Source organism: Candidatus Bathyarchaeia archaeon (assembly GCA_041447175.1).
Classification (GTDB): domain Archaea; phylum Thermoproteota; class Bathyarchaeia; order Bathyarchaeales; family Bathycorpusculaceae; genus JADGNF01.
The window spans coordinates 2,009,839-2,240,524 of the sequence record CP166960.1; the positions used below are offsets into that span (position 1 = coordinate 2,009,839).

A 230,686-nucleotide genomic window follows, 5' to 3' on the forward strand; every position below is an offset into this window, starting at 1 on the left:
GAATTCGTGTGGAGCAAAATGTAGAAGGCTGCTTTTCGTTGTTAGTTGTTTGCTGCTGTGTTCTTTTTTGGGTTTATGTGTGCAATGATTGAGGGGAGGGAGGTTGTTTGTTTATACGTTTTGATATACGTTTTGTTTAACTGTTGTTTTGTGTTGTTGTGGGCGTCTTGTGTGGCGCTTCTTTTCGGGGTGGTTTTGTTTTGCTGTTGGGTTGTGGGATGCGGGTCTTTTTTCCACTTCCCTGCATGGCGGCATGCTGCGGGTTGCTGGTTGCGGTGTACGTACATGTTGAGTGCGGCTGGAATCCACTTCCGTTTGCCTTTTTGGCTGGTGTCTGTTTTCTCTGTGTTCCGTGTTTTGGCGAATGAACACTTGATTTTTTTGTCGGGTTTGCTGGGGCTCTTGAGACGGAAATCAGGAGAGAAAGAAAATGAAAACTAACAAGCAAAGTTGGAATCATTTTCCAGAGCCCACTCAGCCCCTGTCTATGTTTCCCATACAAATTTTTCTAACTAAACAAAAAAGGAAAAGAGGGGAAGGCTGTTTGCTATTACTTGCGTCTGCGTAATGCAAGTGCTGCTGCAACTGCGACGACAACGATGACTGCAGCTCCGATAGCAACATAGGTGGTTGTTGGCATACCACTGCTGGTTGGTGGTTGTGGAGCTTCGCTTGGTGATGGTGACGCGGGTGTTGGCTGTGCTGGAGTTGGAACCGCTGTTTGAGAGGGCGCAGCACTTGGCGGACCTTGCGTTACTACAGGGCTAACCGTTGATTCCGTAACATAGAAGGAGGTTCCTGCTTTGCTTCCGTAGTAGGCAGCTGAGCCTTCGAATTCAGCCGTGACTTTGTACATGCCTGGAACTGGTGGCGTCCACTGTAGTGCAAAGTCGCCTTTAACATCGCTTGTGGCATAACCTATGTCTTGGGAGTTACCGTTGGGGTCAATCGCTGTTAGGTGTACGGTTACGCCTTCTGCGTCTTTGGGCTCAGATTGCTGCATGTAAAGGTGCTCCATCCATGCTTGCATGTCTTTGTCTGCGATTGCTGGAACACCATCGGTGAAGCCAAAATTGTCTGCGAGTTTTTTGGCGCCTGCAGATTGGTCTGTGACGGTGCCTTTGATAAGCACTGTGCTGCCTTGAGGTACAACGTCGTTCTGTATGTATGCGATTGTTGCGCTTGGACCTTTGCCGTAGCAGTATATTCTGTTGTCAAAAAGGTTTAGGTCAACGAGGTAGCCGTCTGCGATAGATGGATTGTTTCCCCAGTGTGTTATTCTCCACAGTTCAACTCCGTTTGATGCGTTAACGCACCTCATGTATGAAGCGCGCCACAAGGGTTGATTTGGTGAATGCTCATTTGAGTAAATGTAGAGTTTTCCGTCAGCGATGCAGCCGATACCTATCGGAACGTTCTCGTAGGGAGCTTCGAAGCCTGCGTTTCCGCTGGCGTAGTCCCATAAAACTTCTCCTGTCGTTAGGTTGTAGGCTATTATGTGTCCTGTGTAGCCAGCTACGTTTCCAAGTCCTGCGGCCACGCCTCCTCCCAGAAGCATGCCTTGGTAGATGATTTCGTCCATGCCATAGAAGGCTCCGTCAGGTTCAGGTTCAGATGGTCCCCATAAGGGCTGCATTGTGTCAAGACTGTAGCACCATCTTTGTCCAGTCATGGTTTCTTCAAAGGTAAATACGCCATCTTCAGGGTCTACACTAGCCATGCTTACGGCGTGAGTAGTTCCTTTTGAGGAAGGCACCACTGTTTTAGGCGGCGTAAACGTTTTGTTCCACAGTAGCACACCTTCTTGTCCAAGCTCCAAACTTATTGCCCAAAGGTTGCCCTCAGTAATTCCTACATCATTGTTGCTTCCGCCAGTTCCGCCGATAACGTACTGGTCTTCACGAACGGCTAGAATGCTGCCCCCGACGTTGGGGATTGATGCGTTTAATGAGAAGCCCTTGCTTCCGTCGCAAGTGTTGTTAAGGTATGGTCTCCATTCCCAGTAGTAGAAACTGGAGAATGCTGCTGCTGGGTCATAAGTGGGACTGTCAAAGATTGGATTCCACCAGATAGCTCTGCTGGTATTCCAGACCTGCAAATACTTTTCAGGATGGGTTGCGTTTCCAAGATTGACGATATTATAACGCAGTATGCTTCCGTCTTTACCGTAGACAGAAGTACCTGTAGCACCAGTTGTAACCGAAGCCCCATACCTAGTTTCAGTTTGAGTCACGTTAGCTATGCTGCAAATGTAGTTTCCTGTAAAGGCATCGTACATGTTCCATGTTGTATATTGCTGTGACGCCCCAAAGGGACCCATCACTGTTTTAGGTGTTCCGCCGTTTGTGCTCCATAAGTATGGGAAGCCACCGTGCTGGTTGGGCGAGTCATAGTTGTAGACTTGACCAAATGAAATTAGCTCGCCATTGATGCATCCTGAAGGGTTAGCGCCAGGATGACCTGTAGCCAAGTTTATCGAACCAGTAGTGTTGTAGAAGTATTCTGTTTCGCCCGTGTAGAGATCAACACAGTAGTAGCCGTATCTTGGAGGGGTTTGAACGCTGTAGTAGAGTTTCCCGTTAAGGATTGTTGCAGGGTCCCAAAAGAGTTCGTATGACTGCCCCGTGTAGTAGCCTGCGTCGCCAGTCTGTCCGCCCATTACGCCTCCAGCCCAAAACTCTCGTGCCCACATAATGTGAGCGCTTTCAGGTCCTTCTGAATAGGGATTATACTTCCTAGTAGGACCTGCCCCAGGCGCGCCGGCTTCGGTATCGCCAGCGTTCAACCAGTTCCCTGCAATCTCCTGCCAGTTTCTGTTCATTCCGTTGATGGGGCGAGTCCAGAAGCTAGTCGGCAAAGGGGCTTCTTCGTATGCCGGTATCGACTCATCTTGAACGGTGAGTATGTATTCGTCGCTTGTGCAAGCTGCATAGGTATCATTGACAGCGGCATTGTTCATCGGCACGCCTGAAGCGGTTGGAAGACCAGTTACTACGTTATCAGGGAAGTGGAGCACAACTTTGTAGATGCCCACTTGCGTAGGAACGTATCTGGCGTATCCGCCGCCTAGTGCATCCGAAGTGAAAGGACCAAGTGTTTCTTTGGAGCCATCAGGTGCGGTAATTTCCACGGTGAAACCTTGCCATCTGTCCCCGTAAGCGCCTAAAGCGGTTGGCGGGATCGAATCAAGCCAGTAAACAAATAATGTTTCTTGGTTGACGCCAAGGGGGTTGGGTGTAGCGTAGATGTAAGCCCATGTTGGGACGGTCACTGGTGGATCATGTGCTGTGGCAATTGGTAAAGCAAGTGAAATAGTGATAGTTGCGACCAGAATCAGAGCGATTGTTGCAGCTTTTGTTGGATTTCTTCGAGGTTTTGCGTTTGTCTTACGCATATTTATAGACATATCTCTTGGTTCTCCTCAATTTGCGTGGGCTATATTCGAATATTCAAAATTTATAGGTTGGCTAGTGTTTCAGACACTAGCAGAAGGCCAATTTATCGTTAGAAAATGAAGGTTTTTACAAAAGTTATATATACACATTTTGGCGTCACTGAAAAAAGGGAGAGAGAAATGACCATCAACGAGGAAAACCTAAGTGTATTTACTGAATTAGGCATGACAATACAACAAGCAAAAGTGTACGTAACCCTCAGCAAATTGGAACAAGCAACAGTAAAAACTATCGCGATAACTGCGCAAATGAACCGAGCCGAAGTTTATCGTGTTATACCAGAACTCCAAAGGCGTGGACTTGTGAAAAAAATCATAAGTGCACCCATTGCCTTTCAAGCAGCCCCATTATCTGAAGGATTCGCAATTCTGCTGGAGTATAACGCTGAAAAACACAGGAAAATCCAGCGGCAAACACAGCAATTTCTCCGGGAATTTGACAGCCACAATGAAAACACAAGCCAAGAAAACTCTGAATATTATTTGGCAACTGGACTACGAGCTGTGAAGCGAAATTATCGATCCGACCTGCATGGAACCCAAACTAGCAAAGATTGCATTTTGGACTGGAAAACCATGTCAGATGCGGTTAATAGAGACTTTGAATACATCGAGGAAGCCATAGAAAGGGGCGCGAAAATTCGATACATCACATGCGCGCCTAAAGATGCAAAGATGCCGCAATTCATCAAAGCCTTGGCCAAAACTAATTCTTTTGAATTAAAAACCGTTTCAGAAGTCCCAAAAGCAGGAGTGGATATATATGACAAAAAGATAATCCATTTTATCGTATCGAACACAAATGAGGAAGAAATTGAAGTTTTACGGACAACAAGCTCGGCATTAGTAGAGTTAGCGCAAGACTATTTTGAGTTGAAGTGGCAGTCAGCAAAAAAACCCCGCTGGTACAAGAAAAAACGTCAACAGAAGACAAGCATGAGAGAGATGGTTTGCTGGGGCTCTGGGACGGAATCTTAGGAGAGAAAGAAACGAAAATCCAAACAAAGAGCAAAGTTGGAAATTCATGCCCAAAGCCCACTCAGCCCCCATATTGTAGCCATAACTTTTTTCCATAAAAAAAAGAAAGAGGTGGTATTTGGTCTCCTCTGTTTATTGTCGTCGACGAAGAGTGAAAGCTAAAGCTGCGGCAATTACTATGATGATGGAGACGATTGCAGCTATAACTATGTAGGTTGTTGTTGGCAATCCACTGGTTGGCTGAGGAGCAGGACTTGGTGAAGGTTCCTGAGCCTGTGTTGGCGGTGCAGTTGGTGCAGTGGTTTGAGTGGGAGTTGGTGTGAGGTCTGGGACTGGCGAAGCAAGTGGGGCTGCAGCGGTTTCTGTTGACACAGCAAACATGGTTACAGCATGCGAACTGAAGTAAGAGTCGCTTCCTTCGAAGGTGGCGGTTACTTTGTAGAGCCCTGGAACTGGCGGAGTCCAAGTCAAACCGAAAATGCCATCAGTGTCGCTTATGGCGTTCCCGATGTCTTGCAAGTTGCCGTTAGGGTCGATAGCGGTTAGATGTACTGTTACACCGGTTGCGTCTGTGGGTTTTGGCTGCTGCATATATAGATACTCCATCCAATCAGTCATGACTTCGTCAGCAATTGCGGGAGTGCCGGCTGCTGGGATTCCCAGACAAGTATTACCTGGGGACTGGTCAGTTATGGTGCCTGTAAGCAACACTGTGGACCCTTGTGCCGAAACTGTAGGTGTAGCTTCTATTGTGGTTGCTGTTTGGCCTTTGCCGAAGCAGTAGATTTGGTTGTCATTTCCGTTAAGGGATAGCAAGTAGCCATCTGCGACAACTGCGGGTCCCATTCCAGCTCCGCGTCCGCCTCCTGAGCCGCTCCATAAGCCTGAAACGGTCCATATGCCTTCGCCGGTTTCTGCGTCTATAGCGTGTAGTTTTTCGCCTTTCCATACGGGTGCGCCTGGACTATGTTCGTTGGTTGCAACGTAAACTTTTCCATCTGCAACGGTTATTCCACCAAAGAAGGGATAGTGACCGTAAGGAGTTTCCAGTCCTGCGTTTCCACCGTAATAGTCCCAAAGGTGTGCGCCGTTTTTAATGTCGTAGCAGTGTACCATTCCGTCATAGCCGCATGTGTAGAGTTTACCGTAAGCGATAACGCCTCCTGCAGGGTATGAGGCCCAAGCATCAGTCATAGGCTCCGTCTCCCACAAGGCATCGCCGGTGGCAATGCTGAAGCCGTACCATTTCATTGTCTCTTTTGCAAACATTACGTAAACGCCTTCGCCGTAGGGTCTAGGGAAGTTGCCTCCGAAAATCAGCGGAACATCACCAGCTAGTGCAGTTCGGTTTTTGAGCCACAATTGTTCCCCTGTGCTTGCGCTGTATCCGATGTCAACCCATGTTTGCTGAACGTTGGTGCTCGCTGTTGAAGCCAGTACTATGCCGTCGGAAATTTGGTTGATAGACTGTGACCCTGTGACGTCGGGCACGGTTACGTTCCATTGAATTCCAGTGTTCCAGTCCAACTGTGACCCGCCGCGTGGTCTCCATTGCCATGCCGTCGTTCCCGATGTGCCTTCTACCATACCTTTTACCAGAGAAGAGTTCCAAAGTGCAAGCCAGTTGCGTGCTCCGCTAAGAATATACACCAACATGTCACCGTTGGAAGACATTACAAATTTTCCGTAGGTAGCATTTGCTAAAGTCAATATTTGCTCGCCTGTGAAGGCGTCATACATTATCCAGGTGTTGGTATGGCAGCTCCAGAGATAGGGTATAACACCGTGCTGGTTTGGTGACTCGTAGTCATACAGTTGACCTAACGTTAATGGACCGCCGTTGTTGTAGGAACTGGTGTCCTGTGTCCACAGTGTTTCCCCAGTTCGTATATCAACACACTGGAATCCTTGAAATGAAGAGGTCCCCAAAGGAGTATTGTAGTAAAGTCGACCATTGATGATTATTGGCGGTGCCCATTTACCTTCGTAGGTCAGTCCTGTGTAGAGGTTTATGTCTCCAAATTCGCCTCCAGTTAGGCCGCCTAATGCGAGAGACCTTGTCCATAATACGTGTGCAGTCTCGGGTGCGGTTGTGTATGGATTAAACGCTCCACCGTCGCCAAAGAAACCAGAGGTTCCACGATAGCTTATGTCGTAGCCAGCTTGGAGCCAATTTCCAGAAATAGATGCCCATTGCGTGTTTTCTGCGTATATTGGTCTTTGCCAGTAGTCGTCAGGAAGTGACGTTGACGGTAAATATTGCAGCTCATCCTGTTGGACTATGAGCACTACTTGAGAACTCATGCTGCTTTTGTAGTTTGTTGAGCCGATTGTTTGCCCAGTGTAGCGTAATAGGAAAGTGTAGTTGCCAAGCATGTCAGGAGTATATTTAGCCCATTGAGAGCCAACAGGGTCGGAAGAGAAGGGCCCAAGAGTTTCCCTTGTTCCATCTGGCTTTGTCACATCTACTATAAAGTCCGCCCATGGGATGGCCCAGCCTTGAGTATCAAGTGGCGGGATGTTCGAGAGCCACATTGAAAGGGTCACGCTTTGACCGAGCCCAATAGGGTTAGGTGCGACAGCAAGAAAAGAGTAAGTACTGAGGTCTGCAGCATGCACATTTGAAATGGTGACCATTGAGGTAGCAATAGCCAGAATTAGGAGTAGAGCGACAGCAGCGGTTGCAGGTTTTGGTTTAGTTGTTTTTCGACAAGCGTGAAGTTTTTTTTCACAAGTTTTAAAGAGTTCAAAGTTGTTGATTTTTACTCGTATTTCCCCCTTTTTTTTGCCACCAGCTTTGTCTTAAAATCCTATTAAGAACTAAGGTGTGTACAATACAAACGTGAGTTTTAAAAACGGTTAAAAACGGACAGCATAATAGACAATGTATACCTCCTGAAAGAAACAGTGAGAATCAATGATACTATCGGAGAGAGACATCCAGACACTTGTTCGTGCTGGACTTAGCTACGCGCAGGCTAGAACATACCTAGTTCTGGTCATTATAGGTCGGACATCAACCAAAGTAATTGCACAGTTGGCTAGAACAGACGCTGCCAACACCTATAGGGCAGTCGTGGGTCTTCAAAATTTATCATTAGTTAACAAGATTATAGCAAAACCAAACCTCTACGAAGCAATTCCAATAAAGGAAGGCATCGCGCTTTTAAACGAAAGGAGAAAAGACGAATTTGTCGAGGTCACACAGCTAACAACACTTCTAGGCGAAAAATTTGAAACACCCATCTGTGATCAACCTCAAATGTCTAAAGATCAATTCTTGATAGTTTCCCCCAGAACTTCATACATTAATGCCAGCATCAAAAACTATCAGAATGCTAAACACAGCATAGATATTATCTCGACTCAAAAAAGGTCCGCACAGTCGGCAGACATCTACGCTGATGCCGAGAAAAAGGCACTGGAACGAGGAGTAAAACTTCGTTCAATAATAGAGAATCCAACCAATAAAATAGTCCAAAACCGCCCTGAACCTGAAGGAAAAAGGTTATCCAATAAACAACGGAGGTACATCACAGAGGTCCCTAAAGTTGTCGGCGCGATTTTCGACAATGAAGTAGCAACATTTCTAATCAAGCCCGATGCCAGCTATATGGAGTCTCCATGTCTTTTGACAAATCACGCAGGATTCATCCTAATGTTCCGAAACTACTTTGACAAACTGTGGGAGTCTGCAATTCCTTTTTGATTCAAAGCGATAAGAAAGAAGTTTTCTTTTTGCTGCATGAAACCCAGAAGAAAACTCCATTTAAGTGAATTCTCAAAAGGGTTAAATATTAAATGGTTGGAAGGAGTTGGGATAGGGGGCTTACGGTGGGCTGCAGGTTCCTTTCCCCCAAAAGGAAAATTCAAACAGGACTCCTTCTTCCAGCGATAATCCTTGCAGTTTTTGCAACAACAATACTAGATGTCTCGGCACCGTTACTTCTTACAGACATCGCCAAAACCTTTCAAATTCAGGTTGGTATAGCAAGCAGCATACGATCGAGCTCATCAATCGCAGGAGTGATCTTTGGACTATTAATTGCTGTACTTAGCATTCGCTTTAAACATAAATCGCTTTTGTTATTTGGGTTGACCTGTGAATTTATCGCAAGCATAATAGCCTTTCTATCTCCAACGCTGGACATCTTAAGATTGGCACACTTTCTTGACGGCGTTGGATCAGTTATAGTTCTTGCGATGGCATATTCGTTGGTGGGTGACTTTTATCCTCCAGAAAAGAGGGGTAAACCGATTGGCGGAATAGTCGCAGCTGGAAGCTTAGGTTTCATCGTTGGGGCACCACTAATCGGGCTAATTTCGAGTTTTGGAGACTGGCGGGTAGTTATGCTTTGGTTTGCGTTACCTATTTCATTGGTAAGCTTGGTTTTTTCCAAAATAGCCATTCAATCAAAACAACCAGAACCGGAAACACCCAGCGAGCCTGTTTTGCCAGGACTTAAACAAATTCTTTCGAACATATCCATTTTAGCTTGCCTTATTGGAATAATGTTTTTTGCGTCGGCAGGTGCGATGTCTGTGTACTTGGTTTCTTTTTGGAAGCATCAATTTGCAATAACTACAAGCATGGCGTCTCTGACGATATTAGTTAACTCTTCAGTAGGCGTAGTTGCGGGTTTAGTTGCTGGTCGACTGCTAAATCGGACTGGACGAAAAATCCTCTTGATAACTGGGGGATTAGTCGAGAGTGTATTGATAATTTTGATGATGGTTATGCCGACCTTTGCTTTGTCATGGGGAGTAAGCACAGCCAGAATCTTATGCTTCAGCTTTGCGTCGACCGCGTTTGCAGGGCTGAACTTGGAGCAAACGTCAAATTTCCGTGGCACAATGATGTCTTTAAGCGGAGCATTTTCCAGTTTGGGTTCTCTTATCGGAATTACTATCGGCGGTCTAGCATTAAATGCATACAGTTATGAAGCGACGGGGTTTGTGCTGGGCGCATCGGGAATTGTTTCGGTTATTGTGGTGGCTATGTTGGCTAAAGACCCCAAAAAAATTGTAACAATACCAAGTATTATTCCACGTCAAGAACATCTAAATTTGCCCAAGCAACCAATTCAGGCAAATTATACTTCGAGCGAACGACCTGAAAAATAAAGCACCCCTAAACCGTGGTTTTCAAAATGGATTTGACGAAATATGAAACGCCATTTACAGAAAAAGGAAATAGCGCTGAAAGGGTTTGCTGGGGTTTTGGGACGGATCTTAGGAGAGAAAGAAACAAACGTCCAAACAAAGAGCAAAGTTGGAAATTCATTCCCAAAGCCCACTCAGCCCATTTTTCGCTCCGTTAAACTCATTTTTCCACAAAAAAAGGAAAGGTGTTTGGGGTTTATTTTCGTCTAAGCACTAACACTGCAGCAGCTGCAACAACTACGATGACGGCTACGGCGATAGTGATGTAGATGGTTGCTGGTGTACCTGCGGTGGTGGATGGTTGTGGAGCTTCACTGGGTGAAGGCGAGGCGGGCGTTGGTGTTACTACGGCTGGTGTTGCTGTGTCAGATGGCTGGGTTGGCACCACAGCTGGCGCGGCTGCTGTGGCTTCTGAAACGATAAAGGCTGCTCCTGCTTGGCTGCGGTAGTATGATTCTGAGCCATCAAAGGTTGCAGTCACCGTGTATGTTCCTGGAACGGGCGGAGTCCACGCATACGCAAAATTGCCAAGAGAGTCAGTAACTGTGGTCGCAATATCCTGTGTATTTCCATTGGGGTCAACAGCAGTCAAATGCACTGAAACGCCTAAAACATCGTTAGGCTTAGGCTTCTGCATGTACACATACTCCATCCAAGCACTCATGCAATCATCAGAAACCGCAGGAACACCATTGGGGAAGCGAGTTGTCTGTTCGTTTTGGTTTGTGCCCGCCGCGATGTCAGTGACGGTACCTTGGATTAGTACGGGGGTTCCTTGGGGTACAGCAATGTTTGGTGCGGTGACGGTGGTTGCGGTTGGACCTTTACCTAGGGCGTAGAGTTGGCTGTCGTAGGTGTTGAAATAGACTAGGTAACCGTCGGCAATTACGCCGGCTCTGTTAGCGTGGTTGGTTGAAGAAGGCCAGCTAAGTAAACTCCAGATTTGTTCGCCGGTTGTTGCGTTGATACAGTATACCATTGCGTCTTTGCGTGAGGGTTTATCGTTTGAGTGCTCGTAGGTGAAGGTGTAGATTTTTCCGTCAGCGATGTTGCCTATGTAAATTGGCCAGTTGGGGTAGGGTTCTCCTAGTGGTGTGTGCGTGCTGTTTCCTGGACCGCCGTTGCCAAATGTCCACAAAAGGTCGCCTGTCTTTATGTCCATAGCATAGATTATTCCGCCTGTTCCTGCAGAGTACAATATGCCGTTAGCTAGGGATTGTGCACCAGCATGATAGCCGCCCATTCCACCGTAAGAGTAGTAGTTGAAGGCGGTTTCGTCGCCGACTGGCCCCCAAAGCAAGCTTCCGTCATCCATGCTGTAGCCGGACCACTGCATTGTCTGCTGGTCTGCAAGCGTAAACACGCGGTTTTCGATGTCAGTTAGACCCCATTGGCGTGTGACGTTTCCGACAGTGGTGTAATCCTTGATCCATAAGAGTTCGCCTCGTGATTCGGGTTTCAGGCTAATTGCAAACACGGTGTATGCCAATTCAGTCTCTGTGTGGTATCTCGTAGTTGAGGCGGAACCGAAGCTTCCAAGCAGCATGTCTTCAGGGATGACTTTGCGCACTGTTGGATTGCCATAGCCGTTAAGGCGGGGGATTGTTACGTTCCAAGTATAGGCGCTGCTCATGTCAACTGATTTCCCGTTAGGTCTCCATTGATAAGCTGCAGTGCTTGTTTCATCGGTGGCGCCTTCTAAGCCCACATTGTGCTGAGTATTGTTCCACAAAGCAAGCCAATGGTTATTGTTTTCAATGACGTAACGTACTATTTCGCCGCGCGGACCGTACATGATGTTGCTGCCTGACGGAACGTTGGTTAAGTTGTAGAGCCAAAGCCCAGTTAATGAATCGTATGCCATCCAAGTTGTTCCACTTACACGCCACAGAGTTCCATCGGGTATAACGCCGTGCTGATTTTGAGATTCATAGTCGAAGAGTTGACCAAACGATGGAAGAGCGGTTGTCCATTCTTGTGACCAGAGGGTTTCGCCAGTGGTCAAATCAACACACAAGTAGCCGCCGCCAGAGTTCGCATGCCCCAACGGCAGTGGATAGTAGAGTCTTCCATGTATGATCATTGGATTGCCAAAGCGCACCTCGTATGATTCTCCAGCATAGTATGTTATGTCCGAAACAGGGTAGCTTCCGCCGACAACACCTCCATCTTGGAGGGGCTTTGTCCACATAACATGTGGGCTGTTTGGAGCCGCACCATTTGGCTGAACATTATATGTTTCAGCGGGTCCTGCACCAACAAGCCAGTTGGATGCGATAGTAGCCCAAGCAGTGTTTTGTCCTTCTATGGGTCGCGTCCAGTACTCCGTTGGAAGGGGATAGCTTGAGGGTGGAGACACTTCGTCTTGTTGCACCACTAAGTCAAGTGTGGCGCTGCTGGGCAGGAAAGTGTCGTTTACGTAGTCGCTGGGTTGGCCGATTTCACCTGTTGGTCCATACAACGAGAGGACCTGCCCTGGGAACTTGAAGGTCATGGTGTATGTTCCAATGGAGTCAGGGGTGTACATAGCGTAGCCTCCTCCAATAGGGTCAGACGTGAAAGGACCCAAAGTTTCGGTGGTTCCGTCTGGCTTGTTGATTTCTACGGTTAAGTCACGCCACCTGTCGCCGCCCAATCCTTGAGAGGTTGCGGGCACTTGGTTAATCCAAAAAACAATAAGGACAGTCTGGTCCACGCCGACGGGGTTGGGTGAAGCTGAAATATAAGCCCATGTTGGGACATCCAAAGCGGGTTCATGCGCGATGGCGGTTGGCAAAGCAAATAATGTGGCAGCGATTGAAAGCGTCATAATCAGTGTAGCCACGGTTGCGATTTTTTTATTTTTTAAACTTATCATTCATCCTCATTCTCCTATATTTTTTGCCTTTCTTCAGAACACTACGAGGGACTCCAAACATAAAATTATCGGGAATTTACGATTTTTGTTGTAAAAATCTAAAAATTACGCTAACAAACCCAAAAGTAGCCGTAAATATTCGGAAGTAAAAGATAAAGAACAGCCTACATCAATAATACAAGAAAACGGTTGCAACGAAATGGATGAAACAGACGCAAAAATATTATGGGAACTACTAGAAGACGGAAGAAAAACTTTTGCAACAATAGCAAAAAACTGCAACGTATCTCAGGACGTTGTCTGGAAACGTTACAAAGAAATGAAAGAAAACGGCATCATCGTTGGCGCCACCATTCAATTCAACTACCGCAACTTCGGTTACAGCGGAGTAGCAATGGTGCTGCTTAACGTGGAATCACAATATGTCAACGACGTATTGTCACGTCTTAACAAAATCCCCGACGTCAGAAGCATGCGAAACTACAATGCAACAAACAACATTTCATCCATAACCACGCTACGTGATTTGAGTGATTTGGATGTGGTTAAAGAAACCATAACAAGACAAAACCCCGTAAACGAAATGAAAACGTACATTTGGACTGACGTGAGGAATATTCCAGAAAACATCGTCACAAGCTTTCTTAAGGAAACGCCAAACAACACTACGAGCGGTAGTTCAAGTTTCAGAAAAATCAATCAACTAAAACTTGACGAGATAGACACCCAGATAATAGATAAGCTCACCGCTGATGGACGTATACCGTTTAGTAAAATTGCGCAGGAACTGGGGATTTCGACAGAAACGGTTAGTCGAAGATATGAACGGCTAAAAAAGAACAGCTACATCAAAGCCTCGATACAAATCAACCCCAAAAAACTGGGTTTCAAAATAATTTTGGATACGCGTATTTCGATAGCGATACAAAGCGAAACAAACAAAATAGTGGAGACGTTGTGCAAAATACCCGGGGTAAGCCATGTTGTCAAATTGAGTGGTGACTATGATTTGTCGGTAGCCGTTTTAATAAAGGACTGCGACGATATTGTTGCTTTTAACGATAAATTAACGAAAATACCCTACATCAAGAAAATTGAGTGCAGCATGAGGGAAACGTACCGCTGGCCAGGGCCTAGACAGTACCTCACCACTTTCTAAACCTAAATCAAATCGGGTGCGCCTTTACCCTTGCTTAGTTGTTTTAACTCGTTGATACAGGCGATAGCCTAGATAACCGCCAGCTAAAGACTCCACGATAGTCACAGGCAAAAGCATGACAAAAACGGAAACAAAGGTAGAAAAAAAGGCAGGGGCATACAAAAAGGTAGAAATAAGGATACTTACAAGCGGCTGCAGCACCCAATAAAACAAACCGTTAAGGACACTCCACAATTTCAGCTTTTTACGACCACTGAAAACAGGATACAGACTGTTGACTACAATATCAACCACAAAAGCGGTAACAACGATGTAGATTTTACCCAGCAGATCAAAGGGCAACCCACCCAAATATGTAGGGACAATAAGCAGCATGAAAATCGTCATCTGAGCAAAAAACCTCCAACGCCTGCCCTCGTACATAAGAAGAGAAAAACTGGTCAAAGTAGCCAAAATAACCGTAAAAACAGCATTCGCCCCCGGAATCCCTGTAATCATAGAAGCGCTCTGCACAACTAGCAAAGTCAAAACTAAACCAACAACCGCCAGAGAAACAACCATCGTGAGGTCTTTTGTGCTCCACATAGTTCTTTACTTTTAATTGTGGTACGCTAATAAATTTAGCCTGAAAACCTGAAAACTGTGTAAACAAACAACTTCAGAAGCGGCAGTTGAGCAAAGAAAAAAACACATTTGAAGCCGCCAGCAGATTTTTGGTTTGCTGGGGCTCTGGAACAAAAATGTCAGGAGAGAAGAATTAAGACCCAACGAGCAAGGGGGAAATTCATCTTTCCAGAGCTCACTCAGCCCAATCCTGCTTCGGTTCTTGTGGGGAATAAAAAAAGGAAAGAGGGGTTTGCGTTTATTTGCGTCGTCTAAGGAGGACTGCTGCGGCTGCCACTATAATGACGACTGCTGCGGCTGCGATGACAATGTATGTTGTGGTGGTTAATCCGCTGGTGGGCATTGGAGCTTCTGCTTGGCTGGGAGAGGGAGAAGTTAAAGTTGCTGTCGGAGCTTGTGTTGGGTTTGCAGTTTGCGGTGGACTGCTGGGCGTGACTTGTGCTACCGCTACTTCGCTCACTAGTAAGCTGGTTTGTGCGCTTGAGCCACCGTAGCTGTCAGAGCCTTCAAACGTAGCTGTTATGGTGTAGACTCCGGGGACGGGTGGATCCCAAGACAGCGCGAAGTTGCCCGTCAGGTCTGTTGTCACAGTGTCGATTTCTTGAGTGTTGCCGTTAGGGTCAACTGCCGTTAAACAAACGGGAACACCCGTAGCATCTGTTGGCTTTGATTGTTGACAGTAAAGGTACTCCATCCATGCACCCATCGATTCATCAGAAACTGCTGGGGTACCAGCGGCTGAGGCGCCAAAGCAGGTTGTTCCAGGGGACTGGTCAGTCACTGTGCCCGTAATCAACACTTCAGTGCCAAGGGGTGCTGCGAAGTCTTGGGTCTCAACGGTTGTGGCGCTGGGTCCTTTGCCGATGCAGTATATCTTGTTGTCATATTGGCTGGAGCTTATGAGGTAGCCGTCTGCTACAGCAATTCCCTGACTGAAACATGCCAGTTTCCAGACTTCCTCACCGTTATCTATGCTGATGCCGCGTACGTAGGATTGGCGCCAGAGGGGATTGGTTGGCGAGTGCTCAGTGGAGTAAACGTAAACCATTCCGTCGCAGACTGCACCTATGCTAAGTGGCATGTTTTCTCCGTAGTTGCTTTCAAAACCGTAGGGTGCTGATGATGCTCTGTAAACCCAAAGTTCTTGACCCGTAATAGCGTCGTATGCGTACATTGCTCCAGTGTATTGTCCCGTAACTAGGAGTACACCATCGTAGACGGCGGCGCGTTGACTGTAGTAGTAGAATTGTTCATTTGGAGGCGGCGTTGCAGTGGGTCCCCATTTCAGGTTTCCAGTTGCTAACTCATAAGCCCAGAGTTGACCTGTTTGTGCACATCTTAGAACAAAGATGCCACTGTCATAGTCCACTGTGGCGATGCTCCAAGTGTGGTTTTGTCCCGGCAACGGAACTGTTATGTCCTTGTTATAGTCCAGTGTGATAGTGAAGCCAAGGTTGGTGTTAACGCAGGGGTCTAAAGTTGGCCAAGGACTGTAATCTGTAGCATGCTCATTTATTGTTGCAAGCCATATGGCGATTGTGTCTCCAGTACAGGAGCCTCCGATGCTGCCGTAAGTGGAAGCGATCGATGAACCAAATATCTGCTTGGGTACGCGTTGGCTATCTTGAAGTATCGTCATGGACCCCGGCAGACCTTTGAGGGAGTCGTCGGTTACGTTCATTGTGTAGCCTGAGTGCGGAGTCAGCAATGCAGTTTGTAGGTCGGGTTCAAAACTGCTGCCCCAAGTTGTGCTGGCATTTAACCAGGCTGTATCGTTAACCGCGTCGATTACTGCGCCTAATGCAGGTCGGAAAACCTGTGCACCGCTCGATGTTGCGCCTCCAGGATAAATAGCCTTACTTGAATTCCAGCAGAGAAAGTTGCCATTGGCACTGTCGTACTGATAGATCAGCAGACTTCCATCTTCGCCTGTTGCTGAGGTGCCTCTGGGCACGTTTGTCAGGGTCAGGATTACGTTTCCAGTTGTGGAGTCAAGCATGTACCACGTTGACATTGAGGTAGCGAATGTTGTAGCCATTTGCTGCTGCATCCACAGGAACGAGGCGACTCCATCGCCATTAACTGAGTTGTAGTGGTATAGTTGACCGCAGGATAGCACGTAGAATTGTTGCGCGTATGAAGGGGCGGTGGATATGTGGCTGGGTGTAGTTATTGAGTAAGGATTGTCAAGGCCATTGTCGGTGCCGTTCTTATACCAAATCTGGTTTCCAGTGTAGAGGTCAACTGCGTAGTAACCATATTTTGCCGTCTGTTGAGTTGTAGGCGCATTATAGTAGAGTATTCCGTTCATGATTATGGGGTTGCGAAAAGAACTCTGATAGTCGTTTATGTTGTTAGATATCGAGGGCCATTGTGCATCGGCGATGCCCCCTGGGTAGCCACTGCTTGAGGGTGATTCAGCACAAAGCGATGCTGCCCACAACACGTGAGCACTTTTTGGTCCAGTGCCGGCTCTTTGGAAACTGTTAGTTAGCCAGGTGCCCCCCAACCAGTTGCTTGCAAGTTGGGACCAATCTCGGTTTTGGCTGTTTATGGGCGTGGTCCAATATCCATCGGGAAGGGATGCTTCAGGCCAATAAGATACGGGGTCGGCAGTTACGACAAGGGAGCAGGGTTCACTTGTTGAGCCAAGAAATTCGTCACCAATTGTGGGCGTATCATAGGTGGCTGCACTGGACTTGACGGTGCCTCCAGGCCAACTGAACACTATAGTGTAATTGCCAATTTGGTCAGGCGTGTACGACACGAAGTCGCTGGCGACTGCACTGGAACAGGTCCATGGTCCTATCGTCTCGGTGGTTCCGTCAGGTTTGGTGATATCCAACTGGTAGCCTTCCCAGACTTGACCAACTGCGCCGCCGGCTGTAGGCGAATACCGGTCAGTGTACACAACGATTAGGCAACGTTGGTTAACGCCGATGGGGTTTGGAGTAACAGTGACGTAGGCGCTGGTTGGAATGACCCAAGGAGGCGAATAGGCATGAGAAGAGGGCAAAAGCACAAGAGCAGAAGTCATGCTGAGAATCAAAAGCAATGCAATTGCGGCTGCTGTGGTTTTGTTTCTTGAATAGGGTTTTTTCCCAAAATTTTTCATGTCTCTTTCTCCGTTTGCATAATGGTTCACAAATTCTTTCTGAACCGCTTATAGCGGTTTGCTAGTATTGTACGTACTAGCAGCGAAGTGTAGCACGCGAGGATTCCGAGTTAAATTTATATTCACAACTTAAGAAAAATGGAAGCTGGAGAGAAGAAATATTGAATTTTAAAACTGAAGAACTCGAGATCCTAAACCTGCTTGGGTTGACCACCCGGCAAGCCGAAGTTTACATAACCATGGTTCAATTGGGACCCTCACGGGTCACATCAATCGCGAAAAACGCCCAGATTGAACGGTCCGAAGTCTTCCGAGTGATGCCCATACTCCGACAACTGGGCTTGGTTAGAAAAATCTTGACAAACCCAGTCACCTACGAGGCACTCACCATCACCGAGGGAATCACTGCACTTTTAGAGCAAGCAAACGAGGAGCATGAGGCAATTAAAGTCAGAGCTCATCAAATAGTTAAACACCATAGAAAAAGGGTTTTTGAAAGAAAAGAGCACGAGGAGCCTAAATACTTCTTAATTTATGGCCAGAAGGCAGAAAGAAGAGAGTTAATGGCGACTCTTAAGAAGGTTGAAAGCACGATAGATTGCATAGTAGAGTGGAATCAGTTTCTTAGAGTGCTTGACAAACATTTTGAGCTTTTTGAGAATGCTCTAAAACGGGGAGTTATTATACGAACTCTCACAAATGCCTCGATACATCAGGGAATACCCAAAAGCGTTCTATCATTAAAGAAAGAAGGCGATTTAGAAATTAGACATCTTTCAACTGCACCACCTGCAATTCTGGCTTTAGTTGATGGCAAAACTTCGGAGATAGTAACCTATGACCCCCTGAATTCTGAAGCGCTAACAAGTCTATGGTCAAATAATAGAGAGTTCATTGCAGTAATGCGAGACTACTTTAGCATGAAATGGAACCTTGCAGCCGAGCAGACAGAATTTCAGAAAATTGGCAAAATTGGTTCATTATTGGAGTTAGAGAAAAGATACGGTGTAAGGGAATGAACCAGGTCACAAATCGAGGGGGTTCTCAGGCAGTATGCATGCCATGATTGCTTCTTCCTTCTTGAAAGGCCATTAAAAGCTACTTGACGCGGCGCAACCTGCAAGTCGAACAGTTAAAGGCTATTTTTCTGTTGACTCAAGCATTTTGTACATGACTTCATAGGATTTAACGAAGTCAGCGTCAGATTTCTCCAACTTTTGCTTAAGCTGCTTCATCCGTTCAGTGATGGTTGCTGAATCTTGCTGTTTTATCAGGTCTAGCCACTCCTGGGCTTTCGTGATGAATTGCGCCTCGATTTCCCGAATTTTGGGCAGTTTTGTTTGAAGATTAGCAAACAAATCAGGTGTTTCTAGCGCTGTGGCTTCTGCTAACGTGAACAGCATGCGGTACGTGGTTCCCGCCACCTGCTTGGTCTCGGCAAAATCAGGTTGCTCCAGCAACGTTTCACAAGCGGCAAGGCCAAGAAAGTGCGGCATCCCCAAAACCACAGAAATCAACGCATCATGCTTTTCCGGCGACATTACAAAAACGTGGGCACCTTCCTTATCGAGCCATTTGCGAAATTCGTCGGCGTAGGCAGTTTCTTGGGCGTTGGTGGGTGTGAGGATGTAGGTTTTGTGTTTGACGCCTTTGCTTCCTGGACCAAAAAGGGGGTGAGTCCCCAAAACCAAGCCACGCGTCAAGTTCTCATGCATCACCTTAACAGGGTACTCTTTGATTGAGCAGATGTCCATGATGACTTGGTCTTCGCGTGTGTTAGGGGCGATTGTTTTGACCACTTCCTCAAAGGAACTTATGGAAACGCAGAGCATTATGCGGTCGGCGGCTTTCACGGCGTCAGTGAAAGTGGCGGTTTGTACGCCAAGCTCTTCTCCCAGCACCGCAAGCTTCTGCGTGTTTCTGCTTGCGAGGATAACGTGGTCTCCGTTTTCTTTGCAGAACTTCGCGAACCAGACGCCCATTTTTCCTGCGCCCAGAATCGCGGTGTTCATTTTACTGAGCCTCGCAGATGCGTTGTAGCGCAGTTTCTATCTGGTCGCGTGGTGCCGTCAAAGAGATGCGGAAGTGTTCAAGGTAGTCTCCAAAAGAGGAGCCTGGAGCGATGGCGACGCCTTTGTCAAGCAGGTCCATGGTGAATTTTTCGGAGTTTAACCCGTCGCGTTTGGGAAACACGTAGAAGGGGGCTTCGGGTTTAGAGAAGGAAAAGCCCGCTTTTGCTAGCATCTCGCTTGCTATGTCAGCGCGTTCTTTGTACTCGTTTTTGATGGCGGTCGCGATTTTTTCTCGCAGCTCTAAACCTTTCATGGCGGCTTCTTGAACGAAAACGGGGACGTTGTTGATTGTTATTTGGTTTAGTTTGGTTATCTTGTCCACCAGCATTTTTTCGGCGATGATGTAGCCGATACGCCAGCCGGTCATTGTGAAGGTTTTGCTAAAGCCGTTACTGAGGATGTGTTTACATTCGCCGTCGTATTCCAAGATGCTTTTGGTTTTGGTGAAGGCGATGGCAGCGTAGACTTCGTCGGAGAGTATGGTTATGCCTCTGCGGTTGGCAACTTCAACCACGGCATCAAGGGTTTTGTCATCCATGATTTTGCTGGTGGGGTTGTTTGGGTTATTGAGAATAATCATTTTGGTGTCTTGGTCAATAAGCGCCTCAAGTTCAGCGGGGTCTACTTTCCAGCCGTTCTCCAATTTGGTTGGAAGAAGTTTTACGGTGGCACCTATGTTTTTTGCAATCAGGCTGTAGGCGGTCCAGTAAGGTGTGGGGATAATGATGTTGCCGCCGTTTCGCGTCATTAAATACATGGTGGCAAAGACGCCCCACTTAGAGCCAGGGGTGATTACAACGTTTTCGGCTTTGACGCCGTGAATTTGGGCGATTTCTTCGCGGAGTTTCATTTCGCCGTAAGCAGAAGAGTACTTGGTTTTTCCTGCCTTCATTGCAGCGTACGCGGATTCTACAATTTCAGGAGGCGTGTCTAAGTCGGGGTCGCCCAAGTTAAGTCGGATTATTTTTTTACCTTCACTTTCCAGTTTTAGGGCTTTCTCATTTATTTCATATAGCATACAGGTTACTCTCCGTAAAGAGTTAGCGTAAGTTCCTATTCTTGAACGGAACTGCACATATTAACTATTTCGCGGTAAACTGCCTCAACTAAAACGGGGTCAATCCCCAACTGCTCGGCTTGGTCTCGAATGCGCTGGTAAAGCAGTTTTTCACGCGCCAAATCCTTCACGGGCAACCCCTGCAGCTTCTTTGCAGAGCCGATGTCTTCGCAGATTTTCACGCGGTCAGCAAGCAAACGCAAAATCTGCTCATCTACAAAGTCAATTTTTTTGCGCATGTCTTTGAGGTTAGCCATCAGTCTTGCCTCTTGAGGACTTGGGGTAAGAAGCCTGCCCTAATCAGGTGGTCGGCTAAGGTTATTGCAACGGCGGCTTCCACGGCGGGAACCGCTTTGGGAACCACGCAGGGGTCGTGTCTGCCCCCAACTTTGACTTTGGCGTTTTCCATTTTGGAGAGGTCAACGGTTTGCTGCTCCTTGGTGATGGAGGGGGTAGGTTTGATGGCTACGCGCAAAGTTATGGGCATACCTGACGATATGCCGCCCAAAATGCCTCCAGACTGATTAGTTGCCGTTGCCACTTTGTTGGCCTGCATTTGGAAGGCATCGTTAGCTTGGGAACCAAGAAGTTCGGTTATACGAAAGCCTGCGCCAAACTCAACGCCTTTGACCGCAGGAACCGCAAACAAGTTCTTTGCAAGGTCTGCATCTAAAGTATCATACAACGGTTCCCCAACACCAACAGGAACATTAAGAGCGATGCATTCCACGATGCCGCCCAAGCTGTCGCCGGCTTTGCGTGCTTCTAAAATGGCTTCCTCCATGCGCTGCGCACAAGCTAGGTGGGGGCACCTTGATGCTGACTGGTAAGTGTTTTGCCGAATAGTTTCAAGGCTTGGCAACTCTTCAACGCGGTTTCTGCCAATGGACACTGTATAGGCTAACACGTCAACACCTAAATGATTCAGCAGTTTTTTTGCTAAAGCACCCGCCATTATAAGCGCTACCGTGACTCTGCCCGAAAATCTTCCACCACCACGATAGTCATTGAAGCTGCCGTACTTGACTTTGGCGGGGTAGTCGGCGTGGGCGGGTCGGGGCAGGTTTTGGAGGCTGTCGTAGTCGCTGGAGCGGGTTTCTCGGTTCGCTACTATCATGCAAATCGGGGCGCCCGTCGTGAATCCGTTAAAGACCCCCGAAAGAATCTGAACAACATCCTTTTCCACTCGTCCTGAAACCAATTCGGGTTTTTGCAGGGGAATCCGCCTGTCCAAATCTGCCTGCACATCCACCTCAGAAAAAGGCAGCCCCGCGGGGCAACCGTCAACAACTACGCCTATCTGGCGTCCGTGGCTTTCCCCAAAACTTGTAACAGTGAATTCTTTACCTATCGAGTTCCCCAACGACATCGGCTCCTAACGCAGTTAAATCAGTGAAGAACCGCGGATAAGACTTTCTGACACATTCAGCGTCCTGAATCACCGTTTCGCCCTCGGCTCGCAAAGCGGCGACAGCGCACGCCATGGCAATTCGGTGGTCGTTGTGGGTGTCTATTGAGGTGCCGTGAAGTTTGCAAGGTCCCTTGATGGTTAAGCTGCTTTCATCCATAGCAATATCCGCGCCCATCTTGGATAGCTCCGCGTAAAGTGTGGCTAAACGGTCAGATTCCTTGAACTTTAAGCGTTCCGCGTCATGAATCCGCGAGGTTCCGTCAGCGTAGCAGGCAAGCACTGTACATATGGGAACAAGGTCAGGGATGTCTCGTGCATCCACGTCCCCAGCAGTCAGCAGGTTGCCATCGCCTTCGATTTCAATTTGGTTCTCACAAACTTTGACGTTGACACCCATCTCCTTGAGGATACGCACGATGGCTTTGTCGCCTTGAATTGAGCCATAGTCAAGGTTTTTGATGGCAACGTTGGATTCAGTGAGGGCTGCTGCTGCAAGCAGAAAAGCCGCCGAAGAGAAATCGCCTGGAACCATGCTGTCTAAGGGAGTGTAGGTTTGGTCGGCGGGGATTTTTACGCGGCTAAAATCCTCAGAAATATCGACTTTGACGCCGTGTTTGTCCAAAACATTTTCGGTCATGAGCACGTAGCTTTTGGATTCCATCAGCGACGTTAAAGTCAACAAGGTGTCGGCTTTTGCCAAGGGGCAGGCAAACATGAGCCCAGAAACGAATTGGCTGCTTACATCGCCAGGCATGGAGGTTCGTCCGCCGTGTATGCCTCCACCTTCCACAACAACAGACGTTTTTCCCCGCATCGTCTGAATTTGGGTTGGGGCACCAAGTTTTTTCAGACTCTCCAGCAACGGCGCTATGGGTCGTTTTGCTAAGCCTTTTCCGAGGACAAAAACGGATGGTTCAGGTGCTAAAGCGGCAACGGGAATCATGAACCTTAGGGTAGCGCCTGATTCGCCGCAGTCTATGGGTTTTTTTGCGCCTTTTAGTTGAGTTGTGCCTTCAACAATCCAGCAGTTCTCTGTTTCTGTGACTTTTGCGCCCAGTGCCTTGACGGCTCGCAGGGTGGCTTGGGTGTCTTCAGAGATTAGTGGGTTAGACAGCTTGGATTTGCCGCAGGCTAGAGCGGTTGCGATGAGCATTCGCTGGGTGTAGGGTTTGGATGGAGGGGCGCATACGTCGCCTCGGAGTTTTTCGGTTCTTTGAACTGTGAGGTTGGTCATTGTTGGGTCATCACTTTAGCTTTTTGGTGGTTTAACCCTGCCGTTATTACTTCGCCTGTGTGCCGCTCAAGGGCGGTCTTAACGTGGTCAATTGCGTCGGGGGAAACCACCGTGGTTACGGCGGGACCTTTTCCGCAGAGCCCCGCAGCGAGTGCTCCTGCGTTGAGGGCATCTATTGCCACGGAGCAGTCGTAGCCTAACGCTGCGGAGTAGATTAACCCGTTTAGGGAGAGGGCAGTCCAGTAGTTTTCTTGGAGGGTTTCTTTGTAGGCTACGTCCACAAGCGGCTTAACAGTTTGCAGTTTTGCTACGTTGGAGTCGCCCGTGTAAGCCTTCTTGGAGGGCACATGGAACAGGACAGATAAACCCTCGGGCAATATTGAATGTTTGACAAGTCTCCTCTTTAAGTTATCTGTCACCACGATGCCGCCCAGAAACGATGCACACGCATCATCAAAGGCACCCGTCACAGTAACCCGTGCATCAAAGGCGGCGTCCACACCCAAATTGACCACCGCCAAGTCGTCAAGAGATTTTCCTAAAGCGGCAACAGTTGCCAGCGCCACAGCGTTTGCGGCGACGCTGCTGCTTTTTAAGCCGCGGGCAACGGGAATGTTTGAGGTTGTGGTCACTTTGGCGCCAAACTGCGTTTCCGCCTTAAAATGCTCCAGCACTCTGGTTGCGGCACGTTCAATTAACAGTGTATTCTCTGAGGGGTCCGAAACAATTTTGGCTTGGATCAGGTTTGGTTCGCTGGTAAGCTCCACTTCAGCCTTAGTCCAAAGGTCCACGCCGAAAGCTGCGCCTGCCCCGGTGGCGATGGCGTTCACGATTGTAGCTGCCCCGTGTGCGATGGCTGTTGCTTTTCCCAGAGTCACCTTTTATCACCTATTGATGCAACTGTGATAGTGCTGCCTTCCTCATAACTCCTACGGGCGCAGCTTTGCCTGTCCATAGCTCAAAAGACGCCGCGCCTTGATAGAGCAGCATTTCCACACCGCTGACCACGCGGGCACCCGCCGTTTTGGCGTCTTTAGCTAACTGGGTTTCCAGCGGGTTGTACACGATGTCCATAACAGTCAAACGGGAAGTTAACCATTCTGGCTTCACAAGACTCAGGCGGGGTTGGGGTTGCATGCCCACGTTGGTAGCGTTAATCAGTATGTCGGCGTCCTGCAGGTTTTGCCGGATATCGTCAGGGGCAGTTGAGGCGACGGCAACTTTTTTGCGGAATTTCTGGTTCAAGGTCTCCGCTAAACCAGCCAACTTCTGAGGCGTTCGGTTCAAAAGAACCAGCTCGTCAACTTCTCGTGCAAGAGCATAAGCAATGGCTTTTGCTGCACCGCCCGCGCCAAGCAAAACCAGCTTTTTTCCCGCCAATTCTGCCCCGTTTTCTTCCAGCGCGCGGTGGGCACCTGTGCCGTCGGTGCTAAAGCCGCGCAGTTTGCCGTTGTCGTTAAAGATTGTGTTAACTGATTCGAGAAACTGGGCGGTTTCGTCAACTTCATCCAAAAAGGGGATAACCGCTTTTTTGTGAGGCATCGTCACGTTCAAGCCGCGTATGCCCAAGCTGCGTACGCCGTTCATGGCGGCTTCAACTTGGCTGGGTAACACGTGAAAAGCCAAAAAAACGTCGTCTAGGTTTAGTGCTTGGAAAGCGGCGTTCTGCAGGGCGGGGCTTAAAGTGTGCTCTATGGGGTCGCCTATAACGCCGTATAGGGCGGTTTTTCCAGATATGTTCATGGTCATTTGAGTCCCAATAACTCGTAAGCCGAACGCATCTCCGTAACCGTCATTTGCCCAGGCGCTGTTTCAGAGCCCCGTTCCAATGCGGCAAACGTGAAGAAGCCCCCGCAAAGAGGCGACAGAAGCCGCGAAACCTTGCCCAATGCCCCCATTGCAAAGCACACGGGTTTTTTCCTCACGGGGGCTGCCTGAAGAAACTGCAGCAGGGTAAGGTTGTCTTCCATTTTGTTGGCGGTGGTTACGATTTTGCAGACGTCGGCGCCGCTGGAGATTTCCCGCTCCAAGATGCGGTTTAGGTCGGGGATGCTTGGGGTTTTGGTGTAGTCGTGGAAGGAAACGACGCATTTGGCGCCGCGGGATTTGGCTTCGGTGACAAAGTTTTGAAGTTTAGGAGTAGACAACTCAGCATCCACATATCGAAAGCCACTTAACGCGGCGTGCAACAGAAACTCTTGCCGGTCCGCCTCTTTCTTTTGAGATTTATCCGTGGCAATCAGGGGGACACTGTGTTGTGCGGTTAAATCGGAAAGTTTAACGTTTTTTTCCAGGCAGTCTAATCGGACTTCAACAAAATCCACCTGTGACTCTTCGGCTTGTGCGATTAGCTTTTGGGCTTCCGCTACGGTTTTGGGAAGAATCGACACGCAGATTCGAATGGTCAACGTTCAATCACCGTTTCTTCCGTGACGGAGACGCCAAAATGCCTGCCGCCTTTCGCTGAGAGGTGAACCATAACTTCGTCGCCCTCTTTGAGCTCGGTGACTGGGGTGGAACCGTTTGGGGTGACGACGCGGATGGTTTCAGCATTTTGTAGGATGGTTTTGATGGTTTTGCCTTCCACTTGGGCTTCAATGAGCATAAGGGGGCGGATTTCGATTTTTACTCTACCAACGTTGGCTTTTCGGGTTTTGCCCTCACGGTTGACGACTATTACTTCGTCGCCTGCCTTGAGTTCAGAGAGGTACCGTGTGTTTTGTAGTGAACCCAACGTGTACATGGAAAGCGAGCCGGCGTTGACCCTGAACGGACGCGCCGCCACATAGGGATTCTCGTGCACCTCGGCTTCCACCAGAAAGAGCCCAGCGCTTTGGCTTCCGATAAGCATGCCTTCGCCTGCTTCCATCAGGTCACAGGTGTCCACACAGACCCGTGCGCCGTTGCCTATGGGTTTTGTGAGGGAGATTTTTGCGGTTGTCAACTCAGTTTTCAGCGCCTTGGGTTTTGCAACGACGACGGTCTTAAGCAACTCGTCAGCATCAGAGGTTTTGAGCAGCACACCATCGGTGCCTAACTCTAGGGTTTCAAGCACGACGCGGGCTTCTTCAGCGTTGGCGACCTCGGCGACGAGTTTGCTTTTGCCGCGGGTTTTGGCGATGAGGTTCTCCAGTGGAATAACCCGCCAATCCGCACAGTCAATAACGATGTATTTGACGCCTAACTCGGCGGCGTGAACCGCGAAATTTTCTGATTCCTTGCCTTTAATGGTTATGCGTAAAGCCTGAGGTAGAGTGGATAGGTTTTCTATCGGTTGCTGTTCTGCGGCTAAGTCTGTGAGGGTGACTTCGGATTGGTCGGCGGTGAAGACTATTTTGTTGCCGTTCACAACTGCGTCGCCGTACTGAGAAGCCAGCCCGCACAGGTTTTCTTGGTTGGTTTGTATCCAGAGTTCCTTCAAGGTTGCCCCTCCAAAATTGCCTTTGCTTGGTCAACGGATGCGCCGCCGTGGACGATTGCTGAGAGCGCTTTAACCATGAGGGCGGGTTTTTCGTGTTGGAACACGTTTCGCCCGATGGATAAGCCTGCGCTGCCTGCGGTTAGGGCTTCGGCGGTCATTTCCAAGATGTCGGAGGCTGTTTTGGCTTTAGGTCCCCCTGCTATAACGACAGGAACCGCACAGCATTCCACGACAGCTTTGAATGATTCCACGTTGCCTGTGTAGTTGGTTTTGATGATGTCAGCGCCCAACTCCGCACCCAGCCTAGCCGCATGTGCCACGACATCGAGGGCGTGTTCGTCGTTTATTTTTGGTCCTCGCGGGTACATCATGGCTAAAAGGGGCATGCCGAAAAGGTCGCATTCCTCCGCAACTTTGCCTAACATGGCAAGCATTTGGTCTTCGTCTTGTGCCCCCACGTTAATGTGCACTGAAACCCCGTCGGCGCCTATGCGTACGGCTTCCTGCACGCTGCAAACTTGCACTTTTTTGTTCTGGTTTGGGCTCAAGTTTGAAGCCCCAGAAAGCATAACGATAAGTCCAGCTTTTCCCGTGTCAACCCTTTTTGCGATGCCCTTGTGAACTAAAACGGCGTCCACGTTTCCGTCAAGAAGGTTGTTGATTGTTTTCTGCATGTTCTGTATGCCCGCACATGGCCCAATGGTTACGCCGTGATCCATGGGCACAATGACGGTTCGGTTGTCTTCCCTGAATATTCGGGTTAATCGCCGTTTTTTCCCTACATCCATCCCTTGTATTCCGCTCCACAAATAAACTCGTGATTTCTGGGGAGTTCCATCTCATTTGCTCCTTAAGGAGTTTCTGATTAACTCCAACGCTTTTTCTCGTTCACTCCAATCCACAAACAGCAAAATACTTGAGGTTATGGTCAATATACCCGCGATGTTTATGCCGTTCACCCGTAAGACCTCGCTAACTTTGCCAATTATGCCCTGCGTTTCCTCCAAGCCGACCCCGCGGATTTTCAGAAAAACAATATCCTTTTTGACCGCCATAGCTTTGGCTTCTTCGTTTTCAAGGACGGTTTGGTGGATGTCGTTAAAGAGGGCATCGAGGTTTTTATCGGCGGACACGTAGAGGAGAGCAGAATTAGTATTCATTGATAGGGCGAGTAGGGCAGCGTGTTTTTTGGCTTTGGCAACCAACCCTTCAACAAGCTTGAAGTTGTCGGAAAGCCGATGACCCACAATGGTTATTTCCGCGATGGGTGACTCGTTTGCTTGCTCTACATCCAGCTCGGTTTCTAAGGCACCAGTGATTATTGTGCCCTCTCGGGTTAAATCACCATACGTGCTGCTTATTACACGCACGTTAATGGCGGGTGGCTTGTATTTGAGGGCTTTGCGGTGAATGAATTTGGCTCCTGAATCCGCCAGCCCCACAAGAGTGTTTACGTCTATTTCGGGCAGGCGTTTAGAAGAGGTGACAACTTTGGGGTCAGCAGACATTATGCCGTCGGCGTCAGTGGCTAAAACCACTTCATCTGCACAGAGGGCTTCAGCTAAAAGGAACGCGGTGGTGTCGCTTCCGCCTCGTCCAAGGGTGGTCACGTTACCTTTTTCTGTTTTGCCCACGAACCCCGCGATAACTGGAACAATGCCGTTGTCGACTATGGGAAGCACATAGTCGCGGATTTTCTGCTCGCAGAGTTGCCGTTGAGGATTCGCGTTAGAGAAACAGTCATCTGTTATGATTGGCCAATCCTCGTCTCGTGGGTCAAAGTATCGGGAGTCAACACCGTTAGTGCGCAGGGCAGCAGAAAATATACGTACGCTTGTCCGCTCACCCATCGAGAGAATGTCGTCAAGTTCGTGTTTCTCAAGTTTTCCGTTGGAGGTGTTTTTGGCGGTGTTCATAAGCACATCCGTTGTTTTGCCCATCGCTGAGACAACCACAGCTATCCTTGTGCCTGTTTTGGCTTCGTTAACCACGGCAGCTACCGCTTTGGAAAGCCGCTCAGGGTCAGCTAGGCTAGAACCACCGAATTTAACCACGATTTTTTTGCAAGATTTTTCAGGTTTCATTTGCCATCCATCCGCGCCCAGAACTTTGCTCAAAAGTTTTGTTCTGGGCTCAGTTATAGGGATAATAAAAGTAGTACTCGAAGCTAGGGAAACGTGCAGAAAATTCTTTCGCGTTTTGGTGCGAATTCATGAGTATAGCCTCGAACCTGCTAATGTTTTTCGAGCTTAAAAAATAAAAGTTTTTCGGAGCCAAACTCTGCGACCTGAAGCGAATGCCGTGGGCAAATCAGCAAAGAAACTAAAAGGGTAGAGGGATAGGGGTCTACCCAAAAGTAGTTAACCTACACACCAACGGGCGTTTATTGTGTTGTTGGGTTGACTTTGATTATCTGTGGAATCTTGCCCCATGTGCCTACGTTCCCCTGATATACAATCATCACGCCCTCCACACCAACAATGGACTTAGAAACCGAGATGCCACGTTCAATTGCCGCCTTGAAGTCTTCGCCCTTCACCACGTTTGCCACTGCCGTTGCTGCCGCATCCGCCAACCCCGCTTCCCTGCAGAAAACCGTCGCCGCCTCAGCATCCCCAAAACTCAACGCGTGACTAAACCTGCCAGAGCTGGTACCTAAACCGACGGGAAACTCGGTCAAACGAAAACCGAAGCGTCTTGACAATGGTTCATCTCCGACTACAACGGCTACATCAACTGGGATGTTAGAAACAGCAGAAATTTCGCCGCCGTCCTCAACAACCGCTACCCTGCAACCATTTGTGACCATGTCTTGGACGGCTAAATCCGCCAGCACACCCGCAACGGCAGCCATTGGACCCACGTCGGCTTTTTCTGCGGCTTGAGCCATCAACTTTGCCACAGGGGGTTCTGTGGGTGGGGGAAAAGGTTTGAGGGTGTAGTTGAATTTTGGGTGCTTTTCGATGAAGGCTTCAAGTTGGGTGTAATGATGTTGAATTGAGGTTTTGGCGGCTTGGATACCGCGCTCAATGTCGGAGACGATGGTGCATTGGGAGTCTTTGTAGGTGAAAGCTTCTTTGAACAGTTTTGTCATGCTGACTATTGTGCCGCCTCTTCTAATGCGAATTGTTCTGTTTAACAGATTTTATGGCTTTCGCGGGACAAGCATCCACGCAGGCACTGCAGGTGCTGCCGACGCATTTCTCCTGGTCAAAGACAATCGACCAATCTTTCGCCACGGTGATGGCGTCCACTGGGCACAAAGAAACGCAGGAGCCGCAGCTGATGCATTTGTCAGTGTCTACTTCAATTAGTTTGGGGAAGCTGACAATGACCCCTTTTTTGCGGAAAGCCGCCACAACCTTATCCAAGGCTTCATTGGGAACCTCAACGAGGACTTCGCCGCCTTTGCTGTTCACGTAAGCAGTTAGAATGTTGAGGGGCACTTTCAAGTCGAGGATAATCTGGGAAACAATGGGCTGCTCAACAGTTTCCTCAAAGAATCTGAGAAGAATCCGCACCATCCGCTTATTTCCTCCCCAACAGTTTAGAGACATCCTCAGAGGTAACTATCCCCAAAACCTTCTTGTCATTGTCAATTACCGGAAGCGCAGAAATGTTGTGCTGAGCCAAACGCTTTGATGCAGTTTCCAGCGGCTCATCAGGTTTTGCCGTAAACACCCGCCGAGTAACAATATCAGCCAAAGCAGATTTGCCTTCGGCTAACGCACGAGTGATGTCCCATGAAGTCACTATACCATTGAGTTTGCCTGAATCGTCAACAACTACGATGTGGTTAACGGATTTAGTCACAATTCGTTTGGCTATGTCGCCGATGGCTTCGGTTTCGTTGCAGGTCACCGCTTTTTGCATTACGTTGACCACAAAAGCTGTGGCTTCGGTTTGCTTCATCGGTTTGGAAATCGTGTCCAAAGGCAACCGCTCCACAGGCAAAGACAAAAAGAACTCGCCGTCCGCAATCCACTGCTTTAGGGTTCCAGCAACTTTGCGGGCTGTTTTCATGCTGGAAAGCGAGCTGACCTTTATTCGTTTGTCGCCCAAGGTTATGCTGCCTGATTTTAATTCTTTGTAGCTAACTTTAGCCAATTTAGGTCGGTCTCTGCGGGGAACCCCATAATCCACTACGTCCGTAAAGATTTCTTCGTCGCGGATAGCGGTTTTCTTCACCAACCCCTCATTAAGGATGGGAATAGGTATGCCTAAACCAACGTACAGGGTTGTGCCATACCGCGTAAATGATGCCCCACGCAGAAACTCGGGACTCATTTTCTTGGCGTCCCCCCGAACCATCAACGTGCCATTCTGGCTTTTGGCTTCATGCTGAGTGCCTTCGCCGATAACGTAACCCTGCGCGCCGCCCAGAAAGATGCGAGTTCCAATGCCGATGGTCTCGTAGTCAGGGTCATTCATGAGGGGATTAAGCTCGCCGGCACCTGAAAAGGTGGCGTTATGCATTCGCGGAAACAGTTTCCCCATGTAAGTGTAGATGGTTTCGTCTCGGCTATTTACCGCACAGTTGTAATGCTGGTAGCAGTTACGGAAGTTAAGCAGATAAAACTGGTTAAAGTCATCTTTAGTCAGGGTTGTCTTCAGCTCTGTCCGCGGATAACAATCAGTGCCGCACGCAGTGGCATCTAGCTCAACCTCTTTGCCCGCAACAAGGTCCTCAATTAAATGTCCACCACCATACTCAAACGGCTGCGTTTCGGACATGGCAGTGGCGCCAATGTACAAGTCCACGGCTGCGCCGGGATGACTGATGGGAACGTTGTTAATGTGGACATTTTCAAGTTTCATAGGCGGGTCAGGGTGCCCCACATTTAGGATAGCACCTGAACTGCACATTGCCCCAAAAGTGCCCGTTGTTACAACATCAACTTCTTTAAACGCAACTTCCACACCGCTACTTTCTACAAGACGCTTCATTTCTTGAGCGGTCAGAACCTGCGCATCGCCTTTCCTAATTTTTTGGTTTATTTCTTCGATTGTTCGTGTATTTTTTTGAGGTTTTAGCGCGTTTACCTCCAACCAATGCCATCTGATTGGTCTGCGCTTATTAATAGGTTTTGCAGAACAAGTACACAGACGCATTCAAAGCCATTTCAATAAAGTTACAATTTAATACTCTTCAGATGAACACAGTAACATACTTTGAAAACGATTTGGAATAAGAAAAAACATCTTGTTGAAGGGTTTGCCGAAACTCTGGACCGATCTAGGAGAGATGATGAACAATCAAACGAGCAAGTGTGATTGCTCCCAGAGTTAACTCGGCCCCTCCAACAAGCCAAGCGTTCCGGTTTTCAAAGAAAAAAGGGATGTTTGTTGTTTTGGCATCACTTTCGTTTCTTCAAGATGAGGGCTACTGCTACAAGGGCAATGATAACCACTGCAGCGCCTATTGCCAGATAGGTTGCGGTTGGAGCACCACTAGTTGGTTGAACTGCTTGGGAGGGTGAAGGGGAAAGTGTCTGCGTAGGTGTTGAAGTTGGTGGGGATGTCGGAGCGGAAGTTTGTGGGGGTGTTGCTGTAACGATTGGCTCAGGGGCAGAGGTTACGCCGATAGCGGTCACTGCATGGGAAGGCCAGTATGAGCAGGTTCCTTCGAAGGTGGCGGTTATGGTGTATTCGCCTTCAACTGGTGGGGTCCAAAGTTTCTTGAACATACCGTCTTTGTCAGTTGTTACTGAGCCGATGATTTGCGTGTTGCCGTTGGGGTCAAGAGCAGTCAACTCTACTGTGACGCCAGTTGCGTCTGAGGGCAGGGGTTTTTGCATGTAAAGGTACTCCATCCATTCGCTCATGCTTTCGTCGGAAATTGCGGGGGTGCCTGCCGCGGGGATGCCAAGGCAAGTTTGACCAGGTGATTGGTCGGTGACTGCGCCTTCGATTAGGACGCTGCTACCTTGGGTTGTGACTTTGGGTGACGCCGAGACGGCTGTGGCGCTCAGTCCTTGGCCAAAGCAGTATATTTGCATGTCATAGAGGTTCAGGTAGATTACGTATCCGTCGGCGACTGCAACGCTGCCGTCTGCGCCCCATCCAGCGACATTCCAAAGTTCGGTGCCGTTGAATGCGTCGATGCATCGGAATTTAGAGCCTGTCCAGTGGGGTGCGTTTGCTGAGTGCTCGTAGCTGTAGGCGTAGAGTTTGCCATCTGCGACCGCGCCAATTAGCAAGGAGAAGGCACCATAGGGCGTTGCGAACGTGGGTGGTTGAGTGTAGTTCCAAAGCAGGTCACCGGTTTTCATGTCGTAACAGTAGATTATGCCAGAGTAGCCAGTGGTGTATAGTCGTCCGTAGTTGACCGCGGATGCGCCTACGCCGAAGGCTCCAGTGGTTAGGGCATAGAAGTTCCAGTCATCTTCTGATTGGGTTGGTCCCCAAACTTGCGCTCCGGTGTCCATGCTGTAGCCTACCCATTGGATGGTTTCTTTGTAGTAGAGGGTGAATACGCGGCTGATTGGGTCAATTTGTCCCATTGAAACGGAAATGTTGCCGCTGGGAGCAGTCATTGGTTGTGTCCACAACACTTTGCCTATGTCTCCCTTGGAGGCATTGAGGTTTATTGCCCAAAGCGTGTAGTCAGACCATGAAGTTCCAACTGTTGGAAAAGCGCCTGTTCTGCCAATAACCATGTCACCGTACACTGCTTTTAAGATGGAAGCCCCCGCGCCTACGGATGAGGGAAGGGTGACGTTCCATGAATAGGCATTGCTTGCATCAGTGACTTTGCCTACGGGGCGCCATTGGAATGCGCCGCTGCTGGTTGTGTCTGTTGGGGAGGTAGCGCCAGTTAATGCTTGAACTGCCGTGTTATTCCACAGGGCTAACCAGTTGCCTGTTGGGCTGAGTTGGTAGATTAGGATTTCACCGTTTGGACCATACACGTTGGTTCCTGCAGGAACGCCAGTCAGAGTGAATAGCCAGTTTCCGTCAATTGGGTCATATGCAGTCCAGTTAGCTGGGCCCACGGGACCAAAAAAGCCGCCGCCTGTGGTTGCCCACATGAAGCCGTTTGGAACAACCCCGTGTTGGTTCATTGATTCATAGTCGTAAAGCTGAGCAAAAGAGGGCATAGGCATGTTTTGCCAGTAAATTTGTTCGCCTGTGCGTAAGTCGACGCAGACATAGCCGTCGCCTGAGGGAACGTCGCTTCGGGGCAGATTGTAGTAGAGTCTGCCGTTGATGATTAGGGCGCTACTCATTTTTCCTTCGTATGCGGTTCCAGAGTAGTAGGTCATGCCGTCGGTTCCAGTTCGAGTTCCACCCACAACGCCTCCGAACGAGAGGGGTTTTGTCCACATGATGTGCGCAGTGTTAGCGGCTGCGCCGTCTAGTTGTACACGTCCTGAAATTTGTGGGCTGCCAAGCCAGTTTGAAGCTAATGTAGCCCAGTTGGTGTTTTGTCCTTCAATTGGGCGCGTCCAATAGTTGGTTGGAAGCGGATAGCTTTCGGGGGTAGGCAACCGTTCTTGCTGAACTATAAGGGTAGTGGTTGCAGTGCTAGCGGAGAAAGTGTCATTTACGTAGTTGCTGGGTGAGCCAGGGACACCAGTGGGACCGTTCAACGCGGCTACTTGCCCTGGGAAGTTAAAGACGAAAGTGTAAGTACCAATCTGGTCAGGTGTGTAGGCAGTGTAAGCACCACCCACAGGGTCAGATGTGAATGGCCCCAAAAGCTCAGTTTGTCCATCAGGTTTAGTGACTTCAATGGTTAAGTCTACCCAGCGGTCACCACCAGAACCAGCAGCGGTTGGTGGAGGCCAGTTAAGCCAAAAGACTACGGCAGCGATTTCGCCGACACCCACAGTTTTGGGTGCAGCCGTGATGTAGGCATAAGTGGGTATGGTCCATGCAGGGTCATGAGCGGCAGCAATAGGGAGGACGGAGAAAACAGAGACAACAAGTGCAAAAAACAGCGTGGCAGCAAGGAGTTCGTTTTTTCTAATTTTAAACCTTTTAGTTAACGGATTATTTTTCATTTCCTTCTCTCCTTGAGGTTTTCTTCAATTACCAATCTTGTCAGCATATATAAGATTTTTCTTTAAACATACACAGAAAGAAAAAAAATAAATTTATAGACAATAAAAACAGCCGAAAATACCCAAAAAAAAGGGAGTGTATAAGAAACAGGCAAAAAAAGAAAAGAAAGGGAGGTTACTTGCGACGCTTAAGCATCAAGGCAGCTGCAGCCACCACAACAATGACCACTACTGCACCGATGGCGATGTATGTCGTTGTGGGTTCACCGCTGGTCGGTTGAGGGGCAATGCTAGGCGAGGGAGAAGTTGGCGTTTGCGTGGGTGCCTGAGTCTGCGCCGGCGAAGTGGGTGCTATTGTCGGGGAGGGCGTTGTGACTATGGGTGCGGCTGCTTCCATTACGCCGATTGCTGTTTCTGCACTTGAGGGCCAGTAAGAGCTGCTTCCTTCAAATGTGGCAATAACTGTGTATTTTCCAGGCACTGGTGGCGACCACAAATAGCTGTACAGTCCGCTTTTGTCTGTTGTTACGTTGCCCATGTCTTGAGTGTTTCCGTTGGGGTCAAGAGCAGTCAAATGCACTTGCACACCCTCCACATTTGTCGGCATTGGTTTCTGCATGTAAAGATACTCCATCCATTCACCCATGCTTGCGTCAGAAACTGCGGGGACAGTGTTGAATTCGCCGCTGTCAACCAGTTGTTTTGCGCCTGCTGCGCGGTCGGTAACTGTTCCACGGATTATCAGGCTTTGACCGTGGTTTATGGCTACGGAGGGGGCGTCAACCGTTACTTCGCTGGGTCCTTTGCCGATGCAGTAGACTTGCATGTCATAGAGGTTAAGGTAAACAAAGTAGCCGTCTGCAATTGCTGCACCGCCGTCACCGTATGACGAGGCGCCGTGTGCATATAGAGTCCACAGTTCGTCACCATTGGTTACATCTAAACAGCGCACTTTTGCCTGCTTCCAGTAAGGCGCACCAGAAGAGTGTTCGTTAGTGGCCAAGTATATCTTGCCATCAGCAATTCCAGAAATGCCAAGCGGATAGCCGCTGTAGGGTGTTTCCAGCCCAGAAGGCGCATTATAAGTCCACAGGACATCACCATTTGTCAGGTCATAGCAGTATACTTCACCAGAGTATCCAGTTGAGAAAAGCTTGCCGTATGCTGCTGCGGAGGTTGTCATGGCACCGCCTGCGCCTGAATAGAAGTTCCAGGGGTTTTCAGAGGCGGTCGTCCAAAGTTCCGAGCCAGTGTCCATGCTGTAGCCGGTCCATGAAATGGTCTCTTTGTCAAAGTAGGTAAAGACACGTGCAGTCGCATCAATTGCCCCGAAGGCGCGGGTGGCATTTCCTGACGGCGCGGGCATCTCCATCGTCCACAGCAGTTGACCGCGGTTTTCTTCTTTCAAACTCAAAGCGCTAACGGTGGTGATTGCAGGGGTGCCAAAGCCAAGGAAAGAAGTCAAGGGAGTGCTGACAATAACCATGTCATCGTAGACCACGGCGACTATGGAGGAGCCAGATGTTAGTTGGGGTATTGTCACGTTCCAAGAGTATGCGTTGCTTGCATCAACTGTTTTGCCTACGGGACGCCATTGATAATAGTCGGTGCTTGTGTAGTCGGCGGGGTTTGTGGATGCAGTCAGGGCTTGCACTGCCGTGTTATTCCATAGAGCCAACCAGCCATTCTGAACGTTGAGGATATAACGCAGTATCTCGCCGTGTGGACCCATGATTTCTGTGCCAGTGGGTACGTTTGTCAGCGTGAATAACCATTCGCCATTTAGCGGGTCGTATGCAGTCCAGTTAGCGGGACCTACAGGTCCAAAGAAGCCACCGCCTGTTGTAGACCACAAGTAACCGTTGGGGATAACTCCGTGCTGATTCATTGATTCGTAGTCGTAAAGCTGAGCAAACGAGGGCGCCTTTAGAGTGTTACCTAAAGTGGTGCTATGCCAAAGTTCCTCGCCTGTTTGTAAGTCAACACAAACGTATCCGCCGCCGGTGGTAGCGTCGCTTTTAGGTAGGCTGTAGTAGAGTCTGCCGTTGAGAATTATAGGGTCACCAAATTTGCCTTCATAGTTGGTTCCATCATAATAGGTGATGTCGTTTGGAAGGGTATTGCTTCCTCCTACGACACCTCCGAAGGAGAGCGGTTTGGTCCACATTATGTGAGCACTTGCTGGAGCAACACCATCAGGTTGGAAGTGCCCAGTTATTGCGCTTCCAGACAGAGAGTTCGATGCGATGGTTGCCCAGTTGGTGTTTTGTCCTTCAATGGGTCGGGTCCAGTAGCTTGTCGGCAAAGGAAAATCTGCGACTGCTGATACCGCTGCTGGTTGAACAACAAGCGTTGCCGTTGCTGTGCTAGCGAGGTAGGTGTCGTTGACATAGGCGCTTGGGCTACCAATCAAACCCGTTAGAGGGTTATATAGACTGGCAACCTGACCAGGAAAGGTGAACACAAAAGTGTACTTTCCTGTCTGGTCAGGGGTGTAACTAGCGTAACCGCCGCCAACTGGGTCGGAAGTCAGTGGCCCTAAGGTTTCGGTGTGTCCATCGGGTTTGGTGACTTCAATTGTCATATCAACCCAGCGGTCACCGCCAAAGCCAGCTGCGGTAGGCGGAACCTTATCCAGCCAGAAGATGAGAGATACTGGTTGTCCAACGCCCACGGGGTCAGGAGCAGCGGTAAGATAAGCATATGTTGGGACTTCTTGCGGGGGATCATGTGCAGAGACGTTTGGCAGAGCAACGAGCGTGGAAGTAAGGATAAGTGCCAGAAATAGCGTGGTCAGAGTTGCCGCAACTTTGTGGGTTGAGGTCTTTCTCATGAGAATGTTTCCTATCGAAACGTTCATTTTCTTTTCTCCTAATTTTCCGTAAAGGACACCTTTCAGCAGAATTTGTATATAACATTTATCCAAATATCGGCAAAAAAAGAAAAAAAACCAACCAAAACTGACAAAAACTGACAGAAAAGAAGTGTTCAAAAGCTTTAACTGTAACGAAAAAAATACTTAAAGAAAATAACTGGCAGCAAGGATACAGAATTGCTTGATAACCCTAAAATAGACGAAATTGACGCACGAATCCTAAAGAATTTGCTAAAAGAAGCACGCACTACATTCACAGACATCGCAGCAGAATGTGGAATTTCAGTTAGCGCCGTGAGAGTACGGTTTGAAAGGTTAAAAAAAGAAAAAGTAATCACTGGAGAAATAATGCAGGTAAACCCCAAAGCCATAGGATACAATTTTGTCGCAGACTTGGGCATCACTACAAACATTGAAGATGAAAAAGAAGTTTTAGAGTTCCTTCGAGCAAACCCATACACAGCAATGAGTGGACCAGCTCCATTTTGGAAATCTAACATTGGAACATTCACAGTTCTACCAAGTGTCGAAAAACTAGCCCAAATCCAAGAAGAAATTGAAGCTAACCCACGAATAAAAAGTTTGGAAACCATGATTTGGGTTGAAACAACAAACATGGACCTCCCAGAAAACTTGCTTATTCACCCTGCACTCGATGACAAGAAACAACCAATAAAGGTTCTGTATCCAGCCACGTCTTATGTCTCAAGTGTAAAAATTGATCAAAACGACCTGGAAATCGCAAAGACGCTAGTTCGGAATGCCAGAAAGCCCTTCAAAAAAATAGCTGAAGAGCTAAATATTTCAACCAAGAACGTCATCCAGAGATACAGCAGGCTTAAAGACAAATTGCTCACGCTTTCAACAATCACGGTTGATTTGAAGAAACTCGGCTACAACGCTATGGCTAACGTATTCATCAAAGTTGCTAACAAAAGTGAAATCCCAGCGATTTACAGCCAGATTCTAGAAATCCCCAATGTTATTGTTATAATCAGAATTATTGGACGCTATGACCTGCGGTTCATGGTTGCATTAAGAGACTTTGAAGACCTGTTCAAAGTTAAAGAGCAGGTTCGCAAAGTTAAAGGCATTGAGGAATCAGAATTTGTTATTCACAAACCTTTCCGTGAATGGCCACTTAACGTTTTTGCGTCGTTAATTTTAGACGAAAAAAAGGCGCCCCTAATCACTTCGCCAAGTAGGAAAAACTGAGACCCTATTTTTGTCCTGCCCATAGGAGAAGGGACAGTAGGCTTTCAGCAGTTACGAGCCCAAAGCCACCGTTTTTAGCCGAGACCTCGTCAAAGGTTGCAACGTCGTCGGCTTGTATTGTGGGGGAAGAAATTGTGAAGGGTACGGGGTCTCGGGTATGCGTTCCAACTGTAATTGGAGTCGGGTGGTCAGGAAGCAACGCAACCGCACAAGGCGCATCAAGACCGTTAAGCAGTCTGCCCAACAGTCGCTGGTCAAGGTCCTCGATTGTTTTCACCTTCAACGCAGAATCTTTCACATGACCCGCTTCATCGGGGGCTTCCACATGTACAAAAACCAAATCGTTGTCTTCCAAAGCTTTCAATGCGGCGTCGGCTTTGCCCTCATAATTGGTGTCGCTCAAACCTGTGGCGCCCGCAACGGTTATGACTTGCATGCCCGCGTATGCGCCAATTCCTTTGACCAAATCCACTGCCGAAATCACAGCTGCCTTCAAACCGTACTTCTGTTTAAAAGTCTCCATGGAGGGTTTTGGTCCGCCGCCCCAAAGCCAAATCATGTTCGCGGGGTTTTTGCCAGTGTTCATTCGGGCAGCGTTAACGGGGTGGTTTTCTAAGATAATTTTGGATTTCTCAATCAACGTTTTGAGTTGAGTTACCGTTTCTTGAGCACAGGGAGACTCAGTTTTAGGGAGCACCTCGGAGATTTTTGCACCCACAGCATCGTGAGGTGGAAAGCAAGTAAGACTTTTAGAGTGGAGAACGTTACGCAGAATCAGAAAGTGCCGATAGTCAAGCCCCGAATAAAACTCGACTTTTCCAGGTACGCCAAAGGCTTCGTTTAGGGCGTGGATTAACTGTTCAGCTTCAGGAGTTGTAATGTGCCCTGCTGCGTAGTCCACTAAAACCCCATCTTTTTCCGTTATAAAGTTACATCGGAAGGCAACATCGTTTTCGTTGAGGGTTATGCCTCTGGCGGGTGTCTCAAGTGGTCCCCTGCCCGTGCAGTAGATGTGGGGGTCATAGCCCAGAAGCGAAAGGATGGCGGTTTCGGAGCCGGGATTCATGTCGTCAGGAACGTTTTTAATGAGCCCACTTCGCCCTTTAGCGGCTAAGGCGTCCATGTTGGGTTTATGTGCCACCTGAAGGGGAGTTTTATTGCTTAATTCGGGGACAGGGTAATCTGCCATGCCGTCGCCGACGACTAACAGGTACTTCATTTGGTCACCGTTGTGTTTGCTGCGTTGTTTTTGTATGTAAAGTTTGCCCTTCAATATTTGTCTACTGATGCCGTTGGCGTTTTGCGGGCGCTCTGTATTGGCGCTATTTCTGTTAGACTCCCCTACGTTTTTGTTGGGCTTGTTTTGGGCTGTTTTTTTGTTTCTGCGTCGGAAATGGGCTTAACATGCGTCGGGGATAGGCGGGATGTGACAGGGAACGGCGGGAAACGTCAAATTTTGTCACAAAAGGGCAGGCAGCCTTCCAAAGTTCGACCGAAAACGCGTCGTCAAAATGTGTCTCAAAGGCATTTTGGGAGGGCTTGCTGGGGCTCTGGACGGGCGTTCATAGGAGAGAAAGAACGAAAAACCAACAAGCAAGTTGGAAATTCATTTCCAGAGCCCACTCAGCCCCCGTTTTTTCCAATTGAACTTTATTTCTTTCAAAAAAAGAGAAAGAAGGTAGGTGCTTACTTGTGTCTTTTCAGAACGACTGCTGCTACGACTACGGCTATGATAACTGCTGCCGCGGTTATCGCAATGTAAGTTGTCGGCGGTACACCGCTAGTTGCTGGCTGTGGAGCTTCGCTAGGCAAGGGTGAAGGCGCAACTGACTGTACTGGAGCTGAAGAGGACGATGTTGGTGTCTGAGATGCCGGTTGAGTTGGCGTGGCTATCGCTGGCGCTGCTGCTTCCGATACAAAGAAAGCTGCTGTTTTTGACGATGAACCATAGTAGGATGCGCTTCCTTCGAAAGTTGCCGTAACTACGTACTTGCCGGATACTGGTGGAACCCATAGAGTACTATAGGAGCCCGTATAGTCGCTAGTTATGTAGCCTAGGTCTTGGAAGTTACCGTTCGGGTCAATGGCCGTCAAATGCACTTCAACACCAGTCACGTCAGTTGGCTTTGGCTGCTGCTCGTACACGTATTCCATCCATTGAGTCATGCTCTCATCAGAAACACACGGAAGACCATACGGAAAGTTTGCTGCAACCGCTTCCTGATAAGAACCAGCAGAAATATCAATTACCGTTCCCTGAAGCAGTACTTCATTGCCTAACGACTGAACAGAGTCGGGTGCCGTAACTGTTGTGGCGCTTGGACCTTTACCATACGCGTAAATCTGATTGTCATAGTCGTTGTGTGCTAAAAGGACACCATCTGCTATAACGAGGTTATCAGTGGTGAACGAACTGGTGCTCCAAAGCAAGACTCCAGAAGTGGCGTTTACGCAGTAAAGTTGCATGCCTCGAAACAGTGGGTCTCCATGCGAGACGCCATTTGTTACATATACTTTTCCGTCCGCAACAAGGATTGCAGCGTGTATGAAAGGATAGTAGTTGAAGCTCGGAACGTCCGCGCCACTCTGATATCCACTAAATGACCACAGTTCCTGGCCATTTGTTAGGTTAAAAGCTCGAACACCAGCTGCAGTTACTCCATATAGAACTCCGCTAGAGATTGCAGAACCACCGGAAACGGGCACTGAACCCCAGGGATCAGGATCAGGTACTGTCGGACCCCACAACAGCTCTCCAGTGTAAGCATTCCAGCCATACCACTGCATAGCATAAGCATCATACGTAGTAAACACACCATCAGCCATAGGCCCCATTTGATAGGCATAGGAGGTTGCAGGCCCCGACGGGAGTGTTACATTAGCAACCCAAAGCTGTTGCCCTGTTGTCGAGTCATAACCTACTATCATTGTAGAGCCGAGTGGACTAACAGACGCACTTTGTCCGCTAATTTGAGCCGTAAGTACTACGCCTGAATTAATTTTTGTTATTGATTCTCCAGAGTAAGTTGTTACCGAAACGTTCCATTGTAAACCAGCACTCCAGCTAAGACTCGCATTGATTCCAGGTCTCCAAGTCCAGTCGTCAATGTGCCTAAAGAGGTTATATTGAGTGGATTCTTGGATGCACTGAGATGAGTTCCACATTGCTATCCAACCCTTTCCGAGAATGTATGCCAGCAACTCACCGTTAGGGCCTGTCACCATAGTGCCGCTTGTTGCACCATTAATTTGCAATATCTGATTTCCTGTGTTAGCATCGTACATATACCAAGTGGAGCCTGCAGTATTCCACAAGTATGGTGTACCGCCCTCTTGATTTGGGGTATCAAAGCTGTAAACTTGACCTAATGTTATTGCTTGCGGTCGATTAGGATTAGTTGCAGGACTGGTGGCATTGCAGCACCACAGGGTCTGTCCTGTTTTCAGATTTACCGCATAGTATCCCTGGTAAGGAGCAATGGGCGCATTATAGTAAAGTACTCCGTTGATTACGACTGGGGGAGTGAAGGCCTGTTGATAATCCCGACCTTGATAGTAATTGCTTGTAAGACTGCTTCCGAATTCGCCCCCGATTAGTCCTCCAGCCATCAGAGGCTTTGTCCAAAGAATATGAGCACTATCAGGACCCGTTGTGTATGGGGCAGCATAGTCACTGTAACTGTCAGCTTCTGCTGGAGTTGTAGCAAACCAATTTCCTGAGACCGAGTACCACTCTTGGTTTTGAGAGTTTATTGGACGTGCCCAGTAACTTGTGGGAAGTGAAGCTTGTGGCGTTGACGATGAGGATATGTTTTGTACTGTGAGCGTTGTCGAGAAACTGCTTGGTGCGTAATAAGCGTCTACAGGTGCTCCGAGAACTCCAGTTCCTGTAACATGCTGTCCTGGAAAACTGAACTTTAGGGTGTAGTTGCCAATTTGATCAGGTGCATATAGAGTGTTTGCAAATGCTGCGTTGTCTGCTGTAAACGGACCCAACGTTTGACTGGTTCCGTCCGGCTTAGTTATTGCCATTGTGTAACCATCCCATCTAACGCCAGTATCGATTATGTCTGTTGTTAGTGGATTGATTATGTTCAGCCACATTGAGATGGTTACTTGCTGATTAATTCCTGCTGGATTTGGGGAAGCGCTAAGATATGCATACGTAGGAAGAGTTGTCTGAGCATTAGCCAATGACAAGGAAGCCATTAGCATTGAAGTGACAAGCACCATCAAAACAAAAACTGATATTGCTTTGTTTAGTTTTTTTTTAAAGCTATTTTCCAAACTTATTCCTCTTCAATTTTCAGAACGGTGTGTAGTTATGAAATATAACGTGTTGCGATTGAAAGTTTCAACCGCAGGTATGTGGCGACAAAATCAAGAAGCAAACGTTAGAACGAAATTGGAAAGTGATAAATACGTTTAATAAATATGACCCTCTCCGCACGAACCAAGATAGGAGAGAATTAGTCATGGCGGAGGATGAAAGCATCCAGATATTAACTAAATTAGGCTTCACTGCTTCGCAGGCTAAGGTCTATTTGACACTTGTCAAATTGGACAAATCAAAAGTTAGCACAATCGCCAAGATTGCACATTTGGACAGGGCAGAAACATATCGCTCAATAACTCAACTTGAAGAGAAAGGCTTCCTGCTAAAGATTTTAACAAATCCAGTCGAGTACAAGGCGACCCCGCTAAAAGAGCTACTGCAAATCTTGTTTAATAAGCAGAAATCTGAAGTCATCCAAATTCAGAAAGATGCCACCCGCATTTTTGAGCATTCAATTGGTCACAGGGAAATTTTGCAGCAAGAAGAGTGCACTTTCTGTGTCCCAAGAGCAGAAATGGCTTATCACACCATGGAAAAGGAAATGAAAAAAGTGGAAAGAAGCGTAAAAAACCTAACTTCAGAAAGACTGCTACAAGAATATGGCTTACCACTGTTCAGGGAAAAGTTTGCTAATGCATATCTTGATGCATTGAAAAGAGGAGTAAAAATAACCGTATTATTGTATAAACCTAGCAATGAAAAAAACATCTTAGCATTGGCAAAAGAATTAACCCAATTAACTCAATACCAAAATTTCATACTGAAAGTTCTTCCTTATTCTGAGGGGGTTCTTTTATCCATTCGTGATGATAAGAGAGTGTGGATATGCACTTCAAATGAACGCCCTGGCGAAAGCTCTCGAATAGTGTCAAACAACCCTCATATCGTAGAGTTGGCTAAGAGTTACTTTGAAAGGGCACTTGAAACAGCAAATGTAGGGAATATGTAGGTTTCCAGCGTTCACTTGCGGGAAAAGGGTTTCTCTGCCTCAAACATTAGGATAGGTAGGACACCTTTTAATCAACACATAAAATTCTGCCCTCGAGGCACTTAGTTTCTTAAATAACTCTTTGAACTTTCAGAACAAATTTGTCATGTTTCCTCACGGATAACGCATTTAGAAGAAAGAAGGTTTGCTGGGGCTTTGGAACGCAATCTTTTAGGAGAGATGAAAGAAAAACCAACAAGCAAAGTTGGAAATTCATCGCCAAAACCCATTCAGCCCCAAACTTTACTCACATGGCTATTTTTCAAGAAAAAAGGAAAAAGGGGAGTGTTTTTTGCGGATATCATTTGCGTTTCCGTAGTACAAGAACCGCTGCTGCAACGATGATGACAAGGACTGCTGCGGCTATGGCAACATATGTGATTGTTGGCGTGCCTGCGCTAGTTGGTTGTGGAGCTTCGCTGGGGGAAGGTGAAACGGGCTGTGTGGGGGTTGGGGTGGGTGCAACTGGAGTGGGTGTTGGTGCGGGTGGAGTTGGCGTTATCACAGCTGCTGCGGCTTCAGAGACAACAAACGAAGTTCCTGCCTCACTTGGATAGTAAGAGTTGGAACCTTCAAAGGTAGCGGTGACAATGTACACGCCTTCAACTGGCGGAGTCCACGGAATAGCATAGTTGCCTAAGTCATTGCTAATTGCTGTACCGATATCTTGACTGTTGCCGTTGGGGTCAATGGCAGTTAAATGCACTTCAACGCCAGTTACATCAGTGGGTTTTGGCTTTTGCATATGTATGTAATTCATCCAGTCGCCCATGCTTTCGTCAGACATCGCTGGAACAGTGTTGAATTCGCCGCTCTCAACTAACTGTTTAGCGCCTGCTGCTTTGTCGGTCACTGTTCCGCGGAGGAGCAGAGTTTGTCCCAGAGAAACAGCAGTCAAAGGTGCATCAACAGTAACTTCACTTGGACCTTTACCGATGCAGTAGATTTGCATGTCGTAGTTGTTTAAGTATACAAAGTAGCCGTCTGCAATAGCCGCGCCAGCGTTACCAGAAGTTGAGGCGCCGTGACCATACAGAGTCCACAGTTCTGTGCCATCTGAAGTGTCTACGCATCGAACCAATACGCCTTTCCAGTATGGAGCGTTACATGAGTGCTCATTTGTGTGCAAATAGATTTTTCCATCCGCAACGCCAGCAATGCCCAGTGGGTATCCAGTGTAAGGGGTGTCTAACCCTGAGGGTGCATTATAAGTCCAAAGCAGGTCGCCTGTCTCTAGGTCGTAGCAGTAGAGTACGCCTGAATATCCAGTTGAGTAAAGTTTGCCTCCAGCTAACGAAACTGTGCTCATGGCGCCGCCGCCTCCAGAATAGAAGTTCCACGGGTTCTCAGAGGGCGTTGGACCCCAAAGTTCGTGCCCATCATCCATGCTGTAAGCGGTGTAAGAGATGGTTTCTTTGTCAAAGTAAACGAATGCACGAGCTGTGGCGTCTAATCCTACGAAGGAGCGCGTCTGGTTGCCAGCGGGTGCTGAAATGTCGACTGTCCACAGAATTTGACCTTTAGTTTCATCGTCTTTAACGCTTATTCCACTCACTGTGGTAGTTTCGGGTGTACCAAAGCCCAAGAAGCCCGTTAGGGGTGTACTAACAATCACCACATCATTGTAGGATGCCCCGATTATGGAGGAGCCTGGAGCTAGTTGGGGTATTGTCACGTTCCAAGAGTATGCGTTGCTTGCATCAACTGTTTTGCCTACGGGACGCCATTGGTTATAGTCTGTGCTTGTGTAGTCTGTCGGGTTCGCTGAGCCGGTTAAATCGTGGGGTGCAGTGTTATTCCAAAGTCCAAGCCAGTTACCCTGTGTGTTGAGTACGTATCGGAGTATCTCGCCGTTTGGTCCCCGAATCTCAGTGCCAGGAGGAACATTAGTTAGCTTGAATAGCATTTCGCCATCAAGTGGGTCATACGCCGTCCAATTTTCTGGACCTCCAGGACCAAAGAAACCACCGCCGCCACTAGTTGACCACAGATAGCCGTTAGGGATAACACCGTGCTGGTTTAAGGATTCGTAATCGTAGAGTTGTCCAAAGCTGGGTGCTGTTAGGGTATTGCCCAAATCAGTTCTGCTCCATAGTTCTTCGCCAGTTTGTAGGTCTACACAGACGTAGCCGCCGCCTATTACATCATTAAATCCGCCTGGTTGTGAGTTGCTTCGGGGGATTGTGTAGTAGAGTCGCCCGTACAGGATTATTGGGTTGCCGAATTTGTTTTCGTAGTTGGTCCCGTCATAGAAAGTTATGCCATTGGGAAGGGTAGTGCTTCCGCCGACAACACCGCCGAACTGAATTGGTCTAGTCCACATCACGTGTGCACTGCCAGGGGCATCACCGTCAGGCTGATATCTAGTTTTGATAGCACTTCCAGAAAGCCAATTCGAGGCAACTGTAGCCCAATTGGTGTTTTGCCCATCTATAGGTCGCGTCCAGTAACCGCTCGGAAGAGGGAAGTCTTCTGTCGGACTTATCGGCGCAGACTGCACTGTCAGGGAAGTTGAAAAGCTGCTTGGCAGGTAGTAGTCGCCGATGTAGGGGCTTGAACTACCAGGTAAGCCGGTGACAGGGTTGTTGAGACCCAAGACTTGACCTGGAAAGTTGAAGACAAAATTGTAAACCCCCACTTGGTCAGGCGTGTATAGGGCATAACCGCCTCCTACAGGGTCAGATACAAAGGGGCCCAAGGTTTCGGTGTGTCCATCGGGTTTGGTGACTTCAATTGTCATATCTGTCCAGCGGTCACCGCCAAAGCCAGCTGCGGTAGGCGGATATTTGTCAAGCCAGAAAACAAGGGTTATTTGTTGGTCCACACCAATGGGGTCAGGGGCAGCGGTAAGATAAGCATATGTTGGGACTTCTTGCGGGGGATCATGTGCGACTGCGTTTGGCAAAGCAAGCATAGACATAGCGATTGTCAGAATCAAGATTGTCGAAACTATAATTTTGTTTATTTTTCTCTCCAATGTTATCGCTCTCTTTTTTTGAATAACCTACCTCTTAGGAGTATGCATATAAATTTTTCCACAATACACCAACCAAACGTAAAAAAAACTCAATTCATCAACTGTTTTGAAGTTTTTATTCCATTCAGAGATACATAAAGGTACATTTGCAAACCGCAACATAGAGAAGCTTAATATTTTGATTAGGGCGCTTTAAGGTAGGCGGCGTTCACCTCTTGGGAAAACACCGAAAAATTGACAAAATAGACGTAACCATTTTAAAGGCTCTACTAAAGGATGCACGCACTAGTTTTGTAGAAATCGCCAAAGACTGCGCGGTCCACCCCAACTTGATAAGAACACACTACAACCGGCTAAAACAGGATGGAATAATCACGGGTGAAATCACAGAAATGAACCCGCAATCTTTTGGGTACAAGTTTTTTGCCTACGGAGGGCTAAGAGTTGACCCCGATAAGATGGCACGGGTTATCAGTAAATTAGAGAAGATACCCACAATTATGCAGACTGCCGAAGGAGTTGGAGGAAGAAACATCCTGTGTTTCATAATAGCCCGCGACATACCAGATTTAAACAAAACAATAACCCAATTAAGGGAAATTGAGGGCGTAACGGCAGTAGACTCAAACCCTGTTATCCAAACCAATCGAACAGTTTTCCCAGAGAACCTTCAAATCGCTGAAGAGGAACAAGATGGACGAAATTGATAAAGAAATAGCAAAAATTGTATCAAAAGACGCGCGCATCCCCTTCAAAGACATCGCAAAACAGCTGGGAATTTCACCTCAGATGGTAATCAGACGATACAATAACCTGAAAAAAACCGCGTTCGCGTATTGCTCGATAACAGTCAATCTGAAAAAACTTGGCTTTGAAGCCTCAGTTGGGTTCACTTTAAAAATCAGAGAAGAAAACCACAGAGAAATCGACCAAATATACGACAAAATAACAAAATTCCCCAATGTGATTATTGCGGACAAAATGCTCGGACCATGTGATATGTCCTTTCTCATTCCAGTGCGAAGCTTTGAAGAAATTTTTAAATTTCAAGAACAACTCGCCAGCATAAAAGGCATCGAAAAAATAGAAATGACCTTATATCGGGCACACGAGAACTGGCCTAGACAAATCTGCACCAAGCTTCTACAAGAGCAACATGAAAAAGAATAAAGTCAATTCTTCGCAAGCCAATCAGCACACTTAAGTGCCTCTCCATATCTCATGCGGTTTGCTGGGGCTTTGGAGCAGAAAACAAGGAGAGAAAGAAAATGAGCCCAACGAGCAAGGTGAAACTTCATGCTCCAGAGCCTTCTCAGCCCATGTTTTTCTTTCAACTTTCAAACAAAAAAGGGAAGAAGGAGAGTGCAATGGTTTATTTTCGTCTTCTCAACACAAGAACAGCTGCAACTGCAATTATGACTATTACGGCTGCACCTATCGCGATGTAGGTTGTGGTCGGCATAGCGCTGGTTGGTGGCGGGGGTGCTTCGCTGGGGGAAGGTGAAACTGACTGCAGGGGTGTTGGAGTGGAGACCGTTGGGATTGTTGGAGCTACTACTGCAGGTACCGCTGCGGATGTTTCTGAGACTACAAAGGAGGTTCCTGCCTCGCTGCCGTAGTAGGCGTTGGAGCCTTCGAAAGTTGCAGTGACCGTGTAAAAGCCAGATACTGGTGGCGTCCATGGAACTGCAAAGTTGCCCAGTTCATCCGTGGTTACTGTTCCGATTTCTTGGGTGTTGCCGTTGGGGTCAAGAGCAGTCAGATACACTGATACGCCTGTCACATCTGGCTTTGGAAATTGTTTGTAGACGTAGAGCATCCAGTCACTCATACTTTCATCCGATACAGCGGGTACACCGTTGGGGAAGCGGGCGGTTAGGGCGTATTCTTGGGTGCCTGGGGAGATGTCAGTCACGGTGCCACGCATTACTAAGCTGTTGCCTGCGGCTATGCCAGTCAGGGGCGCCTCCACGGTTGTCGCGCTGGGTCCTTTGCCTATGGCATAAATACGCTGGTCGTAGGTGTCCATTGTTGCGATTATGCTGTCGCCGATGATAGCACGTCCACCCCAGCGGGTTTGTCGGAACATGCCATCTACTTTCCAGATTTCTTCGCCAGTTTCAGCATCCAGACAAATGAAGGGTGCACCTCTTGGTCGGGGGTCAATAGCTGAATGTTCGTAGTGACCGACGTAGAGTTTTCCGTCCGTAACAAACAGAGGTCTTAGCCACCAAGTGTTAGCCCACAAGATTTCGGTGTATGTGTCGTTGGCTTCATATTTCCAGAGGCGGTCACCGGTTTGGACGTCATAGCAGTATACGATACCGCTGACGCTTGCCGAGTAGAGTTTTCCGTAGGCGATGACTCGGGCTCCAGCTTTAGTGTCGTCCAAAGCATCTAAGTAGTACTGGGATTCGGTTGGTCCCCACATGTACTCGCCTGTTGTTAGGCTAAAGCCATAGTTTTGGCAGGTTTCCTTTGAGAACAGAACGCCAACGTTATCTTCCGCGCTTGCGGTCATCCATTGCACAGTTTGGTTGCCTGAAACCCAATCAGCGGGAGCAGCCCAGGTGTTATCGAATAGCAAAGTGCCTTCCTGACCTTGTTTGAGGCTTAAGCCCCACATTCTAACGGAGGAAGAGGTTATTTGTGCACCAACAACTTTGTCGTCGTAGTATGTCGCTACGACGCTACCAGTCAGCCCTGTGGGTATGGTGATGTTCCATTGGATTCCACGGGAAGCAGGGAACACTCGGGGGTACTGTGCAGTGTTTAGGTATCGACCCCAACTGCCGTCTTGGCTGCTACCTGTGTCTTGGGGGTTAACGGTTTTGCTTGAATTCCAAAGAGTCATCCAACCTGCATCTGTGTTGAGGGTGTATCGGTAGATTTCGCCATGTGGACCGTATACGTTGCTGCCTGAAGGCACATCGGTTACAGTGTATGACCAGTCACCAGTGAAAGCATCATATGCGTTCCAGGTGGTGCCGCTGGTTGTCCACAGGTAAGTGAAAACGCCGTGCCCGTTGAATCCGTCCCAGTAGAAGGTTTGACCAAACGATAAGCTTTGAACCACGCCGTTAGCGTCTAAGAGGGGTTTACACCAGAGTTCTTCGCCTGTGTGCAGGTCAACTGCGCAGACCTCCTGGTTTTCTATAGCTACGCTTCCTCTGCCTTGGGTGTTAATTGTGTTGTAGTAGAGAATTCCGTTGATAATCACGGACGAGAGGAATTTGCCTTCGTAAGCATCCCCCATCTCCATAGAGTGCCCATCAAGGTCACCTCCTACCAATCCGCCCATTTCAAGCGGTTTTGTCCAGAGCACGTGGGCACTTTCAGGTCCATCATTGTATGGTGCGTACAGGTTGTCAGGTGAAGCGACCCAGCTTCCTGCAATTGATGCCCATTCCCTGATTTGAGAGTCAATTGGACGTGTCCAGTATTCTGTTGGAAGTGAAAAGCCAGGATAGGACGGAGGCATTGTTTCTTGAACAACAACCGAAAGAGGTTCGCTACTGCTGGCTAAAAGCAATGTACCTGCTGCGCCAGTTCCACTTATGGTCGCCGTGAGTGGCCCTTGATCAGGAGAGTGAGTTTGGAAGGTGTATATGCCAACTTGATCGGCCATGTAAACGGTGCCTGTTCCGCCGGTTAAGTCAGTAGTAAGGGGACCCAAGGTCTCTTTTGTGCCGTCGGGTCTTGTGACATCCACGGTCAGACCTGTCCAAGGTCCTTGTTGCCAATTTGAGGCATCTGTAATTCCCACGTGCAACAGGATTTCTTGTCCAACACCAGCAGGGTTAGGCAAAGCCCCGATGTAAGCGTAAGTTTGCTTCTGAACTTGAGCATTAGAGGTTGGAAGGGTAAGCAGAGGCATTGCAAGAGCTATCAATAGGAGTAGACAGAAAGCTTTGGAGAGTTGCCGTTGTTGAGTCTTCCGATTTGTAAAATATTGTATTATAGACATATCTTCGTCTCCATAATTAATGAAACAACAGGTGGACTAGTTTGGTTTTTAAAATGTCCCAGTAAGTCGCCCGACTACCAATTGTTTAAAGAAATAGAGATTAGAAAAGACTAAAGAAACGGATTCGCAGAGGCAACAGTCAAAGAAGAGCAACAAAAAGTAAACTATAGTTCCAGAATCAAGACCATTTTGATTAAGGCTACGTGTTTTAGAAAAAATCTTAAAAAAGGAAGGACAGATATTTTTTACACGCAATCTTTGGAGAGAGATAATAGTTGTTTCAAGAAGGGATAGTGCAAACACTTGCAGATTTGGGTCTCACGGTACTGCAGGCAAGAGTCTACATCGCTCTTACAAAAACAGGAACCTCAACGGGAAGAGCAACCGCAAAAATGGCTAAAGTAGCCTCACAAGACGTTTACCGTGTGTTGTCAGAGCTTCAAGAAAAAGGATTTGTGGAAAAAATAATCGCCAAACCCAACAGGTATAAACCCATACCCATTGAAGAAGGGCTCTCGATGCTGCTTGAACGCAGAGACCAACAGACTATGGCGTTGGAGAGGGAATGCGAGGAAATATCAAGAGCTATCAAAGGTATGGCTGGAAAAAAGGAGGTACGAGGCGAAATTGGCGACTTCATTTTGATTCCCCAGAAAGAGCCGATTGAGAAAAACTTTGTTAAAATGTGGCAGACGAGCAAAGTAAGTGTTGACATGATTAATTATTTCCAAGAAGGAATTGTGGGGCATGAAAGAAAGTTTGAGTTAGAGGTTGAAGCCTTAGACAGAGGAGTAAAAATTAGGGACATACTTTACAGGTCAGAGGTGCCGTATCGGTTGCCAGCGTCTGTTTTGGCGTTACAGAAAAGAAAACCCCAGTTTAGCCTAAGATTTACCCAGCGCTCCCCGCCAGCCATCGTAGTTATAAAAGATAACAGAGAAGTGTTCATTTCAACCATGACCAGAGTGCACACATTAGCGCAGCCTTATCTTTGGTCAAACAACCTCAATCTTGTGCGACTAACAAAGCAGTGGTATAATATGATGTGGGAAAAAGCAACGGAACTTTTTGAAAGTGTCAGTCAATCAACAACCATCTTGCTTTAGGCTTCAAAAAGAAAGAGAACGTGAAGCCCAACATCCAAAAGAAAAAATTTGGTTACCAGAGCTTCCAAGGCAGAGCATTCATGTATTCGTTGAGGGAACGTATGGTGGTGCCGTTGTGTTGCTGCAACACATGGACAAGCGCCGACGCCAATTCTAAGTTCACGATAACAGGAACGTTAAACTCTACCGCTTGCCGCCGTATGATGTAGCCATCGGTCAACACGTCTGCGTAGCTGGTGCGTTTGTTAGGCAAAGGCACATTGATGACTAAGTCAATTTTGCGGTCCTGCAAGAAATCCAAGATGTTGGGGTTTTCGCCAGCTTCCTTAATCTTGTAGAGGGTGTTAACGCTGTCTACCCCGCCCGCATGCATAACTTCTGCAGTGTGTTTGGTGGCGTAGATTTTAAAGCCCATCGCCTCAAACGCCTTCGCCAACTCAACCGCACGTCGTTTAGGTTCGTCGCCGCCAACCGTTATGAGCACGGAGCCGTTTTGAGGGGGCATACGAAACTCGGCGGACTGAAGCGCTTTAGAAAATGCGTCAGCAAAGTTTTCTCCCAAACAAGCCACTTCACCCGTACTGAGCATCTCAACGCCCAAAACGGGGTCAGCGCCGCTTAAACGCATGAAACTGAATTGGGGCACCTTCACGCCCACATGCTGTATGGGGGGCAAATCGCAGCTTTTGAGGGCTACACCAAATTTCTTATCCAACATCGCCAAAGTGGCGAGTTCAATAAGATTTACGCCGCGGGTCTTGCTTACAAACGGAATGGAGCGGGAAGCGCGCAGGTTGCATTCGATAACGCTCACTTCGCCGTCTTTCACAAGGTACTGGATGTTATAGGGACCTTTGATTTTGAGGGCTTTGACAATTTTTTGGGTTGCATCTTCCACTTTCTTAAGAATGTCAGGAGTTAACGTTTGCGGCGGAATAGTCATGGTTGCATCGCCGCTGTGGACGCCCGCGTTTTCCACATGCTCAATGACTGCGCCGATGAGGCAGGTTTCGCCGTCTGAGACGCCGTCAGCTTCGACTTCCTTGGCGCCCTCGATGAATTTAGAAATAACAACGGGTTGGTCGCGGCTTACTTTGGCAGCCAACTTCAAAAAGTTGTCAAGCGAGGTTTCGTCGTAGGCGACCCGCATAGCCGAGCCCGAAAGCACATAGCTGGGACGCACTATAACGGGGTAGCCGATTTTTTCGGCGAACAGTTTGGCGCCTTCGATGCTGGCGAGCTTGCTCCATGGCGGCTGGGGGATGTCGAGTTTGTCAAGGAGTTCGCTGAATTTGGAGCGGTCTTCAGCGCGGTCGATGTCTTCGGCGGCAGTGCCAAGCAGTTTAACTCCGCTGTGAGCCAATTTCATGGCAAGGGTATTGGGGATTTGTCCGCCTACGCTGGCTATGAGTCCCTGCGGGTTTTCCTTCTCGTAAATGTCCAGTATGCGTTCAGGACTTAACTCTTCAAAGTACAGTTTGTCCGAAACGTCATAGTCGGTGCTGACGGTTTCAGGATTATAGTTAACCATGATGGCTTCTTGGACGCCGTACTTTTTGAGCGCCCAAACCGTGTTAACCCCGCACCAGTCAAACTCTACACTGGAACCAATACGGAACACGCCCGCACCCAAAACTAAGACTTTACTTTTAGATTTGCTCAGTTCAATGTCGTCTTCGTCGCCGCCATAAGTCAAGTACAGGTAGTTGGTTTTAGCGGGGTACTCAGCCGCCAAAGTGTCAATCTGCTTCACCACAGGCACAATACCAGCGGTTTTTCTGAACTGCCGCACTTCAGGCTCGGTCGTGTCCGTGCAGATAGCGATTTGCTCATCAGAGAAGCCGAGGCGTTTTGCTTCGCGTACGGTTTCGGTGGCGGTGCTGTCTTTGAGGTGAAGCTCCCGCAGTTTGGTTTCCATGTTGATGATGTTTTGGATTTTATGTAAAAAGAAGGGATCCACGCCGCTAAGCTGATAGATTTCTTCGATGGATAACCCCATTTTGAGGGCTTTGACCAACTTGTAGAGCCGTTGGTCAGTGGGGTTTTGAAGAACTTCACGGATACGTTCTATGGGTTCAATCTCGGAGTCCTCAGGGTTACAAACCAAACCCAGCTTGCCCGTGTCAAGCATACGTACAGCTTTCTGCAGGGCTTCTTCAAGGCATCGCCCAATAGACATAACTTCCCCGACGCTACGCATTTGGGGTCCAACGTGGCGGTCGGCGTACTTGAATTTCTGCAGGTCCCAGCGGGGAATTTTGACGGTGATGTAGTCTAGGGCGGGTTCAAAGCAGGCGGTGGTGACTTGGGTGACTTGGTTGAGCAATTCAGGCAACGTGTAGCCGATGGTCAGCTTTGTGGCTATGTAGGCGAGGGGGTAGCCTGTGACTTTGCTGGCAAGGGCACTGCTTCGGCTCATGCGGCTGTTGACTTCTATGACACGGTACTCTTCGCTTTTTGGGTGCAACGCCCATTGAATGTTGCATTCGCCCACGATACCTAAGGCGCGGATAGCGTTTATGGAGGTGCTGCGGATAAGGTGATATTCACGGTTAGTCATGGTCTGCGAGGGCGCCACAACAATAGAGTCACCCGTGTGGACCCCCATAGGGTCAAAGTTTTCCATGTTACAGACGGTGAGGCAGTTATCGTTAAAGTCACGCATAACTTCGTATTCGACTTCTTTCCAGTGCCCCACGTACTCTTCGACGAGAACTTGGCTGATGCGGCTTTGGGCTAAACCACGGGTTACGATTTCTTTAAGTTCGCTCTCGGTATGGGCTACGCCTGCGCCTTTGCCGCCCAAAGTGTAGGCAACGCGGACGATGACGGGGTAGCCAATTTCGTTTGCTACATCCAACGCGCCGCTAACGGTGGTCGCCGCTTTGCTTCTAAGGGGAGGAACACCTGCTTTGAGCATGGCTTCTCGGAAGCGTTCGCGGTCGCCCGTGTCCTCGATGGCTTGCACAGGGGTGCCTAAAACTTTAACGTTGTACTTTTCCAGTATGCCCTGTTTGTGGAGTTCAATACCGCAGTTCAACGCCGTTTGCCCACCGAAACCCAGCAGGACCCCATCGGGGCGTTCTTTGGCGATGACTTTCTCCACGTACTCAGGCGTGACAGGAAGCAAGTAAACCTTGCCAGACAATCGCGGGTCGGTTTGGATGGTTGCAATGTTGGGGTTAATGAGAACGGTTTCGATGCCTTCTTCTTTGAGGGCTTTAAGACATTGGCTGCCGCTGTAGTCAAATTCTGCGGCTTCACCGATTTTAATTGCGCCGCTTCCCAGAACCAGAACTTTCTTGATCCATTCGAGCTTAGGCATTACTGTTTTGACTCCATGTTTTTGATGAAAATGTCAAAGAGAAATTCGGTGTCGTAGGGTCCCGGTGAGGCTTCAGGATGCCATTGCACGGCAAAAACGGGTTTGGTTTTGTGCCGCATGCCTTCGACGGATTTGTCATTGGCGTTGATGAACCAGCATTCCAGAGGCGTCTTGGAGAGGCAGTCAAATTCCGCAGCGTACCCGTGATTTTGGGTGGTTATGTAGCACCGGTTAGTTTTCAGGTCCAGCGCAGGCTGGTTTTGGCTCCGATGCCCAAACTTCATCTTGTAAGTGTTTCCACCCTGGGAAAGCGTCAGAATCTGCGCGCCCAAACAGATGCCCATGACAGGTTTCTCCTCTACGAGCACCTTCATGGTTTCGATGGTTTTGACGCATCTCTTAGGGTCGCCTGGTCCGTTGCTTAAGAATACGCCGTCGGGGTTGTAGCTGAGAACATCCTGGGCAGAAGTATCATAAGGAACACGAATCACATCCATGCCTCGGCGGAGGAGATTGCGTATTATGCTGTTTTTGACGCCGCAGTCGATGAGTACCACGGTGTGTTTGCCTTCTGCCTTGTACTGCACAGGTTCCTTTACGCTAACTTCACTAACCAAGTCGGTCAGGTTAGGGTCAGGAATGCTTTGTGCTTCCTGCTGCAAGGCGTCAAGGTTTAGTTCTTCGTTTTCGGCGCAGACTTTAAGGATGCCCAGCATCACCCCGTGGGTTCGAAGTTTCTTAGTGAGCCTTCGGGAGTCCACGCCGCTTATGCCGGGGATACCTTCGTCTTGAAGCCATTTGTCCAGAGTCCGCGTGGAAGCCCAATGGTACGGCTCCGTGCAGAGCCCATGGATAATTAAGCCTTGAGTTTGGATACGTTCAGATTCAAAGTAAAGCGGCAGCCCCATATTCAGGTCATAAGGTGGAACGCCATAGTTGCCTACGAGCGGATAAGTTAGGGTTAGAATTTGTCCGCGGTAGGACGGGTCTGTGAGTGCCTCAGGGTAACCAACCATGGAGGTGGAGAAAACTACTTCACCAGAAAGTTTGGTTGATGCTCCGAAGCCTTTACCGAGAAAAATGGTGCCGTCTTCTAAGACCAGAGCCGCTTTTTTGCTTTTGCAGGAGTAAAGTTGTTGGACCAAAGCCCTATTCTACCTATCATGTATAATTTTTAAACGTTCCGTTGCCACGGAATTGTGAGGCATACTGTTGAGCAGTTGTGCCCAACTTGTTTTCTGCCTCCCCAAGTTCCTTGTCCATCTTAGATATATTGGATTTGGTGCTCAGCACCATTTTTTCACGCAAAGCCAACATCCTTTTCACCTCAACCGGTGCTGGTCCACCCTTCACATTGCATGCCTCCACCAATTTTAAGGGGTCCGCAAGCGCCAAAATGTCCGCCGCGGCGACTTCCAGTTGGATGCCTGTGGAGTCTTGTGCGGCTTTCTGCAGCATGTTGGGAGTGGCTTGGGCAAACGTCAATTTGGCGTCTATGAGCTGTTTTACGAGGGCGCCGACGATTTTGTGGGCGGAACGGAAGGGCACGTTGTATTTGCGTACTAGCAGGTTGGCAAGTTCGGTTGCCGCGACGTAGTTTTTGAGGGCTTTGCCTTGGACGCCGGTTGCTGTGACTTTGAGTTTAGGCATAAGCTTGTGGAACATGTCAAGCGAAGCGCGGACGCCGTCGAGTGATTTCCAGAGTTTGGGGGTGAGTTCCTGAAAGTCCAAGTTGTAGGTTGAAGGCAGGCTCTTCACTGCTGCAGTTACTGCAACAAAGTTTGCCAAGATGTCGCTTGCTCTTGCGCGGATAACCTCCAGAAGCTCAGGATTCTTTTTCTGAGGCATGATGCTGCTGGTGCTTGTGAACTCGTCAGGAAGCTCCACGACACCAAAGTCTGGGCTGCTCCAGATGATGAAGTCTTCGGCGAGGCGGCTCAGGTTCACCGCGATTAACGTGAGGTCAGCGAGGGTTTCGGCTATGAAGTCCCGGCTGCCCACCGCATCAAGCGAGTTCTCCACCAGACCGCTAAAACCGAGCAGTTCGGCGGTGCGGTCGCGGTTAATGGGAAAACTGGTTGTCGCTAAGGCTCCTGCGCCCAGGGGGCATAGGTTGACACGGGTGTAGTCGTTTTGGAGCCGTTGCGCGTCCCGCTCCAAAGCATCAACGTACGAAAGCAGGTAATGGGCAAACGTTACGGGCTGGGCAGGCTGCAAGTGTGTGTACTCCAAAATCACAGTTTCCACATGCTCTTCCGCAACTTCCACGAGGTGCTCCTGCACATGTGTCAAGGAACGCAGCAAGGTAAGAAGCTCATTGCGCAGGGTCATGCGGATGGCGGTGGCGACTTGGTCGTTGCGGCTTTTGGCTATGTGCAGGTTTCCGCCTGCCTCGGAGCCTGCCTCTTTGAGGACAGCCTCTTCGACAGCCATGTGAACGTCCTCCATTGAGGAGTCAAGGGTTAAGTCTTCAGTTTTTTCTAAGGCTGCCAGAAGCGCCGCGCCATCCTGTTTGGCAATTATGTTTTGCTCCATCAACATGACGACGTGGGCTTTGTTTATGGCGACCACAGCACTAAGAAGACGTGCGTCATCTTCGATTGAGGAAGTGAACTTGGCAACGTCTATGCGCATTGAGCCGAGTCTTCCGCCGTGTAGAATCTTTGACACACTCAAACCTCCAAAAGTTAGAGTTATGGCTTCTCGGTTTCCTGTGCTTTGGCTGAATGCTTCAGCGCGTTGTACATGCGGGTTTGTAGACCCCACAGTTCGATGAAGCCTTTGCTGTAGGACTGGTTAAAGGACGTTTTGATGTTGTAGTTCGCAAGGTTCTTGTCGTAGAGCGACATCGGGGAGGAGCGTCCGACAACTTGGAGTCCGCCCTTGTAAAGTTTGAGGCGAACTTCGCCAGTCACGTTTTCTTGTGAGCGGTTAATGAATGCGTCTAAGTCGGCTTTTAAGGGGTCAACCCACAGCCCTGCATATGCCAAAAAGACCCATTCAGCGTCCACTTGCTGCTTGAAGAGAACCTCATGGCGGGTCATAACCATTTTTTCGAGGTCTTTATGAGCTTCCAAAAGGACAATTGCGGCGGGGCACTCGTAGACTTCGCGGGATTTTATGCCGACAAGGCGGTCTTCAATGTGGTCTATGCGACCAACCCCGTTTCTGCCCGCGATTTCGTTGAGGGTTTCTATGAGTTTGAGGGGTTTCATTTTTTCGCCGTTAACCGAGACAGGAATACCCGCCTCGAACTGGATGGTTACGTATTCGGGCGTGTTGGGCGCTTCTTCAGGAGCAACCGTCCACTCATAAGCTTCTGCAGGGGGCTCTTGGCTGGCGTCTTCAAGCAGCCCGCATTCGATGGCTCTGCCCCAGACGCTGGCGTCGATGCTGAATTTTTTTGCTGCGGTGGAGACGGGGATGTCTTTGGTTTTGGCGTACTCGATTTCTTCGTCGCGGGTTAAGCCCCAGTCGCGGACGGGGGCGAGGACTTTTTTGTCGGGTGCAAGGGAGCTGAGGGTTATGTCGAAACGGACTTGGTCGTTGCCTCTGCCTGTGCAACCGTGAACCAAACCTGTGGCGTCTTCGTTTTGGGCGATTTCCACCATCTTTTTGGCAATGAGGGGTCGGCTCAGGGTGGTACTTATGGGGTATTTGCCTTCGTAGAGGGCGTTGGCTTTAATGGCGGGGTAGATGTAGTCGGTGACGAATTCGTCTTTGGCGTCTACGTGGTAGTGTTTGAGGACGCCAAGTTTGTTGGCTTTTTCACCTGCGGCTGCCAAGTCTTCTGGTTGCCCTACGTCAACTGTGACGGTTATGACTTGGGCATCGTATCTTTCTTGCAGGTATTTGATGAGGACGGAGGTGTCTAATCCTCCACTGTAAGCTAGGACGAATTTTTCTGGCATATTGCTCACCCGTTATTGAAACGCGAATTGTTCCCCTTACCTTCCAGACAGCGTTTTTAAACATTACGACTTTTTTGTAACATAACAAGCTTTAAATGTTCTAAATGATACAGTTTTGGTTTGTGACCATCGCCCAACAAGTCCGCAGCTACCTGCGAAACAAACCCTACCTCCTCGAAGCCTTAGAAAAAGGCATCGTCAACCTCAGCGAACTAAGCCGCCAAATCCAACAAGAACTCAAAACAGGAAACGCCGTCGCCATCAAAGCCGCCCTACGAAGATTCGCCGAGGAACTCCAACGCCACAAACAAAAACGCGAAGAAAAAGTACTCCAACTGCTCAAACGCAGCGGCGTTGCAGTCTACGACCGAAAAAGCGTCATAATCACCGCCAAAGAAATCGCCCTCAAAAACGGCTTAAAAGTTGACCTGCCAAATAAATACGTGTACCTACTAGACCGAGCAGACTTACCTCAGCGAATAAGCACATTGGTAAAACACGATAACTGCACCATGATTGTGATTAACTCCCCTGAAGAGTTAGAAGCCACAGTCGGAGTTGTTTCCTTCTTGACTGCCTTGCTGGCGGAAGCAAACGTGAACATCGTAGAGTTCGTTTCCTGCTGGACCGAAACCATCATCGTCGTGGAGAAAAAAGACAGCCTGAAAACGTACGAAACACTCACAAATTTAGTGGGCTAAACCGCTTGGGGTCACACAATAGTATTAATAATTACAGCCGAATAGTTGTGCAGAAGCTGGGGTGAAACAACGCCACTAAATCAAGTTACCTTAAAGTCACCCGCCACAAGCGCCAACGTGGGACCGGGATTTGACGTTTTCGGGTTAGCATTAGAATACCCAACTGACAAGGTAACTTTAACTCTGAACAGAGACAAAGAAATCAAAATTAAAGTTGCCGGAGTGCAGGCAAGAACCATCTCAAAGCTTCCCGAACGCAACACTGCAGGCGTTGTCGCAAAATACATGATGCAGCATTTCAAGCTGGACTCTGGCTTAACTGTCCGCATCAACAAAGGTATCTGGCCAAGCAAAGGTTTGGGAAGCAGCGCCGCATCCGCCGCGGCAGTAGCCTTTGGCATAAACCAGCTCTTTGACCTTAAACTAACACAAGAACAGCTCATACAGTTTGCCGCAAAAGGCGAAGCAGCATCCGCGGGTTCCGAACACGCAGATAATGTATCCGCCACGATATGCGGCGACTTTGTAATCTTACGGTCCTACAACCCCTTGGAAACCGTCAAGTTGAAGGCCCCCGCCGACATGGAAGTTTGTGTGGCTTTCCCCCATATGGTAACTCCGCCGCATAAAACCGCCAAAGCCCGCTCGGTTGTGCCCAAAATGGTAGCCATCGGCAAGTTGGTGCAGAACTTGGGCAACGCAGCCGCCATGGTCAGCGGATTTGCCAAAGGCGACGTAGAATTGATTGGTAAATCCATGGAAGACGTGATTGTTGAGCCTGCACGGGCAGCCTCAATCCCTGGGTATCAGCAAGTGAAAGAAAACGCCCTTAAAGCAGGTGCATGCGGCGTAACCATAAGCGGGGCAGGACCCGCAATGCTTGCGGTAGTTAACAAAAAAACCGCTGACGCTGACAAAGTTGCTGCCGCCATGAAAGCAGGCTTTGAGTCAGCCAAGTTTGAAGCAACAGCCTTCGCCACCAAACCGGGCGCAGGCGTATGTTTACTGGAGAATTGAAAACGTGACACATCAAGAATGCATAAACTGTGGAGCCAAATACGGCATAAACGAGATTGTTTATTTCTGCAAAAAATGCGGGGACCTCTTGGAGGTCAAATACGACCTCAAGGAAATAGCTGAGAAACTGGAGAAGAGCAACTGGAGGGACGTGCCGCTTTCTGTGTGGCGCTACAAAGAACTCATGCCCATCGGCGACGTAAGCAAAATTGTGTCCCTTAACGAAGGAGGCACAGGGCTACATTCCTGCCACAAGTTGGGCAAAAAGCTTGGCTTGTTGCAGCTGTACGTGAAAAACGAAGGGGAAAACCCTACGGGAAGCTTTAAAGACCGAGGCATGACCGTGGGCGTTTCCAAAGCCAACGAGCTAGGCGCCAAAAACGCCATCTGCGCCTCCACTGGCAACACATCCGCGGCGTTGGCGGCGTACACGGCAAAAGCAGGCATGCAGTGTACCGTGCTCATCCCTTCAGGCAAAATCGCCTACGGCAAGCTCTCGCAGGCCATGATTTACGGCGCCAAAGTCTTTCAAGTCCGCGGCAACTTTGACCAGTCGCTGGACATGGTTTTAAAGTTGGCTGAGAAGCACCCCAGCATTTACTTGCTTAACTCAATTAACCCGTTCCGTGTGGAAGGACAAAAATCGTTGGGTTTCGAAATCTGCGACCAACTCGACGGAGAAGCCCCCGACCGCATCGTCGTGCCCGTTGGCAACGCAGGCAACATAAGCGCCATCTGGAAAGGCTTCACCGAATACCACCAGCTTGGCTTCATAAACAAGTTGCCCAAAATGACAGGCATCCAAGCCGCAGGTTCCGCACCCATCGCCCAGATGATAAAGTCAGGAAGCAACGAAATGATTCCTGTTAAGGCACCTGAAACCGTGGCGACTGCCATCCGCATCGGCGCCCCCGTCAGCTGGAAAAAAGCCGTCAACGCCATCCGCAACAGCAACGGCACCGCCGAAACCGTAACTGACGACGAAATCCTCGCCGCCCAAAAACTGCTGGCTCGCGAAGAAGGAATTTTTGTGGAGCCCGCAAGCGCCTCATCCATAGCAGGGCTAATTAAGCTGGTCAACAAGGGCGTCATAGGCAAAAACGAACGTGTTGTCTGCGTAACCACAGGACACGGACTTAAAGACCCTGACACTGCAGTCAAGATGAGCGAAAAACCCATCGAGGTTGAAGCGGAAACGGAAGCCATCGAAAAAGCGCTGGGTCTGAAAGGCGAAGCACAAATTGCTGCTGCACAGGTGAAGTGAAAGTGAGAATCATCCTTGTGGGCTACGGCGTTGTCGGGCAGGGCTTAACCAGCATACTGCTTAGGCGACGGCTGGAAACCATCAGGGATTACGGCTTTAACCCCCGAATCGTCGCCATCGTGGACAAGGGCGGTGCAGCAATCGACGAGAAAGGTTTAGACTTTGAGCGCATGCTAAAGCTCAAGAAGGAAAAAGGCTCCGTGTCCCTTGACCCCAACGTTGGGCACCCAAAAATGTCTCCGCTGCAAACCATCGAAGAGGTCGAAGCCGAAGTCATGGTTGAAGCCTCCTCCACCAACGTCCAGAACGGCGAACCCGGCTTGTCCCACATCACAAAAGCATTCAAAACAGGCAAACACGTGGTAACCACCAACAAAGGCCCTTTAGCATTGGCGTTTCCCGCCTTGACTGAGTTGGCGGACCATAACAGGGTTTTTCTGCGTTTTAGTGGCACTGTCGGCGGCGGCACCCCCGTGTTGGAATTCGCCAAAAAATGCCTTGCAGGAGACAAAATTTTGGCGACCCGGGGCATACTTAATGGAACCACCAACTACATCCTCACGGAGATGGGAGAAAACCACATAGGCTTCCAAGAGGCATTAAAGAACGCGCAGCGGTTGGGTTACGCGGAAACCGACCCCACCAACGATGTGGACGGCATAGACCCTGCATGCAAAATTGTGATTTTGGCAAACTGGATTATGAACCGCAAAATAACCCTTAAAGACGTTAAAGTTACAGGCATCCGCGGCGTCACCGCCCAAGACCTCGAAGCTGCGGCTACACGGGGAAACACCATCAAACTTGTTGGCAGCGTAGATGGGGAAGCCAGAGTAGAGCCCACCGAAATTAGCAAACGCGACCCTCTCTGCGTGAGTGGTGTTTTGAATGCGGTGACTTTTGTTTCCGAGTTTGCCGGAGAAGAAACCATCGTAGGCAGAGGCGCAGGCGGCATGGAGACTGCAAGCGCAGTGCTAAGAGACTTATTAGACATCAGAACTAATTTAGCTAACCAGTTACTCTCCTAACAGAAGCAACAGTGCTTCGGAAGTGAAATGGATGGGCAAAACGATAGTTATGAAGTTCGGCGGAACCAGCGTAGGCAACGGCACAAGCATCCGCCACGTGGCAAACTTAGTTTCAGAAAACGCTAAACAAGGCAACAAGGTTGTAGTTGTGGTTTCTGCATTATCCACGGTCACTAACAGCCTTATTGAAGTTGCCAGCCAAGCCTGCAAAGGCACCGAACAGCAAATCAAAGACTTCACCACCGCACTATACCAGAAACACGCCCAAGCCATCGCTGAAGCCGTAAAAAACCCAGACCTCCAAAAAGAAATTGAACAGATTACCCAGAAAGCCGTGGGGGAGCTGGAGAAAGTTCTCACGGGCATCTGTTATGTGGGGGAACTCACGCCTAAATCGAAGGATTATGTGTTGTCCTTTGGAGAACGTTTATCGGCGCCTATTGTTTGGGGTGCCCTGCGCGACCTCGGAGAAAAGGCAGAATGTTTTACGGGCAAAGACGCGGGCATTGTGACTGACGACGTTTTTGGCAACGCCAGCCCCCTTATGAACGTCACCACCCACCTGCTAAAAGAGCGGCTGGAACCATTACTGGAAAAAGGCGTCATTCCTGTAGTTACTGGATTTATAGCGGCGACACAGGACGGCGTCACTACCACCATCGGACGAGGCGGTTCCGACTACACCGCAACCATTCTTGGTGTGGCGCTCTGCGCGGATGAGGTTTGGATATGGACCGACGTAGACGGCATCATGACCGCCGACCCCAAAATCATCCCGTCAGCTAAAATGCTTCCTGAACTCAGCTACCAAGAGGCAGCTGAGATGGCAATTTTTGGCGCCAAAGCCATGCACCCACGCGCACTCGAACCAGTCATTGAAGCAAAAATTCCCGTCCGCATCCGCAGCACCATGCGCCCAGAAAATCAAGGCACACTGATAACGAACGCCGAAAACGCCAAGTCCACGGGCGCGGTTAAGGCGGTTGCCCTCATTAAAGACGTTGCCATGGTAAACGTGAACGGAGCCAGCATGGTCGGCGCGCCAGGCAGCTACGCCAAAGTCTTTGACGTGCTGGGCAAAAACAACATTAACATCATGATGGTTTCCACAGCGGTTTCAGAAGCCAACATCTCCATGGTCATCCGCCGAAGCCTCGTAGGCAGAGCACTAAGCACGCTGGAAATCGCGTTGCTGGGCCGAGGCGCAGTCAGCGAAGTCACCGCCGAGGATGACGTGGCTGTTGTGGCGGTCATGGGCGCTAACATGAAAGGCACCCGCGGCATAGCCTCCAAAATCTTTGCCATCGTCGCCAACGCAGGCATAAACATACGCATGATTGCACAGGGCAGCTCCGAACTCAACATATCGTTTGTGGTGAAAGAAAAAGACGGCGCCGCTGTGGTTAAGGCAATTCATGAAGCGTTCCAGCTCGACAAACTCTAAAAAAGTCTGAAGGAGAAGCAAAAGTCTTTTTTATTTTAACTATTGTTTTTGGGCAAGAACCGCGTTCCATGGCGAAGCAACTTTCGTGAAAACCTGAACCGCCACAAAACCAGCCCGCCACATCGCCCTCTGGATTCTAGCCAACGGAATGAGCTGCACATGGGTCTGCTCAATCAGCTCTGAATTTTCAACTTCGTATTTGCCGTCTTGAATCATCTCGTTTACCAAAAGCAGCCACCCACCGGGCTTGAGCACCCTTTGTATCTCCTTTAAAGCGGCGGGGAAGTTGTTCCAGAAGTAGTAGGTTTCGATGGCGGTCACCAAATCAAAGGAGTCGTCGGGGAAGGGGATTTGTTCTGCGGTGCCGTGGGTGATTTCGACGCGGTTTTGGGCAATCAGTTCGTGGTTGACTTCTTTGGAGAACTTCACCATGTCGGGGGAGTGGTCGATGCCGTAGATTTTGCCTTTGGGTGCCAGTTGGGCGAGTCGGTTGAGGGTTTTGCCGCCTCCGCAGCCCACATCCAAAATTGCCCAGTTAGGCTTGATGGTTAAGTGTGATAGCCCCCAGAGGGTCAGCGGTTCGTGCCCGCGGTTCATTGACTCGGCGACTTTTTTGCCGTCTTCGCCTGTGGGGCAACGGTACTGGTCCATTAGGTTAGGCATGGTTTTGTCCTTGGAGTTTGGCGTTTCGGTTGTAGAGGTGGGAGAGTTTGAGGAGGGTTTCCTTGTAGATTTCAATTGCGCTGAGGTAGTCGCTTATGACAATATGCTCGTCTAACGTGTGGTCAAGGTGTCCGTCTCCGGGTCCGTAAGTGACGATGGGCATGTTCATGGCGTGCCCCAAAATGTTCATGTCGCCAGTGCCCGTTTTCCGCAGCAACGTGGCAGGTTTACCCAGAACCCGACGCAGCGACGCCGACAAAGCATGCACCAACGGGCTGCTTTTGTTAACCTCAAAGGGCTCCACTGTGTCTTCCACGGAGATTTTTAGGGTGACTTTGGGGTTTGCTTGCTCATATTGGGCAATGACGAGTTGGGTTTGCTCAAACACCTGCGCCGTCGTGTAAGGCAGAGGCACCCGTATGTCAATGTACATTTCTGCCTCGAAGGGAATCACGGAGGTGGCGTTTCCGCCTGTGAGCTTGGTGAGGCAGGCGGTTATGGCGTAGAAGGGGCTTTCAGCTTTCTCCAGCGGCTCGTAGCTGTTTTTTATGTGCTGCCATAACTCGTAAGCCTTGTCTAAGGCGTTCTCGTAGAGCCACGGGGTGGAAGCATGTCCTGTTTCGGTTTTGCAGATGACTTTGAGTTGGATTTGCCCTTTGTAGCCGATGGTTATGTTTTCGACCCCGCTGGGTTCCCCAAACACGGCGTAGTCCGCCTGTATGCCTTGGGTTATCATGTGGCGCACGCCTCGGCTGGTTGCTTCCTCTTCGACAACGCTGGCAACCAGAATTTTGCCTTTCCCCTTGAACGCGGGGTCTTTGGCAACCTGAGCCGCAGCCACAATCATCGAAGCAAGGGGTCCTTTGGCGTCGACTGCGCCGCGGGCGTAGATTTTGCCTTCCTCCACCCGCAACGGCAAATACCCCTCCACGGTATCCATGTGACCGCATAGGAAAATGGTGGGTTCCCCTTCGCCGACCACGCCTATCACGTTGCCAATCGCGTCAATGCCCACTTGGAACCCCATTTTCTTCATTTCTTTAGCCAAAAAAGCCGCGATGGTCTCCTCTTTTCCAGAGGGACTGTAGATGCCCAGCAGGTTAGTTAGAAACCGTACTGCTCGAGTTTGCTCTTGCATTTTCTTCTTCCTCCAAAACTGCATCCAGAACCGCTATGGCTTTGTCAACCTGTTCTTTAGTGATGACCAGCGGCGGCAGGAACCGTAGCACGTTGCGTCCTGCATCCAAGATAAGCACGCCACTCTGGGCGCATTTCATGAGGACATTGTAAACGTCGAAGCGCAGCTCCATGCCCAGCATCATACCTAACCCGCGAACCTCCTTAACCATCTTGTGCTTATCCGCTAACCCTTCAAGGTGCCCCTTGAAATAGCCACCCATAGACGCGGCTTTCTCAACCAAGTTCTCCTCAAGCAAGGCGTCGATGGCGGCGCAGCCTGCAGCGCAAACCAGCGGTCCACCGCTAAACGTTGTGGAATGCTCGCCAACTTTAAAGGCAGACATGATTTCCTGAGTGGCAACGGTCATGCCAATGGGCAACCCACCAGCAAACGGTTTAGCAAGCGTCATCACGTCGGGAGTTGTATCCCAGTTTTGGCATCCAAAAAGCTTGCCCGTTCGTCCAAAGCTGGTCTGTACCTCATCAAACATCAACAAGACACCTTTTTCCGTGCAAAGTTCCCGCACGCCCTGCAAGTAACCGTCGGGGGGGACGCGGATGCCGCCTTCGCCGCGGATGGGCTCCATTAAGACGGCGGCGGTTTTGTCGGTGATGGCGCCTTTGAGTTTGTCGAGGTTGTCTGGGGGTACATGTTTGACTTCGGGAACCAGCGGCATAAAGGGGGCACGGTACTTCTTGTCCCATGTGGCAGAGAGGGCGCCCATGGTTTTTCCGTGGAAGGCTCCCATAAGTGCGATGATTTCGGGTTTACCCGTGTATTTGCGGGCAAGCTTGATGGCACATTCAACGGATTCTGCGCCGCTGTTGCACAAAAACGCCTTATCCAAGCCCTTGGGCGTGATGGAGGTGAGTTTTTGGAGAAACTCGCTGCGTTTGTCGTTGTAGAGGCTGCCGTGGCAACAAATCAGCTGTTCAGCTTGGTCGCGGATGGCGGCGACGATTTTGGGGTGGCAGTGCCCCAGCAAGGCAACGCCGTAGCTGCCCATGCAGTCCACATATTCTCTTCCGTGGATGTCCCAGAGCGAGGCAGCTTTGCCTTTGGTGATGACGATTTGGCGTTTGCCAAAAACGTTAGCCATCAACCGATTTTCAGCGTCTATAATTTCTTGCTCATTCATCACGTAATCACCGTTCCTGTTTCATGGTTTAAAGCGGCTGAGATGGGGGTTTTGCCCGTGCCCGCAGTAATAAGAACTTCGCCAACCCCTTGGTTAAGCGCCTCGGTGGCGGCGTGGACTTTGGTACTCATGCCTGCGCCGATGCGGCCTTGAACTTCGCGGACTTCGGCAGCGGCAATCTTGGGAATACGTTCACCTTTAAGCATCAAGCCTTCAACGTCAGTTAGGAGGATGAGTTTGTCGGCTTTGAGGACTCCAGCTATGACTGCGGCGGTTCGGTCACCGTCCACGTTGAGCGGCTCAAACTCCTCGCTAAGGGCTATAGGCGTCACAATCGGCGTGTACCCTTTTTCCAGCAACGTGTGTAGCAGGTCGACGTTGACTTGATTGATTTTGCCGGTGTAGCCGCCATCCACGACGCGTTTGCGTCCACGTTCATCTACGGTTATGAGGCGTTTTTTGCGTTCCGCCTGCAAAATCCCCGCATCCAACCCTGAAAGCCCCACGGCGGCGATGCCTTGGCTCTGCAGGGCAAGGACGATTTGCTTGTTGAGTTTGCCTGCCATGACCATGGTGTAGATTTCGATGGTTTCTTTGTCGGTGTAGCGGCTTCGAAAACCCTCCGGCGACATGAGGAACTGCTGCTGTTTGCCCAGTTTACTCGAGATTTCGGTAACTTCGGCGCCCCCTCCGTGAACCAGAATGACCTTGTGCTGTGCAAGAAGCGTTTTGAGGTCTGAGACTAGGTCGCTTGAGGCGCCTTCTTTGAGTATGCTTCCACCCATCTTAATTACAAGCAGCATGGCAGATCACATCGGGTGAAAACCCGTACTTTTTAGGCCCGTGGTTTCGTCAATGCCCAGCATGAGGTTGAGGCATTGTACGCCTTGGCCAGAAGCGCCCTTCACCATGTTATCGATTGCGCTGAACATGAGCAGGTGGTTGGTGTGGGGGTCAATTTCAAAGCCCAAGTCGCAGTAGTTGGTGCCCAAGGTGACTTTGGGGTCGGGCAACTGGTAGAGCCCCTTCTGGTATTTGACAAAGCGTATGAAGGGCTCGTCGATGTAGGTGGAGCGGAGGGCTTTCCAGAGGTCTTTGGCAGCAAGGGGCTGCTTGGGAAACGCGTGAACCGTCGCAAGTATGCCTCGCACCATGTTCACTGCGTGGGGGGTAAACCCGACCTTCACGGGTTCGCTGGTGAAGGCGTTAACTTCCTGCTCAACCTCGCCTATGTGGCGGTGCATGACAACCTTGTAGGGGCGCACGCCGCCAAACCGCTCAGGATGATGCGATGCGGGTGTGGGTTTGCTGCCGCCGCCGCTGCTGCCCACTTTAAGGTCAACCACAAGGTATTTGGGGTCAACCAACCCCGCCTTCACGAGAGGAACCAACGCGAAAATGGCAGCCGACGCCATGCATCCAGGACAGGCAACGAGGCGGGCTTTCTTGATTTCTTCTCGGTGGAACTCAGGCATACCGTAAGCGGCTTCTTGGAGCAGTTCGGGGTGGGCGTGCTTCCAACCGTACCAAGTTTCGTAGTCGGCGGGGTTTTTGAGGCGAAAATCCGCACTCATATCAATAACTTTGAGTCCTGCTTCGAGCAGTTTGGGCACAAGGTTTACGCTACCGCCGTGAGGGGTAGCTGTGAAGATGAGGTCGCAGTTCTTCTGCAACTCCCCGATGTCCATGGGAACAAATTTAAGTTGGGTTAACCCGCGCAGGTTAGGGTGTGCATTGAAGACGTATTCTCCTGCGCTCTGCCGACTGGTAACCATGGTTACCTCTACTTCAGGGTGCAGAAGCAACAAACGGAGAAGTTCTCCGCCGACGTAGCCTGTTCCGCCAATTATACCAATTCGCATCATACATTTTCTCCTGTGTTGTGTCTGTGTGACTGTTAAAGGAGGCTTTGGGCACCCTTTAGAAGGGGGATTGCCACGTTCATGCCCGTTATGGTTCGGGTTTGCTCCCAAAACTCGGGGCATGAATTTGCCTCATGGAAAACGACGCAGGCACAATTTGCCTTTACGTTCTCCTCAATTATTGCCTTCACTTTAGCGTAAGGCTCAGTGGCTTTATAGCTGTTAACTGCAGCCTCCAGCCGCAGATTCCAAGCCGTGAAGTCCCGCAGCCGCGTTTCATCCCGCTTAACCTTCTGCACGTCGCCCCACGCCTTTGCTGCCTTTTCCGCCTCCGCTTTAAGAGCTTGGTCGTCGGCGTTTTTGTTTTCGCCCACGTTAACCATGGCGTCCATGGCAAAAACCCAAGCTTCATGTCCGCCGCCCAGAGCGGTGCCACAGCGGGATGCAAGCTCGCGGATGTTTTGGGGTAGTTTGGCGTCAAACACCAAGTTGCCCAAGAAGGTGTTGGTACGAAAATCGCTAAAGCTGGCGCGTGCCAGGGCGACTGGGTGGCATACGGGGTCTTTGTGTTTTTCTTTGTAAACGATTATTCGGAGGTCGTAGAACCATTTGTCTATGAGTTCCTGCCCAACGATGCCCACGGGGTTAATGATTGAGGGTTCGGTTTGTCCGATGTTTGTGATGAGGTCTTGGTGGGTTTTGGAGAGCACGATGCCTTTGCCGTGGGTGCCTGCATCGGGTTTAACAAGCACTTCTTTGCCGATTTCTTGCTCCAATAGGTCGGCGATGTCGGGTTCGTTGCGGATTTTTCTGCCGTCCTTGGTTGTGTCGTAGGGGTCGCAGGGGACGTAGGTGGTTTGGGGAATGGGTAAGCCTGCTGCCCACAGATGCATGAGGGTGCGGAATTTGCTGTAGCACGTGAACTCTACACACGAGGGGTTGATGACCTGTTTCTGGAGCAACTCCATGGTGTGGGCGGCGTAGAGGCGGCGGTTTTTGCTTTGCGCCCGATTAAGAACCACGGTCACGTCTTTGACGGTTTGAGTGAAGTCTTTACCCTTACTGGCGACGTGAAAGCCCGTTTTCCCAATGGAGACGGCGATTTTGCGGAACGGAATGAATGTGAGGTCGATGCCGAGTTGTTGGGCGGTGAGTTTGATGCCGTTTTCGTCGTTTTCGGAGCGTTCATAAAGAAGACCAATGCTCACAGACTGTTGCCTCCGATTGAAAAGTTATTTAAACAAATATTTGGGAGAGGGTTGCTGGTGTATCCCGAAGCGTGTTAAAAGTGCTTTGTGTGGATACTGTTTATTCGCCCCAGTCTTCTCCTTCCAGAGTCAGTTCCTGAAGGTCAACGCATCCACCGTGAACTTGTTTCACTTCAAGTTCTAGTCCGCATCCTGGGCAGCTTAGAATTTCCCCTGCGGCAGTGTCTTGTGGAACGTCTAGGTCGGCGTCACAATCGGGGCATTTAGCTTTCATTGCCTTCACCTCGTTAGTTTCCAATTTTGCTGTTTCTTTACTCATTTTGGTTATCTCACTTTATTTTTGGAAATATCAGTGTGAGTTGCTCGCGTTTCTTTTAAACATTGCGACTTATTTGCAACACATTAGGCTTCTAATGTCCCAAATGAGACATCAAAACAGCGCCACCCGCAAGGACCCTTCCGAAAAAACTCAGCTCACACATCAAACACAACGAAAAACGCATCAAAAACCACCAGAAAATACGAAATCATTAAATTCAAATAAACCAACAGTACAACGAGGAAACACTGTTGGACGACGTAGACCGCAAAATTATCCAAATCCTAAAAGATGACGGACGCGCAGGATACATCGACATAGGCAAACAAATCAGCCTATCCGAAGGCGCCGTCAGAAAAAGAATCAAAACCCTCTCCGACACAGGAGTCATCCAAAAATTCACCATCAAAGTGGGGGTTACAGAAGGCGCCGAAGCCATCGCCCTGCTCTCTGTCAGCCCATCCCTGCCAACACAAGAAGTCTCCAAAAGAATCCAGAAAATCCCCAACGTAGAAACCATCTACGAAGTCACCGGCGAATACGACATCGTGGTGGTTATCAGCGGCATAAACGTGGTTGAAGTTAACGAGGGAATAGAGAAAATCCGCCGCGTCGAAGGCGTAATGAAAACCAACACCATGATTGTCCTACGCGGCGCATAACAATTGACAGCCACTTAAACCTTGATGGCGGATACTTTGATGCCGTTTCGCTTCAGCAACGCCGCCGTCACCCCATCCCCATCTACCAACTTGTCAGAGAAGGTGCCATCAAAAAGTTTCCCGCAACCACAAGAAGGACTCCGTTCGGTGAGCAGGGCTTCGGTGGCGCCGATGTTTTTTGCGATGCTCAAAGCTGCTTGGGCGCCCTTCAAGAACTGGCTTGTTACGTCCACGCCATCCATGTTCACCATGCAAGCTTTTCCATCCAAAACATCGCCACCGTCGCCTCCTTGGATTTCGGCGGGGACACGGGGTACGGTTAAGCCGCCTAAAACTTCGGGGCATACAGGGAACAGGTTGCCTTTGGCGAACTCCTCCAGCAACGTTTTCTGTTGCCAGTTTTTTGCCTCAAAATTACAGTTAACGCCCAGCAGGCACGCGCTGACCAGTTTCATGACTCAAAGGCAGGAGCGGGCGTTATTATTTCTTTCAGCGGACAGCACCTATTTGGGTGGGGCAAGATGGTAGGCTGTGAAGAGCCCGTCGTAGTCGCCGTAGATGCCGCGCAGGTAGTTGCGGGCGGCTTGAAGGTTTTCGGCGGGGGGAATAATTTGGAGGTAGTTGTCGGCGCGGATGACTTCGTGTAGTTTGCCGGTTTCAGTTTTAACTATGGAGAACCGCAGGTAAGAGCTGCCTGACTGAAAAACGGCTACCTCTCCGCTGCGGGGGTTACCTTTGCGTACGTCTATGGTTTTTTTGCCTTCTTTAAGCCAATGGTAGACTTCTTTTTTGGCAGTAAACAGCGGCATTTGTGTTTCACCTAAAAAAGGTTAACGCAGCGGTAAATAAAATCATCCGCATCATCGGAGTCCAAACGCGAATCTCCGCGCATTATTTGAGGTTAAGGGTCAGAAAGCCGATTTTAGCCCAATTCAGTCGAATCACGCCGTTTTGCGCCGTTTCAAACCACAGAAAAACCCCATTTCAACGCCCAAATCAAAAATACAACCCAAAACGGGCGCCACACAGAAAAACAGTGAAGAAACACACAGACAAACCCGGCGGTATACAAAAGCATCAACAACCTTCGCTTAACATCGGGTTCCACCAAATAAATCAACAGGCAAAGAAGTAACAAATATTTACAAGCCCACAAATACAGAAACGGTCATACCCATGTCTAAAACTTACAACATCGCAGTTCTCAAAGGCGACGGAATTGGACCCGAAATAACCGACGCCACCATAAAAGTCCTGGAAGCCATCCAAGAGAAAGCGGAATTTAAACTCAACTTCCTCTACGGAGAAGCAGGCTTCCACTGTATTGAAAAATTCGGCACCAACCTGCCTGAAGAAACCATCGCCCTGCTCAAACGCACCGATGCATGCCTTAAAGGCCCCATGACCACGCCCGAAGAAGCAGGCGCCCCCGTCAGTGCAGCCGTCAAAATCCGCAAAATCTTCAACCTCTACGCCAACGTACGACCCTGCAGAAGCTTCCCCTCCGTAGAGTCCATTAAACCTGACTTGGATTTTGTGGTTGTGCGGGAAAACACTGAAGGACTATATGCAGGCGCGGAATTTGCCGTCGCACCCGGCGTTGGCATCGCATACCGCATAATCACCACCGAAGCCTCCACTCGGGTGGCAGAGTTCGCGTTTAAGCTGGCGCAGTCCCGCAAAAAACACCTCACCTACGTCCACAAAGGCAACATCTTGCGTGTCACGGACGGCATATTCAAAGACGCCATGAAAACCGTCGCCAAAAAGTACCCCGACGTAACCGTGGATGACCAACACATCGACGCGGCAGCCATGCAACTCATCAAAAACCCACAATTCTTCGATGTCTTGGTCACCAGCAACCTGTTTGGCGACATCCTAAGCGACGAAGCCGCCCAAGTCGTTGGCGGACTGGGCTTAGCGGCGGGGGCAAACATCGGCGACACCTACGGCATGTTTGAACCCGTCCACGGCAGCGCACCAAAATATACGGGCATGAACCGCGTCAACCCCATATCCATCATCATGGCAGCGGCACTTATGCTCAAACACTTAGGCGAGCCCGAAGCAGCAGCAAAAATCGAAAAAGCCGTCACCAACGTGCTTGCTGAAGGCAAGGTACGCACCGCAGACCTTGGTGGAACCGCAACAACTACCGACATGACTGACGCCATAGTGCAAAAAATCCGCCAAGCCTAACTATATTCGACGAATAACGGTTGCCGACCGCGTCGACAACTCCATTTTTCCACTATAACCCATTTTGGCGTAAACGTTTTCCAGCAGGATTTTTTCGCCAATCATAAGCTCGCTTGCGGTTTCGGAGTGTTCTCGCCAAGCTGTCACCCGAACAACACCTGTCTCGTCTTGCAAATCAAACGAAGCTAACCGCACCGTTTCGCCCTTGGAAGTTTTAACTTCTCGCGCCAAAGGCACTGAAGCCACTTCGCCTTCCACGCAGACGTCGTCGGAACCCTCAGCTAAGTCGCCAATTTTCACCAAATCCAGCGGCACCTCCGAAACATCAACGTAAGTGGAGAAATCCGCGTGCACTTCAACTTCGTTGTTTTGGCTGGGTTTTACGCGGGCATTCACAATTTGGATGGGGGCGCCTCGGCGAAGCTTGGTTTCCACTTCGTCGGCTTTCTCATTCCAGAAAACCACAACCACCTCACCTGTTTCGTCGGCAACTTTGGCACGCAACACTTTACCGGCAGTCTGGTCGCTTCGGGTGAATGTGGAGGAGGAGAACACGTCGGTGACCTTGCCTTCCACCGTCACACTCTTCGAATTAAGCGTTATTTGGTCCAGTTTGGTGGCGAGCTTGCTTATTGTTGGGTAGTCGCCAGGGTTGATGTTCTGAGGGTTAAGGTCTAGGCTGCTTCGGTCTCCCATATGCAGCTCGGGGGTTCCGTATTTGTCGGCTTTGGTGTAGCCGTGGGCGAACTGGACAATTTGCCCCACTTTCAGTTCGCCAGCCTCAACCAAGTCCGCTTTCTCATTCCACAAAACCACCCGAACAGACCCATCGTTGTCCACGATGGTGACGCTTGCCAGCTTTCCAGATTTGGCGCCCTCAAAAGTCCGCACAGGAAAAACCGCCACCACGCGTCCCGTAACGGTGGCGTTGTTTAAGCCCACAACCAAATGCCCCAAAGAAAGCCGGTGAGTCGCAACCCCTTCTTCGCCTGCTACGTCTACACCTAACTCTGCGGCAATCATCCTCAAAAGCGACGCGTCCGCAATCAAACCTCCCGTCATGTTGCGGGCAACCGAAAGCCGAAACATCAGTTGCTCGCGCCCAACTTCGGGTTTTTTTGTGAGGATTTGCTGGATTATATCTTCGGGGGTCATGAGGACTCAAGCGCCGTACCAATATTTGGCGGCGTAAGTTTTAAAGGTCGTTGCAGCAAACCCAGAACGGCTATGGTCAACAAGCAGATGCAGGTTTATTAGAGAATCAACCTCTGAAATAACACGGAGGATACAGACAGTGGATGCTGCAACGCTTTACTCTTTGGGCGTTACGCTGATTTTTGTAGGCATCTTAGTCTTGGTTGCCGCCGTGATTTTGATAAGCATCACACAGGGCAAGAAGGGCGAAACGAAAACGGCAGGCGCAATCATCATTGGTCCAGTGCCCATCATTTTTGGGTCAGACAAGAAATCCGTCAAAACCATCCTGACGCTTTCAGTGGCGTTAACCGCACTGCTGGTTGCCGCCATGCTAATTTACTATTTTCTACTGAGGTAAGCAAAAAATGAAAACTGAAAACTGTGAAAGCGTGGAAGAGCAAACCTCAACAGGGTTTGGTAAATGGGGGTGGGTTTTCGCCGCGGGTTTTGGCATCATCATAGTAGGCATGCTGCTCATTGGGGCTTCTTCGGCGTTTAGCGGCAGCGGCTCCACCAGCACAGGCATCGTCATTTTCATTGGACCATTTCCCATCGTCTTTGGTTCAGGTCCAGACGCAGCATGGCTCATCCTCATCGGATTAATTATTGCAGCTATAAGTGCGGTTTTGTTTGTGGTTAGAAGAAGAAAAGCAGAAACGTGGGTTGGTTAGTCTTTTTCTTCTTTTTCCTCGTCTTTACCGTAGTACGCATCTAGCAGTATAATTGCAAGCGTGACAAAGGTAGCAGACATGGAAACGCCGATGAGAATCTGGAAATATCCGCCTATGTCCATGGTAGGTTCCTCATGTGATGTTATTTCATGTGGAGTTTAGGTATTTAAACCTAAACATTAACCGGTGAATCAACGCTTTTTGGGGTGGGCTAGTAGACTATGATTTCGGTGACGAATTTTACCCAGAACTGTGCCCACTTGTACTGGTCTGTCGGGCAGAAAAGCCTGTAAGGTCCGCCTTCAGTGTGTGCCATGGGCATATCGTTTTCGAAGCACCCCAACATCATTGCACCGTCTTGAACTTGGGTGAAGGAGTAGTTTTTGGTGTAGCCGTCCACAGCGTTGACGACGATTTTTTCGGCTCTGGAGGACACGCCAGCCATGTCCAGCAGCTCCATGATGGGCATGCCAGTCCAGTTTGACCAACGTTTAACGCTGGGCGCAAACTCCGCGTACACGGTGGTGGTGGGGAAACTGGTGAGGTTTGCGCGAGTTATGGTCAAGGGGTTAGAGATTTCTGGCCCGGTTATGGTTATCATCCAGGGTTTAAAGTTAAGTTCGGCAACGTTTTGGACTTGGTATTCCATGGGGAAGTAAGGAGCAATGAGCTGCACTGGCCCACCTGTTTCGCTGGTCAGCCATTCCCCGTTTTTCACGAAGACCAAAGTGATTATGTTGTTGGTGTAGTAGTAGGGGTATGCACTGCTGTTGTAGGCGTGGAAAATGTTTAGGGTGGCTTTGGCGCCGTCGGTGCTGATTACGTCAATTGGCCCAACATCCCACCCAATGCCTGTGAGATTGCAGAAGTCGTAGAAGGGCACACCCACGTAGGTGACGTTTTCGCCAGTAAAATCGGCGGTGACATTGGTGAGGGGCATCTGGGTAAGTTCTTGAAGAGTGATTGACTTTTCTTGCCCCACATCGCCGGTGAGTTGGATTTGCCATTGTGGCGGTTCACCAGCAGGAAGCGAGCTTGGTTCCGAGGGACTGGCAAACTGGGTGAAATAAACTGTGAATGCGGCGGCTAAAATAACAACTATGGCTATGACGGCGTAGAGTGCGTTTTTTTTGTTCATTTCCCTTTCGTCCTAATCAACAAGCGGCGAATTAACGATATGCTTTTATAGACACAACGTTGCCGTTTAATAAGACTTTCGCAGTAACTGATAAGTCTGTAAACGCAAATGAAGGATAAAAAATGAAGAAACGGGCTCAAGTTAAGTTTGTTGCGGTGTTTTTTGTAGTTGCGGTATTTTGTGGGTTGGTTCAGTTCAGCAGCCAGCCAAGCACGGTTTGTGCTAAGGCGGTTTCAGACGCATCCATGGTTGCGGATGCATCCATAAACGCGACTTCGGGGGGGAATTTCTCGGTGATTTGGATTACCGACACACAGTACCTTACTGAAAGCTACCCAACATACTATGAGGGCTTGTGCCATTGGATAGTGAACAACGCAGAAAAATACAACGTCCAAATGGTAATTCACACTGGCGACATAGTGGACACCGAGGGCAACACTACCCAGTGGGAATGCGCAAACAGGTCCATGAGTATACTTTGGGATGCAAATATTCCCTACACTTGGAACGCGGGCAACCACGACTACAACGCAACCTGCTGGATAGGCAACCAGTACGCAGCGTTTAATCCAGCAAACTTTGCGCAAGAACCGTACTGGATAGGAGATTTTGGTGATGGCCAGAACACGGCAGTTCACTTTGCATATAACGGGATGGAGTTTTTGGTTGTGAACTTGGAGTACAACGCGGATGATGCAGCATTGGCGTGGGCAAACAACGTGTTAGATGCGTATCCAGATGCGCATGCCATCGTGGGTGCACATTTCTACCTTAACCGCACAGGCGGATACGAAACGTGGGCAACCAACCTAAAACAAACCATTCTGGCAACTCACCAAAATGTATTCCTAACCTTAAGCGCCCACGTGTACCCGTTGGCGTATTCAGGTCTGCAGACCCGAGTCGGGGACAGGCACGAGCTGGTGTTTAACCGTCAAGAAAAAGACAGTGAAATGGGAGCTGCAAGCTTGCGGATTCTGACCTTTGACACTGCCAACAACGTAATTGACGTGCAAACCTTTGTGATTTACTCCAACATATTCCTAAAAGACGAGCACAACCAGTTCACATTGAACACCAACTTCTGGAATGCCGCAGCAGTGAACGAAGAAATCCCCGAGTTCCCAACCGCCATTGCCTCGGTGGCAGTGTTAGCCTTTGCCACAGCCATTGTGGTCGCTGTGGGAAGGGACAAGAAAAAACAGAGAACATAGACACCTGCCTGCCCCCTTTTCCTATGGCTAACTTTAGCGGCGCACTACCGCTACCGGATTAAGTTACTTTTTTGTGCAGACTCGTTTTCGGCAGGGCTTGATTTGGGCAGGCGTCTTGTTGAGAGAAAGGCAACGGCAACAGAGACAACGGCTAACCCGAAGATTAAGGCTTCAAACACGGGCAAAGTAAGTGTTGAGGCGAAGGGCACAAAGAAGTCGATAAAGCCCATGGGCAACGCCAGCAGGAAATAGCGTTTTTTGTGAAATGCCGCGGCGATTAGGCAGAGGTAGCCCCACGCGAAATGTATCAGGAGGGAGGAGAAGCGTTCAAGCACGCCATAGCCGACCAGCGGCAGCGCTTCGGAAGTGGGATAAAACAGGGTGGGCTGTGTGTTTACGAGCTGCGTGTAGATTGTTGAGGCAATTGCCGTGTCTGAGGACAAGAGGGTGTAGATGAAGACCAAGTTGATTAAGGGCAGCACCCCTAACAGGACACCGTTTTCGTAGAAGGATAACCCCAACCCGTAGGCTTCGGCGTCTCTGGCGTCAAGCCGTTTTCGTGATGTGGCATACCATGCGACGACGTAGGCGATGCCGACCTCGAAAAGCATTGTTTGTAAACCGTAGTATACGCCGACGGGAACGCTTTGGGCTCCGAAACTGGAAACCACCGCGGAGGCAGTGAAGAACTGCAGGACATATTTTAGGGCAATAGCGAAGACGTAGGCTATGGCGGTGTAAAGCAGAATTATCCATTTGAAGCGGCGTTTTAGCCGCCAGTACAGAATTAGACCTACGCTGAGGGCAGTGACTATGAGGGGTTGAAGCACAAATAGGAGGTTTATGTTCTGCATAGAGTTCCCCTTATGCTGTTTGGGCAGGTTTGTTTATATGGTTATGCGCCCAAGCGAATACAGGCAAAAGAAACAGCCGCACTAAGCCCGCAGTGTTAAAATTGTTGGGGGTTTTTTCTTCAAAAACTCGAAATGCTTTTATATACATAACGCTGATTTTGCGCCATAAAGGAGCGAAATCTAAAAATGAGTTCTCAAACAAAAGGCAAATTCAACACTCAAGTAATTGCCGTAATTGCCATCATTGTCATCGTTGTCGCAGCAGTCGCAATCTGGCAAAGCGGTGTGTTCTCGCAGCCAGAATCCTCGCCCAGCCCAAGCCCAACCATTAACCCCACCAGCAACCCTAGCCCAACTGTCGTTCTACCTGACATGACCCTAACCGTTATTGGCGCAACTGGAGAACAGGTCGTCTTAAACGCACAAGACGTCGCAGCGCTTGAAGCCTACACCGCCAACGGCGGGTACAAAAGCAGCGGCGGATACATCGCAGCCGTAGGAAGCTACACAGGGGTACCCATTGTAACCCTCTGCGATATGGTCGGCGGAATCAACAGCGACCAAACACTCACCATCACCGCATCCGACGGCTACTCCATGGTTTACACCTATGACCAAGCACACGGCGAAGGCTTCACCACCTACGACCCCGTCACAGGAAGCGAAAAAGACGCCACACAACCCATGACCATGGTAGCTAACTACTTCATGGACGGCGCCGATTTACCCTCCGACGAAGGACCCCTCAGAATCGGCGTCTTAGGATCGGATGGTTTACTCACTGAAGGACACTTCTGGACAAAAATGGTCTCCAAGATAGAAATCACCAACAACGTCAGAGACTGGTCCATAACCGTTGACTCCACAGGCGACACAGAACCTTACCACATGGACCGCCAAGCATTCACAGCCGACTACAACCACTTCACCCTCAGCTGGACTGACGAAAACGGCAACGTCTGGGCAGGCACAGCTCTGTGGCGATGGGTATCATGGTACAACTACAACGGCGGCATCAGCAACGACACCCTCAACAAAGGCTACCAAGTTAAACTCATAGCCGGCGACGGATTCTCCACAACATTTGACGACAGCGAAGTTTACCTTAACGACGACATCATAGTTGCAAGCACCATAAACGGCGGAGTCCTCTCGGAACCATACTGGCCACTCACCATCGTAGGCCCAGACTTGACAGGACAACAAATGATCAAAAACATGGTCCACATCCAGATAGTGCTCGACGAAACCTCAGCTTCTCCATCCCCAGCAGCCACTGCCACTCCAAAACCGACTGCTACCCCAACTTCCACACCCGCACACACCTCAACCCCAGCACCAACAACAGCTCCAACAACCACCCCAACACCCTCCCCATCCACAGCACCAACCCAAACCTACGACCTAACCGTCAATGGCACATCCGCAGTCACCATGGCCCAAACAGAGTTTGAGGCACAAGTCGCCACAGATGAAGTTACATGGACAGACAACAATGGCGGCGTCTACACAGGAACCCCACTTTACCAAATCGTAACATGGGGCGTGGATAACGGTGCAATAAGTAGCGACGCAATCGCAGACGGCTACGTCGTCAAAGTCATCGCATCCGACGGCACCACTTTAGCGCTTAATGACAGCCAAATCGACATGAACACAAACATCTTCTTAGCAAACGAATACAATGGGGAAGCACTCGCAAGCGACACTGGACCCTTACGGCTCACTGGGGCAGATTTAAGCGGAGGCAAACAGCGGCTAAAATGCGTGACCCAAATCCAAATCATGCCCATGGACCGTGACATGATTTTGACGGTGAAAGCAGCTAACGGAACAAGCGTCACCTTGTTTGCTAATGACATAGCCGCCATGGAAAGCTACACAGCAAACGGCGGAACCCGCAACAACGCAGCCATACTTGGCAACTTCGGCGAATACACTGGAATACCCATCATGGACCTGCTGGACTTGGTTGGCGGAGTCACCAGCGCAAATTCAGTTAAAGTAATTGCTTCAGACGGCTACGCATCCATCTACACCTACGGACAACTAAGTGGAGAAAGCGTCGCCATGTATAACGCCGCGGGCGAAGTTGTTACACCTACACAGCAAATAACCATGCTTGTCGCATACTACGTGAACGGAACCAGCATCGATTCAAGCGCAGGACCCTTGCGGACAATGTACGTTGGATCCGAAGGACTCTACTCTCAAGGCAACATGAACTCCAAGTTCGTCACAACCATCGAAATAGTCTAACAACGCTAAAAGTCAGGACACTGAGCTAAATGAAAAAAACCTACGCGACGGCGGCAGTGATCATAGCAGTGATCCTGCTTGCCTCCACCTACTTTTTTGTTTTAAACAACAACCCAGAAGAACAACAACCCAAACAAGTGCTCAAAGTTTACTGCGCCACCAGCCTCGAGTATCCACTGGCAATTGTAGAAGCTGACTTTGAGGAAGAATACCCCAACGTGGATTTACAGGTTCAGGGGCACGGAACAATCCAAGTAATCAGACACGTCACAGAGTTAAATCAAGAACTTGATGTGGTTATGGCAGCGGATTACTCGCTGATTCCAACCATGATGTACCCCACCAAAATTTCAGGCACCGACCAGAGCTACGGCACTTACTACATCCGATTCGCAACCAACACCATGGTTCTTGCGTACACCAACACCAGCAAATACTCCGACGAAATCAACGCCGACAACTGGTACTCCATCCTCACGCGTCCCGATGTGAAGTTCGGGTTTGCTAACCCACAACTGGCTGCACTGGGATACCGCGCTTTAACAACCATTCAACTCGCCCAAGACTACTACAACAAACCCACACTGTTTCACGACTTAATCACCGATAACATGAACCCGCCGATAAACTCCATCGCCAGCGGAACCGGCTACACCATCACCGTTCCCGACACGCAGCAGCCGAAAAACGACAAAGTCACTTTGCGGTCAAGCGAAATAGACTTAATTGCTCTGCTTCAGTCCGGGTACCTTGACTACTCATTCATTTACCTGAGCAACGCAAGACAGTACGATTTTGGCTACATAACGTTGCCTGACGAAATCAACTTGGGCTCGCCACAACAGCAAAGCAACTATGAACGCGTCCAAGTTGTCTATGACCACCAAAGATTTGCTACCGTGAACCTTGACCGCACGGGCGAAAACATCTACTACGGCTTAACCATACCCACCAATGCGCCAAACCCGGAATGGGCAGAAAAATTTGTAGAGTTTGTTTTGGCGGGACAGGGAAAAACCGACTTTGACAACTGCTACCACCCTATCTACACTCCAGCATACACTGACCACATCGAGAACGTTCCAGCAAGCCTGCAGTCACTTGTCGCTGCAGAACCCTAACCTTTTTTTAAAAAGCACAGATAACCTCCAGTAGTGGACGGAGAGATAAGTGTGGGTTGGATAAAAGAGAAGTCCCTCTTCATCGCGGCATCCCTAATCTTAAGCGTAATTATGATACTGTTTCTGATGGTTCCAATAATAGGCACCTTGACAAGTTCAGCTTCAGGCATCCCCGCAGCCTTAACAGACCAAAGAACGCTTAGCGCAATATGGACCAGTTTTTACTGCGCCTTCATAGCCACAGCTTTCATGTTGCTGCTGGGCGTGCCATTTGCTTACCTGTTCACCCACACGGAATTTCACGGAAAAAAACTCCTTGACTCCTTAATCGACATCCCCATACTTTTGCCCCACAACACCGCAGGCATCGCCCTGTTTGCCATTCTGGCGCCAAGCTACCCCATCGGAGCCGCCTTCGCCAAGTTAGGCATAGGGTTTGTGGACACGGTGTGGGGCATCGTGGCGGCTATGGCGTTTGTCAGCGCCCCCTTCATGATACGCAGCGCCCAAGAAGCCTTCACCTCCATAAGCCCCGACATGGAAAAAACCGGGCGCAGCTTAGGCGCAACACGGTTCAAAGTATTTAGGCATGTTACTTTACCGCTGGCGTGGCGGGGCATCCTAACGGGGTGCTTACTGACATGGGCAAGAGCCGTCAGCGAATTCGGAGCCGTAGCCATAATCGCGTACTTCCCCAAAACCGCACCCATCTACCTCTACGACACCTTCGTCACATACGGGTTAAACGCGGCGCTTCCAGTGAATGCGGTACTGATAATTCTTGCCATCACGATTCTGCTGGTGTTTAGGGCAACTGTGTTGAAATCAAAAAAGCTGATACCGTAACGCGGAGGAAAAAAAGTGGCACTGAAACTGGAAAACATCACAAAAACATGGCGCGGATTCAAACTTCAAAACATCAACCTAACAGTCGAAAAAGGTGAATACTGCATCATTTTAGGACCCACAGGGTCAGGCAAAACCTTGCTGCTGGAAACCATCATGGGCTTCCAAAAACCCGACACGGGCAAAGTTCACCTTAACGGAGCCGACATCACGGGTCAGCTGCCTGAAAACCGAGGCTTAGGCTACGTCTCCCAAAACTGCACTCTATTTCCCCACCTGAACGTGCAGCAAAACGTCGAGTTTGGCCTAAAAATGCAAGGCACCCCGCAGGCGCAGAGAAGCAAAATCGCCCAAGACACACTAAAATCTCTTGGAATTGCAGCGTTGGCAAATCGGTCACCAGCCACTTTGAGTGGAGGAGAAAAACAGAAAACCGTCATCGCGCGGGTTTTGGCGGTGAAGCCCACCACCATCCTGTTGGATGAACCATTGACGGGGTTGGACCCTGAATCTTCACGGGAGCTTAAAGCCATCCTCAAGCAAATTCACAAAGACGGCAAAACCATCCTACACGTAACCCATAACCAAGTGGAAGGCTTCAGCTTGGGCGAACGCATGGCAATCATAAAGGCGGGGCAGATAGAGCAAATAGGCAAAACCCGCGACGTCTTTGCTCAACCCAAAAACAGGTTTGTGGCAGGTTTCTTGGGTTACGAAAACATATTCCCCGCCCAAAGGGCAGAGCAACAAAACGGTGTACAGTTGGTTCATGTGGGGAACATGGTTTTGCGTTCATTAACAAAGCCCTCAACCGACAGGTTCAGTATTGCCATCCGCCCCGAAGACATCAACGTAAACCTCACAGAAGTGGAAAAGGCGGCGTGGAACATTTTGGAGGGAAATGTTGTGGACTTCACCGACCAGGGACCACACGTGGCGGTGACGTTTGAGGCGGGGCTACCCTTAATGGCGGTTATGACTAAAAGCGTGTTTGTGGAGGCAAATCTGGAGGTAGGGCAGAAGGTGTGGCTTTCCTTTAAGCCTCAAGCCGTGCGGGTAATCGAAGAAGCCTGATTACGTGGTTGGGGTTTTCCACTCTTTCATTAAACAATCATAAAGCTCGTCGCGCTCGTCAACAACCTCGTACCAGCCAAGGTTTTTGGCGATTTTCTGCGCAATCAAGTGGTAACAAAGGTGGGCTTTTTTGTCTAAGACCCGAAAATAAAAATCGTCACAGGTGCAGAATTCGGCTTCAGGCATCAAAAGGTATTCCCGTTCGCGCCCAATTACAATCCAGACGCTGCGGTTGCTGGGTTTGAAGCGGTATTTTTTGATGCGGTTTTCCTTAAGTGCCTCCAAGGCTTTGGTGAAGCGTTGCCCAAAAAGGTCGTAGAGTTCGGTGAGGTTTTTGCCTGAGAGTTTATCCTGGGTTTTTGCCTGTTTGCATATGGCGTTTAAGCGGTCGATTTCGTTGGGTTCTTGCTTGTCGGGTTTATCGGTTTGAGTCATTTAGGGCACACGCTGAAGGTTAACAGAAAGAAAAAAGGGCGGTTAGCCGATGTCTATGAGGGTTCCTTTAGGTTTAGAGTTCTCCACTTTTGGGAAAACGATTTCTAACACGCCATTTTTGTAAGTGGATTTGGCTTCGTGCACGCGGACTTTTGAGGGCAACATAACTTCCTTGCCGTACTTGTATTGGGGCGTATCCACCGTAATCTCCACAGAATCCTCGGTGCCATGCAGTTTAATGTCAGTTTTCTCCACGCCCGGAAGCTCCACCACCACACGGACTTCGCTGCCGGTTTCCACAACATCCACCAGAGGTTCACGTTCCTGCTTAACCTGAGGGAGCCCTTTTTGGGATTTCTTTATGTTGCCAAACTCTTGAAATTCAGGTTTACCATCAGGCCCAATCTTCATGCTGTACCCGTAAACAAACGGCCCAAACTCTTTAACAGTGCTTCCATCAGGAAGTTTGCGTTCTTTAACGTAATCTTTGGGAACTTTCTCGGTGAAATCCTTGAATTCATGCTCCATCATTTTTTCCATTTCGCGAAAAACACGGTCAATGTCTCCAAAGAAGGGGTCTCCACCAAAGGGAGCTTTGCGGCGCCGTGTCCATTCAGGGAAAGATTCGTCATCTGAGGACATTTACAAATCACCAGTAACAATTGCGTTTTCCGCTCCAATAAGGTTTACCCCAAAAAATAAACAAAACGCCACAAAAACTGGTTCTCTCGAAGATTAGCTGAAATGCACAAATATTTTATATTACGACACGTCATCGAGAGTTAGAAGTTACTAGTGTGGCGGATTCCTCTGGAAAACAGTTCAAAAACCAACAAGCCAAACGCGATAATCAACAGTGGGAACTGCAATATGGAAGAGACACGGTGCCGTAGCCTTTTTGATGTCAGCCCAGATGGGGTGTTGTTGGTGACATTTGAGGGGAACATTTTTTTAGCCAACTTTAACGCGCGGCAAATGCTGGGTATAACTGAAAAAGAGCTGAAAACCAAAACCATTGAAGATATAGGAGTAAGCAAGGAGCAGCTAACAGCAGCATTCAAAGGACCAGACCGAACAAACAATACAAGAATCGAGCTGGAAGTTAAAGGCAAAGAAGTCCCCTTTTACGCGGAGATTTTCGCCAGCACTTTTGTGGACTGCGATGGCATAACCAAAATAATTATGAAAATAAGAGACATCAGTCAACGCAAAAAAGATGCCCAATCACTCGAGGAAAGCGAAGAAAAATATCACTCGCTTTTTCAAAATATGCTAAACGGCTTTGCATACTGCAAAATCATCACGGACGAAAATGGTGAAGTGGAAGACTTTGAATACCTCGAAGTCAACGACGCGTTTGAGCAGATAACGGGACTTAAAAAAGCTGAGGTTACAGGAAAAAGAGTCACTGAAGTAATCAAAGGCATAAAAGAAGCCCATCCTGAACTGTTCGCAACCTATGGCAGGGTAGCCTTCACGGGAAAAACAGAGAAATTTGTGATTTATTTCAAACCGTTAAAAATTTGGCTTTCAATTACAGCGTACTGTCTTAAAAAAGGCTACTTCGCGGCGGTCTTTGAAAACGTCACGGAACAAAAACAGAACGAGAAAAAGCTGGAAGAGTACTCTGAAGGGTTAGAATTCACCATTGCCGCCCGAACTGAAGAGTTATCCAACATTAATGACCGCCTTTTGAAGGCTGAAAGGTTTGCAGCCATCGGCGAGTTGGCGGGCATGGTTGGGCATGACTTGCGCAACCCATTAACCGCCATAAAAAACGCTGTTTATTATCTGGACAGAAAACAAGGTCCCTCAATGGATGCAAAGACCAAAGAAATGTTTAAGGTAATTAACAATTCAGTTGCGCATGCTAACAAGATTATAGGTAACCTGCTTGAATACTCCAAAGAGATAAGTTTAGAAATCGAAGAAGCCACACCTAAATCGCTTCTTGACTACATACTGTTAATGGTTCAAATTCCGTCACACATAAAAATACAGGACCGCACCCAAGATAACCCCATAATTTGGGTGGACTGCAACAAAATTGAGAGAGTGTTCATAAACCTCATAAAAAACGCAATTGACGCCATGCCTGAAGGGGGGACACTGGAGATAAGAAGCCGCCATGTCGGGGAAGAAGTGGAGTTTAGTTTTTCTGACACAGGCTCAGGCATGACGGAGCAGAACAAAGCCAAAATCTTCATGCCGCTGTTCACCACAAAAGCGCAGGGTATGGGTTTTGGGTTAGCCATATGTAAACGCATTGTTGACGCCCACGGGGGCAGAATCAGCGTAGAAAGCACATTGGGCAAAGGAACCACGTTCACAGTGACTCTTCCCGTGGAACAAAAACTTCGGGTCAAAGAAGAGGAAAACATGATAATTCAAACAGACCAATACGATGCCCTCCAACATGACCTGAGTTAAAAACGCGTAAGCTGGCTGTATGTTCCCAGATAAGTCCCGTCCAAGAGATACGCCTCCGAGTTTTCTACATCCACCGCTTTGGAACGCAGAACAGGACCAACCAACGCCTCGCCTTCAACGCCTCTCTTGTGGTATGCTTCGTTTATAGGTCTGCCACCTAAAAAGTCATTAAAACTGGGCATAACAAACAACTGTTTGGTTTGAGGCTCAAAACCGTAATGCTTCTTCACAGTTTCAGCAGCGGTGCCTTGGAGTTTCACGCCGTTTTTCTGCAGTAGAAGTCGCGCAAAAAATTCGGTGTTGCAGTTGGCTTTTAACCAGATTTGCCGCGTCAACTTCACTCCTGCAGGGTCATGGAAAACCACCACCGGATGTAGATGCCCCATGAAAAGCGTTTTGCACTGCAACAACAGGGGGGAAGGCCATTTGTGTCCATGAAACATACCCACGTCGCCCTCAACTAAGCCAGTTGCGGGATGCATGATTACGCCTTGGGGAAGCATGGGTTCAAGGTTGGCGTCGTGGTTGCCCCGGATGATGCCGATTTCTTTCACTTTCCCGTAAAGTTCATCAAAAAAGTCAGGTATGTCATGCCACTCGCCAGGCTCATTGGCAGTCACGGTGTATTTTACGTCTCCCAAAACCAGCAGACCATCAGGCTTAAACTCTGAGAGCAGCACAAGGAGTTTTTCAAGAAGCCGCGGCATCTGGCTTGGCACGTAGATGCCTTTCTCTTGAAGCGCCATCTCCCACCCCAAATGCGGGTCAGCGATAATCAGGGTGCGTTTGGCGGCTGTTTTCACCAAGGCTGCAGGGTGAGGCATCAAGAGAGTAAACATCGTTTTGCCTACTTTGGCTTAAGCAGCTGCAGGATGGACTGGTGAATTGCGGAGTTGCCTGACGCCACAAACTTTAACGTCTGCCTTGGGTCTAACGGGACATCAAATGCTTCCCCGTTGGGCGCTGAGAGCAAACCGCCTGCCTCCTGAAGAATCAAAAAGCCAGCAGCCACATCGGTTGTCCGCAGTTTCCCGCGGATGTCCACAAACGCGTCGGTTAAGCCTGCTGCAACAAAGCAGAGTTCCAACGCGTTGGCGCCGAAATGCCGGATATGCCTGGTTTCCTGAATTAGCTCCGACAGTTGAGGTGCCACTTCTTTGGCTTTGTAGGTGTTCAAGTCTAAGCCAATGAGGGCTTCTGTAAGGGAAGTGACGGTGGAGGTTGTGATTTTTTCGTTGTTACAAAAGGCGCCCTTGCCCTTGGCGGCGATGTAGGCGTCGCCGTGACGCAGGTCCGTCACCATGGCGGCGTAAACGTCGGAGAGTAAGGGTTTTTGGGAGACGGCTATGGAGGAGCAGTAGAAGGGCAGCCCGCGGGTTAGGTTGGTGGTTCCGTCAATGGGGTCAACTGTGACGTAGCAGTCGTTAGGTTGATTACCGTAGGTTTTTATGCCTGACTCCTCACTCACCAACGTAAACGACACATCATGCCGCAGAAGAACATCCACGAGGGCTTTTTCCGCCGCCAAATCCACCAGCTTCATCTGGTCTCCACCCGCGCCCCTGCCCAAGTCAGGCTGCGGGTCCTTAAGAGTTTTAAGCAACGGCTGCAAGTTGGCGGCGACTTTTGTTTTGCATTCAAGAAAGATGGGCTGCCAATCAAAACTTTGCACCATAAAGATTCATCCTTAGGGTGATATGCGGCTTCTACCCAATAAAGACAACCTTAAAAAGCACAGTAACAAAAACGAACCTATTTGCCGCCTATTAGCATCCAAATAACAATTCTATGCAGAACCTATAGAGGGGTCTACCTTTCTGCGGTTTCCGAAGCAACACCAAAAAAACTAGAACCGAAAAACGTAGAGGAAAAAGGGCTATCGGGAGTAGCTGACTTCACGGCGGGTTTGGTTTCGCATGCAAACGGGCAGGTTCTTCCGTGTAAGCAAGCTATCTTTAGATTCAAAAATATTATAACTGTGCACACGAAAGGAAAGACAGTGACACACTCAGCTATTATGGGAATACCTTTGAAAGCAATCATATGGACAAAATATGGCGCCCCAGAGGTTCTGCAACTGCAAGAAGTAGACAAGCCTACTCCAAAAGACAACGAAGTTCTGATAAAGGTACATGCGACGACGGTGACGGCGGGGGAATGCGAAATTCGGAGTTTAAAGTTGCCATTTTGGCTCCGGGTTTCTTTGCAGTTGTGGCTGGGAATTAGAAAGCCAAGGAAGAAAATTTTGGGGCAAGAGGTAGCGGGGGAAGTTGAAGCAGTGGGCAATGATGTGGAACGGTTTCGGAAGGGCGACCAAGTTTTTGGAACCACGGGTTTCAGTTTCGGCGCCGACGCCCAATACGTTTGCTTACCTGTAAAACCTCAAGAAGGGAACCTGGCGATAAAACCAGCCAACGTAACCTTTCAGGAAGCTGCAGCCTTGCCGTTAGGCGGGCTTGAAGCGCTCCATTTTCTCAGGAAAGGAAACATCCAGTCGGGGCAGAAAGTGCTGATTGTGGGGGCAGGCGGAAGCATAGGCACCTTTGCGGTGCAGCTTGCCCGCTACTGTGGCGCAGAAGTTACGGGTGTTGATCGCGCAGAAAAACTTGACATGATACGCTCCCTCGGGGCAGCCCACGTTATTGACTACGCCAGAGAGGACTTTACTAAAAACGGTGAAACCTACGATGCCGTCCTTGATGTAGTGGGCAAGAGCCCCTTTTCGGGCAGTGTCAAATCGCTCAAGCCCAATGGACGGTATCTTTTGGCAAACCCAAGTCTGTCAGATATGCTTCGAGGGCGTTGGACCTCGATAAGGGGCGGCGGCAAGAAGGTAATATTTGGAGCATCGGACGCAAAGCCGGAAGATTTGATTTATCTCCAAGACCTGCTTGCAGCAGGAACGATAAAAACAGTCATAGGCAAAAGTTTTCGGTTGGAGGATATTGTCGAGGCACACCACTACGTGGAGAGCGGACAAAAAAAGGGAAACGTAGTTATTACGGTAGAGCACGATTACGGGAAGGTTGGTTTGGCTTGAAATCGTTAATCGTTGTGTATTCGTATCATCACCTGAACACCCAAAAAATCGCCGAGGTCTTTGCAAAGGTTCTTGGGGCAGAACTCAAAACGCCACAGCAAACAAACCCAACTGAACTGGGGGATTATGAGGTGGCGGGGTTTGGCGCGGGGATAGACAGCGGAAAACACTACAAGGAACTGCTCGACTTCGCAGATAGGCTTCCGCAGGTGGATGGCAAGAAGGCATTCATTTTTTCAACCAGCGGCGTTTCAAACCCCAAGTACAAGCAGAAAATCCATACGGAGCTTAGGGAGAAACTGCAGGCGAAGGGTTACCAGATTGTTGATGAGTTTAACTGCCACGGGTTTAACACAAACAGCTTTCTTAAGGTGTTTGGCGGCATGAACAAGGGCAGACCCGACGCAAAAGACCTCAAAAACGCAGAGGCGTTTGCAGTGAACCTAAAACAAAAACTACAACCTTAAAGTGCCATTTGCCAAAAATTGGTTTTGGTGCCGGGGGCGGGATTCGAGCCCGCGACCTCTGGCAATGGGCGTTTGGCCCTTTTGTCTCCAGATTATGAGTCTGGCGCCCTAGCCAGGCTAGGCTACCCCGGCACACCTCTGTTTGAGGTGCCTTTGCAGCCAGTCTTAAGGTTATTCTGCATGGTTTGAGATAAAGCTTTTTAATTCTTCCACAAAGTCTCGCCCTACAGCAGGCGTACCTACGGGCACAAAAAAAGCAATGCAGAATAAAACGGGTGCGCAACTAAAAAATTGGGCTCTTAGTGAGCTAGTTTCTTTTTCGCTCCAGCTTCTCCACCTTAGACCCAGCGCCCAAGTAAACGATGTCAGTTAAACCCAAAAACAGCCCCGTTTCAACCACGCCCGGAATCATTTTGAGCCGCTGCTCCAACTCCGCGGGAGTGGCTATGTCGCCGAAGGTGGCATCCATGATAATGTTGCCGTTATCAGAAATCACGGGTCCAAGCTTGCCTTTGGTTTCCCGCAACAGGGGGATTCCGCCCAGCTTCTGAATGCGGTCACGTACCAGTGCCACAGCAAACGGCACAACCTCAATAGGTACAAGGTGGTTGCCTTCGCCCAGCACATGCACTTTCTTTTTTTGGTCGGCTACAAAGATGTTGTGTCGGGATGAGGCAGCGACGATTTTTTCGCGCACAAGCGCGGCGCCCATGCCTTTAATCAGGTTCAGTTGGGGGTCAATTTGGTCGGCGCCGTCAATGTTTACGTCAACAAGTGGGTGCTCTTCAAGTGTAGTTATGGGGATGCCTGTTTGGACGGCTAACTGGAAGGCTTGGTAGCTGCTAGGAACACCCAGAATTTGGAGGCTTTCGTGTTGGCGGCGCTCACCCAACGCGAGGATGGCGTAAGCGGCGGTGGTTCCACTTCCTAAACCCACAACCATGCCGTCTTTGACGTGCTCCACTGCGGCGTAGGCGGCGTTACGTTTTTCAACATCAGGGGAAACTTGCATTATGATTCAATCTCCATTTGCCCAAGTTTATTCATGACCTCATCAATCTGGTTTCGAATGGCGTCAATGCGCTGTTCCGCTTCGGATTTTTGCCGTTCCTGTGGAGGTTTGCGGGGTCGTTTGGGTTTTTCTTTTTCAGGCTCAGGTTCGGCTGACTCTTCGGCTTCTTCGTCATCTTTCTCCATCTGGTCGGGAACCACAGGAACTTGCGGTTTAGGCATGGGAACTTTAACTTCTCTAACAACGGGTTTGATGTCTATGCGTCCACGCAGCTCCTCCACTTTACCCGTCAACTCACCAAAGCGTTCGCTGAAAAGCTTCATGAGGTCCTGCTGCATGCTTTCCAACTCGTGCAGTGCAACGATGGTTTCGTCTTTGGCTATGGAGTTTTTAACCGACATCATGCGGGATTTGTAGCTGCCAGCCAAGCGTTCCCGCTCGGCCTCAGTAATTTTGCCCTCCGCATGCGCTTCGTACAATCGCCGAATTGCATCACCCAAGATTTCACGTTCTAAATCAAGGATGCGCAGTTCGTCTTTGGCATGCACTGCCTGAGTTGCTTGGACGCTTTTAGTAACGCGAAACGGAGAAGAGGAAGCAAACGAAGGCGCCGAGAGAAGCGTTTCGAGTTCGGGTTCTTTGGCAGAAGCTGTGGCAGCGGCGGCCACGACGGGTTTGGCGCGTTTACGCATGGCGTAAATGACAAGTGCACAGGCGAGAACGACGATTATCGCCACTAGAACAGTGATGATGATAGTTGCCGTCTCGTCGAGAGCCATGAGATCCTCTGTATTCTGATAGCTTACGATGTATATAAAAATTAAACAAAAAAACGCAAAACAAAACGGCTACGATAAACAAAAAGGCATTTCCTTAAAACGGGTGAACACCAAGCAGGCAGGAGCAAAATAAATGTTAGGGGAAGGTTAGTGGTTTACTTTTCGTCGGATCAGCAAGTACAGCAGCAGGGGTCCGCCTAGAAATGCCGTGATAGCCCCCACAGGAAGCACCACGGGAGCAAGCAGTCGCCTAGCTAAAATGTCGGCAAACAACAGCAGAACCGCCCCAAAAAGGGTTGAGGAAACAATCAGGAAACGCTCGTCTCCACCGATGATTGCACGGCAAATGTGCGGGGCAACCAGACCCACAAAGCCGATGGCGCCCGTGAAGCTGACCACCGTTGCTGTGGAGAGGCATGCCGCAATTAAGGTGATTCGTCTAACGCGGTTTACTTCTACGCCGAGACTTTTTGCGGTGTCGTCGCCCATCTTCATGAGGTTAAGGTCCCAAGATAAACGCATGTTAATTGCAAAGCATATGACCAGTGCGCCTAAGAGGTAGGGTAGCTGCCACCAAGCCGCTCGGGAAAGGTCACCAACCGTCCAAAAGACAGTGGCGCTGACGGCGTTGGATTCAGCAAAATACTGCAGTATGATGGTGCATGCTTGGAAAATGTACAGTATGGCTATGCCCGCCAAGATTATGGTTTCAGGCGAGGGACCTCTACGCTTAACCAGCAGCAAAATGACTGCGACAGGAATCATGGAGAATAAAAAGGCGTTAGTGATTATCAGGAGAGGACCTTCAGTTAAGCCGCTGCCCAAGATAATGGCGACAGCGGCGCCCAAGGCTGCACCTGCAGAGACACCTAAGGTGTAGGGGGTGGCAAGAGGGTTTCTTAGAATTGCCTGCGTTGTGGAACCAGACATGGCTAATGTAGCGCCTGCTAGAATTGCTAAAAGAATGCGGGGTAACCGGAGGGTCCACACAACCGTGTCAGCCAACGGGCTGACCTGAATCCAGTTCGGAAAGGCTCTAGCAAAAATTGCGGCGTAAGCCTCAAAAAACGAAAAGGAAGCGGAACCCAAAGCCAACGAAACGCCGGCAACCACAAACAGCAGGACGGCACAGGTAACCAAAAAAAGAACACGTTTTGCTACTAGCTTTCGGTATTTTCTTTTTTCACTTTCCTCCGTGCTGAGTGCGGCTTTACTTTGAGCCGCATCTACTGGGGTTTGGTCCACCATATCGTTGCGGTCTTCCTTTTTCGGTTCAGCCAAAGTTTTCCGTTGTCTACTATTAAAATTCTGCGCAGATACGCTTTTAGAGCCGAATTTTTGCTGGGGTTTATATGGTACTGTTCAGCGTATTTTTCGGCTGCATCGTCTAAACTGCGAAAGTTCTGCATTGACTGGTAATCCCAAACCTCCACATTAGCAAGTATGCCCAAGTCATGCAGAATGTTGTAAACGTAGATATAGTCCGACTTCACAGAAACTGAGTCACTGTAGACTAAGTTTTGAATTTCACGGTCCATCCACTCAGAAGCGGACAGGAAAAGGTAGACGCGTTTTGTGGCAAGAGCATCCAGCTTTACCAGTTCCTTTTCAAGGTTAACCATGAACAGGGAAAAAGAGGCAATAACCACGTCGTGGGGTTGAACGTCATCGCCGACGCGTAAATCCTCCAAAGACCGCTGGATGAAACGCAGATTGGTTAAGTTGGCTTTTTGGGCGTTTGCCTTCAGAAGGGCAAGCATGTTTCCAGCAGGCTCTAAAGCCGTGACTTGCTTGACCCTTTTTGCGACAGGTATTGTTATTCGCCCTGTGCCTGCGCCGACATCAAGAACGGTGTATTCGGGCGATAGCGGCAGTCTGCGTAGTTGTTTCTCGGTTAAGTCCTTGAGGGATGATACTTTTTCGTTAAAGCCGTTGGCGCATTTCTCCCAGTAACTTGGAGCACAACATGCGGTGCGGCGTGTATCTATCATCATTTGCTGCCGCAACTCGACCCAATTTGCTGCCTCTGCCATAGCACATCACTTAGCCAGTTAGTTTAGACCTAAAAAGAAAAAGAGAGGTTTATGTGGAGCCGTTGGGTATGCCGACGATGTCACCGTTGATGGTGATGCCCGGATACAGGAAGACGCCTTCTTCGTCGAGGTTGTAATCTAGCCGCATGAAGTGAGTGATGTATTCTTGGTGTATGGCTTGTGGGTTAAAGTCCGTCAGTAAGTCAGGGTAGAGCACGTTGGTCAGGTAAACTGCTCCTAAAACGCCGCCCATGGCGTTGTTTCGGAAGTCACCTGCGATGATGTATACGTGCCCGTTCTTGACGGCTTTAAGGTTGGCAAACATCGGCTGGGAGATGTATTCTTGGAGGCATTGGCTTATGCTTGAGGTGTCGCTTACATCGTAGCCCTGAGCGGGGTCAGCGTTGGTTAAGCCGCTGAAGGTGTATCGAACTGTGTGCAAGAAAATGTAGTCAGGGTCTTGTGAGAGTATCCACTCCGCATCAACGTTTACCGAAGACGCGTTAAGGTAGGTGGGCATTGACTGAGCGATGTTTGCTCCGCCTGATAAGATGCAGACTTGTCCAAGAGTGTCAATTGTCGCGTAGGCTTTTACGGTCGCTGAAGCCGTATAGGGGTAGTTAGTTAACAAGACGGTTTGCTGTTGGTCCGAGGTTAGGGTGCTGGTTTTAGCGCGGATGGTGTCGGTCAAATTGAGCAGCCAACTTGCATATTCTGTGGCTTGGGGAACCCTGTCAAAGATGTAGCCAGCTTTGAGGATGCCTTGCATGAAACTGGAGTCCTCAGGGTTGGTCACGTTAGGGTAGTATAGCCCCAGGAAGACTACGTCAACACCAGGCAGCTTTTCAGCTTTTTCTTCGGTGGCACTGGAGAAAGTCAACAGCACATCGGGGTCCAAGTTGAGAACTGCTTCATAGTCGGGGGTGTACATTTGCCCAACTGAGACTATGTTGGGGTTGTCTGGGAAGTAGTATTCTCTGAGGACATCAACGCAGAAGTCAACGCCGACGACTTCGTCTTCTAGGTCAAGAACGCGCATCATTTCGGCGTTCTGAATGTATTCGACCACGATACGGTTTGCGGGAAGCGAAACCGTTATGAGTTTACCGTTGCCGTCCAGCAGAACAATGTAAGAAGCAGTGCCGTTTATGAGGGCAACAACTTGGTCTTTGTCTGCTGCATCAACTTTTCCATCGTTGTTTGCGTCTGCAAACTGAGTAGCAGAAGATGAGCCGCTGATTATGCTCGTTAGGTAAGTGAGGTCTTCTTCGTCCACTGCTGCGTCCATGTTAGCATTTCCGTAAACCTCCAACACCAAATCCATCGAGAGCTCAGGTGTTGGGGTTGGCGTTGGTTGAGGGGTGGTGGTTGGCTGCACTGTGGGGGTTGCTTGAGGTGTGGTTTGGGGGGTAGCTGTTGCGGTTGGCTTGGGGGTGGCGGAGGGAGAAGATGTGGAGGTTGAGGTGGCAGTTGGTGTGGCGGTTGACGTTGGTGTTGGGGTTGAAGTCTGCGGTGTGGAGGTTTGTTGGGGGGTGGGTGTTGCTTGTGGTGAAGCTGAGGTTTGTGGTGAGGGTGGGGCAGTTGCCGTGGGGGTCGGGGATACCTCAGGTGTGGGTGTCTCTGGTTGGGTGAACCAGTTGTTGCCGTAACCGATTACGAGGGAAGCCCCTATGATTATTGCGAGAATAAGGCCAATTACGAGGTTTCTGTTCATTCCAATCCCGTGTTACGGGTTACTAAAAAAGTAATACTTATACCTTGTGTTACTTAAAAACGGAAAAGTAACACTAAAATACCCTCTTACGCTTCTAGGACAGAGCCACAAGCAGAGGCGCAATCATGAAAATAACAGTCCAAGACGTTACATTCAACTACCGAAGCACCCCCACACTCTCACAAGTCTCCATGCAAATCGACGAATCCGAAGTCTTGGGCATGATAGGCCCCAACGGTTCAGGAAAAACCACCCTACTCAAATGCATAAACAAAATTTTAGAACCCAAACAAGGCAAAATAATCCTTGACACTCAAGAAGCAAAAAAAATGAGCCGCATGGAAGTCGCCAAACACATAGGCTACGTACCCCAAAGCACCAACAGCAACCCAACAGCGCTACCAGTTTTTGAGATTGTCCTGATGGGCAGAAGACCTCACATCACCTGGCAAAGTAGCGAAAAAGATAACGCCAAAGTTTGGGAAGCCCTCAAAATGCTCAACATCGAAAACCTTGCAATGCGCGATTTTTATGAGTTAAGCGGGGGTGAACAACAAAGAGTCCTCATCGCCAGGTCAATAGCCCAAGAAGCCAAAGTTCTTCTGCTTGACGAGCCCACCAGCAACTTAGACATCAAACACCAACTAGAAGTCATGTACCTAACCCGAAAGCTGGTTACCAAAGGAAAGCTTGCTGCTGCCGTGGCAATTCATGACCTTAACCTTGCATCCAGATTCTGCGACAAAATTGTGATGATGAAAAACGGCAAAGTTTTTGCGGCTGGGGAAGCACAGAACGTTTTGAGCCCTGAAACGATAAGAACTGTTTATGGAGTGGAAGTTATGGTGAACTTTGACGCCAAATTCCCCTACATAATACCCATTGAACCCCTTAACTAAAACTCAGAAAAGAGAAACAAACAAAAAATAGGAGTAGGAGCTGCTTTTTTGCCACAGCGGGAACAGCAGGTTGCTTGCGGGCTGAGGGGAGCGCCGCAGTTGGAGCAGCATTGGGATACAAGTCTGATGGCCATTTTCACTATGACCGTGCTCAGTGCAGGCATGATAGAGGAAAAACAGGGATACTTCCTTGTGACAGAGAGGACGGAAAAAAAGAGGTTGCCCTACACGCGACTGCTTCCCGAAGCAACACCATAATGGTTGTTTTAGGTGTTGCATTGATTTTTTTTCACTTTCTCGCTTAAACTGGAACTTTTGCCCGATGAAAGCGTCCTGTTCTTTGGGGTGACGCTGATTGTGATTGGCTCGTGTTTTGGGCGGTAAGCCGAAAAAACAAACCTGAACTGTCCCCTGAAGCCAAAGAGTTACTCAAAGAACTAAATCGGCACTAGCTATTCCGCAGTTTCAGCAAGTAACCATTCTCGCTGGCAACGCCATCCAACAGGGAAGCAGTAACTTCTTTGCTTCCCTTAAAGCAGGAGAAACAACTGATACGCTACGGGTAACTCAATCTACCTGTTTAGCCCCGCTTGGAATAACTCCAAATATTTCCCAACATGGTAGGCATCCAATAACCCATGATTAGCATTAATCGAAACAGGAAGCAACAGCTTGCCAGCGGACTCAAAGAACTTGCCAAATGCAATCTTGGGAATACTTTCGCCTCGACAAAAGTTCCGTTCATGCTTAAAACCGGTGAAGCTAAACCAAGGCAACACAGTGTAATGAACAACGTCTAATCTTGCCGCGTCTTGGCTTACCCCAAGCCCAGAGCTTTCTTGAACTTCAGTGATGGCAACTTCGGCTTTTTTGCAGAAACCTTCGAAATCGTCGGTGTATTCGAAGAAGGCAAAACCGAAAGTGGAGTCTTTTCTGCCGACAGTGGTACTTACGTGTACTCTGTCAAAAACCCAGACTTCGCCATCGATAATTCGATATCGAAAGTTCTCCACCAAGTTAATTGCTTTAATCGACGCGTATAGGTAGTAGAGGAAGAAGGACAACTTTTCTTTTTTACAATGCTGGTAAGCGTCAGTGCAGTCCACGTTTACGACTACGCCAAAGTATGGGTCATCGCAGCCGCCGAAGTACTGGTAGTGGTCACGGCGGTTCCAGTTTTGTATGGCCAAGTTTGGTCTTCATAGGCGCTCAAGCCAAGAGAGAGGTGATATGCATAAAAGTTTATGGCAAAGACAAGGTGGAGCCTTCGGCGGGATTTGATGCCAAAATAGTATAACTGGCCTCAACATAAAATGAGTATAAGCCTGAAAATTGAGGATAAGATATGAAAAAGCGAAGGTTGTATCCCTTTTAAAAAGCTAATTAGTGGTACAGATGAATGTGAAGGGAGCTAACCATTAAATTTTGGGTTTATTTATTCGCTGAATATAGTGCAATTGCTGTGCTGTTGTTTTCCAGAGATTTTTTCGAAGAAGCTTAATGGTTTTCCGCACATAATACATTGCCCTAAAGACTTACGCTTAGTCTGGATTGCTGATTGGCGTTCTTTGTCAGCACGTCGTTTTTTCGCCTGTTCTTGTCGCAGTCTTTTCTTTTCCTCGTCCCGTTTTTTCTCGGCGTCTCGGCGTATCTTCTCGGCTTTTTGACGCTTTCGTTCGTCACTCAAGTGTTTTTTAGCTTTCTCCTCTTCAATTGCCAGTTCAGATAGGAAACGTTGCTTACGGTCGTATAGTTTTTCCCAAAGCGATTCTGGCAGAATACCTTGGTTAAAGTCAAATCCAGATGCTCTCCAATTTTCTGAACCCATATGGAAATTAAAGTGAAACCGACCTCGGACATCAGCAAGTCTTGGAAGCGCTTTAGCATACTTTGGTGCTGAGCGCCAGTCCTGCCCAAACAAACGAGCATCTTGAATAGAGGAGAATGGGTACAAACCAACGAATTCTATGGGTTTTGTTCCAGGAGGTTCTTTCTCGAAAAGGCGCACACAGCACATATCCTCAGAGTTGCCACAAGAGTACTCAAGAAATTCCACCCCAATCAGGTTCGCATAGTTCTCAACAATATCGCATAATTCCTCAGGAGTCATCCAGTATTCATATCCACAACTTTTAGGGTATTCTACAGGTGTAAATGTAGTTCCGATAAATTTCCTAAGATCCTCGAATGAGGCAAGCATCGGAAGATTGCTAGTTCGTTCTGATGAGGGCTTTTTTCTCGAGGGCGCAGGTATGTGATTGACTTCAGGGTGTGATACCCTTCGCTCTTTCCTCAAATCACCTAAAGCTGAACGCGCAGCCATCCCGTTTCCTGCAAGATTTCCTTCGGAGTCAATACGACCTTCCTCTGGAAGTGGCTCACCCCAACACTTGGAGCCTTCAACGAACATTGGATTTGCAGCTACCTTCCTAAGCTCTTCGGACCCGCTAAGCCCAGTTTTTACCCTTTCAATTATCCCTGAATCGTAGCTTTGAACTGCGAGACAGAAAACATTCTCACGCCTGTTCAGGGTTGCTTCAGTGTCACCATTGTATAATGTAGCCCCGATGATTTGGCTTGGGTCAATTGCCTGCCAGAAAATTTTCCAACAGGTATAACCGTAATAACCTCGGTTCACCTTATCAATGTCGAATCGAATCCCTATTGTAGGAATATTTGGCATCATACCCCTATTTTCGCCCCTGAGAGTAGACAAGCAGTCTTATGTAGTAAGGCTATATTAATTTGTTCAGCGTATGTTATCTATCCCTGAGAAGCCGACCAGTTTGCTACCTTCTGCTTCTCGGCGAGTAGCCATTAAGACTATAATCAGCAAATGACGATTGATGCGAAAAAAATCAAACGCCAGTTTACATATTTCAATAATACACTTGAGTGCATGCTAATTTGGATATTGAAAATATTAAGGAGAAAGTAGAACCCCTCAACCCTCGTTAAGGAAAAGATTCAAAGTGGAAACTATAGGCTTTTTCGGCTCTTATATAAGGGGAGAACAGAAAAAGAAAAGCGACTTAGACGGCCTGGTTACCTTTTCTGAACCCATAGGACTTTTCAAGTTTGTTGAACTTGACCGCTCGTTCCGCCAACCCTGAATTCTGCCGGGTAGACATATTGAGCGTTTTATCCGCAAGAACTGCACTGTCTAATAATGTTTCCACTCGTTTGGTTTGCGCCTCCACCAATCATCCTTTTCTCATAAATAAATTCAACTGAAGAACCCTGAAAAGAATTGTCTGATTAATAGAGGGCAACTAAACTAAATGAAGAAGTGGAGCCTTCGGCGGGATTTGGACCCGCGACCATTACCTTACCAAGGTAACGCCCCACCGGGCTAGGCTACGAAGGCGCAACGCATTTCTCCAGAAAGAACGCAACTTGCACATAAAGAGGTTACGGTTTCGGAAGGCAAAAAGCAAACAGGCAAGCAGAGTGTAGCAGCAGTTAAAGACTTTGCAGGAAGCGTACCCGTTCATTAAAAGACGGATGTAACCGGGTGCCCGCCCAAAACGACACCCGTGAAGCTAACCCCCGTGAATCGGGCATGCCAAAAGAGCTAATCTTCATCAAAGCATCCGCCAACTGTTTAGGCTCAACCAAGTAGAGGGCGGCGTTTCGGTCAGCCTCAAACTCGATACGCACCTCCACCCGCCGCATTACGAGAGGCAGAGAGACGCCCCACCCCAAAGCCAACAACACTGCAATAACCAAAGTCGAAAACAGTGGAGACAACAAGTAAATCACAAGGGGAACAATGCCAAAAGAAATCAAGAGGCTCTCTGCAATGAGGTTGCGGAAGTTTGAGGATTTAGAGTCACGACGGAAATCCATCAGGTGCCCGATTTCGTGGGCGACGGTTGCTTCTATGTCAGTCTCGTTAAAGATTCCCTCCGCCCAGAGCCCGAGCAGGTGTTCGCCGACGCTTATGCGGTTTTGGAAAACGTTCACGTTGGCTAACCGCTCTGTTTTGGAAATGCACAGTTCAGGTGTTCGTTGCAGCTTTGCCTTTTTAGCTAAAGTTTCAATTGTTTGTGTTAGAAAAGCAACTTGCTGCGAAAGCTGCACATTTTGGCTCACGGCCTATGTCTCTCCGATGAGTTAAACAATTTGTGAACATGGGTTTTTTAACTTTTAGCCGTCTGCTCAAAAAACGGCACCACATCCAAACGCCCAGTCAGCATATGCTTACGGTTATTGAGCATTTACAGTTTTCGCCCAGACGCGGCATGTTCCTTCCATGCTAACCATGCATGCGCCTACAGGGTTTTGAGGAGTGCACGCTTTAAGAAACAAGGGACAAGCAGGAGGTTTGATTTTGCCTACAACCACCAAATGGCACTGGCAACCGGGCTGTGAATCAACACCGTCCACCAACGGGACACTGTGTTTCTTGAGTGCATCGAAGGAAGAGTAAGCATCTTTGAGTGCAAGCGTGGAGTTTGGAATGACACCTAAACCGCGCCATTTCCCATCGACCACCTCGAAAGCTTCGTTAATTAGGCGCTGGGCTTTCACGTTGCCTTGCCAACTGACTCCGCGAGAATACTCATTCTCCAGTCGAGGTTTACCTTCGCTAAGCTGCTTAACAATCATGTAAACTGAGAACAGCAAATCCAACGGCTCAAACCCCGCCACAACTGTGGGCAACCCATATTTTTGGGGAAAAACCGCATAAGGCTCAACCCCAATAATTGTGCTCACATGACCGGGCGCAATAAAACCCTTGAGCTGTAAGTCATCCATTTTGGCAAGCAACTCCATGGCGGGAGGCACTACCCGATGAGAAACCAGAAAACTCAGGTTCTTTGCCGCTTTCCGACCGACCTCAATTGCCGTGGAAGGCGCCGTGGTTTCAAACCCGACTGCAAAGAAAACAAACTCTTTTTGCGGCTCTTCCTGCGCCATCTTGACTGCGTCGCTGGTGCTGTAGACAATGCGGATATCTGCACCTTCAGCTTTGGCGTCCAAAAGTGCCCCATGGGAGCCGGGAACCCGCAACACATCCCCAAAACAAGTTATCACGATGCCTTTTTTTGCCATTTGGATGGCGGCGTCCACTTCGGAGGCGGGCAAAATGCATACGGGACATCCGGGTCCTGCGATTACTTCAATGTTGGAGGGTAGAAGGCTGCGTATGCCGAAGTGGCTTATGGTCCATTCGTGGGTTCCGCAGACATGGCAAATTTTGATTACGCCGTTTTTGGGGGTTAAGGCGTTTATTTTGTCGGCTACGCGTTTTGCCATTTCGGGGTCTCGATAACTTTGCGAGGTCACCATGTAAATCAGCTGCTATTGGGTTCCTGCGTCTAAAACCTCATTCCACAAACTAAGGGTTTCTAAAGCGTCTTTTTCGCTCATGGTCTGGATTGCGTAGCCTGCGTGAACCAAAACGTAGTCGCCTACTTTCGCGTCAACCAATGTCACGTTAACTTCACGCAGAACTTTCTCGCCGAAATCCACTTGCGCTTTGTCGCCCGTGATGCTCATGACACGTGCGGGTATAGCTAAACACATAACAGGTCAACACATATTTGGGGCGTAAACAGCGATAAAAAGAGATTGGTTAAAAACCCCAAAAGCCACCAACAAATGCCTGCCCAAAGGAAACGCCACCATCACCAGAAGGAACTGCTTCATGCACCAGAAAACGCAGCCCCCGCGCCTCCACCACCTCCCGCATCATTTGGACAAGCAAGGCGTTGACGGCTGAGCCGCCTGTGAATCCGACATTTCCAACCCCCAACTCAACGGCTTTATCTGCAGCCAACGCTCCAAGCCCCCTCGCCAAGTAAACGTGAACGCTAAAAGCCAAGTCCGCCACGGAAAACCTGCGACGGTTCTGATAGATTTCCGACAGCAGCCCCGTTGTCTCCAGCACTCCGCCACATATTTGGGGAGGCAGTTTCAGGACATCTTTGCCGTTGACGGCTGCAGATTCGAGTTTCATTGCTGCTTCACCTTCGTAGGTGCGTTCGTAGCATATGCCAAGTATTGCGGATGCAGCGTCAAGGATTCTGCCGACGCTGGTGGTTTGGGGGATGTTTTGGGGTTTTTGAAGTTGGGTGAGGAGCAGTTCGGCTTCGGTTCGTCCATGGGGTAGGTGCACTGTGTTTTCTGTGAGCCACTGGGTTATGTCCATTGTTTTGTTTAGAACTGCGGCGGCTATGCGCAGGGGATACCGCGTGGACACGTCTCCACCCAGAAGGGGCTGCGGCTCCAGATGCCCCACCCGCCTAAAACCCTTCGATGTGTCACTGCAGTGGAGGATTTCGCCGCCCCAAGCCCCACCATCAGCGCCATAACCGTAACCATCACAGGCAACCCCCACAACCTCACCGACACCGTGCTCAGCCATCAACGCGGCAACATGCGCATGGTGATGCTGCACCCTAACCAGACTCCAACCGTTTTGTTCAGCGAGTTCCTGCGCGAGGTGGGTGGTGGTGAATTTGGGGTGTAAATCGCAGGCGACGGCGTCGATTTTGCTGTTGGTAAGCCGAATAAGGTGCGAGGTGGCTTCTTTGAGGAAACCGCGGGTTTCCAAGTTTTCCATATCACCAATATGCTGGCTGAGGAAGGCTTTGTTTCCGTTGAGAACGCAGCTGGTGTTGTTAAGTTCCCCGCCCAAAGCGACCACACAATGTTTTGCTTTTTGTTTGAGCATGATGGGGGCGGGTGCGTATCCGCGGCTTCGGCGAATGAACACGTTGCGGGCGCCGTGGACGCGGGTAACGCTGTCGTCGCATCGGTGAGCTATTTTGCGGTTATGAAACAGAAAATAATCCACCGTGCCGCCTAAGACGTTTAGGGCGTGGGTGTTGTTGTTGATTATGGGTTGGCTGGTGGGGTTGGCGCTGGTCATCACGAAGGCGGCGTCGGGAACTTGGTCGAAGAGCATGTAGTGCATGGCGCTGTATGGCAGCATGACGCCTACGTTGTGCAAGTCGGGCGCAATCAGCGGCGAAAGAGTGTATGAGGCGGCTTTGTTGAGTAGAACGATTGGGTGTGCGGGTGAGGTAAGCAGTTCTTGTTCCTTCGGGTTAACTTCGGCGAACCCGCCGATGGCATCTATGCTGCGAGCCATCAGGGCAAACGGCTTAGCCAGACGGTGCTTCGAGGCTCGAAGCCTAACCAGCGGCTCCTCCCTGACAGCGGATGCGGCAATGTGAAAGCCCCCATAGCCCTTCACCGCGACGATTTTGCCCTCCGACAGCAGCCGCCCCGCTTCCCGCACAGGGTCATCTACATCTACGGGTTCGCCGCGGTTTGTGGTCAGGTAGGCTTTGGGTCCGCAGGTGGGGCAAGCCACGGTTTGTGCGTGAAAACGCCGATTTAATGGGTCACGGTACTCTCGGGCACATAAGCCGCAGAGGGGGAACTCTTGCATGGTGGTGTTTTTGCGGTCGTAGGGCAAGCGTTCGATGATGGTGAAGCGGGGTCCACAGTTGGTGCAGGTGATGAAGAAGTAGTCAAAGCGGGGGTCGTTTGGGTCACGCAGTTCACGTAGGCAGTCGTTGCAGATGGCGCTGTCAGGCGGAATCACCGAACCCGAATGTTCCAACGCCTCCGAGCTACGGATAATTGTGAAGGTTTCGTACTCGTTTTTGCCCGTGAGAGCTGCTTTTTGGATTTCGTAAATTTGAGCCAGCGGTGGCTTCTGCTTCTGTAAATCACGCAAAAAACCCGCGGCAGCTTCCTCTGTCCCTTCAAGATGGATTTCTACGCCAGCGTCCCCGCGGTTGCGCACGTACCCTGTCAGCCCGTTTTTGACGGCGATGCGGTACACGAACGGGCGAAATCCCACACCTTGAACAATACCCTTAACGTTGACTTTTAGACGCAACCCTGGACACTTCTATGCGTTAAAAGTAGAAAAAGTGAATTCATATAGATTGTGACTAATTGGATGATAACTGTTCATCGCGCAGGCGTCGCCGCAACACTTTTCCCGCAGAGCTCAAAGGCAACTCTTTGCGGAACTCCAATTCGCGAACCGCTTTGTAGGGGGCGACTTTGCCGTTGACAAAAGCTGTCAGTTCTTGCGCCGAAACAGAAGCGCCATCCTTAAGCACCACAAAGGCTTTGGGAATCTCGCCTACGCCTGATACAGGTTTACCGACAACGGCACAGAGCTTCACTGTGGGGTGCTCGTAGAGAACGTCTTCGATTTCGCGGGGGTAGACGCTGTAGTCTTTGTATTTGATGAGGTCTTTTTTGCGGTCGGTTATGTAGAAGTAGCCTTCGCTGTCCATGCGGGCGATGTCGCCGGTGAGAAGCCAGCCGTCGCGCAGAACCATAGCGGTTTCGTCGGGTTGCCGCCAATACCCCTTCATGACCTGCGGTCCTTTGACGGTAAGCTCGCCCACTTCGTCTGCCCCAAGAGCGTTTGCGCCCGTTACAAGGTCCACGATTTTGGCGTCTGTTCCGGGTAAGGGTAACCCGATGGAGCCTACGCGCACGGTTTTCATGGTCTTATCCACTGGGTTACAGTGAGTAACTGGGGAAGCCTCGGATAAGCCGTAGCCCTCCGCCAGCAAGCCGCCTGTGATTTGCATGAAGGTTTTCTGGACTTGGGGTGGGAGCGGCGAGGCACCGGAGATACAGACACGAATTGAAGTCAGGTCGTATTTGCTTAGTTCAGGATTAGCCAAAAGAATGGAGTACATGGTTGGGGAGCCACAGTAAACACTGATTTTTTGCTGCTGAATGGTTTGCAGCACAGTGACAGGGTCAAATTTGGGCATCAGAACCACTGTGGAGGCAAGGCTTATGGGGACGTTAAGGCTGGTGGTCATGCCGTAAATGTGGAACAGAGGAAGCGCCGCCAAAAAAACGTCGGATTCAGCGCCGTTTATCCAGCTGGCAAAAGCCACTGCGTTGGCAACGAGGTTTTGGTGGGTCAGCATGGCTGCCTTTGCGGTGCCCGTGGTTCCGCCAGTGTACTGCAGCGCCGCCAAATCCACTGTGGGGTCAAGGGCGATTTTGGGGGGTTGGTTGCTGGTTTTGAGAAAATCTTGGAAAAGTATTACGTTTGGGTTGTGCCCTTGAAGCTGTATGGACGCGGGTGTCAGGGCGTATTCGCTTGGGCTTGTAATGATGGCACGTTTCAGGAGGGTTTTCTGCCAAACCGCCTCCACCACTGGAAGAAGCGAATCCAACAAAACCACGGTCTGGGCTTGGGAGTCAGCCAGTTGATGCTCGACTTCACGTTCCCGATGCAAGGGGCTAATTGCCGTCAGAACCGCGCCTGCCTTGAGGACCCCATAGTAAGCAATTACGAACTGGGGAATGTTGGGCAAAAAGAGGGCTACACAGTCACCCTTCCTAACTCCCGAAGCTTCCAGCGCCGCGGCAAACTGGTCAGAAAGCAAGTTCAGTTTTTGATAGCTGATTTTGCGGTTAAGATACGAGATGGCGGTGTTTTCAGGGTGAGCTTTTGCAGTTTGGTTTAGAAGTTCGAACAGGGGGACCTGAGGGAAAGTTAAGGTTTTTGGGACATTTTGAGGCCATTTTTTAAACCAAGACTTGTTTTCTTTAGTAATAGCAAACACATCCGCGCGTTTGTCAGTACAAAGATGTGATGTTTTTTAAACTTGCCTTAGGCTGTGGCACCGAAAAAATGGGTCTTGCTGCAAAAGTAGAAGAAACAAAAACGAAAAGGTAGAGAGGGAAGGGGTAGGCTCAGAGATAGCTGAGCTACTTCTTGTTTGTGAGGTATTCGTGCATTGCTTGTGCTGCGCGTTTACCTGCACCCATGGCGCTGATGACTGTGGCTGCACCTGTGGCGACGTCTCCGCCTGCATACACTCCGTCAAGGCTGCTTTTGCCGACTTCGTCAACGCAGATGGTTCCGCGCTTGGGGTCACTTACCAAGCCTTCGGTTGTGCGTCCGATGATGGGGTTAGGTGTTTGTCCGATGGCGATGATGACTGTGTCGACGTCCATGGTGAACTCGCTGCCAGGGATTGTTTTGACTCCGCGTCTGCCTCTGGCGTCGGGTTCGGTGAGTTCCATGCAGATGCATTTCATGGCTTTGACCCAGCCGCGTTCGTTGCCGATGAACTCTAGGGGCGCTGCGAGGAACTTGCAGACTAAGCCTTCTTCTTCAGCGTTTTCGATTTCTTCGTGTCGTGCGGGTAGCTCATCGCGTGAACGACGGTAGACCAAGCAGACTTCTGCGCCTAAGCGCATGCTGCATCTGGCGCAGTCCATGGCTACGTTTCCGCCTCCGATGACAACAACGTGTTTGCCGATGCGGATTGGGGTGTCGTAGTCGGGGAATGCGAAGGCTTTCATGAGGTTAACGCGAATGAGGAACTCGTTGGCACTGTAGACGCCGCCGAGGTTTTCGCCGGGGCACCCAGTGAATTGGGGTAAGCCTGCACCACTGCCGATGAACACTGCGTCGTATCCGCCTTCTTTCATAAGTTCAGGGATGGTGTGGGTTCTGCCGATGAGGTTGCCTAAGCGAAGCTCGACACCGAGTTTTTGGACGTAGTTGACTTCGTTTTGGACAATGGCTTTGGGTAAACGGAACTCGGGAATGCCGTAAGAAAGCACACCGCCGCCCACATGGAGGGCTTCGAACTGGGTGACTTCGTGTCCGCGCTTGACAAGGTCAGCTGCAACGGTGAGTCCTGCGGGTCCAGCGCCGATTACTGCAACTTTTTTGCCTGTTGGCTCGGGTTTAGGTGGAAGCTGAAAACCGTTGTCGCGTTCCCAGTCTGCGAGGAATCGTTCTAAGCGTCCAATGCTGATTGGGTCACCCATTTTGCCGACGACACATTTGCTTTGGCACTGGGATTCTTGAGGGCAGACACGTCCGCAGACTGCAGGCAGAGCATTCTTGGTTTTGATGGTGGCGATGCCTTCGGCGTACTTCTTTTCTTTGATGCATTTGATGAATTCGGGAATTGGGACACCTACGGGGCAGCCAGTTACGCACTGAGGCTTTGGACAGGTCAGGCATCGGCTGGCTTCTTCTAAGGCTTCTTCTTCGGTGTAACCTAAAGCTACTTCCTTGAAGTTTTTCGCGCGCACTTTAGGCTCTTGTTTACGCATATCTACAGCTTGTTTCTTGAGTTTAGGTTTAGGCTTTGTTTCTGCCACACTTACAACCTCCACTTGTTTCCCATACGAGTGAACTTAAACGCTCTTCTGGAAGCATTTGACGCTGGCGCTGAATCAGTTCCTCAAAGTCCGTCAGGTGACCGTCGAATTCTGGTCCGTCGACACAGCCAAACAGCATCTTTCCGCCGACTGTAACACGGCAGACGCCACACATGCCCATGCCGTCAATCATGACGGGGGTTAGGGTGATGATTGTGGGTATGCCGTAGGGTTTGGTTATTTCGCTGACATCACGCATCATAACCACGGGTCCCATGACGACGCAGCGGTCAAACTTTTCTTTCTCCAAAAGCTCCTTGAGGAAGTCTAAGCCTTTATAGCCGTACGAGCCGTCGTCTGTGGCTACGTAGACTTCGTCGCTGAGTTCTCGGGCTTCTTTCTCCAGAATCATTGCTTCTTTGATTCTGGCGCCTAAAACGGTGGTGACGTGGTTACCAGCTTCTTTCATGGCTTTAATCTGCAAGATTATGGGGGCAATCATGATGCTGCCGCCGACGCAGAGAACCTTGCCGTACTTTTTGATCTCTGAGGGGTTACCCAAGGGACCAGTTACGTTCAGCAGACAGTCGCCTTCGTTGTAGCAGCCAAGTTCCTTGGTTGTTTTGCCGACTTCGTGGAAAGCAAACGAAACCGTGCCCTTCTGGGTGTCGTAACCACAGATGGTTAAGGGTATACGTTCACCTTTCTCGTGGGGAACCACAATGATGAATTGTCCCGCTTGAGCTTTAGCGGCGATGTCGGGTGCTTCAACTTCGAACAGAGTTTCTTTGTAGGAAAGGGTTTTTTTGGTTACTATTTTGTACGTTTTCCTTTCGCCTCCATTTCAATTGCTACAGTACACTGGGGCATCGCAGCAATTTTGTTGTAGAAAGCTTCAAAGTGAGGTTTGAATTGATTCTCGCATCTTGGTGAGAGTTCAACCATTTCAAAGCGGTCAGAAAGACCCAGCTTCTTGAGCACGTCTTGCAGGACACCAAGTTGGCGCTCTGCTACATCGCGGCCTTCCTGCAGTTTACAGTCTTCTGCAGCACAGACCACACCCATGACGCCGTCAAATCCTGACCTGAAGGCGTTCACGATGTGCACGGGATCCAAGGATTTAAAGCAGGGAACCTCCAGCACCATGGCGTTTTTGCCTTTGAGAACACATTCAGGGTCATCTAAACCTGAATATTCAGACCATTGACAACTAAAGACCAAAACTGCGGGAGCATTTTTCTGCTCTTTCAGTTTGGTTATGGCGCATCCGTAACGGTCCAAGACATTGTTGAATTCAAAACCTTTCACTTGGATGGCGTCATGTGGGCAAACCAGCTGGCAAGCGCCGCAACCCGTGCATTTTTGCGTGTCAATTGTGGGGGTTGCAAACGATTGTGCGGTGATTGCTCCGTATGGGCAGACAAAGACGCATTTGTCGCAGCCCACACATTCTTCGGTAACGTAAACTGCTTTTCGGGAATATTTGACAACACGCACTGCGTTTTCGTCATAGCCCAACTGTTGAAGAACGGCTTTGCTCAAAAGCAGGCGGCGAGTTTCAATTTTTGTGCCTTCCTTCATGCGGCAAAAGGCGTCTTCACACTGGACAGAAACAATGTTTTTCACGCCAGAACTTAAGGCGGTGAAAATGAAGTCAGCAGGGATTCTTCCTGCACAGGGTACACGCAGGGGGATATAGTTTGTGACGCTTAAGCCTTGTTCCTTGAGGATGTCAGCGATTTCGCCAGTGGAGGGCGAGTTTCCGCGGCACATCATAACAAGAGTATCGGCTTGTGCGGTTTTTAATTCGTTGTTAACGTATTCGTTTAGGTGGTCGTAGTCGTAGTAAGCCATCTCAATGGCAGTTACGGGACATGCGCTGTAGCAAATCCCGCAAACTTGACATTTCTGGTTATCTATTTCCACTTTGCCAGATTCTTCTTCACGGGTTATGGCTTCAAAAGGACACAGAGAATAGCATACTGCACAACGACTACACAGGTCTTGGTTAATTTTCACGGCAGCGAGACACTTTTCACTCATTTCAGTGAACCTCAATTTTTGGTTTCCCCAGTGCTTTTTTTACACCGTAAGCAGGTCAACCTATGCTTATGAATCCATGATGAGGGCTGTTGGATGATATAACGTTTACTGTTTAATTTCGGAAATACGAATATAATTTTAGCGGTCACTTACCCGCCAATTGCATCGTTTGTCTTGGTTTTTTTGCGACATAAAACAAATATAGCATAAGCGGAGGGAAGAAAAGGGGGAAAGGAGTTAAAATGAAAAAAAGCAGCCTCGCTTCTGTATCAACGATAATTTTACTCATCTTAATGTGTGTTCCACCAGTTTTTGGTGAAACCATCTTAAGCTTAGAAGACTTTGAGAGCCCTCTAAGAATCGACTCAGACGCCTCGTTAACCATAAACGTAGGCGAAAAAGCCACACTCCAAAACGACATCAACATCTATGAAGAAAGCGGAAGGGCACTTGTTCGAATCGTTAACCACGGCGAATTAACAATCAAAGCAAAAATAAACTGCACTGGCGCAAATCTAACAATACAAAATACAGGAAAACTTACCCTCCAAGACGAAAACATCAACATAACTGACTTGGCTAACCTGAACGTAGTAAACGAAAGCGAAATGGTCATACGTAACTACCTGTTTGATGTGAATTTTGGGGGAACAGTAACCCTTGACAGCAGCCAAGGAACCTTAACTGTGGACAATAGCTACATGGATGCAAGCGGGTCATTCAATGGGCACCTCTCAACAATTGCGGTCACAACTGGAAAAACCACGTGGGTCAATTCAGGAATGAACTGCGTAGGCGCAAATCTGACAATAAAAAACACAGGAGAGCTAACGTTACGAGATGAGGTAGTCAGCATTTCAGGCTGGGGAAACCTGTCTGTAATAAATGAAGGTGAGATGTTTATACATAATCAGACTATCGGCGTTTACGCTGGCTACTGCTACATCACAAACAACGGCAACTTAACCACCGAAGACTGGTATCTTAAAGACCAAAACGACGGAACAGTCTTCACCAACAACGGCAACGCCAACCTAACACACACAAGCTTCATCGCAAATGGCGCTGCAGGAAAACACATCATTGTCAACAGAGGCAACCTTCAACTTACCCAATGCCAACTTGACACAAACTATGGAGGGTTAATAAGCCTTGACAGCCGCCAAGGAACCCTAAACGTGGACAACAGCATATTGGATTCTAACGGCTCATCCCACGGAAACCAATCTACAATCGAACTAACCACGGGCAAAACCACATGGACCAACACCACCCTGAGCACTCGAAGTGCCAGCTTAGTCTACTCAGACCACGGAACGGACAGCACAGTACAGAACTGTACGTTCAGCAACATCAGCTATAACGTCCACGGTCAAACCAGCATAACCAAAAGCACCCTCACAAACAACAACCTCACCAATCAAGGCAACTTGGCGTTGACCACCTGCACCGTAACCCAAAGAAACACCACCATAGAAAACAGCAACCACATGGAAATCGTCAACACCCAATTTGTCAGCGAAGAAACCCTGAACTTTGAAAACTTGGGAACAATAGACTGCGACAACTGGATGCTACAAACAAAAGCCACTGGAGACGCTCTTTTGACAAACAAAGGCACCATCACATTCATTCAGCCGTTTATTGAAGACACGAGGAGCCAAGAACTGGTCAGTCTAGGAGCGGCCCCCACAAGTTTTAGTCAGCGGTCAGGCGGAGATATAACTGTCATAAACCAAGGCATCATCCAAACTGCTCAAACAACCCCAAGTGCACCAAGCGCAACATCAACAAGCACGCCAACACCCACCGTGACACCGACGAGTACAGCGACGCCAACAATGAGTGCCCCGAGCACAACACCAACCCCGACCAACACGCCCGCAACCACAAACATGAACCCAACCCCAACACCTACAAACACCCCAACATCACCAAGTAACCCAACACCGTCACCGTACACAACCCCAACAAACACGCCCACGCCAGCCACAAACACCCAAACCGATGAGTCTCCGCCGTTCGTGTACATAGGCTTAGCATTAGGGGCAGTTTTTGTTCTACTGATTATTGTGGTTGTTTGGAAAAGAAAGAAAAAGGACGCCCAGAACTCTTGAGCTGCCTCGCCAAAACTAACGGCAGCAGCCACAGGTGTTAGGCAAAAGGAAGAGTTTCCTTTTTTATTTTCTGTAGTAGGGTCGTTTAATGTAGCTGTAGGCTTCTAAGGCGGCGGTTATGCCTTGCCCCACTGCAGTTCCCACTTGCTTCACGGGATGATTGGTTACGTCGCCAGCTGCGAAAACACCTGCAAGGTTAGTTCGTTGATGCATGTCAATTTTGATGCTTTTGCCGCCTTCTTCAGCTTCCACGCCTGCCTCCAACGCAGGTGCACTATTGGGGGACTCGCCGACCTGCACAAAAACCGCAGACACAGGCAACTCAGTGGTTTCTTTGGTTTTAACGTTGAAGAGCACGACGGAGTTGACGACTTTTTCGCCTTTGATTTCTTGGATTTCGGTGTTCCAGTAAACTTTGATGTTGGCTTTTGAGGAAACATCCTTAACCAACGCTTCTTCAGCGCGGAAAGCGTCCCGCCTGTGGACAACTGTGACTTCACCTGCGATACCACCAAGGTAAAGGGTAGTTGTGCAGGCAGAGTTGCCGCCTCCAACCACCAGGACATGTTTACCTTTAAAGAAGGGACCGTCGCAGACGCCGCAGTAGCTGACGCCTCTGCCGTGGAATTCTTTTTCACCTTTTACGCCGAGTTCATTGTAGTGGGAGCCAGTGGCTATGATAACGGCGGTGGCTTCATAGTCGGCGCGGGAAGTCTTCACCTTTTTAACTTCGCCTTCAAGGTCCATGCTGACGACGGGTTCGACATCGTGGATGACGGCGCCTGCTTTTTTGCAGTGCAGCGTCATTTTTTCGGCGAGTTCAGTGCCAAGTATCTGGGGAAAGCCAGGGTAGTTCTCCACCATGGGGGCTTCAGCTGCGGTTCCGCCTGCCAGCCGTTCATCCAAAAGAAGCGTACGCAACCCACTCCGGGCACCATAAATGCCTGCAGCCAACCCAGCTGCGCCTGCACCGACAATTATCAAATCCCACTTTTCCATATCAAAGTCACTTTCGCTAAGGTTAACTGAGGTTTGGAGTTTATGAATTATTCGGGAGCATGTTGCTGTTGGGTTGTGGGTTTGTTACAGAACAAGGTTTTCTTTTTGTCAAGACTTCTTTACAAACAAACTTTTAGGGAATAAGAGCCGAAATATGAAGTGGCGGTAGGCATGAGAAAATCGCTCAAAGCTACACTCGTTGTCTGTACAGTGATTCTTTTAACCGCCATGAGTTCTCAGTGCACAAATACATATTCACAGGACGCTTCACCTGACAACTGGCCCATGTTCCACACAAACCCATCGCATGATGGCGCAGGAACAGGCAAACCAGCCTTAAGCCCCGCCCTGTTCTGGAGCTACAACACCGGCACCAACACCGTTTATGCATCTCCCGCAGTTTATGAAAACACAGTCTACATAGGCACAGGTAACGGCACCCTTTATGCTCTGGACGCAAACAGCGGCAATCAACGCTGGAAATACAATGCATACACAAGCAGCAGCAAAATCTCTTCCTGCCCCGCGGTGGTTAACGGCGTGGTCTATGTAGGGGTGGATTCGTTCACACCTGGGCGCCCCATCATTAACATCGGTGTCATTTGCGCTTTAAACGCCAGTAACGGCAAAAAACTCTGGGACTTCCAAACAGGGGGTCCTATTTCATCTCCAAATGTAGTGGATAACGTAGTTTTTTTCGGCACATACAACAATAACACTTACGCGTTAAACGCAGACAACGGGGCTTTACTGTGGAACTACACTACAGGGGGTTCAGTCCTGTCTTCACCTGCTGTAGTTAACGGCATTGCATACTTCGGTTCGTTTGACAGCAACATCTACGCCTTAAACGCCACCAATGGCTTTCCATACTGGAATTATACGACAGGAGACGACGTTGTTTCATCTCCAGCTGTCGCGGAGGGCACCGTTTTTGTCGGCTCGGAAGACGGAAACGTCTACGCTTTGGATGCATCCACTGGAGCTAAAGTCTGGAGTTACGTAACGGAGGGGTATGTTGATTCTTCTCCAGCAGTTGCGTCTAATGTTGTTTACGTCGGCTCCATAGACGGCAATGTTTATTCTTTGAATGCGTCAAATGGCGTGAAGCTTTGGAATTTCACTACGGGCGACGCGGTCTATTCCTCACCAGCCGTTGTTGGGTCTGTGGTTTACGTGGGCTCATTAGACGGCAACGTTTACGCGTTGAATGCAAACAACGGGTCTAAACTTTGGAATTATGCCACAAGCAGTTTTGTTAGGTCTTCGCCCGCGGTTGCCAACGGCGTAGTCTACATAGGCTCGTATGATGGCAACGTTTATGCATTGGGAATTCAGGGAACCTTAACTGAGCCGCCCATTGTTCTGTACCCCAACACTTTTGTAATTAACGCCGATGGTCGTGTGACCCCTTCAACCACACTCATACAACAAACGGGCAACACTTACAGCTTAACGGATAACATGAGCAAACAAATATGGCTTCAAAGAAGCGACGTTGTTCTGGACGGAAAAGGATGCATCAACAGCGGAATTCACGCCAATGGGCAAACGAATGTAACAATCAAGAACTTCGGTGGTACCGAAATTAGCTTGCATGGTGTTTCAAATTTCACTGTTTTGAACAATACGTTATCGACTTTGGATATGCCGTGGTATGAAACGAGCGCAATCACAGTCTACAATAGCAGTTTTGTGAAAATCGTTGGAAACACCATTACAAACAGCGACATAGGCATATTCATGACTGCAAGCCAGAACAACCTGATTTTAAGTAACACCATATCAGGCATGTCAACGGTATGGCAACATGTCAGCGCAGGAATAATGCTATACAATTCTTCAAACAACACCATACACCACAACAACTTCGCTAACAACACTCTTGCGGTGGCTATCGAAGGTCTTAGCTCAGTCAACAACAGATGGAATGACGGTGAATCCTCTGGCGGGAACTACTGGGGAGACTACCAATCGAAATACCCTAAAGGCTCTGAGAGGGACAATTCTGGGATTTGGAACACGCCATATGTAATTGACGCAAACAACATTGACCATTACCCCTTAATCAACCAAGTAAGCATAACCGCCCCGTTATCTACACCAACTTCATCGCCAACCTCAAGATTAAGCCCAACCCCAACGCCGTCACCTACCGCTTCACCCTCAATCCCAGAGTTTCCAGCGGGAATAGCAATCCTGGCATTCATCACAGCAACTTTGATCGCAATGTCACTTTTTAAGAGGAATAGGATAGCAGGAGGATTAAAACAGGCTAACGCCAAGTAACCCGCTGGTTATCGACAAGGCACCTAAAACTATGAACAGCGCGGATGTGCCGATTTTGAGCCACTTCAAGGGAAGTTTTGCCAAGAGCTTGGCGCCCACCAGCACCGCCACTCCCGTTAGCAGGGCAAACGCCAGCATCAACCCCACAAGCACAAGAACCGCTGAGCTTTCAGCCGCCAAAGTTATGGTTAGAATTTGGGATTTGTCGCCTAACTCCATAAGGGCAATCAACGAGAAGGAGGCAAACAGAGGCATACGACTAGTTTTGGGTTCCTTGATTGGTTGCTCTTTTCGGTTCAGCAGAGGCAAAACCCCAAAAATTATGAACACGACACCTGAAACAGTCTGCACCAGATTCAGGGGAAGAAAAGCCAGCAGGGGTCCACCGACTAGAGCGCTGACGCCGTCAACGACAAAAAACGCCAGCATCGCTCCAAAGAAGACGTGTTTGATTTTGTATTTGCTGGAAAGGGAGATGACGGCAAGCTGTGTTTTGTCTCCCAGTTCAGCCACAAGTATGAGTAGAAACGTGGAGATTATGGGAACAAAGTCCATGCAGTTAAAATTGGCATTCAACTATAAAGGAACTTCGCATCTATATGTGCCCGCTGAAAGCCTAAGCGGGCAAGAGTTATTAACCCAAACCCAACTTGGATACGGATATGCCAGACAAAGTTCGTTGCGCCCACATCCTTGTTAAAACGCAAACCGAAGCAAAAAACGTTCAAGACCGCTTAGCGAAAGGCGAAGCATTCGCTGAAATAGCCAAACAAGTTTCCCTTTGCCCTTCAGGAAAGAAGGGAGGCGACTTGGGAAAATTTGGACGTGGACAAATGGTTAAAGAATTTGAAGTTGCCGCGTTTAAACTTGAGAAAGGGCAAACTTCAGAGCCAGTGAAGACCCAATTCGGATACCACATCATTAAACGCACAGAATAGCAGGCTACATTAAGCCTAAGCTTTGTTTATACGATGCCGCACAGTGTATGCAACAAAAGGATAAGTCACGTCCTTTTATGCGTTCAACGTAGCCGCCTTCGTACACTTTGCAGCCGCAGTGTGCACAAATCTCTAAACTGGGTTCTAACGCTACGCTTATGAGTTCCGAAAACCGTTTAAACAGTTGCTCACTGAATGCTCTGCCATCCTTGGTGAGTTCAAAGACTTTCCGTTTTTTTGCACCCACAGGCTTAAGCGAATGGGTGACAAGCCCTTTCTGTTCGAGTTTTTTGAGGAAAGGATACACAAGGCTGGGGCTGATGTCTTTACCTATGACTTTTTTGAATTTACTGATTATTTCGTAACCGTGGACAGGCCCTTGATGAAGTATTGTAAGTATGTAAACCCGTGAGAAGTCAGAAACTATCTCATTTATCTCTTCAGGTTGAGCCATTTTCGTTAACCTGTCTTGGTTAGATATATTTATAGGACACTTTTAAACTTGTTTTATTGAGTAAAAATGCTCTGCTGGTTGAGACCGACTGCTGAGTTCACCGCCACCATCATCCAGCCATACCTATCCGTTTTGTTTAACGAGTTTCATGGTGGCAGAAAGGCCGCTGCAGAGGAATCTGTTTTTCCCGCCTTTTCTCCTTTCTCCCAAAAAAGGCCAACTGCGGCGGCCCTGCAAACCCAAATTGTTCCCCAAACAAACGCGGAGAATTGAGAGAGGAGATTAAAAACAAAAAAGAAAGGAACTAAAAAGGCGGTTAGTGTCCACCACAACAGCAACCGCAACTATGTCCTGATGAATTGCCGCTGACGTATTTTTCTGGGTTTTCTTCAAATTCAACTTTGCATCCGGGCGCACAGAAGTAGTAGGTTTTTCCTTTATAGACGGTCTTCCATTTGGCTGTTTTCTCGTCTACATCCATGTTACAAACTAAATCTTTAGCCATACACTTTCACCTCCATATATCTGGTTGTCGTGTGACTTAGAGTTTTGGTTTAAACCGCCTCAGCAAAGAAGCGTTTGTAACCACCGTCACTGAGCTACTTGCCATAGCCGCCGCTGCATACACAGGGTCAAAGAGCACATGCAAGATGGGGTAGAAGGCGCCCGCCGCCAACGGAATGAGGATGATGTTGTAGAAGAACGCCCAAAACAGGTTCTGACGAATCTTACGCATTGTTGCTTGGCTCAGTTGAATAGCAACCACTACATCTCGCAGGTCATTTTTGATAAGAACTATGTCACCTGTCTCCACTGCAACATCGGTTCCCGTGCCAACGGCAACGCCGATGTTTGCCTGCGCCAACGCTGGAGCATCATTAATGCCGTCACCTACCATCGCAACCACCTTGCCCTCACCCTGCAACCGCTTAATTTCGGCGGCTTTTTCGCTGGGCAAAACCTCTGAAACCACACGATTCACGCCGACTTGCCCTGCGATGGCGATGGCAGTACGTTGATTGTCACCTGTTAGCATGATGACTTCCAGCCCCATGTCTTTTAGGGCACTCACAGCCTCTTTTGAGTGCTCTTTAAGGGTGTCCGCTACGGCAATCAAACCTGCGGCTTTACCATCCGCTGAAAGGAGCATGGCGGTTTTGCCTTCTTCCTCAAACGCCGACATTGTGGCTTCAAACTGGCTTACATCTACGTTGCGGGCTTCCATGAGTTTGCGGTTACCCAGCAGCACAACCGAGCCGTTATATTGGACTTCAACGCCCTGCCCAGGTACAGCATTGAAATCTTGGGGGTCTTCAACCTCGATGCCCTCGATGGCTGCTTTTTTGACTATGGCTTCTCCGAGGGGATGTTCAGAGTTTTTCTCTGCCACCGCGGCGTACTGCAGCAATCGCTTTTCGGTAAACGTTTTGTCGGTAACTATGTCGGTAACTTCGGGTTCGCCTTTGGTTAGAGTGCCTGTTTTGTCGAAAACGACGGCTTGAAGTTTGTGAGCGGTTTCTAAGGCTTCGCCGCTTTTGATTAGGATGCCGTTTTCTGCGCCTTTTCCGACACCAACCATGATGGCTGTCGGAGTTGCAAGCCCTAAAGCGCAGGGACAAGCAACAATCAAGACGGCTATGAACACGGTGAGTGAGAATATGTAGGTCTCGCCGACAAGGAAGTACCACACGAAAGCCGAGACGGTTGCGGTGAGTATTATGGCGGGGACAAAGTAGCCTGCCGCGATGTCGGCAAGCCGCTGAACAGGCGCTTTTGAGGTTAAGGCGTCTTCTACCAGATTGATGATTTGAGCCAGCGCCGTGTCTTTGCCAACTTTGGTGGCTTTGAACTTAAGCATACCCGTCTTGTTCATGGTTGCCCCAATAACTTGGTCACCATTACGTTTCTCCACGGGGATGCTTTCGCCCGTGATGACTTTCTCGTCCACGCCTGAGTATCCTTCAACAACTGTGCCGTCAACGGGGATTTTCTCACCTGGACGCACTACAACGATGTCGCCAACTTGGACCTCTTCAGCAGGGATTTCCAGTTCTTGGTTGTCTCGGATGACTCGGGCGGTTTTGGCTTGAAGCCCCATGATTTTTCGGATAGCCTCGGAGGTTCTGCCTTTGGCTATGGCGTCAAGGAGCTTTCCTGTGAGGATGAAGGTCATGATCATGGTGGAGGTGTCAAAGAAAACGGCTGAATCGGGGAACACGCTTGGGGCGAAGGTGACTATGGTGCTGTAGAGCCAGGCGGTTGAGGTGCCCATTGCGATGAGGGTGTCCATGTTTGCGGTTTTGTTGCGCAGACCCTTGTAGGCGCCCACATAGAAAGTCCAGCCCACGATGAATTGCACGGGGGTTGCGAGGATGAACATTAGGATGCTGTTTTGCGCCATGGGCAGCGGAGGGAACCACATCAAAACCATGATGGGGATGGTTAAGGCGATGCTGGTTGATAGGAGCAGTTTTAGGTGGCGGATGTGTTTTTGGCGTGCTTTGCCTTCGGCGTCTTCTACGGTTTTTTGTTTGGGTTCGATGATTTCGTAGCCAACGTTTTGTATGGCTTTTTTGATTGCGGGGAGGCTTATCTGTTCGGGGTTGTATTCGACGGTGACGTTTTCCATGGCAAAATTTACGGTTGCAGTGTAGATGCCTTCGCGCCCGTTGAGGGCTTTTTCGATGCTTTTGGCGCAGTTTATGCAGGTCATGCCGCCGATTTGGAGGACAGCTTTTTCGTGTATGACGTGGTAGCCGATGTTGTTGATGGTGTCTTCGATGGTTTTTTGGGTGACGAGAGTGGGGTTGTAGTCGATGATAGCTTTTTCAGCGGCTAAGTTCACGGTGGCTTGGGTGACGCCGTTTAGTTTGTTGAGCCGCTTCTCGATGGCTCGTGCGCAATTTATGCAGCTCATGCCGCCAAGGTTAAGAACAATTTTTTTGGTTTGCTGGCTCATCGTATGTCCCCCAGGTGATGCCTTTAACTATGATGGTGGTCGCACGATATAAGAATTTCTTTAAAAGATATATCTTCAAGACATTTATACTAAATGATTTCACAACAGATACAAGATACGCAGAACAAACCAACTCGCAAACACAACCACTACCCGACCCCAAAAAAAAGGAAATGTTTTGAGGGTTAAGTGTTTGCAGCCAAAATTGCGTACTCAGCGAAAAGGTCCTCGTTAAATGCCCCCGTAAACTCCACTTTCTCGTTAAGAACAATTTTTGGTACCCCCATAACGCCATACCTCTGCGCTTGAACGGGAAACTCTTGAGCATCAATCACGTCGGCACGAATCATCTCCGACGCCACAGCAAGTTTATGAGCAATTGCCCCCGCCGCAGGACAATGCGGACAAGTCAACGTGACGAAAACCTGGATATGAACGGGGGCTTTGACGTCTTTAAGGAGCGCTTTGGTCTTGTCCGCGAGGTCAGTTTTACCCGAAGAAACGTTAAGGATAGCGTCCACAAGCGTCTGCAACTCGTAACCGTAAGGCACCCCAAAAATGCGCACCCCATAATCCTTTTTACCCAAAACAGCAATGGCGGGGATCTTGTCGATGCCAAGTTGTTTGGCGAGGTCGGCGTCTTTTTGGAAGTCATGCACTTCAGCGGTGATTTTTTCGTTGAGCTGCGCCATTTCTTGGGTGAGTGTGCGGGTGTCGCTGCAGAAACGGCATTCCATTTCCTGCGTAAACATAACAAGTTTAACGGGGTCAACCAGTTTCTGTTGAAACTCTGTTTTAAGAAGCTCTTTTTTGTCATCAGGTAATAGGCTCATGTGTCAATCTCCCTTGAAGAAAACGGCGTCTGCCAATAACTTGGGGTTTCTAACATATTATCTTTGTGAAGCTTACAACACCAAAAGAACTGACCATAACCGCTGCAATAAGTACAACTATTGTTATGGCTACAGCTTCACTGGTTATGGATTTCTGGCTTGATTGATTGGGAAAGTAGAGGTAACAGTTGGGCTTGCGGTCAAAGAGGTGGTAGAAGATGGCTTGGCAGGAGAAGGAGTGAGGAGGAAGGCGCTACTGTAACTGAGTTCTCTGTGGTTTGACAGAGCTCATTTCCAGCGGGCACGTATTGCAGGTTATCGGTTGAGTCGGGTGCAAAGATGTTGTGTCCGCCACCCAAAACGTAAAACACATTATCCACGGCAACCGCTGTTTGCCCTGCTTTGGTTTTAGGCATGTCTGCGCCCATGCTCCAACTATTGTTTTGTGGGAAATAGATTTGGGTCAGGTTTTGCCCGTTGAGCGGATACTCCTGAGTGGTACCTCCAAACACATAGATGGCAGTGAGTGTGGCGGCGGCTGCAGCGTTTGAAACCCCTTTGGGCATTGGAGCACCTTGGGTCCAGGTATCGGTTGAAGGGTCGTAAATCTGGTTGAAGCTGACAAATGTTGGTCCACCCGTGTTTCCACCCATAACGAAGATTTTGTCATCCACCACGGCAGAGGCATAGTTGACTACAGCAGTAGGGGGACTTGTTTTAGTTGCCCAAGAATCCGTTACAGGGTCATAGACCAATGTGAGATTGCCGACGAGGTAAATTTTGCCGTCAATCACATTAGCCTCTAAGCCACTTGCAGGCTCAGGCATCGGGGATGAGGATTGCCATACGTCTAAAGCGGGGTCATACACGAAAGTGCCATTTTGCATGATTTCGCGTTCTCCAATCAATGCTGCCCCGCCAAAACAGTAAATCTTGCCCGCATAAGCCGCCACTGCAAAACCACTCAATGGAACAGGCAAAGGAGCTTTCTGTATCCATGTGTTAGTTTGGGGGTCGTAGGCTTCATTGACGGCGGTGCAGTTGCTAAAATGCAGAGACCCATTGATTTGGGTTTTAAGGCCGCCGAGGACAAAGATTGTTCCGTTTACAGCTGTTGAGCCTGCGTTGTAACGTGAGGTGGACATGTTGGCTTTTTGGGTCCAAGAGTTCACCTTCTGAGTCCCTGTTGTGTTTGCGTCTATTATGGTGAAGTAGACGGTAGCGTGGTCGGTTAGGGTTTGCGGCGGCTCAATTCCCATACGGGTTGACACATAAACGGCTACCCAATGCATGCCATTCGTTAAACCTGAAACAACAGTCTGCCCAGTTATGGTTGCTTGAAAAGAATCCTCCCGATAAGTAACGGTCAGCGGCAAGGTCTGGTTTGAGTTACCGTCAAGACTGTAGGTCAGGGTGATGTTCATGTTGCTTTCGACTATGGACACAAACGTGACGTTAAGCGTGACGCCGTTGGCAGTACAAGTTTGGTTAGTAGGCGAAATGATGCCAACAGACAACGTGATGGGGGAGGTTGCCCTTGACTCGTGAAAGGGCAGCGTAGCCGCAAAGGGAAAAAACAAAACTGAAAAGAGAAGTAAAAGAGACACTGTTTTCTCCATTGGGGTTTGCCTCACAAAACACAAGGGCGTAGACTGATTTAGCTCTCCCTGCAGAACCGTATGGTTCTCCCTGCAGAACACCTCCAACAGAAACTGAGGCAGCAGCCAGAAACCAATATAAACACGCCGCACCAAGGAACATGCTGTATTTTTCCAACAAAACAAGGAGCGCATAAAATTGACTAAACTTCACGCTAGAGCAAAAATAATTCAGAACTACGAAATTATGCTTGACAACACCCGAGCGCACAGCGTCATAGTAGACCAAAAAGACGAAACAAACAACACACCTGGATTGGGCGCAACTCCGCTGGAACTTTGCGTCATGAGCCACGCTGGCTGCTATAGCAACATCTGCCAGATGGTCGCGCGAAGAATGCATTTACCTCTTAAAGGCTTGGAAGTCAGCGTGGAGGCAGTCAAAGACCCCGAGGTCGGCACCATCGTGGAGGAAACCTTTGAAATCATCTTCAAAACCGACGCAGCCCAAGACCAAGTTCAGCGCCTGCATGAACACACTCTACGCAACTGTCCTGTTGGCATCCTCCATGAGAAAGCAGGGGTCAACATAACCTATAACCTGAAAACAATAAAAGAGTAGGAGAAAAAATTATGAAAAACCCTATAGCAAAAGACATCTACTGGGTTGGCGCGGTAGATTACAACATCCGCGACTTTCATGGTTACATAACCAGCCGTGGCAGCACCTACAACGCCTACCTAATTTTAGACGACAAAAACGTGCTTGTCGACACGGTTAAGCACACCTTCAGCGATGACCTCATCAGACACATCTGTGAAGTCATTGACCCCGCAAAACTTGACTACATCATCGTCAACCATGTCGAAATGGATCATTCAAGCAGCCTGCCCAAAATTGCTCAACTAGCCAAAAACGCCACAATCATCGCCTCCGCACGCGGCAAAGAAGCCCTCATTGACCACTACGGACAAGACTTTGCTAACGTGCAAACTGTCAAGTCCGGCGACACCCTCAAAATCGGCAGCCGCACCCTCAGTTTCTTGGAGGCACCTATGCTGCACTGGCCAGACAGCATGTTCACCTACATAGTGGAAGATAAAATTCTCATGCCTAACGACGCCTTCGGGCAGCACCTAGCCTCTGGCGAACGCTTCAACGACCAAGTGGACCAGCACATTCTCATGGAGGAGGCGCAGAAGTACTACGCCAACATACTCATGCTGCTGGGACCGCTGGTGGCTAAAAAAATCCAAGAAGTCGTCAAAATGGGCTTGCCTATAGATATGATTGCTCCAAGCCACGGCATCATCTGGCGCAAAGACCCCACCAAAATTATCCAAGCCTACGCTGACTGGGCAGCAGGCAAAGCCAAAAACAAAATCGTAATTGTCTACGACACGATGTGGGGTAGCACCGACAAAATGGCCCGTTCCATAGCTGAAGGAGCCGTTAGTCAAGACGTCGAAGTCAAAGTGTGCAAGCTCCGCGCCTCAGACAACACTGAAGCCATGACTGAAATCCTCGATGCGAAAGCTGTCATTGTGGGTTCCCCCACGCTTAACAACGGCATGTTCCCCACCGTCGGAGCCTTCCTAACCTACGCCACTGGCCTTAAACCCAAAGACAAACTTTGGAGCTTTTTTGGCAGCTTCGGCTGGGGAGGTGGAGCAGTCCGCGCCATGACCGAGACAGCACGTAAAGCAGGCTTTGAAATCCACGAGGCGGACTTGCAAATCAAGTACGTGCCCACCCATGAAGCGTTGCAACGGTGCTTTGAGTTAGGCAAGCAGATAGCCGCCGAAATTAAAGCCAAACCCTAACCTCCTTTTTTGTTAGTATTGTATGCCTTTTGTAGGCTCGAATTTTTCGGGCATTTTTACGTCTTGGACTATGTTGACAAAGTCAGCGCGTTCCAAAAGCGCCTTTGCCGCGTATCTGCCTGTCAGAACCACCGTCGTCTCCTTTGGCACATGACTAAGCAACTCAAGCACCCGCCCCACAGGCAGCAGCCCCCAATGTACCGCCAAGTTCACCTCATCCAAAACTAGCAACGCAGGCTGCCTCTCCTGCATCACGCCTGCCGCAAACGCCAACGCATCCTCGGCTAACTCGCGGTCGCGGTCAGTGACGGCTTCCACTTGGAATTTTTCGCCTCCAAAATCCACCGTCCGCGACTCTGTTCCCAGCCAAACATCTCGCCCAAACGCGTAAATCTCGTACAGGTCACCCAGTCGCTGCCTCACCAGAAACTCACCTGTATCTTGCCGCCACTTACAGAACTGCACAATCACCACCCGTTTACCGTGCCCCACCGTGCGCAATGCCAATCCGAGCGCGTTGGCGGTTTTGCCTCCGCCTGTACCTGTGTACAAGTAAACGTAACCCAAGCTGACGCCTCCTACGAGGGGAAGGGGCAGTTTCGGGTTGGACACCCACCTGCATACTCAGCATGCACGGAAACAAAGGTGCCCTCTTTGGCTTGGATTTCGCCCACGTAAAGCACCTGCTCGGGTTTGCTGCCGTAACGGAAAACCGTAACCCCTTTACATTTGAGTTTCCAAGCCAAATCAAACACTTCGCGCACGTCGGCGTCTTTGGCGTGGTTGGGTAGATTGACCGTTTTGCTAACCGCGTTGTCGGTGCTTTTCTGAAAAGCCGCCTGCGTCTTCACATGCCACTCAGGCGCGATATCCAAAGCTGTGACGAAGAGTCGTTTAACTTCGTCGGGGACGCCGTGAATTTTCTGAACTGAACCAGTACGCGCGATTTCCTCAAGCAGTTTGGCACTGTAGAAACCCTTCTGTTTTGCCATCTCTTCAAAGAGGGGGTTGGTTTCAAACAGCCGTGCGCCGCCTAGCACGTTGCGCATAAAAGACACGGCAAAGAGGGGTTCGATGCCTGAGCTGCAGCCTGCGAGGATGCTTATGGTGCCAGTTGGGGCAACGGTGGTTACGGTTGCGTTGCGAAACGCTGTGTGGTTGGGTTCCCATCGGCTGCCCACGAAGTTAGGGAACGACCCCCGTTTTTGCCCGATTTCTATGGATTTCTTTTTAGCCTCCTCCTCAATGAAAGCCATAACTTGTTCGGCAATTCTAAGCGCATGGTCAGAATCGTAAGCAACCCCCAACAGGATAAGCATGTCGGCGTAGCCCATGACGCCTAAACCGATTTTACGGTTTGCCTTGGTGATGGCTTCAATCTCTTTGAGCGGGTAAACATTGGCGTCTATGACGTTATCCAGAAAATGCACTGCATTATACACGGTCATCCGAAGCTTCTCCCAGTTCACCTCCCCGTTTTCCACCATCTTTGAAAGGTTAATGGAGCCCAGATTGCAGCTTTCGTAGGGAAGAAGGGGGAGTTCGCCGCAGGGGTTGGTTGCGCTTATCACGCCGATTTGGGGGGTTGGGTTGTGCCAGTTAATTTCGTCGATGAAGATTAAGCCGGGGTCACCGCTTGCCCACGCTGAATGCGCAATCAACTGCCAGACTTCGCGGGCTTCAAGCTTCTTGACTTTTTCGTCGTTGCGGGGATTCACCAAAGAATACTCGCTGTCCTCTTCCAGCGCCTTAAGGAACGCGTCAGTGACTGCCACAGACACGTTAAAGTTGGTCAGCAAGGTTGGGTTCTGCTTTGCCGTTATGAACTCTAAAATGTCAGGGTGATCCACACGCAGAATTGCCATCATGGCGCCTCGGCGTTTGCCACCTGCCTTTATGACTTCAGTTGCGGCATCAAAAACCCGCATGAAACTGACTGGCCCTGAGGCTACGCCTTTGGTGGAGCCAACGATGTCACCGCGGGGTCTAAGCCTTGAGAAGTCAAAGCCTACCCCGCCGCCTGTTTGCTCGATGAGCGCCATGTGTTTGACTGCGGTGAAGATGCTTTCCAAGGAATCGTCTACGGGGAGGACAAAGCAGGCGGATAGCTGCCCTATGCGGGTGCCCGCATTGAATAGGGTGGGAGTGTTGGGTAGAAATTCAAGTTTTGCCATCAGGTCATAGAAGACTTGCTCGCTCTCGACGGGGTCATCACCGTAGCGGGCATCGACTTTGGCGATGGCTTTGGCAACCCGTTCAAAAAGTTTAGTGGGGGTTTCAAGAAGGGTTCCGTGTTCGTCTCGTAAAAGGTACCGAGCTTTAAGAACCTCCATGGCGTTCACCGTCAGTTTCGGCTGCACCCCCAAAAGGCTCCGTAGGCGTCGCAGTTCCTCTTTTTTCTTTCGAAACTCCTCGTAGGCTAACGCTATTTTCTCGTAGCCTTCCTTTTTCAGAACCTCAATCACGATGTCCTGCACATTCTCAACGGAAGGCGTTTTCTCAGTGTACCGTTCCGAAATTAACTTGACCACTTCGTGGGTGATTTTTTGGGCTTTGTTGCCTTCTCCTAACTCAACTGCCAAAAATGCTTTGTAGAGGGCATTCTTTATTCGGTCAGCATCAAAATCTACGATTCTGCCGTCTCTTTTTAGAATCTTGCCCGAAAACATACGCACAAACCAATTAATTCTTCTCAGGTGGTGATATAAAGGTTTCAAACCCGCCGACGGACATCGGTTAGGGGATAAAAAGAAAGGGGCAGCTAAATTAGCGCTGAGTTTCTCGAGAGTTCCGTTTGTGAAAACCTTAATTAAACAGTAATACTTTTTTAAAGAAACGTAACACTAATGGGGCACATAGTACATGTCGGACTTAATTAGCAGGGAAAAACTCAAAGAAAAAGAACTTGAACACCTATTTGAGGGCATAAACGGAGAAATTGCTCTGTTAACCGCCACCGCAAAATTCGACTATAACCTGCGAAAAACCACCGAAAACGACCTTAAAATAAAACTAGCCTACATTGAGGACACAACAAAAATCGCGGAGCTACTAAAAAACCGGATGACTCTTCTGTGGAAAACCACGAGTTAACCCCGAACAACAATAAATCTGTTTTTTGCATACACAAAGTTATTATTTCAAGTTTTAGAATTTACTGTTGATTATCATTGGTGACTTATTGAGTGTCCTTTGAAATCCAAGAATTGCCCGACGTTATTAAAGTCATCCTCCTGCTGCACCTCAGTAAAGGAAAAACCGCCCAAAAAACTGAACTAAAACGCAGATTAGACAAAGTCTGCTCCAGCCTTGCCTGCATCGACATGAACGAGTTAGAGAAAGCTCTCAAAGAAATGGCCGCCGAAGGGCTAATCATCCTAAACGATAGCTCTGTGCAACTCACCGATCAAGGGCTTAGGCTGGGCAAGGAATGGCAAAGCCTGCTTATGAAAAAAGAGCCCATCCTTGAGGTGGTGGCGGGTTTAGTTGACGGTTCTATAACCAGCTTGGTTGTTATCCTCTCAGCCTTCATCTCCACCCTCACTGGCAGCGCAGCGCTTTCAGGGACAAGCACGGTTATTTTTGCGGCGTTTCTAACTCTGACAGCCGTAGCCATAACCAACTTTTCCAGCTTCTTTCTGGGCGGAGTCACCGAAGACCTTGCCGACATATTGACGCTGCAGAACTTGATGAACTTTAGCTTAAGCGATATCCCTGACAAAAAAGAACGCGACAAATCACTTATGCTGGTCAAAAAACTCTTCCTCGTGCTGGATAAGGAGATTCACAGTGCAAACCTGTATGCCGCAGCCATAGTCATGGCAACAACCTTCATAGCGGGCAGCATCCCAATCGCGACGTTTCTGCTTCTACCCTACCCCATCAACATGGTGTTGTCGTTATCCATTGTTGCCGCCATCGCAGGCATCTTCCTAGTACGCTACCGTTCCAAGAAGACCCGCGTCCACTGGAAAGTCACGCTGATGGAAACCTTAGCCATCGTTGCCTTAGCCACAGTTGCCTCGGTGGTTCTGGGCTTAGTTTAACCTTGAAGATGCCGATGCTCCACCATCATACACCGGTCCATAACCACCACTAAGCCAGCATCACGCGCTGCTTCCGCTGCCTTCTCGTTGACGATGCCTGACTGCATCCAAACCACAAACGGCTGTTCAAACGTTTTCCTGAGCTTTATTGCCTCATCAACTATGGGCGGCACCTCTGTTGCGGGGCGAAAAATGTCAACGACTTCGATGGTTTTCTGAAGTTCTTCTGGAATAGCAGACAATGTGGGGTAGCTTTTTTCGCCCAAAACCTCATCCGTAAACGGGTTCACAGGAATCACGTGGTAGGCGTGCCCTTTTAGGTAGGCGGCTACGGCGCGGCTGGGTTTGCCAACCTCACGTGAAAGCCCAACCACCGCAACAACATGATATTTCTCCAGAATCTCGCGAATTTGGTTTTGACTCAAAACACTCCCACCCTAAACTGACTACAAAAACCGCATCCACACTTAAAAGAAGTTACGGAAAAAACGGCTAAGGCATGCCGCTAAGTTTAAGCTCAAAGAAGTTTTCCTGCCCGCTGCGCAAAGCAAACACACGCACGCTGTCACCGACTTTGTGTTTTCGGATTTCCCGCAACAAATCGTCTATGCCGCGGGTTTCCACGTTATCCACTTCTAGAATAATGTCGCCCTCCGCCATGCCCGCACTTTCCGCGGGGCTACCCCCTGCAACTTTGGTGACCAACACGCCGTGTCCCACGGGAAACCCGTAGTAGCGGGCAATTGCCACAGTCAGCGTCAAGCCCACTACGCCCAGCCAGGGACGTTTGCTTTCGCCTTGAGTGAGGATGTCAGTGGTGCAAAGTTTTGCCAAATTGATGGGGATAGCGAATCCGATGCCTTGGGCAAAGGGTATAATTGCTGTGCTTATAGCGACGATTCTGCCATCCAAATCCACCAGTGGACCACCACTGTTGCCAGGGTTAATTGCTGCGTCGGTTTGAACGAGGTTCTCGATGAGGCCGCGGTCGGATTGTATGGTTCGGTTTAGGGCGCTAATGACGCCTGAAGTTACGGTGGGTCCACCGGTTAAGCCGAAAGGGTTGCCAATGGCGTAGACGCGTTGCCCCACTTTGAGGTTGTCAGAATCACCCAACTCTGCCGAAGAAAGCTCGCCCGCGCTAACTTTTACAACGGCGATGTCTCGTGCAACACAGGAACCCACGATGGTGCCTTCGATGACTTGGTTGTTGTAGAGGGTGACGTTGATTTTTTGTGCGCCGCCCACAACATGGTGGTTAGTGAGGATTAAGCCTTCGTCAGCGTCGAATATGGTGCCGGAGCCCATGCCTGAAATGGGGACTGCTTGGTAGAAGATGTTATGAACCAGCCGTACGGTGCTTATGTTAACTACGCTTTTGGTGGCTTTTTCGATGACTTCTAGAACTTTTTTTTCGTCGTAAACGGACAAAGGGAAGCGCTCCTCGACATGAGTTTGGAGGGCAGTTTAATAAATCTTCAACTGTTAGGGGTCTTGGCAGAAGGTGCAGCTTTCAATTGGGGGTTTTTGGTTCTGTTGGCAAAGGGAGCACATTAAGCCTTTGTTTCGGATTATGGTGCAGGCTTGGCAGAACAGTTTCATAACCGCCGCGTGCTGAACGGGATTGGACAGCAACAACGGAATCATCTTTTCGGCTATTGTTCGAATTTCAGGTATGTCGCCGATGAGTATGGCTGAGCCGCGGATTTTTTTGTTGTATTTGCTAACTGCTGATTGGGTTACACCCAGAATCTGAGCAACTTGGCTTTCTTTGAGGTTGTGTTTTTCGATGAGGGTTTGGGCTAGGAGAGCGCGTACAGCTGGTGAAACGGTTTTTACGGCGACTTCGCAGGGCGTGAGCAAATTTCCACCAGATATGGTAATCTGTTGGGAAAATATATTTAAACATGCCGTATGTCATGTACTTTATGACGTATGTCTGGACGGGTACTCTCCTCTGATTCCTATATCTCCCAACCGACTTTTAACCCGCCAGACAACGCCAACAAGGAAAGACCGCCCAATGAAGACCCAAGAAACATTCAGCGAAAGAGGCGTAACAGAAATTCTCCACTCTTTAGACCAAAAATGCAAGAACTGCGCCCCCGTTTCCCCGCTTGAATGCATCACCAACTGCAAAGTTTGGAAACTTCGAAACGAATTCCGCATGCTCTGCGAAACCATGGAGAACCCCACCTTCATGAAGGACCTCCTCAACGTCCTTAAAAATGACACCCGCATCGCCATCCTGCAAACCATAACCAAAGGGCACTATTCCATGGGTAAACTGCAGCAGGAACTCAAAAAAGCAGGCTACCTCCACAGTCAAGAAACCATATCCGAAGAGTACCTCCAACCCCTGCTAAACGTTGGCTTAGCAGCTGAAGCCCACGACCAATTCTACGCCACAAACTTCGGCGGCAGACTCACCAGCCTAATCGAGAACCTGCCCGAATTCACCGACGTTCTGCCCTCACACAGCGAATGCCACGAAGAAAACATACTCACCACACTGCTTGACGGCCCAAAAACCTTTGAAGACATCAAAGGGTTTGTTCCCGCAAAGATTGTCTCCCGCATCCTGAAGCGGCTCAAAACGACAGGGTTAATATCCACCCCGAAAGAAAGGGACTACATTTTCTTCTTCAAATCAAAACGCGACCCCGCAAAAGAAACACTGGCAACCACTGAGAACAGAATTTACAACGACATCCCTGAAGAGGGAATATCCGCCAAACGGCTCTCCCAGAAAACAGGTCTTTCCCTGCGCAGAACCTACAAGTACCTGCGTGGTTTAAAAGGGAAAAAACTGGTCTTCGCCAGAAAAACCCCCAAAACGTACACCTTGACCGAAAGGGGCGAACGACTCGCATGGCTACTCAAAGAACTGCACAAAATAGTTGACGAAACCGTCAGTTTCTCCGAAGAATTCGCCAAACAAAGAGAAAACTCGTAAGCACCAACCAAACGCCAAAAAGCGTTTATAGGCTTTGTGCGCCGTGCCCCAAGTTTTACAAACCAAAGAATAGGAAAATGGTTGTTTATCCGCCGGGGGCACCGTGGAAAGGTGATTCTTCCCAGAGGAATTTCCACCAATCTTCCTCAGTGATTGTTTCGCCGCGTACAATAATTTCCAGAACTTCTTTTAGCATGGCGTGATGTCGGCGTTCATCCATCAAAATCGAGTTCAAAAGGAAGGCGACTTTCTTGTTTTCGATTGTGGGGAGTTCATCTTCAAGTTTCTTAATCAGGTCGGCTTCCAGTTTGATGTGTTTTTCTACCAACGCTTTTTGCTGGTCAAGGTTTTCTTGGGTCATGGCTTGGGAAACAGTTTCAAGCAGCGTGATGGCAGAGGCGTAGAGTTCCGCATGTTTGGTGGAATCCAACGAGATGCCTTTTAAGACGGCTTTCACGGGGGGGTTGTTTATGTTTTTCAGCCCCTCGGTCACGGACTGGACAATTTCGTTTTCGTTCCGAATTTGCTTTTTCATAAATTCAACTAACTTTTCGTTCTGGGAACTCATAGCTTGAATCCTCCTATTAGGAACGGGAAGCTTAGGGAATAAGGCTTTCGGCAAGGCGTTTTCCGAGTGCTCTGCAGTTATCCAGCGCCTTCTGGTCAGGTGCGTACTTGGCAAGCAAAGGCCCCTCGGACAGGTTCATTTCGAATTTGTTTTTCATGATTTCCTGAACCAGTTTAGGTGCTTCGCCGCTCCATCCGTAGGACCCAAAGGTTACGCCAGGTTTACCTTTTAAGGCGACACCTCGAGCTGCGGCTTCTTCGAAAAGCATCTTGATGTCTATGGGCATGTCGTGGTGGTAAGTTGGGGTTCCCACGGCTATCGCGTCGTAGCTGTTTAAGTCATCAGCTTCGATGAAGTAGTTTATGTCCACTTGGGCGTTGCTTGATTTTGCGCCTTCCGCCACCGCTTTAGCCATTTTCTCGGTGTTTCCAGTTCTACTGTAAAAGAACACAAGGATTTTCAACATGTACCCCTTCTCAAGTTACCTGAAATAGATAGTGTGAAAAGAAAATATGAACCTTCCGAGAAAAAACAGCAGAAGACAAAGCGGTTGCAACTGACACGTAGCGAATTGTAGCTGCAAATGTTTAATTTCTGCAAAGGAGTATGGCTTTCCATGCATGAATGGGCATTAGCTGAAGCTGTAATCAAAACAGCCGAAGAAATCGCGCAACAAGAAAAATTAAAGCAAGTCAACGAGGTCACAATCAAAATCGGGGAGCTTCAAGATGTGGAGCGAGAAATCTTCCGCTTCGCACTTGCCCAGCTTAAACCCCTAAAATTTAAAGAAGCCAAATTTAGAATTTTAACTGCCAAAAGCACCCTTAAATGCAAAGTCTGCGGCAACACCTGGCAGTTTAACAAGAAAGAAATGAACGAGGAAACGGTGGAGGCAATCCACTTCGTTCCAGAAGTGGCTCACACCTACATGAAATGCCCCAAATGCGGCAGCCCGGACTTTGAAATCAGCCAAGGACGAGGCATTTGGCTGGAAAGCATCAAAGGAGCAAAATAAACGGTGGCTGACCCCCGCACAAGCATCATAGCAGACCGGCTTAAACAAATAGACAGAATCATCGCGGTTTCCAGCGGCAAAGGCGGAGTGGGCAAAAGCATGGTGGCAACTGCACTGTCACTCTCCCTTGCAAAGCGAGGCTGCAGCGTGGGCTTGTTCGATTTAGACTTTACAAGTCCTTCAACGCATCTAATTTTGGGTTCTGGGGACGTGCAGCCCACTGAAGAGAAGGGGCTTATTCCGCCCACGGTTGAGGGCTTAGAATACATGTCTCTTGTTTATTACAGCGGCAACCAAGCAGCACCACTGCGGGGAGCAGAAACCTCAAACGCCCTCATTGAACTGCTTGCCGTCACGTTATGGGGCAAGTTGGACTACCTGATTATTGATTCGCCGCCCGGCATTGGAGACGCCATGCTGGATTTGGTGCGGTTGGTGCCACGCATAGAGTTTCTGATAGTAACCACGTCCTCACAGTTGGCGTTTGAAACTGTTAAAAAACAGATTCAGCTGTTAAAGGAGCTTAAGGTTCCCGTGGTGGGCATCGTGGAGAACATGAAGATTCCGAAGACAAATAACATTCAGCCCCCGACGGAGGCGATGGGACTCAAGTTTTTGGGTGAAATTCCCTACGACATAAACGTGGAGCACGCCATCGGCAACCCGCAGAAGCTGCTGTCCACTGGGCTAGGCAGAAAGGTGTGGCAGGTAGCGCAAACAGTATAACAGCCGTTCCCAGTTAACCTTCAAGGAAGGAAGCGGTTGCCCACAATCAAAGCTGTTATAACCGACTACATTGGCACCCTAACAAACGTGCAGTACTACACCATGGGCGCCTCCATGCTCAAACTTTACAATGCGTTAGTGGATTCTGGTTTCCAGATGGACCAACAAGAGTTTTTAGATGCTTACGGCGTGGCACATGAGAAGTACCGTTTGGTCCGCTTTGGCGAATGTCGGGAAGTTACCAACGCTGTTTGGGTTGCAGAGGCGCTGCGCAGTTTAGGGTTTGAGGTGACTGCTGCGGATCCGCGGATGAATGCGGCGTTGGATGTGTTTTTTCAGGAGTACATAGATTCGCTTGAGCTACGCCCGTATGCTGAGCAGCTTTTGCGCCAAAGTGCAGAAACATGCAAGCTGGGTTTGGTCTCCAACTTTACCTACGCGCCTGTGGTGTTTAACAGCCTGAAGCAGTTGGGGATAAGCCGATACTTTGATGTTGTTGTGGTTTCGGGGGATTGTGGATGGCGGAAACCTCACGGGCAAATCTTTAGGGATGCATTAAGGCTGCTGGAGGTTGGGACGCAGGAGGCAGTTTTTATTGGGGATAGCCCAATGGAGGACATTCAGGGAGCTTTGGCTGTGGGTTTGAGAACCGTGTTTGTTCAGTCCCAGTTTTTTGGGTTAAAGGAACTGGAAGCCAGCGGGCAGAAACCCAATTTTGTCATGGCGGATTTGGAGGAAATCAGCAGAAGATTTGCAGAAATCACCGCGTAGCCATCTTCCTTGAAGGTGGGGCACCCGCAAGCCACAGTTGCAAATTTGGCTTTTGAAGGTTTACCCTCCATGGTTTTTAGCTGAAAATGTCCTAAAAGCTCATAAGCACCCGTTTTCACTTATGCCAATGTTGCACTAAAAAAGGGGTATTTGTATAGGCTGCGGAGTATTTGGCGCAATAAACTTCGAAAAACAACCCGTCTTCTCTTACGTTTACTGGGGACTAAGAGCCCAAAACCACCGAGGACACCAGTCCCACGGCTTCTTAACCTACTATCAAGGCAACTTTTTCAGCTACAAAAACTTGGACCTTGTTCCTAAACTGAAATCCAGCGCCATCCAAGAATGGTTCAGGCGACTGCCAGGACACATCGGCATCGCCAACGTACGTTACACCACCTCAGGAAAATGTGACGAAGAATCCATCGTGCAGGGCACACAGCCCATGACGGCGGAGTCAGGCGGCATTAAACTGGCGGTTTCCTTCAACGGAAACATCGTCAACACGCAGCAGTTGCTTCAGGAAATCACTCAACAGTTCCCCAACTTTTCATGCGCCTGCGACTCAGACCTGGTCTGCACCAAGCTGCTGATTGAACTGAAAAGCGGCAAAGACTTCCCCGCAGCAGTCAAAGCCACCATGCTCAGCTTAGACGGCGCTTTCTCGGTGATTGGCATAACAGGCGAAGGAACCCTGTTTGCGTTTAAAGACCCCCACGGCATAAAACCTCTCTGCGCAGGCCACAGCCCCGACGAGAAAACCTTTGTTTTTTCTTCTGAAACCGTCAGCTTGGACATTAACGGGTTTAAGCGTGATTTTGAGTTAGAAGCTGGTGAATTGGTCATAGCGACCAAGGATGGTTTTAAGCGGCAACAGCTTATTGAAAACCCAAAGAAGGCGTTTTGCGCTTTTGAGTTTGCCTACTTTGCCCGACCTGACTCGCGGTTCAACGGCAAGTACGTCTACGAGATTCGAGAGGATTTTGGCAGAAACATCGTGAAAGAGTTCCCGGAAATCGCCAAAGACGCCGACATCGTAGTCTCGGTGCCTGAGACCGGTGATGACCCCGCAATGGGGGTGCATGAAGAGTCAGGGCTGCGATGGGAACGCGCCAGTCGGCGGCACCGCTACGTCACCGAGCGCGCCTTTATTCTGCTAAACAACGAGCGGTACTCCACTATAGACCGCAAAGTGAACATCCTCAGCTCCAAAGTTGAGGGAAAACGCGTCATCGTAACCGAGGACAGCGTCGTACGCGGCGACACCACCAAAGTGGTCATTGAGAAGCTGCGCAGGTCAGGCGCCAAAAAGGTGTACATGTTTGTCACCTTCCCCCGCATCATCGGACCCTGCTTTTACGGCATCGACATGTCCACCTATGGGCAGTTGATAGGCTCCAAACACACTGAGGAGGAAATCGCCAAAATCATCGGCGCCGACGCCGTCTGCTACCAATCCATTGAGAATTTGGTGAAGGCGTCAGGCTGCACGAAGGATGAGCTTTGTTTAGGGTGCATCACGGGCAAGTACCCGACGCCGCTGGCTCAGAAAGTAGCTGATGAGATGAAGCAAAAGTTTCTGCATGGGTTCGTGGAGAAAGGACGCATCTACGAGGAAGGCAACGAAGCCACCACCACGTAGGCAGTGTAAAACAATTTAAGCCGATGCGCGAATTCTGTATCCAAACGGTGTATTCCCGATGGAAAAGATAGGTGTACTGGTTGTTTCGTATGGTGCCCGAGAAGCCGCCATGGTTGACGCCCTGAGCCGAAGCCCAAACTACAAAGTCGAATTATACGTTACCGACAAGCAACGCAACCCCTTCAACGTAGAAAAAGCAGCAAAACATGTGGTTATTCCTGACTTGAACGTGGAGGCAATTTGCAAATTCGCCCAAGCCAACAAGGATGCAATTGACTTTGCTCTCGTGGGACCTGAAAAACCCATAATTGAAGGCGCCCGCGACCAAATTGAGGAACAGACAGGCATCCCCGTCATCTGCCCCAAACAGGAATACGCCATCGAAGTCAGCAAAGTCCAGCAACGCCTGCTTTTCCAAGAAATCGCGCCTGAAGCCAATCCGCGGTTTAAGGTTTTTGAGCCTAAAGACTACAAGGGCACCGAAGAAGTGAAAACTGCCGTTTACCGATGGCTAGACGAGTTGGACAATCAAGCCGTCGTTAAGCCCGACCGACCAACCGCAGGCAAAGGCGTGGGGGTCTGGGGCGACCACTTCACGACGCGGGAGCAGCTGTTTGAGCATTTCATGTCTAACTTTCAGTATGGCACCGTCATAGTCGAGGAGAAAATTGATGGGGAAGAATCCAGCTTCATGGCTTTCTGTGACGGAAAACACCTCGCCGTCTTGCCCGACACACGCGACCACAAACGCGCCTTCGACGACGACCGCGGACCCAACACGGGCGGCATGGGCAGCTACAAAGACACCCAAGACGTTTTGCCCTTCATGACAGCGGCGGACCGCGAAAACGAACTCTCCATCGCGCAAAGAATTTTCCAGCATTGGGTCTCAAAGATGCCTGACCCCTCCGCTGTTCGAGGTGTACCACTGTATTTGGCGTTCATGCACACCGCCAAGGGACCTAAGATTCTTGAAAACAACAGCCGCCCAGGCGACCCCGAAATCATGAACATCCTGCCCATTTTGAAGGATGATTTTGTGGATGTCTGCTTTGGGATGCTCGAGGGCACGTTGAACCGCGTGGATGTGGAGAAAGCCGCGACGGTTTTAACTTACAAGGTTCCGCCCAGCTACGGCGGCTACTTGGAGGTTTTCCCCAGCAAAGTCAACAACGCCGAGATAGGCGAACCAGTGGATTTGTCAGCGGCTTATGGGCTGTCCCGCAAGTTTGGCGACGAAATCCGCGTCTACCCCGGCAGCATGGAGCTTCGCGACGGCAAAACTTACGCGCTCAAATCCCGTGTGGTCGGCGTTTTGGGCGTAGGCGACTCCATTGAGGAAGCCAGGGCAGTCAGTTTCGAAGGCATCAACGCCATCAAAGGCGGCGCCCTCTGGAACCGCAGTGACGTTGCGTCAAAGCAAACCATCGCAAACAGCATCAGGCACATGCAGCAGCTGAGGGCGTAACGTTGAAGCGCGTTTTCGTTTCAGACTGTGAAGGACCCATATCCAAAAACGACAACGCCTTTGAGTTAACCGCCCAGTTTGTGCCCAGCGGCGACAAACTCTTCACCGCCATCAGCCGATACGACGATGTGCTTGCTGACGTGTTCCAAAGACAGGGTTACAACGCGGGCGACACACTCAAGCTGATTTTGCCTTTTTTGAAAGCCTACGACATAACCGACAGGCAAATGCAGGAGTTTTCCGCACAGACCCTGTTGCTCATTGCAGGCACCAAAAAAACTCTGCGGCACATCTTGGGCGTTGCGGAAGCCTTCATTGTAAGCACCAGCTACGAACACTACATCAGGGCACTGTGTGAGTGTGTGGGTTTTCCGTTTGAAAACGCCTACTGCACGCGTCTTTGCATGAACAAGCACCACTTATCGGAAGAGGAGAAGGTGACGCTAAAGGCACTTGCCGCAGAAATCGCCGCCATGCCTCCCATAGACGCACCTGTCGACACAAAAACGCTCGAGGACTTTTCTCTAATCGACCAAGGAACCCTTCGGCGGTTGGATGAGATTTTCTGGACCCAAATCCCGCGCATGAACATCGGCAAAATCTTCTCCGAAGTCACAGCTGTTGGTGGTGAGCAGAAAGCCCAAGCCATCCGCGACTTAACCAAAAAAAGGCAGCTGCCCCTCTCAGGCGTCATGTATGTCGGCGACAGCATCACCGATGTGCAAGCTTTCAGGTTGGTTCGCGAAAATGGGGGGTTAACGGTCTCTTTTAACGGCAACGGTTACGCGGTTCGGAATGCTGAGGTGTCGGTTATGTCGGAAAACAACCTTGTCAGCGCTGTCTTAGCCGACGTTTTCCTCAACTACGGAAAAGCTCAAGTCCTGCAGCTGGTGGAGAACTGGAGTCCAGAAGCCCTCAAAGCCAGCCCCGCCAACCCCGCCCTCCTTAACCTCCTGTTGGAGGTGTATTCTGGCGAGTTGCCGAAGGTTCAAATAGTTACAGATGCGAATATGGAATCATTAAGCTCGGAGAGCGGCAAGTTTAGGAAGCACGTGAGAGGCGAAGCTGTTGGGAAACTCGGATGAAATAAAAGCGCCTGTTGAGGACACATTTGCAGAAGCCTTTGAGGGCATTTTTTGCCGCATAGCCGTCACCGCAGACGATGAACGCACCCTGCGAGCCGCGGCGGAAGATGCCACGTCCACGCCCAGCGTCGTCATTGGCAGAGTTGAAGGCGGCATCGAACGCTACCTCACCAAGAAAGAAACCCCCGACCAACGCCTCGGCGCAATTCTACAGTTCTGGGCAGAAATTAACCCCAAAAAAACCTTCCCCGAAACCCTCAAAAAATTCGAAGCGGAACTCAGCTACCGCATCCGCCAAGACATCCTCGTCAAACCCTTCACCGCGGTCTTCGACTGGCTGCCCGAAGCTGAGGGTAAGCTGGATATGATGGAGCGGGTGGGGCACTGCGGCGATGGCTACGAATACGTCGAAAAACGCTACGGCAGAAAAGTCATCGTCGTTCCCCTTATGGTACCTGACTTTATTATCGAGCGCCACATTGGGTACGCGCATGGCGTTACGGGTGGGAATTTTTGGTTGATGTGTGAAAATAAGCATGCGATGATGAAGGCGGGCGATAGAGCGCTTGAGGCGATTCACCGCGTCGCTGGGGTAGTGACGCCGTTTGATGTGTGCTCGGCGGGTTCTAAGCCTGAAACACATTTTCCGCTGATTGGCCCCACCACAAACCACCTTTACTGTCCGTCACTTAAGCCGAAGCTTGGCGATGCCTCCAAGGTGCCCGACGGCGTCAAATACATTCCCGAAATCGTCGTCAACGGCACCTCCATGGATGCAGTAAAAGCCGCCATGAAAGCAGGCATCGAAGCCGCACGCACAGTCAAGGGGGTGGTGCTGGTTTCGGCGGGCAACTACGGCGGCAAACTGGGCAAGTACCAAATCCGCTTGCTGGAGCTGGTGCAGTGAGCCGCTTTGACTTTGTGGGGTTTGGCGCGCTCAACGTGGATAAGCTTTTCAAAGTGAAGCGCATTGCGCACGCGGAGGAGGAGAGTTTTGTGCAGATGCATGAGGAAGCTTGCGGGGGCTCTGCAGCCAACACCGCCGTGGGCTTGGCGCGGCTCGGATGCAAGGCTGGCTTCATCGGCAAGGTGGGCGACGATAGGGAAGGCAACCTGCTCACACAGGACTTCCGCAGGGAAAGCGTTGATACGTCGGGCATTGTTCGCGCGGAGTATGGTGAAAGCGGCACGGTGATGGGATTTGTGGACGAGGCGGGGCAGAGAGCGCTTTACATTCACTCAGGAGTTAACGACTCCATAGCCCCCGAAGAAATACGTGGCGAATACGTTTCGGGGGCGCGGTTTGTGCATTTGACATCTTTTGTGGGCGAAAAAAGCTTCCGAACCCAAAAACAACTTATTCAAAAATTGCCCCCCGAGGTCAGAGTCAGCTTTGACCCCGGCGCGCTCTACGCACAGAAAGGCTACAGCCAACTTGAACCAATAATATCGAAAACTTACCTCATGATGCCCAACGCCAGAGAACTCCAGCGTATCACAGGCAAAAAGACCCCCGAAGAGGGCGCAGCTTTTCTCTTGGACAAAGGCGTCAAGGTGGTGGCGGTAAAGCTTGGCGGCGAAGGTTGCTACGTGACCGACGGCACAGAAAACCATACGACCCCTGCCTTCAAAGTGTCCGCGGTGGACACGACAGGCGCAGGAGACGCATTTAACGCAGGCTTCCTCTACGGTTTACTGAACGGCAAGGCGCTGCAAGAGTGCGGCAGGCTGGGCAACTTTGTTGCGTCCAGATGCGTGACCAAGATGGGGGCCCGCACTGGGTTACCTTACAAGCGGGATTTAGAGTCGCTTGGCTAACTCGCTCTGTTTGGTTTTCTGCCACAGCATAGACCCCCTCCCCGGTTTTCTGCATACAATTTCTAATAGCATCCAAATATGTCCCTGCAAAACACGGACGGGTTAGAGTTTTTTGGCTAAGTGGTCAATTAGGCTTTCGAAGATGAGTTTTCCGTCGCCGTACTGCGGCATCGCCTGCTGGGCGGTCCAGTCAGGTTGCTGCCACCAGTAGAATGCGCGTTCAGGGTGGGGCATTAAACCAAAGATTGTGCCTTCGCGGTTGCAGACGCCTGCGATGTCATGCAAGCTGCCGTTGGGGTTGGCGGGGTACTCGCCGTTTGCGTCGGCGCCGTTTTTGTGGCAGTAACGCAACACAACCATGTCTTCGTCGAGTAGTTTTTGGAGCAGTTGGGCTTCTTTTTCTTTAGGCAACAGGAACCTGCCCTCCCCATTGGCGATGGGCATGCGCAGAACCGCGTTTTGGGGAATTTTGTTTGTGAAGATGCATTTGCCGTGGTTGGCGTTTTTGAGGTAGACCCATTCGCATTTGAAGCCCTGCGGAATGTTGTTTGCCAAAGACGCCTCAGGATACAGGCTGACGCCTTCAAAGCCGGGCAGTAAGCCTTCTTCGACCAGAATTTGGAAGCCGTTACATATGCCCAGTATGGGACGGCCCGCGTCGATGAATTTGTGCAGGTCTTTGCCTAGTTTAGCCGAGAGCATACGTGCAAATATGGCGCCTGAGCGGACGTAGTCGCCATAGCTAAAGCCCCCAGGGAAAACCAACGCGTGGTAATCCATCAGGTTCTGGGCTTTTATGACTTCGTTAAGATGTCGTGTTTCTGCCTGCACGCCAAGGGCTTGGAGGGCGCGTTGGGTTTCGGCGTCGCAGTTGGTTCCGCCCACCCGCATAACCAAGACGCGAACTTCGTTAAGCTTCATGTTTAAGCCTCCCTGCTCAGGGTACGTTTCCACGCTGCCCGCAAATCCGCTACCGAAGCGTCTATGGCGGTGGAGCCTTTGAGCCCTGTGATTTTTAGTTTGGGTGTTTTGGTGACTTTGCCGATTTCCGCGTAAACCTTGCCCTTCATCAACGCCTCGAAAGCTGCCTCGTTTTTGGGGTCAACTTCTACAAGGAAGCGGCTGTTGGATTCCGAGAACAGCAAGAAATCATCCCGCCCCACACCATCAGAAGGCACCTTGCATAGGTCAAGCTCCATGCCTAAGTCGCTTGCCAGCGCCATCTCCGACGCAGCCACCGCTAACCCACCCTCCGACAGGTCATGGACTGCTTTGACGGCGCCTTGGCGGATGGCTTTGGTCATGGCGTAGTAGGTTTTTCGTGCTTGGGTGGCGTGGACTTTGGGCACCGATTTACCCAGAAAGCCGTGGAGGCGATAGTATTCGGAGCCGCCCAATTCGGCGTAGGTTTTGCCCACAACGTAGACCAGGTCACCTTGGGCTTTGAGGTCCATGGACACGGCTGAGCGGACATCAGGAACCACACCGACCGCAGTTATCAACAGCGTGGGCGTCACGGGACCCAGAGGGGACTCGTTGTATAGGCTGTCTTTGCCCGAAATAAACGGCGTCCTGAAAGCGGTCGCCATGTCGTAGCAGGCTTCGCATGCCCGCACCAGTGAGCCGAGGCGTTCAGGTTTTTCAGGGTTGCCCCACACAAAATTGTCCAGCAGCGCAATTCGTTGTCCGCCCACAGCAACATTGTTGCGTATGGCTTCGTCTATGGCGGAGGTTGCCATGTGGTACGCATCAATCTTCCCGTAATTAGGGTTCATGCCGCAGCTGATTGAGACGCCTTTCCAAGAGTTGTCCAGCGGCTTAAGGATTGCAGCATCGTTGGGTCCCCCGTAATCGCCATGCAGGGGCTTAATCGCCGTGTTGCCCTTCACTTCGTGGTCATAGCTGCGCACCACGCTTTCCTTGCTGGCAATGTTTGGCGCGGACAAAAGCTGCATTAGAGTTTGAGTGAGGTCTGCGGGTTCAGCGAGTGTGGGTTCTTTAAGTTTGACTTTCTCGATTTTGGCGATTTTTTCGCTTTTCAGCGGCTGAAACAAAAACTCCATGTCCAAATCTGCCACCGTCTTGCCCTCATAACGCAGGACCAGCCGTTTTTCGGCGGTAAGTGTCCCGATGGCGGTGGCGTCCACATCTTCCTTCTCAAAGACCGCTTGTACCGCCTTTAGGTTTTCTGGTGGAACAACGATGAGCATGCGTTCTTGGGATTCGGAAACGTAGACCTCCCATGGCGCCAACCCCGCATACTTTAGCGGTACCGTATCCAAATCCACCGTCACCCCACAACCGTACCGCTCTGCGGTTTCCCCGACTGAGGAGGACATGCCGCCGCCGCCCAAGTCTGTGGTTGCTGAGGCGAGTTCGCGGTCGCGGATTTCCATCATGGCGCGTTTGACTTTTTCTTCTTCGATGGGGTCGGCGATTTGCACTGCGGGGCGGCTGACTTCTTCGGATTTTTCGGTGAGCTCGGCAGAGGCGAAGGTGACGCCGTGGATGCCGTCGCGTCCTGTTTTGCCGCCGGCTACCACCAAAACGTGTCCTGCTTGGGCTTCCTTCTTGTACTTGTTAAGAGGCAGTAGCCCAATGCATCCGCAGTAGACAACTACGTTGCCTGTGTAGGATTCGTCAAAGTAGATGGCGCCGTTGACGGTGGGGATGCCCATGTTGTTGCCATAAGCTCCCACGCCTGCGGTGACGCCCCTGTAGACGTATTTGGGGTGCTTCACTCCCGCGGGCAGTTTGTTGTAATCGTAATCTAGGGGTCCAAAACCTAAAACGTCGGTGCACGCGATGGGGTCTGCCCAGACGCCCAGCACGTCGCGGATGACGCCGCCCACGCCTGTGGCTGCGCCGCCAAACGGCTCCACCGCTGAGGGGTGATTGTGCGTCTCCACCTTTGCCGCGATGCCGTAGCCCTTGTCAAAGCTGACGATGCCCGCGTTGTCTTCAAACACGCTTACACACCATTTGGGCGCAAGCTCCCGGGTGGCTTTGGCGAGGTAGGTTTTGAAGAGACTCTCGACTTCTTTGCCGTCTTCGAAGCGGATTTTGCCCTTAAACGTCTTGTGATAGCAGTGCTCACTCCATGTCTGCCCGATGGTCTGTAGTTCCACATCGGTTGGGTTGCGTCCCTGCGCCCGAAAATACGCCTGAACCTGCCGCATCTCACCAAGGCTGAGCCCTAAACCCTGCTCGTTGCTGACTTCCATGAGTTCCTGGTCGGTTGCTGCTTCGAGTTTGGCTTCGTGCATTGTGAAGGCTGTGTTGCTGCGGATGTAGAGGCTCATTTTTGCTCCTCAACGGCGATTGTGTAGTTGTCTTTGGTTGGGTTTGCTAAAAGCCGTTTTGCCATTTCTTCCGCTTTGGCTTTGGCTTCTTTTTTGGAAGCGGCTTCAAGCTGGAGACTGTAAACTTTGCTCACGTTGACAGCGTCTACTGTGTAGCCAAGTTCTCGCAGAAGATGCTGGGTGGTGTTACCTTCGGGGTCAGAGTGACCTGGTTTGAGGCTGACTTCGATTTTGGCAAAGTAGTTCATGGCTTAAAAGCGGGGCAATTGGCTTTTAAACGCTACTGCCCCAATTTGGGAAGGTTATGCTAAAACCAGCATTTTGCCCTCGTGATGGACAGTTATTTGGGGTTTATCGGTTACCTTGCCTATTTGTTCGGGCTTGGCGCCTGCCTTTTTCAAGATGTCCAAAGCGCGGTCACAGTCCTCTTGGGCTACGATTATGCCAAAGCCCCAGCCCATGTTGAAAGTCGTAAACATTTCCTCGTCTGAGATGACGTAGCCTAGGTCGCGGGCGGTTTGCTGGATTAAGCCAAAGATTGGTTGCGGCTTGAAATTGTCAAACGCGAACCCTATACCTTTTGAGTAGGCGGAGAGGTTACCAAATTTCGTGTAGGCATCGCCCGTGATGTGGACGGCGGCTTTAACTTTGACGGATTCTGCCAGCTTCAGGAAGGGGTGGACGTAGATTTTGGTGGGTTTGAGCATCTCGGCAACAATTTCCCCCTCAAGCCCCGCGGGTTCCTCGCCCAACTGGTACTTACCGCCCCACTGCTTGAGCAGGATTTTCCTTGCCAACGTGATGCCGTTGCTGTGCAGTCCGCTGCTAGGTAAGCCGATTATGGCGTCGTTAGGTTTGATGCCGTAGCCCGTGATGATTTGTTCCTGTTTGACTTCGCCGACGGCGGCAACTATCATGTCAAAGCCCACCCCGTCGCGGATGCCGTTTATGATTTCGGCGACGTCGCCGATTTCGCCGCTGACCACGGGGCACTCCGACCGGGTGGCGCCGTCCACGATGCCCTCTAGCCACTGCGTCACAAGGTCGGGGCTGCTGGCATGCGCGTGAATGTTGTCTGAAATCGCAAGGGGCGTGGCTCCTGAACGGATTACGTCGTTAACTGCCATAGCCACAGCATCGACGCCGATGGTGTCGTATCTGCCCGCCAGCTGTGCAAGAAGAACTTTGGTGCCTACGCCTTCGATGGTTAGGTCTAGCCAGGTGTCTTGGGAGAATTGGAAGATGTTGCTGTAGGGTAGGTGCATGACGGGGCCGAAGCGGCTGAAGCGGTAGGTTTCGTGGAGCAGGCGGAGGGCTTTTTTGGATTCGTGGCGTTGTTGGCGGTTGACGCCTGCTTCGGTGTAAGTGTAGGTTTTAGGCATGACTCTTTGTCTCCTGTCATGTAGTTTGTTTAGGTTGTTGCTGATAACAATTTTGCTTAGCGGCGGCGGATAAAAGTTTAAGTTGGAAAGGTGCTCTATTTGTTAGCTGCGCGGTCTTAGTCCAGCCTGGTTAGGACATCAGGTTCCCAACCTGACGACCCGGGTTCAAATCCCGGAGACCGCACCAGTTCAAAACAAAAAAGTTGTTTCCAGCTTTCTCATCACTTTAACGGTTGTCCCACCACACTAAGATAGATTACGCTCTCCGTTTCCCCATCCAACTCGAAGAGGCTGTTGAGTTCGTCATCATAGAACGCTCCAATCTGGCAGGTCCCTAAACCGAGGCTGGTGGCGGATAGGGCAAGGTTCTGGGCTATGTGTCCGGCGTCTATGTAGACGTATCGGTAGGCGCGTTGGCGGTACTTCCATTTAGGACGCGCAAACACGGCGGTCCAAACAAAAACCGCGGCGGCATCGCTGCACATCTCCTGCCCCAAAGCCGACCGCGCGATAGCATCTCCAAAGGCACCCAGTTTTAGTTCCTCAAGCGCGTTCCCCAGAATGTTGTAGTGGTACAATCCCTGAGGCAATTCATCCACGTTGTTGGCTGCAACGTAAGTTTCAATGGGGTATAAGGCGCCCGCGGATGGAACAGTGCGGAACCCTATCCCGTGGGCTTCTTTTCGGATGCCCGTGCTTGTCCACAAAAGAAACGCAAGCTCCGAGAGCCGCAAGGGTTCATTTGAGAAGCCGCGTTCGCTTTGGCGGGATTTCAAGGCTTCGAGGAAGGGCAGGCGGGCTTTGGATTTAGTGTCAAAGTCAATTGTGAGGGGTACCTGTTTTACGGGGTATGTTTTGTAGGTTTCAGGTTTGGTGGACCAAGAAAGAGCATGCCCAAACGACCTATCGCGGTGGTATTTTGTGTTTTTTTGAAAAACATCGCCAAAGTCATCCGACATAAACAGCACCTAAAAGTAATCTGGGGGAGGGGTATTTGAAGGACACGTTTTTGCCGTGAAGAGGCAAACCAACTGTTCGGAGCAGGTTTCAGGGCGCTAACGGAAGTTAAATAACCAAGCAGCCCCAGAAGTGAATTGACTTCGTGACCTTCATGTTAGACATCAAACTCATACGCGAAAACCCCGAAATGGTCAAACAAAACCTAGCTAAACGAGGCGCCCCAGAAAACCTCACCATGCTCCAAGAACTCATCGACGCCGACAAACGCTGGCGTGAAGACCTCACCAAACTCAACGAGTTACGCCATGACCGCAAAGTCTGCACCCAAGAAATTGCCACCCTCAAGAAAGCCAAACAAGACGCCCAAATCCAAGTGGAGAAAGCCAAAGCCATAGACGCCCAAACCACCAGCATGCAAAAAGAAGTCTGCCAACTGGAGGCAAAAACCCGCGACCTGCTCATGAAATTGCCAAACCTGCTGCACGAAACCGTGCCGTTTGGAACCAGCGACGCAGACAACGTAGAAGTCAAAAAGTGGGGCAACATCCGCCAGTTCAGCTTCACCCCCAAAAGCCACATCGACTTGGCTTTGGACTTGGATATTGTGGATATGGAGAGGGCGGGAAAAGTTGCAGGCGCACGATTCTTCTTCTTCAAAGGGTTGGGGGTCATGCTGGATTACGCGTTGATGCAGTTTGCCATGGAAACCCTCGCAGGCAAAGGCTACACGCTTATTGAGCCGCCGTACTTGATGAAGCATGAACCCTACGAAGGGGTAACCAGCCTTGGCGACTTCGTGGATGTGCTCTACAAGGTTGAAAATGAAGACCTCTACCTCATCGCCACCAGCGAGCACCCCATGGCAGCCATGTACATGAACGAAGTCCTCAAACAAGAAACCTTACCCCTCAGACTTGCTGGTGTCAGCCCATGTTTCCGCAAAGAAGCAGGCGCACATGGCAAAGACACACGCGGCATTTTCCGTACGCACCAATTCAACAAAATCGAGCAGTTCATTTTCTGCACGCCCGAGGACAGTTGGAAGATGCATGAAGAGTTAGCGGCGAACTGTGAGGAAATCTTGCAGAAACTGGAGTTGCCTTATCATATGGTGAATGTCTGCACGGGTGACATTGGTACTGTAGCCGCAAAGAAATATGACTTTGAGGCTTGGATGCCCGCGCAAGGTGCATACCGTGAAGTCATCAGCTGCAGCAACTGCAGTGACTATCAGGCGCGCAGACTTGGAATTCGGTACCGAGAAAAGGAAGGCGCTCCACCCAAAGGCAACCCACATACGCTAAACAGCACTGCGATAGCCACGGGCAGAACCATTGTTGCAATTTTAGAAAACTACCAGCAGGAAGATGGCAGTATCCAAATCCCCAAGGTACTGCAGAAGTACATGGGAAACACCGAAAAAATAAGCATCAAACGCTAAAACCTTTTATATTGCCTTGAGTATGCTAAAGGCGCGCTCGGAGGATTAACTTGTCTTCGAAAACGAAAAGTAGCAAACATATTCGCGACAAATGGCGAAGCAAATCGTGGTTCATGATCGTTGCGCCACCGTACTTTGGAAACATAGAGTTAGGTTCAGTGCCGGCTCGTGATGAGCAAAGCCTTATCGGCAGAGTTGCAGAAGCGACCCTCTACGACATCACAGGGGACTTTTCGCATCAATACTTGAAGATGTTCTTCCAAGTTAACGCCATAGAAGGCAAAACTGCACGCACCGTCTTTAAGGGGCATGAGTACAGTCGAGATTACCTGAGAAGTCTGGTGCGCAGAAGAACCACCAAAGTGGATGGTCTTTTCAACTTAACAACCAAAGAAGGCTACAAACTTCGGGTAGCTGTTTCTGCGTTGACGCTTTCCCGAATTAAAACTTCACAGGAGCAGACTATCCGCCAAATCATGAGAGAAATCATCAAAGAAAAAGCAGCAGCCCTCACATTGGACCAGTTTGTGCAGGAGATGGTTTTGGGTAAAATCGCTTCTGACATCTACAACGAAGCCAAACTGGTGGCGCCCCTAAGACATGTGGGTATTCGTAAATCAAAACTGGTTGGTCAACCAGCGGGGTTGCCCCAAGCAGAAGCTGTTGCGGAACCTGCTGAGGAATCTGAAGAAGTAGAAGAAGCTGAAGCGTAAACGCGCACTCAGCAACAGGCACTTTTTTCTTTTTACTTTTTTCGTCAAGACATGAGGCATTAAGTCATTTTGATGCGAATCCGTTATTAACCCATACAGGGTTGGTTGTATGAGGCAAATAGGATGACACATCATGCGGGTGTGCATGAAAAAGGCAGTTTTAACCTACAGAACTTGGTGGAGAGCATCAAGAAAAACAAGGATTTCTCAGAAACAGGCGCCATCGGGTTGTTCATTGGGGTTGCGCGTGGCGAAAGCAATGAAGGGCAAAAAGTTCAAAAGTTAACGTTGGAGGCTTACGAGGAGAAAGCCAATGAGGTTTTGGAGAAAATCTGCGACGACCTCAACCAGAAAACGGGCATTGTTGATGTTCAGATTCATCATTTGCTGGGCGATTTTGAGGTGGGCGAAGACCTTGTGTATGTTTCGGTTGCGGGTTCCCATCGGCCAGAGGTGTTTTCGGTGCTGCGTGAAGCCGTAGAGCGGTATAAACATGAAGCACCAGTTTTCAAGAAAGAGCAAATCATCGACGAAAAAGGCCAAACACAGGCGGCGTGGGTTTCAGAAAAACAACAGAACACTCCGCAATAAGTTTTTTAGGGCAACCAATCAATACGCACAGGCAGAGAATGCAGGGTAGTGGGGAAGCGGAGAATGTTTGCAGCTTTGGCGGGTGGCGTGGGAGCGGCGAAACTGCTCGCGGGCATAGCCAAAGTGATTGACCCCAAAGAGTTGACCGTTATCGGAAATACTGGCGACGACATTGAACTTCACGGGTTACACATATCGCCAGACTTAGATATCGCTGCCTACACGTTGGCGGGCATCGTGAATGAAAACTACGGGTGGGGAATTCGCGAAGACACGTTCGAGTGCCTTGACGCGTTGAAGGTTTTTTCAGGGAGGGAGTGGTTTAATCTGGGCGACCGGGACCTTGCGACGCATATTTTCCGAACGCACCTTCTTCGGCAAGGGTACTCATTAACTGAAGTTACAAAGAAGGTTTGTGCGGCGTTGGGTGTGCAAACCAAGATTTTGCCCATGACTGACGACAGGTTTGAAACGCGGATTGCGACCAAGGCGGGTACGGTGCATTTTGAGGAGTACCTAGTTAAGCAGGGTGCTAAAGAGGAAGTGTTGGGGGTAGAGTTTTTTGGGGTTGAAAATGCAAAGCCCGCTTTAGGCGTTGTTGAGGCAATTGAGGAGGCGCAGCGTGTGGTTATTTGTCCTAGCAATCCTGTGGTTAGCATTGGACCTATTTTGTCGGTTAAGGGTATACGGGAAGCGCTCAAACGGACAGCTGCCGTTGTGGTGGGGGTTAGTCCGATAATTGGGGGAAAACCCGTTAAGGGTCCGGCAGATAAGTTGTTGCGTGGGTTGGGGTTTGAGGTGTCGGCGTTTGCTGTAGCCGAGCTTTACGCGGATTTTCTTGATGTGTTTGTTATTGATTGGGTTGATGCTGCGGAGCGGGAACGGATTGAGGAGCTTGGTTTGAAGGTGGTTGTTACGGACACTTTGATGAGAAATGTTGATGATAAGGTGCGGTTAGCCAAAACGGTTTTGGATGTTGAGGTATAGGGTTCAGGTTTCTTTGATGTCTATATAGTTTACGTTGTGCCCTATACAATATTTGGAGTTTCCATATATGGGTTGTAGAAAAATCATTTTGCAGGGAGCTGTGCATAGGCTCAGGGCAGTGTGCAATCTGTCGTGAGCAGGTTCGGCAATTCGAATCAAGTGTGAGTGAGGGAGACAAGAGTGATTAGACAAATAAACGAAGAAGAAAAAGGCGCAACTGAAAATGCAGACCTTGTGGACTGGTTCTTGGCAATTGATGCATGTTTAGCCTAACAAAAAGGCAAAATGTCTTTGAACCAAGAATAAGGGTTATATGGGTACTGCGTTCAATAGTGGATACAGGAGATTATCGGTTATGGAACGAAGAAGCTACGACTGGTTTGAAAAACGTCGCCGAACAAAAGGGTTAGAGTTAGCCCATGAACAGATCACAAAAGCGTTTGATACTGTAACGCTTTTGCATAAAGCTATGAAAAGCTTCTCGCAAGGGAACTTAACCGACGCCCAGAAAGACATTTTCGAGTTGTATGAAGCAGAAGAGGAAGTTGACAAACTACGCACCGACGTATTCACTGAACTTTCCAAGGGAGCAGCGTTGGTTGCTGATTACCGGGAAGATTTGCTCCACTTGGTGAAAAGGTTAGACACCTTAGCGGACCACACTAAGGATGCTGCCAGATGTTTACAGATGCTTGGAGACGCAAAGATTCCACCTGAACTCTGCCAAAAAACAGTGTTCATGACAGGCAAGCTTGTGGATGCTGCACAGGCGTTGCGTGGAGGCATAGAAAAGATTTCGTCTAACGGTTCAGAAGCCATTGCCGCAGCCAAGAAAGTGCAGAAATTTGAGCATGACCTTGACGAAGAATACTTGAAAACCAAGGCATTGTTTGTCAAGTACGGAGCAGAAGTCAACTCTGGTGCCATGATTATCTTTGATGACTTAATCGAATTCATCGAGCACGCAGCCGACATGTGCGCCGACACCGCAGACTACATCTTTGTACTCTCAAGCCAAGATTAAACCTACTTTCATTTTTTGTTTCTCTTTTTCCGAAAAAGAATTATTGGGTTTTTTTGAAGGTAGTTTCTAGAAGCGATTTTATGGTCAAGTATTCCGCGTTTAAGCGTGGGATGTTCTTTTTTTCGCCCGAAACAGCGTGACCATCATCGTAGGCTAACAAGTAGCCTCGCTTATGTAACGTTTTCAGGCATGCAATCACGTTTTCCAGCACAGGCAGGTCAACTTCACCAGCGTTCGCCTCTGGCAAAACAAGGATGACTTCAAGAAAAAAGACAGCCGCGTCGGTTACGTCTGCTCTTGCTCCGACGCCGATGCGGTAAAGGGGGGTTTTCTCCAACTGTAGGTAGGTTTCTTTGTGTTTGGATGCTTTTGCGGCTTCTGCCAGTGCTTGGGTGTCTATGGGGCCGTTTTGGTTCATGTTCGTTTCTCCAGGGTTGGGTTAGATTTTGAAGTACTTGGCGTACAGAAAGATGCCCACTGCTAAGATGCCAACGCACGAGACGGAGACGGCAGCGAAGTCAAGCAGCACGGTCGGGCTGGTGAGTGCGGCTCCTCGGAGGAACAGCGAGGTTAAGGCGTCGGTGACGTAGTAGCTGGGTACGAATTTTCCTGCTTCTTGAGCCGCTCCAGAAAGCGAGGCGCCAACGAAGGTGCCAAGGAACATCTGCGGAAGCAGGAACAGGAAGCTAAGACCAGTAGCTGCGCCTGAAGACTTTGAGAGGGTGGCGGTGATTAAACCAAAGCCAATGTTGGATAGGCTAAAGATTAAGACGAATGCGAAGGCAAATAGGTACACTGCGGCGTCAACGTTTGGTCTAAAGCCCATAACGTAAACAACCGCGAACAGCAGGACTGCTTGAATCAGCGCGATAAGCAAGTAGCTGACGACTTGGCTTGTCATGAACTCCGTGGGTGTTGTGGGGGTTATGCGGAGGCGTTTCATCATGCCATTTTCTCGGTCAGCGGTGAAAGATTGGGCAACTATCATGATGAGGAACACTGAAGCAAACGTGAACATGCCTGGCGCCATGAAGTCAAATGCTGATGTCTGCTTAACTTCCACCAACGAGGCGGTTTGCAGCTGGATTGGGCTCTGTGGCATCTGCTGGTTTTGATTTAGCATTGAGGCGAGTACTTGCTGTATGATGGGGGGAACAGCTTGGGTTATGACCATAGAGCCCTTGTCGAGGTACAAGGGCACCGTGGTGTTAACCCATTTGTTAGCGTCGTCAGGAGAAGCGTTGAAGGCTGTTATGCTTTGGGTGAAGCTGTCGGGAATCAATATTACGGCTTGGATTTTTCCTTGCGCCAAATCTGCCTGTGCCGTCTGGTTGTCCACGTAGCTGTTCACTTTAAGTATTGAAATGTTGGTTAAGTTATCCGTGAAGACTTGAGGCCACTGTGAATTACTGCTTAAATCAAGGTTGACGACGCCAACTTGATAAGTCACTGACTGCGAGCCGCCGAATCCGCCGCCAAACGAGGCGCCAAACGCAAAAACAAACACGATGGGAAACAGGAAAATCATGAAGAGGAAGGCGGGTTCACGGACGGTTTTCTTCATTTCTTTTTTAGTTAACGCTAAAACCCGTTGCAGTTTCATTTATAGTTCCTCCCGTATGTTGCGTCCAGTGAGTTGAATGAAGACTTCTTCAAGGTTTTTGACGCCGTTTTCGGCGATAAGCTGCTTTGTGGTACCCAACGCGATGAGTTTGCCGTGGTCAATGATGCCGATGCGGTCACAGAGTTCTTCGGCTTCTTCCATGTGATGCGTGGTTAAGATAACGGTTTTGCCTTTGCTTTTTTGTTCTTTAATAAAATCCCAAACTGCATGACGCGACTGGGGGTCCATCGCCACGGTAGGTTCGTCAAGGAAAGCGATTTCGGGGTCATGAATCAACGCGAGAGCAAGGCTTAGTCTACGTTTCATTCCGCCGCTGTACTTACTGGCTTTCCGTTTGGCATCTTCAGTCAACCCCATTTTGTCAAGCAGCAGGGTGCCTCTTGTTTTGAGGGTTTTTTGGTCTAATGTGTGCAGGTTGCCAAAAAGCTCAAGGTTTTCAACCGCAGTAAGGTATGGGTAAATGGCGGTTTCTTGAGTGCAAACGCCAATGCGTTCTTTGACTTTGCCGCTGTCTTTTTGTACATCGTAGCCGAGGATTTGGGCTGAGCCTCGTGTGGGTTTAATGAGCCCGCAAAGGATGTTTATGGTTGTGGTTTTTCCTGCCCCGTTGGGGCCCAGCAGCCCGAACAGTTCCCCTTTTGCAACCTGCAAGTTCAGGTCGTCAAGGGCAGCTACATCGGAGTATTTCTTGGATAAGTTCTCGATTACTATGGCTGATTGGTTCATGTTGTTTTCTCCCAGTTCCTTCTACAAGACTAATATGCATGGAAGAATTTAGCTTCATGTCAACGTAGCGTTAGACAAAAGCCCCAAAATAAGCCAGAGAAAAGGCGTTTTTTCAACTGTCAAGTTGAAGAAACGGACGAAACCTTTTCTGGCAGCTGGTCGCGCCATGTCTCAAACATGTAGCCTGAATAAAGTATGTAGGGCACCACTGACGCGACCGCGGGTTCCTTTTCCAAGTCGTCACGCAACTTCTGCAACTCACCCATACTGTTAGTCCAGATAACAAAGGTCACCGTGTTGGGCATGTTGGCAAAACACCAGTAGTAAAGCGCGTTGGGGCTGTACTTTCTCTGAATTTGGTAAGGCACAGCTTTCAGGTCCGCATCGGGTTTCAGATGCAACTCCATAATTGTGGTGATGTCGTTTGATTTGTCAGGGTACCACTCCAAAGAAAGCTCAACCAAGTAATTTTTAACCATGCGTTGCAGTCGGCGGCGAACTGTTTTAGCTGAAACAGTCAATTCGGCTGCTACGTCGGCGACGGGTTTACGTGCGTCAGCCTTTAAGGAGTGAATAATCTGGTAATCCAAGCCACACAAAACTAAGTCAGCGGGCTTTAATTTGGAGAACTGGTCAACCCACGGAAGCCAGGGCTCCATTATCCCCACAACAGGTTCAGAGAGCCCCGCGTTCTTCTTGACAAAGCTGACAAGCGGCTCAAGGTCCGCAACGTTTCTAAGGTAGGCGCCGATGTAGAGGAATTTTCCGCTGCCCATCGCAAGCCAGTAAATGGAGCCCTGCGTTTTGAGTTTGTCGGGTAAATCCTGAAAACTCGAAAGGGTTGAGGTCCCAAAAATGTAGACCACCAGGGCGTTTACGGCTAAGAGGCTGGGTTTGGCGTTGAACTTGCGGATAACCCCCGCCTCAATTAGGAGTTGGATGCGCTTGTGTACGGCGTTAACGGACAGGTTTAGCTTCTCGGCAAGCTCAGCATAGGAAAGCCTAGAATTTACTACAAGAAGCATAATGAGGTTCATGTCCGTTTTGTCCATGTGCGGCACCAAAACAACAGTTATGCACGGAGGATGTTTAAAGATTTTAAGCATACAGGTAGGTAACCTACGTTTTCACGTACCCCTTCCCCTACAGCTTCTACGAAGCGATTGGAAAACAATTTCGGGAAAACCAGCGCGCTATCGCTACGTACTGTCTTAAACAGGGAAGGACTAGGTAATTGTCGCTGAAAACGAATAGATTGTTGGCAACGGCGAGTTATCATACACATAAGCACAAAACGAAACATACGTTGGGTTGATGAATTCTTTTATTGTAGAGATTCCCCGTGTTGCGGCAAAGGTCGCAAGTTCTTCTTTACTTACCAAATCTACAATGCCCGTATTCAGCCAGACTTGGGGCTCGTTGCCGTCGGCATCAAAAACTTGAATCGTTAAGCCTTGCGACTCAAAGTAGCTTATGGTCGACTGCAGTTCTTGCTGAGTTAGTTTCAAAGTTGGAGGATAAGGAATGTCTACGTTGAAGGTAAGGTTCTTGCAATCACCCACGTTGCCTTCTTCATCGAAAGCGAAAACGGTCAGATTGCGGACTCCTTTCGTCAAACTAGAAGTGGCAGTTACGTTTTCGTTAAAAGTCACATTTTCGGTTCCGTCTAAGCTGTAGGTAATTTTTACAGTTGCGTTGTTTGCCGTGATATTGAGCGGAACATTGACTACGTGATAGGTGCTGTTCTCTTGAGGAGAAAGAATTTCAAGTTGTGGTAGCTCAGGAGTTCTTTCCGGCGTCCTAACTTGTAAAACAAAGCAGTTTAAAATGTTGTAACCAGCCAAAACTAAACCCGATACTACTACAAACAGAATCAGTACAATTAGATTCTTTGAATACGTCATTTTTCCACCTTTAATACATTTGACGCTTCAAGTTTTAGTTTTGGTCAAGTTATTCTTTGGAGAAAGCAGTATATTACTCTTCTATGAGAACGGAGTGTTCCGCAAAAAGAACCATAAGTAGGAAGGAACTCCTCGGGTATAAAAGAAGTAAGATTTGAAAAAGCTTGGTGCGCATCCTTCTGTGCGCTTGATTCTTGTGACTTTTAAAAAACACGTGAACTGACCGCCAAAAAATTAGAAAGGGAAGGGACTACTTTGCAAGATAAGTTCGTGTTGGGGTGGCGGGCCCGTTGGGATTTGAACCCAAGACCTCCGGCTCCGCAGGCCGGTGTCATAATCCGTACTAGACGACGAGCCCTCCAAGGTGAACACGGTATTACTGCATTCCCCCATATGAAGGTTTTAGTTTGCGTAGCCGTTTTGCCGTTGGGAATGCCGTTTTCGCGGGTACTTGCTCAAGGTTTTGTTGCCTTGCAGGCATACCTTCGTTCTGCGGAGTGCCAGTAACGCGTATGGAGTTGTGCCGTTTTTATGTTTCGATACCAACCCGTTGCACACGCGGCTTATGGGTAGCCAAGCGCGTTAGCAGCCAACTGGGCTTTTAACATAACCTCCTTCAAAGCCTCATGCTGCAGCCCCGCCCTCCTCGCAAGCGCCCACGAATCCTGCTCAAGCAGTTGCTTTATGAGCACGACACCGGAGTTCACCAAGCGACTTCGCATGTCGCTTTTTAAGCCTTTAAGGCAACTGAGCGGGTAGAGTTTTTTGTCCTCAATCATTTTTTGGAGCCCAAAGTTTTCGGGGGAGCTCCAGCCGACTTGCAGAATGTTCTTGCACCTGCCGTATTGTGCCGCGTGGGTGGAGTATCGAGTGTTAGTGATTATCATGGCGCGGTCAACCCTCAATCCGCCGGAGGTGTAGTTTTCGGAAACGTCTTCCAGCACCGCTCGGGCGATGCGGCTTTCATCCAGCCCCGTTAAGGCGTGGTAGCTGAAATGATGTTTTGCCTCCACAAAATAGGTGATGCCGTCTTTTGTTGCGAGGGCGTCAACCTCGTGCTCCACGCATCTGCCCTTCAAAATCTGGTTAGCCTCCACTTGAAACCCCTGATGCGCCAGCAAAACCTGAACAAACAATTCAAACTCTGGGCGGGGACTCATCAAGCTTAACCCCCGTTTCAAGTCATAAAGGTGCCCTACGCCAGGCTGCTGGCTGCGCATAAACCTAAGAATCATCTTCAGGACCGCCCGTGTTGGGATGCCGTCGTAGAGTCTTCTTTCAACTTTTTCAGCGACCTCACGGGCGGCTTGGGGGCTTGCACCCATTCTTAAACAGGTCTGCACAACTTTTTCTTTGTTAAAGATTTGTCTAGAGCCGTCTGCTTTTGTGACAAAAACGGTCAACTACGTCACCCTCAAGCGGCTAAAACTATGTGCCGATGCTTCTTAAGCCTATGCACAATGCAGGGAATCAAACGGTTACATTGCAGAGGGGCTTAGCAGATGCCGCCTTCCTTGAAGTAGTAGTCGGCTTCTTTTTTGGGTCCAAAACTACGCAAGCCCTCCTTCTTCAGCTTCGCACGCACTTGGCAAGCATCTTCCGGTGTGATTTCGCCGCGCTTTTCCAGATAGCAGATGATTTCTTCGGCTTGGTCTTGAGTGTCGCATCGGCGTATGAAGTCCTCCACGGTTGGATTGAAGTGCCGAAACTTGTCGGGTAACGCTTCTTCGGCTTCTGCAATCAGGGTTTCTTCGACGTCAGTGACTACCGCTTCAGCTTTTTTGGCGTCCGCTCGCACCCCGTCAATGGAGACGCTGTTTTCGCCGTTTTCCAGTTCTCTGATTAAGTTCGGAAACATTTTCCTGATGGATTTTCTTTCGGTTTCCACAAGCACAACCAACTAAAGCCAGACTTATTACGCTAGGAAAGAGTGACGACGCGGGTTTATGTCTTTTTTCCAAACTTAAACGGGTTTCAAACGGGCAGGTTACGCTGCTATTTTGGGAGGAACCGTTGGGCAGGGTTTGTTTTCAGCAGGTTTTCCAGCTCGCTGAGGGTTAAGCCGCGGATTTGGTCTCCAAAAATGTCGCAGACCCGTTGGCGCCCTTTTTCCTCAAAACCACGAACCACAATCTCCACCGGATGCCTGCATGAGGATTCAACGTGGATGTGCATTGACGAAATGGGGTTGCCATGCTCAGTAGTTCTCATCTGCTCAGCCCCCACAATCTTGACGTCCCGCGCGGTGAGGTGGGTGAGAACTTTTTGGGGGTCGTCATAGTAGGTTTCAATGTCTATGTCGCTGCCCCGTCGGATGTTTCCCCGCCACACACTTCCAATCAAAAGCGGACAAAACGGCTCCAACAACTGCATAAACTTCAAGGCGTCGCGACGCATCTGCACCAGCCGCTCCCCTCTTGCGGTGCCTTCGGTTTCCTCTGCAAACCTGTCCAACTCCAAAGCCACCTCAAGGTTTGAAGGCAAAACATGAACCCCCAACGTCTCAGCCGCCTTCAGCTTAGCTTGCCGAAACTCTTTTTCCAATCCAAAATACAAAAGCGCCGCCGCTTCCCGCGCCACTTTGCCTCGGACGTCTACGGTTGAATTCTGCCGTGGGGTTTGTTTGGGCAAGGTGGTCAGCGGCGTGCCATTTTCTGGTAGAGCTCCACGGTTTTCTGGGCGAGTTTGCCCCAGGTGAATTCGTTTAGGACACGTTTTCTGCCGTTTTTGCCCAGCCATTTGCTTTTTTCAGGGCTCTCCAAGGCGTTTTTTATGCCCCACGCGATGTCGGAGGGGTTGTTGGGGTCAACATGAAAGCCGCATTGTTCCTCGCCGCAGCAGATGACGATTTCACGCATTCCGCTGATGCCTGCAGCGCCTACTACAACGGGTTTCTCCATAGCCATGGCTTCCAACGCCACAATTCCAAAAGGTTCATAGAAGCTGGGAAAAACCGCCACGTCACAAGCAGCGTAGTGCAGGATGCGTTCTTCTTCAGGAATGAAGTCAAAGCGGAACCGCACATACTCATCCAATCGGATGGTTTTGACCAGATTCTGCAAGTACTCTTGAAGCTCCCCCACACCTACGATAACAAGTTTGGCGTTGGGAAACTTGGGCAAGATATGCGGCATGGACATGATGAGTTTGTCGATACCCTTCACGCCGACCAGCCTGCCCAGAAACAGAATCATGTAATCCTCGTCTTTTATGCCGTAAAGGGCGCGTATCTTGCGGATATCCTCAGCGTTCATGTCTTGGGGGTTGTATTTTTGGGGGTCAACACCGTTGTAGCAAACATGGATTTTTTCGCGTGGAAAACCCAACTGCACAAGTTCGTCTTTCATTGCGTAAGAAACCGTAACAACCATGTCTGCCATCAAGCCGCCGCGCAGTTCGATGTTGCTGACTACGCTGCTGCCGTTGCCCAAGGTTCGACCTTGCTCGGTGGAGTGCACATGAAAAGCAAAAGGCAAGCCACTTTCCCGTTTCACGGTTATGCCACCCATCGCGGAGAGCCAATCGTGCGCAACCACAACGTCGTACTGCATGCCTTCCATGCGGATAAGTTCGTTAACCAGCTTAGACGCAGCCAAGTAATTGTAGACCATCAGTTTGCCAAACAGGTGAATGCCTCGACCCCACTTCCTGATGTCCTCAGCTATCACATCTGGCAGGGAGTCGGATATGTCAAGGTGCAGAGGACGGTGAATTTCGATGCCTCGCCAAATCTCGCGGGTGGGCAATGTTCCTGCGTCGTCGTTCATGGTGAAGACTGTGACGTCGTGGTCTTGCAGAACGAATTTGCGGGTGATTTCCGCCGCGTAGGTTCCTAAACCCCCTACAATTTTTGGGGGATACTCATAAACGAGAGCAGCAATTTTCATGTATCCTTTTTCACCGTTTCCATTATAAACTGCGAGTTGTGGCTACTAATACTTTCTTATCGAACTCGCTTAAGGGAGTTTGCGGCTGATTGGCGTTATCTATAGTTAATGTGGAAAAGTTTGATTAGCCAGCGTGCACATTAACAGAAGGAGGGTTTTCAAAATGGAGTTGTCTCCAACTAAACGTGAAATTCTTGAAGCACTTTTAATTCAAGAGAAACCAGTAAAGGCAGCACAGCTTGCCAAGGAGATGGGAAAAGAGTTTCCCGCCACTCAGATGCACCTTATAGGTTTAACTCGAATGGGATATGCCCAATCCCCCCAGAAGGGAAACTACTTTATATCGTTGAATGGCAAAAAAGCGCTTGAGCTACCCGAAGTCACAAAAGAAAAGGCGCTAACAATTTTAGCTTCAACCCCCAGCGAAAAAGCCTTTCACTTTTACATGGGAATCGATAAACCCTTAAACGTTCAAGCGCATGACCTTTTGGAGTTCTGCGACAAACTTAACCAAATCACCCTTGACTCTTTTGGGTTTCATCTTAACCGCGGCGATTTTGAAGCGTGGTTCCAAAGCTTAGGCGACGAGGAACTGGCGAAGAAGACGGTGCTGTTAAAGGAGAAGAAAAAAAGTCAAGAGGAAATGCGCCAGAAACTTTACGCGTTAGCTGAAGGACGATGCATGGAACTGGCGCAAATTGTGGGAAAAGCCGCCCCGATACCATAAACTGAGTTTATTCTGCTGTTTCAACTGTGGGCAAGAAGCGTTTGTCAAGTTTTTGCAGCACCTGCTGGATGGTGGTGTACTCCATTTCTTCAGGACCTAATCGGGCAGGCTCAAACTCGCCCATACGCCGCAATGTTGCGCCCTCCTTGACGGCTTCGTGACGTGCCAACGCAAATGCAGGGTCATCAAACAAGTCCGCAATCATGGGGTTTCCGTCATCGTCGCTGACGATTTTGCCGTCCGAAACCTGCAGACCCAACGCGACAATGCGGGGTGGACCATCAAAGGCTGTGCATTTGGAGTCTTTTAACCCCACAGGCATAAGAGGTCCCCAGTGGCTGCCCCGCATCCAACCCATCACAAAGTACGTGTGCATAAAAGGCGCCAAAACCTCACCCACCGCAGGCAACCCATGCTGCGCGCGAACCACCATGACGGGGTCGTCTTTTCCAACGTATTTGCCTGCAATCAACGAGAGTTTGCTGACGCTACTGGAGGCGCAGACTAAGTTGTCTTCGGCTCGGTGCACACGGCTGATGGCGTATCTGCCCACGGTGCCAATTAAGGCGAGGAGTTCGTAGGTTTCTTCAGGGCACTTAAGCGTAATCACCTTGTTTTCCACTGTGTCGACCACGTCAAATTTGAAGCCGCCAAGCATACTCGGGTCAATAACCAGCCCCGCCGTATTCATCGGGTCAGCGAATATGCGGAAAAGCGGATAATTAAAGCTCCCAGCACTAGTTTTGTCCGCAGCGAAAACCACGATTGGGTCTGCGCCGCGTTCTTCAATTTCCATTTCTGCCACACCAGGCCCCATTCCGCAGACGTTGCCGCTAAACGCGGTTTTTAGGATGTCTTGACCGGCGCCGTAGAGTTTGAGGGCTAAGGCTTTGTCGGCGGCTTCCTTGAAGGTGTTCCAGGCAAGTTCATGAATCAGGTGGTTGCGTTCACCTTTGTCGTGCAGCATTAGCAGTTCCAAGTCGTCGCCCGCGTTGAAAACAAAAAAGTTGTTTATAAGACCGCTGTTTTTTGCGGTTTCAAGGTTTTTTTGGGCTATTCTAAAAAGAGGTTGAGGAACAATGTGGTGACCCGCAAGCGAGCCAACATCACATTTAATCAGAGAAATTGTGGTTTTTTTGGGCACAAACAACCCATAATAAACTCTGTTGATTCACAATTTAAGTTTTTACTGAATCCACAAAATTTGAGAAATCAAGAAATACTATAAGCGGACAGTAAATCTTTAGGGTTGTTGGGAATGAGCGAAGCTAGAGTGGTTTCCGCTAAGGTTTCAGACGAAGTCTACAAGGAGCTGATTTTGCGTGTGCCGGAAGGCGACCGAAGCGACTTCATACGAGAAGCCATCATGGAGAAGCTGCAGAAAACCCCCAAAGCCGACAAAATCTTGGCATTGGAGGAGCGGATGAGTAAAATTGAGGAAGCCATGGGGGACATTCGCCGATGTCTTGCAGATTTAGAGTTGCTTACATTTGGGCAGCGCAAGGTGAACCCGCATGACTTCTGTTTAGATGAGGTGGACCACAAAATCGTTGAGTACCTCTTGCACTACAAAGGCGCAACCACACCAGAATTAGCCGAGCATATGCAAATTAACCGGTGGCTGATTCTAAACCGCCTGCGCAAAATGCAAAGGACAAGCCAAAAACAGCTGGGCAAAGCCGTCGTTGACTATTACGGCGGAGAGAAATCAGGCAAAAAGAAAGCTTGGTGGATAAACGAGCAGCTAGTCGAAGAAGAGTAACCTTCCGAGACTTTGTAGGCAAGGGTTTGCTGGGGCTCTAGTGGCAAATTAGGAGAGAAGAATGAAACCTGATAAACAGGGTTCATTCCGAGCCCACTCAGCCCCCTGACTACAGTCTTGTTTTTGCTTGGTTTGACTAAAAAAGAAAAAAGGGTTGTTGGATGTTTATTTTCGTCGTCGTAGGACAACTGCTATTACTGCGATGACGGCAATCAGAACCACTGCGGTGATGACCACAAATATGGTTGTGTCACCGTTTTCTTTAGGTGGTGGAGCAACAGAGGGCGATGCGGTTGGTGCAGAGCTTTCGATTGGTGAAGGCGAGACGGGTGTTCCAGGTGTGACGGCGGCTGCAGGTTGAGCACCGACCAGCAGGTAGGTGGTTGCATAGGAGCAGCCGTAAGAGGCAGAGCCGTCAAAGGTTGCCATTATCTTGTAGGTGCCTTCAGCGTTTGGAGTCCACGCAATGCCGTAGCTGCCGCCGATGTCGCTGGTTGTAGTTCCGATGGGTTGCTCGTTTCCATTGGAGTCAAAAGCCGTCAAAGTCACTTCAACACCCACAGCATCTTCAGGAAGTGGTTTTTGCATGTGAAGGTACTGCATCCATTCAGCCATGTCAGCGTCAGATATTGCGGGGGTTCCTATGTTCGCGGGGGTTTGGTCAGTGACTGTTCCAGTTATGAGCACGGGGGTTACTTTTGGTACAGCGGTCGGAGGTGCGGTAACGGTTGTTGCACTTGGACCTTCACCTATACAGTAGATTTGCATGTCATACAGGTTCAGGAAAACTATGTAGCCGTCAGCAACTGCCATGCCGTTTTGGGTACCGTAGCCAAATATGCTCCAGACTTCGTTGCCTGAGTATGCATCAACACAGCGGATTTTAGCTCCTGGAGTGAGGGGCGAGTTTGCAGAGTGCTCGGTGGAGAACAGGTAGATTTTTCCGTCCGCAATGGCACCGATGCCAAGGGGGTAGCGTCCGTAAGGTGTGGCAAAGCCTGCTGATGCTGTGTAAGTCCATAGCAGTTCGCCGTCGGTTAGATCGTAACAGTAGCAGTTTCCGCCATAGCCGACTGAATAGAGGCGCCCGTAAGCGATGTTGTTGCGTGGCAGACCAACGTCAGCGTAGTAGTTGAAGTCAGCTTCGCGTGGAGTTGGCCCCCAAATTTCTTTACCACTGTCAAGGCTTAAGCCGTAGTAGCAGAGAGTTTCTTTTTCCAGAATCGCAATGGTACGCGTCACAGGGTCAACTTGAGCTATTGAACGTGTTAGGTTGTTTTCAGGGGCAGGATAATCTTTGAGCCATAAAAGTTGACCGCGGGTTTCGGGTTTAAGGCTGATCGCCCAAATCGTGTAAGGATTAGGGGTGCCAGAGGCTAAAAGCCCACCCATTGTGCTGCTGGTGCCAACCATAACGTCATCTTGAAGAATGCTGATTATCGATGGGGGATTTACTCCGGGCAAAGCGGGAATTGTTACGTTCCATGAGTAGGCGTCGCTTGCGTTGACGTTTTTACCGACGGGGCGCCATTGGTAGTAGTTGCTACTGGTGAAATCAGTCGGGTCGTTAGAGCTTGTTAAGCCGTGAGCTGCTGTGTTGTTCCAACATGCCAGCCAGCGTCCGTTATAGTTGAGTTGGTAGATGAGGATTTCGCCGTTTGGACCGTACACTTGGGTGCCTGAAGGAACATTGGTTTCGTTGAACAGCCAGTTCCCGTCAATTGGGTCATATGCCATCCAAACTGTGCCGCCGTTAGCGGGGTCGTTAGCTGTCTTCCAGAGAAAGCCGTTGGGGATAATGCCGTGCTGGTTCATGGATTCATAGTCGTAGAGCTGCCCGAAGGTGGGTTGAGTCATGTTTTGCCAGTAAATCTGCTCGCCAGTGCGCAAGTCTACACATACGTATCCATCTCCGGAGGGAGCATCACTTCGGGGCAGGTTGTAGTAGAGTCTTCCGTACAGGATGAGCGGGGAACCAAATTTGCCTTCGTAAGCTGTTCCTGAATAGTAGGGCATGGCGTAGTCAACTGCGTAGTCGCCGCCTGCTATGCCTCCGAACGAAATTGGCTGTGTCCACATGATGTGCGCGCTGTTTGGGGCTATGCCTTCAGGTTGCAGTTTTGCTACAATCTGAGGAGTGCCTAGCCAGTTCGAAACCAGCTTTGCCCACTCAATGTTTTGACCTTCTACGGGGCGGGTCCAATAGTTTGTTGGCAGAGGATAGGTAGGTGGAGTTTCAACTTCGTCAGCTTGAACGGTGAGGGTTGTTGTTGCGGTGCTGGCTAAGTAGTTGTCGTTGATATAGGCGCTTTGGGAACCTGGAATACCAGTTGGTCCCTCCAGAGAGGCTACTTGACCAGGGAAGTTGAAGGTCAAAGTGTACGTGCCAATTTGGTCGGGTTCAAATTGAGCATAGCATGAACCTACAGGGTCAGAATTAAAGGGACCCAAAGTAGTTGTTGAACCGTCAGGCTTCACGATGTCTATAGTTAGGTCTCGCCAGCGGTCACCACCAAGACCTGCAGCGGAAGGAGGCAATTGGTTGAGCCAAAACACAATCAAAGCGGTTTGGTCAACTCCAATTGGGTCTGGTGCGACGCTAATGTAGGCGTATGTTGGAATGGTCCATGGGGGGTCATGAGCAATAGCGGCAGGCACTGTAACTAAAGTGACAGTAATTGTCAACAAGAGAAACAATGTTGCCAAAAGGGTCTTTTTTTTAGTTAAGTTTGGTTTCTTTGAGTTGCCACTCATTCATTTCTCTCCAAGTTTGTTGCTTGACAGAAGGCTAGCTAAGCATATATAAAAATTTCCAAAAACCACCCTAAATCGAGGCAAAAAAAACGTTTTCTGAAGCAGTAACATACAAAAAATAAAAATACACCTTTAAACAGAAGGAAAAACTGACACGCTAAGAAAAAAAGTGTCAGGAGAGAGAGCAGCAGTTGCAAAATCAACCTGTTAGAATTGACGAGACCGACGAAAAAATTTTAAGGAACATGCTCCAAGAAGCACGCACCACGTTTACCGAAATTGCCAAAGAATGCAACATATCTGTTGGTGCGGTAAGGACGCGATTTGAACGTTTGAAAAAAACTGGTATAATCACAGGATCAATTATGCAAATAAACCCCAAAGCGTTAGGGTACAACTTTGTTTCAGACATAGCCATCGAGACATCGGTTAACAGGGCAAAAGAAGTAATGATGGACCTCAAAGCGAAACCTTACTGGGTTTTTGGGGGCAGCACGTTCCCTAAATTCAACATAGACATTTTTGTTGCCTTACGTTCAATAGAAAAAATGATTGAAATCCACGAAGACTTGGAAGCCAACCCCTTAATTAAACGCGTTGAAACCCTGATATGGGTTGAGCCAACAGGGATGGATCACGCCGAAAATTTGGTAATCAACCCCGTAACACACAGAAACAACGCAAACAAGAACCATACACAAATCATCCCCAGCTCCAACTTTGAGGCACAAACACCAATAGACGACTTAGACATGCAAATAGCTAAAATTTTAGTGCACAATGCACGTACCCCCCTCAAGCAAATCGCAGACCAGCTAAGAGTACCCGTTAAAAGGGTTTTTCAGAGGTACAACAAACTTCGCAACTGTTTACTGACTCAATCCACCATAACGGTTGACCTTAAAAAGTTAGGTTACAAAGCCATGATAAACATCCTCATAAAAGCCTCAAACAAAAGGGAAGTTCCCCGAATTTGGAGCCAACTGCTCGAAATTCCAAACATCCTTGTGACAATCAGATTAATTGGTAACTATGATTTGATTGTAATTGGTGTTCTTGAAGACTTCCAAGATTATTTTAGGCTTTCAGAAAAAGTCTGCAAAATCGAAGGCATAAAAAAGACAGAGATACACCTCAGAGAAGCAGACCGTTCATGGCCCGAAAACATGTTTGCGCCCTTGCTTGATTAACAGAAACAAACCCGTTACACTACAGGAGTCGACAGATAAAGGGAGACAGAAGCAAGCAGACGCAGCGATTGACTTAAGTTTCACCTTTTACGTTAACTTGTAGGTTGCGGGCCCGTAGCCCAGTACGGATAAAGGCGTCGGCCTCCGGAGCCGAAGACCCTGGGTTCAAATCCCAGCGGGCCCGCCACCCCCCCCCAAACGAATTTATCCTGCAAACGAACTTTCCCCTTTCTTTTTTCCAACTTTATTTGGCGGAAGTTTTTAGCAGCAGGTAGAATGAAAAAATATCAGACTGCGTGAAAAATCAGGGCTAATTTGTTTGCTTAAAAGAAGTAGTTGAACAGAATTTTTTTCTTGTGGTCAACTACTTCTCCGATGTTAACTTCTATTTCAGCCGTGCATTCGGTAAACTTGATAGCTAGAAACGACCAATGAAGCTACCGAAATAACAAGCCATAAAACAGGCGATAACTAATGAGCGAACACATAGAAGGCCTAAACAGAGACCAAACAGAAGGCTTGCTTTTCAGGCTCTTTTTTTACTGATTAGTGTGCGTTGAATAGGTAAGGTGGGATGTTTTTTAGGTGGGTGTGTGAGGGGGCGGTTGAGGAAATGAGTTCATGGAATGGGGCATGTGCCTTGGGGGGTGGAGGTTAGGAGATTTATTGTGGAGTATTTGTTTGGTGCTGTGAAGAGGGTTTTCAATGAGGGTTATCTTTTACTTAATGGATTGGGAAAGGTGGCGGGGAGGTTGGTTTTACTTGCTTGCGTTTAATATCAGGCGGGCTTTGAGCCTTCTTGGATCACAGAGGTTAAGGGCAGCTTTGCCTTAATTGGAAAAGCATAGAAAAATACCAGAGAAGACATCAGGCTTCTTGGGATTCCCTCACAAAAGGTTTCAATCACTTGCTTGCTACTTTTTCACACAGTCTGTAATTTTTCTCTTAGTAAAAAACAAGATACTGAAGCCGACGACTAGAACCGCTGGAACAATAAGTATTAGTAATATGCTGTTTTTTGAATCTGATATTTGATTTTCCGGTTCAGTCGCCGGTTGTTGGTTTGCTGTTGTGGAGGGTATCTGGGAAGATGTTTCTGTTTTCGGAGTAATGGAGGAAGTAGTTTTTGTTGCTGCGGGGACTGTGATAGTAAAGGCTGCGGACTTTTGCTCGTTAATGTGAATTGTATAATCCATGGTCTGACCGTCAACCGTCTTCAAGCTAACGGCATAATCGCCGGCAAAGCCTCGGAGCTTGAATTCTCCGCTCTGGTCTGTTTTCCCGCTGGCTGATGTCGTCCAGGAACTGATCAGTTCCTGGAGAGTGTAATACGCTTGTTTGGGCGTTAAGTCGGAGTTTAGTAAACCACCGTTGATAGCACCGGCAGCATAGGAATCATCGTCAGCAAAACCGGTTGACCACCCTGCGCCGTACATCAGAGGCTTTCCGAATGCCAGAGTATAGAAGCTTTTCACATATTCTGCCTGGGTCTGCTCGTTCCATGTACCATGCCACCAGTTGCCCCCTTCGACCTGTGTCGATGGTGCCTGGTTTTCCCTGTAAAAAATGGGTTTCCCATAGCTGGAATATTGATCGATCATATTTGAAATAGAAACCAGATCTAGAGCGACATTATAGTTCATTGGTTGTGTATAGGCATTTACTCCTGAGTTTTCTAGATGAAGACCAATCAAATCAATCGGTACCCCGTAATCCATAGCGAGGCGGATAAATTCCTGGTATGGAAGTCCGTCTGAAACACTCTCCCATGGTAGTCCCGGGGCCGGTTCGTCCAAATTAATATCTTCCGGTTTATAGTATGATTGTAATTGGTAAGACAAACTGGGATTCCAGCTCAATATAGTGGCCTCGGGATTAGCTTTCTTTATCGCTGAGGCCGTAACATTATATATTTCAAATTTTTGATTCCATGTCCAGTTGAACTGGTTAAACATGCAGGGCTCTGATATGGACTCCCAGATATTGATCTTGCCCGTGTATCTTTCTGCCACAGCATACGTGTAGCTGAATACATTTTCTTTGATCTGGTCGAAACTCATATTGTCTAAGTAAGTTGGACAGGCTGAAGGAGAGCCCCAATTGGCACGATAAAAGAACCACCCCAGATCGCCGATCAGTTTAAAACCTTGTTTCAATTGTAGATCGACCTGGTTATCAGGCCCGGACCAATCAAACTTGCCTGGTTCTGGTTGTACTTCTCCATAGGAAAAATAGACGTACTTGGTGTTAATTCCGGCTTGCTTCAGTAATTCTGTGTACTGTTGATTGCTATCATGAGAGCTTGAGGCAACTGCGAAATCGAAGTCATGGCTTGACTGTTTAAAGGAGAGGTCACAGCCATCAAGGGGTTTACCCGCCGCATCGACCGCCTTGATTGTGACTTCCCCTTTTCTATATCTTTCAATATCAGCGTTAGCTTTATCCAGAAAAAGTTGTTCATGAGCTGAAATGGTCGCCTTTAGCACTAAGTTAAGCTCGGTAACCGCGTTTTTCATATCGGGTGTCGCTTGCGTCAGATGTTTTTCTGCGGCTGCCAGATGGTCTTGACCTGAAAGCAAGCTGTCCGCCACGGAATCTGAGAATTGATACATTTCGCTCTTTAGTTCCTCATAGTCCCGCTGAAAATTAATAAGATTTGATTTGGCTGCCTCGTAGTTAAAATTCAGGACTAACTGCCCGCCTTGTTTGCCCACGGAATAGCCCTGCCCTCCATTATCTGCGGTCAATATACTTTTGCCTAGACCGGGAATTTCCCATAAAATCTTGATTTCGTAGGATGCCTCAGGCAGAACCACAAAGGCAGGGGTTGAAGTATCCCTGTTCACCTGTTGAGAGGGGTTTTCCTGAATGCCGTCTATATTGAGTACGGCATAGTTCGGTATCTCATTTAAATCGGTTGCATATAAACTGTTATTGGCTATCCGGGGAAGTTCATTATTACGCAGCATGATGCCGTTATTGTCATAGGCCTGAATTACCAGGTTCGCCCCCGCTTTCAATCTGAAATTTATTTGAGCGTCTTCCGTTTTTAGTAAGGATCTTGTCTCACCATAAATTGGAATGTATCTGCAGGGCGAAGGATCGCCTCCCTGTTTCCCGTCAACAAAAAAAGTATATAAGGGATCGGCAGGCACATTTAACTCATAATTGCCTCCAATATCGGTCAGAGTATTAGCTATAAAACTGCTATCACTGCTGATGAAGACGGTTACAGTGCTATTGGGTATGGGGATGCCCTTCTCATCGGTCACGGTGCCAAAGAGCGTAATCAAACTATTATCTGCATATGCGACGCTGGTCGCCGATCCCGAAACCAGGATTGCTAAAAAGAATGTCAGTATAAGAGAGGGTATTGTCAGTCTATTTATAATCCCCCGTTTACCTTGCACGATTATTTTAGGAAAGAGCCCTGTTTTTATCAGATTAGAAATTTCGCGTTTCAAGCTCCCAACCTGGAGATTTTTTATCCGCTTGAGTTGCTTCTTCGGCATCATAAATTCCGGTCGTGAAAATCCTGAAGAGATAATTCAGCTCATGACTATTTAAGCTTTCTTGAAGATTCGTTTCCGAATAAATAGCAGCACGGTAAACCCAATAAGCAGTATACTTCCGGGAATAACCAGGAATAAAGTTTTTATTCCTTAGACCTTAGTGTCAATTAGCGTTTTAAGGTTGAATCGGAGGTTTTATTAGCGTATAAGCCCAATATTTGCCTTTTAAGCTGATTTCGTGCTAAATTACAGCGCGTTTAGCCTACGCAAATACTTCAAGACACAGATGATAGCACTCGGCGTTCAAGGAGATTACGTTGACTACATGATGGGTCATACCATAGACACTTACCATGATATCCAGAGCCTGGGCATAGACAAGCTACGCACTGTTTACTCAGTATCCGGTCTATGCATCAGACAAAAGACGCAAATCAGCAAACTCCAAACGGCTAAGGAAATGATACGGACGCTAGGAATGAATCCAGAGCAGCTAATGACAAAAGAGGCACTAGCTGAAGGTGCAACAACCTACAGGAATGAAGAAGACCTCGAAAACCACCAGCTCGCAGTGCTTACCAGCCACCTAAGGCAGTTAATTCATCAAGCGGCAACAGGATAAATTCGTGTCAGGGCTATCGAATCCCAGCGGGTCCGCCACTTACGGTTATGAGAAGGGTTTGCTGGACCCAAATGGGCAAAACATAGGAGAGAAAGAATGAAAACTCAACAGCAGGTTGACAATCATTCCAGGTCATTCAGCCCCTTCTCGATGCGGTCAAAGAAAAAAGGGTTGTTGTTATTTTCGTCTCCGAAGCGCTAAGGCTGCGGCAACTATGATTACGACTGCGGCGCCTATCGCGATGTAAGTTGTCGTTGGCATACCACTGGTTGGCTGCGGAGCAATGCTTGGCGAGGGAGATTCAGGAGCCAACGAAGATGCAGTTTTTGTTGGCGCTAAAGTGGGTGCGGGTGCTGACGCAGAAGGCAGGGGGGTGACCACGGGTGATACGGCTGCAGAACCAACTGCGAAGTGAGTGGTTGCATATGAACTACCGTAGGATTTGCTGCCTTCAAAGGTCGCCGTGACTTGGTAGGTGCCTTCAACAGGAGGAGCCCAAGCAATTCCAAAGCTTCCGCCAATGTCGCTAAATGCGTTACCGATTTCTTGGGTGTTACCGTTAGGGTCAACTGCCGTTAGATGTACCGTGACGCCCTTGGCGTCTTTTGGAAATATCTGCTGCTCGTAGAGGTACTCCATCCAATCCTGCATGTCTTCGTCGCAGATGGCGGGGGTTCCGGGGGCTCCAGGAGATTGGTCGGTGACGGTTCCAGTTAAGAACACTGATGTCCCAAGAGGCAGCACTGTTTGGGGTGCAGATACTGTTGTTTGGCTGGGTCCTTTGCCGATGCAGTAGATTTTGTTGTCGTAATGGTTAAGGCCTAGTAGGTAACCGTCCGAGATTGCACCGCCGTTGTAGGTTCCGTCCCAAAGAAGAAGCTTCCAGATTTCGTCCCCGTTAGTGGCGTTTATGCATCGCATGTAGGAGCCGCGCCAGAGGGGTTGGCTTGGGGAGTGTTCAGTGGAGTACATGTAAAGTTTGCCATCACAGACTGCCGCTAACATCAGGGGGTAGGTTCCGTATGGGGATTCAAAGCCTTCCTGAGCGGGAACATAAGTCCAAAGTTTGTCTCCCGTGGTTATGTCGTATGCAACTAAGTCGGTACCTGCCATGCCTCCTCCGTAAGAGATGAGTTTACCATCGTAGATTGTTGCGCTCATGCCATAGTAGTTCCAGCTGTTTTCGGGTTCGGTTGGTCCCCAGATGGGGTCACCAGTTTCTAAGTTAAAGCCCCACCACTGTCGTGTCATGGGTTCGTTGAATATGAAAACACCGTCTTCAGGGTCAACGGTTGGTCCGCTCATTAGTCCGCCGCCGAATATGCCGCCCGCCACTGTATCAGGCACGACGGTTTCGGGTGGAGTATACGTGATGTCCCACAGCAGGGTGCCTTCTTGGCCTGGTTCAAGACTCAGCGCCCAAAGGTTACCCTCCTCAACGTAGGCACCATTATTCTTACCCGAAGTCCCCCCGATAACGAACTGGTCTTCACGAACTGCAAGTATGCTACCGGGCATTTGGGGTACGGATACGTTCAAGGAGTAGCCGTTGTTACCGTCAAAGGTGTAATTCAGGTAGGTTCTCCACATCCAGTAGGTGTTTGAGCTGAAAGGCCTGTCCCAGAGTGCACGACTAGTGTTCCAGCATTGCAGGTAGTTGGCTCCGTTTACATCGACAATGTTGTACCATAACAGGCTTCCATCTTTGCCGTAAACGTTCACTCCTGGTGGAGGACCAAAAAAGCCGCCGCCTACTGCCCAAGAAGGAACGTTGATAAGGTCACAGATGTAGTTGCCCATGACGGCGTCAAAAAGCATCCAAGTTGAGCCGCCGGTTATTCCAGAGTAGCCGTTCATGGCACCAGTGCTCCAAAGGTAGGGGAAGCCGCCATGTTGATTTGGGGATTCGTAATCATAGATTTGTCCAAATGCCAAGGCTTCACCGCTGATGCCGCCCGAGTAGTCAAACCCAGAGAAAGTTATGCCCCGAACTGGTCCAGTGGTGTTGTGGTAGTAGACGGTTTCGCCTGTGTAAAGGTCAACGCACCACCACCCCATGTGGGGAGCGGCAACGCTGTTGTAGTAGATTTTTCCGTTAAGTATTATCGGGTCAAAGCTTATGCCATCGTAGTGTTCCGTTTGGTAGCCAGTGTCGCCGAACCGTTCATCCATGATGCCGCCTGCCCATTCTTCCCTTGTCCAGAGGATGTGAGCAGATTCGGGTCCTACGCCGTAAGCGTACAGGGAAGTGGGTCCGTCGGTTTGAGCTGCGCCGCCTAGCCAGTTACCCACTAAGGAAGCCCAGTTTCTGTTGGCACTGTTAACGGGTACCTCCCAGTATTGGGTCGGCAGCGGGGGTTCCTGCCAGGCTTCTATTTGGTCCTTTTGCGCCATGAAGTAAACGGGGTCGCTTGAACTAGCAAGATAGGTGTCATTTATGCTGGTGGCTCCCGAGGACATAGGGGACCAGTCGGGTGGGAAGGGTTCACCAGTTATGGTTTTTGCTTCAAACTTGGCCACAACCGTATACTCGCCGATTTGGTCGGGCGTGAAGTGTGTGAATCCTGAACCTACAGGGTCGGAAATAATTGGACCAAGTGTTTCCATTGTCCCGTCCGGCTTTGTAACTTCGACATTAAAGGTCCATCGGTCACCGTAGGCGCCGTTTGCTGTTGGCGGGTACGCATTTAGCCAGAAAACGATATCCATCAGCTGACCAACGCCTATAGGGTTGTTTGTGACGGCAACATAGCACCAAGTGGGGACATCCCATGGGGGAGAATGTGCATTGGTGCTAGGCAAAGCCACAAGAGTTGTTGCAAGAGCCAGCATCATGATGATGGATAACAATAGTTTTGGTTTTTTGTTGGATTTTTTCACAGGTATCTCTCTCCAAAGATTCCTGAAACCCTATTCGTGGGCATAGTTTTTAAAAAATGGCAAGAATAGCATATTCAGACAGGTTCAGACAATTTTAAAAATCAAACGCAACAAATCATAAGACCAGTGCAGATTACAACTGCCAATTGGAGAGGAAAGATTGAGAGAGGAAGACATCAAAACCTTAATGGATTTAGGGCTCACCCTTTTGCAGGCAAAAACGTTTCTTGCCGTTATTGAACTGGGGGAAGCCTCAAACAAGGCAATTGCGAAAACTTCGAAAGTGGCACGTCAAAACATTTACCAGATAATGTTGTCGCTACAAGAGAAAGGGCTTGTAGAAAAGATTCTGGAGAAACCCATCAAATTCCGGGCACTACCGCTAAAGGAAGCAGCAGAAAAGCTATTTCGGGACCGAACTGATGAGTACCTCAAGGTGAAAGCGGAAACCCAAGAGTTAATTGAAAAACCTGAGAATGCTGAGGGGCCTGAAAAGATTCATGAATTTGTGTTAATTCCTGAAAAAGAGGCACATTGCCGCAGGATTGGGCAAGCGTTTGATGCGGCACAAAGAAGCATACACACCATCATGACTTACGTCGGGGAACCAGAAAAGGATGATTTACCTGCACCGCTACTAAACGCTATCTCAAGGGGAGTTAAAGTCAAAGTGATTTCTAACGTTCCAGAAAAAGTGCAGGTCATGACACCTGTTAAACGAGGCTGGACAAAAGAAGACACCTACGAAGTCAGGTATGTTCGCAAACCGCTTCCTGTTATGTTTTGTTCTGTGGACAAAAAAGAATTGTTCTTAGCGGCTGACCCTAAACCTGACCCAAACTGCACCAAGGCACTTTGGACAAACAACGTGGGGTTAGTGACGATGGCGGAGGATTTTTTCAGGCGAACATGGCGCAAAGCAGCACCCCCACTGCAAAATGTTTCGTCAGCGGATAAAATTGGGTCTGCGGAGAGCTTTTGCGAGAAAATCAGGGTTAAACCGCGGCAGCTAAAAACGACATCATAGAAGAAAGCAAAAGAAATAACGTTTAGAAGACAGCCATAAACGGTTGAGTACCGGGAAAGCAAAGAGAAAGGAAAACTACTTGACTAGTTCTCGCTTCTTCCACCGCAGGTTTTTGCTGTGGCATTTGCGGCATTTTGTGGCCGTTGCGGCATTTCTGATTCCACAGTCCCTGCAGATTTTCTTGTACAAGCGAGCTTTCTGTGCTATGGATTTCTTTAAAGGATCTAATACTGGCATCAATGTGACCTTCTTTTCGGGCTATACCTTTGATGGCTAACTTTCAAATATACCTTTTGCCTCAAACCGCACAGAGTGACACCAAAAACGTTCTCAACCAAGCCCTTGAAGCAACAGTTTGGCGACTTCGCTAGGTTTTTTGGCAACCTGAACGCCTGCAGCCTCTAAAACTGAGGTTTTGGTTTCTGCCGTACCCGACTTGCCCATGACAATGGCGCCTGCGTGACCCATCCGTCGCCCTGTAGGTGCTGAACGTCCAGCTATGTAGGCTACAACAGGTTTAGGATAATGCACTTTGGAGAGGTACTGAGCGGTAAGCTCCTCCAAGTTGCCGCCTATCTCGCCAATCAATGTCACTGCTCTGGTTTGGGGGTCAACTCTAAACATGTCCAGCGCTTCAATGAAGTTTAAGCCTGTCACTGGGTCCCCGCCTACACCTACACAGGTAGACTGCCCCAGACCAGCGTGAGTCAAGTCGGCTGCTATTTCGTAGGTTAAAGTACCGCTTCTGGAAAGAATGCCCACGTTGCCTTCAGAAAACTCGCTGGAAGGCATAATCCCCACCTTGCATTTTCCTGGTGTGATAACACCGGGGGTGTTTGGACCCACAACCACCGCGTTGCGTTGCGCCGCGTAACTCATCACGGCGATTGCATCTTTTATTGGAACATGCTCCGTGACTATGACAACCAGCCGGATGCCGCCCGCCAATGCTTCGAGGGCTGCGTCAGCCGCAAACAAGGCAGGTACGAAAATAACTGAAGCATCCGCAGTGTGGTCCAGTTGAGCGTCGTGCACCGTGTCGTAAACGGGTACGCCGTCAAGTTGGGTTCCGCCTTTGCCTGGGCTGACGCCAGCTACGATGCGTGTGCCGTAATGCCGCATGAGGTTCGTGTGAAAACTGCCCTGTTTCCCCGTGATGCCCTGAACAATGACGCGAGTTTTGGAATCAACCAGTATCCCCATTTAAGCAACCTCCATCTGGGCGAGTTTTACGGCTCTGGAGGCAGCTTTTTCCATTCTGTCAAAAACCGGCACCCCAGCGTCAGTCAGGATGCGTTTTCCTTCTGCCTCATTGGTTCCCATCAATCTGACCACCAAAGGCTTGGGGGTTTTGAGTTGTTGCCTAACCAAGAGGATGCTTTTCGCCACTTCGTCACAATGGGTTATGCCACCCACAATGTTCACAAACAACACTTTGACTTTCGGGTTAGACAGGACAGCTTCAAGGGCAGCTTTGATTCGTTGCAAAGGCGCACCTCCGCCCATGTCCAGAAAGTTGGCTGGTTGCCCACCGTAGAGAGCGATCAGGTCCATGGTTGCCATAACAAGCCCTGCACCGTTACCCACAACCCCTATGTCCCCGTCAAGCAAGACATACTCTAACCCGTTTTGTTGGGCTTCATACTCTTGGGTAGCCAAGTCTCTTTGGTGTTCCATCCGTAGTTGGAGGTATTGCGGATGCTGAAAAAGCGCGTTGTCATCCAAAATAAGACGCGCATCCACTGCAACAAACCGTCCATCGGTGGTTTCCACCAGCGGGTTCATCTCAGCCAGTTGAGCGTCGTAATCCATGCTTAGCCGATACATGTTCTGCAAAAGCTGGGCTAACTCAAGCATCTGACTGCCACTATACCCCAAACCTTTAGCAATCTGTCGGGCATGAAAAAGGCGCAAACCCAACTGGGAGTCAAGGAGCTGCTTGTAGATTTTTTCGGGGCGTTTCTCTGCGACCTCTTCAATATCTACACCACCCGCCTCAGAAGCCACAGCAACATAGCAGCGGTTGAACCGGTCAACGGTTAACCCAAAATAAAGTTCCCTCCTGACAGAAACCTGCTCTTCCACCAAAACTTTTGTGACCGCTTCACCTTTGATTTTGGAGTTCAGCAGGTTCTGGGCTGCTTCTTTGGCTTGTTGAGGAGTTTTGGCAAACAAAATGCCGCCGACTTTTCCTCGTCCTGCAACCAACACCTGTGCCTTAACTGCTACGGGTGTGCAAAACTGGGCTGCTATGTCGTATGCTTGTTGACTGCTGGTTGTTGTTGTGCCTTTGGGTGTTGGTAAATTGTAAAGGGAAAAGAGTGATTTTGCTTCGTACTCGTAGAGCTTCAAAAACATGTCCCCATATAGAGAGGGGAGGGAAGTTATTTTATGATTTCGATGGTTACGTAGCTACGGGTGTCTGTTATGCCGTCGATGGTGTAGAGTTTTTTGAGGGTGTTATCCATGTTTTCGCGTTCAACCATGATAAGGACATCCAAATCTCCTGCAATGCGGAAGGCGCGTGCGATGAAAAGTTCCCTGAGTTTTTCGTAAACGTCGATGCGTTTTACGGGGGAAACCTTGATGAGTATGAATGCGGGCGTTGTGGAAACGCCTAATGCTGTGAGCCCTTTCTCGGTAACGTCAATGAAACCGCGTCCTGTGCGGATGTATCCGGCACTTTTGAGTTTGCGCAGATGTACGTTTAGGGCTTGTCTGCTTATGTCCAGTTGTTTGGACAACTCGTCTTGTTTGACACGCAGGGTGTAGGTGTTTGTTGATTGCCCTTTATTGTATAATCGTTTTAAGAGTTGGATAGAACGTTTGGTTAAAGGCTCCACATTGGTCATCCTGTTTTTAGTAGTATGTTAAATTAAAACTTTACAATAGTGAGGTTACTTAAGAATTTGACGCCTAAAAGACACAAAGCAGAACTGCAAAACTAACAAAAGACAAGAAACACAAGAAACCAACAGAAAAAACGTTGACGAAAAAGAAAGTTAGGGGGTTAACCGCATTTGGTCACGGGGGTATAACGCCACTTCGCGAATGTTCTTCTTCCCCGTCAAAACCATCGTTAACCGTTCCAACCCGATTGCCCAACCTGCATGCGGCGGCATACCGTAATCAAAAGCCTGCAGATGATACTTGAAGGAATCGGGGTTAAGCCCTTTCTCTTTCATACGTTCCATGAGAACCTGTTTATCAGCGATTCGGGTTCCGCCTGAAACCAATTCAATCCACCGCCACATCAAATCGAACCCTTCACAAAGCTCAGGTTTGCCATCCTTAGGTTTGATGTAGAACGCCTTGGAGTGGGTGGGCCAATCAGTAATGAAGTAATAGTATCCGCGGTCTTTGCCCAAAACCCGGAAAGCCTCCGTTGAGATGTCCTCGCCCCAAGGGATATCAACGTCTTCTTTGTGCAGGTCTGCCAAAACTTCGTCGTAGGTAAAACGTTTGAATGGAAGCTCAGGAACCGTTGCCCGATACTTTAACGCCGCCAGTTCTTTGCTGCATTGCTCAGCCACCACCTTACAAGTGTGATGAATGACTTGCTCCAGAAGCTTCATGACGCCCTCAGCGTTTGCAAACGCTTCTTCTACGTCTACGGAAACGAATTCGCTTAAGTGCCTGCGGGTATGGGACAGCTCGGCGCGGAAAAAGGGACCAACTTCGAAGACTTTCTCCATGCTCATGGTCAGCTGTTCTTTGTAGAGCTGCGGACTTTGAGCGAGGTAAGCTTTCTGACCAAAATAGTCCACAGGGAACAATTCTGCTCCTCCTTCAGTGGCGGAGGCAATAATGCGGGGAGTGTGCAGTTCAAGGAACCCTTTTTCGAAGAGGAATTCCCTGATGGCTTTAACTGCATGATGCTGAATTGTGAACGCTGCCACGTTTTGTTCTTGGCAAAGGTCTAATGCGCGTGCGTCAAGGCGGGCTTCGATGTTTGCAGGCGTTTTGCCCGTTATGTCGAGGGGAAGCTGTTCGACGGCTATGTTGAAGATGCGAAGTTCTGTTGGGATGACTTCGACGCCTCTGGGGGTCATGGTGGTTTTCTTGACGGTGCCTTTGATGCCTATGCTGAAACGTTTCTGCAGAGCATCCGATTTTGCTAAAACTTCAGGGGAAACCCGTTTCTTTAGGATGGTGACTTGTATTGTGCCTTCGCGGTCTTGCAGGATAACAAAGCGTATGCCGCCTAAATCGCGGACTTCTTGAACCCAACCAAAAAGGGTAACTTCTGCGCCATCAAGAGAAGGCGTAACGTTTGAGGTATAGTGTGTTCTGACCCAGTCTCCCATTGAATCCAACATCATAAATGGTTTCTCCGTTGAGCGGTTAATCTGCGAATTCTACGCGCAAAGACATTTTCCGCACAGATTGTGCAATCTCTTTGATGGCCGCCAAATCGAAAGGCAACTGTGCGCCACGTTTTTTGCGTAAAATCACTCGAGTCTCGGTGGTCCCGTCAGGCAACCAAATTTTATTTATCGTTAAAATATTGAGTGGTGTGAAAAGGTCTTCAAGGAACTTGCGGTCATCCACACCATTCTCCAAGACCCGAATGGATTTACCCGTTTCTTCGCTAAGAGCCTTGACAATTTTACCGCCATACCCAAGCAGTCTAGGTACATCACCATGACCCACCATTAAAGCTATGGTGCGGTTGGCATCCACGGCTTTATAGAAGCAAACGTTCTGCAGCGAGGGATATTTCTCTTCAAGAATCAACAGAGCACGCGCGATTCGAAGGTCTAATTCGCTGATTTCGCCAGCTTTAACTTTGGCGGAACATTTTTGGCATAGCATGCCACTTTTGAGGCAGAAACTGCAAAGTTCGGTTTTCATTTGGAGACCTGCAAATTTTGAAGGAGCACTCTTTGCTCCAAGGCGAGTTAAAGTTATTGCGTTAAGGTTATCTCGATGGTGCTCACGTTGGTGAGGTTATTGCCTTCACTTTGTTGAAAGGAAAGCTGGTCGGTTCCAATGTCGACTTTTGTTATTTTCACGTTAGGAAGGAACCGTCGTCTGACGACTTCAGCCACATCAATCGCGTGACAAATGGACTTTCCACGTGCCTTGATGTTAACTTCTTTTGCGCCAGCGTGAAAGAGAGTGATACATGCAAGCACGTAATTCATGACTGGTTTGCGTCCGATCAGCACCGAGTTACTCTCCGACATAGCTAACGTGGCACTCCTAGTTTCTTTGTTGGCTTCATTAGTTTTTTTCTCCGCGAATTTATAGGTTGTGGTGCATTAACTGACAATTCTAACCCAGCGAAGTGATGTTTTTGTCGGAAGTTGCCGCGTTTTCGCGTTGGGCTTTGCAGTTTTGCGGGGATTTACAGTAAAGGGCACTTGCCAAAGGACAAGAGGAACCGCAACATTAGGATAGGGAGGGAGTGCACCAATAAACGTTTTGCATGAGGAGAGGTGTTTTCTCCTTCAACGGTAAAGGCCCCATGCGTTTCAGCTGAGGGTAGTGAGTTCAGGAAAGAACAGAAGTTTTGAAAGCCAAGCCATAAGGCAACCCCAAGTTAAATTTAAAAGTGTAGTTAAAACTACAAAAAGGAAAAAGAAAATAAGGAAAAATATGCGAAAATATTTTCGGTTACTTGCTCTGTTTTGGCTACTTCTTCAATGTTATTTCCATCGTAGAAACCATTCTAGACTTGGTCTCTCCCTCTCGTGGTGGCATCTCAGCAGTCCCAATCGCGATTTTGCTAACTTTGAGGTCTTTCACAAATCTGTTTCGGGCTATTTCAGCCACGTCCACGGCGGTCGTTATTGCTTGGCCTCGGGCTTTAAGGGTTATTTCTTTTGAGTTTCCTGAGGAGAGACTGGTTATGATTGCCAAAACATAGCTCATTGGCGGTTTATTTCCGACGAAGATAACGTCTGCATTTTCTGCCATATTTGTTTACTCCTTACGTGTTTATGTAACGTTTGCCGGGTATGCTCGCGTCTGTCCGCGACAGAGCGTTACTGTTTTACTATTTCGGATTCTCCCTTATATGTTCTCTGGGGATCAACAATGTTGCCTTGAATACGCAACCAAAACGCGTCCCAGACGACGCAACCTAAACCAGAAAGGGACAAGAAATGGCGCTGTCTAAACCTTCAACCAAGCATACCTTTACACATTCACAACACAAACAAAAAATCAACAACAGCCCCAACTTTAATAACAAGAGGCAACATACAAAACTAAGAATCCGACATGCTCACTAAACTAAAACAAAAAGTCCAACAGGCACTCGCCTCGGAAGCCGCCGTTGCCCACAAAATAGGCTTAACCCCCAACATCGTTTCAGCCATAGGATTCATCTTGTCGTTCACGGCGGGGGTTTGCTACGCATTAACCAGCCAAGAACAACCACTGTGGTTACTTGCTGCCGTGTTTTCACTAATGGCATCTGGATTCTGCGACACCTTAGACGGCATATTGGCACGCACCTACAAACAAGCAAGCCCCTTTGGAGGCTTTTTAGATTCTCTTCTGGACAGGTACTCGGACTCGTTTGCGTTTGCAGGCATCATAATCAGCGGTGCAGGAATAATCATAAACGCCCAATTCATCCTCATTGCCGGGTTAGCTGCACTGGCAAGTTCCTTTATGGTAAGCTACAGCCGTGCAAGAGCAGAAGCTGTTGGTATTAAAATGGAGTCCATCGGATTTGCAGAAAGACCAGAACGCATCCTAATTCTTGCCGCCGCAAGCATAGCCGGCATTTTTTGGCTTCCCGCCTTAAACATCGGCGTAGTTGCTATTGCGGTTTTGGCGACGATAACGGTTTTACAAAGGGCAAGACATGTGTATATAACACTAAACGCAAAGAAATAAGCACCAGAAAAAGTTAATGCTCAGTTTAGTAGGAAAGCTTGCTCAACAACGCAGGATATAACTAAAATTTATAGAATAAAGTACATTTTGAGGTTAAAGAAGAAAACGACGAGGATTATCGCCGTTTGGGACGTGAATGCCGTTCACTTTCAGAGCGAACTTTCACGATGCCGCGGTGTACAGCGCAGGAAACACAGTACCATTTAGTGTCCACCCAAGAAGCGATGTACGTGCCTTGCTGCCTTAGCTCTTTAGCTAGTTGGGGCTCAACAAAAGACACTCGACGAGTGGACCGCTTAGCTTTGTCTCTTGGCACCTGCTGCCCACAGTTTGCACATTGAACTAAGCTGCTGCTTCCTTTGCTTCCTTTGGAACGTCCTCGGCTTTTACGTTTAAATGGCAATTTCGGAATCCTCTTTAATTCTGTAACACAATTTACTATTCCACTGACTTATATATGTGCTCTTGGAGCTTTGAAAAAAGCTATGGTTGGCTGCATCTATGATTATCCAAAAATTAGAAGCCAACTTACAAGCAGCATCAATGAATAAACATCCAAAAGTCTCAAAACCTCCACGGAAAACCCCAAGGGGGCAGCGTGTGGAAAACTCTTAAATTGCGCATCACCATTCTCTTGACTTGAACATGGCATGCTATCAAAAAGCTGTTGAGACGTGGATTATTATGTCTGAAATTGGATTAAGAACGCGGATGCTTGTAAAAGACGTGATGAGCAGCCCTGTTGTAACAACCGACGAGGAAGCCCCCTCTAATAAAATCGCAAAACTGATGGATCAAAACAAATTCGGCTGCGTAATCGTCACAAATGAAGATGGAAAACCTTTGGGCATGATAACTGAACGTGACCTTGTCGTTCGAGTCTTAGCAAAAAATCTTAAACCCGAAACTGTAACAGCCAAAGATGTCATGACAGCTCCCCTTGCTACAATTGACCCTGAAGCAAGCATAAGTGATGCGGCCAGAATAATGAGCCGATTAGATGTTCGAAGATTAGGCGTAATTTACCGAGGCGACCTCATCGGGCTGGTTTCCAGCAGGGACATTTTAGGCGTCATGCCTGAACTTATTGAGATAATTCAGGAGCGTTTTCGAATTGAAGGCTCCAACACCTCAGAGGAGCAAGTTGAAGAAGAAACGCCTCTTTCGGGTTACTGTGACCGCTGCGGAGTTTACTCAGAAGACCTCAAAGACAAGAATGGACAGTTCCTGTGTGAGGATTGCCGAATAGAAGTGGAAGAAGCAGAGTAACAAAATTCTTTCCTTTCTTGTTTGGGTTTAAATAAGCAAATAAGCCACCGTAACTCTTCTAGCTAAAACAGGACGCGTTAGATTTGATTGTTGACACGGTGCTAACCAACACAAAAATTTTCGTACAAGGCGAAATTGTGGACTGCAGCTTCGCCCTTGAAGAGGGCAAAATTCAGAAAATCGGCAAAGAAACCAACATGCCAAAAGCCGACCAAAAAATAGACCTGCATCACATGCTGGTTCTGCCCGGAATAATCGATGAACACGTTCATTTACGTGACGAAAACAAAGTCTACAAAGAAACGTTTCAAACTGGAACTGAGGCGGCTGCGGCGGGTGGAGTAACCACGGTTTTGGATATGCCAAACAACGCACCCATGACCATGAGTGGTGACGCATTGCGAACCCGTATGCAAACTGCCGCTCGCCGCGTGTTGGTTAATGTGGGTTTCTACTCAGAGTTCCCCACGGACCTGCAAGAGATTAAGGGAATTGTTGGGGAAGGCACAGTGGGTTTTAAGCTGTTTATGGCTGAGCAGTTGGGCGGGTTAAATATTGACGATGACCAAGCACTAAGAGAAGCGTTTGGGGTTGCCGGGAAGGCAGGGGTTCCAGTTGCGGTTCACGCTGAAGACCACCTGATGCTTAAGAAAGCCATCGAGAAGGCTAAACTATCCCACAAAAACGACATGCCCACTTTCCTGAAAGCCCACAACGACAACGTGGAATTAGCTGCGGTCAAACGCGTACTTGCGCTAAGTGCCCAAATCAAAAAAATGCATCTGCACATATGCCATCTTTCCACTCAAAACGCCGTAGAAGCCGTAGCAGAAGCAAAAAAGGCAGGCACCCCAGTAACGTGTGAAGTTACCCCTCACCACCTTTTACTCACCCAAGACGCCTATGAGGAGGAGGGGGCTACGGCGGTAATGCTGCCACCCCTGCGAACCAGAGAAAACGTGGAAGCACTCTGGAAAGGACTCACCGACGGCACCATTGACACCGTTGGCTCCGACCATGCCCCTCATGCCCCAGAAGAAAAAGACGCAGCCACCATTTGGGAAGTAAAAGTTGGCATACCCGGACTAGAAACCATCCTCCCGTTAACCCTCACAGCAGTTCACAAAAACCAGTTGACGCTCGCACGCGCCCTGGAAGTTCTCTGTGAAAAACCTGCCGAAATTTTTCATTTGGCTGAGCGGGGAAGTTTGCAGGAGGGCAAGAATGCGGATTTGGTTGTGGTTGATTTTAACGCGAAATTCAAGATTGATGCTTCGCGGTTTAAGTCCAAAGCCAAGTTTTCGCCGTTTGACAAGTGGGAAGTTCAGGGTAAACCTTTGAAAACTTTTGTGAATGGCGTTTTGGTCATGGATGAAGGCGCAATCGTGGCTAAGCCTGGAAGCGGCAGGGTGATTCGGAGAGCCAAAACGTGAATTTCCTTTTGGATGGTATGTTGGGAAAGTTGACTCGTTGGTTACGCATGATGGGACATGACGCCAAGTACTCCACTGCAGACGACGTTGAGCTCTTGGAAAACGCGAAAAAGGAAGCCCGCGTACTACTCACAAGGGATTTAGCGCTCTATCAGCAGGCAACTGCTAGGGGCGTAGAGGTCTACTACGTGGAGGGCAAAACCGAGCCTGAACGGTTAGCTGAACTATCTATGCGTTTTCAGTTGCCTATAGAAATCGATTTGAAGCAGTCACGTTGTCCTAAATGCAACACCAAACTTGCCACTGCCTCAAAGCAAGAAATTGTCAACCAAGTCCAAAAAAACACGTTTGCACACTATGATGCTTTTTGGAGGTGCCCAAACTGTGGAACCGTCTACTGGCAAGGCGCACATTGGACTAATATAGAGGCAACGCTTAAAGAAGCAAAACAGAAAAGGGAAAAACAAAAAGAACCCGATTTTAGGCTACCATGAGCCATTTTAGGGGAATGTCTTGGAAGGTTCCGTCGGGTAGTGTGCGTCGAACCGTCATGGGAAGGATGCCGACTTCGAGTTCTCTGAGGGCGATGTCGATGGGGCTTGTTAGGCTACTGTCCACTTCGATTAGGATGGGGGCACCCATGGATATCTGTAGGGACCTTGCACCTACGATGCGGGCTTTCTCGAAGCGGGTTATTTTTGGGGGACCGACTTCAACGTTTTCTTGAATCGCCGTTTAGAAGCCTCCCATTCCGTCCATGCCACCCATGCCTCCGCCCATTCCGCCGGGCGGTGTTGGGGGTGTTTTCATTTTTTCGGCAGCGATCACATCATCGATTTTCAAAATCAATGTGGCTGCTTCACCAGCTGACTTGAGTATCTGCTTCTTTACTGCAACTGGCTCAAACACGCCTACTTTGTGCATGTCTTGCACTTTGCCAGATAAAACTTCAAATCCAGCCCATGTTTCGCCTTTTTCGTGTCTGGACCGCAAGTCAGAGATGACATCAATGGGGTCTAACCCCGCGTTCTCAACCAGCGTTGTAGCTATGACTTCGAGGGCTTCAGCAAAGGCTTTAATAGCCAGCTGCTCTCTGCCAGATTGGGTTTCGGCGTACTTTTTAAGAGTCATAGCCATTTCGAGTTCTGGGGCTCCGCCGCCAGCAACAATTTTGGGCTCCCGAATCAAATCTCGAACCACACATAGTGCGTCGTGAATTGACCGCTCCGTTTCGTTGTTTAGCCGTGGGGATGACCCGCGGATTAGAATGGTGACTGCCTTGGGTTGTTTGCATCCTTCGATAAAGGTCATTTTGTCCTCGGCAATTTTTCGTTCCTCCACCAACGCTGCCTGACCAAGGTCGTCGGCGGTAAGGGATTCGATGTTGCTGACGATGCTGCCGCAGGTGGCTTTGGCTAAGCGTTCCATGTCGGATTTTTTGGCTCGGCGAATGGCTGAGATGCCTTTCTTGGAGAGGAAGTGCTGCACCATGTCATCAATGCCTTTTTGGCAGATAACCACGTTTGCGCCCGAAGCCGCAATTTTGTCTGCCATAGCTTTGAGCATGGTTTCTTCTTGTGCGAGGAAAGCCTCAATCTGCTCGGGGCTGTCAATGTTAAGTTTGGAATCATACTCAGTTTTTTCGAGTTCCAAAGAACAGTCCAGCAACGCAATTTTGGCGTTTTCCACCCGTTTAGGCATGCCGGAGTGGACAATTTCTTTGTCAATTACAATGCCATTTATGAGGCTGGTTTCCTTAATGGAGTCACCCGTTTTCTTTTCCACCAACACATCATCTACGTCAGCTTTGTAGCCGTCGCCTTGTTTTTCTGCAACTGCAAGCATGGCGTTTACCACAATGTCAGCCAAAGCATCTTTGTGTTCAGCGACAAGTTTGCTTGCCATGGAGGTGACGGCGGCTTTTTTGAGGTAACTGGTGTCTTGGAGGTCTATGGGTAGTGCAATTTTTTCTAAAGTTTCCAAGGCTTTTTCTTGGGCAATTTTGTAGCCGTCGGTGATTACGGTTGGGTGAATGTTCTTTTCCAAGAGGTCTTCGGCTTTGGTTAAAAGTTCACCTGCCACCACAACGGCGGAGGTTGTTCCGTCGCCTGCTTCGTTGTCCTGTGCCTTGGCAACTTCAACCAGCATCTTTGCTGCAGGGTTCTGAACATCCATCTCATCTAAGATGGTGCGTCCGTCACTTGTGATTGTGACATCGCCGAAGTTATCGACGAGCATTTTGTCCATGCCTTTGGGACCTAAAGCGCTTCGGACACTTTCCGCTACAATTTTAGCGGCGGTCATGTTGGTGTTTTGGGCTTCTTTTCCGCGAGACCTGTTAGTGCCTTCTTTTAGGACGAGAACTGGCACACCGCCAGCTTGTACATTTGACGACAAATTCCATAAACCCCTTAATGCGAACAACAACAAAACAGCATAGGCATATAAATTTTTCTAGAAGCAGGTATTACTTAACATGAAATAAACAACCCAAAAACTCGCCAATTGTCACATTAATGTTAAATCAGGCAGAAAAAATTCAGCTAGTAAACGGATACCTTAGCGACCCCCTCAATTTTAAGCAGTTGCGAAATCAATTCGCCAGAAAGCTTCTTTTCCACAATCAACGTCAACTTTGGCTCAGGCGAAAGTTCAGGGTCATCCACAATTGCCTGACGGATACTCAAGCCGCCGTTTGTGAGAAGCATAGCAGAGTTTGCCAGGATGCCGTGGGCTTTTGCGTCCACGGGTGTTATTTCTACAACGCCCAGGTTGAGGTGTTTGGCGATTTCTTTCAGAGAGTGTCCTGCGGGGCGGATTTCTTCGAATATGAGGCGGAGTTCACGGTTGCCTTTTATGGCGCGGACAGTTTCGTTGACTGTTCGGCGGTCTACGGTGGCGACTCTTGCGATGCGAATAGGTGGAATCTCGATTTGGTTTAGGTAGATTTTCTGGTTCCTCACGGTTAACCCGTTTTCCACAAGGACACGTGCAACTTTGAGCCGTTCAGGGTATTCTTTGAAGTGTTTTTTGATTAAGCTCCACATGCAAGCCACGTATTCAAGTACATTTCGGTACAATAACGCATAAATATGTTCCCTAGTTTTTGTTGTTCAACACAGCAGAAGTTATAACGCAGTAGAATTATCAAATACACATTACAGGTGTAAAAAATGGCGAAACCACTAAACGAAGACTATTTCGTCACATTACCCATAGACGAAACTCCCACCTCATGGTACAACATTCAAGCTGACCTCCCGGAACCTCTCCCACCACCACTGGACCCAGAAACAAAAGAACCCATAAACCCCGAAAAACTGTTCCGCATCTTCGGAAAAGAACTCGTAATGCAGGAAATGGCGCAGGAACGCTACGTCAAAATCCCCGACGAAGTCTACGATGCCTACATCCGCCTCCCCAGACCTTCCCCGCTGTACCGCGCACGCCGCTTGGAGAAGTTTTTGGGAACTCCCGCGGAAATCTACTTTAAATGTGAACAGTTCAGTCCCGCAGGCAGTCACAAAACCAACTCCGCCATACCCCAAGCTTACTACAACATGAAACAAGGAATCACAAGGCTGGTCACCGAAACGGGCGCAGGTCAATGGGGCACCGCGTTGGCGTATTCCGCTAAAATGTTCGATTTGGAATGCCGTATCTACATGGTTCGCGCCAGCTACTTCCAAAAACCTGGCAGGCGACTCATCGCCCAACTCTATGGTGCGGAGATGCTTCCTTCACCAAGCGACAACACCGAGTTTGGCAGAAAACTCCTCAAAGAAGACCCCAACCACGTCGGCTCCTTAGGCATCGCCATCAGCGAAGCAGTGGAGGATTGCATGACCGACGAAAACACACGCTACACCTTAGGTTCGGTGCTCAACCACGTCTGCATGCACCAAACCATAATCGGTCAAGAAGCCCAGAAACAGTTTGACCTCATCGACAAGAAACCCGACATCGTTTGCGGATGCATCGGAGGCGGCTCCAACTATGCTGGCTTTAGCTTCCCCTTCATGGCTGACAAACTCAAAGGCAAATCCGACATCGAATTTGTTGCCTGCGAATCCAAAGCCGTTCCACACACAACCAGAGGCGTCTACACCTACGACTACGGCGACACCGCAGCCACAGCACCCATCGTCAAAATGCTCACCCTCGGACACAACTACGCTTGCCCACCCATCCACGCAGGCGGCCTCAGATACCACGGCATGGCCCCACTCGTGTCGTACCTGATTCACAAGGGATACATGAAATCCGTCGCATACCACCAAAAAGAAATCTTTGAAGCAGCACAAACTCTTGCCCAAACCGAAGGCTTCGTAATCGCCCCAGAAACAGCGCACTCCCTCAAATACGTCATAGACAAAGCCTTGGAATGCAAGAAGACGGGCGAGAAGAAAATCATCGCCATGAACTACAGCGGACACGGCTTGCTGGACCTTTCAGCCTACGACCAGTTCTTCAGCGGCAAACTGGTGGATTTCGAACCAGAAAAAATTGAAGTCCCCCTGTTCAAATAAACAACAACCAAATTTTCTTTTTCTTCTTTTCCTTTTAAAGCAGTCAGATAAATTGAAATATCCTCTTAGGCATTGTTTTCCATCCTGAGGCGCAACCGTTGATACCTATTAATCTCCCCCGAGTTGGCGAAGAAGAAATTCAAGCGGTCGTTAAAGTCATGCGCAGCGGCTACCTCACCAGCAGCCTTGGCGCAGGACCAGAAGTCACTAAATTCGAAAAAAGCTTTGCCAAGATGGCAGATGCTAAGCATGCAGTGGCAGTGAACACGGGTACGGCTGCGTTGCATGCGGCAATTTCAGCGGCAGGCATCAAAGCGGGCGACGAAGTTATCTTGCCCAGTTTCACGTTTGTGGCTACGGCGGAAGCGGTTGTTTTGGCTGGCGGCAAACCCGTATTTGCCGACATAGACCCTGAAACCTACAACGTGGCGCCTAACGAAGTTGAAAAGAGAATCACAAAACAAACCAAAGCCATTGTGCCCGTGGACCTTTATGGGTTATCCGCCGACATGTCGTCCATTCGTGAAGTCGCCGACAAATATGGCTTAGCGGTTGTGGAGGATGCCGCCCAAGCTCACGGCTTAGCCTACAGAGGGAAAGCCGCAGGTGCGTTTGCTGACGCAGCGTGTTGGAGCTTGTATGCAAGCAAAAACATAACCACCGGCGAAGGCGGCGTCGTGACCACAAACGATGATGAAATAGCTGAACGTTTGAGGATGATTCGGACGCATGGAGAAAAAGCCAAGTATGCCTCGGAAATGTTGGGATGCAACTACCGCATGTCAGAAATTCAAGCGGCCATAGGTTCCGTACAGCTTGAAAAGCTCCCTAATTTCGTGGCAAAACGCACCCAAAACGCGCAGAAACTAACCCAACTTTTGTCCCAATCCAACAAGCTTTGCCTGCCCGCAGAGCCTAAAAACGGGAAGCACAGTTGGTACCTCTACACGGCAAGGCTTTACAACGGGAATGAAGCTGAACGTAACCAGCTTTTAGATGCACTTCACCAAAACGGGATTGGCGCAGAAGCTTACTACCTGAACCCCGTTCACACGATGCCCTATTACTTGAACAATTTTGGGTCAGTTAAGCTTGAGGAAACCGAGAAAGCGGCAAAGCAGGTTTTCTCGTTGCCTATTCACCCAAGCGTCACCGAAGAACAGGCGGAGTTTATCGGCGAAACAGTATTAAAGTTGCTGTCTTAAACGTCGGGTAAACTGCAGGTTTACTGCAAATGTTAAATATGAACTTAGCATATTAGGTACACCTGTTTGCCTTAGAGGTTCATAGGCATTTCTCAAAGAAGGTAGAAACATTGAGTGAAGTTTCCCGTGTAAAAATAAAGTTTCAAATCGAGGGTTTAGGCGAAGCCGAAGGCGAACTAGTACGGTTTATGGCGCCCAGAACAGTTGACACAATCGTCCGCAAACTCCCCATCGAAGGACGCGCCGCCCTCTACAAAGAAGAAATCTATTTTGAAATCCCCCTAAAAATGGGAGAAGAAAAAGCCAAACCAACTGTGGAAACAGGCGCCATAGCGTTTTGGCCTATGGGCGGGGCATTGTGCGTGTTTTACGGGCAATCCCAACCGTATAGTCCGGTGAGTAATCTGGGGAAAATTACCAAAAACTTGGAAATCTTTAAGCAAATAAAAAGTGGAACCCGAATACGGGTAGAGCAGCTAGTAAGCGAGTGAGCTTTCACGCCACATCTCTAGCAGCCGCTCACATTCCTCTTTTACTTTGGCATCGCCTGTTTTGTTCTGCAGCTGTTCTAGGAACTCCATGCGTTTTTGTACGGTTCGTTTTTCTGAAGCCCCGCCATAGTAGAGTTCGCCGTCCAGATACTCCTTCATGTGGTAAGCTTTCTGCACTAGCAAACTGGCAAAATCAACTTCGTTTTCTACGGCGAACTTGTTAGCCCAGATGGCGACTTCGGTTTCCCGCAGTTGGGTTAAGCCGTCTATCTCAATTATTTGCCTAAGGTAAGTTCTGAGAAAATCATAACACCCCGCGGTTTTTGCCAACTCAAGAGCCGCATTTACTTTCTCCACAAAGCTGTCGTCACCCTGCACGGTCAAGTCATGCCTGTAGCCAGCGTCCACCAGCATTTTGGCTGCTTTGTGTTCTTCTTCGGTGTATACTCTTTCTGGAAAACTCAAAACCAATGCCCCCAAAATAACCGAAAATGAAGCCTAAACTGCGCAGGTAATTATGCGCAGGGCTTGTAGACTTTAATTGTGTGGTTGCCTGAAACGAGTTCAACTGAGCCGTTCTGCTGAAGCTGACCAAGGAACTGTTTAGCTGCACTAATCTTGACACCATATTTTGTGGAAACAGCGTAGGGTGTCAGAACGGGCATTTTCTTGATTTCAGCAACGATGCGCTCGTTTTTGGCGTCTGGCGGAATCACGTTGATGATTGTTTTCTTTTCTTTTGGTGGTCCCGCTTTTTTGTCTTTCTTTTCTTTCGCGGCTTTAGCTGCGTCTTCTTTGCCTTGCTGGCGTTCCATCTGCTTTAAGCCGAGCTTCTTTTTTCCACCCATGATTATCACTTGCGTTCCTGTTCTAGACTGGCTGGCTTATTTCAACCTTATGCTTGTTTTGCCACTCTTTAATTGGGACGCCAAGTTTCTTTTCGACTTCGGTGCGATGAAGACTGTTGTAGGTGCAGAACGGAATAATCCGCCCATCTGGCAGAGCATAGTGAATCAGGCATCGCTGGACCCGTTCTAAGTCAAAGTTGTAGGGGTCCATAAAGTGCATGGAAGTTAGCAGAAGCGATTTTCGCTGCAAGTCACCAAGACTCTCATAACTACCCTCAGAAAGCACCCGGAACACGTATTTGCGTAGGAAACTGAACTTCACGTGACGTGACGCATTAACTAACTGCAGTTTGGCGCGGTTCTTGTTGCCTTTTTGAGATTCCTCGCAAACCTTTTTCAGGGCCTCGATGAATTTGTCCACGTTAGCTATGTGGGTTATGGGGGTGGTTTTGCCGTCTTCTACAAACAGGTAGGTTGCCATGCCGCAGTGGGGATGCCCAGTGAATTCGATGTAGTTTTTGTCTTTGATGGAGCCGACGGCTTTGGAGACAGGCGCTACCGTTGGGACGGGATAAAAGTCGTCAGCTTTCACAACTCCGTTAGTTTGCTCTTCAACAAGCCGCATGAAGTCGGGGATGGTGATGCGCATTTTTTCGCGTTCCTGCTGAGGAATGCGTCCGCAGAGGGAAACGGGCTGCACGTTTATGCACCGGATAACATCGAAGTTGTCGGTGGCGAACTTTATAATGTCGCCTAGCTGTGTGTCGTTAACGCCTTTCACCAACGTAACGACCAGAACGATGCTGTTAAAACCTGCTTCCCGAAGGTTCTGGATGGCTTTCATTTTGGTGTCCACCAGATCCACGCCACGGATAAACTTGTAAACATCAGAGGTTAACCCGTCAAACTGCAAGTAGATGGTGCTGACGCCAGTCGCCCGCAATTGCTTGGCATATTCGAGGTCTTTGCTTATTCGAACGCCGTTCGTGTTAACTTCCACATGTCTAAAGCCCAGTTCTTTGGCTTTTCGAATAAAGTCAAAAAGTTCGTTGCGGATGGTGGGTTCGCCGCCGCTGAACTGCAACGCCGTAGCAGGCACGGGTCTGTTTGCCCGCAGGTTTTCCAGCATAGCGGTAACTTCTTGGGCAGTGGGTTCGTAGACGTAACCCGCGGCGGAAGCGTTGGCGAAGCAAACGGGGCATTTGAGGTTGCAGCGATTTGTTATGTCGATGATTGCCAGTGCAGTGTTGGACTTATGTTCTGGGCATATGCCACAGTCGTAGGGGCAGCCTTTTTCTTTTTTGGTGCGGGGGTTCTCCATGCCTTCACCGTCGAAGCGGAACTTCTCCGCCCGCATGTATTGGTCGTAGTCTGACCAGTAAAGTTCCGTAAACTCGCCGTGTTGGGGACACGTTTTCTTGATGAAGACTTTGCCGCCGTCCTCGAAGATTTCAGCGTCTAACGCTTGGAGGCATTCGGGGCAGATGGATCGTGTGCTCTTAATTGGGTTCATGTTAACCACTGAATCGTGAGATTTGTTTTGCGAAGGGCTTAAGAGCCGTAGAGCACATAATAAGGTTTCCAAACTAATACAACGGTGAATAAGGGGAAACGCGTGTCAGTCGACGAGAACACCCGTGAAACTCTACGGGAAATGGGGTTAAATGCTTACGAAGTCGACGCATACCTAGCTCTGATAGACAACGGAAAAATGACCGCAATGGAAATTAGCCACCAAGCCAAAGTCCCCTACTCCAAGATTTATGAGGTACTCAACTCGCTTAAGGAGAAAGGCTGGATAAAAAGCAGCGAAACCCGCCCCTTCAAATACTTCCCCGTGTCACCATTGGAAGCCACCGCCTACACCAAACAACGCCTCGACGACAAAGTCCAAATTTGGGAGCAAACGGTCGCGGCGACGTTGCAGCCGCTTTATGAGAAACATGAACTAGTCGAGCGCCCCGACATCCTTATCTTGCACGGGCAGCAAGCCGTCTTAGCCAAGCTGGAGGAAGTTCTCAAAAAAGCCAACAAGGAAATTATGATAGCCGCGCCTGTTTTTGCTAAACCTATCTTTGCGTCTGCAGACCAGTTGCTGATGGGGTTGCGTAAGAACGTGACGGTGAAGGTGATGGCGGCGGGTGAGAGCGGCGACTGGAAACCCCTCAAAACTGTCGCAGGCATTAACGAGTTGCGGGTGCGGGACAACATGTTTGGCGGCGGCGTCATCACAGACGGCAAAGAAGCCATGCTGTTTTTGGGCGAAGACAAACCCAGCCTGGTCATATGGAGCAAACATGTGGGCTTGGTGAGGTTTGCACGTGAATACTTCCAGTTCCTCTGGGACTCTTCAGCAACAGCATAATCCAGGTTTTCTTTTGAGGCTAAACATAATCCAAAAAAGCTTAGAGGGATAGGGGTCTATCAGAACCGAGTTAACCTATCAAACAAAAAAGAGAAAGGGGGAACTAGAAGGTTATTTTCCCATGACTTTTTTTGATGCGATTTCGATGTCTTCGGATTTGATGGTTTTTCTGCCTGCGTGCATGGCAAAGTCCAAGGCTTCCTTGGCGATTTTGATGCCGATTCCTTCCAACGCCTTGGCGAGTTCTTTTGCTGCGGCTTCACTTACGCGGTCTGCGCCTGCTTTTTTGCATAGTCTATGCATGGGGGCTACTGCTAATTCTAAATCGGCCATAAAGACCCTCCGACAGCCTCTTTCTCTTTTTTAAGCCATATTTAACCTTTGTTATTCAACACCCCTTTGAAACGTGGAGAAACGAGTTAACATTCAAAAAAAGAGAAATATTAAATGGGCAGTTTCTTATAGTTGCGGTTTAAGGTTTAGAAAATGAAGCTGGTCGATGCCCACATTCACCTCACCGACCCCCAATACGCGGGACACACAGACATGTTAATTGAAGACGCCAAGTCTTCAGGGCTGGTTGCCTTGGTTACTAACGCAATGGATTACGACACGAGCATCGAAGCGCTAAAACTCCAAGAGCAAAACCCCAAGCTGGTTTATGTGGCGTTAGGCATTCACCCCTGGAACGTGAATGTACTCAAAGAAGGCGAACTTGACCAAACGTTAAGGCTAATTGAAGAACAACACCAAAAACAGAACATCACTGCCATCGGCGAGATCGGTTTAGACTGCAAATATGAGTCTATCTGGAACCAGCAGATTCTTGTTTTTGACAAGATGCTGCGTCTGGCGGAGAAGCTGGATTTGCCGGTGATTATTCATTCACGGGGAACAACTGAATTTATCGTGGACATGCTCCAATCCTACAGCCTCAAACGGGTGCTGCTCCACTGGTTCAGCCACCCCATGCCCGCCCTCGCAAAAGCGATGGAGCACGGCTACTACATCACAGAAGGTCCTCCAGCGTTGTACTCTAATGGCATCCGCGAAGTCATAACCGACACACCCATGACAAATCTGCTGACCGAAACTGACGGTCCAGTGCTCTTTCGAAAAGCGCCGTTCAACGGACAATTAACGCGCCCCTCCTTTGTGCGGGAAGTTGTACACGCCATCGCCGAAATCAAAGGGTTATCCGCAGAGGAAGTTTCAGAGCAGATTGTCAAGAATTTTGAGGCTTTCTTTAACAAAAAACTCTGCTAACCCCGCCTAACAGCGCACCTGCCCGTTGGGCTTGTTCACCAAACCGTTACTGAGAAGGTAACCTTAAATTGAGCCTTCGCTTTTATCAACTCTGCTTTCACGCTTTTACGCGTAAAGAAAACTACGGAGGAACAAACATGGGAAAAGTTAAGACCGAACAGATAAAGCACCTAGCCAAAGAGCTGATTGCGCGGTTTCCAGACAAGTTCTCCACAAACTTTGACGACAACAAAGTCATGGTCAGCGAACTCACGGAAGACATCACAACCAGAGTCCGCAACCAAGTGGCAGGCTACATAACACGCACCTACACGCTCAACCAGAAAGGCGTCCCGTTGCAAGAAGACGAAATCCTTTTAGAGGAAACCGAAGAATAAGCAACGCTGGAAAACAGCATGATGGATGAGTACAGGCGAGGATGGGCACACCGCTACCTTCGAGAAGCAAAAGCGGAGCTGGAAGCAGCCCAAAAAATCCCTTACATGGCACCCAGCTTAATGATTGAAGCCATCCACAAAGCCCGAAACGCCATCTACTACAGCCTTGGCGAGCCTGCCTTCATCGAAGTGCTCATACGAGACGAGTTGGCAAAACAAAAAACCGCCGACGACGTCATTTTGCGGTTTCTGATTGAAATGGAGCAGACCGTGCAGCAGCTTGACCAGCTTGAAGAAATTAACGATGACGCCATGCTTAAGCAAGCGGACACCATCGTGCAGGTTGCCTCAGAGTTCGTGGAAACATTCACGGGCGAAAAAATGGAAAACTAGCCGCAAACACTTTTCTTGTGTTTAAGCCTCAAATTCTTTATTAGCGTTCAAAAGCATCGTTTAGCAGAAACCTTTTCCGTGGTTAACCCTGTGGTAGAGATTAAAAACCGAGAACAACTCCTCCAAAACGCCCAGACACCCCGTCTAAACAAAGCCCGTGCATTAGCGCTCCGATGCCTTGAAGAGGCAGTGAACGCAGTAGAACCCAAACAGTTGCTGAAAAATAAACTGATAAAGAAAAATAGTCAGTTACGCATTGACGACTTGGTTTTTGATTTGGACAAGTTTGAGCGTGTTTTTGTGGTGGGCGGCGGCAAAGCAGGTGCAGCCATGACTCAAGCAGTGGAGAAGGTTCTGGGTATGCGGATAACGGGTGGAGTTGTGAATGTTCCTTACGGCAGCAAACGTCCAACCCAAAAGGTGGAGCTACAGGAAGCACAACATCCTGTTCCGGACCAAGCAGGCGTTGAAGGCACAAGACGCATCATGCAAATAGCCCAAGAAGCCACCGCACAGGATTTGGTGATTTGCCTGATTTCAGGCGGCGGCTCCAGCCTTATGCCCCTGCCTCGCCAAGGAATCTCGTTGGAGGATAAACAGGCACTTACAAACATGCTTCTGAAAAGCGGCGCAGACATAACGGAAGTGAACATTGTCCGAAAACACCTTTCCGCATTTAAAGGTGGGTGGCTAGCAAAAAAAGCTTACCCTGCAACCGTGTTGAATCTGGTTTTGTCGGATGTTATGGGGGACCCGTTGGACGCCATTGCTTCGGGACCAACTGTCCCTGACTCCTCAACGTTTGGTGACGCGCAAGGTATCCTTGAGAAGTATGGGTTGTGGCTTAAAGCTCCAGTTGCTGTCCGCGAACTAATCACAGAAGGCGCAGAGAGCATGATTGAGGAGACTCCCAAAGCCCAAGACCCCGCCTTCAAAAACGTCCACAACGTTGTAATCGGTAACAACCGGACCGCCAGCCAAGCCGCCCTCAAATGCCTCCAAAGCGAAGGCATAAACACGCTGCTTTTAGCCGATTTGTTGGAGGGAGAAGCCAAGGATGTGGGGGAAGCGTTTGCCAAGTTTGCTGTGGGCGTGGTGGTTTCGGATACGCCTATTCCTAAGCCTGTGGGGGTTGTGGCAGGCGGCGAAACCACGGTTACTGTTCGGGGTGAAGGGTTGGGGGGCAGAAATCAGGAGTTGGCGTTGGCTTCTGCGTTAAATCTTGGAGGATTGGAGGAATGTGTAATTGCCTCTTTTAGCACCGACGGCGTGGACGGACCTACAGATGCGGCGGGAGCCATTGTGGACGGCTACACCCTGAAGAGAGCAAAACAGGCGGGTTTAAACCCCGAGGAGTATTTGGCACGAAATGATGCGTACCACTTTTTTTCCAAACTGGGCGACCTTATTCATACAGATGCAACGGGAACCAATGTTAACGATATATCTGTGATTATCGCACTATAAAATGAGTGAACAAAGTGTCAGTTACTTTAAAGTTTCTGGGTGCACTGCGGCATGCCTCTGGACAAGACAAAGTCATCGTCGAATGCGCCGACCAAACCACCGTGATGGCCCTCGTGGAAGCCGCAACTAAGCAAGCTCCAGCGTTGCGCCCTAACCTGCTTGACGAGCAACTGGACACACCCAAGCCCAACGCGCTGGTTCTGGTTAATGGCAAAGAAATCAGCGTTCTTAACGGTTTAGAAACCAAGGTTAAAGACGGCGACGAAGTTGTTTTTGTGCCTGTAGTACATGGAGGCTAAACGGTGCCCGTCGTTACGTTGACCACGGACTTTGGGCTGAAAGACCCTTATGTGGCGGAGATGAAAGCCGCAATTCTTGGCATATGCCCAGCCGCCACAATCGTCGACGTGACACACCTCGTGGAAAAGTTTGACGTCCGTGAGGGCGCGTTTATGCTGGCTTCAGCCGCACCCTTCTTTCCAGAGGGAACCGTTCATGTTGCAGTGGTTGACCCGGGCGTGGGTACGCAGAGGCGCCCCATTGTGATTCAGACGGGTAAGTGTTTTTTTGTGGGTCCAGACAACGGCGTGATGGCTCTTGCCGCACAAGCCCAAGGCATAAAACAAATTCGGCAACTGGAAAGCCGCCGTTTCATGTTGCCTCATGTTTCGGGAACTTTTCATGGACGCGACATTTTCGCCCCCACAGCCGCTCACCTTGCCAACGGGGTGCTCGTAGCAGAGTTTGGTCCGCTACTATCGGAGTTTGTTGAGCCAAGCTACGCCAAAGTTGTACGAGACAAAGACAGCGTGGCTGGGGAGGTGCTACATGTGGATGATTTTGGGAACATAATAACCAACATACCAAGCCAAGAAACCAAAGACTTTCAGGGCGTGGTGCAGGTTGAGTTGCCGCAGACGGCTTTGGAGTTGAAGCTTTCTCGAGCCTACGGCAACGTCAAGCCACACATGCCGGTAGTGCTGGTCGGCAGTCACGGCTACTTGGAAATCGCCTTAAACCAGGGCAGTGCAGCCGCCAAGTTTTCGGCAAAAGCAGGCGACCAAGTCAAGCTTGTGAGGGTATAGCTTTTCGCATAAGCCATAAATAAAAAAGCCTCGTTAGAAACTGGAAGGTCACCGTTATGCCAGAGAATTTACGCTTAACCTACAAAAGGCTGCTAGAAAGAAACCGAAACCTCATCGTTTTAGGCTCCGCAGAAGCCATAGTCCAATGGGACATGGAAACCATGATGCCGCCCAAAGCCGTGGAACTGCGCAGCGAACAACTTGCGCTGCTTAGCCAGCTTCACCACAAAATGAGTACAGCTCCCGCAACAGGAAAATTCCTTGATGCTATCCTTGGGCACCCTCAGTATGAAACGTTAAGCGAAGTTGAGAAGCGTAATGTGCAGCTTATCAAAAAGAACTATGACGAACAAACCAAGCTGCCCACAAAACTCGTCGCTGCCACGGCAAAGCAGCAGGCAATAACGGTGAACACGTGGAAGAAAGCCAAAGCCAAGAAAGACTACGCCCTTTTCAAACCCGAATTAGAAAAACTGCTGTCGCTAAATAAGCAAGCCGCAGAAATTCTCATGAAAGTTAAAGAAACCAAAACCGCCTACGATGCGTTGATTGACATTTACGAGCCCAAAATGACCGCCAGAGAAATCGCATTGGTGTTTGGGGAGCTGCAGCGGGGAGTGGAGAGGCTGCTGGAGAAAATCCAAAACGCAAAGTCCCAGCCAGACACCACCATTCTTCAGACGGAGGTTTCGGTGGAGAAGCAGCGGCAAGTTGCATCGGTTCTTATGCGGGTTCTGGGTTATGAGACGCCGCCTTCGCCCAACGCTGCGGGACGGCTGGACGAGACCGAGCACCCGTTCACAACGGGCTACTATGATGACGTTCGCATAACCACCCATTACCACCCCCAAAACTTTTCCAGCGCGGTTTTTTCGGTTCTGCACGAGACGGGACATGCGCTTTATGAGCAGGGACTGCCCCAGCAGTGGAAGTACCAGCCTGTCGGGTCACCTTGCAGCTTGGGTTTTCATGAGTCCCAGTCCCGCCTGTACGAGAATATTGTGGGAAGAAGCAAAGAGTTCTGGACCGCAACCCTGCTAAAAGTGAAAGCTGCCGCTTCACCTTTCCTTTCAGACTTGGAGCTGGACAGCTTCCTTGACGCTGTGAATGCCGTTGCGCCGTCAAAGATTCGTATTGAGGCTGACGAGGTCACCTATAACCTGCATGTGATTATTCGGTTCCAGATAGAAGGGGACCTGTTTGAGGGCAAGGTTGGGGTTGAGGAGTTACCAACGGTTTGGAACCAGAAATACAAGCAACTGTTGGGCGTGAAGGTGGAGAACGATTCCGAAGGCATCATGCAAGACACCCACTGGGCAAGCGGCCTGTACGGTTACTTTCCCACCTACGCTTTAGGCAACATTTACTCGGGGCAAATCAGACGAAGCATTCAAGAGGCAGCCCCAGCATATCAGAAGGAAATAGCAGCGGGCAACCTCGTTACGCTACGGACATGGCTGGCAAACAATGTTTACTGTTACGGAAACCTCTACGACCCCGCGGTTTTAATTAAAAAGGCGACTGGAACCATACTTTCAGTTAAGCCGTATCTGACATATCTTGAGGAGAAGTACGGGGCGCTTTATGGGGTTTAAGCGGACTCGGCTGAAGCTGTTGCGTCAGTTTTTGGTTTGCTTAGGCTGTTGTAGACGTAAAGCAGGATTAACGCCAAGATGCCGCCCAAGAAAAGGAAGACACCAAACCAGCCTATGAGGGCGTTGTAGATGTTGGCGCCAACCAAAAAGAACACAATTCCCACTATAATTAAGCATAGGCATAACCAATCTTCCCGCGACACCTTCAACAACGCTCCTTTTTAGATTAGATGTTTGAACCTGAAAAATACCGCCGCCTCGATATATAGAGTTACCGACTGTAGAATCGGAAACAACATACGCCCAAGACACTTCGTGCACAAGAATCCCTGTTTAAGGGTTAAGAGGGCGCACAGAGAAAGTATTCGGGTTTGTCCGACAGTCTTAAATACCAGAGGGTAACATCCTGAACGCGGAGAACCCAGCATATGTCGGGTATTGACGCTAAAAGACCTGAAACACGAGAAGAACTCATAAAAATGTTGATGGAAGCCGCAAAAAAAGAGGTCTCCGAGAAGGGAAAACCGACAAAACCGACAATTTCTGGAACAGCTAAAACGTTAAGCATTCACCGCGACACGGTTTATAGCTGGATGAAAGAGTTTAATGTTGATTTCAAGGAGGTTCTGAATCAAATGCCCAAAAACATGTCAGACGATTTGAATAAGGATGAAAGTACATATTTAATCGGCGAGTCTCTTGTAGGAGAAGGAAATGAAGTAGCCCACATTGACCTTTTGATAGGCGACAAAACTGGTCCCGTCGGCAATGCATTCGCTCAAGGCTTAACCATGCTTTCTGCGGGGCACACCCCGCTGCTTGCAGTAATCCGCCCCAACCTGCCGCCTAAGCCCCACACACTAATCGTGCCCAAAGTTACCGTTAAAAACATGGCGGATACGGGTAAAATTTTTGGCCCCGCCCAAGCCGCAGTAGCAAAAGCCGTCGCAGACTCCGTCGAAGAAGGCGTAATCCCCCTGAACAAAGTAGACGATTGGCTCATCATATGCAGCGTATTCATCCACCCCCAAGCCACTGACTTCCGCAAAATCTACCAATATAACTATGGGGCCACAAAAATGGCCATCCAACGCGCCCTAAAGAAGTATCCATCCATCGAGAAAATCAACTACGACAAAGACCGCGCCAAACACCCAATCATGGGCTTTAAGGTGCCCCGCCTCTGGAGACCACCATACGTGCAAATTGCCCTTGACGCGCCCTCACTGGAAGGTGCCAAGAAGGTTCTATCGCAGATTCCGGGCAGTGACCGCATCATAATTGAAGTCGGCACCCCACTGATTAAACGGTACGGCACCCGCGTCATCCAAGAGCTTAGGGCAGTCGCAAAAGATTTCTTCATGATAGCTGACCTCAAGACGCTAGACGTTGGAAAAGTGGAAGCCGACATAGCTTACGAAGACACCGCTGACGCCGTCGTAGCCGCAGGACTCGCGCCCCCAGAAACGCTTGACTCGACCGTGCACGAAGCCAAACGCATGGGCATCTACGCTTTCATAGACATGCTTAACGTCGACGATGTGCTTGCAAAGCTTAAGTCGCTCAAAGAGCTCCCTGACGTAGTCATTTTGCACAGAGGTATTGACCAAGAAACAGGAAGAAGCAGTGGCTTAGAACGCATCAAACTCATCCGCGAAGCCTTCCCAGACAAGAAATTCCTCATAGCAGTCGCTGGCGGCATCGTGCCGGAAACAGCCAAAGAAGCCCTCGAGAAAGGCGCAGACATTCTCATCGTCGGCAGGTACATCACGCAGAGCAAAGACATCGAACGCAGCATCAGGGACTTTCTGGAATTAACGCCCAGCATGCGCGAAGACGTTGACCTCTACCGAGTCCACGTCGAATAAACAAACATCCTTCTTTTCTTTTTGTTACGAGAAAATTTTCAGCACCAAAAAAGCCAACAGAAAAACCACGCTTGCCACCAAAAACATCGGCAAAAAGCTCAAAGTTTCTGCTAAGTAAGGTCCCAGAAAGGAACCGCCTGCAGCCCCCAACGCAACCAGCACATCAATGAGACCAGCCTTGCCTGCAGGAATGATTTCCATAGAAAGCGAAAGCATCAGAATAGAGTACAAGGCAAAGGCAAACCCCATCATGACCAGTATGGCGCCTGCCAGCAGGGTCGACGCGAAAGCTGCTTGCACCACCCAAATTAACAAAAGGATAAGGAGTCCCCGAAACAGAATCATGCGGCGCATTTGTTTTCGCGCATCCATATAGACCGCGCGTCGGCTTATGAAGAAAAACCCAGTCATAGCACCAGAGGAGCTTAACATGTAAACCAAAAAAACCATGCTTTCAGGCAAGGCAAGGTCTTGAGCGAAAAACACGGGCAGAGGCGTGAAGAATATGCTTGAAGCAAGCGAGAACAAAACCATACTGACGCCAAACACCAGCAGGTTGTCACGTCGGAGCTTTTCTCTCATTGGACGACCATCCATGAGGTCAAAGGCGGCGTTGAAACCCCGAAAGGTGAAGCCCAGCTTGTTTTCTATGCTGACTAGGCGCCGCTCAAAAATCATCAAGGGGTCAGCCACGAAGAATAGTGACAGCAAGAAAGCTGCCAAGTTTAAGCCGCTACATAAGTACAGGGTATAGGTGGCACTGAAGTTTAGAGTGGCAGTGAATAAGCCTACAAGAAGCCCCAACAAGAAGCCAAACTCGGTTATGCCCTCGTAGAGGGCGAATGATTTTTCCCATTCGTTACGGGAGTAGCTTTCTGATATGAGAACGTTTTTTGGGGGTTCTTGGGCTGCGTGCAGAATCGCCATTAGCACGTAAAGGATGGTGAATGTGAAGACGTCGGTGGCGTAGGAGAACAGAAACAGGAAGATGGCGATGGAGAAAAAGGAGAGCAATATGTAGAGTTTGTAGCGGCGGGTTTTGTCGCAGATATAGCCCCAAAAGTAAGAAGCAGGGATAGTTAAGAGCAATGCCAGGGAGGTCATGACGCCCAGGTCAACAAGGGAGCCTCCGATGGCGGGGGATATGACGTATAGGGGTATGAATACGGAAAGCAGACCGAACGCCATTTCGTGAAAGAAGAACCCCAGACGCCACATGGTGGTCAGAGCAACTTTCGCAAAAGCATTAAAACGTTTACTTTATAGAAAAGAAAACCGCGGCGGCTTCTTGTTAGCAGCTCTTGAGATTATGTAGAAGCAAGTAAAAACAGGTTAGAAATACTCCTTTTCAACTGTTGAAAGGTTATTGGAAACGTGCCGCAAACAGGTTGCATAGGCGTATGTAGAACTATTTTTTCTGTAATGCAAAACAGTTTATTTCAGCAAACAGAAAGAGAAGGTGGGAAGGAAGGAGAAAATGGCAAATTTTTGCCTATTCTTCTTTTATCGAGCATTGTTTAACTTATTTTTCCAAGCACCTCAAAACAAGTCCCAGCGTCGAGCATTCAACTTGATACAAAAACAGCCCCCAGAACAAATAGGTACCAGTCGTTTAATAAAAAAAGCGTCTTCCATTTTCGTGAGAACTTGCTGGGGCTCTGGAACGGAAACTTGGAGAATGAGAAAAACCAACGAGCAAGTTGGAAACTCGTTTCCAGAACTCTCTCAGCCTCTCACGTTCACTCTTAATACGTTTCAAAAAAAGGAAAGAAGGGATTTTTGCAGGTTACTTTCGCTTACGTAAGAGTAGCGCTGCTGCGGCTGCAATGACCACTACGACTGCTGCACCTATGGCAATGTATGTTGTTGTCGGCATTCCACTGGTTGGTGGTTGTGGAGCTTCACTAGGGGAGGGGGCAACTGACTGTGCTGGCGTTGGTGTAGTTACAACTGCTGGCGTAGTTGGAGGCTCAGTTGGCAGAACAATTGGCGCAACTGCAGAGACTTCGGAAACCGTGAATGCTGTGCCTGCTTCACTGCTATAATAGGAGTTTGAGCCTTCGAAGGTCGCTCTCACTTTGTAAAGCCCTGGAACGGGTGGAGTCCAAGAGATTGCATAGTTGCCCAAGTCATCGCTGGTTACGGTGCCAAGGTCCTCGGTGTTTCCGTTGGGGTCAGTTAGGATTATGTGCACTTGAACGCCCATGACGTCGGTTGGTTTGGTTTTTTGCATATGCAGGTATTCCATCCAGGCGCTCATACATTCATCGGCGACTGCGGGGGTGTCTTTTGAGGCAGGTGACTGGTCAGTGACTGTTCCTTGAATCAGGACATCTGAGCCAAGCAGTATGGAAGTTTGTGTTGCTGAGACGGTGGTGGATGTTTGACCTTTGCCAAAACTGTAGATGAGTCCATCGTAGGAGTTAAGCCCCACTAGGTAACCGTCGGCTATTACTGGTCCAGGCATCCAGCCTAAGACGCTCCAGAGAAGGTTTCCTTCTTCTGCATCTATACAGTAGAGTTTGCCGCCTCGCCAGTTAGGTGAGTTAGGGCTGTGCTCGTTGCTGGATATGTAAACCTTTCCGTCAGCAATGGTGACGCCCCCGTACATGGGGTAGTTACCGTAGGGAGTCTCATAGCCGCTGCTGCCACTGAAATAGTTCCAAACGTTCTCGCCCGTATGTAAGTCATAGCAACGCACGGTTCCGTCGTAGCCTGTCGTATAGAATTTACCATAAGCCATTTGGACAAATGGTTGTCCGCCACCCCGATAGTTTTGGCTATAAACGCCCCACGGATTATCGTAGGGGTCAGTTGGACCCCAGATTTGGTCTCCAGTGTTAGCGTCAAAACCGTACCAAACCATTCTTGCCTGATCAAAGTAGGTGAAAACGTCCTCTACAATGTTACTGAACAAGTAGTTTGAGCGGGCAACCATCGCGTAGTCAGAGATGTTCATTGCCCAAAGAAACTCACCAGTATGAGCACTGTAGCCAGTAAGCTGATTGGGGTTTCCCGGTGCATCAGTGTATAGTTTCGTTGTGACAAGCACATCTTCACCAAGTATCGTCAAGGTTTGGCTTGGAATGTTCGGAATTGTCACGTTCCATTGCACTCCAGTTAACCAGTTAAGAGTTGCCCCAATCGGAGGCCGCCATTGATAGCCTGTTTCAGCGCCTGTGAGAGTAATTAATCCGTCGACTTTGGTTGAGTTCCACATCGCCAGCCAATTTCTCCCTGCATTGAGCACGTAAACAATCATGTTTCCATTGTCGTCGTAGGTAATTTTGCCAGTGCTTGCGTTAGCCATGGATAAGACTAAGTTGCCTGTGACCGCATCGTACATCTTGTATGTTGAGCCTGTGCTCCAGAGGTAGGGAATGACACCGTGCTGATTCATTGAATCAAAGTTGAGCAGTTGACCAAGGTTTATGCTTATGTCTTGCGACCAGTACTGCTCACCAGTCCGTATATCTACACAAACCAATCCGCCGGCAGAAGGCCAGTTACTTAATGGTTGATGATAGTACAGTCGTCCATTAATCACAACTACAGTAGGTGGGTTCCATCTCTCTTCATAGGATAAGCCAGTGTAGTAGCTTTTGTCTCCGAATTCTCCGCCTACAACTCCTCCAAAGCTTTGTAGCTTTGTCCACACAACATGAGCAGATTCAGGCGCTTGAGAATATGGATTGAAAGTTCCAATCGAGTCGTACCCGACACCGAACTGGAGAGGAACACCTAACCAGTTTCCTCCAAGTACACCCCAGCCTCTGTTCTGCTCCTCAATAGGACGAGACCAGTACTCAGTTGGAAGAGGGGTAGTCGAAATGTCTGTTGCAATCGGGTCGGACTGAACGGTGAGCTCCATTACTGGACTTTGGCTTGGCAAGTAAGTATTGTTGGTGAAGGGGTCTCCAGAACGGAATCTGGCTTCTATTGTTTGCCCAAGGTATTTGAATTGGAATTGATATTTGCCCACCATATCTGGTAGGTAGGCAATGTAATGGGAAGCAATGTAGTCAGACTGGTATGGCCCCATCTCGGTATGTGTACCATCGGGTTTAGTTACTTCTAACATGTAATTATCGTAGGTCATGGCTGCATTTTGTTCACTGACAGGAGGCATCTTATCAAGCCACATCACAACAGCGACAGGCTGATTTACGCCTATAGGACTTGGACCGACGTAAAGGTAGGCATAAGTAGTCACGGTTACGGCATTTGCGGAGGGCAGAAAGGACACAGATACAACGCTAATTGCCAGCAAAAGAAGGAAACTAATCGATTTCCCTTTCTTTCCGACATGAAAAGGTGACCTAATTTTCATTGTTTGATTTAGTAGGCTCATTTTCGTCTCTCCATACGAGCCACTCACATACATGAAAATTTTAAAGGTTAGTGTATGTAACTTACATACATATTTATCGAATCAACCACCAAGGTTTTCACGAGGAAAAGCCACGCCCAAAACAGAAAAGAAAAACTGAGTTTGTTTTGGCTAAAAGCCGTCTTATTTATGAGAAGTAAAAGGACGCACACAAACGAAGCGCACATAAGGGTAGAAACTGAGAAAGGTAGGCTGGCATAAACACGACGAGAGGACGGCAAACGAAACTCAGATACACTTTTACAGAAAACCCAAACGGTAAGACAGTTTGGAAAATTCTATCAAATAATTAAATCTCGCGGGTTTTTCATAAATCCTTAATAGAGAGAGTTTCACCTTTGTACTGCGCTGGAGTGTTAACAGTAAAATGGCAAAGTTCAAGGTAATAGTGTCTGACCCCCAAACGGGCACCTCCAAAGCAGTCGAGGTTGAAGAAGCCCGCGCAGCCCCGTTCATCGGCAAAAGAATCGGAGAAACCATGGACGGCTCCGTAGTAGATATGCCTGCAACCAAAATCCAGATTTTGGGCGGCTCAGACAAAGACGGCATCCCCATGAGACCAAACGTTCATGGCGGAGTCAGAAGAAAAGTCGTCTTAAGCGAAGGCGTAGGATTCAACCCTAAAAGAGGCGGCGAACGCAAACGTGTAGCAGTCCGCGGTAACATCATAACCGACGAAATCGTCCAAATCAACATGAAAATCGTGGACCAGCCAAGCAAACCCAAAGAAGCAAAAGCGGTCCAAGCAAAACCTGAAGCGCCGCAGGCAGCCCCCGCTTAAGCCTCCAAATTTATTTATCCTCAACATTTATTCCCAAGCGATTCATAGGGTATTTGTGGAACCGACATGAGCAAACAAACCAAAGCCTTGCCTAAGCAGCCAGAAGTCAACATCGGCACCATAGGGCATGTAGACCACGGAAAAACCACACTGGTGCAGTCTTTGACTGGTGTGTGGGCATCTCGACACAGCGAAGAACTTAAACGAGGCATCACCATAAAAATCGGCTACGCCGACTTACCTATATACAAATGCCCAAAATGCAAATCTCCAGAAAACTACTCCACCAAACCAGTCTGCCCCAACTGCGGAGAAGAAGGCATTTTCGAGAGAGCAATAAGCTTTGTCGACGCTCCAGGTCATGAAGCGCTGATGGCAACCATGCTTTCAGGCGCCGCCATAATGGATGGAGCCATACTGGTTATTGCTGCGGATGAGCCATGTCCACAGCCACAAACCCGCGAGCACTTAGCAGCCGCCGAAGTAACAGGCATAAAAAACATCATTATCGTGCAGAACAAAATCGACATCGTGGACGAAAAAAGAGCAATGCAAAGCTATCAAGAAATCAAAAACTTTGTAAAAGGCACAGTAGCGGAGAATGCACCAATTATTCCAGTTTCGGCTCAGCGGGGCATAAACATAGATGTGCTCATTCAGGCTATTGAAGAAATCATTCCTACACCTCATAGAGACGAAACGCAGCCACCGTTCATGTTTATAATCAGGTCATTTGACGTTAACAAGCCAGGCACCCTCATCGAGGACATGGAAGGAGGCATCGTCGGCGGAACCATAGCCCAAGGCAAATTCGTCGTCGGCGAAGAAATTGAAATACGCCCAGGCATAATGACTGAACGGGAAGGCAGAACAGTCTATGACCCGTTAATCAGTGAAATCGTGAGCCTGCAAGCAGGCGAACAGTACGTGAAAGAAGCCACCTGCGGCGGGCTTGTCGGTGTCGGAACACAGCTGGACCCATCGTACTCGAAGGCAGACGGGTTAACAGGCAACATCGCGGGAAAAGTAGGCATGCTACCACCATTGTTAAATGAGTTAGTTTTAGAAACGCATGTGCTGGAGCGGGCGGTCGGGACAAAAGAACTGCTGAAAGTCGAAAGGATAAACCTTGACGAAACTCTGCTGCTTCACGTGGGTGCAGCCGTCAACGTTGGAAAAGTCACAGCCGCAAAAGGCGACTTAATTCGAGTAAAACTAAACAGGCCTGTTTGTATTTTACCCAATTCACGCGTGGCAATAAGCAGAAAAATCACGTCTCGCTGGCGCCTGATAGGCTACGGGTTAATTGTAGATAAAGCAGGCAACAAGCTTTAAGCGCCTAATTTTCTTTCCACAGTTTTTTAAGAAACCCGTGAGCTTTTTGCAGGACATCACGGGCGTTTTTGAAGGTTAGTTTTTTCATGGCGTCATCGTAGGTTAACCAGTCAAAGCCGATATGCTCAAAAGATATTTTGATGTCAGTTGTTGGGCTTTCCATAAGGAAGAAGATTACTTCTTTGTAGACAGTTGAGCCTTGGCGTTTGTAGAAGTAGGAGATTTTTTCTCGAAACCCGTCGACGAATTGTGCGCCGGTTATGCCTGTTTCTTCACTGAGTTCACGGACGGTGGTTTCTTGTTCGCTTTCGCCTTCTTCCACGTTGCCTTTTACGAAGTCCCAGTGTCCAGCTTCGTACTGGAGAAGGAGGTATTTTACTTCAGAGTTTTTAGCGTAGACAACTGCCCCACAGGATTTCTCATTCAGCATAACGCGCCACCAATATAATTCGGATATACGTTTACTTAAGAAGCCAACCTTAAAAGGAGTTCTGAACAAACGTCCACATGTGTTTGGAACGCGCAAGTAGGCAGCAAGCTCAGTCAAAAGGAAGACCAAAAGAGACAAATCACGTCAAAACACGCCTCTTAAAGGCAGCGGTAGACTCAAGAAAAACCAGAAAACAACCCCAAAACAAAAAAACAAACCAAAAAGAGCCCACTCAAACAGAGTCTAAAGCACAGGCAACACACATCCCTGTTCAAAGCGTTAACTAAGAAGCCTTAAGAGAACCAGCACCGTTCAGTTATCAAGAAGGCACCACTCAGAAATGACCAACACCTCAGAGCCAAAGCAACCCTTGAAAATCATTGTAGATTCAAACGCGCTGTTTGTACCACTTCAATTCAAAATAGACATATTCACTGAACTGCAACGAGTTCTGAACCGAAACGTTCAATTAATTCTGCTTTCCCCTGTTAAAAGGGAACTGGAAACACTAACCCAGAAAAAGTCGCCGAAAGTGCAAAAAGAAGCCGCTTTTGCGCTCACCTTAGCTGAGAAATGCAGTTATGTGAAAGTTTCCGAAAAACCAAATGAACCCACTGACGAAGCGATTCTCCGTATAGCAAAAAAATGGAAGGCTCCAGTTTTCACAAACGATAAATTGCTTAAAATGAAGCTAAGAGATATAAGTATGCCAGTGATTTATGTGAGAGAAAAATCGCGTCTGGAAATTGACGGGTTGATATCGTAGATGTTCAAACTCATTACTCTTCAAGATACTATCCGCATTCCACCAGAAACCTTCGGCAACCCGCTGGAAGCAGTGGGTAAAGAACAAGTTAAAGCCAAATATGAAGGTGTAGTGGACGAAGAATTAGGCTATGTAATTGCCGTAAGCAAAGTGGAAGTCAGCCCCATCGGCAAAATAATCCCAGGCGATGGAGCCACATATCACAAAGTAAACTTTTCACTCCTCACATTCTACCCAATAATCCAAGAAGTCGTCGAAGGCGACGTAGTTGAAATTGCAGACTTCGGCGCATTCGTACGCATCGGACCAGTTGACGCATTACTCCACGTCTCTCAACTAATGGATGACTTCATCTCCTACGACGAAAAACAGGGGGTACTGCTAGGAAAAGAAACCAAACGCAAACTCTCCACAGGAGACCAAGTCCGCGCTCGGATAACCGCCGTTTCATTGGGCAGAGCGGGAAGCAGTGGCAAAATCGGCGTAACCGCAAGGCAACCTTTCTTGGGCAAATTGGACTGGCTAAAGGAAGATTTGGAGACGCTTAAAGAAGCTGAAGGCAAAGAGGCTCCAGCAAAACCAGAAAAGAAGAAGGAGAAACAGGCATGAGCGAGAAAGCGTGCACAAACTGTCACTTTTTGACCAAGGAGAATGTTTGCCCAAAATGCCGTTCCACAAGCCTAAGCGAAGATTTTGGCGGCATAGTCGTCGTTTTTGACCCTGCAAAGTCAGCAGTTGCTAAAGCTATGAAAATTAAAGAGAAAGGCCGCTACGCCCTCAAAGTTCGATAAGTGCGCGGCTTTTCCTTTGGCAGAAACTTTAACAAGTTAACCTGCCATTCAACAGGGTAGCTTAAGGTTGAAAATGATGCCCACTTCTTACGTTGTTACGCCCAAGATTCTGGCAAAATTCAAAGAACCTTTTGGCACCCTAATCCAAGGGTCAGTTTCTCAAACCATGGAACAGCTCCGATGCATTGTCGAAGAAGACAAACCCACCAAGATAATATCGGTTGGCGATATGGTTTCAAGAAATCTCCACAAATACGATATTATTCCTCAGGTTTCCATCTTTGACAACCAGACCAAACGGGTAAAAATAGAACCGCACATTTTTCCCAACAAAGAAATTTTACAAGTCAAAAACCCACAAGGAAAAATAACGCAAGAAGCAATCAACGCAATACAAACCGCACTTCAAAGCAGTACCCAAAGCCAAATTGTAGTTGAGGGCGAAGAAGACTTACTGACCCTTGCAGCAGCAGTTTATGCCCCAGAAAACGCCCTAATAATCTATGGGCAACCCGACCAAGGCATCGTTGTGGTTAAAGTCACTGCTGAAAAAAAAGGGGAAGCCAAAAAAATCTGGAAAGAAATGAAAACCATCAAAGAGGAAGAATGAGGCGTCTTGGGAGCTTAAGAGCTGTAATCTCGTCCTGAAGGCTTTGCATCTTTAGCTTTTCCAGGCCCGGGGATAACAGGCAACGGAATTGGCGGTGGAATGCCGAGCATTCGGGATATAATTATGGATTCTGTAAAGACCACGTTTGAAATGGATTGCAGTATGATTTGTGCAGGGGGTTTTTTCTGCTGATAATCAGTAAGGATTGTTTCAAGCTCTGCTGGGTCACCTTGAACAAAAGCGCTGCCTTTAAGGCTCATCTGCGCCAAAGAAGGGTTATAGCTTATGGTTAGAACAAAAGGAACTTCAAGAGACCCCTCAGGTCTCTTTTCAACATTAACAACGTTGATGTTGGTTGCTATCTGAATATTTGGAGCAGGCTTACGATTATCCCAAAAACGTTCAGCAGAAACATTGGATATTGACACGTTGACCCTAATCATGCAAATACCAGCAGATGTATCAACGTGTCAACCGCTTATAACTATTCTTGCTTAAGCCCGCTTATACCGTGTGAACCCACAGTGCCCACAGGTAAACCGGTCATGATGGTCAGCCATAAAGTATCCGGGACCGCAGCGTTCACAAGTTGGACGCAGCCTCGCAACGTTATCGCCTTCAACTTTATACAACGAGCCTAAACCAGCAGACCCTTTCTTTGAGGATTTCTCGGGTTTCGCGGCTGCTTTGTCAGGTTTCTTGTCAGGTTTCTTTGGCATCTATGCGTTCGCCTCTTCTTTTGGTTTCTCGGGTGGACTGTTGCGTTTAATGATGTATTCGGGTTCAATAAGCTTGGCTTGGGCTTCGGAGTCGTAAGCGTTAGCTTCACCCACCGTCTTGCTAGTTCCAGTCATGCTTTGCATGTGCTTAATGAAAACCAGTTTCTCGCTGATTTGCAGTTGACTAGCTATGGAGCGTTTTACATCCAGCCGTGCAGGTGTCTTGCTCTGGGCGTGTACAATCGTGAACTGAACCTCTTTTCGTTTAAGAAGAGGGTTTTCTTTCTTGGAGACGATTTCAAGTTCCATACAATTTCACTTCTATTTCAGGGGCACATACATTGATGATCTGGATGCACCAATACCAGGAGTTCCATGTCGGACAGGCTTGTTAGTTATGGCGAATTCACCGATGTAGTGACCAATCATTTCCGCTTTGATTGGTAAAGCGATGAATTCTTTGCCGTTGTGAACATGAACGGTAGCACCAACCATTTCAGGCAAGATGATCATGTCGCGGACGTGAGTCTTTACAGTGGTTTCTTTACCCTTTTTGAGGTCTTCTTGAGCTGCGCGCATCTTTTCCAGCAGAACGCGCTGCTCAGGAGACAAACCTCTCTGTAGACTTCTGCGTTGTCTTGACGGAAGCAGAGTTATGAACTCATCCATGGACATACCTTGCAAACTGGCGAGCGAATGACCACGGTAGCTAAATTCTTTGGGCATTTTTCTTCAACCTTCACTTTCTTTTAAGGGCTATAAACATTCTCCTAACGTATAGCCCGTTTCTTTTTCTGTCCTGGACCGCGAGCTGCAATTAAGCCGACTTTCTGACCTGGTGGAGCACCGTGTGAAGTTGTTGTTGTTCTGCGTGCGCTGCGTTTGCTGCTACCGTAGGGGTGAACAGCCGGAACCATTTTGCGTCCACTTGTTCGGGGGTACTTGTGACCTTTGGCTTTCATGAGGTGGAATTTTTCGCCAGCTTTCAAGAAAGGTTTCTCAGTGCGTCCAGAAGCTGCAACTACGCCGATGGTTGCCATACAGTAATCATTAATGTATCGTGTGCGTCCGGAGGGCAAACGAATCATAGTGCCTTGAGGAGTGTGGCTCACAACTGTGGCGTATGAACCTGAAGACTTGGCTAGTTTTCCTCGGTCACCTGGTCTAAGTTCCAAATTGCAGACCATGACACCTTCAGGGATTTTACCCAACGGCAAAATGTTGCCAATTTCCGCGGGTGCTAAACCGCCTAAACGGACTTGCTGTCCCTCGTGAGTTCCCTCGGGAGATGCAATGTAGCAGTCTTGACCGTTTTCAAATTTTATCAAGGCTAAAGGTGCGCCACGTCCAGGGTCATGAACAAGAGATTCAATAACACCAGTAATTGAGATTTCATATGCCTCTTTTGGGGTCATGTGTGGATATTGAGCGGGAGCTACACGTTTGTGTGTTGATGCGCGGTAAGTTGAACCGCCACGCCCACGTCTTTGTACACGGATTCGTTTTCCCATTGTCAGTCCTCCATTTCAATTTAGAGTATGCCAAGTTTGATGGCTACGTCAGATGCCTTGAATTCGGGCTTTAGCTTGACGAAGGCTTTCTTTTGTCCCTGTGGAGTAATCAGCAGGGTGATTTTGTCCACTTTAACTTCGTAAAGTTCTTCCACTGCCTTCTTGACATCAGTTTTACCAGCTTTCAGGTTCACCATGAAGATGAGTTTGTTGTCGGCTTCAACCATAAGACTGGCTGATTCAGTCATTAATGGATAAAAGATAATTTCGTTAGAGTCCATTACGCGCTTACTCCTTCACCGTAAAGTTGGTTTAGCTGCTCAATGGCGCTGTTAGTCCAGACGGTCAATCTGCCCGGATGGGTACCAGGAGCCAAAAGTTCAGCGTTCAAAGTTTTAACAGTAACTATATCAACGCCAGGAAGGTTACTTGCGGCTTCAAACAGACCCCTGTTTTCAGCAACAACAATTAGGGGCCCTTTTGCCTGTTTCATTTTTCTGCCGCGGTGCTTGCCTTTGCCTGCACGGATGCTTCGGCTTTCACGAACCCGGCAAACATCGGTTAATAAGCCAAGGTGAGTGAAGGCTTCTTCAACTTCCTTGGTTTTAGTTAACTCGGAAAAGGCATCTTCCACAATGAGAGGTAACTCTAAAACACCTTCAACTTCGTGTCCACGAGCTGATACTGTTTCTTTGGAGCCTGTGGCTGCGATGGCTGAAAGTAACGCAAGGCGTTTTTCTTTTTTCGGAATTTCTTTGACGATTTTTGTTTCTGCTCGTGGGGGATGGGCTTGTCTTCCGCCAACGACACCGGGGGCGAACTTTGCTTTTCCGCCACCACCTTTTTCGCGGGGAACGCGGGCAAGTGCCATGCCAGTTCCGCGGGACTCTGCGGATGTTCGTTTTCCAGCCATGGGGTCTCTGCCCTGGTGTTGGAGCCTGTTAGATTGAATTGCGAGAACTGCACGTTTAATTACGTCTGGTCGGAGTGGAGTCTCGAAAACTTGGGGGAGAACCGCGTTTCCTGTTGGTTTACCTTCGATGCTAAAGACTTGGGCGGTTTTTTTTGTTGGCATTGTTTTTCACCGTTATTTTCCTTGTGGAGATTCAAGCGAAACGTATGTGACTTGGGGTGGTGCTTCGGCGACTTGGGTGGGTGGTCGTGCGGGAACGCGGAGCTTTATGGTTCGCTTTTCGGTTCCAGGGACGCTTCCTTCGACAACGATGTAGGAGGATTTAACGTTGCCATACCTGATGAAGCCACCTTTCACGTTGACCTCGTTTGTATCTTTACCCATTTTGAGAATACGCTTGTTATATTCAATACGTTGATGATAACCCATCTGCCCTGCACGTGCAACCGAGTACATGAGGTGGTGAGGGTTCCATGGACCCAAAGTTGCAATACCACGTTTGGTTTTGCGACCTTTTGCCTGCAGTTTGGTTACGCCCCAACGTTTCACTGGACCTTGCCAGCCTTTACCCGTGCTTATGGCAGCAACATCAGTGTATTGTCCGCTCGTGAAAACTTCTTCAGAGGACACAGTTTTGCCCAGCAGTGATTTGGCGTATTCGAGCTGTTTTGGAATGTCTGCACCGCCAATTTCAATTTCGAAGATTTCAGGCTTCTTTCTTGCCAAGTTTGCTTGGTTTGGTTGGGTAGCAACGATTGCACGTATGGTTGTGGTTTGGTCCAGTTTTTCGTCCAGTTTCTGGATCATGGCGTCTGTGTCGAAATTGTCTGGAAGAACCAGTGCACGATAAAGTTCGTCTGTGGGAGTTTTCATCCAGCATTCAGTTAGTTGCTCCAAGCCATATTGGGTATGAGTGTAAGTTCGTATGCCGCACACCAGAATTGGGGGTGTTTCTAGGATGGTTGCGGCTTTCATGACTTCTTTACCAAAGTTAGGTGAACGTTTCCTGTCTTCGATTGAGAAGACGTAAGTCATGCCTGCTTTGTAGCCTGCAAAACCTAACAGCTTTGGTGTATCGGCATCAATTTTTGGCCAGAAGCGAATTCTTGCCACTGGATTTTTGGCACGTTGCCTAGGCAAATACGCTAATGAACCGTGTCTTGGAGCATGATGTTTTCGGTGACCCATCTTACTTCCGCTTCGCGAAGATTAGCAATAAGAAATTAGAGTTATAAACGTTACCGTTACGATTAGGGGTAAGTTGCGTTTTTAGGCTATAGTGCAGTTATGATTTGCTATGCAATCGTTTTTTTGAAGCTTTTGTTCTTCCATGAAAGAGGTTGCGAAAACGATCATTGTCTTTTGTTCACTTTTTCCAATTTTGTTACGTTATCTACACAAAACCGCCCATGAAAGTTACCAAAAAAGGAAAAAAGGGAAGAGTTATTTTCTTTTTCTGAGGAACAACGCGGCTATGGCTGCAATGATAATAACTATGGCTGCGCCGACTGCGATGTAGGTTGTTGTGGGTGTTCCGCTTGAGGGGGGTACGGGCGCGTTGGTTGGAGGAACGGTTGGGTTTACAACTGCGGAGGGTGACGCTGCGCCGACAATTAGGTAGGTAGTTGCGTAGGATTCGCCGTAGGATGCGGTGGTGTCAAACTTGGCAGTAATCAGGTATTTGCCTTCTGCGGGTGGAGTCCACGAGGTGGCGTAGGTTCCGCCGTAGTTGGTGGTGACTGAGCCCAACGGGTAAACGGTGCCGCTTTCGTCGGTTGCAGTTAAGGTTACGGGAACACCAACCACGTTGTCAGGCATTGGTTTTTGCATGTGTAAATACTCCATCCATTTACCCATGTCTGCATCGGATATGGCTGGTGTGTCTTTGCTTGCGGGGGTTTGGTCGGTGACTGCGCCTTTTATGACTGCGGTTGTGCCTAAGGGGATAGCCACGTCGGGTGTTGTCACGGTTGTGGCGCTTGTACCCATGCCGACACAGTAAATCTGCATGTCATAAAGGTTCAGGTACACGAGGTAGCCGTCTGCAACTGCCATGGCACGGTCAGAAGCCCAACCGGACATGGTCCAAAGCAAGTCGCCTGTGTATGCATCAATGCAGTTTACCGGGGCGCCTTTGAAGGGTGGAGCATCAGCGGAATGTTCAAAGACCTGAGTGTAGATTTTGCCTTCTGCTATTGCACCTATCTGTGAGGGAAATCCGCCGTAGGGTGTGTCCAAGCCGCTGTTGGATTTGTAGGTCCAAAGCAAATCACCGTTTTTGGTGTCGTAGCAGTAGAATGCGCCGCCGTATCCTGTGGTATACAGCCTGCCGTATGCTATCACGTAGGTGCCTTCACCTAGGGCGCCTACAGTGCCGGAGGGACCTGAATAGTAGTTCCATGCTTCTTCACTTGGTGTTGGACCCCAAGCGTATTCGCCGGTATCTAAGCTGTAGCCCCAGTACTGCATGGTTTCTTTGTCATACATTGTGAAAACGCGGTTTGTTGGGTCAACTGGACCAACTACGCGGGTGATGTTGTTTTCTGGTGCAGGATAGTCTTTTTGCCAGAGTACCTGACCCAAGGAGTCCTCTTTTAGGCTTATTGCCCACAGCGTGTAGGGGTTTGGTGTTCCAAACGACGACATGCCACCAAAGGCACTTGAACGCCCAAGCAGTATGTCTCCGGGGTAGGCGGTGATTACGGCTGCGGTGGGTAACATTTTGGGTATGGTTATGTTCCACAGGTAGGCTTGGCTTGCGTTGACGTTTTTGCCCACGGGTCGCCACTGGTAATAGTTGCTGCTGGTGGTGTCTGTGGAGTCTGTTGCGCCTGTTAAGCCTTGAGCTGCAGTGTTGTCCCATAAAGCTAACCATCCTGCTGTGGGGTCCAGTTGGTAAATCAGGATTTGCCCTTGTGAACCAAGAGTGTTGAAGCCTGTGGGGACGTTGGTGAGGTTAAAGAGCCAGCTGCCATCGATTGGGTCGTAGGCTATCCAGACAGCGCCGCCATTATTGGGGTCTGTGGTTGTCACCCAGAGAAAACCGTTGGGAATGACGCCGTGCTGGTTCATGGATTCATAGTCATAGAGTTGCCCAAAGTTTGGCGCCAAAGTATCAGACTGGTAAATCTCTTCGCCCGTGATGAGGTCCACACAGGCATATCCCTCGTTGGTTGGATTGTCACTTTCCGTCAACGGATAGTAAAGGCGTCCTTGAAGGATAATGGGGTTCGTGAAGTAGGTTTCGTACATGAGTCCACTGTAGAAGGTGTTGCCTGCCACGCCAGTGTTGGGTCCTCCAGCTACCCCTCCAAAGGAGTACTGTTTGGTCCACATTATGTGAGCGCTGTCAGGGGCTGAACCGACGTTGTACTTCTCTTTTGGCATGTTTGTTGGTGCATTATTGCCCATAAAGTTGAAGGTTCCGCCTAGCCAGTTTGAGGCTATGCTACCCCATGCGGTGTTTTGTCCTTCAATTGGGCGCGTCCAAAAGCCTGTAGGTAGCGGGTAATCGGGTATCGGGTCGATTTGTTCTTGCTGGACCGTTAACGTTGTTGTTGCAGTTGTTGCCAGGAACGTGTCATTTATGAAATCGCTGGGAGCCCCAGGGGTGCCTGCTGGACCAAACAAGGATAAGACTTGCTTGGGGAAGTTAAACTGGATAGTGTATTGTCCAACTTGGTCGGGGGTAAACAGAGCATATCCTCCTCCAACTGGGTCAGATACAAAAGGTCCCAAAGTTTCTTTTGTACCATCAGGTTTTGAAATGTCCACAGTTAGGTCCCGCCATCGGTCACCTCCAGAACCTGCCGCGGTGGAAGGCACCTTATCGGTCCAAAACACGATAGCAACGGGTTGGTTGACGCCTACAGGGTCAGGCGCCGCCGCCACATATGCGTATGTGGGAATACTCCAGGGGGGCGTGTGAGCGTTTACGGGTAAAGCCGCAAGAACAGAAACAGTCAACGTCAGAAGCAATGTGGCGGTTACAATTTGTTTTTTATGTTTTGAAAATATTTGCATCACATCAACTCTCTTTTTTCTCTCCAATGAATTTTCGTTGTTGCAAGTATGACATATTTAAGATTTTTCGCCAATCTATGAAAACAAGAAACAAAATTAACCTTAAAAGCGATAGATATTAAGAATATTTACTAAAATGTAGTCGTAATATTAGAGAAAATTTTTATTGATAGACCTAATCCTATAAAAGGATAGAATTGCCAAAACTGAACAAAATTGACGAAACCGACGCCAACATTTTGAAGGCGCTTCTGAAGGATTCACGAACAAGTTTTACAGAAATCGCAAGAACCTGCAACGTTTCCGTTCCCGCCATCCGAGTACGATATAAAAGCCTACAGGAAGCAGGGGTCATCAACGGCGCGATAATGCAGTTGAACCCAGAGAGATTGGGCTTCAAATGCGTTGGGGACATCGGAATAATAACGGTTACTGACCGAGAAGAGAAAGTGATGGAGTTTCTAAAAACTAAACCCTTCATTACTTTAATAATGGGGTCATGGGGAAAATATAACATTGGGGCTTTTTTTGTATTGCCTGACATTCAACAATTGGGTCATGCGTTAGAAGAGATAGAAGCCAACCCGTACATCAAGCAGGCAGATGTTCTGATCTGGACAAATCCAGTGAACGTTGATCACCCTGAAAACTTGATAATCAAGCCGTTGCCAAAAGCAAAGCAGACGGAAAGGCTTCAAAGAACGATGGAAACCATTGAAAACAGAAAACTAGATGATACGGATAGAGCTATTGCAAGGATACTCTCCAAGCATAGCCGCATGCCCTTTAGTGAGGTTGCCAAGCAACTTAACATCACAACAAAAACCGTAATTCAAAGATACCACAAACTAAGAAAACAAAATGTGTTCACATTATCCACCATAACAATTGACCTTTGCAAACTGGGCTACAAAGCAACAGGGCACTTTTTTATAAAGGCCATTAATAAGAGCCGCATTCCAGAAATTTACGCAGAAGTCTACAGCATACCCAACGTAATCGTAATTATAAGAACTATAGGCGCATATGACATGCATGTAATGGTGCCCCTTGAAGACTTAGACGACCTGTTGAGGTTAACAAAACAGGTCCGTAGAATCAAACATGTGGAAAAAACGGAAATTTACGCAATTTACCCTTACCGCAAGTGGCCTGCTAACCTGTTTGAGGGTTTGCTGGGGCTCTAGCGCATTTAGGAGAGAAGAATGAATAACCCAACATGCAAGTTGAATCATCCACTAGAGTCCACTCAGCCCCTGCTTGTTTAACCTCGATTGTTTCGTTTAACAAAAAGAAAAAGGGAAAGGTGTTGTTTAGCGGCTGCGTTTCCTGAGAAGAACGGCTGCTGCAATGACGGCCACTATGACCACAACGGCACCAATAGCGATGTAGGTGGTTGTTGGCATTCCACTTGTCGGTTGCGGAGCTTGACTTGGCGAAGGCGAAAGTGCCCCAGAGGTTGGTCCTCCTGAAGTTGGTGTTGCCACAGATGCAGCCACCGCTTGGGAGGCTACGAATGAGACGCCTGCTTGGCTGCCGTAGTATGAGTTGGAACCTTCAAAGGTGGCGGTTACCGTGTGTAGTCCAGCAACTGAAGGAGTCCATTCAAATGCATAGTTGCCTAAGTCATCACTTAAAGCATAGCCTAAGTCTTGAACATTGTTGTTGGGGTCAGTGACCATCAGGCGTACTGGTACTCCGGTTACGTCGTCGGGTTTGGGTTTTTGCATGTACACGTACTCCATCCATTCGCCCATACAATCATCAGAAACAGCAGGAACACCGTTCGGAAAACGCATCGTCTGCTCAGACTGTTTTGTGCCTGCAGAGATGTCGGTTACAGTACCACGAATCACTATGCTGTTGCCTGCTGCTACACCAGCCATTGGGGCATCAACAGTGATTTCGCTTGGCCCTTTGCTTAGACAGTATATTTGCATGTCGTAGGTGTTCATGTACACGATGGAATCGTCGGCGACTGGCCAGCCTTCATCTGCAAAACTGCCTACTGCGCCCCAGCTGAGCATAGTCCAAAGTTCTTCACCGGTGTATGCGTTAAGGCAGCGTACGCGTGAACCCTTGTATTCGGGCGAGTTGGGCGAGTGCTCGCCGCTGTAGAGGTAGATTTTTCCGTCAGCGATTGCCGCAGGGAATATGGGGTAGTTACCCCAAGGCGTTTCGTGACCACTGGAGGTGTCGTTGTACTTCCAAAGCAAGTCACCAGTCTTCATTGAGTAGCAGAACTCTTCACCGCCATAACCCCCAACGTAGAGGTTACCGTAGGCAACAAAGCCTGCTGGACCCGAGCCGCCCATGCCGATAGTTGGGTAATAGTTAAAGGCGCGGGTTTCGCCCACTGGACCCCAAAGCAGACTACCGTCGTCGATACTGTAGCCTAACCACTGCATGGTCTCCTTGTCGTTCATGGTGAACACGCGGGTTTCTGCATCAACGGGACCCCACTGTCTTGTGAGGCTTCCTTCAGGTGCAAGATAAGTTTCGGACCACAAAAGCTGCCCTTCTGAGCCAGACTTCAGATTTATCGCTGAAACTGTGTAATCGATGCTTCCCCAACCCATGTACATAGGAGTTGTGGGGGTACTGACCAGCACCATTTCTCCAGGTATTACTTTTCGGATTGAGGAACCTTCTGGGATTGAGGAGGGGATGGTTACGTTCCATGCGTATGCAGTGCTCATATCAGCGTTTTTGCCTATTGGTCTGTATTGGTAAGCGTTAGTGCCAGTTCCAGATTCACGCACTAAAGGTCCCTCTGGGTCTGCTGAGGAATCCCACAGGGCCAGCCATTTGTTGGTTGCATCAAGCACGTAGATGTTTATGCTCCCGTCGTCAGTGTACACTTTGGTGCCTGAAGGAACATTGGTCATGTTAAAAAGCCAAAGTCCAGTCATAGGGTCGTATGCCATCCAGGTTGTGACGCCAGCAGCAGTTGTTGTTGCCCACAGGTAACCGTTGGGTGTGACGCCGTGTTGGTTTGAGGACTCATAATCATAGAGTTGCCCAAATGAGGGGTTGGCAGTGTAGTTTTGCCACCAAAGGGTTTCGCCAGTGCGTAAATCTACGCAGACGTATCCTCCACCAACGGCGTCGTTGCTTAAGGGCAGAGCGTAATAGAGACGCCCATAAATTATCATCGGGTTGGAAAACCTGCTTTCGTAGGAAAGCCCCGTGTAGAAGGCTACACCTGGAATTTCAGTGTTGCTTCCTCCGACAACGCCCCCAAACGCCAGTGGCTTTGTCCACATGATGTGAGGACTGTCAGGTGCGGTGCCGTCTGGTTGGAATCTTTCTGCACCAGCCATGTACGCCGCTCCGAAAGGCGCTAGATAGTTGGATGCTACTGTTGTCCACTTTGTGTTCTGTCCTTCTACGGGACGCGTCCAGTACTCTGTTGGCAGGGGGTAGTCAGGAATCAGTTCAATTTCCTCTTGCTGCACCGTAAGTGTGGTCACTGCACTACTTGGCAGAAAAGTATCGTTGATGTAGTCCCACAGACTTGGATTCACACTGATTTCACCAGTAGGACCATACATGGAAGCGGTTTGGCCTGGGAAATTAAACTCGAAAGTGTATGTACCAATTTGGTCTGGAATGTATAAGTCATAAGCGCCACCGATAGGGTCAGAAGTGAAAGGTCCCAGCGTTTCCTTTGAACCATCAGGCTTTGTGACACCCACTGTCAAGTCTCGCCATCGGTCGCCTCCGATACCTCCTGCACCTGGGGGCACCCAGTCAAGCCAAAAGGTAACGAATGCTGTTTGCCCAACGCCTATTGGGTTGGGTGTTACTGCTATGTACGCGTATGTTGGGATTTCCCACGCAGGGGTGTGAGCGTCAGCTGAGAGTATCAATGATGCTGAAGAAGACAAAAGCACTATCAAAGACAAAGCAGCAACTAACTTAGTAATGTTTGTGTTCATCTTTTCTCTCTCCAAAGTTAATTTCTAAATAGAAACTCTGACTTTATAAAAAACTGCGAGTGACGACCACACTCACAGAATTTCTCACCTACAAGAAATCAATTGACACATTTTTTCAAAAAATAAGCGTGATGTACAGTAACCGCTTAAGTTAAATTATGTGTTTGCGTCTCAGGTGAAAACGATTCAGCCAGTAAATGGTCAAAGTACCCTTGAGCTAATACGACAAGTCGAGGATTATTCGACAAAAGATGGGTAGCTTCAAGAAAATTCGCGTTTTCTGAAGTGTTTATCCAAACTTCAGCATTATCAATTATCATAATTGGGACAAGGAAAGGCTTAGCGGTGTACCTCAAAGTAAAATCTGGATACAAACCCAAGTTTTTTAAGAGTTCAGGTACCGACGCGTCATTTTCAGGAGTATCAACAATAAACGTTGCTTTGGTGCCATCTTTAATGAACCGCCAAATCATGTCCTCAAAAACTTTAGCAGACTTCCTAAAGCTACACAAGGTAGATACAGCGTTAATGGTCTGCACGGCACTGTAAGTTCGCTTCATTCTCTCCAGAACCATTTCAGGTTTAGAAGCTAAAATCATGTAATCTTGGTTTAAGGCTATGCTTTGAATCTTCTTTTTCTGCAGTCGTTTTGCTTCCCTTTCCAGTTGGGTAACTTCGGCTTTTTTACGTGAAACTAAAGCGGAAAGCAATTCGGATACAGAAACAGGTTTAAATTCACAGGGGTTAACAAGCACCCGTTGAACAAAACCCTGCTTTTCAAGCTGAGAAAGCACACGATAAGTTTCAGCCCTATCTATCTGTGCGACCTTTACTAGATTATGCACGCAAGACTGACCCAAATAGACAAGACTCAGGTAAACCTTCGCCTGCGAATTGGTGAACCCAAGCCTCATGAACAAGTCTAGGTCTTTATCCTCAAACGGCATCTTGTATCAGCACTTTGGAGTGTTAAGGGTTTGCTGGGGCTCTGGACGCAAATTAGGAGAGAAGAAAATGACCCAACGAGCAAAGTTGGAAATCATTTCCAGAGCCCATTCAGCCCCATACTTTACATCCACTAACAAAAAAGGAAAAAAGGGCGGCATTATTGCCGTCTTCTCAGCACCAGAAACGCTGCCGCTGCCACAATGATGACAACTGCTGCGCCGATGGCAATGTAGGTAGTCGTTGGCACGTTGCTGGTTGGTGGTTGGGGAGCTTCGCTGGGGGAGGGCGAAACTGATTGTGCGGGTGTTGGAGTTGGTGCAGGGGGTGCTGTTGCGGTGGGAGTCAATGTGGGGGTTGGTTCTGCCGCGACTGCGTCTGAGACAATGAAGGCTGTCCCGGCTTCGCTACAGTAATAGGCGCCGGAGCCTTCGAAAGTAGCAGTTATAGTGTATGGCCCTGGAACGGGTGGAGTCCACTCATATGCATAGTTGCCTAAAGTATCGCTTATGGCGTAGCCTATTTCTTGGGTATTGCCGTTAGGGTCAATTGCAGTTAAATATACAGTTACGCCGGTTACCTCGTCGGGTTTGGGTTTCTGCAGGTACACGTACTCCATCCAGTCATCCATGCTTTCATCAGAAACAGCAGGAACGCCATTTGGGAAACGTTTTGCCTGTTCGTTTTGGCTTGTACCAGGGGATGTGTCAACTACTGTGCCTTCAATAAGCACGCTGTTGCCGAGTGTTGAAATCTTTGGAGAACAAGTAACGGTGGTTGCGCTGGAACCTTTGCCGATGCAGTAGATTTGATTGTCGTAGTAGTTGTAGTAGGTTAGGAAGCCGTCCGCAAGCGCAGCGGTCGATGAACCTGGACCTCCAGTTTGACCAGCCCAACTCATTATTGACCAAAGTTCTTCGCCGGAAAATGCGTCTATGCATCGGACCTGTTCATCTTTGTATAAGGGATAGTTGGGTGAGTGTTCGTTGTTGAAGACGTAGACTTTGCCATCGGCTATTGCTGCTATGAAAGTTGGGTAAAGCCCCCAAGGTGTTTCCGCGCCGCTTTGGGTGTTGTTGTATTTCCAGACCATTTCTCCAGTCAGCGTGTTGTAGCAGTATATTTCTCCACCGTAGCCTTGAGTGTAGATGTTGCCGTAAGCAGCAAAGCCTACCTGACCTGCACCCAAACCGCTGCCATAATAGCCGAAGTCACGTACTTCTGTCTGGGTTGGTCCCCACAGAGGCTCGCCTGAATCTAAACTGTAACCCAGCCACTGCATAGTTTCAGTGTCATACATTGTCCACACTCGATTGACGATGTCCACTGGACCCATCTTTCGTGTGATGTTACCTTCAGGGGCGGGGTAACTCCGTATCCAGAGCAAGTCGCCTCTTGTTGAGGGGTCATCGCTTAAAGCCCAAACGGTGTAGGGGTCAGGGGTGAAGCTGGTTCCGAAACCATTTACGTTGCTGCTTGTGCCAAGGATTATATCACCCGGAAGTACTTGATAGATACTGGCCATTGAGTTTCCAGGTAGGTCAGGGATTGTAACGTTCCAGCTGTAGGCTTGGCTCATGTTAACAGATTTTCCATTAGGTCGCCATTGATATGCATCTGTACCTGTACCTATAGCCCCCTGTAGTCCTTGTTGTTCTGCAGTGCTGTTCCATAATGCCATCCAGTGCCCCATGGCGTTTAGTTGGTATCTGACTATTTCGCCGTCAGGCAAGTAAACTTCGGTTCCTGAGCCGACGCCGGTTAAGTTGTACAACCATTGCCCTGAAAATGCATCATATGCGACCCAGCTTTCGGGTGCTGCCATGCCAAAGAAGCCGCCGCCACCGTTTACCTGCCAGAGAATACCGCCGACAACACCATGTTGATTCATCGATTCATAGTCGTAGAGTTGCCCTTTTGAGGGCGCTGGGTTAGTACGGGTTCCAAGGTCATCTAGGTACCACAATTCTTCGCCAGTGCGCAAGTCAATGCACAGGTATCCGCCGTTTCCGCCTTCATGCCCTAGGGGTAAGTTGAAGTAAAGTCGACCATACATTATGATTGCGTTTTGGAATCTACCCTCGTATGAACCGCCTGAGTAAAAGCCAACATCAGAAATTTCGCTGCTTCCGCCGACGATGCCTCCGAACTCTATTGGTTTAGTCCACATGACGTGAGAGGTATCTGGTGCAGCACCATCTTTTTGCCAGAGGTCACCGCCTCCAAATCCGCCAGCACCCAACTGTGCTCCTAAAAGCCAGTTTGAGGTTATGCTTGCCCAATTTGTGTTTTGTCCTTCAATTGGGCGGGTCCAGTATTCAGTTGGAAGGGGGTAAGTTTCAGGGGTTTTTGCCTCTTCAGTTTGAACGGTTAGAGTTGCGGTTGTACTGCTTGGGAGGTAGTTGTCGCCCACATAGGCTAATCCGCCCATCATAGACAGCATGGGTTCTGTTGGTTCAACAGCAATGCCGTTTGTCGGGTTAACTAAACCCAAAACTTGTCCAGTGTAGGAAAATTCGAAAGTGTATGTGCCGATTTGGTCAGGCGTGTAGATTGTGAATGCAGAGCCAGTGGGGTCAGAAACGAAGGGCCCTAGATTTTCAATGCCGCCATCGGGTTTAGTAACTTCGACGTAGAAGTCGTGCCATCTGTCGCCTGCGATGCCGTATGCCGTGGGTGGCGCGCCATGAAGCCACATAACAACGAAAACATTTTGGTTAACGCCTGCGGGGTCAGGTGAAAGGGACAGGTAAGCGTAAGTGGGAATGTCTATGGGAGGGTCATGCGCGGCAACGGGGACAGCAACTATTGAGACAGTAAAGGACAGCAACAGAAGCAAAGCAGCGAGGGTAAGCGTTTTATTTTTACGAAGTAACAAGTTCCGATTTTTTTCAGACATGTTCCTTTTTTCTCCTTGTTAAGGAATAATCAGGAAAAAGCGCCAAAACCTCTTAAGAAATCGCGGTGTATTATAGACACAACTGTAGAAAACCTGAAATAAGCACAGCAACATAAATGCCAATAGCTAAGACGTGTGAGAGGAGAGAGAAGATGATATCATACGTTGATGAGGAGTATGTTCATAGCCTTCAGAAGATTGGGCTGACCGCTCTTCAGGCAAAAATCTACATGGTTATGGTTCGTTCGGGGAAAGATAAGACATTAGCTATTTCGAGAAAGGCGGATGTTGATCGCTCTAACACTTACCGTACAATTTTGCAACTTCAAAAAATGGGGTTAGTTACAAAAATATTGGGCACACCCAACCTGTATATGGCAACCCCACTTGAGGATGCAGTTTCAGCGCTTATAGAACGTAAAAAAACGGAATATCAAGTAATGCAAGAAGTTGCTGATGAGTTAAAAAGAATGGCTCCTGAAAAGGAATGTGGAGCCAGGGAAAAGGAACCGATATTTTTCATCGTTAAGATGACAAAAGAGAGGATGTTAAAATCGGTAAAAACGTGCTGCAGGTTGGCGCAAGAAAAAATTGACCTTTTGTTTGACAAGCAGATGCTTTTTTCCACTGTGGTTGGTTTAGTGGACCATCAACTTGGCTGTGTTAAACGCGGGGTCAAATACCGGCTAATAAGCGAGCAGGTTAATTTAGAGGCAACTCCAGAATTGTTACGATTGATTGCAGAGCCCAATTTCCAAATCAGGTATATTACGGGTAAACCTAAAACAGAGTTGGTTTTGGTTGACGATAAACAAATGGTGCTATATTTAGTGCCAAATGAAGGCGTTGCATATAAAACTCATCTGTTTACCGACCACCCAGGCTGTATAGAAATTTTTGGGAGCCATTTCGAGAAAATCTGGAATGAAGCACACGAGTACAAACCAGATTTGGGTAGGCAAAGTGCATTGAACCGCAATTAAATTGAAGGCACCTGATTGGATAAGGCGCCGAAGATTATGGAAGCAGTCGTTGGCGGCAGTAGTTTTTGTGTTGCCGCTCGTTTATGACCCCCCTATCAAGGTGCCCATCAGGTAAGGTGATTTGCTTGGTGAACATGCACTGCTAAAGGGTGAAATAACAGAACAGACAAAAAACTATGAAACAGGCGCTAAGTTATGTGCAAATCAAGAACTATCTGATGCCAGTTTGGGCCAGTGTGCCTGACCACTCGTGCATAAGAAAAATGCGCAACAACGCTTAACTCGTTGAGTCGCTCAGCCACTCGCTGTTTTGCCTGCTCTATGGGGTCATCAGTTTTAGATGCGTGCTCAAATAAATGAACATGCAGCCAACCCCCGGAGGGCTTGAGTGCAGAAACCGCAACGGGTAAGTATTCAAGGGCTTTTTCGGGCAAAGGCATCAAAACGCGGTCTGCACAGCCTTGCAGGTAGTTTTCGATTAAGGGTTTAGCGTCGCCAAGCATTGGAGTCACCTGACGGTGGACATTGTTGAGTTGGATGTTTTTCTGCATAAACGTAAAAGCTTGAGGGTTAATGTCAAGGGAGTAAACCGTTGCGGAAGGCATCTGCTTGGCGATAAGTATGCTAAAGCAGCCTACTCCCGCGAACATGTTCACCACCACTTCGTTGGGTTGAATTAGCCTGGCGATGCGTTGGCGTTCACCTTGCAGGCGAGGCGAGAAGTAACAGGAAGCCAAATCAACAGAGAAGATGCATCCGGCTTCCTTGTGTTGGGTGTGGGTACGGTTTTCTCCGCCGATGCAGATTAGCTTGCGTAACCGATATTCCCCCTTAACCGAGGACTCCTGAGCGAAGACCGCTTGGACATTTCGGTGAATACTCATTAGGGTTTCTGCGACTACTTTGGCGTTGCTGGTGATAGGGTGGGGCAGTTTAAGCACAACTATATCGCCCACTATATCAAAGGCGTTATAGACGTTAATTGGGTTGTCAGGTTTTCTCACTTGTCCCAAGGCGTTTTTGAGCGTAGTACGCAAAGTTTACCCTTCATTGATGTAAGGTTACTGAAAACGTTTAAAAGCACAAAAAGTTTCCTTCTACCGAGAGGAAGCTTTCATGGAAAAATCTGGTATCGTTTATGAATGTATGCGTTGCGGTGCAAGGGTTCCTGCTGAAGAGTTGGAGCTTCGCGGCGGAGAAACCAAATGTATAATCTGCGGCTACCGCATTCTGAAAAAGGTTAAGCCACCAGTGGTTAAACGCATTCAAGCGAAATAGAAAGAAAATGAGAAAAACGCGCTGCGTTTTTGACGCGGCGCATACTCTGTGTTTTACAGCCCTTTTTTTGGTTTAGTAAAATTCGCCATCTCCAAACTTTCGTAACGCTTTTCCCTTCAGCTTTACAGGAACATCGATGTCTTCGTCAAAGCTTTTTTCGGTGGTTATGCGTCTCACGGTTTCACCGCAGATGCCTTGTGGAAGCAAACGCCGTTTCATACACATGGAATATTGGCAGTTGGCGACGCTGCATGCTTCTTCAGTCCATTTACACATTACTCCATCGCGTCGGTACAAAGCGGAGTTTTTGGCGCATTTAAAGGATGGGCATTTTGGAGAACAAGCTTTGGATTGAGCCAACAGGCATACACCTCTAATGTTTCTTTAAAGAATTTAATGCTGCATCAATACACTATTGATACGCATATTTCCTGAAGGGCATATAAATTTTTTTCCTAAAGTTCTCCCGTTATTTCATTTGGTTATGGAGATGCTCGGGAAAGCCTAAAGCTAACCCGTCTCAGAACCTCCAGAACTCCAACCACTAAAATGGCGGCTATGATTAGAAGCACCGTAGTGAGCAAACTTGCATCTACTAATGCGCCACCGAAGACCACATATTTGCCCATGGTAAGGGTGACCGTTGTGGGTGAATTAACTTCCACGTTTGAAGCCACAAAAGAGGTGGGGTTTCCAGCAGGAGAAGCAGTTATCTCCAAGTTTCCGCCCAAGATGCTGTTAAAAGTTGCTAAGCCATCATTTTGGGTTGTTGCGGTCTGTGTGTTCATGCCAGTTCGAATTAGTTGTACGTCCACGTTGTTTATTGGGTTGCCAAAGTAGTCCACAACTTTCACGGAGACATCTAGGTTTGAAAGGGCACAGCGAATTTGGCTGTTAGTGTTTGATAGGACACTGATTATTGTTTCATTTATGAGAACGTTGTTTGAGGTGTAGACGTTTAATCGATACTGTCCAAAGGTCACTTGCAGTTGGACATTTCCGTTACTGTTCGTGTTTTCGCTGTAAAAGATGCCGCTTTCTTGCTCAATGAAGGTGATGCGCACGTCGGGTATCGCGGCGTTGTTGTTGTCAACTACGTTAAGGGTTAAGGTTTTATCGGGGCACAAAATCGTAACCATCACAGTATCTTGGGCGGGTGGATTAGTGAGGGTGTTGTTTCCGCTGTTGAAAACGGTGTCATATTTTTCCGCTTCAATATTGTAGTTTACGTGAGGAAGCGTAGAGTTGAAAGTGTATGTACCTGAAAGGTCTGTTTGGCCTGAGGCGGTGGCTGTTTGGGTGCTGCCTGAACGGGTTACGTAGTTGTATGTGATGTTCAGGTTGGTGAAGGGAATAACCACGCCGTTATTGTTTTGAACGGTTACTTTTAGGTTGGTTAACTCACAGGTGACGGCGTTGCGGCTGCTTCCAGTTACAGTCAGGTCTAAAGTGCCCACGTTGACCTGATTCCAATAAGCGTTGACTGTTACGTCGCCTTTTTCTAGGCTAATTGTGGCTTCACCATTGCTGTTTGTGGTGTTTGAGTACACCACGCCCGAACCATCTACATCTATCGCTTCAAGCAGTATGCCCGAAACAAGGTCTCCAGCCAAGTTCACGGTAGTTAAGGTCACGGGGTAGCCGACGACGTCAAAGGTTTGGACGTCAGCAATGTTTTTTGAAGGCGTAATTGTTGGGGTTATGGTTACAGTGTAGGTTCCGAGTTCAGCGTTAACGGGGATTTGGTAGGTTGCGTTTATGATGCCTTGGGCTGAGGCGGTTACGGTTTGGGAGGAGAGGATGCTGTTGTTGTATTGGATGGCTATCGTGGCGCCTTGGTTTGGCTGGTAGCCGACGGCGTTTATTTTGACGTTGTCTTCTCGGTGGTATTGGGTCAGGTCGGTGAAGCCGATTTTGAAGGCTTGTTGTGCAAGGTTTTGTGTTCGGTTAAAGTAAGCTGTGTATGTACCAGCGTAGTTGGTGGTTGCGCCGGATGGTGAGAAGGTTGTGTCAGGGTAATTAACTGTGGTTTGGGCTGTGCCCTTTGATGAAGTGGTTAAGGTAACGGTTTTTGTGAAGTTTGTGCCAAGGTCAGGGGGCAAGGTGACGGTGATTTCGGCGTTGTATGAGGTGTTGGGTTCCCCACCTGTAATGGTTACGTTTAGGGGAACGCGGTTTCCCTCTTGAAGGACAGAAGGCGCAGAGGGAATAATGGGTTTAATTGAGTATGCAGTGAGAATGGGGAAAGCTATTGAGGTGTTTTGACCGTACGCAACATCGGTCAAGGTGAGGTTATAGGTGCCAGTTGTGATTTCGGGGATTGTGAAGTTCGCGCTAACAAAGTAGCCCTCTGAAGTCCCCGAGGACACAAGTTGGTCGTCGTAGTAAAGGTTGTAGGTGCCATTGTAGGTGTCGGTGGATGCAAGCAGGGTTACGGGTTGACCTACCGTTGCGTTTTGAAGCTGTTCAAAGCTTCCCTGTGCTGTTACATAAAAAATCATCAAACCATACGGTGATTGCCCCGAAACTTGGGGACTTGCAGATGAGGTAAACAGAAGGGCTGTGCCCAATAGAATTAACAAGGCAAGGGTAACGGCTTTTTGCTTCATCCAGATGACTCCTATGTGCGGTAAAGTTTACTCTTCGAGATTGAACACTTACTATCTGAGAAGATTTTAAACTTTGCCTTTATAGAACCCTAACAGGTTAGAAGCATTTCGATTAGCAGCGCGTTTTTCCTTTCTAAGAGGGAAACTTGCGGGACAGTTTTATAAAACGCGTGTGTTCATTTGCTAAGTCAAAGCAGCCGTGAATGTAATGCAGAATCTAGTCCCTAAAGCTCTCATTCAAGCTTTGCAGAAACAAAAGTATCACCTTGTAGGCAGCCACTCCGCCGTGAAACGCTGTAAATGGTTCTACGAAGCCTTAACCAGCGGCAGGTCATGCTACAAGCAAAAGTTCTATGGCATAAACAGTCATCAATGCATCCAGATGTCGCCCGCCCTTTTCTATTGCACTCAACAGTGCTTGTTCTGCTGGAGAGCCCAAAACGGAGACCTGCAAATTAACTGGGACGAAATGCAGCTGCCCCAATGGGACCCGCCGGAGGAGATTGCACAAGGAATCTTGAAGGCACAGGACCGGATTCTGTCGGGGTATAAGGGACACCCCAAAACGGACCCGCAAAAGTTTCGGGAAGCTCACAGACCAAGGCATGTTGCCATCAGTTTAACGGGGGAACCGACGATGTATGAGCCGCTTGGGGAGTTACTGCGAACGCTGCGTAACAAGGAGTTAACGACGTTTCTGGTTTCAAACGGTAATTTACCCGAAAAAATTGCCGCTTTAGGGCAGGAACCCACGCAGTTGTATGTTTCGGTTTGTGCCCCAAACAAGCAGACGTTTAAGCAGGTTTGTCGTCCCCAATTGCCTGATGCGTGGGAACGGCTAAATGAAACGTTGGCGTTGTTGCCCAGTTTTAGCTGTCCGACTGTTATTCGTTCAACGCTTGTGAGGGACTTGAACATGACTGATGTGGAGGGTTATGCGCGGTTGGTGGCGAAGGCGGAGCCGACGTATGTTGAGGCTAAGGCGTATATGCATGTGGGTTTTTCGGGGTTGCGTTTGGGCTTTGACCGCATGCCTAGCCATGAGGAGGTTTACGATTTTGCGTTGGCGTTATCTGAGAAAACGGGGTATCGGATTTTGGATGAGTCGGCGGATAGCAGGGTGGTTTTACTAAGTAAACTGGAGAAACCAATACGGTTTGGTTCGTCCCAGAATTAACAAATTACCTATCATTTCATTCACTTTTTGGCTTTTTGCGGTTGAATAAAAAGCCATATAAGGAAAACGTGAATATAACCCTTAAATAGGAATTTTGTAGTGCCTAAATCTTAAACCTACAATTAA

The 230,686-nt window shown here is 48.9% G+C and carries 208 protein-coding genes, 5 tRNA genes and 1 pseudogene; 83 read left to right on the forward strand and 131 right to left on the reverse strand.

The genetic code is table 11. From position 1 onward, the window contains the following. Positions 1-550: 550 nt before the first annotated feature. Positions 551-3,406 carry a hypothetical protein gene (locus tag ACBZ72_10510; GenBank protein XES76601.1) on the reverse strand — a complete coding sequence of 952 codons (2,856 nt, stop codon included), beginning with the start codon at positions 3,404-3,406 and terminating at the stop codon, positions 551-553. Positions 3,407-3,574: 168 nt separating this feature from the next. On the opposite strand from ACBZ72_10510, the gene ACBZ72_10515 reads away from it, so the two are divergent. Then, positions 3,575-4,432, forward strand: coding sequence for a TrmB family transcriptional regulator (locus ACBZ72_10515; protein XES76602.1), 858 nt, complete (start codon positions 3,575-3,577; stop codon positions 4,430-4,432). A gap of 132 nt (positions 4,433-4,564) precedes the next feature. Here the strand turns inward: ACBZ72_10515 and ACBZ72_10520 are convergent, their stop codons facing one another. Next, entirely contained in the window at positions 4,565-6,967 is a 2,403-nt protein-coding gene (locus ACBZ72_10520; GenBank protein XES76603.1) for a PQQ-binding-like beta-propeller repeat protein, read from the reverse strand. Positions 6,968-7,349: 382 nt separating this feature from the next. On the opposite strand from ACBZ72_10520, the gene ACBZ72_10525 reads away from it, so the two are divergent. Next, positions 7,350-8,141 carry a TrmB family transcriptional regulator gene (locus ACBZ72_10525; protein XES76604.1) on the forward strand — a complete coding sequence of 264 codons (792 nt, stop codon included), beginning with the start codon at positions 7,350-7,352 and terminating at the stop codon, positions 8,139-8,141. 125 nt (positions 8,142-8,266) lie between these two features. After that, positions 8,267-9,556 carry an MFS transporter gene (locus tag ACBZ72_10530; GenBank protein XES76605.1) on the forward strand — a complete coding sequence of 430 codons (1,290 nt, stop codon included), beginning with the start codon at positions 8,267-8,269 and terminating at the stop codon, positions 9,554-9,556. Positions 9,557-9,791: 235 nt separating this feature from the next. On the opposite strand, the gene ACBZ72_10535 is transcribed toward ACBZ72_10530, so the two are convergent. Then, entirely contained in the window at positions 9,792-12,452 is a 2,661-nt protein-coding gene (locus ACBZ72_10535; protein XES76606.1) for a PQQ-binding-like beta-propeller repeat protein, read from the reverse strand. Between the two features lie 199 nt (positions 12,453-12,651). Here ACBZ72_10535 and ACBZ72_10540 point away from each other — a divergent pair, with 199 nt between their 5' ends. After that, positions 12,652-13,611, forward strand: coding sequence for an Lrp/AsnC family transcriptional regulator (locus ACBZ72_10540; protein XES76607.1), 960 nt, complete (start codon positions 12,652-12,654; stop codon positions 13,609-13,611). Between the two features lie 24 nt (positions 13,612-13,635). Here ACBZ72_10540 and ACBZ72_10545 read toward each other — a convergent pair whose 3' ends face one another. Together ACBZ72_10545 and ACBZ72_10550 are read right to left on the reverse strand one after the other, a co-directional pair. Further along, the gene (locus ACBZ72_10545) at positions 13,636-14,196 is read right to left on the reverse strand and encodes a hypothetical protein (GenBank protein XES76608.1); all 561 of its coding nucleotides are present in this window, start codon (positions 14,194-14,196) and stop codon (positions 13,636-13,638) included. 277 nt (positions 14,197-14,473) lie between these two features. Next, the gene (locus ACBZ72_10550) at positions 14,474-17,350 is read right to left on the reverse strand and encodes a PQQ-binding-like beta-propeller repeat protein (protein ID XES76609.1); all 2,877 of its coding nucleotides are present in this window, start codon (positions 17,348-17,350) and stop codon (positions 14,474-14,476) included. 161 nt (positions 17,351-17,511) lie between these two features. On the opposite strand from ACBZ72_10550, the gene ACBZ72_10555 reads away from it, so the two are divergent. Continuing rightward, positions 17,512-18,369: a TrmB family transcriptional regulator gene (locus ACBZ72_10555; protein XES76610.1), complete on the forward strand. Its 858-nt coding sequence runs from the start codon at positions 17,512-17,514 to the stop codon at positions 18,367-18,369. Between the two features lie 120 nt (positions 18,370-18,489). Here ACBZ72_10555 and ACBZ72_10560 read toward each other — a convergent pair whose 3' ends face one another. The 16 genes from ACBZ72_10560 to ACBZ72_10635 all read right to left on the reverse strand — a co-directional run bounded on the left by ACBZ72_10560 (position 18,490) and on the right by ACBZ72_10635 (position 37,411). Beyond that, the gene (locus ACBZ72_10560) at positions 18,490-19,362 is read right to left on the reverse strand and encodes a prephenate dehydrogenase/arogenate dehydrogenase family protein (protein ID XES76611.1); all 873 of its coding nucleotides are present in this window, start codon (positions 19,360-19,362) and stop codon (positions 18,490-18,492) included. 1 nt (position 19,363) lies between these two features. Then, complete coding sequence (locus ACBZ72_10565; protein ID XES76612.1) at positions 19,364-20,440, reverse strand: pyridoxal phosphate-dependent aminotransferase; 1,077 nt, start codon at positions 20,438-20,440, stop codon at positions 19,364-19,366. A gap of 35 nt (positions 20,441-20,475) precedes the next feature. Beyond that, complete coding sequence (locus tag ACBZ72_10570; GenBank protein ID XES76613.1) at positions 20,476-20,736, reverse strand: chorismate mutase; 261 nt, start codon at positions 20,734-20,736, stop codon at positions 20,476-20,478. Continuing rightward, the gene (gene aroC, locus ACBZ72_10575; protein XES78678.1) at positions 20,736-21,842 is read right to left on the reverse strand and encodes a chorismate synthase; all 1,107 of its coding nucleotides are present in this window, start codon (positions 21,840-21,842) and stop codon (positions 20,736-20,738) included. The genes ACBZ72_10570 and aroC overlap by 1 nt, the downstream gene beginning before the upstream one ends. Beyond that, a complete protein-coding gene (aroA, locus tag ACBZ72_10580; GenBank protein ID XES76614.1) occupies positions 21,823-23,124 on the reverse strand; it encodes a 3-phosphoshikimate 1-carboxyvinyltransferase in 1,302 nt (433 codons plus the stop codon). Before aroA ends, aroC begins: the two co-directional genes overlap by 20 nt. Beyond that, positions 23,121-24,002 (reverse strand): shikimate kinase, encoded by an 882-nt coding sequence (locus tag ACBZ72_10585; GenBank protein ID XES76615.1) that lies wholly within the window; start codon positions 24,000-24,002, stop codon positions 23,121-23,123. Before ACBZ72_10585 ends, aroA begins: the two co-directional genes overlap by 4 nt. Positions 24,003-24,012: 10 nt before the next feature. Next, on the reverse strand, positions 24,013-24,873 hold the full coding sequence (locus ACBZ72_10590; GenBank protein ID XES76616.1) for a shikimate dehydrogenase: 861 nt from the start codon (positions 24,871-24,873) through the stop codon (positions 24,013-24,015). Continuing rightward, the gene (locus ACBZ72_10595) at positions 24,870-25,532 is read right to left on the reverse strand and encodes a type I 3-dehydroquinate dehydratase (protein XES76617.1); all 663 of its coding nucleotides are present in this window, start codon (positions 25,530-25,532) and stop codon (positions 24,870-24,872) included. Before ACBZ72_10595 ends, ACBZ72_10590 begins: the two co-directional genes overlap by 4 nt. Continuing rightward, complete coding sequence (locus tag ACBZ72_10600; GenBank protein ID XES76618.1) at positions 25,529-26,545, reverse strand: 3-dehydroquinate synthase II; 1,017 nt, start codon at positions 26,543-26,545, stop codon at positions 25,529-25,531. The genes ACBZ72_10595 and ACBZ72_10600 overlap by 4 nt, the downstream gene beginning before the upstream one ends. Then, a complete protein-coding gene (locus tag ACBZ72_10605; protein XES76619.1) occupies positions 26,542-27,333 on the reverse strand; it encodes a 2-amino-3,7-dideoxy-D-threo-hept-6-ulosonate synthase in 792 nt (263 codons plus the stop codon). The genes ACBZ72_10600 and ACBZ72_10605 overlap by 4 nt, the downstream gene beginning before the upstream one ends. A gap of 51 nt (positions 27,334-27,384) precedes the next feature. Continuing rightward, on the reverse strand, positions 27,385-28,629 hold the full coding sequence (locus ACBZ72_10610) for an aspartate kinase (GenBank protein XES76620.1): 1,245 nt from the start codon (positions 28,627-28,629) through the stop codon (positions 27,385-27,387). A 299-nt stretch (positions 28,630-28,928) separates the two neighbouring features. Then, on the reverse strand, positions 28,929-29,639 hold the full coding sequence (locus ACBZ72_10615) for a UPF0280 family protein (protein XES76621.1): 711 nt from the start codon (positions 29,637-29,639) through the stop codon (positions 28,929-28,931). 22 nt (positions 29,640-29,661) lie between these two features. Then, positions 29,662-30,069 (reverse strand): 4Fe-4S binding protein, encoded by a 408-nt coding sequence (locus tag ACBZ72_10620; GenBank protein ID XES76622.1) that lies wholly within the window; start codon positions 30,067-30,069, stop codon positions 29,662-29,664. 4 nt (positions 30,070-30,073) lie between these two features. Further along, positions 30,074-31,594: a homocysteine biosynthesis protein gene (locus tag ACBZ72_10625; GenBank protein XES76623.1), complete on the reverse strand. Its 1,521-nt coding sequence runs from the start codon at positions 31,592-31,594 to the stop codon at positions 30,074-30,076. A gap of 308 nt (positions 31,595-31,902) precedes the next feature. Then, positions 31,903-34,551: a PQQ-binding-like beta-propeller repeat protein gene (locus ACBZ72_10630; GenBank protein ID XES76624.1), complete on the reverse strand. Its 2,649-nt coding sequence runs from the start codon at positions 34,549-34,551 to the stop codon at positions 31,903-31,905. 175 nt (positions 34,552-34,726) lie between these two features. After that, the gene (locus ACBZ72_10635) at positions 34,727-37,411 is read right to left on the reverse strand and encodes a PQQ-binding-like beta-propeller repeat protein (protein XES76625.1); all 2,685 of its coding nucleotides are present in this window, start codon (positions 37,409-37,411) and stop codon (positions 34,727-34,729) included. A gap of 192 nt (positions 37,412-37,603) precedes the next feature. On the opposite strand from ACBZ72_10635, the gene ACBZ72_10640 reads away from it, so the two are divergent. Beyond that, on the forward strand, positions 37,604-38,641 hold the full coding sequence (locus ACBZ72_10640) for an Lrp/AsnC family transcriptional regulator (GenBank protein XES76626.1): 1,038 nt from the start codon (positions 37,604-37,606) through the stop codon (positions 38,639-38,641). Between the two features lie 4 nt (positions 38,642-38,645). Here ACBZ72_10640 and ACBZ72_10645 read toward each other — a convergent pair whose 3' ends face one another. Further along, positions 38,646-39,860: a cofactor-independent phosphoglycerate mutase gene (locus ACBZ72_10645; GenBank protein XES76627.1), complete on the reverse strand. Its 1,215-nt coding sequence runs from the start codon at positions 39,858-39,860 to the stop codon at positions 38,646-38,648. Between the two features lie 467 nt (positions 39,861-40,327). Then, entirely contained in the window at positions 40,328-42,928 is a 2,601-nt protein-coding gene (locus ACBZ72_10650) for a PQQ-binding-like beta-propeller repeat protein (protein ID XES76628.1), read from the reverse strand. Positions 42,929-43,116: 188 nt separating this feature from the next. On the opposite strand from ACBZ72_10650, the gene ACBZ72_10655 reads away from it, so the two are divergent. Further along, a complete protein-coding gene (locus ACBZ72_10655) occupies positions 43,117-43,926 on the forward strand; it encodes a TrmB family transcriptional regulator (GenBank protein ID XES76629.1) in 810 nt (269 codons plus the stop codon). 340 nt (positions 43,927-44,266) lie between these two features. On the opposite strand, the gene ACBZ72_10660 is transcribed toward ACBZ72_10655, so the two are convergent. Then, a complete protein-coding gene (locus tag ACBZ72_10660) occupies positions 44,267-46,942 on the reverse strand; it encodes a PQQ-binding-like beta-propeller repeat protein (GenBank protein ID XES76630.1) in 2,676 nt (891 codons plus the stop codon). Between the two features lie 215 nt (positions 46,943-47,157). Here ACBZ72_10660 and ACBZ72_10665 point away from each other — a divergent pair, with 215 nt between their 5' ends. Together ACBZ72_10665 and ACBZ72_10670 are read left to right on the forward strand one after the other, a co-directional pair. Next, complete coding sequence (locus tag ACBZ72_10665; GenBank protein XES76631.1) at positions 47,158-47,649, forward strand: Lrp/AsnC family transcriptional regulator; 492 nt, start codon at positions 47,158-47,160, stop codon at positions 47,647-47,649. Beyond that, positions 47,636-48,112, forward strand: coding sequence for an Lrp/AsnC family transcriptional regulator (locus tag ACBZ72_10670; protein ID XES76632.1), 477 nt, complete (start codon positions 47,636-47,638; stop codon positions 48,110-48,112). Before ACBZ72_10665 ends, ACBZ72_10670 begins: the two co-directional genes overlap by 14 nt. A gap of 202 nt (positions 48,113-48,314) precedes the next feature. Here the strand turns inward: ACBZ72_10670 and ACBZ72_10675 are convergent, their stop codons facing one another. Continuing rightward, complete coding sequence (locus ACBZ72_10675; GenBank protein XES76633.1) at positions 48,315-50,909, reverse strand: PQQ-binding-like beta-propeller repeat protein; 2,595 nt, start codon at positions 50,907-50,909, stop codon at positions 48,315-48,317. A gap of 275 nt (positions 50,910-51,184) precedes the next feature. Between ACBZ72_10675 and ACBZ72_10680 the strand changes: the two genes are divergently transcribed. Next, positions 51,185-52,015 carry a TrmB family transcriptional regulator gene (locus ACBZ72_10680; GenBank protein XES76634.1) on the forward strand — a complete coding sequence of 277 codons (831 nt, stop codon included), beginning with the start codon at positions 51,185-51,187 and terminating at the stop codon, positions 52,013-52,015. 52 nt (positions 52,016-52,067) lie between these two features. Here the strand turns inward: ACBZ72_10680 and carB are convergent, their stop codons facing one another. The 4 genes from carB to ACBZ72_10700 are packed head-to-tail and all read right to left on the reverse strand — an operon-like array spanning position 52,068 to position 59,251. Continuing rightward, on the reverse strand, positions 52,068-55,340 hold the full coding sequence (carB, locus tag ACBZ72_10685) for a carbamoyl-phosphate synthase (glutamine-hydrolyzing) large subunit (protein ID XES76635.1): 3,273 nt from the start codon (positions 55,338-55,340) through the stop codon (positions 52,068-52,070). Beyond that, entirely contained in the window at positions 55,340-56,485 is a 1,146-nt protein-coding gene (gene carA / locus ACBZ72_10690; protein ID XES76636.1) for a glutamine-hydrolyzing carbamoyl-phosphate synthase small subunit, read from the reverse strand. Before carA ends, carB begins: the two co-directional genes overlap by 1 nt. 16 nt (positions 56,486-56,501) lie before the next feature. After that, positions 56,502-58,010 carry an argininosuccinate lyase gene (argH, locus tag ACBZ72_10695; GenBank protein ID XES76637.1) on the reverse strand — a complete coding sequence of 503 codons (1,509 nt, stop codon included), beginning with the start codon at positions 58,008-58,010 and terminating at the stop codon, positions 56,502-56,504. A 23-nt stretch (positions 58,011-58,033) separates the two neighbouring features. Next, the gene (locus tag ACBZ72_10700) at positions 58,034-59,251 is read right to left on the reverse strand and encodes an argininosuccinate synthase (protein ID XES76638.1); all 1,218 of its coding nucleotides are present in this window, start codon (positions 59,249-59,251) and stop codon (positions 58,034-58,036) included. A gap of 104 nt (positions 59,252-59,355) precedes the next feature. On the opposite strand from ACBZ72_10700, the gene ACBZ72_10705 reads away from it, so the two are divergent. From ACBZ72_10705 to ACBZ72_10725, 5 genes are read left to right on the forward strand one after another with little or no spacing between them, the layout of a single operon-like run. Beyond that, a complete protein-coding gene (locus tag ACBZ72_10705; protein XES76639.1) occupies positions 59,356-59,952 on the forward strand; it encodes an ACT domain-containing protein in 597 nt (198 codons plus the stop codon). Between the two features lie 45 nt (positions 59,953-59,997). Then, a complete protein-coding gene (locus ACBZ72_10710) occupies positions 59,998-60,969 on the forward strand; it encodes a homoserine kinase (GenBank protein XES76640.1) in 972 nt (323 codons plus the stop codon). Positions 60,970-60,973: 4 nt separating this feature from the next. Next, positions 60,974-62,233, forward strand: a complete 1,260-nt coding sequence (gene thrC, locus ACBZ72_10715) for a threonine synthase (GenBank protein ID XES76641.1) — start codon at positions 60,974-60,976, stop codon at positions 62,231-62,233. A gap of 2 nt (positions 62,234-62,235) precedes the next feature. Further along, entirely contained in the window at positions 62,236-63,261 is a 1,026-nt protein-coding gene (locus tag ACBZ72_10720) for a homoserine dehydrogenase (protein ID XES76642.1), read from the forward strand. A gap of 31 nt (positions 63,262-63,292) precedes the next feature. Further along, the gene (locus tag ACBZ72_10725) at positions 63,293-64,705 is read left to right on the forward strand and encodes an aspartate kinase (GenBank protein ID XES76643.1); all 1,413 of its coding nucleotides are present in this window, start codon (positions 63,293-63,295) and stop codon (positions 64,703-64,705) included. Positions 64,706-64,744: 39 nt separating this feature from the next. Here ACBZ72_10725 and ACBZ72_10730 read toward each other — a convergent pair whose 3' ends face one another. The 7 genes from ACBZ72_10730 to ACBZ72_10760 form a co-directional block, all read right to left on the reverse strand. Then, positions 64,745-65,368, reverse strand: a complete 624-nt coding sequence (locus ACBZ72_10730; protein XES76644.1) for a class I SAM-dependent methyltransferase — start codon at positions 65,366-65,368, stop codon at positions 64,745-64,747. Continuing rightward, positions 65,361-66,506, reverse strand: a complete 1,146-nt coding sequence (locus ACBZ72_10735) for a M20/M25/M40 family metallo-hydrolase (protein ID XES76645.1) — start codon at positions 66,504-66,506, stop codon at positions 65,361-65,363. Before ACBZ72_10735 ends, ACBZ72_10730 begins: the two co-directional genes overlap by 8 nt. Continuing rightward, entirely contained in the window at positions 66,469-67,686 is a 1,218-nt protein-coding gene (locus ACBZ72_10740) for an aspartate aminotransferase family protein (protein ID XES76646.1), read from the reverse strand. The genes ACBZ72_10735 and ACBZ72_10740 overlap by 38 nt, the downstream gene beginning before the upstream one ends. Beyond that, a complete protein-coding gene (locus ACBZ72_10745; GenBank protein XES78679.1) occupies positions 67,686-68,486 on the reverse strand; it encodes a [LysW]-aminoadipate/[LysW]-glutamate kinase in 801 nt (266 codons plus the stop codon). The genes ACBZ72_10740 and ACBZ72_10745 overlap by 1 nt, the downstream gene beginning before the upstream one ends. Positions 68,487-68,495: 9 nt before the next feature. After that, positions 68,496-69,548 (reverse strand): N-acetyl-gamma-glutamyl-phosphate reductase, encoded by a 1,053-nt coding sequence (gene argC, locus ACBZ72_10750; protein ID XES78680.1) that lies wholly within the window; start codon positions 69,546-69,548, stop codon positions 68,496-68,498. A gap of 35 nt (positions 69,549-69,583) precedes the next feature. Then, the gene (locus ACBZ72_10755) at positions 69,584-70,756 is read right to left on the reverse strand and encodes a RimK family alpha-L-glutamate ligase (protein ID XES76647.1); all 1,173 of its coding nucleotides are present in this window, start codon (positions 70,754-70,756) and stop codon (positions 69,584-69,586) included. Between the two features lie 100 nt (positions 70,757-70,856). Then, the gene (locus ACBZ72_10760) at positions 70,857-71,075 is read right to left on the reverse strand and encodes a lysine biosynthesis protein LysW (protein XES76648.1); all 219 of its coding nucleotides are present in this window, start codon (positions 71,073-71,075) and stop codon (positions 70,857-70,859) included. 251 nt (positions 71,076-71,326) lie between these two features. Here ACBZ72_10760 and ACBZ72_10765 point away from each other — a divergent pair, with 251 nt between their 5' ends. Further along, positions 71,327-71,737 (forward strand): AsnC family transcriptional regulator, encoded by a 411-nt coding sequence (locus tag ACBZ72_10765; GenBank protein ID XES76649.1) that lies wholly within the window; start codon positions 71,327-71,329, stop codon positions 71,735-71,737. A 14-nt stretch (positions 71,738-71,751) separates the two neighbouring features. On the opposite strand, the gene ACBZ72_10770 is transcribed toward ACBZ72_10765, so the two are convergent. After that, a complete protein-coding gene (locus tag ACBZ72_10770; protein XES76650.1) occupies positions 71,752-72,192 on the reverse strand; it encodes a DUF523 domain-containing protein in 441 nt (146 codons plus the stop codon). A 48-nt stretch (positions 72,193-72,240) separates the two neighbouring features. Further along, the gene (locus ACBZ72_10775; GenBank protein XES76651.1) at positions 72,241-72,546 is read right to left on the reverse strand and encodes a hypothetical protein; all 306 of its coding nucleotides are present in this window, start codon (positions 72,544-72,546) and stop codon (positions 72,241-72,243) included. A gap of 367 nt (positions 72,547-72,913) precedes the next feature. Between ACBZ72_10775 and ACBZ72_10780 the strand changes: the two genes are divergently transcribed. Then, positions 72,914-73,939 (forward strand): isocitrate/isopropylmalate dehydrogenase family protein, encoded by a 1,026-nt coding sequence (locus ACBZ72_10780; GenBank protein ID XES76652.1) that lies wholly within the window; start codon positions 72,914-72,916, stop codon positions 73,937-73,939. Here ACBZ72_10780 and ACBZ72_10785 read toward each other — a convergent pair whose 3' ends face one another. Further along, positions 73,940-75,094, reverse strand: coding sequence for an OB-fold nucleic acid binding domain-containing protein (locus ACBZ72_10785; GenBank protein ID XES76653.1), 1,155 nt, complete (start codon positions 75,092-75,094; stop codon positions 73,940-73,942). A gap of 139 nt (positions 75,095-75,233) precedes the next feature. Here ACBZ72_10785 and ACBZ72_10790 point away from each other — a divergent pair, with 139 nt between their 5' ends. Both ACBZ72_10790 and ACBZ72_10795 read left to right on the forward strand, forming a co-directional pair. After that, positions 75,234-75,494: a DUF131 domain-containing protein gene (locus ACBZ72_10790; protein XES76654.1), complete on the forward strand. Its 261-nt coding sequence runs from the start codon at positions 75,234-75,236 to the stop codon at positions 75,492-75,494. A gap of 7 nt (positions 75,495-75,501) precedes the next feature. Continuing rightward, positions 75,502-75,807 carry a DUF131 domain-containing protein gene (locus ACBZ72_10795; protein ID XES76655.1) on the forward strand — a complete coding sequence of 102 codons (306 nt, stop codon included), beginning with the start codon at positions 75,502-75,504 and terminating at the stop codon, positions 75,805-75,807. Here ACBZ72_10795 and ACBZ72_10800 read toward each other — a convergent pair. After that, the gene (locus ACBZ72_10800) at positions 75,804-75,929 is read right to left on the reverse strand and encodes a hypothetical protein (GenBank protein XES76656.1); all 126 of its coding nucleotides are present in this window, start codon (positions 75,927-75,929) and stop codon (positions 75,804-75,806) included. The two genes, ACBZ72_10795 and ACBZ72_10800, sit on opposite strands and share 4 nt — an antisense overlap. Before the next feature lie 89 nt (positions 75,930-76,018). Beyond that, positions 76,019-76,945, reverse strand: coding sequence for a molybdopterin-dependent oxidoreductase (locus ACBZ72_10805; GenBank protein XES76657.1), 927 nt, complete (start codon positions 76,943-76,945; stop codon positions 76,019-76,021). Positions 76,946-77,067: 122 nt separating this feature from the next. Here ACBZ72_10805 and ACBZ72_10810 point away from each other — a divergent pair, with 122 nt between their 5' ends. Further along, positions 77,068-78,162, forward strand: a complete 1,095-nt coding sequence (locus tag ACBZ72_10810) for a metallophosphoesterase (GenBank protein XES76658.1) — start codon at positions 77,068-77,070, stop codon at positions 78,160-78,162. A 50-nt stretch (positions 78,163-78,212) separates the two neighbouring features. Here the strand turns inward: ACBZ72_10810 and ACBZ72_10815 are convergent, their stop codons facing one another. Then, positions 78,213-79,016, reverse strand: coding sequence for a YhfC family glutamic-type intramembrane protease (locus ACBZ72_10815; GenBank protein XES76659.1), 804 nt, complete (start codon positions 79,014-79,016; stop codon positions 78,213-78,215). 186 nt (positions 79,017-79,202) lie between these two features. On the opposite strand from ACBZ72_10815, the gene ACBZ72_10820 reads away from it, so the two are divergent. The 4 genes from ACBZ72_10820 to ACBZ72_10835 are packed head-to-tail and all read left to right on the forward strand — an operon-like array spanning position 79,203 to position 84,316. Then, a complete protein-coding gene (locus ACBZ72_10820; GenBank protein ID XES76660.1) occupies positions 79,203-81,275 on the forward strand; it encodes a hypothetical protein in 2,073 nt (690 codons plus the stop codon). A gap of 29 nt (positions 81,276-81,304) precedes the next feature. Then, positions 81,305-82,396 (forward strand): tungstate ABC transporter substrate-binding protein WtpA, encoded by a 1,092-nt coding sequence (gene wtpA, locus ACBZ72_10825; protein XES76661.1) that lies wholly within the window; start codon positions 81,305-81,307, stop codon positions 82,394-82,396. A gap of 51 nt (positions 82,397-82,447) precedes the next feature. Further along, positions 82,448-83,242: an ABC transporter permease gene (locus ACBZ72_10830; protein XES76662.1), complete on the forward strand. Its 795-nt coding sequence runs from the start codon at positions 82,448-82,450 to the stop codon at positions 83,240-83,242. 15 nt (positions 83,243-83,257) lie between these two features. Next, positions 83,258-84,316: an ABC transporter ATP-binding protein gene (locus ACBZ72_10835; protein ID XES76663.1), complete on the forward strand. Its 1,059-nt coding sequence runs from the start codon at positions 83,258-83,260 to the stop codon at positions 84,314-84,316. Here the strand turns inward: ACBZ72_10835 and ACBZ72_10840 are convergent, their stop codons facing one another. Both ACBZ72_10840 and hsp20 read right to left on the reverse strand, forming a co-directional pair. Then, on the reverse strand, positions 84,317-84,751 hold the full coding sequence (locus ACBZ72_10840) for a hypothetical protein (protein XES76664.1): 435 nt from the start codon (positions 84,749-84,751) through the stop codon (positions 84,317-84,319). 42 nt (positions 84,752-84,793) lie between these two features. Further along, entirely contained in the window at positions 84,794-85,393 is a 600-nt protein-coding gene (hsp20, locus tag ACBZ72_10845; GenBank protein XES76665.1) for an archaeal heat shock protein Hsp20, read from the reverse strand. A gap of 228 nt (positions 85,394-85,621) precedes the next feature. Between hsp20 and ACBZ72_10850 the strand changes: the two genes are divergently transcribed. Continuing rightward, complete coding sequence (locus ACBZ72_10850; protein XES76666.1) at positions 85,622-87,181, forward strand: ATP-binding protein; 1,560 nt, start codon at positions 85,622-85,624, stop codon at positions 87,179-87,181. Here the strand turns inward: ACBZ72_10850 and ACBZ72_10855 are convergent. After that, positions 87,178-88,005: a metallophosphoesterase gene (locus ACBZ72_10855; protein XES78681.1), complete on the reverse strand. Its 828-nt coding sequence runs from the start codon at positions 88,003-88,005 to the stop codon at positions 87,178-87,180. The two genes, ACBZ72_10850 and ACBZ72_10855, sit on opposite strands and share 4 nt — an antisense overlap. A 23-nt stretch (positions 88,006-88,028) precedes the next feature. Then, positions 88,029-88,856, reverse strand: coding sequence for an inositol monophosphatase family protein (locus tag ACBZ72_10860; protein ID XES76667.1), 828 nt, complete (start codon positions 88,854-88,856; stop codon positions 88,029-88,031). A gap of 354 nt (positions 88,857-89,210) precedes the next feature. Between ACBZ72_10860 and ACBZ72_10865 the strand changes: the two genes are divergently transcribed. Beyond that, positions 89,211-90,221, forward strand: a complete 1,011-nt coding sequence (locus ACBZ72_10865; GenBank protein XES76668.1) for an NAD(P)-dependent alcohol dehydrogenase — start codon at positions 89,211-89,213, stop codon at positions 90,219-90,221. Next, positions 90,218-90,688 carry a flavodoxin family protein gene (locus tag ACBZ72_10870; GenBank protein ID XES76669.1) on the forward strand — a complete coding sequence of 157 codons (471 nt, stop codon included), beginning with the start codon at positions 90,218-90,220 and terminating at the stop codon, positions 90,686-90,688. Before ACBZ72_10865 ends, ACBZ72_10870 begins: the two co-directional genes overlap by 4 nt. Before the next feature lie 25 nt (positions 90,689-90,713). Here ACBZ72_10870 and ACBZ72_10875 read toward each other — a convergent pair. The 6 genes from ACBZ72_10875 to ACBZ72_10900 all read right to left on the reverse strand — a co-directional run bounded on the left by ACBZ72_10875 (position 90,714) and on the right by ACBZ72_10900 (position 96,226). Further along, positions 90,714-90,820 (reverse strand) — tRNA-Met (locus ACBZ72_10875). Positions 90,821-90,995: 175 nt separating this feature from the next. Next, entirely contained in the window at positions 90,996-91,700 is a 705-nt protein-coding gene (rpiA, locus tag ACBZ72_10880; protein XES76670.1) for a ribose-5-phosphate isomerase RpiA, read from the reverse strand. Next, positions 91,700-92,479, reverse strand: coding sequence for a FeoB-associated Cys-rich membrane protein (locus ACBZ72_10885; protein ID XES76671.1), 780 nt, complete (start codon positions 92,477-92,479; stop codon positions 91,700-91,702). The genes rpiA and ACBZ72_10885 overlap by 1 nt, the downstream gene beginning before the upstream one ends. A 147-nt stretch (positions 92,480-92,626) precedes the next feature. Beyond that, complete coding sequence (locus ACBZ72_10890) at positions 92,627-93,760, reverse strand: FecCD family ABC transporter permease (GenBank protein XES76672.1); 1,134 nt, start codon at positions 93,758-93,760, stop codon at positions 92,627-92,629. After that, on the reverse strand, positions 93,706-94,512 hold the full coding sequence (locus ACBZ72_10895) for a class I SAM-dependent methyltransferase (protein ID XES76673.1): 807 nt from the start codon (positions 94,510-94,512) through the stop codon (positions 93,706-93,708). The genes ACBZ72_10890 and ACBZ72_10895 overlap by 55 nt, the downstream gene beginning before the upstream one ends. Before the next feature lie 49 nt (positions 94,513-94,561). Then, positions 94,562-96,226: an ABC transporter substrate-binding protein gene (locus ACBZ72_10900; protein ID XES76674.1), complete on the reverse strand. Its 1,665-nt coding sequence runs from the start codon at positions 96,224-96,226 to the stop codon at positions 94,562-94,564. Positions 96,227-96,351: 125 nt separating this feature from the next. Between ACBZ72_10900 and ACBZ72_10905 the strand changes: the two genes are divergently transcribed. Then, on the forward strand, positions 96,352-97,125 hold the full coding sequence (locus tag ACBZ72_10905; GenBank protein ID XES76675.1) for an ABC transporter ATP-binding protein: 774 nt from the start codon (positions 96,352-96,354) through the stop codon (positions 97,123-97,125). 572 nt (positions 97,126-97,697) lie between these two features. Here the strand turns inward: ACBZ72_10905 and ACBZ72_10910 are convergent. Continuing rightward, positions 97,698-98,315 (reverse strand): CatA-like O-acetyltransferase, encoded by a 618-nt coding sequence (locus ACBZ72_10910; protein ID XES76676.1) that lies wholly within the window; start codon positions 98,313-98,315, stop codon positions 97,698-97,700. Between the two features lie 245 nt (positions 98,316-98,560). After that, positions 98,561-99,811, reverse strand: coding sequence for a cell envelope integrity protein TolA (locus ACBZ72_10915; protein XES76677.1), 1,251 nt, complete (start codon positions 99,809-99,811; stop codon positions 98,561-98,563). 280 nt (positions 99,812-100,091) lie between these two features. Here ACBZ72_10915 and ACBZ72_10920 point away from each other — a divergent pair. Continuing rightward, positions 100,092-100,238: pseudogene (locus ACBZ72_10920) on the forward strand (nucleotidyltransferase family protein). 177 nt (positions 100,239-100,415) lie between these two features. On the opposite strand, the gene ACBZ72_10925 reads toward ACBZ72_10920, so the two are convergent. From ACBZ72_10925 to ACBZ72_10965, 9 genes are all read right to left on the reverse strand, one after another. Then, positions 100,416-100,492, reverse strand: a tRNA-Thr gene (locus ACBZ72_10925). 95 nt (positions 100,493-100,587) lie between these two features. Beyond that, on the reverse strand, positions 100,588-101,220 hold the full coding sequence (locus ACBZ72_10930) for a M48 family metallopeptidase (protein XES76678.1): 633 nt from the start codon (positions 101,218-101,220) through the stop codon (positions 100,588-100,590). A gap of 114 nt (positions 101,221-101,334) precedes the next feature. After that, positions 101,335-102,420: a hydrogenase formation protein HypD gene (gene hypD, locus ACBZ72_10935; GenBank protein ID XES76679.1), complete on the reverse strand. Its 1,086-nt coding sequence runs from the start codon at positions 102,418-102,420 to the stop codon at positions 101,335-101,337. A 12-nt stretch (positions 102,421-102,432) separates the two neighbouring features. Then, on the reverse strand, positions 102,433-102,657 hold the full coding sequence (locus ACBZ72_10940; protein XES76680.1) for a HypC/HybG/HupF family hydrogenase formation chaperone: 225 nt from the start codon (positions 102,655-102,657) through the stop codon (positions 102,433-102,435). Between the two features lie 49 nt (positions 102,658-102,706). Then, a complete protein-coding gene (gene hypF / locus ACBZ72_10945; GenBank protein ID XES76681.1) occupies positions 102,707-104,986 on the reverse strand; it encodes a carbamoyltransferase HypF in 2,280 nt (759 codons plus the stop codon). 55 nt (positions 104,987-105,041) lie between these two features. Further along, the gene (locus ACBZ72_10950; protein XES76682.1) at positions 105,042-106,694 is read right to left on the reverse strand and encodes a long-chain fatty acid--CoA ligase; all 1,653 of its coding nucleotides are present in this window, start codon (positions 106,692-106,694) and stop codon (positions 105,042-105,044) included. Between the two features lie 145 nt (positions 106,695-106,839). Continuing rightward, entirely contained in the window at positions 106,840-108,204 is a 1,365-nt protein-coding gene (gene gltA / locus ACBZ72_10955) for an NADPH-dependent glutamate synthase (protein XES78682.1), read from the reverse strand. 28 nt (positions 108,205-108,232) lie between these two features. Continuing rightward, entirely contained in the window at positions 108,233-109,069 is an 837-nt protein-coding gene (locus ACBZ72_10960) for a sulfide/dihydroorotate dehydrogenase-like FAD/NAD-binding protein (GenBank protein ID XES78683.1), read from the reverse strand. Further along, the gene (locus ACBZ72_10965) at positions 109,066-110,295 is read right to left on the reverse strand and encodes a hydrogenase iron-sulfur subunit (GenBank protein ID XES76683.1); all 1,230 of its coding nucleotides are present in this window, start codon (positions 110,293-110,295) and stop codon (positions 109,066-109,068) included. The genes ACBZ72_10960 and ACBZ72_10965 overlap by 4 nt, the downstream gene beginning before the upstream one ends. A 242-nt stretch (positions 110,296-110,537) precedes the next feature. On the opposite strand from ACBZ72_10965, the gene ACBZ72_10970 reads away from it, so the two are divergent. Further along, positions 110,538-112,412 (forward strand): hypothetical protein, encoded by a 1,875-nt coding sequence (locus ACBZ72_10970; protein XES76684.1) that lies wholly within the window; start codon positions 110,538-110,540, stop codon positions 112,410-112,412. 63 nt (positions 112,413-112,475) lie between these two features. On the opposite strand, the gene ACBZ72_10975 is transcribed toward ACBZ72_10970, so the two are convergent. Then, complete coding sequence (locus ACBZ72_10975; protein XES76685.1) at positions 112,476-113,411, reverse strand: NAD(P)/FAD-dependent oxidoreductase; 936 nt, start codon at positions 113,409-113,411, stop codon at positions 112,476-112,478. A 171-nt stretch (positions 113,412-113,582) separates the two neighbouring features. On the opposite strand from ACBZ72_10975, the gene ACBZ72_10980 reads away from it, so the two are divergent. Continuing rightward, positions 113,583-115,700, forward strand: a complete 2,118-nt coding sequence (locus tag ACBZ72_10980; GenBank protein ID XES76686.1) for a PQQ-binding-like beta-propeller repeat protein — start codon at positions 113,583-113,585, stop codon at positions 115,698-115,700. On the opposite strand, the gene ACBZ72_10985 is transcribed toward ACBZ72_10980, so the two are convergent. Then, complete coding sequence (locus ACBZ72_10985; protein XES76687.1) at positions 115,677-116,276, reverse strand: TMEM165/GDT1 family protein; 600 nt, start codon at positions 116,274-116,276, stop codon at positions 115,677-115,679. The two genes, ACBZ72_10980 and ACBZ72_10985, sit on opposite strands and share 24 nt — an antisense overlap. Positions 116,277-116,362: 86 nt before the next feature. On the opposite strand from ACBZ72_10985, the gene ACBZ72_10990 reads away from it, so the two are divergent. Further along, positions 116,363-116,638 (forward strand): peptidylprolyl isomerase, encoded by a 276-nt coding sequence (locus tag ACBZ72_10990; GenBank protein ID XES76688.1) that lies wholly within the window; start codon positions 116,363-116,365, stop codon positions 116,636-116,638. 4 nt (positions 116,639-116,642) lie between these two features. Here the strand turns inward: ACBZ72_10990 and ACBZ72_10995 are convergent, their stop codons facing one another. The 5 genes from ACBZ72_10995 to ACBZ72_11015 form a co-directional block, all read right to left on the reverse strand. Then, positions 116,643-117,092, reverse strand: coding sequence for a helix-turn-helix transcriptional regulator (locus tag ACBZ72_10995; protein ID XES76689.1), 450 nt, complete (start codon positions 117,090-117,092; stop codon positions 116,643-116,645). 316 nt (positions 117,093-117,408) lie between these two features. After that, a complete protein-coding gene (locus ACBZ72_11000; GenBank protein XES76690.1) occupies positions 117,409-117,597 on the reverse strand; it encodes a YHS domain-containing protein in 189 nt (62 codons plus the stop codon). Between the two features lie 36 nt (positions 117,598-117,633). Then, positions 117,634-120,051, reverse strand: coding sequence for a heavy metal translocating P-type ATPase (locus tag ACBZ72_11005; GenBank protein XES76691.1), 2,418 nt, complete (start codon positions 120,049-120,051; stop codon positions 117,634-117,636). Between the two features lie 185 nt (positions 120,052-120,236). After that, complete coding sequence (locus ACBZ72_11010) at positions 120,237-120,884, reverse strand: thioredoxin family protein (GenBank protein ID XES76692.1); 648 nt, start codon at positions 120,882-120,884, stop codon at positions 120,237-120,239. Between the two features lie 200 nt (positions 120,885-121,084). After that, positions 121,085-122,491: a Kelch repeat-containing protein gene (locus ACBZ72_11015; GenBank protein XES76693.1), complete on the reverse strand. Its 1,407-nt coding sequence runs from the start codon at positions 122,489-122,491 to the stop codon at positions 121,085-121,087. Positions 122,492-122,681: 190 nt separating this feature from the next. On the opposite strand from ACBZ72_11015, the gene ACBZ72_11020 reads away from it, so the two are divergent. Beyond that, complete coding sequence (locus ACBZ72_11020; protein ID XES76694.1) at positions 122,682-123,104, forward strand: OsmC family protein; 423 nt, start codon at positions 122,682-122,684, stop codon at positions 123,102-123,104. A gap of 11 nt (positions 123,105-123,115) precedes the next feature. Beyond that, complete coding sequence (locus ACBZ72_11025) at positions 123,116-124,306, forward strand: FprA family A-type flavoprotein (GenBank protein ID XES76695.1); 1,191 nt, start codon at positions 123,116-123,118, stop codon at positions 124,304-124,306. Positions 124,307-124,318: 12 nt separating this feature from the next. Here ACBZ72_11025 and ACBZ72_11030 read toward each other — a convergent pair whose 3' ends face one another. Together ACBZ72_11030 and ACBZ72_11035 are read right to left on the reverse strand one after the other, a co-directional pair. Continuing rightward, positions 124,319-124,918: a cob(I)yrinic acid a,c-diamide adenosyltransferase gene (locus tag ACBZ72_11030; protein ID XES76696.1), complete on the reverse strand. Its 600-nt coding sequence runs from the start codon at positions 124,916-124,918 to the stop codon at positions 124,319-124,321. Then, the gene (locus tag ACBZ72_11035) at positions 124,885-126,975 is read right to left on the reverse strand and encodes an adenosylcobalamin-dependent ribonucleoside-diphosphate reductase (protein ID XES76697.1); all 2,091 of its coding nucleotides are present in this window, start codon (positions 126,973-126,975) and stop codon (positions 124,885-124,887) included. Before ACBZ72_11035 ends, ACBZ72_11030 begins: the two co-directional genes overlap by 34 nt. A gap of 193 nt (positions 126,976-127,168) precedes the next feature. On the opposite strand from ACBZ72_11035, the gene ACBZ72_11040 reads away from it, so the two are divergent. Both ACBZ72_11040 and ACBZ72_11045 read left to right on the forward strand, forming a co-directional pair. Next, a complete protein-coding gene (locus ACBZ72_11040; GenBank protein XES76698.1) occupies positions 127,169-127,399 on the forward strand; it encodes a hypothetical protein in 231 nt (76 codons plus the stop codon). Positions 127,400-127,491: 92 nt separating this feature from the next. Further along, positions 127,492-128,352 carry a hypothetical protein gene (locus ACBZ72_11045; GenBank protein XES76699.1) on the forward strand — a complete coding sequence of 287 codons (861 nt, stop codon included), beginning with the start codon at positions 127,492-127,494 and terminating at the stop codon, positions 128,350-128,352. Here the strand turns inward: ACBZ72_11045 and ACBZ72_11050 are convergent. The 3 genes from ACBZ72_11050 to ACBZ72_11060 form a co-directional block, all read right to left on the reverse strand. Beyond that, entirely contained in the window at positions 128,349-128,777 is a 429-nt protein-coding gene (locus ACBZ72_11050; protein XES76700.1) for a CoA-binding protein, read from the reverse strand. The genes ACBZ72_11045 and ACBZ72_11050 overlap by 4 nt on opposite strands. Positions 128,778-128,844: 67 nt before the next feature. Then, positions 128,845-129,783: a S1C family serine protease gene (locus ACBZ72_11055; protein XES76701.1), complete on the reverse strand. Its 939-nt coding sequence runs from the start codon at positions 129,781-129,783 to the stop codon at positions 128,845-128,847. A 54-nt stretch (positions 129,784-129,837) separates the two neighbouring features. Further along, positions 129,838-130,215 (reverse strand): transcriptional regulator, encoded by a 378-nt coding sequence (locus tag ACBZ72_11060; GenBank protein XES76702.1) that lies wholly within the window; start codon positions 130,213-130,215, stop codon positions 129,838-129,840. Positions 130,216-130,375: 160 nt separating this feature from the next. Here ACBZ72_11060 and ACBZ72_11065 point away from each other — a divergent pair, with 160 nt between their 5' ends. Then, the gene (locus tag ACBZ72_11065; GenBank protein ID XES76703.1) at positions 130,376-131,308 is read left to right on the forward strand and encodes a winged helix-turn-helix domain-containing protein; all 933 of its coding nucleotides are present in this window, start codon (positions 130,376-130,378) and stop codon (positions 131,306-131,308) included. An 85-nt stretch (positions 131,309-131,393) separates the two neighbouring features. On the opposite strand, the gene ACBZ72_11070 is transcribed toward ACBZ72_11065, so the two are convergent. Beyond that, positions 131,394-131,876: a hypothetical protein gene (locus ACBZ72_11070; protein XES76704.1), complete on the reverse strand. Its 483-nt coding sequence runs from the start codon at positions 131,874-131,876 to the stop codon at positions 131,394-131,396. Positions 131,877-131,907: 31 nt separating this feature from the next. Next, positions 131,908-132,342: a flavodoxin domain-containing protein gene (locus ACBZ72_11075; protein XES76705.1), complete on the reverse strand. Its 435-nt coding sequence runs from the start codon at positions 132,340-132,342 to the stop codon at positions 131,908-131,910. A gap of 150 nt (positions 132,343-132,492) precedes the next feature. On the opposite strand from ACBZ72_11075, the gene hypA reads away from it, so the two are divergent. The 8 genes from hypA to ACBZ72_11115 all read left to right on the forward strand — a co-directional run bounded on the left by hypA (position 132,493) and on the right by ACBZ72_11115 (position 140,401). Next, complete coding sequence (gene hypA / locus ACBZ72_11080) at positions 132,493-132,891, forward strand: hydrogenase nickel incorporation protein HypA (protein ID XES76706.1); 399 nt, start codon at positions 132,493-132,495, stop codon at positions 132,889-132,891. Between the two features lie 3 nt (positions 132,892-132,894). Next, complete coding sequence (locus tag ACBZ72_11085; protein ID XES76707.1) at positions 132,895-133,617, forward strand: ATP-binding protein; 723 nt, start codon at positions 132,895-132,897, stop codon at positions 133,615-133,617. A gap of 36 nt (positions 133,618-133,653) precedes the next feature. Further along, positions 133,654-134,388: an HAD family hydrolase gene (locus ACBZ72_11090; GenBank protein XES76708.1), complete on the forward strand. Its 735-nt coding sequence runs from the start codon at positions 133,654-133,656 to the stop codon at positions 134,386-134,388. A gap of 304 nt (positions 134,389-134,692) precedes the next feature. After that, positions 134,693-136,030 carry an amidophosphoribosyltransferase gene (locus ACBZ72_11095; protein ID XES76709.1) on the forward strand — a complete coding sequence of 446 codons (1,338 nt, stop codon included), beginning with the start codon at positions 134,693-134,695 and terminating at the stop codon, positions 136,028-136,030. 58 nt (positions 136,031-136,088) lie between these two features. After that, positions 136,089-137,498 (forward strand): phosphoribosylamine--glycine ligase, encoded by a 1,410-nt coding sequence (locus ACBZ72_11100; GenBank protein ID XES76710.1) that lies wholly within the window; start codon positions 136,089-136,091, stop codon positions 137,496-137,498. A gap of 2 nt (positions 137,499-137,500) precedes the next feature. Further along, on the forward strand, positions 137,501-138,583 hold the full coding sequence (locus tag ACBZ72_11105) for a hypothetical protein (protein ID XES76711.1): 1,083 nt from the start codon (positions 137,501-137,503) through the stop codon (positions 138,581-138,583). Then, entirely contained in the window at positions 138,567-139,490 is a 924-nt protein-coding gene (locus tag ACBZ72_11110) for a formylmethanofuran--tetrahydromethanopterin N-formyltransferase (GenBank protein ID XES76712.1), read from the forward strand. Before ACBZ72_11105 ends, ACBZ72_11110 begins: the two co-directional genes overlap by 17 nt. After that, positions 139,487-140,401, forward strand: a complete 915-nt coding sequence (locus tag ACBZ72_11115) for a carbohydrate kinase family protein (GenBank protein ID XES76713.1) — start codon at positions 139,487-139,489, stop codon at positions 140,399-140,401. Before ACBZ72_11110 ends, ACBZ72_11115 begins: the two co-directional genes overlap by 4 nt. 102 nt (positions 140,402-140,503) lie before the next feature. Here the strand turns inward: ACBZ72_11115 and purQ are convergent, their stop codons facing one another. Genes purQ through purM form a run of 4 tightly spaced genes read right to left on the reverse strand, consistent with a single transcriptional unit; the run spans position 140,504 to position 145,085 of the window. Next, a complete protein-coding gene (gene purQ, locus ACBZ72_11120) occupies positions 140,504-141,322 on the reverse strand; it encodes a phosphoribosylformylglycinamidine synthase I (GenBank protein XES76714.1) in 819 nt (272 codons plus the stop codon). Positions 141,323-141,324: 2 nt separating this feature from the next. Next, positions 141,325-143,703, reverse strand: coding sequence for a phosphoribosylformylglycinamidine synthase subunit PurL (gene purL / locus ACBZ72_11125; protein ID XES76715.1), 2,379 nt, complete (start codon positions 143,701-143,703; stop codon positions 141,325-141,327). Beyond that, complete coding sequence (purS, locus tag ACBZ72_11130; protein ID XES76716.1) at positions 143,700-143,951, reverse strand: phosphoribosylformylglycinamidine synthase subunit PurS; 252 nt, start codon at positions 143,949-143,951, stop codon at positions 143,700-143,702. The genes purL and purS overlap by 4 nt, the downstream gene beginning before the upstream one ends. Positions 143,952-144,005: 54 nt before the next feature. Further along, positions 144,006-145,085: a phosphoribosylformylglycinamidine cyclo-ligase gene (gene purM, locus ACBZ72_11135; GenBank protein XES76717.1), complete on the reverse strand. Its 1,080-nt coding sequence runs from the start codon at positions 145,083-145,085 to the stop codon at positions 144,006-144,008. Positions 145,086-145,195: 110 nt separating this feature from the next. Here purM and ACBZ72_11140 point away from each other — a divergent pair. Next, positions 145,196-145,272, forward strand: a tRNA-Gly gene (locus ACBZ72_11140). A 34-nt stretch (positions 145,273-145,306) separates the two neighbouring features. Here ACBZ72_11140 and ACBZ72_11145 read toward each other — a convergent pair. After that, positions 145,307-146,044 carry a SagB/ThcOx family dehydrogenase gene (locus tag ACBZ72_11145; GenBank protein ID XES76718.1) on the reverse strand — a complete coding sequence of 246 codons (738 nt, stop codon included), beginning with the start codon at positions 146,042-146,044 and terminating at the stop codon, positions 145,307-145,309. Between the two features lie 152 nt (positions 146,045-146,196). Here ACBZ72_11145 and serS point away from each other — a divergent pair, with 152 nt between their 5' ends. From serS to ACBZ72_11170, 5 genes are all read left to right on the forward strand, one after another. Further along, on the forward strand, positions 146,197-147,486 hold the full coding sequence (serS, locus tag ACBZ72_11150) for a serine--tRNA ligase (GenBank protein ID XES78684.1): 1,290 nt from the start codon (positions 146,197-146,199) through the stop codon (positions 147,484-147,486). A 50-nt stretch (positions 147,487-147,536) separates the two neighbouring features. Beyond that, complete coding sequence (locus tag ACBZ72_11155; GenBank protein ID XES76719.1) at positions 147,537-148,199, forward strand: 30S ribosomal protein S3ae; 663 nt, start codon at positions 147,537-147,539, stop codon at positions 148,197-148,199. A gap of 123 nt (positions 148,200-148,322) precedes the next feature. Continuing rightward, positions 148,323-148,790, forward strand: a complete 468-nt coding sequence (locus tag ACBZ72_11160) for a molybdenum cofactor biosynthesis protein MoaE (protein ID XES76720.1) — start codon at positions 148,323-148,325, stop codon at positions 148,788-148,790. A gap of 63 nt (positions 148,791-148,853) precedes the next feature. Next, complete coding sequence (cofD, locus tag ACBZ72_11165) at positions 148,854-149,777, forward strand: 2-phospho-L-lactate transferase (GenBank protein XES76721.1); 924 nt, start codon at positions 148,854-148,856, stop codon at positions 149,775-149,777. Between the two features lie 355 nt (positions 149,778-150,132). Continuing rightward, entirely contained in the window at positions 150,133-150,801 is a 669-nt protein-coding gene (locus tag ACBZ72_11170) for a DUF47 domain-containing protein (GenBank protein ID XES76722.1), read from the forward strand. A gap of 40 nt (positions 150,802-150,841) precedes the next feature. Here the strand turns inward: ACBZ72_11170 and ACBZ72_11175 are convergent, their stop codons facing one another. The 10 genes from ACBZ72_11175 to ACBZ72_11220 form a co-directional block, all read right to left on the reverse strand. Next, the gene (locus ACBZ72_11175; protein XES76723.1) at positions 150,842-151,219 is read right to left on the reverse strand and encodes a hypothetical protein; all 378 of its coding nucleotides are present in this window, start codon (positions 151,217-151,219) and stop codon (positions 150,842-150,844) included. A 21-nt stretch (positions 151,220-151,240) separates the two neighbouring features. After that, positions 151,241-152,404, reverse strand: coding sequence for an ABC transporter permease (locus ACBZ72_11180; GenBank protein ID XES76724.1), 1,164 nt, complete (start codon positions 152,402-152,404; stop codon positions 151,241-151,243). Next, entirely contained in the window at positions 152,405-153,151 is a 747-nt protein-coding gene (locus tag ACBZ72_11185; GenBank protein ID XES76725.1) for an ABC transporter ATP-binding protein, read from the reverse strand. Positions 153,152-153,270: 119 nt separating this feature from the next. Then, positions 153,271-154,203 carry an Lrp/AsnC family transcriptional regulator gene (locus ACBZ72_11190; GenBank protein ID XES76726.1) on the reverse strand — a complete coding sequence of 311 codons (933 nt, stop codon included), beginning with the start codon at positions 154,201-154,203 and terminating at the stop codon, positions 153,271-153,273. A 174-nt stretch (positions 154,204-154,377) separates the two neighbouring features. After that, positions 154,378-155,055, reverse strand: a complete 678-nt coding sequence (locus tag ACBZ72_11195) for a hypothetical protein (GenBank protein XES76727.1) — start codon at positions 155,053-155,055, stop codon at positions 154,378-154,380. 279 nt (positions 155,056-155,334) lie between these two features. Continuing rightward, positions 155,335-155,413 (reverse strand) — tRNA-Arg (locus ACBZ72_11200). A gap of 205 nt (positions 155,414-155,618) precedes the next feature. Then, positions 155,619-156,458 (reverse strand): restriction endonuclease, encoded by an 840-nt coding sequence (locus ACBZ72_11205; GenBank protein ID XES76728.1) that lies wholly within the window; start codon positions 156,456-156,458, stop codon positions 155,619-155,621. A 92-nt stretch (positions 156,459-156,550) separates the two neighbouring features. Further along, positions 156,551-156,943: a DUF2095 family protein gene (locus ACBZ72_11210; protein ID XES76729.1), complete on the reverse strand. Its 393-nt coding sequence runs from the start codon at positions 156,941-156,943 to the stop codon at positions 156,551-156,553. Between the two features lie 107 nt (positions 156,944-157,050). Then, positions 157,051-157,686, reverse strand: a complete 636-nt coding sequence (locus ACBZ72_11215) for a hypothetical protein (protein ID XES76730.1) — start codon at positions 157,684-157,686, stop codon at positions 157,051-157,053. 5 nt (positions 157,687-157,691) lie between these two features. Next, positions 157,692-158,942 carry a glycosyltransferase family 4 protein gene (locus tag ACBZ72_11220; protein ID XES76731.1) on the reverse strand — a complete coding sequence of 417 codons (1,251 nt, stop codon included), beginning with the start codon at positions 158,940-158,942 and terminating at the stop codon, positions 157,692-157,694. Positions 158,943-159,105: 163 nt separating this feature from the next. On the opposite strand from ACBZ72_11220, the gene ACBZ72_11225 reads away from it, so the two are divergent. Next, entirely contained in the window at positions 159,106-159,669 is a 564-nt protein-coding gene (locus ACBZ72_11225) for a hypothetical protein (protein ID XES76732.1), read from the forward strand. A gap of 7 nt (positions 159,670-159,676) precedes the next feature. Here ACBZ72_11225 and ACBZ72_11230 read toward each other — a convergent pair whose 3' ends face one another. Next, entirely contained in the window at positions 159,677-160,813 is a 1,137-nt protein-coding gene (locus ACBZ72_11230) for a fructose-1,6-bisphosphatase (GenBank protein XES76733.1), read from the reverse strand. 114 nt (positions 160,814-160,927) lie between these two features. Between ACBZ72_11230 and ACBZ72_11235 the strand changes: the two genes are divergently transcribed. Then, the gene (locus tag ACBZ72_11235; GenBank protein ID XES76734.1) at positions 160,928-161,431 is read left to right on the forward strand and encodes a hypothetical protein; all 504 of its coding nucleotides are present in this window, start codon (positions 160,928-160,930) and stop codon (positions 161,429-161,431) included. 165 nt (positions 161,432-161,596) lie between these two features. Here ACBZ72_11235 and ACBZ72_11240 read toward each other — a convergent pair whose 3' ends face one another. Continuing rightward, positions 161,597-164,185: a PQQ-binding-like beta-propeller repeat protein gene (locus ACBZ72_11240; GenBank protein XES76735.1), complete on the reverse strand. Its 2,589-nt coding sequence runs from the start codon at positions 164,183-164,185 to the stop codon at positions 161,597-161,599. Positions 164,186-164,376: 191 nt separating this feature from the next. Between ACBZ72_11240 and ACBZ72_11245 the strand changes: the two genes are divergently transcribed. Together ACBZ72_11245 and ACBZ72_11250 are read left to right on the forward strand one after the other, a co-directional pair. Beyond that, positions 164,377-165,375 (forward strand): Lrp/AsnC family transcriptional regulator, encoded by a 999-nt coding sequence (locus tag ACBZ72_11245; protein XES76736.1) that lies wholly within the window; start codon positions 164,377-164,379, stop codon positions 165,373-165,375. Between the two features lie 108 nt (positions 165,376-165,483). Then, positions 165,484-165,562: transfer RNA gene (locus ACBZ72_11250), tRNA-Arg, on the forward strand. Positions 165,563-166,289: 727 nt separating this feature from the next. Here ACBZ72_11250 and ACBZ72_11255 read toward each other — a convergent pair. After that, the gene (locus ACBZ72_11255) at positions 166,290-168,839 is read right to left on the reverse strand and encodes a hypothetical protein (GenBank protein XES76737.1); all 2,550 of its coding nucleotides are present in this window, start codon (positions 168,837-168,839) and stop codon (positions 166,290-166,292) included. A 286-nt stretch (positions 168,840-169,125) separates the two neighbouring features. Here ACBZ72_11255 and ACBZ72_11260 point away from each other — a divergent pair, with 286 nt between their 5' ends. After that, the gene (locus tag ACBZ72_11260) at positions 169,126-169,509 is read left to right on the forward strand and encodes a hypothetical protein (protein ID XES76738.1); all 384 of its coding nucleotides are present in this window, start codon (positions 169,126-169,128) and stop codon (positions 169,507-169,509) included. Positions 169,510-169,686: 177 nt separating this feature from the next. Here the strand turns inward: ACBZ72_11260 and ACBZ72_11265 are convergent, their stop codons facing one another. Next, positions 169,687-172,389: a hypothetical protein gene (locus ACBZ72_11265; protein ID XES76739.1), complete on the reverse strand. Its 2,703-nt coding sequence runs from the start codon at positions 172,387-172,389 to the stop codon at positions 169,687-169,689. A gap of 160 nt (positions 172,390-172,549) precedes the next feature. Here ACBZ72_11265 and ACBZ72_11270 point away from each other — a divergent pair, with 160 nt between their 5' ends. Beyond that, complete coding sequence (locus tag ACBZ72_11270; GenBank protein XES76740.1) at positions 172,550-173,416, forward strand: TrmB family transcriptional regulator; 867 nt, start codon at positions 172,550-172,552, stop codon at positions 173,414-173,416. Positions 173,417-173,491: 75 nt separating this feature from the next. Here the strand turns inward: ACBZ72_11270 and ACBZ72_11275 are convergent, their stop codons facing one another. The 8 genes from ACBZ72_11275 to albA (ACBZ72_11310) form a co-directional block, all read right to left on the reverse strand. Then, positions 173,492-173,653, reverse strand: a complete 162-nt coding sequence (locus ACBZ72_11275; GenBank protein XES76741.1) for a 50S ribosomal protein L40e — start codon at positions 173,651-173,653, stop codon at positions 173,492-173,494. 93 nt (positions 173,654-173,746) lie between these two features. Continuing rightward, complete coding sequence (gene sucD / locus ACBZ72_11280; GenBank protein ID XES76742.1) at positions 173,747-174,619, reverse strand: succinate--CoA ligase subunit alpha; 873 nt, start codon at positions 174,617-174,619, stop codon at positions 173,747-173,749. After that, positions 174,620-175,768, reverse strand: coding sequence for an ADP-forming succinate--CoA ligase subunit beta (gene sucC, locus ACBZ72_11285; GenBank protein XES76743.1), 1,149 nt, complete (start codon positions 175,766-175,768; stop codon positions 174,620-174,622). It abuts the gene before it with no gap. A 32-nt stretch (positions 175,769-175,800) separates the two neighbouring features. Further along, positions 175,801-176,259, reverse strand: coding sequence for a helix-turn-helix domain-containing protein (locus ACBZ72_11290; protein XES76744.1), 459 nt, complete (start codon positions 176,257-176,259; stop codon positions 175,801-175,803). A gap of 159 nt (positions 176,260-176,418) precedes the next feature. Then, on the reverse strand, positions 176,419-177,738 hold the full coding sequence (gene aspS / locus ACBZ72_11295) for an aspartate--tRNA(Asn) ligase (GenBank protein XES76745.1): 1,320 nt from the start codon (positions 177,736-177,738) through the stop codon (positions 176,419-176,421). Positions 177,739-177,760: 22 nt separating this feature from the next. Then, on the reverse strand, positions 177,761-178,270 hold the full coding sequence (locus tag ACBZ72_11300; GenBank protein XES76746.1) for a hypothetical protein: 510 nt from the start codon (positions 178,268-178,270) through the stop codon (positions 177,761-177,763). Between the two features lie 53 nt (positions 178,271-178,323). Next, the gene (albA, locus tag ACBZ72_11305) at positions 178,324-178,605 is read right to left on the reverse strand and encodes a DNA-binding protein Alba (protein ID XES76747.1); all 282 of its coding nucleotides are present in this window, start codon (positions 178,603-178,605) and stop codon (positions 178,324-178,326) included. Between the two features lie 448 nt (positions 178,606-179,053). Then, positions 179,054-179,338, reverse strand: coding sequence for a DNA-binding protein Alba (albA, locus tag ACBZ72_11310; GenBank protein ID XES76748.1), 285 nt, complete (start codon positions 179,336-179,338; stop codon positions 179,054-179,056). Between the two features lie 306 nt (positions 179,339-179,644). Between albA (ACBZ72_11310) and ACBZ72_11315 the strand changes: the two genes are divergently transcribed. Further along, on the forward strand, positions 179,645-180,268 hold the full coding sequence (locus tag ACBZ72_11315) for a CDP-alcohol phosphatidyltransferase family protein (GenBank protein XES76749.1): 624 nt from the start codon (positions 179,645-179,647) through the stop codon (positions 180,266-180,268). 115 nt (positions 180,269-180,383) lie between these two features. Here ACBZ72_11315 and ACBZ72_11320 read toward each other — a convergent pair whose 3' ends face one another. Continuing rightward, positions 180,384-180,671, reverse strand: a complete 288-nt coding sequence (locus ACBZ72_11320) for a 30S ribosomal protein S26e (protein ID XES76750.1) — start codon at positions 180,669-180,671, stop codon at positions 180,384-180,386. Positions 180,672-180,952: 281 nt separating this feature from the next. Between ACBZ72_11320 and ACBZ72_11325 the strand changes: the two genes are divergently transcribed. The 3 genes from ACBZ72_11325 (at position 180,953) to ACBZ72_11335 (ending at position 183,464) form a co-directional block, all read left to right on the forward strand. Further along, the gene (locus tag ACBZ72_11325) at positions 180,953-181,537 is read left to right on the forward strand and encodes a cyclic nucleotide-binding/CBS domain-containing protein (protein ID XES76751.1); all 585 of its coding nucleotides are present in this window, start codon (positions 180,953-180,955) and stop codon (positions 181,535-181,537) included. 83 nt (positions 181,538-181,620) lie between these two features. After that, positions 181,621-182,970 (forward strand): dihydroorotase family protein, encoded by a 1,350-nt coding sequence (locus tag ACBZ72_11330; protein XES76752.1) that lies wholly within the window; start codon positions 181,621-181,623, stop codon positions 182,968-182,970. Next, on the forward strand, positions 182,967-183,464 hold the full coding sequence (locus tag ACBZ72_11335; GenBank protein ID XES76753.1) for a Mut7-C RNAse domain-containing protein: 498 nt from the start codon (positions 182,967-182,969) through the stop codon (positions 183,462-183,464). Before ACBZ72_11330 ends, ACBZ72_11335 begins: the two co-directional genes overlap by 4 nt. On the opposite strand, the gene ACBZ72_11340 is transcribed toward ACBZ72_11335, so the two are convergent. The 3 genes from ACBZ72_11340 to ACBZ72_11350 form a co-directional block, all read right to left on the reverse strand. After that, positions 183,451-183,699 (reverse strand): DNA-directed RNA polymerase subunit K, encoded by a 249-nt coding sequence (locus ACBZ72_11340; protein XES78685.1) that lies wholly within the window; start codon positions 183,697-183,699, stop codon positions 183,451-183,453. The two genes, ACBZ72_11335 and ACBZ72_11340, sit on opposite strands and share 14 nt — an antisense overlap. A 6-nt stretch (positions 183,700-183,705) precedes the next feature. Then, on the reverse strand, positions 183,706-185,367 hold the full coding sequence (gene thsB / locus ACBZ72_11345; protein XES76754.1) for a thermosome subunit beta: 1,662 nt from the start codon (positions 185,365-185,367) through the stop codon (positions 183,706-183,708). A gap of 146 nt (positions 185,368-185,513) precedes the next feature. After that, positions 185,514-186,017 carry an amino acid-binding protein gene (locus ACBZ72_11350; protein ID XES76755.1) on the reverse strand — a complete coding sequence of 168 codons (504 nt, stop codon included), beginning with the start codon at positions 186,015-186,017 and terminating at the stop codon, positions 185,514-185,516. Positions 186,018-186,143: 126 nt separating this feature from the next. Between ACBZ72_11350 and ACBZ72_11355 the strand changes: the two genes are divergently transcribed. The 3 genes from ACBZ72_11355 (at position 186,144) to ACBZ72_11365 (ending at position 189,195) form a co-directional block, all read left to right on the forward strand. Then, positions 186,144-187,499 (forward strand): TrpB-like pyridoxal phosphate-dependent enzyme, encoded by a 1,356-nt coding sequence (locus tag ACBZ72_11355; protein ID XES76756.1) that lies wholly within the window; start codon positions 186,144-186,146, stop codon positions 187,497-187,499. 98 nt (positions 187,500-187,597) lie between these two features. Continuing rightward, entirely contained in the window at positions 187,598-188,704 is a 1,107-nt protein-coding gene (locus tag ACBZ72_11360; protein ID XES76757.1) for a DegT/DnrJ/EryC1/StrS family aminotransferase, read from the forward strand. A gap of 110 nt (positions 188,705-188,814) precedes the next feature. Continuing rightward, the gene (locus ACBZ72_11365; protein ID XES76758.1) at positions 188,815-189,195 is read left to right on the forward strand and encodes a cyclophilin-like fold protein; all 381 of its coding nucleotides are present in this window, start codon (positions 188,815-188,817) and stop codon (positions 189,193-189,195) included. On the opposite strand, the gene ACBZ72_11370 is transcribed toward ACBZ72_11365, so the two are convergent. Genes ACBZ72_11370 through tes form a run of 3 tightly spaced genes read right to left on the reverse strand, consistent with a single transcriptional unit; the run spans position 189,181 to position 191,556 of the window. Next, positions 189,181-189,660, reverse strand: coding sequence for a hypothetical protein (locus ACBZ72_11370; protein XES76759.1), 480 nt, complete (start codon positions 189,658-189,660; stop codon positions 189,181-189,183). The two genes, ACBZ72_11365 and ACBZ72_11370, sit on opposite strands and share 15 nt — an antisense overlap. 50 nt (positions 189,661-189,710) lie before the next feature. Then, entirely contained in the window at positions 189,711-190,043 is a 333-nt protein-coding gene (locus ACBZ72_11375; protein XES76760.1) for a hypothetical protein, read from the reverse strand. Positions 190,044-190,065: 22 nt separating this feature from the next. Then, positions 190,066-191,556 (reverse strand): tetraether lipid synthase Tes, encoded by a 1,491-nt coding sequence (tes, locus tag ACBZ72_11380; GenBank protein XES76761.1) that lies wholly within the window; start codon positions 191,554-191,556, stop codon positions 190,066-190,068. Positions 191,557-191,658: 102 nt separating this feature from the next. On the opposite strand from tes, the gene ACBZ72_11385 reads away from it, so the two are divergent. Further along, positions 191,659-192,408 carry a TrmB family transcriptional regulator gene (locus ACBZ72_11385; protein ID XES76762.1) on the forward strand — a complete coding sequence of 250 codons (750 nt, stop codon included), beginning with the start codon at positions 191,659-191,661 and terminating at the stop codon, positions 192,406-192,408. 111 nt (positions 192,409-192,519) lie between these two features. Here the strand turns inward: ACBZ72_11385 and ACBZ72_11390 are convergent, their stop codons facing one another. Beyond that, on the reverse strand, positions 192,520-192,741 hold the full coding sequence (locus ACBZ72_11390; GenBank protein XES76763.1) for a histone family protein: 222 nt from the start codon (positions 192,739-192,741) through the stop codon (positions 192,520-192,522). Between the two features lie 153 nt (positions 192,742-192,894). On the opposite strand from ACBZ72_11390, the gene ACBZ72_11395 reads away from it, so the two are divergent. The 7 genes from ACBZ72_11395 (at position 192,895) to ACBZ72_11425 (ending at position 198,591) form a co-directional block, all read left to right on the forward strand. Next, positions 192,895-193,674, forward strand: a complete 780-nt coding sequence (locus tag ACBZ72_11395) for a TatD family hydrolase (protein ID XES76764.1) — start codon at positions 192,895-192,897, stop codon at positions 193,672-193,674. Positions 193,675-193,811: 137 nt separating this feature from the next. Then, positions 193,812-194,051, forward strand: coding sequence for a 30S ribosomal protein S17e (locus tag ACBZ72_11400; protein ID XES76765.1), 240 nt, complete (start codon positions 193,812-193,814; stop codon positions 194,049-194,051). A gap of 18 nt (positions 194,052-194,069) precedes the next feature. Continuing rightward, on the forward strand, positions 194,070-194,444 hold the full coding sequence (locus ACBZ72_11405) for a hypothetical protein (GenBank protein XES76766.1): 375 nt from the start codon (positions 194,070-194,072) through the stop codon (positions 194,442-194,444). A 90-nt stretch (positions 194,445-194,534) separates the two neighbouring features. Continuing rightward, positions 194,535-195,911 carry a glycerate kinase gene (locus ACBZ72_11410; protein XES76767.1) on the forward strand — a complete coding sequence of 459 codons (1,377 nt, stop codon included), beginning with the start codon at positions 194,535-194,537 and terminating at the stop codon, positions 195,909-195,911. Between the two features lie 14 nt (positions 195,912-195,925). After that, on the forward strand, positions 195,926-196,210 hold the full coding sequence (locus ACBZ72_11415; GenBank protein XES76768.1) for a MoaD/ThiS family protein: 285 nt from the start codon (positions 195,926-195,928) through the stop codon (positions 196,208-196,210). Between the two features lie 3 nt (positions 196,211-196,213). Next, on the forward strand, positions 196,214-196,996 hold the full coding sequence (locus tag ACBZ72_11420) for an S-adenosyl-l-methionine hydroxide adenosyltransferase family protein (GenBank protein XES76769.1): 783 nt from the start codon (positions 196,214-196,216) through the stop codon (positions 196,994-196,996). Positions 196,997-197,052: 56 nt separating this feature from the next. Beyond that, a complete protein-coding gene (locus tag ACBZ72_11425) occupies positions 197,053-198,591 on the forward strand; it encodes a carboxypeptidase M32 (GenBank protein ID XES76770.1) in 1,539 nt (512 codons plus the stop codon). Here the strand turns inward: ACBZ72_11425 and ACBZ72_11430 are convergent. Continuing rightward, on the reverse strand, positions 198,588-198,794 hold the full coding sequence (locus ACBZ72_11430) for a hypothetical protein (GenBank protein XES76771.1): 207 nt from the start codon (positions 198,792-198,794) through the stop codon (positions 198,588-198,590). The genes ACBZ72_11425 and ACBZ72_11430 overlap by 4 nt on opposite strands. Positions 198,795-199,019: 225 nt before the next feature. Here ACBZ72_11430 and ACBZ72_11435 point away from each other — a divergent pair, with 225 nt between their 5' ends. After that, a complete protein-coding gene (locus ACBZ72_11435) occupies positions 199,020-200,459 on the forward strand; it encodes a bifunctional 5,6,7,8-tetrahydromethanopterin hydro-lyase/3-hexulose-6-phosphate synthase (GenBank protein XES76772.1) in 1,440 nt (479 codons plus the stop codon). Between the two features lie 24 nt (positions 200,460-200,483). On the opposite strand, the gene ACBZ72_11440 is transcribed toward ACBZ72_11435, so the two are convergent. Further along, a complete protein-coding gene (locus tag ACBZ72_11440) occupies positions 200,484-201,677 on the reverse strand; it encodes an MFS transporter (GenBank protein ID XES76773.1) in 1,194 nt (397 codons plus the stop codon). Positions 201,678-202,245: 568 nt separating this feature from the next. Continuing rightward, a complete protein-coding gene (locus ACBZ72_11445) occupies positions 202,246-204,810 on the reverse strand; it encodes a PQQ-binding-like beta-propeller repeat protein (GenBank protein XES76774.1) in 2,565 nt (854 codons plus the stop codon). A 406-nt stretch (positions 204,811-205,216) separates the two neighbouring features. On the opposite strand from ACBZ72_11445, the gene ACBZ72_11450 reads away from it, so the two are divergent. Then, positions 205,217-205,630 (forward strand): 30S ribosomal protein S6e, encoded by a 414-nt coding sequence (locus ACBZ72_11450; GenBank protein XES76775.1) that lies wholly within the window; start codon positions 205,217-205,219, stop codon positions 205,628-205,630. 66 nt (positions 205,631-205,696) lie between these two features. Further along, a complete protein-coding gene (locus ACBZ72_11455; protein ID XES76776.1) occupies positions 205,697-206,965 on the forward strand; it encodes a translation initiation factor IF-2 subunit gamma in 1,269 nt (422 codons plus the stop codon). Between the two features lie 4 nt (positions 206,966-206,969). On the opposite strand, the gene ACBZ72_11460 is transcribed toward ACBZ72_11455, so the two are convergent. Next, positions 206,970-207,395, reverse strand: a complete 426-nt coding sequence (locus tag ACBZ72_11460; protein ID XES76777.1) for a bis(5'-nucleosyl)-tetraphosphatase — start codon at positions 207,393-207,395, stop codon at positions 206,970-206,972. A 340-nt stretch (positions 207,396-207,735) separates the two neighbouring features. On the opposite strand from ACBZ72_11460, the gene ACBZ72_11465 reads away from it, so the two are divergent. The 4 genes from ACBZ72_11465 (at position 207,736) to ACBZ72_11480 (ending at position 209,562) form a co-directional block, all read left to right on the forward strand. Then, positions 207,736-208,161, forward strand: coding sequence for a PIN domain-containing protein (locus ACBZ72_11465; protein XES76778.1), 426 nt, complete (start codon positions 207,736-207,738; stop codon positions 208,159-208,161). Continuing rightward, complete coding sequence (locus ACBZ72_11470) at positions 208,162-208,770, forward strand: DNA-directed RNA polymerase (protein XES76779.1); 609 nt, start codon at positions 208,162-208,164, stop codon at positions 208,768-208,770. Continuing rightward, positions 208,767-208,952 carry a transcription elongation factor subunit Spt4 gene (spt4, locus tag ACBZ72_11475; protein XES76780.1) on the forward strand — a complete coding sequence of 62 codons (186 nt, stop codon included), beginning with the start codon at positions 208,767-208,769 and terminating at the stop codon, positions 208,950-208,952. The genes ACBZ72_11470 and spt4 overlap by 4 nt, the downstream gene beginning before the upstream one ends. 76 nt (positions 208,953-209,028) lie before the next feature. Beyond that, positions 209,029-209,562, forward strand: coding sequence for a GTP-dependent dephospho-CoA kinase family protein (locus ACBZ72_11480; GenBank protein ID XES76781.1), 534 nt, complete (start codon positions 209,029-209,031; stop codon positions 209,560-209,562). 14 nt (positions 209,563-209,576) lie between these two features. Here the strand turns inward: ACBZ72_11480 and ACBZ72_11485 are convergent, their stop codons facing one another. The 9 genes from ACBZ72_11485 to ACBZ72_11525 form a co-directional block, all read right to left on the reverse strand. Then, positions 209,577-210,005, reverse strand: coding sequence for a hypothetical protein (locus ACBZ72_11485; protein XES76782.1), 429 nt, complete (start codon positions 210,003-210,005; stop codon positions 209,577-209,579). A gap of 51 nt (positions 210,006-210,056) precedes the next feature. Continuing rightward, positions 210,057-210,281, reverse strand: coding sequence for a 30S ribosomal protein S27ae (locus ACBZ72_11490; GenBank protein XES76783.1), 225 nt, complete (start codon positions 210,279-210,281; stop codon positions 210,057-210,059). After that, complete coding sequence (locus ACBZ72_11495) at positions 210,282-210,590, reverse strand: 30S ribosomal protein S24e (GenBank protein XES76784.1); 309 nt, start codon at positions 210,588-210,590, stop codon at positions 210,282-210,284. Positions 210,591-210,602: 12 nt separating this feature from the next. Beyond that, positions 210,603-211,007, reverse strand: a complete 405-nt coding sequence (locus ACBZ72_11500; GenBank protein ID XES76785.1) for a 30S ribosomal protein S19 — start codon at positions 211,005-211,007, stop codon at positions 210,603-210,605. A gap of 44 nt (positions 211,008-211,051) precedes the next feature. After that, a complete protein-coding gene (locus ACBZ72_11505) occupies positions 211,052-211,792 on the reverse strand; it encodes a 50S ribosomal protein L2 (protein XES76786.1) in 741 nt (246 codons plus the stop codon). Between the two features lie 20 nt (positions 211,793-211,812). Next, on the reverse strand, positions 211,813-212,073 hold the full coding sequence (locus ACBZ72_11510; GenBank protein XES76787.1) for a 50S ribosomal protein L23: 261 nt from the start codon (positions 212,071-212,073) through the stop codon (positions 211,813-211,815). Continuing rightward, complete coding sequence (gene rpl4p / locus ACBZ72_11515) at positions 212,073-212,867, reverse strand: 50S ribosomal protein L4 (GenBank protein ID XES76788.1); 795 nt, start codon at positions 212,865-212,867, stop codon at positions 212,073-212,075. The genes ACBZ72_11510 and rpl4p overlap by 1 nt, the downstream gene beginning before the upstream one ends. Positions 212,868-212,879: 12 nt before the next feature. Continuing rightward, complete coding sequence (locus ACBZ72_11520) at positions 212,880-213,893, reverse strand: 50S ribosomal protein L3 (protein ID XES76789.1); 1,014 nt, start codon at positions 213,891-213,893, stop codon at positions 212,880-212,882. Positions 213,894-214,148: 255 nt separating this feature from the next. Continuing rightward, positions 214,149-216,728: a PQQ-binding-like beta-propeller repeat protein gene (locus ACBZ72_11525; protein XES78686.1), complete on the reverse strand. Its 2,580-nt coding sequence runs from the start codon at positions 216,726-216,728 to the stop codon at positions 214,149-214,151. 197 nt (positions 216,729-216,925) lie between these two features. On the opposite strand from ACBZ72_11525, the gene ACBZ72_11530 reads away from it, so the two are divergent. Then, positions 216,926-217,915 carry an Lrp/AsnC family transcriptional regulator gene (locus ACBZ72_11530; protein ID XES76790.1) on the forward strand — a complete coding sequence of 330 codons (990 nt, stop codon included), beginning with the start codon at positions 216,926-216,928 and terminating at the stop codon, positions 217,913-217,915. 126 nt (positions 217,916-218,041) lie between these two features. Here the strand turns inward: ACBZ72_11530 and ACBZ72_11535 are convergent, their stop codons facing one another. From ACBZ72_11535 to ACBZ72_11545, 3 genes are all read right to left on the reverse strand, one after another. Then, positions 218,042-220,669: a hypothetical protein gene (locus ACBZ72_11535; GenBank protein XES76791.1), complete on the reverse strand. Its 2,628-nt coding sequence runs from the start codon at positions 220,667-220,669 to the stop codon at positions 218,042-218,044. 146 nt (positions 220,670-220,815) lie between these two features. Next, complete coding sequence (locus ACBZ72_11540) at positions 220,816-221,616, reverse strand: TrmB family transcriptional regulator (GenBank protein ID XES76792.1); 801 nt, start codon at positions 221,614-221,616, stop codon at positions 220,816-220,818. 158 nt (positions 221,617-221,774) lie between these two features. Then, positions 221,775-224,513, reverse strand: a complete 2,739-nt coding sequence (locus ACBZ72_11545; protein ID XES76793.1) for a PQQ-binding-like beta-propeller repeat protein — start codon at positions 224,511-224,513, stop codon at positions 221,775-221,777. A gap of 152 nt (positions 224,514-224,665) precedes the next feature. Here ACBZ72_11545 and ACBZ72_11550 point away from each other — a divergent pair, with 152 nt between their 5' ends. Beyond that, the gene (locus ACBZ72_11550; GenBank protein XES76794.1) at positions 224,666-225,496 is read left to right on the forward strand and encodes a TrmB family transcriptional regulator; all 831 of its coding nucleotides are present in this window, start codon (positions 224,666-224,668) and stop codon (positions 225,494-225,496) included. A gap of 188 nt (positions 225,497-225,684) precedes the next feature. Here the strand turns inward: ACBZ72_11550 and ACBZ72_11555 are convergent, their stop codons facing one another. Continuing rightward, complete coding sequence (locus tag ACBZ72_11555) at positions 225,685-226,533, reverse strand: class I SAM-dependent methyltransferase family protein (GenBank protein ID XES76795.1); 849 nt, start codon at positions 226,531-226,533, stop codon at positions 225,685-225,687. 79 nt (positions 226,534-226,612) lie between these two features. Here ACBZ72_11555 and ACBZ72_11560 point away from each other — a divergent pair, with 79 nt between their 5' ends. After that, complete coding sequence (locus tag ACBZ72_11560) at positions 226,613-226,774, forward strand: DNA-directed RNA polymerase subunit P (protein XES76796.1); 162 nt, start codon at positions 226,613-226,615, stop codon at positions 226,772-226,774. A 72-nt stretch (positions 226,775-226,846) separates the two neighbouring features. Here ACBZ72_11560 and ACBZ72_11565 read toward each other — a convergent pair whose 3' ends face one another. Both ACBZ72_11565 and ACBZ72_11570 read right to left on the reverse strand, forming a co-directional pair. Then, entirely contained in the window at positions 226,847-227,134 is a 288-nt protein-coding gene (locus tag ACBZ72_11565; protein ID XES76797.1) for a hypothetical protein, read from the reverse strand. A gap of 122 nt (positions 227,135-227,256) precedes the next feature. Next, complete coding sequence (locus ACBZ72_11570; GenBank protein ID XES76798.1) at positions 227,257-229,383, reverse strand: hypothetical protein; 2,127 nt, start codon at positions 229,381-229,383, stop codon at positions 227,257-227,259. A gap of 208 nt (positions 229,384-229,591) precedes the next feature. On the opposite strand from ACBZ72_11570, the gene twy1 reads away from it, so the two are divergent. Next, positions 229,592-230,560, forward strand: coding sequence for a 4-demethylwyosine synthase TYW1 (twy1, locus tag ACBZ72_11575; protein ID XES76799.1), 969 nt, complete (start codon positions 229,592-229,594; stop codon positions 230,558-230,560). The last annotated feature ends 126 nt before the right edge of the window (positions 230,561-230,686 follow it).

What these genes read in the sequence shown, in the direction of transcription:
- ACBZ72_10510 (XES76601.1), bottom strand. Translation starts at nt 3,406, where the DNA reads ATGTCTATAAATATGCGTAAGACAAACGCAAAACCTCGAAGAAATCCA.
- ACBZ72_10515 (XES76602.1), top strand. Translation starts at nt 3,575, where the DNA reads ATGACCATCAACGAGGAAAACCTAAGTGTATTTACTGAATTAGGCATG.
- ACBZ72_10520 (XES76603.1), bottom strand. Translation starts at nt 6,967, where the DNA reads ATGTGGCTCTCGAACATCCCGCCACTTGATACTCAAGGCTGGGCCATC.
- ACBZ72_10525 (XES76604.1), top strand. Translation starts at nt 7,350, where the DNA reads ATGATACTATCGGAGAGAGACATCCAGACACTTGTTCGTGCTGGACTT.
- ACBZ72_10535 (XES76606.1), bottom strand. Translation starts at nt 12,452, where the DNA reads ATGATAAGTTTAAAAAATAAAAAAATCGCAACCGTGGCTACACTGATT.
- ACBZ72_10540 (XES76607.1), top strand. Translation starts at nt 12,652, where the DNA reads ATGGATGAAACAGACGCAAAAATATTATGGGAACTACTAGAAGACGGA.
- ACBZ72_10545 (XES76608.1), bottom strand. Translation starts at nt 14,196, where the DNA reads ATGTGGAGCACAAAAGACCTCACGATGGTTGTTTCTCTGGCGGTTGTT.
- ACBZ72_10550 (XES76609.1), bottom strand. Translation starts at nt 17,350, where the DNA reads ATGAAAAATTTTGGGAAAAAACCCTATTCAAGAAACAAAACCACAGCA.
- ACBZ72_10560 (XES76611.1), bottom strand. Translation starts at nt 19,362, where the DNA reads ATGAACACCGCGATTCTGGGCGCAGGAAAAATGGGCGTCTGGTTCGCG.
- ACBZ72_10565 (XES76612.1), bottom strand. Translation starts at nt 20,440, where the DNA reads ATGCTATATGAAATAAATGAGAAAGCCCTAAAACTGGAAAGTGAAGGT.
- ACBZ72_10570 (XES76613.1), bottom strand. Translation starts at nt 20,736, where the DNA reads ATGGCTAACCTCAAAGACATGCGCAAAAAAATTGACTTTGTAGATGAG.
- aroA (XES76614.1), bottom strand. Translation starts at nt 23,124, where the DNA reads ATGACCAACCTCACAGTTCAAAGAACCGAAAAACTCCGAGGCGACGTA.
- ACBZ72_10590 (XES76616.1), bottom strand. Translation starts at nt 24,873, where the DNA reads ATGACCATGAACATATCTGGAAAAACCGCCCTATACGGCGTTATAGGC.
- ACBZ72_10605 (XES76619.1), bottom strand. Translation starts at nt 27,333, where the DNA reads ATGGATGTAGGGAAAAAACGGCGATTAACCCGAATATTCAGGGAAGAC.
- ACBZ72_10610 (XES76620.1), bottom strand. Translation starts at nt 28,629, where the DNA reads ATGAAACCTGAAAAATCTTGCAAAAAAATCGTGGTTAAATTCGGTGGT.
- ACBZ72_10615 (XES76621.1), bottom strand. Translation starts at nt 29,639, where the DNA reads ATGACAAAACTGTTCAAAGAAGCTTTCACCTACAAAGACTCCCAATGC.
- ACBZ72_10620 (XES76622.1), bottom strand. Translation starts at nt 30,069, where the DNA reads ATGGTGCGGATTCTTCTCAGATTCTTTGAGGAAACTGTTGAGCAGCCC.
- ACBZ72_10630 (XES76624.1), bottom strand. Translation starts at nt 34,551, where the DNA reads ATGAAAAATAATCCGTTAACTAAAAGGTTTAAAATTAGAAAAAACGAA.
- ACBZ72_10635 (XES76625.1), bottom strand. Translation starts at nt 37,411, where the DNA reads ATGAACGTTTCGATAGGAAACATTCTCATGAGAAAGACCTCAACCCAC.
- ACBZ72_10645 (XES76627.1), bottom strand. Translation starts at nt 39,860, where the DNA reads ATGAAGTACCTGTTAGTCGTCGGCGACGGCATGGCAGATTACCCTGTC.
- ACBZ72_10655 (XES76629.1), top strand. Translation starts at nt 43,117, where the DNA reads ATGGCGGAGGATGAAAGCATCCAGATATTAACTAAATTAGGCTTCACT.
- ACBZ72_10670 (XES76632.1), top strand. Translation starts at nt 47,636, where the DNA reads ATGGACGAAATTGATAAAGAAATAGCAAAAATTGTATCAAAAGACGCG.
- ACBZ72_10675 (XES76633.1), bottom strand. Translation starts at nt 50,909, where the DNA reads ATGTCTATAATACAATATTTTACAAATCGGAAGACTCAACAACGGCAA.
- carB (XES76635.1), bottom strand. Translation starts at nt 55,340, where the DNA reads ATGCCTAAGCTCGAATGGATCAAGAAAGTTCTGGTTCTGGGAAGCGGC.
- ACBZ72_10700 (XES76638.1), bottom strand. Translation starts at nt 59,251, where the DNA reads ATGCCAGAAAAATTCGTCCTAGCTTACAGTGGAGGATTAGACACCTCC.
- ACBZ72_10705 (XES76639.1), top strand. Translation starts at nt 59,356, where the DNA reads ATGATACAGTTTTGGTTTGTGACCATCGCCCAACAAGTCCGCAGCTAC.
- ACBZ72_10725 (XES76643.1), top strand. Translation starts at nt 63,293, where the DNA reads ATGGGCAAAACGATAGTTATGAAGTTCGGCGGAACCAGCGTAGGCAAC.
- ACBZ72_10730 (XES76644.1), bottom strand. Translation starts at nt 65,368, where the DNA reads ATGCCTAACCTAATGGACCAGTACCGTTGCCCCACAGGCGAAGACGGC.
- ACBZ72_10735 (XES76645.1), bottom strand. Translation starts at nt 66,506, where the DNA reads ATGCAAGAGCAAACTCGAGCAGTACGGTTTCTAACTAACCTGCTGGGC.
- ACBZ72_10740 (XES76646.1), bottom strand. Translation starts at nt 67,686, where the DNA reads ATGAATGAGCAAGAAATTATAGACGCTGAAAATCGGTTGATGGCTAAC.
- argC (XES78680.1), bottom strand. Translation starts at nt 69,548, where the DNA reads ATGCGAATTGGTATAATTGGCGGAACAGGCTACGTCGGCGGAGAACTT.
- ACBZ72_10760 (XES76648.1), bottom strand. Translation starts at nt 71,075, where the DNA reads ATGAGTAAAGAAACAGCAAAATTGGAAACTAACGAGGTGAAGGCAATG.
- ACBZ72_10770 (XES76650.1), bottom strand. Translation starts at nt 72,192, where the DNA reads ATGAAACTGGTCAGCGCGTGCCTGCTGGGCGTTAACTGTAATTTTGAG.
- ACBZ72_10775 (XES76651.1), bottom strand. Translation starts at nt 72,546, where the DNA reads ATGCCGCTGTTTACTGCCAAAAAAGAAGTCTACCATTGGCTTAAAGAA.
- ACBZ72_10780 (XES76652.1), top strand. Translation starts at nt 72,914, where the DNA reads ATGTCTAAAACTTACAACATCGCAGTTCTCAAAGGCGACGGAATTGGA.
- ACBZ72_10785 (XES76653.1), bottom strand. Translation starts at nt 75,094, where the DNA reads ATGACCCCCGAAGATATAATCCAGCAAATCCTCACAAAAAAACCCGAA.
- ACBZ72_10795 (XES76655.1), top strand. Translation starts at nt 75,502, where the DNA reads ATGAAAACTGAAAACTGTGAAAGCGTGGAAGAGCAAACCTCAACAGGG.
- ACBZ72_10800 (XES76656.1), bottom strand. Translation starts at nt 75,929, where the DNA reads ATGGACATAGGCGGATATTTCCAGATTCTCATCGGCGTTTCCATGTCT.
- ACBZ72_10805 (XES76657.1), bottom strand. Translation starts at nt 76,945, where the DNA reads ATGAACAAAAAAAACGCACTCTACGCCGTCATAGCCATAGTTGTTATT.
- ACBZ72_10810 (XES76658.1), top strand. Translation starts at nt 77,068, where the DNA reads ATGAAGAAACGGGCTCAAGTTAAGTTTGTTGCGGTGTTTTTTGTAGTT.
- ACBZ72_10815 (XES76659.1), bottom strand. Translation starts at nt 79,016, where the DNA reads ATGCAGAACATAAACCTCCTATTTGTGCTTCAACCCCTCATAGTCACT.
- ACBZ72_10820 (XES76660.1), top strand. Translation starts at nt 79,203, where the DNA reads ATGAGTTCTCAAACAAAAGGCAAATTCAACACTCAAGTAATTGCCGTA.
- wtpA (XES76661.1), top strand. Translation starts at nt 81,305, where the DNA reads ATGAAAAAAACCTACGCGACGGCGGCAGTGATCATAGCAGTGATCCTG.
- ACBZ72_10840 (XES76664.1), bottom strand. Translation starts at nt 84,751, where the DNA reads ATGACTCAAACCGATAAACCCGACAAGCAAGAACCCAACGAAATCGAC.
- hsp20 (XES76665.1), bottom strand. Translation starts at nt 85,393, where the DNA reads ATGTCCTCAGATGACGAATCTTTCCCTGAATGGACACGGCGCCGCAAA.
- ACBZ72_10850 (XES76666.1), top strand. Translation starts at nt 85,622, where the DNA reads ATGGAAGAGACACGGTGCCGTAGCCTTTTTGATGTCAGCCCAGATGGG.
- ACBZ72_10855 (XES78681.1), bottom strand. Translation starts at nt 88,005, where the DNA reads ATGCCTCACCCTGCAGCCTTGGTGAAAACAGCCGCCAAACGCACCCTG.
- ACBZ72_10860 (XES76667.1), bottom strand. Translation starts at nt 88,856, where the DNA reads ATGGTGCAAAGTTTTGATTGGCAGCCCATCTTTCTTGAATGCAAAACA.
- rpiA (XES76670.1), bottom strand. Translation starts at nt 91,700, where the DNA reads ATGCAAGTTTCCCCTGATGTTGAAAAACGTAACGCCGCCTACGCCGCA.
- ACBZ72_10885 (XES76671.1), bottom strand. Translation starts at nt 92,479, where the DNA reads ATGGCTCTCGACGAGACGGCAACTATCATCATCACTGTTCTAGTGGCG.
- ACBZ72_10895 (XES76673.1), bottom strand. Translation starts at nt 94,512, where the DNA reads ATGGCAGAGGCAGCAAATTGGGTCGAGTTGCGGCAGCAAATGATGATA.
- ACBZ72_10900 (XES76674.1), bottom strand. Translation starts at nt 96,226, where the DNA reads ATGAACAGAAACCTCGTAATTGGCCTTATTCTCGCAATAATCATAGGG.
- ACBZ72_10905 (XES76675.1), top strand. Translation starts at nt 96,352, where the DNA reads ATGAAAATAACAGTCCAAGACGTTACATTCAACTACCGAAGCACCCCC.
- ACBZ72_10915 (XES76677.1), bottom strand. Translation starts at nt 99,811, where the DNA reads ATGATGCCAAATATTCCTACAATAGGGATTCGATTCGACATTGATAAG.
- hypD (XES76679.1), bottom strand. Translation starts at nt 102,420, where the DNA reads ATGGTGACCTCGCAAAGTTATCGAGACCCCGAAATGGCAAAACGCGTA.
- ACBZ72_10940 (XES76680.1), bottom strand. Translation starts at nt 102,657, where the DNA reads ATGTGTTTAGCTATACCCGCACGTGTCATGAGCATCACGGGCGACAAA.
- gltA (XES78682.1), bottom strand. Translation starts at nt 108,204, where the DNA reads ATGCGTAAACAAGAGCCTAAAGTGCGCGCGAAAAACTTCAAGGAAGTA.
- ACBZ72_10965 (XES76683.1), bottom strand. Translation starts at nt 110,295, where the DNA reads ATGAGTGAAAAGTGTCTCGCTGCCGTGAAAATTAACCAAGACCTGTGT.
- ACBZ72_10970 (XES76684.1), top strand. Translation starts at nt 110,538, where the DNA reads ATGAAAAAAAGCAGCCTCGCTTCTGTATCAACGATAATTTTACTCATC.
- ACBZ72_10975 (XES76685.1), bottom strand. Translation starts at nt 113,411, where the DNA reads ATGGAAAAGTGGGATTTGATAATTGTCGGTGCAGGCGCAGCTGGGTTG.
- ACBZ72_10980 (XES76686.1), top strand. Translation starts at nt 113,583, where the DNA reads ATGAGAAAATCGCTCAAAGCTACACTCGTTGTCTGTACAGTGATTCTT.
- ACBZ72_10990 (XES76688.1), top strand. Translation starts at nt 116,363, where the DNA reads ATGCCAGACAAAGTTCGTTGCGCCCACATCCTTGTTAAAACGCAAACC.
- ACBZ72_10995 (XES76689.1), bottom strand. Translation starts at nt 117,092, where the DNA reads ATGGCTCAACCTGAAGAGATAAATGAGATAGTTTCTGACTTCTCACGG.
- ACBZ72_11000 (XES76690.1), bottom strand. Translation starts at nt 117,597, where the DNA reads ATGGCTAAAGATTTAGTTTGTAACATGGATGTAGACGAGAAAACAGCC.
- ACBZ72_11005 (XES76691.1), bottom strand. Translation starts at nt 120,051, where the DNA reads ATGAGCCAGCAAACCAAAAAAATTGTTCTTAACCTTGGCGGCATGAGC.
- ACBZ72_11010 (XES76692.1), bottom strand. Translation starts at nt 120,884, where the DNA reads ATGAGCCTATTACCTGATGACAAAAAAGAGCTTCTTAAAACAGAGTTT.
- ACBZ72_11025 (XES76695.1), top strand. Translation starts at nt 123,116, where the DNA reads ATGAAAAACCCTATAGCAAAAGACATCTACTGGGTTGGCGCGGTAGAT.
- ACBZ72_11035 (XES76697.1), bottom strand. Translation starts at nt 126,975, where the DNA reads ATGTTTTCGGGCAAGATTCTAAAAAGAGACGGCAGAATCGTAGATTTT.
- ACBZ72_11040 (XES76698.1), top strand. Translation starts at nt 127,169, where the DNA reads ATGTCGGACTTAATTAGCAGGGAAAAACTCAAAGAAAAAGAACTTGAA.
- ACBZ72_11065 (XES76703.1), top strand. Translation starts at nt 130,376, where the DNA reads ATGAAGACCCAAGAAACATTCAGCGAAAGAGGCGTAACAGAAATTCTC.
- ACBZ72_11070 (XES76704.1), bottom strand. Translation starts at nt 131,876, where the DNA reads ATGAGTTCCCAGAACGAAAAGTTAGTTGAATTTATGAAAAAGCAAATT.
- ACBZ72_11075 (XES76705.1), bottom strand. Translation starts at nt 132,342, where the DNA reads ATGTTGAAAATCCTTGTGTTCTTTTACAGTAGAACTGGAAACACCGAG.
- hypA (XES76706.1), top strand. Translation starts at nt 132,493, where the DNA reads ATGCATGAATGGGCATTAGCTGAAGCTGTAATCAAAACAGCCGAAGAA.
- ACBZ72_11100 (XES76710.1), top strand. Translation starts at nt 136,089, where the DNA reads ATGGAAAAGATAGGTGTACTGGTTGTTTCGTATGGTGCCCGAGAAGCC.
- purQ (XES76714.1), bottom strand. Translation starts at nt 141,322, where the DNA reads ATGAAGCTTAACGAAGTTCGCGTCTTGGTTATGCGGGTGGGCGGAACC.
- purL (XES76715.1), bottom strand. Translation starts at nt 143,703, where the DNA reads ATGAGCCTCTACATCCGCAGCAACACAGCCTTCACAATGCACGAAGCC.
- purS (XES76716.1), bottom strand. Translation starts at nt 143,951, where the DNA reads ATGAACTACTTTGCCAAAATCGAAGTCAGCCTCAAACCAGGTCACTCT.
- purM (XES76717.1), bottom strand. Translation starts at nt 145,085, where the DNA reads ATGCCTAAAACCTACACTTACACCGAAGCAGGCGTCAACCGCCAACAA.
- ACBZ72_11145 (XES76718.1), bottom strand. Translation starts at nt 146,044, where the DNA reads ATGTCGGATGACTTTGGCGATGTTTTTCAAAAAAACACAAAATACCAC.
- serS (XES78684.1), top strand. Translation starts at nt 146,197, where the DNA reads ATGTTAGACATCAAACTCATACGCGAAAACCCCGAAATGGTCAAACAA.
- ACBZ72_11160 (XES76720.1), top strand. Translation starts at nt 148,323, where the DNA reads ATGACACATCATGCGGGTGTGCATGAAAAAGGCAGTTTTAACCTACAG.
- cofD (XES76721.1), top strand. Translation starts at nt 148,854, where the DNA reads ATGTTTGCAGCTTTGGCGGGTGGCGTGGGAGCGGCGAAACTGCTCGCG.
- ACBZ72_11170 (XES76722.1), top strand. Translation starts at nt 150,133, where the DNA reads ATGGAACGAAGAAGCTACGACTGGTTTGAAAAACGTCGCCGAACAAAA.
- ACBZ72_11175 (XES76723.1), bottom strand. Translation starts at nt 151,219, where the DNA reads ATGAACCAAAACGGCCCCATAGACACCCAAGCACTGGCAGAAGCCGCA.
- ACBZ72_11180 (XES76724.1), bottom strand. Translation starts at nt 152,404, where the DNA reads ATGAAACTGCAACGGGTTTTAGCGTTAACTAAAAAAGAAATGAAGAAA.
- ACBZ72_11185 (XES76725.1), bottom strand. Translation starts at nt 153,151, where the DNA reads ATGAACCAATCAGCCATAGTAATCGAGAACTTATCCAAGAAATACTCC.
- ACBZ72_11190 (XES76726.1), bottom strand. Translation starts at nt 154,203, where the DNA reads ATGGACAAAACGGACATGAACCTCATTATGCTTCTTGTAGTAAATTCT.
- ACBZ72_11195 (XES76727.1), bottom strand. Translation starts at nt 155,055, where the DNA reads ATGACGTATTCAAAGAATCTAATTGTACTGATTCTGTTTGTAGTAGTA.
- ACBZ72_11220 (XES76731.1), bottom strand. Translation starts at nt 158,942, where the DNA reads ATGAAAATTGCTGCTCTCGTTTATGAGTATCCCCCAAAAATTGTAGGG.
- ACBZ72_11225 (XES76732.1), top strand. Translation starts at nt 159,106, where the DNA reads ATGGAGTTGTCTCCAACTAAACGTGAAATTCTTGAAGCACTTTTAATT.
- ACBZ72_11235 (XES76734.1), top strand. Translation starts at nt 160,928, where the DNA reads ATGAGCGAAGCTAGAGTGGTTTCCGCTAAGGTTTCAGACGAAGTCTAC.
- ACBZ72_11240 (XES76735.1), bottom strand. Translation starts at nt 164,185, where the DNA reads ATGAGTGGCAACTCAAAGAAACCAAACTTAACTAAAAAAAAGACCCTT.
- ACBZ72_11275 (XES76741.1), bottom strand. Translation starts at nt 173,653, where the DNA reads ATGCCAGTATTAGATCCTTTAAAGAAATCCATAGCACAGAAAGCTCGC.
- sucD (XES76742.1), bottom strand. Translation starts at nt 174,619, where the DNA reads ATGGGGATACTGGTTGATTCCAAAACTCGCGTCATTGTTCAGGGCATC.
- aspS (XES76745.1), bottom strand. Translation starts at nt 177,738, where the DNA reads ATGATGTTGGATTCAATGGGAGACTGGGTCAGAACACACTATACCTCA.
- ACBZ72_11300 (XES76746.1), bottom strand. Translation starts at nt 178,270, where the DNA reads ATGAAAACCGAACTTTGCAGTTTCTGCCTCAAAAGTGGCATGCTATGC.
- albA (XES76747.1), bottom strand. Translation starts at nt 178,605, where the DNA reads ATGTCGGAGAGTAACTCGGTGCTGATCGGACGCAAACCAGTCATGAAT.
- albA (XES76748.1), bottom strand. Translation starts at nt 179,338, where the DNA reads ATGGCAGAAAATGCAGACGTTATCTTCGTCGGAAATAAACCGCCAATG.
- ACBZ72_11315 (XES76749.1), top strand. Translation starts at nt 179,645, where the DNA reads ATGCTCACTAAACTAAAACAAAAAGTCCAACAGGCACTCGCCTCGGAA.
- ACBZ72_11325 (XES76751.1), top strand. Translation starts at nt 180,953, where the DNA reads ATGTCTGAAATTGGATTAAGAACGCGGATGCTTGTAAAAGACGTGATG.
- ACBZ72_11350 (XES76755.1), bottom strand. Translation starts at nt 186,017, where the DNA reads ATGTGGAGCTTAATCAAAAAACACTTCAAAGAATACCCTGAACGGCTC.
- ACBZ72_11355 (XES76756.1), top strand. Translation starts at nt 186,144, where the DNA reads ATGGCGAAACCACTAAACGAAGACTATTTCGTCACATTACCCATAGAC.
- ACBZ72_11375 (XES76760.1), bottom strand. Translation starts at nt 190,043, where the DNA reads ATGGGTGGAAAAAAGAAGCTCGGCTTAAAGCAGATGGAACGCCAGCAA.
- tes (XES76761.1), bottom strand. Translation starts at nt 191,556, where the DNA reads ATGAACCCAATTAAGAGCACACGATCCATCTGCCCCGAATGCCTCCAA.
- ACBZ72_11390 (XES76763.1), bottom strand. Translation starts at nt 192,741, where the DNA reads ATGGCCGATTTAGAATTAGCAGTAGCCCCCATGCATAGACTATGCAAA.
- ACBZ72_11395 (XES76764.1), top strand. Translation starts at nt 192,895, where the DNA reads ATGAAGCTGGTCGATGCCCACATTCACCTCACCGACCCCCAATACGCG.
- ACBZ72_11400 (XES76765.1), top strand. Translation starts at nt 193,812, where the DNA reads ATGGGAAAAGTTAAGACCGAACAGATAAAGCACCTAGCCAAAGAGCTG.
- ACBZ72_11405 (XES76766.1), top strand. Translation starts at nt 194,070, where the DNA reads ATGATGGATGAGTACAGGCGAGGATGGGCACACCGCTACCTTCGAGAA.
- ACBZ72_11425 (XES76770.1), top strand. Translation starts at nt 197,053, where the DNA reads ATGCCAGAGAATTTACGCTTAACCTACAAAAGGCTGCTAGAAAGAAAC.
- ACBZ72_11435 (XES76772.1), top strand. Translation starts at nt 199,020, where the DNA reads ATGTCGGGTATTGACGCTAAAAGACCTGAAACACGAGAAGAACTCATA.
- ACBZ72_11440 (XES76773.1), bottom strand. Translation starts at nt 201,677, where the DNA reads ATGTGGCGTCTGGGGTTCTTCTTTCACGAAATGGCGTTCGGTCTGCTT.
- ACBZ72_11445 (XES76774.1), bottom strand. Translation starts at nt 204,810, where the DNA reads ATGAGCCTACTAAATCAAACAATGAAAATTAGGTCACCTTTTCATGTC.
- ACBZ72_11450 (XES76775.1), top strand. Translation starts at nt 205,217, where the DNA reads ATGGCAAAGTTCAAGGTAATAGTGTCTGACCCCCAAACGGGCACCTCC.
- ACBZ72_11455 (XES76776.1), top strand. Translation starts at nt 205,697, where the DNA reads ATGAGCAAACAAACCAAAGCCTTGCCTAAGCAGCCAGAAGTCAACATC.
- ACBZ72_11460 (XES76777.1), bottom strand. Translation starts at nt 207,395, where the DNA reads ATGCTGAATGAGAAATCCTGTGGGGCAGTTGTCTACGCTAAAAACTCT.
- ACBZ72_11465 (XES76778.1), top strand. Translation starts at nt 207,736, where the DNA reads ATGACCAACACCTCAGAGCCAAAGCAACCCTTGAAAATCATTGTAGAT.
- ACBZ72_11470 (XES76779.1), top strand. Translation starts at nt 208,162, where the DNA reads ATGTTCAAACTCATTACTCTTCAAGATACTATCCGCATTCCACCAGAA.
- spt4 (XES76780.1), top strand. Translation starts at nt 208,767, where the DNA reads ATGAGCGAGAAAGCGTGCACAAACTGTCACTTTTTGACCAAGGAGAAT.
- ACBZ72_11480 (XES76781.1), top strand. Translation starts at nt 209,029, where the DNA reads ATGCCCACTTCTTACGTTGTTACGCCCAAGATTCTGGCAAAATTCAAA.
- ACBZ72_11485 (XES76782.1), bottom strand. Translation starts at nt 210,005, where the DNA reads ATGATTAGGGTCAACGTGTCAATATCCAATGTTTCTGCTGAACGTTTT.
- ACBZ72_11490 (XES76783.1), bottom strand. Translation starts at nt 210,281, where the DNA reads ATGCCAAAGAAACCTGACAAGAAACCTGACAAAGCAGCCGCGAAACCC.
- ACBZ72_11495 (XES76784.1), bottom strand. Translation starts at nt 210,590, where the DNA reads ATGGAACTTGAAATCGTCTCCAAGAAAGAAAACCCTCTTCTTAAACGA.
- ACBZ72_11500 (XES76785.1), bottom strand. Translation starts at nt 211,007, where the DNA reads ATGCCCAAAGAATTTAGCTACCGTGGTCATTCGCTCGCCAGTTTGCAA.
- ACBZ72_11505 (XES76786.1), bottom strand. Translation starts at nt 211,792, where the DNA reads ATGGGAAAACGAATCCGTGTACAAAGACGTGGGCGTGGCGGTTCAACT.
- ACBZ72_11510 (XES76787.1), bottom strand. Translation starts at nt 212,073, where the DNA reads ATGGACTCTAACGAAATTATCTTTTATCCATTAATGACTGAATCAGCC.
- rpl4p (XES76788.1), bottom strand. Translation starts at nt 212,867, where the DNA reads ATGCCAACAAAAAAAACCGCCCAAGTCTTTAGCATCGAAGGTAAACCA.
- ACBZ72_11520 (XES76789.1), bottom strand. Translation starts at nt 213,893, where the DNA reads ATGGGTCACCGAAAACATCATGCTCCAAGACACGGTTCATTAGCGTAT.
- ACBZ72_11525 (XES78686.1), bottom strand. Translation starts at nt 216,728, where the DNA reads ATGCAAATATTTTCAAAACATAAAAAACAAATTGTAACCGCCACATTG.
- ACBZ72_11535 (XES76791.1), bottom strand. Translation starts at nt 220,669, where the DNA reads ATGAACACAAACATTACTAAGTTAGTTGCTGCTTTGTCTTTGATAGTG.
- ACBZ72_11540 (XES76792.1), bottom strand. Translation starts at nt 221,616, where the DNA reads ATGCCGTTTGAGGATAAAGACCTAGACTTGTTCATGAGGCTTGGGTTC.
- ACBZ72_11545 (XES76793.1), bottom strand. Translation starts at nt 224,513, where the DNA reads ATGTCTGAAAAAAATCGGAACTTGTTACTTCGTAAAAATAAAACGCTT.
- ACBZ72_11550 (XES76794.1), top strand. Translation starts at nt 224,666, where the DNA reads ATGATATCATACGTTGATGAGGAGTATGTTCATAGCCTTCAGAAGATT.
- ACBZ72_11560 (XES76796.1), top strand. Translation starts at nt 226,613, where the DNA reads ATGGAAAAATCTGGTATCGTTTATGAATGTATGCGTTGCGGTGCAAGG.
- ACBZ72_11570 (XES76798.1), bottom strand. Translation starts at nt 229,383, where the DNA reads ATGAAGCAAAAAGCCGTTACCCTTGCCTTGTTAATTCTATTGGGCACA.
- twy1 (XES76799.1), top strand. Translation starts at nt 229,592, where the DNA reads ATGCAGAATCTAGTCCCTAAAGCTCTCATTCAAGCTTTGCAGAAACAA.